The following is a 230,686-nucleotide window of genomic DNA, read 5'->3' as shown; positions in this document are numbered from 1 at the left end:
TTGGCGGGCACCACGAAGGGCTCGCCGCCGGAGGCCCAGATGGTGCCGAACGGCAGCTTGTCGGAGGAGTCCAGGCCGGTCGGCGCGGCGACGGCGAGGTCGAAGTCGGCGGGGATGACCTTCGCCGACTCGTTCTCCACCCAGGAGCCGTTGGGCAGGAACAGGGCGTCGCCCTTGGCCCAGGCGGTCTGCGACTGGATGTGGTCCAGGCCGGGGGTGCCCTTGAGGACGTACCCCTTGCGGTACAGCTCGTAGTACGCCTCGAAACACGCCTTGACCGCCGGGTGCTTCCAGGCGTTCGGCTCCAGGTTGTCGATGGCGTCCAGCACCTCGGCGCCGCCGACCTTGGCGATCATCGGGTAGAGCGAGAAGGGGATGTAGTACGGGTACTTGCCCGCGTACGTCCAGCCCGCCATGCCCTTCTTCTTGGCCTTGGCGCAGACCGCGAGCATCTCGTCCCAGGTCTTCGGGTACTCCGCGTCCAGCGAGTCCAGCGCCTTGCGCGAGTACCAGACGCCGTACACGGTGTAGGCGTAGTACAGGATCCACACCTTGTCGCCGTCGAACTGGCCCATCTCCACGATGCCGGGGCGCAGGGTGTCGCGGACCTTCTTGGCCGGGTCGTCGTAGGAGGGCGCGTCGAGCAGCGGGGTGAGGTCGGCGAGCTGGTTCTTGCCGACCAGGACGCCCATGTCCATCTGCTCGGCGCCGGAGTTGTCGATGAGGTCCGGCGGGGTGCCCTGGTTGAAACGGGGCTGGAGGGTGGACTGGATCTTCTGGGTGGCGGAGAACTTCACCGTCGCCTTGGGGAAGTTCTTCTGGTAGATCTTCACCGCGTCCTCGGCGTACTCCTTGCCGAAACCGCCGTCGAAGAGGACGAATTCCATCTGGGCGCTGTTGTTGACGCCCAGGGGATTCTTGGCGGTCTTCTCGCCCGCCTCCGCTTTGTCCTGGTCGTCACCGCCGCCGCCGCTGGCGCAGGCGGACAGGAAACTCATCGTGGGGACCGAGATCAGACCGAGCGCGGCCGACCTCTTGATCAGATCGCGGCGGCCGACGCCGGTGGGGCCGTGGTGCTCGGCGGACTTCTCGGCGGACGTGGATCCCATGCTCAAGTCCTCGCCTTCTCCAGGACTCAGGCGGTGAACCGGATCATCCGTCCCGGCACCGCGATCGGGTCGAGCTGGTTCGTGCAGGCAGTGCGGATCGTACGTACGGGCCCGGTACTGAGGATCTCCCGGTGGCCGACAGGTATAGTCCACTTTCCGCCAGCGGAGCAAGATCGAACGCAAGGTTGGCCATGGGTCTTTTCCGAGTTGAGACCTGACGGACATATGTGTGGCGGAAGTGCCGTCGGCCGGAAGAATTGCCGACATCGCCCCTGAACACCGTCGTCAACACCTTGACATCCCCTGCCACTTGCCCCACTACTGGACCTTGCGCACAGGAATTGACAACGTTGTCCAGCGCGCAGGGAGGGTTCTCGACCATGCAGCGCAGCACTCGGCACAGATGGGGTCCGGCGGTCGTGCTGACGACCGCCTTCGCACTGGCGGCCGGCTCACAGGGCGCGGCGGTCGCCGTGCCGCGGGCGCCCGCCGCGCCGGCCAAGGAGTTCTCGTCCTCGTTCGAGGCGGACGATCCGGCCCCGGACTGGCTCAGCACCGTCGACACCGCGCCGGGCGGCGGCAAGCGCGCCTCCGGCGTCGACGGCGGCTACAGCACCGGCATCCCGGGCAACATCTCCGACCATGTCACGGACGTCCGGGCGAGCGGGGAGAACACCGGTGCCGGCGAGGTGAAGGAGAACCTGGTCGACACCGAGCCCGCCACCAAATGGCTGACCTTCGCCCCCACCGGCTGGGTCGAGTTCGACCTGGACGCCCCGGCCGGGGTGACCCGGTACGCGCTCACCTCCGCCAACGACCACGCCGAACGCGACCCGGTGGACTGGACGCTGAAGGGGTCGGCGGACGGCGAGGACTGGACCACCGTGGACACCCGCTCCGGGCAGTCCTTCGCCGAGCGGTTCCAGACCAGGACGTACGACCTCGCCGAGACGGCCGAATTCCGGCACTTCCGGCTGGAGTTCACCCGGAACGCCGGGGCGGGCGACGCCCTCCAGCTCGCCGATGTGCAGTTCTCCACCGGCGGCGACGACACCCCCGTCCCCGCGGACATGCTCTCCCTGGTCGACAAGGGCCCCACCGGCTCCCCCACGGCCAAGGCGGGCGCCGGCTTCACCGGCAAGCGGGCGCTGCGCTACGCGGGCCGGCACACCGCCGACGGGCGGGCCTACTCGTACAACAAGGTGTTCGACGTCGATGTGAAGGTCGACCGCCGTACCGAACTCTCCTACAAGATCTTCCCGTCGATGGCCGACGGCGACCTCGACTACGACGCCACCAACGTCGCCGTCGACCTCGCCTTCACCGACGGCACCTACCTCAGCGACCTCGGCGCGACCGACAGCCACGGCTTCCCGCTGACGCCGCGCGGGCAGGGCGCCTCGAAGGTGCTGTACGTCAACCAGTGGAACGCCGTGGAGTCCAGCATCGGCTCGGTCGCGGCCGGCAAGACCGTCGACCGCATCCTCGTCGGGTACGACTCCCCCAAGGGCCCGGCGAAGTTCCGGGGCTGGCTGGACGACGTGTCGCTCACCCGGGCCGAGCCCGAGCGGCCCGCGGCCCACCTCTCCGACTACGCGCTGACCACCCGGGGCACCAACTCCAGCGGCGGTTTCTCGCGCGGCAACAACTTCCCCGCGACGGCTGTCCCGCACGGCTTCAACTTCTGGACGCCGGTGACCAACGCCGGTTCGCTGAGCTGGCTGTACGACTACGCCCGCGGCAACAACGCGGACAACCTGCCGACGATCCAGGCGTTCAGCGCCAGCCACGAGCCCAGTCCCTGGATGGGCGACCGGCAGACCTTCCAGGTGATGCCGTCGGCCGCGGCCGGCGCCCCGGAGACCGGCCGGGAGGCCCGCGAGCTGCCGTTCCGGCACGAGAACGAGACCGCGCGGCCCTACTACTACGGGGTCACGTTCGAGAACGGCCTGAAGGCCGAGATGGCGCCGACCGACCACGCGGCCATGCTCCGCTTCACCTACCCCGGCGACGACGCGAGCGTGGTCTTCGACAACGTCACCGACCAGGCGGGCCTGACCCTGGACCGGGAGAACGGCACCTTCACCGGCTACTCGGACGTGAAGTCCGGCCTGTCGACCGGCGCGACCCGGCTCTTCGTCTACGGCGAGTTCGACAAGAAGGTCACCGGCGGCGACTCCAGCGGCGTCAAGGGCCATCTGCGCTTCGACGCGGGCGACGACCGCACGGTGACGCTGAGGCTGGCGACCTCGCTGATCAGCGTCGACCAGGCCGAGGACAACCTGCGCCAGGAGATCGCGGCGGGCGCCTCCTTCGAGAAGGTGAAGGGGGACGCCCGCAAGCAGTGGGACCGGCTGCTCGGCAAGGTCGAGGTCGAGGGCGCGACCCGGGACCAGTTGACCACGCTCTACTCCAGCCTGTACCGGCTCTACCTGTACCCGAACGCGGGCCACGAGAAGGTCGACGGCGTCTACCAGTACGCCTCGCCGTTCCGGAAGATGCCGCGGCAGGACACCGCCACGCACACCGGCGCGGAGATCGTCGACGGCAAGGTGTACGTCAACAACGGCTTCTGGGACACCTACCGGACGACCTGGCCGGCGTACTCCTTCCTCACCCCGGCGCAGGCCGGTGAGCTGGTGGACGGGTTCGTGCAGCACTACAAGGACGGCGGCTGGACCTCGCGCTGGTCCTCCCCCGGCTACGCGGACCTGATGACCGGCACCTCCAGCGACGTCGCCTTCGCCGACGCGTACGTCAAGGGCGTCGATTTCGACGCCGAGGCGGCGTACGACGCGGCGGTGAAGAACGCCACCGTGGTGCCGCCCTCCTCCGGGGTGGGCCGCAAGGGCATGGAGACCTCGCCGTTCCTCGGCTACACCTCCACCGAGACCCACGAGGGACTGTCCTGGGCGCTGGAGGGCTACCTCAACGACTACGGCATCGCCAAGATGGGCGAGAAGCTCTACCGGGAGACCGGCGAGAAGCGGTACAAGGAGGAGTCGGCGTACTTCCTCAACCGCGCCCAGGACTACGTCAACCTGTTCGACGCGAAGGCGGGCTTCTTCCAGGGCAAGGACGCGTCCGGCAAGTGGCGCGTGGAGTCGGAGAAGTACGACCCGCGGGTGTGGGGCTACGACTACACCGAGACCAACGGCTGGGGCTACGCCTTCACCGCCCCGCAGGACAGCCGGGGCCTGGCCAACCTCTACGGCGGTCGCTCCGGCCTCGCCGACAAGCTGGACGAGTACCTCGCCACCCCGGAGACGGCCGGCGCCGAGTTCGTCGGCTCCTACGGCGGCGTCATCCACGAGATGACCGAGGCACGGGACGTCCGGATGGGCATGTACGGGCACTCCAACCAGGTCGCCCACCACGCCCTGTACATGTACGACGCGGCCGGGCAGCCGTACAAGACGCAGCGGAACGTGCGGGAGGTGCTCTCCCGGCTCTACACCGGCAGCGAGATCGGGCAGGGCTACCACGGCGACGAGGACAACGGCGAGCAGTCGGCCTGGTTCCTCTTCTCCGCGCTGGGCTTCTACCCGCTGGTGATGGGCAGCGGCGAATACGCCATCGGCTCCCCGCTGTTCACCAAGGCCACCGTCCACCTGGAGAACGGGCGGGACCTGGTCGTCAAGGCGCCGAAGAACTCCGCGAAGAACGTGTACGTGCGGGGGCTGAAGGTCAACGGCCGGTCCTGGAACTCCACGTCCCTGCCGCACTCGCTGATCGCCCGGGGCGGGGTGCTGGAGTTCGACATGGCCGCGCGGCCCTCCTCGTGGGGCACGGGCAGGAACGCGGCGCCCGTGTCGATCACCCAGGACGACGAGGTGCCGGCGCCGCGCAAGGACGCCCTGTCCGGTGACGGCGCCCTCTTCGACGACACCTCGGCGACGGAGGCGGCCGTGACCTCGGTGGACCTGCCGGTGGCCGAGGGGACCAAGGCGGTGCAGTACACGCTGACCTCCCCGAAGGACCGCGCCTCGGCGCCCACCGGCTGGAAGCTCCAGGGCTCGGCCGACGGCACGACATGGCGGACGCTGGACGAACGCTCCGGCCAGTCCTTCGCCTGGGACCGGCAGACCCGCGCGTTCTCGGTACGGACACCGGGGGCGTACGCGAAGTACCGGCTGGTCCTCGACGGTGAGCACACGCTGGCGGAGGTGGAACTGCTGGGCTGACCCGCGCAGGGAGAAGGGCCGCACCCCCGTCGCCGGGAGTGCGGCCCTTCGCCGTGGTGCGTGCCGCTTACTTGCGGATCAGGCTGCGCAGGACGTACTGCATGATGCCGCCGTTGCGGTAGTAGTCCGCCTCGCCGGGGGTGTCGATGCGGACGACCGCGTCGAACTCGACGCCGGTGTCGGTGGTGACCTTCACCGTGCGCGGGGTGGTGCCCTCGTTCAGCTCGGTGACGCCGGTGATGGAGAAGGTCTCCTCGCCGGTCAGGCCGAGGGAGGCGGCGGACTGGCCCTCCGGGAACTGGAGCGGGAGGACGCCCATGCCGATGAGGTTGGAGCGGTGGATGCGCTCGTAGGACTCGGCGATGACGGCCTTGACGCCGAGGAGCGCGGTGCCCTTGGCGGCCCAGTCGCGGGACGAGCCGGAGCCGTACTCCTTGCCGGCCAGGACGACCAGCGGGATGCCGGCGGCCTGGTAGTTCTGCGAGGCGTCGTAGATGAAGGAGACCGGGCCGCCGTCCTGGGTGAAGTCCCGGGTGTAGCCGCCCTCGGTGCCCGGCGCGATCTGGTTGCGCAGGCGGATGTTGGCGAACGTGCCGCGGATCATGACCTCGTGGTTGCCGCGGCGCGAGCCGTAGCTGTTGAAGTCGCGGCGCTCCACGCCGTGCTCCGTGAGGTACTTGCCGGCCGGGGTGTCGGCCTTGATGGCGCCGGCCGGGGAGATGTGGTCGGTGGTGACCGAGTCGCCCAGCTTGGCCAGGACGCGGGCGCCCGTGATGTCGGAGACCGGGGTGGTCTCCATCGTCATGCCCTCGAAGTACGGGGGCTTGCGGACGTAGGTGGACTCCGCGTCCCACTCGAAGGTGTCGCCGGTCGGGACGGGCAGCGCCTGCCACTGGGCGTCGCCGGCGAAGACGTCGGAGTAGGACTTGGCGAACATGTCCTCGCCGATGGCGTTGGCCACCACCTCGTTGACCTCGGCCTCGGTGGGCCAGATGTCCTTGAGGAAGACCGGGTTGCCGTCCTGGTCGGTGCCCAGGGCGTCGCGGGTGATGTCCACCTTCATGGAACCGGCGATCGCGTAGGCGACGACCAGCGGCGGGGACGCCAGGTAGTTCATCTTGACGTCGGGGTTGATCCGGCCCTCGAAGTTCCGGTTGCCGGAGAGGACCGAGGTGACGGCGAGGTCGTGGTCGTTGACGGCCTGGGAGACCTCGTCCGGCAGCGGGCCGGAGTTGCCGATGCAGGTGGTGCAGCCGTAGCCGACGAGGTTGAAGCCGACCTTGTCGAGGTAGGGGGTCAGGCCCGCCTTCTCGAAGTAGTCGGTGACGACCTTGGAGCCCGGGGCGAGGGTGGTCTTGACCCACGGCTTGCGGGTCAGGCCCTTCTCGACCGCCTTCTTCGCGACGAGGGCGGCGGCCACCATCACGTACGGGTTGGAGGTGTTGGTGCAGGAGGTGATGGCCGCGACCGTCACCGCGCCGTGGTCCAGCTCGTAGGAGGTGCCGTCGGGGGCGGTGACGCGCACCGGGTTGGACGGGCCGGAGCCGGCGACGACGGCGGAGTGCTGCGGGGCGCCGGCGCCGTTGTCGTCGCTGCCGTAGGCCGGGGCGTCGGAGGCCGGGAAGGACTCGGCGGACGCCTCGTCGACCGGGGACTGCACGCCGTGCGGCTGCTCCTGCTGCGGGACGCCGGCCTTGCGGTCGTCGCCGCCGGTCACCCCGGCGTCGACGTAGTTGAGCACGTCGGCGGCGAACTGCTCGGCGGCGCGGGACAGCTCGATGCGGTCCTGCGGGCGCTTCGGGCCGGCGATGGACGGCACGACGGTGGAGAGGTCCAGCTCCAGCTTCTCGGAGAAGTCCGGCTCGGCCGCCGGGTCCAGCCAGAGGCCCTGCTCCTTGGCGTACGCCTCGACCAGGGCGACCTGCTGGTCGCTGCGGCCGGTCAGGCGCAGGTAGTTCAGCGTCTCGTCGTCGATCGGGAAGATGGCGGCGGTGGAGCCGAACTCCGGGGACATGTTGCCGATGGTGGCGCGGTTGGCCAGGCTGGTGGCGGCCACGCCCTCGCCGTAGAACTCGACGAACTTGCCGACGACGCCGTGCTCGCGCAGCATCTCGGTGATCGTGAGGACCAGGTCGGTGGCGGTGGTGCCGGGCTGCAGCTCGCCGGTGAGCTTGAAGCCGACCACGCGCGGGATCAGCATGGAGACCGGCTGGCCGAGCATCGCGGCCTCGGCCTCGATGCCGCCGACGCCCCAGCCGAGTACGCCCAGGCCGTTGACCATGGTGGTGTGCGAGTCGGTGCCGACCAGGGTGTCGGGGTACGCCTTGCCGTCGCGGATCATCACGACGCGGGCCAGGTGCTCGATGTTGACCTGGTGGACGATGCCGGTGCCGGGCGGGACGACCTTGAAGTCGTCGAAGGCGGTCTGGCCCCAGCGCAGGAACTGGTAGCGCTCCTTGTTGCGGCCGTACTCCAGGTCGACGTTCTGCTTGAAGGCGTCGGCGGTGCCGAACTTGTCGGCGATGACGGAGTGGTCGATGACCAGCTCGGCCGGGGAGAGCGGGTTGACCTTCGCCGGGTCGCCGCCCAGCTCCTTGACGGCCTCACGCATGGTGGCGAGGTCCACCACGCAGGGCACGCCGGTGAAGTCCTGCATGATCACGCGGGCGGGCGTGAACTGGATCTCCTGCGACGGCTGGGCCTGGGAGTCCCAGGAGCCGAGGGCGCGGATGTGGTCGGCGGTGATGTTCGCGCCGTCCTCGGTGCGGAGGAGGTTCTCCAGCAGCACCTTCAGGCTGTAGGGAAGGCGCGCGGAGCCCTCGACCTTGTCCAGCCGGAAGATCTCGTACGACTCGTCGCCCACCTGCAGCGTGCTGCGGGCGTCGAAGCTGTTCGCCGACACGACAGTCTCCTTCATTCATGTGCGCGTACCACCGCATCCTGCCGCCACGCCGCCCTGGCCGATCCGCTGAGGTAAGGCTAAGTTAGGCTTCCCTTACCAGGGTGGCGACCGCGGTACGCCTCGGCAGATATCTCGATGTCGAGATAACTCTAGTACATGGGGGCGTCCTGGTCATGCCCGCACCCCGCCGATACAAGCCGATGCCGGGGGAACCGGGGTGCCTCGACGCGCGCCGGTCGGGTAGCGTGCGGGCCATGTCGAGCCCCGAGTCGGACGAGGTGGGGGCTTACGGTCACGCCGTCAGCCCCCTGAACCACTGAGCTCCTGACCCTGCCGTCGCGCCGCGTTCCGCGGCCGGGCGGGTGTGCCCCTGGGGCTGGCCGCGGTGACGAGACGACCTTCTCGTGCCTCTCCTCACCTCGGAGCCACTCGATGCCTCTCCCGCTGTACCTGCTCGCCCTGGCGGTCTTCGCCATGGGCACCTCGGAGTTCATGCTCGCCGGCCTGGTGCCGGACATCGCCTCGGAGCTCGACGTCACCGTCGGGACGGCGGGCGTGCTCACCTCGGCCTTCGCGGTCGGCATGGTCGTCGGCGCGCCCCTGGTGGCCGCGCTGGCCCGCGACCGGCCCAGGCGCGCCGGCCTTCTGGGGTTCGTCCTCGCTTTCGCGGCGGCCCACGCGGTGGGCGCCCTCACCACCAGCTTCCCGGTCCTGTTCGCCACCCGGGTCGTCGCCGCGCTCGCGAACGCGGGGTTCCTCGCCGTCGCTCTGACAACTGCCGCCACGCTGGTCCCGCCCGGCAAGAAGGGACGTGCGCTGGCCGTACTGCTGTCGGGCACGACGGTGGCCACGATCGCCGGTGTCCCCGGCGGGTCGGTACTCGGCGCGCTGCTCGGCTGGCGGGCCGCCTTCTGGGCCGTCGCCGCGCTCTGCCTGCCGGCGGCTCTCGGCATCCTGAAGGGGATCCCCGCGGGACGGGCGACGGCGGGGGCGACGGACGGGCCGGCCCTGCGAGCGGAGCTGGCCCGGCTCGCCCGGCCGCGGCTGCTCGTGGTGATGCTGCTCGGCGCGCTGGTGAACGCGGCGACCTTCGCGAGCTTCACCTTCCTCGCCCCGGTGGTGACCGGCACCGCCGGGCTGGACGAGCTGTGGGTCCCCGTCGCGCTGGTGCTCTTCGGTGCCGGTTCCTTCGCCGGCGTCACCGTCGCCGGCCGGCTGTCCGACCGGCGTCCCGGTCCGGTCGTCGCGGTCGCCGGTCCGCTGCTGCTCCTCGGCTGGCCGGCCCTGGCCGTGCTGGCCCACCGGCCGGTCGCCCTGCTCGCCCTCGTGTTCGTGCAGGGCGCGCTGTCGTTCGCGCTGGGCAGCACGCTGATCACCCGGGTCCTCTACGAAGCGGCCGGAGCCCCCACCATGGCCGGCTCGTACGCCACCGCGGCCCTCAACATCGGCGCCGCCGCCGGCCCCCTCATCGGCGCGGCCACGCTCCGTACCGAGGTCGGGGCCCTGGGGCCGCTGTGGGCGAGCGGACTGCTCGTCGCCGCCGCGCTGCTCATCGCGTTTCCCCTGCGCTCGGTGGTCACGGCCGGCCGGGGCGCCGAGGTGCTGCGGTGACAGCGGGGGCCGGGGTGGCGGGGTGCTGCGGTGACAGCGGGCGGTCGCAGCTCCGAGGTGCTGCGGTGACAGCGGGCGGTCGCAGCTCCAAGGTGCTCCGGTGACAGCGGGCGGCCGGGGGGGGCGCCGGTCCGGTCCGGGCCGGGCGGCCGGGGATCACGGTCCGGTCCGGGGCGGGCGGTCGGGGATCGCCGGTCAGGTTCGGGCGGGCGACCGGGGGGCGCCGGTCCGGTCCGGGGCGGGCGGCCGGGGGTCCTTGGTGCGGACCGGGCGGGTGACCTGCTTGGCCACGCACGACGGGATGCCCTCCGTGGCGTCGGCGGCCAGTTGCCGGTAGGTGCTGGGGGGCATCCCGACCAGTTCGGTGAAGCGGGTGCTGAAGGTGCCGAGCGAGGCGCAGCCCACCTCGAAGCAGACCTCGGTGACGCTGAGGTCGCCGCGGCGCAGCAGCGCCATCGCCCGCTCGATCCGCCGGGTCATGAGGTACGAGTACGGCGACTCGCCGTAGGCGGCGCGGAAGGCGCGGCTGAGGTGCCCGGCCGACATGTGCTCGCCCCGGGCGAGTGCCTCGACGTCGAGCGGGCGGGCGTACTCGCGGTCGATGCGGTCCCGGACCCGGCGCAGCCGCGCCAGGTCCTTCAGCCGCTGTTCCTGGGTGGGTCTGCTCGTCACCCGACCGATCGTACGGCGGCCCGCTGACACCCGCCCGGGACCGTCGGGCGCCCGACCGGACCGTCAGGCCCCGCTCGCCCCCACGTACGCCGCCAGGTGTTCGCCGGTGAGGGTGGAGCGGGCGGCGACCAGGTCGGCCGGGGTGCCCTCGAAGACGACCCGGCCGCCGTCGTGGCCGGCGCCGGGGCCGAGGTCGATGATCCAGTCGGCGTGGGCCATCACGGCCTGGTGGTGCTCGATGACGACGACCGACTTGCCGGCGTCCACCAGCCGGTCGAGCAGGCCGAGCAACTGCTCGACATCGGCGAGGTGGAGGCCGGTGGTCGGCTCGTCGAGGACGTAGAGCCCGCCCTTGTCGCCCATGTGCGTGGCGAGCTTCAGCCGCTGCCGCTCGCCGCCGGAGAGGGTGGTGAGCGGCTGGCCGAGGCTGAGGTAGCCGAGCCCCACGTCGGCGAGCCGCTGGAGGATCCGGTGCGCGGCCGGGGTGCGGGCCTCGCCGGCGGAGAAGAACTCCTCGGCCTCGGTCACCGGCATCGCCAGCACCTCGCTGATGTTCCGGCCGCCGAGCCGGTGCTCCAGGACCGACGCCTGGAAGCGGCGGCCCTCGCACTCCTCGCAGGTGGTGGCGACGCCCGCCATCATCGCCAGGTCGGTGAAGACCACCCCGGCGCCGTTGCAGGCCGGGCAGGCGCCCTCGGAGTTGGGGCTGAACAGGGCGGGCTTGGCGCCGCTGGCCTTGGCGAACGCCTTGCGGATCGGGTCCAGCAGCCCGGTGTAGGTGGCCGGGTTGGAGCGCCGGGAGCCGCGGATCGGGCTCTGGTCGACGAAGACCACGTTCTCGTCGGCCGGGATCGAGCCGTGCACCAGCGAACTCTTGCCGGAGCCCGCCACGCCGGTGACGACCACCAGGGTGCCGAGCGGTATGTCGACGTCGACGTCGCGCAGGTTGTTCGCCGAGGCGCCGCGGATCTCCAGGGCCCCGGTGGGCTTGCGGACCTCCTCCTTCAGCGCGGCCCGGTCGTCGAGGTGCCGGCCGGTGACGGTGCCGGAGGCGCGCAGACCGGCGACGGTGCCCTCGAAGCAGACGGTGCCGCCGGCCGTGCCCGCGCCGGGGCCGAGGTCCACGACGTGGTCGGCGACGGCGATCGTCTCCGGCTTGTGCTCGACCACGAGGACGGTGTTGCCCTTGTCCCGCAGGCGCAGCAGCAGCTCGTTCATGCGCTGGATGTCGTGCGGGTGCAGTCCGATGGTGGGCTCGTCGAAGACGTACGTGACATCGGTGAGGGCGGAGCCGAGGTGGCGGATCATCTTGACGCGCTGGGCCTCGCCGCCCGAGAGGGTGCCGGCCGGCCGGTCCAGGGAGAGGTAGCCGAGGCCGATCTCCACGAAGGACTCCAGGGTCCCCCGGAGCGCGGTGAGCAGCGGGGCCACGGAGGGCTCGTCGAGTCCGCGGACCCACTCGGCGAGGTCCCGGATCTCCATCGCGCAGGCGTCGGCGATGGAGATGCCCGCGATCTTCGAGGCCCGGACCGCCTCGGTGAGCCGGGTGCCGTCGCAGTCGGGGCAGGTGGTGAAGGTGACCGCGCGCTCCACGAAGGCGCGGATGTGCGGTTGCAGGGCCTCCTTGTCCTTGGCCAGGAAGGACTTCTGGATCTTGGGGATCAGGCCCTCGTAGGTGAGGTTGACGCCGTTGACCTTGACCTTGGTGGGTTCGCCGTAGAGGAAGTCCCGCATCTCCTTCTCGGTGAACTCGCGGATCGGCTTGTTCGGGTCGAGGAAGCCGGACTGGGCGTAGACCCCGACCGTCCAGACGCTGTCCGACTTCCAGCCGGGGATGGTGAACGCGCCCTCGGCGATCGACTTGGAGTCGTCGTAGAGCTGGGTGAGGTCGATGTCGGAGACGCTGCCGCGGCCCTCGCAGCGCACGCACATGCCGCCGGTGCGGTTGAACGTCACCTTCTCGGTCTTCGTCTTCTCGGCGCCCCGCTCCACCCGGAAGCCGCCGCTCGCGGAGACCGTGGCGACGTTGAAGGAGTACGCGCCGGGCGGGCCGACGTGCGGTTCGGCGAGCCGGCTGAACAGGATGCGCAGCAGGGCGTTGGTGTCGGTGGCGGTGCCGACCGTGGAGCGGGGGTCGGCGCCCATCCGCTGCTGGTCGACGATGATCGCGGTGGTCAGCCCCTCCAGCAGGTCGGCCTCGGGCCGGGCCAGCGTCGGCATGAAGCCCTGTACGAAGGCGCTGTACGTCTCGTTGATCATCCGCTGGGACTCGGCGGCGATGGTGTCGAAGACCAGGGAGCTCTTGCCCGAGCCGGAGACCCCGGTGAAGACCGTCAGCCGCCGCTTGGGGATCTCGACACTGACGTCCTTCAGGTTGTTCTCCCGCGCCCCGTGCACCCGGATCAGGTCATGGCTGTCGGCGGGGTGCGGGGCGGGCGAGGGGGTGTCCGTGGTCATCGTCTCTCCCTAACTGCGGCATGCCTGTGGCGCCGTCGGGCTGGTTCGGAGCGGCCATGAGGATATGCGCGGTCCGCGGGGGCCGGCCGGGTATTTCCGCGGTTACGGCCGGTGGCGGGGCCCGGGTACGGGCCCGGCCGGTGGCGGCGGGGCGCGGGTACGGGGTCCCGGCCGGCGTGGGTCAGGTCAGTTCCTGGACGCGGACCATGTTGCCCGCGGGGTCCCGGAAGGCGCAGTCACGGACGCCGTACGGCTGCTGCGTCGGCTCCTGGACCACCTCGGCGGTGGCCTGCACCCGCTCGAAGACGCCGTCGAGATCGTGGGTGGCCAGGACGATGCTCGCGTAGGTGCCCTTGGCCATCATCTCGGCGATGGTGCGGCGCTCGTCGTCGGTGATGCCGGGGTCGGCGGCCGGGGGGTGCAGCACGATGGAGGTGCCGGGCTGGCCGGGCGGGCCGACGGTGATCCAGCGCATCCCCTGGTAGCCGACGTCCTTGCGGACCTCGAAGCCGAGGGTGTCGCGGTAGAACGCCAGGGCGGCCTCGGGGTCGTCCTGCGGCAGGAAGGCGGTGTGAATGGTGATGTCCATGGCCGTCACGCTAATCGCGGCGCCGGACCCGTGCTTCTTGATTCCTGACCGGTCCGGACCGGGAATCCCGAACCGGCCCCGACCGGGATTCCCGACCGGTCCCGACCGGGGTTCCCGACCGGTCCAGACCGGGATTCCCGACCGGTCCCGACCGGGATTCCGGACCCGCCCGGCCATCACCGCGCCCGTGCGGGGTAAGCGAGTTGGGCCGGGACCGACCGGCCCGGCTCGTCCCGCCAAGGAGGCACGATGCCCCTCACGTTCCGCAAGAGCTTCCGGATATTGCCGGGGGTGCGGCTGAACATCAACAAGCGGTCCTGGTCGATCACCACCGGGGGCAGCAGCGGTCCCCGGCACACCCACAGCAGCACCGGACGCCGTACGACGTCGATGGATCTGCCCGGCCCCTTCGGCTGGCGGCGCACCCGTTCGGCCGGACGGCGTTGACGGGCTGTCACTCGAACAGACCCCCCGAGAGGCGCCATCTCATATCTGAGATAGCCTCGACCTCATGGCAGACGACTACCTCGTACGCATCGGCAAGCTCATCCGTGACGCCCGGCAGCACCGCGGCTGGACGCAGTCGCAGCTCGCGGAGGCGCTCGGCACCAGTCAGAGCGCCGTCAACCGCATCGAGCGCGGCAACCAGAACATCAGCCTTGAGATGATCGCCCGGATCGGCGAAGCGCTGGACAGTGAGATCGTCTCCCTGGGCTACGCGGGCCCGATGCATCTGCGGGTGGTGGGCGGCCGGCGCCTGTCGGGGGCCATCGACGTCAAGACGAGCAAGAACGCGTGCGTGGCGCTGCTGTGCGCCTCGCTGCTCAACAAGGGGCGCACGGTGCTGCGCCGGGTCGCCCGGATCGAGGAGGTGTACCGCCTCCTGGAGGTGCTCAACTCCATCGGTGTGCGCACCCGTTGGATCAACGACGGCGTGGACCTGGAGATCGTGCCGCCGGCCGAGTTGGACATGGCGGCGATCGACGCCGAGGCCGCGGTGCGCACCCGGTCGATCATCATGTTCCTGGGCCCGCTGCTGCACCGCATGGACCGCTTCAAGCTGCCCTACGCCGGCGGCTGCGACCTGGGCACCCGCACCATCGAGCCGCACATGATCGCGCTGCGCCGGTTCGGCCTGGACGTGGCGGCGACGGAGGGCCAGTACCACGCGGTGGTGGACCGCTCGGTCCGCCCGGACCGCCCGATCGTGCTGACCGAGCGGGGCGACACGGTCACCGAGAACGCGCTGCTGGCCGCCGCCCGGCACGACGGCGTCACCGTCATCCGCAACGCCTCCTCCAACTACATGGTCCAGGACCTGTGCTTCTTCCTGGAGGCGCTCGGCGTCCAGGTCGAGGGCATCGGCACCACCACCCTCACCGTGCACGGCGTGCCGGTCATCGACGTGGACGTGGACTACTCCCCCTCCGAGGACCCGGTCGAGGCGATGAGCCTGCTGGCCGCCGCGGTGGTCACGGAGTCGGAGCTGACGGTCCGCCGGGTGCCGATCGAGTTCCTGGAGATCGAGCTGGCGGTCCTGGAGGAGATGGGCCTGGACCACGACCGCACGCCCGAGTACGTCGCCGACAACGGCCGTACCCGGCTGGTGGACCTGACCGTGCGCCCCTCCAAGCTGGAGGCGCCCATCGACAAGATCCACCCGATGCCGTTCCCCGGCCTGAACATCGACAACGTGCCGTTCTTCGCGGCCATCGCCGCCTCCGCGCAGGGCCAGACCCTCATCCACGACTGGGTCTACGACAACCGCGCCATCTACCTCACCGACCTCAACCGCCTCGGTGGCCGGCTCCAGTTGCTGGACCCGCACCGGGTGCTGGTCGAGGGCCCCACCCGCTGGCGCGCGGCCGAGATGATGTGCCCGCCGGCCCTCCGCCCGGCCGTCGTCGTCCTGCTGGCGATGATGGCCGCCGAGGGCACGTCGGTGCTGCGCAACGTCTATGTCATCAACCGGGGTTACGAGGACCTCGCCGAGCGTCTGAACTCGGTGGGGGCGCAGATCGAGACGTTCCGGGACATCTGAGCGGTGGCCCCCGGGGCTCCTGTGCCCCGGGGGACGACCGGTTCGTAGAGTGGCCGCCATGTCGGCCGACTCGCCCTTGATCCAGAGCCTGCGGACGGCGGTCGCCGCCGCGCCGCAGGACGTTCCGCTACGACTCCACCTCGCCAAACTGCTGCTGGCGGCGGGGGCCGCGGAGGCCGCCGTCACCGAGGTGGCGGTCGCCCTCCAGCACGCGCCCGGGGACACGAAGGCGCGGGAGCTGATGGCGCGGGCGATGGGGGTACCGGCGGCGGCGCCGCAGCCCCCGGTGGCCACTCCACCCGCCCCGCAGTCCCCGGCGGATCAATCCGCCGACCGGCGGCCCGGGTTCGACTGGAAGGCCGCCGAGGAGGAGATCGGGGACGCGGTGACGCCCCGGTTCGTGACGGCACCGCAGACCGCACCGCAGACCGCGCCGGACACCGCACCGGAGCCGCTCGCCGCGGACGACGGCTCGGGGCCCGGAGCCTGGGACGTGGAGGACCCCGGGGCCGTACGCCTCGCGGACGTCGGCGGCATGACGGAGGTGAAGGACCGGCTGGAGGCCGCGTTCCTCGCCCCGCTGCGCAACCCGGAGCTGCGCCGCCTCTACGGCAAGAGCCTGCGCGGCGGGCTCCTGCTGTACGGCCCCCCGGGCTGCGGCAAGACCTTCGTGGCACGGGCGGTCGCCGGGGAACTCGGCGCGCACTTTCTGTCGGTGTCCGTCAACGACGTGCTCGACATGTGGGTCGGCAACTCCGAGCGCAACATGCACGAGGTCTTCGAGACGGCCCGGCGCCGGTCTCCTTGCGTGGTCTTCCTCGACGAGCTGGACGCGCTGGGCGGCAAGCGCTCGCGCACCCGGTCCGGCGGGATGCGCACCACGGTGAACCAGCTCCTGACCGAACTGGACGGCGTGGACGCCACCGCCAACGAGGGCGTCTTCGTGCTCGCCGCCACCAACGCGCCCTGGGACGTCGACCTCGCCCTGCGCCGCCCGGGCCGCTTCGACCGCACCCTGCTCGTGCTGCCGCCCGACGCCCCGGCCCGGGAGGCGATCCTCCGCTACCACCTGCGGGACCGCCCCATCGAACGGGTCGACCTGGGCAGACTGGTGAAGCTGACCGACGGCTTCTCCGGCGCCGACCTCGCCCATGTGTGCGAGAGCGCCGCCGAGACCGCGCTGCTCGACTCGGCCCGCACCGGCACCGTCCGCATGATCGGGATGCCCGATCTGCTCGGCGCCGCCCGGCAGATCACGCCCTCCACCGAACCGTGGTTCGCCTCGGCCCGCAATGTGGCGATGTACGCCAACGAAGGCGGCCAGTACGACGACCTCGTCACCTACCTCAAGAGGAAGCGCAAGCTGTGAGCACGGACCAGGCGATGGAGCGTGCCGAGGCGCTGCTGTCCCTCGAACGGTACGACGAGGCCCGGACGCTGCTCGCGCGGCGCGTGGCCGCCGCGCCCGAGGACGCGGCGGCGTGGACCGAACTCGCCCGCTGCCACGCCAAGCTGGGCGCTCCCCAGGAGGCCCTGACGGCGACCGGGGAGGCGCTGCGGCTGGAGCCGGAGAACGTCAACGCGCTGCTGCTGCGCGCCCAGGCACTGGTCGGCAGCGGCGCGGGCGTCGACGCGGCGGTGGACACGCTCCGCGAGGCGGTCCGCATCCGGCCGCAGTTCTGGGGCTGCTGGTCGATGCTGGCCGACTACGCGCTGCGGCAGGCCATCCTGCGCCGGGCCAAGGAGACCGGCGGCCGGGAACTCACCCACGAGGACGTCGCCGCCGTGGCCGAGGGCGCGATCGCCATGGCGGAGCAGGCGATACGCCTCGCGCCCGAGGAGGTGCGCCCGTACGAGGTGCGCCGGTTCATCGCCGGGCTGACCGGCGACGACGCGACGATCGACGCGATGGACCAGGCCATCCTGCGGCTCGACCCCACGCACAGCGAGGCGCTGAGCAGCCGCACCCGGCGGGCCGCGAACACCCCGGGGGTACGGGCCTCCCGGGCCGCCGACCTGATCGCCGAGGCCCTGGGCGCCGCCCCCGATTCGTCGTCGATGCGGAAGGAACTGGACGCGGCCACGTACCGGTTGCTGCGCGGCACCCGCTGGCTGGCGCTGCTCTGCGTGGTGTTCGCCGCGCTGTCCCTCGGTGTCGGGCCGGGCGACGACGGCACGCCCCGGGACCTGCCGCTCTCCCTGGCCCAGCGGCTGTGGGACGTGCTGCTGATGGCCGCGGTGTGGGTGCTGGGCGCGCTGGTGCGCTACCGCAAGCGGCGCAAGGGCGTTCGGCTGAACGTGCGGTCGCTGCTGCGCCGCGACGGGTGGGCGCGGCTGGCCGCCGGGCAGGCGGCGGCGGTGACGGTGTGCGCGCTGGTCCTGGTGCTGGTCCCGTGGACCGCGCGGGAGGTGCCGCGGACGGTGTTCTGGGTGGCCCTGCTGAGCACGCTGCTGACGATGTACGTCGACCGGCCGCGCGTCCGGGAGGCGTTCCGCACCGGCCGCCGCCGCTGAACCGGGCCGCCGCCCGGACCATGACCGGCCCGGACCCCGCCGTAATCGGGGTGGACCCGCGCGTCACGGCAACACCGCGATGCCGTCCAGTTCCACCAGGGCCGTCTCGTCCCACAGGCGGGTGACCTGGACGACCGCCATCGCCGGGTAGTCCCGGCCCGCCGCGCGCCGCCAGATCCGGCCGAGTTCGCCCGCGTGGGCGCGGTAGGCGGCCACATCGGTGGCGTAGACGGTGACGCGGGCCAGGTCGGCGGGGGTGCCGCCGGCCGCGCGCAGGGCCGTCAGCAGGTTGGCGAGGGCCCGTTCGAACTGGGCGGGGAGCGTGCCGCCGACGACCTCGCCGGCCGGGTCGAGGGCGGTCTGCCCGGCCAGGAAGACCACGCGGGTGCCGGTGGCGACGACGGCGTGGGAGAAGCCGGCGGGCGGGGCGAGGGCGGCGGGGTTCAGGCGCTCGGCGCTCACGCCCGCTCCCCCGCGCGGGCGTAGGACTCCCGGGCGATGATGCCGCGTTGCACCTCGCTGGCGCCTTCGTAGACGCGTGGCGCGCGGACCTCACGGTAGAGGTGTTCCAGGAGGTGGCCGCGGCGCAGCGCGCGGGCGCCGTGCAACTGCACGGCCGCGTCGACGACCTCCTGCGCGGTCTCGGTGGCCAGCAGCTTCGCCATCGCCGCGCGCCGGCGCAGGTCCGGGTCGCCGGCGTCGTACGCGGTCGCCGCCGCGTACACCATCAGGCGGGCCGCCTCCGTGCGCACGGCCATCTCCGCCACCCGGTGCGAGACGGCCTGGAGGTCGCGCAGCTTGCCGCCGAAGGCGTCCCGGGCGGCGGTGTGGGCGAGGGTGGCGTCCAGCGCGGCCTGGGCCATGCCGACGGCGAAGGCGCCGACGCTGGGCCGGAACCGGTCGAGGGTGCCCATCGCGACGCGGAACCCGTGGCCGGGGCTGCCGAGCACGTCGTCGGCGGTGACCGGCACGGCGTCGAAGGCGAGGGTGCCGATCGGGTGCGGCGAGAGCATCTCCAGGTGGCTGCCGGTGAGGCCGGGGCGGTCGGCGGGGACCAGGAACGCGGTGACGCCGCGGGCCCCGGCGCCGGGGGTGGTCCGGGCGAAGACGGTGTAGAGGTCGGCCTCGGGGGCGTTGGAGATCCAGCACTTGTCGCCGGTGAGCCGCCAGCGGCCGGGACCGTCGGGGCGGGCGGCCAGCGCCAGGGCCGCCGCGTCGGACCCGGCGTCCGGCTCGGTCAGCGCGAACGCCGCCACCGCGCTGCCCTCGGCGACCCGGGGCAGCCACCGCTCGCGCTGGGCGGCGGTGCCGTGGGCGTGCACCGGATGCGCGCCCAGGCCCTGCAGGGCGAGGGCGGTCTCGGCCTCCGTACAGGCGTACGCGAGGGACTCCCGCAGCAGGCACAGGTCGAGGGCGCCGGAGCCGAACAGGCGGGCCAGCAGGCCGAGATCGCCGAGCGCGGCGACGAGGGGGCGGTTGACCCGGCCGGGGGCGCCCCGCTCGGCGAGGGGGCGCAGGCGGCGCGCGGCGAGCGTGCGCAACTCGGCGCACCAGGCGGACTGTTCGGGCTGGAGCGCGAACGCGGTCATCGGCACCGGTCCCCTCGTCTCGCCTGTCCCGGCGTGCACGGCTCCCCCGAGACTATCGCGGACCGTTGACTGCCGTCACCAAGGCGCTACGCTCCACGGACGAGCCACCGCGCAGCGAACGTGACGAGCCCACCGCGTCGAGGGGGCGCCGCTGATGACCTCCCGGGGCACCGCCCACGTCGACACCTTCGCCCGCGATCACCTGCCGCCGCCCGGCCAGTGGCCCCGGCTCCTGTTCGACCTGCCGGAGCTGCGCTACCCGGAGCGCCTGAACTGCGCCGCCGAGCTGCTGGCCGGCACCGGCCCCGGCCGCCCGGCCTTCCGGACCGCCGACGGCACCCGGTGGACGTACGGCGAGCTGCGCGCCCGGGTCGACCGGCTCGCCCACCTGCTCACCCGCGACCTCGGCGTGGTCCCCGGCAACCGGGTGCTGCTGCGCGGGCCCACCACCCCGTGGCTGGCGGCCTGCTGGCTGGCGGTGCTGAAGGCCGGGGCGGTCGCGGTGACCGTGCTGGCGCAGCAGCGGCCGCACGAGCTGAGCACGGTCTGCCGGATCGCCCGGGTCCGGCACGCCCTGTGCGACGCGCGGTACGTGGCCGACCTCGCCGCGGCCGGGGTGCCGGGGCTGCGGATCGTGCCGTACGGCGGTGGCGGCCCCGGCGACCTGCTGAACCGGCCGGCGCCGGGCACGCCGTACCGGGCCGTGGACACGGCGGCCGACGACGTGGCGCTGATCGCGTTCACCTCGGGCACCACCGGCCGGCCCAAGGGGTGTCTGCACTTCCACCGGGACGTGCTGGCGATCGCCGACACCTTCTCGCGGCACGTGCTGCGCCCGCGCGCGGACGACCTGTTCGCGGGCAGCCCGCCGCTGGGGTTCACCTTCGGGCTGGGCGGCCTGGTGGTCTTCCCGCTGCGGGCCGGGGCGTGCGCGCTGCTGCTGGAGCGGGCCACGCCCCGGGAGCTGCTGCCGGCGATCGCCCGGCACCGGGTGTCGGTGCTGTTCACCGCGCCGACCGCGTACCGCGCGATGCTCGGCGAGGTCGCCGGGTACGACGTGTCGTCGCTGCGGCGCTGCGTCTCGGCCGGCGAGAACCTGCCCGCGGCCACCTGGCACGCCTGGCACACCCGGACCGGGCTGCGCATCATCAACGGCATCGGCGCCACCGAGCTGCTGCACATCTTCCTCTCCGCCGCCGACGAGCGGATCCGGCCCGGTACCACGGGCGTGCCGGTGCCGGGCTGGCAGGCGCGGGTGCAGGACGCGGACGGCGTGCCGGTGCCGGACGGGACGCCCGGACTGCTCGCGGTGCGCGGACCGGTCGGGTGCCGCTACCTCGCCGACCCCCGGCAGCGGGAGTACGTGCGCGACGGCTGGAACATCACCGGGGACACCTATGTCCGCGAGCCCGACGGGTACTTCCGGTACGTGGCCCGCGCCGACGACATGATCGTCTCGGCCGGGTACAACATCGCCGGACCGGAAGTGGAGGACGCGTTGCTGCGGCACCCGGACGTGGTCGAGGCGGCGGTGGTGGGCCGCCCGGACGAGGAGCGGGGGCAGGTGGTGGTGGCGTACGCCGTGCTGCGGGCGGGCGCCGAGCGGGACCCGGAGGCGCTGCGGGCGTTCGTCAGGCGGGAGTTGGCGCCGTACAAGTGTCCACGGGAGGTCGTCTTCCGGGACGCCCTGCCGCGCACGGCCACCGGCAAGCTCCAGCGGTTCAGGCTGTCGGCCGCCGCCCGGACCGAGGGCGACCGGCAGTGATGCCGACGACCTAAGATGATCAACGTGTCCGACCAGCATGCTCCACGGTCCCTGATCGTCACGCTCTACGGCGCGTACGGCCGCTTCGCGCCGGGCCCGGTGCCCGTCGCGGAGCTGATCCGGCTGCTGGCCGCGGTGGGCGTGGACGCGCCCTCCGTCCGTTCCTCGGTGTCCCGGCTGAAGCGGCGCGGCCTGCTGCTGCCGGCCCGCACCGCCGAGGGCGCCGCCGGGTACGAACTGTCGGCGCGGGCCCGGCAGTTGCTGGAGGACGGCGACCGGCGGATCTACGCCACGGAGCCGCCCGCGGACGAGGGCTGGGTGCTCGCCGTGTTCTCGGTCCCGGAATCCGAGCGGCAGAAACGTCACATACTGCGGTCCCGTCTCGCCGCGCTGGGTTTCGGCACCGCCGCGCCGGGCGTCTGGATCGCCCCCGCCCGGCTCTACGAGGAGACCCGGCACACGCTCGGGCAGCTCGGACTCGACGGGTACGTGGACTTCTTCCGCGGCGAGCACCTCGGCTTCACCCCGACCGCGCGGGCGGTGGCCCGCTGGTGGGACCTGGCGGCGATCGCCAAGGAGCACCAGGCGTTCCTCGACCGGCACGCGCGCGTGCTGCGCGACTGGGAGGAGCGCGGGGACGCCGCCGCCGCGCCGGAGGACGCCTACCGGGACTACCTGCTGGCCCTGGACTCCTGGCGGCACCTGCCCTACGTCGACCCGGGGCTGCCCGCGCGCCTGCTGCCCGAGGACTGGCCGGGGACCCGTTCGGCGGCCGTCTTCCGGGCCCTGCACGAACGGCTGCGGGACGCGGGGGCCGCCTTCGCGGGGCTGTGAACGGGCTGTCCGCCGGGCGCGGTTGTGAACGCGGCTCGGTCACTTCTGTGAAAGGCGCCCGTACGGTCCCGCAGGGGGCCGCTGACCAGGCGCTGACCGGCAGTGCGCCGCCCCCGCGCGGCCGGGCACACCGGACATGCCCTTAGAAAACCCTCAGGTTCCTCTGTCCCTGCTCTCAAGTTTCTTACCTACTGTCCGAAGTGTCGTCCGCGGGGGGAAGTAGGGAGAAGAGGACTTTGCGCATGACCACCACGGCACGGCCGCGGGGAGCCACCGTCTGGCTCACCGGGCTGCCGAGCGCAGGCAAGACGACCATCGCCCGACTGCTCGACCACCGGCTGACGGCGCGGGGGCGCCGCGTGGAGGTCCTCGACGGCGACGAGATCCGCCGTTTCCTCTCGGCCGGTCTCGGTTTCAGCCGCGAGGACCGCCACACCAATGTGCAGCGCATCGGTCTGGTCTCCGAGGTGCTCGCCCGCAACGGCGTGCTCTCCGTCGTCCCCGTCATCGCCCCGTACGCCGACAGCCGCGAGGCGGTCCGCAAGCGGCACGAGGCGAGCGGGACACCGTACATCGAGGTGCACGTGGCCACGCCGGTCGAGGTGTGCAGCGAGCGGGACGTCAAGGGGCTGTACGCCCGGCAGGCCGAGGGCCGGCTGACCGGGCTGACGGGGGTCGACGACCCGTACGAGCCGCCGGTCGACCCGGCGCTGGTGCTGCCGACGCAGGACCAGACGCCGCAGGAGTCGGCCGACGCGGTGTTCGCGGTGCTGGCGGAGCGGGGGCTGGTGTGAGCCTCTTCGCCCTGTCGCACCTGGACGCGCTGGAGTCGGAGGCGGTGCACATCTTCCGCGAGGTGGCGGGCGAGTTCGAGAAGCCGGTGATCCTCTTCTCCGGCGGCAAGGACTCCATCGTCATGCTCCACCTCGCCCTCAAGGCGTTCACACCCGCGCCGGTGCCGTTCGCCCTGCTCCATGTGGACACCGGACACAACTTCCCCGAAGTCCTTGAGTACCGCGACCGTGTGGTGGCCGCCCACGGGCTGCGCCTCCATGTCGCCTCCGTCCAGGACTACATCGACCGCGGTGTGCTCAAGGAACGCCCCGACGGCACCCGCAACCCCCTCCAGACCCTCCCCCTGACCGAGAAGATCCAGAGCGAGCGGTTCGACGCCGTCTTCGGCGGCGGACGCCGCGACGAGGAGAAGGCCCGCGCGAAGGAACGTGTCTTCTCCCTGCGCGACGAGTTCTCCCAGTGGGACCCCCGCCGCCAGCGCCCCGAGCTGTGGAACCTCTACAACGGCCGCCACGCCCCCGGCGAACACGTCCGCGTCTTCCCCCTGTCCAACTGGACCGAACTCGACGTCTGGCAGTACATCGCCCGCGAGGACATCGCCCTGCCCGAGATCTACTTCGCCCACGAACGCGAGGTCTTCTCCCGCGCCGGCATGTGGCTCACCCCCGGCGCCTGGGGCGGCCCCAAGAACGGCGAGACGGTGCACAAGCGCCGGGTGCGCTACCGCACCGTCGGCGACATGTCCTGCACCGGCGCCGTCGACTCCGACGCCGACACCATCGACAAGGTCATCGCCGAGATCGCCGCCTCCCGCCTCACCGAACGCGGCGCCACCCGCGCCGACGACAAACTCTCCGAGGCCGCGATGGAAGACCGCAAACGGGAGGGGTACTTCTAGCCATGGCCACTGTGGACACCTTGCGGTTCGCGACCGCCGGTTCGGTGGACGACGGCAAGTCCACCCTCGTCGGACGGCTGCTGCACGACTCCAAGTCGGTGCTGGCCGACCAACTGGAGGCGGTGCGGCGGGCGTCCCGGGGCGAGGGACCGGATCTGGCGCTGCTCACCGACGGCCTGCGGGCCGAGCGGGAACAGGGCATCACCATCGACGTGGCCTACCGCTACTTCGCCACCCCTCGGCGCCGGTTCATCCTCGCCGACACCCCCGGGCACGTGCAGTACACCCGCAACATGGTCACCGGCGCCTCCACCGCCGAGCTGACCGTGGTGCTGGTCGACGCCCGCAACGGCGTGGTCGAGCAGACCCGCCGGCACGCCGCCATCGCCGCGCTGCTGCGCGTCCCGCACGTCGTCCTCGCCGTCAACAAGATGGACCTCGTCGGCTACCAGGAAGGGGTGTTCGAGGAGATCGCCGAGGAGTTCGCCAAGTACGCCATCGAGCTGGGCGTCCCGGAGGTCACCGCCGTCCCGGTCTCGGCGCTGGCCGGTGACAACGTCGTCGAGCCCTCCGCCCGCATGGACTGGTACGGCGGGCCCACCGTCCTGGAGCACCTGGAGACCGTGCCGGTCGCGGCCGGGCCGGCCGACGCGCCCGCCCGGTTCCCGGTGCAGTACGTGATCCGGCACGGCGAGCGGCGGTACTACGCCGGGCAGGTGGCCTCGGGGGTGTTGCGGGTGGGCGACCGGGTGACCGTGCACCCGTCCGGGGAGACCTCCGAGATCGCCGGCATCGACGTCCTCGGCACACCGGCCGGCGCGGCACACGCCTCCCAGTCGGTGAGCCTGCGTCTGACGGACCAGCGGGACATCGCGCGCGGCGACCTGATCACGGCGGGGGTGGACGCGCCGACGCTCACCCAGGACGTCCGCGCCGCCGTCTGCCATCTCGCCGACCGGCCGCTGGCGACCGGGGACCGGGTGCTGCTGCGGCACGGCACCCGCACGGTACGGGCGGTGGTCCGGGACCTCGGCGGCGCGGACCGCCTGGCCGTCAACGACCTCGGCCGGATCGTCCTGCGCACCGCCGAGCCGCTGCCGCTGGACGACTACGCGGTCTCCCGGCGCACCGGCGCGTTCCTGCTGATCGACCCGGCCGACGGGGCGACGCTCACCGCCGGCATGGTCGCGCTCACCGCCCCGGTGTGAACCGGGGCCGGGGCGCGTCGGCGCGGCCGGTAGGCGGCGGGCGGCTGCCCGCGCGGTACGGGTCGGGCCAGCGCACGCCCGGACCGTCGTAGCCCTGCTCGGCCGCCGCGTGCAGGGTCCAGTGCGGGTCGTACAGGTGCGGGCGGCCGAGCGCGCACAGGTCGGCGCGCCCGGCCAGGATCAGTGAGTTGACGTCGTCCCAGGAGGAGATCGCGCCGACCGCGATCACCGGCACCCGTGCCTGGTGCCGGACGCGGTCGGCGTACGGCGTCTGGTACGACCGTCCGTACCGGGGGCGTTCCGCGGCGACGACCTGACCGGTGGAGACGTCGACGGCGTCGGCGCCGTGCGCGGCGAAGGCGCGGGCGATCTCCACCGCGTCCTCGGCGCTGGTGCCGCCCTCGGCCCAGTCGGTGGCGGAGATCCGTACCGTCATGGGCCGTTCCCCGGGCCACACGCCCCGTACCGCGTCGAAGACCTCCAGCGGGAAGCGGAGCCGGTGGGCCAGGGTGCCGCCGTAGGCGTCGGTGCGCCGGTTGGTGAGCGGGGAGAGGAACCCGGACAGCAGGTAGCCGTGGGCGCAGTGCAGCTCCAGCAGGTCGAACCCGGCGCGGGCGGCCCGCCGGGCGGCGGCGGTGAACTGCTCGCGCACCTCGGTGAGCCGGGCCCCGGTCAGCTCGCGGGGGACCTGGCTGCGCGGGGTGTACGGCAGCGGGGAGGCGGCGACCAGCGGCCAGTTGCCGTCGGGCAGCGGTTCGTCCCTGCCCTCCCACATCCGGCGGGTCGAGCCCTTGCGTCCGCTGTGGCCGAGCTGGACGCCGATCGCGGTGCCCGGGGCCCGGTCGTGCACGAAGGCCACCACGCGTGCCCACGCCTCGGCCTGCCGGGCGGTGTAGAGGCCGGCGCAGCCCGGGGTGATCCGGCCCTCGGGGCTGACGCAGACCATCTCGGTCATCACCAGCGCGGCGCCGCCCAGGGCGCGGGCGCCGAGGTGGACGAGGTGGAAGTCGCCGGGGACGCCGTCGACGGCCGAGTACATGTCCATCGGGGAGACCACGACGCGGTTGCGCAGGGTGAGGCCGCGCAGGGAGAACGGGGTGAACATCGGCGGGGTGCCGGGCGGGCAGCCGAACTCCCGCTCGACGGAGGCGGTGAAGCGGGGGTCGCGCAGCCGCAGGCCGGCGTGGGTGACCCGGCGGCTGCGGGTGAGCAGGTCGAAGGCGAACCGGCGGGGCGGCTGGTCCAGCCGGAACGGCAGCTCCTCGAACCACTCCAGGCTGGCGTGGGCCGCGCGCTGGGTGGAGGCGACGACGGGGCGCCGCTCCTCCTCGTAGGCGGTCAGGGCCCGGGCGAGGGTGTCCTGTTCCGCGAGGGCGGCGGCCAGGGCGACGGCGTCCTCGACGGCGAGCTTGGTGCCGGAGCCGATGGAGAAGTGGGCGGTGTGGGCGGCGTCGCCGAGCAGGACGACGTTGCCGTGCGACCAGCGCTCGGTGACGAGCGTGCGGAACGTGGTCCAGGCGGAGTCGTTGGACCGCAGGGGCCGGCCCCGCAGCGCCTCCGCGAAGATCCGGGCGCAGCGGTCGACGGAGGCGGCGGTGTCCGGGGTGTCGAAGCCGGCCCGCCGCCAGACCTCCTCGCGCATCTCGACGATCACCGTGGAGGCGTCGGGGGCGTAGGGGTAGCCGTGCAGGTGCATCAGGCCGTGTTCGGTCTCGGCGAACTCGAAGCGGAAGGCGTCGAACGCGAAGTCGGTGGCCAGCCAGAGGTAGCGGCAGCGGTGCGCGGTGAGGTGCGGGCGGAAGGCGTGGGCGTAGGTGCGGCGGGTGGTGCTGTGGATGCCGTCGGCGGCCACGACCAGGTCGTACGCCGCGGAGAGACGGGGCGGGGGCGGGGCCTCGGTGGCGAAGCGCAGGCGCACGCCGAGGGAGCGGCAGCGGGCCTGGAGCAGGGCCAGCAGGCGGCGCCGCTCGACGGCCGCGAAGCCGTGGCCGGTGGTGGTGTGCCGGGTGCCCCGGTGGACGATGTGGATGTCGTTCCAGCGGACGAGGTGGGCGCGCAGGGCCGCGTGGACGGCGGGGTCGGCGTGTTCGATGCCGCCGAGGGTCTCGTCGGAGAGGACCACGCCGAAGCCGAAGGTGGTGTCCGGGGGGTTGCGTTCCCAGAGGGTGATGTCCCGGGTGGGGTCGAGGCGTTTGAGCAGGGCGGCGGTGTAGAGGCCGCCGGGGCCGCCGCCGGTGACGGCTATGCGGTGCGCGGTCGGGGGCGGGTCCGCCACGGCCGGTCGCGCGGCTTCGCGCGCCGCCGGGGAGGTCACCGTCCGGTCCACTTCGGGCGGCGCTTCGCGGTGAAGGCCGCGTGGAACTCCTTGTAGTCCTCGGTCGTCATCAGCAGGGACTGGGTGGCCGCGTCGAGTTCGACCGCGGCCGGCAGCGGCATGTCCAGTTCCGCCGTGAGCAGGGCCTTGGTTTGGGCCTGGGCGAGGGCGGGGCCCTCGGCGAGGCGGCGGGCCAGCTCCCGGGCGGTGTCGTCGGCGCGGCCCGGTGCGGTCAGGTGGGTGAGCAGGCCGATGCGTTCGGCCTCGGCGGCGGGGACCGGGTCGCCGAGCATCAGCAGGCGGGTGGCGTGGCCCAGGCCGACCACGCGGGGCAGCAGGTAGGCGGCGCCCATGTCGCCGCCGGAGAGGCCGACGCGGGTGAAGAGGAAGGCGAACCGGGTGGTGGGGTCGGCCACGCGGAAGTCGGCGGCCAGCGCGAGCACCGCGCCGGCCCCGGCGGCGACCCCGTGCAGGGCGGCGATCACGGGGAACGGGGCTTCCCGTACCGCGCGGACCACCTGGCCGGTCATCCGGTTGAAGTCGAGGAGCCCGGCGGCGTCCAGCGCCAGGGTCGCGCCGATGATCTCCTCCACGTCGCCGCCGGAGCAGAAGCCCCGGCCCTCGCCGGCCAGCACCAGGGCGCGCACCGCCCGCTCCCGGGACAGCTCGGCCAGCAGGTCGCGCAGGTCGGCGTAGGCGCCGAAGGTGAGCGCGTTGAGCTTCTCGGGGCGGGCGAGGGTGACGGTGGCGACGCCGTCGGCGCGCTCGACGCGGAGGTGGTGCCAGGCCGGGGTGCGGGCGGCGGAGCCGGTGAAGGGACTCATGGCGGGCGGCCTCCTCGGAGGGGCGGGCACGGCCTCGGAACCTCCGAAGCTATCACCGGTCCGTGACTGCCGTCACGAGTGCGAGACAGCAGCGGACCGGACGGGCCGGGCGCCGAAGGTCCCGGCCGGTGCCCGTCGAAGGACCCTGTCGGGCGGGGTCGTACCATTCATAAGGTTGAAAGCAGGACAGCACCGCCTGCTCCATGAACGGAAACCCCCCGTGCACGAACGTTCCTCCGCTCCCGCCTCCTGGCGCGTCGCGCTGCCGCACACCGCCGCGGCCGTGCCGGTGGCCCGTGCCCTGATCCGCACCGCGCTGACCGAGCTGGCGCACACGGCCGACTGCGACACCGCCGAGCTGCTCACCGCCGAGCTGGTGGCCAACGCCGTGGAGCACACCGCCGGCGACGCCCCGATCGAGCTGGTGGTGGAGCTGCTGCCGACCAGTTGCCAGGTCGAGGTGCACGATCCGGACCCGGCGCCGCCGGTGGAGCTGACCCGGCCGGTGCTCGCCGAGCCCGACCCGTGGCAGGAGGGCGGGCGCGGGCTGCTGCTGATCCGCGCCCTCAGCTCCAGTTGCGGCCACCGCGCCACCGGGTCGGGCAAGGCGGTCTGGTTCAGGCTCCCCGCGGTACCCGCTCAGCGGCGCCGGGTGTGACGTCGGCCGTGCGGGCCAGCCGCGAGTGGCGGCGGCCGTAGGCGGCGTACACCCCCAGGCCGGCGGCGAGGAACACGGCGAACTGGAGCCAGGTCGCGGCGCCCGTCTCGTACATCAGGTACAGGCAGCAGACCACGCCGAGGACCGGCAGGACCGGGTAGAGCGGGACGCGGAAGGTGCGGGCCAGGCCGGGTTCGCGGCGGCGCAGGGCGATCACCGCGATGTTGACGGCGGCCATGGTGGCCAGGGTGCCGATGGTGCAGAGGTTGACCACCGCGTCCAGTGAGGCGAAGGCGGCCGGGAGGGCGAAGACGACGCCCACGATCAGGGTGCCGGCCACCGGGGTGGCGGTGCGCGGGGAGACCTTCTCGAAGACGCGGGGGACGAGTCCGTCCCGGGACATCGACATCAGGATGCGGGTCTGGCCGTACATCACCGCCAGCACCACCGAGGCGATGGCGACCACCGCGCCGAAGGCGACCACCGCGCCGCCGGCGGAGGAGCCGGTGACCTCGTCGACCACGTAGGACAGGGCGGCGGGGCGGTCGCCGACGGCGTCGCCGCCGATGGCGCCGATGGCCGCGAGGGCGACCGCGCAGTACAGCAGGGTGACCAGGCCGATGCAGACCAGGATGGCCACGGGGACGTCCCGGCGCGGGTTCCTGGCCTCCTCACCGGCGGTGGTGATCGCGTCGAAGCCGATGTACGAGAAGAAGGCGGCGGTGGTGCCCGCGCCGATGCCGCCGAGGCCGGCCGGGGAGAACGGGGTGAGGTTGCCGTCCCGGAAGGCGGTGAGGCCGATGGCGACGAACGCGGCCAGCACCGCCAGCTTCAGCACCGCCATGGCGGCGGTGGCGCGGGCGCTCTCGCGCACCCCGCGCACCAGCAGCAGGCAGGCCAGGGCGATGACGATCACGGCGGGCAGGTTGACCGCTCCCCCGTCGCCGGGCCCGGCGGACAGGGCGTGCGGCAACCGGACGCCCAGCACGCTGTCCAGCAGTTCGTTGACGTACTGGCTCCAGCCGACGGCGACCGCGGAGACCGACACCCCGTACTCGAGCAGCAGGCACCAGCCGACCAGGAAGGCCGTGGTCTCGCCGAGCCCGGCGTAGGCGAAGGAGTACGAGGAGCCGGAGACCGGGATCGCGCCGCCCAGCTCGGCGAAGGCGAAGGCGGTGAAGACGCAGGTGACGGCCGCGAGGACGAAGGAGACGACGACGGCCGGGCCGGCCTCGGCGACCGAGTCGGACAGGCCGACGAAGATGCCGGTGCCGACGATGGCGCCGACCCCGAAGCACACGAGCTGGAACAGCCCCATGGTGCGCTTGAGGCCGTGGCCTTCGCGGTCGGCGCCGGACTCGGCGACCAGGAGGTGGGGGGACTTGACGCGGGGCATGCGGGTGGTGCTCGTTTCTGGTGGTGCGGGGCGCGACGGTGGTCGCGGCCGGTGGCGCCGGCACGGGGTGGTCCGGGCCGCCGGTCAGGACAGCGGGGCCGGTCGGTGGGGCGACCGGCGTGGTCGGGCGGGGGCCGGGTCAGGCCAGGGTGGCGACCAGCACGGCCTTGATGGTGTGCAGACGGTTCTCGGCCTCGTCGAAGACCACGGAGTGCTCCGACTCGAAGACCTCGTCCGTGACCTCCAGGGAGTCCAGGCCGTAGGCGTCGTGGATCTCCTGGCCGACCTTGGTGCCCAGGTCGTGGAAGGCGGGCAGGCAGTGCAGGAACTTCACCTCCGGGTTGCCGGTGGCGCGCAGCACGTCCATGGTGACCGCGTACGGGGCGAGGGCGGTGATCCGCTCGGCCCAGACCTCCTTGGGCTCGCCCATGGAGACCCAGACGTCGGTGGCCACGAAGTCGGCGCCGCGCACGCCCTCCGCCACGGTCTCGGTGAGGGTGATCCGGGCGCCGCTGGCCGCGGCCAGCTTCTGGGCGCGGTCGACCACGTCCTGGGCGGGCCAGTAGGACTTCGGGGCGACGATCCGCACGTCCATGCCGAGCAGGGCGCCGGTGACCAGGTAGGAGTTGCCCATGTTGAAGCGGGCGTCGCCGAGGTAGGCGAAGGCGGTCCCGGTCAGCGGCTTGGCGGTGTGCTCGGTCATGGTGAGCACGTCGGCGAGCATCTGGGTGGGGTGCCAGTCGTCGGTCAGGCCGTTGAAGACGGGCACGCCCGCGTGGGCGGCGAGTTCCTCGACCTTGGCCTGGCTGTCGCCCCGGTACTCGATGCCGTCGTACATCCGGCCGAGCACCCGGGCGGTGTCCTTCACCGACTCCTTGTGCCCGATCTGCGAGCCCGCCGGGTCCAGGTAGGTCGTCGAGGCGCCCTGGTCGGCGGCGGCGACCTCGAACGCGCAGCGGGTGCGGGTCGAGGTCTTCTCGAAGATCAGCGCGATGTTCTTCCCCCGCAGGTACGGCGTCTCGGACCCGGCCTTCTTGGCGGCCTTCAGCTCGGCGGCCAGCTCGACCAGGCCGCGGAACTCCTCCGCGGTGAAGTCCAGCTCCTTGAGGAAGTGGCGGCCGGCGAGGGCGGTCGGGACAGTCGCCATGGGGGCGCTCCAGGGATACGGCAACAGGGACTCTGGAATACTATACGATCCGCTGAATTCTTATTCAGAACCCCGGTACGGCGTCCCGCTCCACCGGGCAGCTCATGCAGCGCGGCCCGCCCCGGCCCCGGCCCAGTTCACTGCCCGGGATCTCGATCACCTCGATGCCCTGTTTGCGCAGGTGGGTGTTGGTGGTGGCGTTGCGTTCGTAGGCGATGACGACGCCCGGCTCGACGGCGAGCACATTGCAGCCGTCGTCCCACTGCTCCCGTTCGGCGGCGTGCACGTCCTGGGTGGCGGTCAGCACCCGGATCTCGCTCAGGCCGAGCGCGGCGGCGATCGCGCGGTGCATGTGCTCCGGCGGGTGGTCGGTGACCTTCAGCTCCTTGTCCCCGGCGCCCGGCTCGATGGTGTACGAGCGGAGCATGCCGAGCCCGGCGTACTGGGTGAAGGTGTCGCCGCCGACCATGGTCATCACGGTGTCCAGATGCATGAAGGCCCGGCGCTTCGGCATGTCCAGGGCGACGATGGTGGTCGCCGAGCCGGCCGCGAACAGCTTGTGGGCGAGCATCTCCACCGCCTGCGGGGTGGTGCGCTCGCTCATCCCGATCAGCACCGCCCCGTTGCCGATGACCAGGACGTCCCCGCCCTCGATGGTGGAGGGGTAGTCGGCCTGCCCCTCGGACCAGCGGGGGAAGCGCTCGTCCCGGAAGAGGGGGTGGTGGCGGTAGATCGCCTCGAAGTGGACGGTCTCGCGCTGCCGGGCGGGCCAGCGCATCGCGTTGATGGAGACGCCGTCGTAGATCCAGGCGGAGGTGTCCCGGGTGAACAGGTGGTTGGGCAGCGGGCCGAGCAGGAAGTCGTCCAGCTCCATGGCGTGGAACCGCACGGAGACCGGCTCGGGGTGCGCGTCCAGGTACTCCCGCTTGGTCATCCCGCCCACCAGCGCCTCGGCCAGCTCCCGGCCGGGCAGCGTCTCGAAGGCGGCCCGCAGGTGGTCGGTGGCCAGGACGCCGTACTCCTTCTCGTCGAAGACCCGGTCCAGGACCAGTTCCCGGGCCGCCGGGACGTCCAGGGTCTCGGCCAGCAGGTCGCCGAAGAGGTGCACCTCGACGCCCCGGTCGCGCAGCACGTCGGCGAACCCGTCGTGCTCGGCGCGCGCCCGGCGCACCCAGAGCACGTCGTCGAAGAGCAGGGCGTCCTTGTTGCTGGGGGTGAGGCGCTTCAGCTCCAGGTCCGGTCGGTGCAGGATGACGCGGCGGAGCCGCCCGGCCTCGGAGTCGACATGGAATCCCATGACTCCATCCTGACCGGGGAAACGCTTCTTCACGCGTCCCCGGTCCCGGGCGGCGGACGGCCCGGCGCGCGGCGCCCGGGGCGGGCCGGCGCCCGCCACCCGGGGCGGGCCCGGCTCACAGCCGGGGGTCGACCGGCTCACGACCGGGGGTCGACCGGCTCACAGCCGGGGGTCGACCGGCTCCGACTCCAGCGCCAGCACGCCGAAGACCGCCTCGTGCACCCGCCACAGCGGCTCGCCGTCCGCGAGCCGGTCCAGCGCCTCCAGGCCGAGGGCGTACTCGCGCAGCGCGAGCGACCGCTTGTGGTTCAGGAACCGCTTGCGCAGCCGGGCCAGGTTCTCCGGGCGGGTGTACTCGGGACCGTAGACGATCCGCAGGTACTCCCGGCCCCGGCACTTGACGCCCGGCTGCACCAGTCGCCCCTCGCCGTCCCGGACCAGCGCGCCGACGGGCTTGACGACCATGCCCTCGCCGCCGCGGCCGGTCATCTCCAGCCACCAGTCGACGCCGGCCCGCACCGACTCGGGGTCGGCGGTGTCGACGTACAGCCGGCGGGTGGTGCGCAGCAGACCGGTGCCGTCGTGCTCGACCAGGCGGTCGATCAGGGCGAGCTGCTCGTCGTGCGGCAGGGCGGCCAGGCTCCGGCCCTGGACGGCGAGGATCTGGAACGGGGCCAGCCGGACGCCGTCGAGGCCGTCGGTGGGCCAGCAGTAGCGCCGGTAGGCGGCGGTGAAGGCGGCGGCGTCGGCGGCCCGGCCGCGCTGGCGGGCGAGCAGGCCGGTGACGTCGACGCCCCGGGCGGCGGCGCCCTCCAGCGCGGCGAGCGCGCCGGGGAAGGCCGCGCCGGCGGCGGCGCCCACGGCGGCGTACTGGGCGCGCAGCAGCCCGGACGCCTTCAGCGACCAGGGCATCAGCTCCGCGTCGAGCAGCATCCAGTCGGTGTCCAGCCGCTCCCACAGGCCGGCCTCGCCGATCGCCGCGCGCAGCCGGCCGAGGACCGCCTCGGTGACGGAGGCGTCGTCGAAGAACGGGCGGCCGGTGCGGGTGTAGAGGGACCCGGTGGGGCCGTCCGCCCCGAAGCGGGCGGCGGCGGTCGCGGCGTCCCGGCAGACCAGGACGACGGCCCGGGAGCCCATGTGCTTCTCCTCGCACACCACCCGGGCGACCCCGGCCGCCGCGTACCCGGCGAACGCCTCCTCGGGGTGCTCCAGGTAGCCGTCCCGGTGCGAGGTGGCGGTCGGCGCCATGGTCGGCGGCAGGTACGGCAGCAGCCTGGGGTCGGTGGCGAAGCGGCTCATGACCTCCAGGGCCGCGGCCGCGTTCTCCTCCCGGACGGTGACGCGTCCGGCGTACCGGGTCTCCACCACGCGGCGGCCGTGCACGTCCGCCAGGGCCGGCGGCCGGCCTTCCCGCCCGCCGGGCGCCCCGGCGCGCAGCGGCTTCACCGGCTCGTACCAGACCCGCTCGGCGGGTACGTCGACGATCTCCCGCTCCGGCCAGCGCAGCGCGGTCAGCCTGCCGCCGAAGACGGCACCGGTGTCCAGGCAGATGGTGTTGTTCAGCCAGGTGGCCTCGGGGACCGGGGTGTGGCCGTACACCACGGCGGCGCGGCCCCGGTACTCCTCGGCCCACGGGTAGCGCACCGGCAGCCCGAACTCGTCGGTCTCCCCGGTGGTCTCGCCGTACAGGGCGTGGCTGCGGACCCGGCCGGAGGTGCGGCCGTGGTACTTCTCCGGCAGCCCGGCGTGGCAGACCACGAGCCGCCCGCCGTCGAGGACGTAGTGGCTGACCAGGCCGTCGATGAACTCCCGCACCTCGGCGCGGAACTCCTCGCTCTCGTCCGCCATCTGCGCGATGGTCTCGGCCAGCCCGTGGGTGTGCTGCACCTTGCGGCCGCGCAGGTGGCGGCCGTACTTGTTCTCGTGGTTGCCGGGCACGCACAGCGCGTTGCCCGACTTCACCATGGACATCACGCGGCGCAGCACACCGGGGCTGTCGGGTCCGCGGTCCACCAGGTCGCCGACGAAGACGGCGGTGCGGCCCTCGGGGTGGACGCCGTCGGTGTAGCCGAGCCGGGCGAGCAGGGTCTCCAGCTCGGAGGCGCAGCCGTGCACATCGCCGATGATGTCGAAGGGGCCGGTGAGGTGGGTGAGGTCGTTGTACCGCTTCTCGGTGACGACGGTGGCCCGCTCGATCTCCGCCACGCCGCGCAGCACGTGCACCTTGCGGAAGCCCTCGCGCTCCAGGTGGCGCAGGGAGCGGCGGAGTTCGCGGATGTGCCGGCCGATGACCCGGCGGGGCATGCCGGCGCGGTCGGCGCGGGCGGCGTTGCGCTCGGCGCAGACCTCCTCGGGCACGTCGAGGACGATGGCGACGGGCAGCACGTCGTGCCGTCTGGCCAGCGCGACGAGCTGGGCGCGGGCCTCGGACTGCACGCTGGTGGCGTCCACGACGGTGCGCCAGCCGGCCGCGAGGCGCTTGCCCGCGATGTAGTGCAGGACGTCGAAGGCGTCCCGGCTGGCGCTCTGGTCGTTCTCGTCGTCGGCGACCAGTCCGCGGCAGAAGTCGGAGGAGATCACCTCGGTCGGCTTGAAGTGCCGCCGGGCGAAGGTGGACTTGCCGGAGCCGGAGGCGCCGATCAGCACGACCAGGGAGAGGTCGGTGACGGGCAGGACGCGGGCCTCGGCGGCGGTGGTGACGGTGTCGGTGTCGGTCATGCGGCCTTCGCCTCCTTCTCGGTACGGGTGGTCCGCTCGGTACGGGAGTTCTGCTCGGTACGGGAGTTCTGCTCGGTCCGGGTGTTCTGCTCGGTACGGGTGGTGGCGGTGAACACGGCCATCTGGGTGGGCGGTCCCACCTCGGGGTCGTCGGGGCCGACGGGGCGGAACCCCACCTCGTAGCCGTGCCGTTCGGCGACCGCCGACGCCCAGCCGCGGAACTCCTCCCGGCTCCACTCGAACCGGTGGTCGCGGTGGCGGACATGGCCGGCCGGGAGGGTCTCCCAGCGCACGTTGTACTCGGCGTTCGGCGTGGTCACGATGACCGTGCGGGGGCGGGCCGCGTCGAACACCGCGTACTCCAGGGCGGGCAGCCGGGGCAGGTCGAGGTGCTCGATCACCTCGCTGAGCACGGCGGCGTCGTAGCCCTTGAGACGGGGATCGGTGTAGACGAGTGAGCCCTGGAAGAGGCGGACCCGGGCGGCCTGCCGCTCGCTCATGCGGTCCAGGCCCAGCCGCCGGGAGGCGATGGTGAGGGCCCGCACCGACACGTCGACGCCGGCGATCTCGGTGAACCGGGGCTCCTTGAGCAGCTCGCGCACCAGGTGGCCCTCGCCGCAGCCGAGGTCGAGGACGCGGGCGGCGGCGGACTCGCGGAGCACGCCGAGTATCGCCTCCCGGCGCCGCACGGCGAGCGGGACGGGCCGCTCCTCGGCGCCGGGCTCTCCGGTCCCGGGCCCCTCGGCGCCGGGCCCCTCGGCCGCGGACCCCGGGGTCTCGGGCCCCTCGGTCTCGGGCTCCTCCGCCACCGCGTTGTCGATCTCCTCGACCGCGCTGTCGTCGGTCTCGGCCAGCCGGATCAGCTCCAGGCGCTCCAGCGCCGCGCGGGTCAGCGCCCAGCGGCGGGAGAGATAGCGGCTGGTGATCAGCTTCTGCTCGGGGTGGCCGGGCAGCCAGCCCTCGCCCGCCCGCAGCAGCTTGTCCACCTCGTCCGCGTCGACCCAGTAGTGCTTGGCGTCGTCCAGCACCGGCAGCAGGACGTACAGGTGGCGCAGGGCCTCGGCGAGGGTGAGCGCCCCGGACTCCAGGGTGAGCCGCACATACCGGGAGTCGCCCCACTCGGGGAACCCGGTGTCCAGCGGCACCGGTTCGGCGGTGACCGCCCAGCCCAGCGGCTCGAACAGGCGGTGGACCAGGCCGGGGCCGCCGCGGGCGGGCAGCGCGGGCACCTCGATCCGCAGCGGCAGCGGCGCGGCGGCGCGCTCGGGTCGGGCCTTGCACACGCCGCGCAGGGCGCTGGAGAAGACGCTGCCGAGCGCGACGGCGAGCAGCGAGGAGGCCGCGTACGGGCGGTCGTTGACGTACTGCGCGAGGGCCGCGTCGGGGGCGCCGCCCCGGCCCTTGCCCTTGCCGCGCCGGACCAGCGCCACCGCGTCCACCTCCAGCAGCAGCGCCGCCGTGCAGCGCTGCTCCTCCGCCTCGGGGTAGAGCACGTGGGCCGTGCCGAAGGAGGTGGAGAACGCCTGCGCCCGGTCCGGATGCTTGTGCAGCAGGTAGCCGAGGTCGGTGGCGGGGCGGGCGGGCGTGCCGGTGGTGGTGATGGTCAGGAACATGCGGAGGGCCTCTCCGGCTCGGACACGGACATGGGGTGCCGTCGTACGCGAAAGCCCCCAGGAGGGCATGATCCTGGGGGCTCGGCAGGACGACGGTCATACCCTCGCACAAGGGTGCGGACCGGCGCCTTCGTTTATCGGCGTCTTCTTTCGGCGCCTTTTCCTCTCCTCGCGTTATCGCGGGAGCTGGGCCTGGACCTGGGAGGAGATCAGTTCCAGGTGGTCCAGGTCGTGCAGGTCGAGGACCTGGAGGTAGATCCGCTGGGAGCCGGCCTCGGCGTAGCGGCCGATCTTGTCGACCACCTCGGCCGGGGAGCCCGCCAGGCCGTTGGCCTTCAGCTCGTCGACCTCGCGGCCGATGACGGCGGCGCGGCGGGCGACCTCGGCGTCGTCCCGGCCGACGCAGACGACCAGGGCGTTGGAGTAGACCAGGGCGTCGGCGCCGCGGCCGGCCTCCTCGGCGGCGGCCCGGACCCGGCCGAACTGCCGCTCGGTGTCCTCGATGGAGGCGAAGGGGATGTTGAACTCGTCCGCGTACTGGGCGGCCAGCCGGGGGGTGCGGGTGGCGCCGTGGCCGCCGATCAGGACGGGGACCTTGGCCTGCGCGGGCTTGGGCAGCGCGGGCGAGTCGGTGAGGTCGTAGAACGTGCCGTGGAAGTCGAAGGTCTTGCCCCGTTCCGTCGCCCACAGGCCGGTGACGATCGCGAGCTGCTCCTCCAGCCGCGCGAACTTCTCCTTCGGGAACGGGATGCCGTACGCCTTGTGCTCCTCCTCGAACCAGCCGGCGCCGAGGCCCAGTTCGACGCGGCCGCCGGACATCTGGTCGACCTGCGCGACCTGGATGGCGAGCACGCCGGGGAGCCGGAAGGTGCCGGCGGTCATCAGGGTGCCCAGGCGGATGCGCTTGGTCTCGCGGGCGAGGCCGGCCAGGGTGATCCAGGCGTCGGTGGGGCCGGGCAGGCCGTCCACGTTGCCCATGCGGAGGTAGTGGTCACTGCGGAAGAAGGCGTCGAAGCCCAGGTCCTCGGTGGCCTTGGCGACGGTGAGCAGGGTGTCGTAGGTGGCGCCCTGCTGGGGCTCGGTGAAGATGCGAAGATCCATGCCTCCATCCTGCACGCTCGGACGGACCCCGCGGCTCACCGGCCCGGGGCCGGCGCCCACGCGTCCGCCGCGCGCCGCGAGGGCGGGGCGCGGCGGGGCGCCGCCGGGCGCCGCGAGGGCGGGGCACGGCGGGGCGTCCACCGGGCGCCGCGAGGGGAGGGCGCGGCGCGGCTAGCCCGCCTCGCATTCCGGTACCGGACCGGTCATCGCCTTGTCGCGGTCGGCGAGTCTGCGGAGCATCTCCAGGACGCGGTCGCGGGACTCGTCGGCGGCGTCGATGGCCTCCATGCACTGCCAGTACGTGCCCTCGTCGGCCGCGGCGCTGGCGAGGGCGACGAGGGCCATGCCGGTCTCGGCGAGCAGGGCGGCCAGCCGCATCAGCGCCTGGCGGGCGTCGCCCAGTTCGGTGAGCTGGGCGGCGCGCAGCTCACCGGGGGCCAGGTCCGGCCGGCTCAGCACCCCGCAGCCGCGGCCCGCCAGCTCGGTGAGGCCGAGCGCCTCGCCGCGCAGCTCCGGCGGGCCGGTGACGGCGAGACGGCTGCCTATGGCCTGAGCCAGGGCCTGTGCCTGCCACACCTCCGTCAGGATCTGCCGGACGTCGCCGCCGGCGGTCAGGGCACGCCTGCTCGTCACGATGAGCCGCACCGCGTCCATGGGTTGTCCCCGTCTGTCCGACGCGCTCGTCACGCGTCCGCCCGAACTCCGCTGTTCACTACCCAGAGTGAAGGCGTTGAGGGTGAAAAGCTAGAGGAAGACCGAAATCTGTGGACAACAATTCGATTGTTGGCGGGTTTTCGACTGCGGAGAGTAATTACGGAGCAGGTGGTTCCGAGCCGGGGCCGGCCGGGCGCGGGAACCGCCGTTCGTTGCGGTCGATCTTCGCCGCCAGCGCCGCCAGCGGATCGACGCCGAGCACCGCGCAGAACTGGAGCAGATACGCGAGCACGTCGGCGACCTCGTCCCTGACCCGGTACGCGGTGTCCGGGTCGTCCATCACCCGGGCCGACTCCTCGGGCGTCAGCCACTGGAAGATCTCGACGAGTTCGGACGCCTCGACGCTCAGCGCGGTGACGAGGTTCTTCGGGGTGTGGTACGGCTGCCAGGCGCGGGCGGCGGCGAACTCGGCCAGCCGGTGCTGGAGGGCCGCGAGGTCGTGATCGGTCACGGCACCAGGTGTACCACCGTGACGCCCCGGGTCCCGGCCGCCCAGGAGGCGTCGGCGACCGCCCCGACGAGACGGACGTGCCCCAGGGCGCACATCCGGGCGGCCAGGCCGAGCAGTTCGGCCCGCTGCCCCGGGTCCAGACCCCGGTCGAACCCGTCGGCCAGCACGGTGAGCGTCCGCGGCGCCGCGGGGGCCTCGTCCGCCGGGCCGGCCACCAGCACACCGGGGCCGGTGACCAGCACCAGCGCGAAGGCCAGGTAGCGCAGTTCGCCGTAGCCCAGGCGGGCCAGACCGGTCCGTACGCCGTCGCCCCGGTCGAGGGCGGCGGCGAGCACCGCCCCGGCGCCGGGCTCGGTGACGACGTCCGCGACCTCGCCGGCGCAGCCCGCCCGGACCGCCGCGACCCACTGCGCGTGCCGCCGCGCGCAGTCCGCGCGGGTGCGCCGCAGCACGTCGGCGAGGTTGGCGCAGTTCTTGAGGAGCCGCCCGGAGCCGAGCGGGGCGGGGTCCCGCATCCGGGCGGGCAGGGGGTCGCAGGCGAAGACCGAGCGCAGGGCGACCACCATCTGCTCGGCGGCGGCGAGCACCCGGCGCTGCCCGTCGGTGGCGCCGGCCACCCGCAGCGGCAGCAGCGCGGTGCCGAGCCGGTCGTCCGGCAGCGGGGCGCGGATCACGGGCGCCGGTCCGCCGGTGTGCCAGGCGGCCTGGACGGTACGGCGCCGGGGGTCGCGCAGGGCGGTCTGCAGCAGGACGAGGCCGCCCGCGGACAGCCGCTCCCCGACCACGCGCAGCGCGGGCTCGGCCTGTACGGCGACGTCCAGGCGGACCGGGCCGACCGGACCGTCGGCCGTACAGCCGATGCGGAAGCCGCGCCGGTGCTGGGCGTCCGGGCGGGCCCGTTCGGGCACCTGGGCGGCCGGGTCGGGGAAGACCGCGGCGAGCCGGGCGCCGCCGCCGAGCCGGGCGAGGGCCTCGAAGGCGCGCAGCGCGCTGGTCTTGCCGCTGCCGCTGGGGCCGGTCAGCAGGGTGAGGGGGCCGAGCGGGAGCGCGGTGCCCCGGTGCCCGGCGAAGGCGGAGAGCCGCAGTTCGGTGACGTGCGGGCGGCGGTCCGGGTGCCCCGCGCCGTCACCGGCGGGCGGGACGGGGACGGCCGGGTCGGGGGGCACGGTCATGTGCCCGGACGCTAGGGCGCCGCTCCCCCGCCGAACCGTTCCACCCTCCACCGCACCCCACGATCGGGTGACAACCGGCGTACGGGGTTGCCGCGCCGGGGACGACCGCGGCCCGGCGTACGGCGTCACCACGCCGCGCCGCGGCACGGCCCGCCGCACCATGGCCCGCCCTGGCCGTCACACCGGCCCTCCCGGCCCTCCCGCCCCCTCCATCAGCCCCGTGACCTCCGTGTCCGCCGGGGTCAGCAGGAACACGTTGCGGTCGACCCGGTGCATGCCGCTGGCCAGGCCGAAGACCACGCCGGTGCTGAAGTCGAGGACGCGCTTGGCGACCTCGGTCTCCGCGCCGGTCAGGTCGAGCAGGACCGGGATGCCGGACATGAGCGTCTCGGCGACCTCGCGGGCGTCCGCGAACACATTGACCCGCAGCACGACGAAGCGGCGGCGCGTCTCGGTCTCCGCGTCGGGCAGCGACCGGTGCCCGACCGAGGACGGCCAGGCGTCGCGTCCGCGCAACGGAACGACCTGGGCGAGCCCCTCCCACTGTTCATCGGTGACGTCGTGGCTGTTCACCGGCTCCCCCCGCTCCGACTCGCCTTCAATGCCTGCACCAGCCAATTCTTACGCCACGTCACCTGTTCGGCCCAACAGCGACACGGTGCGCGACCGCCCGTGTCCGGTCACAGTCCGGTGCCGGCCTCCTCCTGACGGCTGGCGAGCGCCCAGATGACGAACACGTCCAGCGCCATCACGACCACGGACCAGACCGGCGCGTACGGCAGGAAGAGGAACTGCGCGACGAGGCTCAGCGAGGCCAGCACGATGCCCGCGAGACGCGCCCAGGCCAGGTCCTTGAGCAGCCCGTACCCGGTGATCAGGACCAGGGCGCCGAGGACGATGTGGACGACGCCCCAGCCGGTGAGATTCATCTCGTAGACGTAGGAGCCGATCCGGCCGTACACGTCGTCCTCGGCGACCGCGGCGATGCCCTGGAGGACGGCGAGGGCGCCGTTGCACAGCAGCAGGACGCCCGCGAAGACGACGCCTCCGGTCACCCAGCTCCGGTGCCGGTCGGCGGCGTGCGGGGACCCGGGACCCGGGGCGCCCGGGGTGGGAGCGGCGTGCTGAGCCATGGCTGACGTCCTTTCACACGGTTGCACCGAGCGTGCGCGCGGACCGCTCCGGGCGGCCATGCGGGGTGGGCCGAACGGGTGAACCGGGTGCCCGGCACCGGTCCGGCGGCCGCCGCTCGCGTACCCCGGGGTCCGCTTGTCACCACCCCCGGGGGCGCACTACTGTCGCCACGCCTTGGTGAACGGGAAATCCGGTGCGGAACCGGTGCGGCCCTCGCCACTGTGATCGGGAAGTCCGGCTCCCGCCCCGCACGGGGCAGCCACTGGGTCCTCGCGGCCCGGGAAGGCGGAGCACGGGCGGTGGTACCCGTCAGCCAGGAGACCGGCCAAGGCGCGTCGTCCATCCACGAGGTGCTGGAGAGGGTCTGCCCAGTCATGCACATAGCCGAGGGGTTCCTGCCCCCGGCGCACGCGATCGCCTGGGGCGTCGCGTCCGCGCCGTTCGTCGTCCACGGAGTCCGGTCACTCACCCGTGAGGTCAGGGAGCACCCCGAGAGCACCCTGCTGCTCGGCGCCTCCGGGGCCTTCACCTTCGTCCTGTCGGCCCTGAAACTGCCCTCGGTGACCGGGAGCTGCTCCCACCCCACCGGCACCGGGCTGGGCGCGATCCTGTTCCGGCCGCCGGTCATGGCGGTGCTCGGCACCATCACCCTGCTGTTCCAGGCGCTGCTGCTGGCACACGGCGGGCTGACCACGCTCGGCGCCAACGTCTTCTCCATGGCGATCGCCGGACCGTGGGCGGGCTACGCCGTCCACAAGCTGCTGCGCCGCTGGGACGTGCCGCTGATGGTGACCGTGTTCAGCGCGGCGTTCGTCGCCGACCTGTGCACGTACTGCGTCACCAGCGTCCAGCTCGCGCTGGCCTTCCCCGACCCGCACAGCGGGTTCTGGGGCGCGCTGGGCACGTTCGGCTCCATCTTCGCCGTCACCCAGATCCCGCTGGCCGTCAGCGAGGGCCTGCTGACGGTGCTGGTGATGCGGCTGCTGGCGCAGTCCAGCCGGGGCGAACTGGCCCGGCTCGGCGTGCTCCCGGACCGGCCGGGGAAGCGGGAGGCGGTGGCCCGGTGAAGCGGAACACCAGGATCAACCTCCTGCTGCTGCTCGCGGTGGCCGCCCTCGCCGTGCTGCCGCTCGCGCTCGGTCTGGGCGATCACAAGAAGGAGCCGTTCGCCGGGGCCGACGCGGAGGCGGAGACGGCGGTCACCGAACTCGACCCGGACTACCGGCCGTGGTTCTCGCCGCTGTACGAACCGCCGTCCGGGGAGATCGAGTCGGCGCTGTTCGCCGCGCAGGCGGCGCTCGGCGCGGGCGTCCTGGCGTACTACTTCGGCCTGCGCCGGGGCCGCCGCCAGGGCGAGGAACGGGCCCTGGCCAGGGGCGAGGACGAGGGTCGGGGCAGCTCGCCCGCGCCCGGGAGCGGCTGAGTGCTGCCCATCGACGCGGCGGCGCACGGCAGTCGCTGGCGCCACCGGCACCCCGTGGACAAGGCCGTCCTCGGACTGGGCCTGACGCTGCTCGCGATCTCGCTGCCCGCCTGGCCGGGCGCCGCACTGGTCCTTCTCGCCGCCCTGACCGTGCTGCTCGGCCCGGCGGGCGTGCCGGGACGCAAGCTGTGGCGGGCCGCCCGGGTGCCGCTGGGGTTCTGCGTGACCGGGGCGCTGCCGCTGCTGGTGCGGGTCGGCGGGCCGGGCGGGGGCGTGGGCCTCGCCGACGGCGGGGCGGTGCGCGCCGGTGAGCTGCTGCTGCGCTCCTCGGCGGCCTCCCTGGGCGTGCTGCTGTTCGCGTTCACCACTCCGCTGTCCGACCTGCTGCCGCGCCTGGTGCGGGCCGGGGTGCCCGCGCCGGTGGTGGACGTGGCCCTGGTGACGTACCGGATGAGCTTTCTGCTGCTGGACTCCGTGCGCCGGGTCCGGGCCTCGCAGGCGGCGCGGCTGGGGCTGACCACGCGGGCGGCGGCGTGGCGTTCGCTGGGCGGGCTGGGCGCCACCGCGTTCGTACGGGCCTTCGACCGGGCGGCGCGGCTCCAGGCCGGGCTGGCGGGGCGCGGTTACGACGGCACCCTGCGGGTCCTGGTGCCCGAGGCCCGGGTCTCGGTCCGCTTCACCGCGGCGAGCCTCGCGCTGCTGTGCGCGCTGGCCGCCCTCACCCACGTACTGGAAGGGCCGCTGACATGAGCGAGCCGGCCGTGTTGTCCCTGCGGGGCGCGTCGTTCGGATACGAGGACGGGCCCCGGGTGCTCGACGGACTCGACTTCGACGTCCGCGAGGGGCGGGCGCTCGCCCTGCTGGGCCGCAACGGCAGTGGCAAGACGACGCTGATGAGGCTGCTCAGCGGCGGACTGCGGCCGGACGCCGGGCGGTTGACGGTGGACGGGACGGCGGTGACGTACGACCGGGCGGGGCTGACCCGGTTGCGGACCACCGTGCAACTGGTGGTGCAGGACCCGGACGACCAGCTCTTCGCCGCGTCGGTCGGGCAGGACGTGTCGTTCGGGCCGCTCAACCTGGGGCTGTCCGACGCCGAGGTGCGGGCGCGGGTGGCGCGGGCGCTGGCCGCGCTGGACATCGCGGAGCTGGCCGACCGGCCGACCCACCTGCTGTCGTACGGGCAGCGCAAGCGGACGGCGATCGCGGGGGCGGTGGCGATGCGGCCCAGGGTGCTGATCCTGGACGAGCCGACCGCCGGGCTCGACCCGGACGGGCAGGAGCGGCTGCTCGCCACCCTGGACGGGCTCCGCGCGGACGGGACGACGGTGGTGATGGCGACCCACGACGTGGACCTCGCCCTGCGCTGGGCCGACGACGCGGCGCTGCTCACCCCCGACGGGGTGCGCACCGGGCCCGCCGCCGGGACGCTGGCCCGCCCGGAGCTGCTGGCCCGGGCGGGGCTGCGGCTGCCGTGGGGCGTCGCGGCGGCCCGTCTGCTGCGCGCGCACGGCCTGCTGGGGGCGACGGCGGCGGCTCCGCGCACGGCGGAGGAACTGGCCGCGCTGGCGGCCGGGGCCCCGGCTACCGACTGACCTCCCGGACCCAGCGGACCGCCGCCGCGGGGTCCGGCACGGTGGGCACGCCGTCGGGGACCGGGGGCCGGCGAACGACGATCACGGGCAGGCCGGCCTCGCGGGCGGCGGTGAGCTTGGGGGCGGTGGCCGCCCCGCCGCTGTCCTTGGTGACCAGGACGTCGATGCGGTGCCGGCGCAGGAGCGCGCGTTCGCCGTCGAGGGTGAACGGGCCCCGGTCCAGCAGGACCTCCAGGTGCGGAGGGTGCGGCGGGTCGGGCGGCTCGACGGACCGGACCAGGAACCAGGCGTCCCGGCGGCCGGCGAAGGCGGCCAGGCCGGTCCGGCCGGTGGTGAGGAAGACCCGCCGGCCCAGCGCGGGCAGCAGCTCCGCCGCCCGGTCCAGGGAGCCGGCCTCGTGCCAGTGGTCGCCCTCGACGGGCACCCAGCCCGGCCGCCGCAGCGCCAGCAGGGGCACCCGGGCGCTCGCGGCGGCCCGCGCCGCGTGGAAGCTGATCCGCGCGGCGAACGGGTGCGTGGCGTCGACCAGGACGTCCACGGCGTGCGCGGCCAGCCACGCGGCCAGCCCCGCCGCGCCGCCGAACCCGCCCTCGCGCACCTCACCGGGCGGCCGCCGGGGCGCGGTCACCCGCCCCGCCAGGGACGTGGTCACCTTCAGCCCCGGCGAGGCGGTCAGCAGTTCGGCGAGCCGGCGGGCCTCGGTGGTGCCGCCCAGGATCAGTACGTGCACGGTGGTGCGGGTCCCTTCCCACGGTTGCCCCGAGCCTACGGGCGGCCCCGGGTGCGGACTCCGGGGAGGCGGCCCGCGACAGCAGATATTGTAATGGCTGGTCCAAAACTGCTACGGTCGACGCATGGCCCGACCGAGGATGTTCGACGAGGAGCGGGCCCTGGACTCGGCGCTGCGCACGTTCTGGGAGAAGGGCTACGAGGCCACCTCCACGCAGGATCTGTGCGAGGCCACGGGACTGGGGCGCAGCAGCATCTACAACACGTTCAAGAGCAAGCACGACCTCTTCGAACGCGCCCTCGCCCGCTACCTCGACACCATGGCGGCCGCCCACCTGGCCGTCCTGGAGGAGCCCGGCCGCAGCGCCGCCGACAAGCTGCGCGCCCTGTTCGCCCTGGTCGTCGACGGTGAGACCGAAGGCCGGCGGGACGGACACGGCCCCGGCTGCCTGGGCGTGAACACCACGGTCGAACTGGCCGCCCGGGACCCGCGTGCCGCGCGCCTGCTGGAGCGGGACACCACCCGCCGGCTGGCGGCCCTGAGCGCGGTGTGCGAACAGGGCCGCCGGGACGGCAGCATCACCTCCCGCCGCGAGGCCGCGGCGCTCGCCCGCTTCGTCAACGCGGTGATCGGCGGGATGCGCGTCGCGAGCCGGGGCGGCGCCGACCGGGCCGCGCTGGAGGCCATCGCCGCGACCGCCCTGGACGCGCTCACGGACTGACGGCACCCCGCCGCGAGCCGGGTCCTCGCGCACCCAAGTTTTGTACCGGGCGATCCATAATTTTGTACCGAACAATCCATAACGACAGCGGAGGAGAACCGACCGTGCCCCGTGCCGTATACGTTCTGGCGCTCGGCATCTTCGCCATGGTGACCAGCGAGTTCGTGGTCGCCGGGCTGATGCCGCAGATGGCCGCCGGACTGGACGCGACCATCCCGCAGATCGGCTACCTCATCACCGCCTTCGCGGTCGCCATGGCCGTCGGCGGCCCGTTCCTGACCGTGGCGCTGACCCGGTTCACCCCGCGCACGGCGTTGCTGACCCTGTTCGCCGTCTTCCTGGCGGGCAACGTCCTGGCCGCCACCGCGACCGGCTACGGCACGATGATGGCCGCCCGGATCATCACCGGCGTCGCCTCCCAGGCGTTCTTCGGCGTGGCCGTCTCGGTGTGCGCCCGGAGCACCCGGCCCGAGGTGCGCGGCCGGGCGATCGCGGTGGCGATGAACGGGCTGATGCTCGGCACCCTGCTCGGCCTGCCCCTGTCCACGCTGGTCGGCGAGCGGTTCGGCTGGCGCGCGGCGTTCTGGGTCATCACGCTGATCACGGTGATCGCCGCCGCGACGACGCTGGCCGGCGTCCCGCGCATCGAGCCGATGGCGGGCGGGAACCTGCGGCAGGAGGCCGGGGTCCTCACCCGGCCCCGGCTGTGGCTGGTGCTGTCCGGCAGCACGCTGATCATCGGCGCCACCTTCTCGGCGTTCAGCTACCTCAACCCGATCCTCACCGAGGTCACCGGTTTCGCCGCCGGCACCGTCCCGCTGCTGCTGATCGCCTACGGTGCCGCCACCGTCGTCGGCAACACCGTGGTCGGCCGGCTCGCCGACCGGCACACCGCCCCGGTGCTCGCCGCCGGTCTCGCGCTCAACGCCGTGTTCCTGACCGGGTTCGCGCTGCTGGCCAGCCTGCCCGCCGGCGCCGTCGTCTGCGTGGTGGGCATCGGCCTGGTCGGCGTCACCATGAACCCGGCGATGGTGACCCGCGTCCAGCGCGCCGGGAACGCCGGACCGCTGGTCAACACCGTGCACTCCTCCTTCATCACGCTCGGCGTCATCCTCGGCTCCTCCCTCGGCGCGGTGGTGATCGACGCCTGGGGGCTGCGCGCCCCGCTCTGGCTGGGCGCGGCGCTGGCCGTGGCCGGTCTGGCCACCGTCCTGCCGGACCTCGCGCACCGCCCGGCCGGGACCACCCCGGCACCGGACCACACCCCGCACGCCGGACACCCGCACGGATCCGGCCTGCCGGAAAGCGGCCCGGCCGGCCACGGCGTCCGGCGGTAGCACCGGGGGCCGTGGGCGCGAGGGCCAAGGGGGTGAGGCGGGGGTCGATGCCGTACCGGCGTCGGGGCGGCGCCCGGCGCGGGCCGGGTTCGGCGCGGGCGGGGGCCGGGAACAGGCCCCCCGGCAAGGCCGCTTGTACGGGAGCGCTCAACGGGCGCGCAGGAAGGCGGTGTCAGGCCGAGGCGGTTCGCGATGCCGGCGAGCGGGGGGCGGGTGGCCGGGCGGCCGGGGTGTCCGCGGGCCGGGGCGGCTCGCGCAGGACGGTCGCGGCGACCATCAGGGCGCCCAGGACGAAGCAGGCGCTGATCCGGAAGGCGAGCCGGTAGCCCTCGGTCAGCGCGGCCGGTGCGGGCGTGCCCTCGCCGAGCAGCGTGGCGGTGCGGGAGGCGGCCAGGGTACTCAGCACGGCCAGGCCCAAGGAGGCGCCCACCTGCTGCATGGTGTTGAACATGCCCGAGGCCAGCCCCGAGTCTGCCGGTGTCGCCCCCGACATGGCGAGCCCGGCCAGCGCCGGCATCGCCAGGCCGAAGCCGATGCCGAGCGGCACGGTCGCGGGGAAGATGTCGGCCCAGTAGGTGCCGCCGGCGGACACCTGCCCCAGGAGGGCCAGCCCGCCGGCGATCAGCACCAGAGCGGCCAGCAGCACCGGACGGGCGCCGAACCGGGCGATGAGCCGTGGCGCCAGGAACAGCGACAGCACACCGATCAGCAGCGAGACCGGGACCAGCCCGGAGCCGGTGCGCACCTCGTCGAACCCGAGGACGCGCTGCATGTAGAGCACGGTCAGGAACTGGAAGCTGAAGATCCCGGCGATCATCAGGGTGTGGGTGCCCAGCGCTCCGGAGACATTGCGGAACCGGAACATCCGGGGCGGCAGCAGCGGATCCGCGGCGCGGCCCTGGCGCGCGGCGAACGCGGCCAGCAGGAGCAGCGCGCCGAGGCCGAAGCCGAGCGTGTGGGCGGAGCCGAAGCCGTGGTCGGATGCCCCGACGATGGTGTAGACGGCCAGCATCAGCGCGCCCGTGATCAGGGCGGCGCCGAGCGCGTCGGTGCTCTGGCCCCGGCCGGTGCCCCGCTCGGCGCGGAGGTGGCGCTGGGCGAGGAGGACGGCGACGGCGCCGATCGGGACGTTCACGATGAAGATCCAGTGCCAGCCGACCGCCTGGGTCAGCACTCCGCCGAGGAGCAGGCCGAGGGTGCCGCCCGCGGACTGCACGAAGCTGTAGACGCCGATCGCCCTGGCCCGCTCGCCGGGCTCGGTGAACATGGTGACGATCATGGCCAGGGTCACCGAGGACGTCACCGCGCCGCCCACGCCCTGGAGGAAACGCGCCCCCAGCAGCATCGCCGGGTTCTGTGCCAGGCCGCACAGCAGCGAGGCCGCGGTGAACAGGACGAGACCGGTGACGAAGACGCGCTTGCGGCCGAAGAGGTCGCCGAAGCGGCCCGCGAGCAGCAGGAACCCGCCGAACGGAATCAGATACGCGTTCACCACCCAGCCCAGGCCCGACGCGGACAGGCCGAGGCTCTCCTGCATGGCCGGCAGCGCCACGTTCACGATGGTGCCGTCGAGGATGACCATCAACTGGCCCGCGCAGAGGATCGCCAGGGCGAGCAGGCGCGAGGTGGTACCGCCGGCGCGCGGGGGCACGGCGTGAGCGGACATGGGAGCTCCTTCCAAAAGTTCCTCTTTGTTACGGGCTCCATGGTGTGTAACCATGACGGCCCGCGGAAGGAGGCACTTTTATGTCCCGGGGTCACACAGATGTGACGGTCCAGGTGGAGAACCCTGCGTGCCCGGTGAGCGAGGTCCTGGAACGGGTCGCCGGCAAGTGGGCGATCGGCATCCTCGTCGCCGCCGCGAAGGGACCGGTCCGCTTCACCGAGTTGGAGCGCACCATCGAGGGCATCAGCCGCCGGATGCTCACGCTGAACCTCCGCAAGCTGGAGCGCGAGGGCTTGCTGATCCGCACCGTCCACCCGACCGTGCCGCCCAAGGTCGAGTACGAGTGCACCGAGATGGCACTGGAGTTGTACGAGACACTGCTCTCCCTCGTCGGCTGGGCCCAGCGCCACAGCGCCGACATCGCCCGCGCCCACGCCGAGTACGACGCGGCGCACGCGGGCAAGGAGACGGCACCGACCACGGCGTGACGGTCCGCCAGGCCGGCGCCGCCCGAAGCCCGTCTCCCGCTCAGCGCTCCCGCCGCGCCGTGTGCCGCACGGACCGCGCCCACCCGTCCCGCCCGACCGCGAGGCCGGCCCGCGTGACGTCCTCGGCGTCCCGTACGCGCACGGCGTGCTCGGTGACGGCGGCCTCGACGCACCCGGAGTGACGGACCGGGCGGCGCACCGTCCACCGAACATGCCCGTACGCCGACGCGGTGTACGGGCACGGCACTGCTCGGCGGACGGCCCTAGCGGGCGCTGCGGGCCTTGCGGGCCCGGGTGAGGCGGGAGGGCTGGAAGGCGTCGATGGCGCCGGCGCCCTTGCCCGGGTGCTCCTCCCAGCCGTTGAGCTTCGCGACCAGCTTCTTCAGCCGCGAGTCGTGCGGGGGGACGTCGATCTGGAAGTGCGACTGCTTGAGCGGGTCCATCTCGCCGCCCCAGGCGACGACGCCCTGGCAGTCGGCGAGGATGTCCTCGATGACGGTGATCTGGTCGGCGCTCATGCCGTTGCCGGCCGGGGCGCCGAGCGGGTAGTAGACCTGCTTGACGGTGAGGGCGGTGCCGGAGAGCTGGTTGCTCTCCAGGTCGGCCCGGACCGTGCGGTCCGCGGTGAACCCCTGCACGTCGAGGAGTTCGAGCATCTCGATCTCGTAGCAGTAGCGGCGCAGCACGTACAGCAGGACGGTGGCGGCGTCGCCCTCGGCGAGGCGGACGCTGAGCTTGCCGGCGCCCTCCACCCGGTGCGCGGGGGCGGTGTCGAGGACGGGCCAGTCGTTGGCGCTCTTGCGGGCCGTCCACTCGGCGGCGGGTCTCTCGCCCTCGGCCGGGGTCGCGGCGGCGGCCGTGCCGGGGTTCCACAGCACCGTGCCGGCGGCTATGGCGGTGCCGGCGGTCAGGACGCGGCGCCGGGTCGGTGCGGGTATCTCGATGTCAGGCATGGGTCTTCTTTCTTCCCTCGGTGAAGGTGCGGACTGCGAGAAAGAGGGCCGCGCCCAGCAGGGCGGCGGCGAGCAGCACGAGGGCGATGATCGTGGGGTTGATCCATGCGGGGACGAGATCCACGTCCGCGTTGCACCGCGCGTGCAGCGGGAAGAACTGCTGCGACTCCGCGTAGTGCGCGTCGTTCCACTTGTCGTCGAAGCGGACGCCGTGGTCGTACTCGCACGCCTCCCTGAGGTCCAGGCCGGCCTGGGACAGGCCGATGAACCAGCAGGTCGCGGCGTTCAGCAGGGCTACGCAGCACAGCGCGACCAGCGTCGAGGGCCGGAGGAATCCCCGGCCCCGCCGCCCGCGGCGCAGCAGCAGCACGATGACGGCGCTCACGACCGCGGTCGGCATCCAGAGCAGCACTACCCCGGTGAATGACATTCCCACGAAACGCTCTCTCGCTGGTTACTCTGCGCCGACCCGGGCCAGGAGGGCGTCGGTGAATCCCTGGACGAAGCTGTCGAGCTTATCCGAGCCGCCGGGCGCGTTGATCATGACGGCCGGGTACATCGCGCCGTCGAGGGTGATGAAGTATCCCCGGGCGAGGTCGAAGATGGGGTCTTCCTTGGTCAGGACGTTCCAGGCGGCCTGCTTGCAGTTCCCGGCCGATCCCCAGCGCTGCGCGAAATAGTCGCTGAACCGCTTGAGGGCGGTGCCGCCGTTGCTGTACCGCTCGCGCACGGCGGTCGCGATGTCCTTGCCGCCGCGGACCGCCCGGGCGATCAGGTAGCCGTCCGCGTCCTCGATGAGGTCGGCGAATCCGAAGGACGACGAGACGCCCGGCTTGGCGAGTTTCGCGTCGCAGAACGCCTTTCCGGACGCGTACTTCTCCTCCGAGTTCCGCCAGTCCGTGTAGAAGGTCATGAGGTCGCCGCCCCAGCCGGTGATGTCGCCCACGTTGACGCTCATCGCGTTGGACGGCTGATCGACGACGTAATGGCCGTCGGCGGTGGCGAGCATGTGCTCGGCGCCGATCCGGTAACCGGTCACCGGGTCGGTGAACTCCGGGAGGATGTCGAATCCCCGGCCGTTCGCGTACGACACGAAATCGTGGTCGTAGTCGCCGATCAGGGCCTTCCACTGCACGCCGCCGTAGCTCTTGTGCCGCATGAACTCCATGACCAGCTTGGAGGCGGTCCGGTCCGAGGAGTGCGACGCCTTGTAGTCGACGGCCGCGTTGTAGAGGTTCGAGATCAGGGTGATGAAGTTCGAGGCCGGCGAGGCGTCACGGTTGAGGGAGGTGATGCCCGGGTCGGACTTCGGCCGCCAGGCGTCGTTGTCGAGGTCGATCGGATCGCTGCCGGGGATCGCGATCCCACCGGTCTCCTTGATCTGGTTGAACGACCAGTTGGCGGGCAGCGGGAAACCGAGGTTCCCGGAGAAGCCCCAGGACATTCCGGAGACGAAGGAGTACCGGGCGTACGTCTTGTTGGTGACGTTGATGCACACATTGCGCGAGCCGTACACGCCGTGCACGTACTTCTTGCCCTGGGCCGCGAGCGCGGAGGCCACACCGTGGAAGTACGGGATGACGTTGGCGTCGATCTCTTCCTGCGTGGTGTCGTAGTCGACGGCGAAGTAGATCGTCGTGCCCCGGTTGATGCCGAACCCTTCGGCCATCTCATGGGCCTTCAGGCCGTGCTGGTAGCCGGTGGGGTAGTTGTACTCGGAGACATTGCGGCCGTGCACCTGGAAGATCGGGAAGGCCGCCAGTCCGCTGGCGAGAATGGTCTCCAGTTCGCCCGGCTGGATCTGCTTCTCGTAGCTGGGGTCCGGGTGGTAGAGGTAACGGCCCACGATGCGGTAGCCGTTGTCGTACAGCCACTTGGCCCGTGCGCCGCTGATGACATAGCGGGTGTCCGAACCGGTGACCTTCCGGTCGGGGTCGCCCATGGAGACCAGGAGCTGCGCCCAGGTCGTGTAGTCGCCCTTTCCGGTCTGGGAGATGTAGGAGAACTCCTGGAAGAGTTTCACGTACTCGGTGGTCTTGGCGTCGAACGTCGACTTGAACGTCGTCCGCACACCGTCGCCGATCGGCACCGGCTCGTTGAAGACGCAGGCCGCGGTGAAAAGGCTGACGAGCGTGCCGGAACTGCCCTCGGAGAGGGTGACGTTGCGCAGCGCGGCCTGGGTGCCCGGCCCGAAGTTGCCGTTGGGCGCGGAGATGCCCAGCTCGTACTGGAGGGCGATCATCAGCGCCTTCTGGACGTCCCGCGAGTAGATGCCGTCGCAGGGGCCGATGCTGGCGGCGCTCTTGGTCCAGTAGTTCTGGTTGAGCCACTGCTGAATGCCGCGGATCTTGTCGGTGCCGCCGGCCACCACGACATAGGCGTCCATGTTCAGGATCGCCTTGGCGATCTTGGCGTTGATGACGCCCGGGCCGCCGATGCCCATGTTGGAGCGCAGCTTCTCGACCGCGTCCCGGGTGACGCCGGTGAACCAGCCCTCGCTCTCGGGCTCGACCGCCCAGTACCCCTTGCACCAGAGCCCGAACTGGAGAATGGCGACGATATTGCGGTTCTTGTCCCACTCGAAGCCGATCTCGCCGAGGGCCTCGAACTTCGTAGACGTGGTGGGCCCGAAGGAGGCCACCACCGGACTGATGCCCAACTCGTGCTGGAGACCCATCACCAGGGAGTTCACGGTGCCCCAGCCGACCGATCCGTTCTCCGGGCACGCCACATAGCCGGAGACGCTGCCGTACTTGGAGTTGACCCACTTCTGGGCCCTGAGGACTTGTGCGTCCGCCACAGCGGCTTCCTTTCGTCCGTGCGCACGGATCGTCGTACGCACTGGTGGGCGCGCGGCCCGGTCGGGCCGCACGGAGCAAGGGACGTTCAGCGCCGCGGCGCCTCGACGGGCTGGACACGGCTCGCGCGCCAGGAGGGACGGAGACCGGCCGGCAGCCCGGTTTCGAGACCGGCGTCCGCACGGTGGCGGTCAGCCAGGGAAAGGTGACACGAGGGAGATCAAGTCAAGGGGTATTCAAGGCATATGCGGCGCCGAAAGTGCCGCAATAGAGGAAATGAGCAGAGAAGGCGTGACCATCGCACGCGAACGCGGAATTCCCCTCACCCGCCGGCCAATGCGACGACCATCCATCCGGAAGGGCGGCGGCCCTCGCAGCGGCCACCATCACCCTGCTCAGGTGACATTTTACCCTCCCTTGGGTTTAGCCCGCACGCGAGCATGCGTGTACCCACTCCGCACCTGGATTCAGATGGCACGGAATGCGCTTGCGGTGACTGGTACAGACCTCAGTACACACACATGATCATGGGTTTTCAAGGGGGGTATTCACTTTTCCCCGGGCGGACCAGGTATCAAGATCACCCGAACCCGTACAACCCTCGACGTCACGATCGGGAAACGGCAGCCGGCCACCGCACCCGCCCCGCTCCGCCTGGCCGCTCCGTCACCCGCGCCCCTCTTCGAAACTTTCGCTTACGCTCCCGGCATCCCGGCCGTTCCGAACCCAGAGGCCGACCCCGCCAGCCACGACCTCGCGGCTGATGCGGCCTACGGGCGACACTCGTATCCCCCTCTTCGAAACTTTCGGACAACTGACAGAAACTTTTTCTGTACCGCGTATTGACGATCCACCGTCAACACCTCAATCATCCCTGTCTGAACAACCGGCCGAAGTTCGGCATACCGAACCGCTCGGTCGCCTGGGCAAGCACCCGCGCCGCCCCCTCACATCCCGGTGAGGTCGGTGCCATGACCGGACGACGCACTCCCCGCGCTTCAGTCTTCCGTGATTCCAACCCTGGAGGCACAGTCATGGGCTCGTACGCCCTTCCCAGACCAGTCAACCGCCGGACAGCCCGCGGCCTGCTGCTGATGCTGGTCGCCGGCGTCCTCGGCGTGGTCGCCGCGCTGGTCGCGCCGCCGGCCGCACAGGCCGCCGAGAGCACGCTCGGCGCCGCGGCGGCGCAGAGCGGGCGCTACTTCGGCACCGCCATCGCCGCGGGCAGGCTGGGCGACTCCACGTACACGTCGATCGCCAACCGTGAGTTCAACATGGTGACCGCCGAGAACGAGATGAAGATCGACGCCACCGAGCCGCAGCGGGGCCAGTTCAACTTCACCAACGCCGACCGCATCTACAACTGGGCGGTCCAGAACGGCAAGCAGGTACGCGGCCACACCCTGGCCTGGTACGCCCAGCAGCCGAGCTGGATGCAGAACCTCAGCGGCAGCTCACTGCGCCAGGCGATGATCGACCACATCAACGGCGTGATGGCCCACTACAAGGGCAAGATCGCCCAGTGGGACGTGGTGAACGAGGCGTTCGCCGACGGCAACTCCGGCGGCCGGCGCGACTCCAACCTCCAGCGCACCGGCAACGACTGGATCGAGGTGGCCTTCCGCACCGCGCGCGCCGCCGACCCGGCCGCCAAGCTCTGCTACAACGACTACAACATCGAGAACTGGACCTGGGCCAAGACCCAGGGCGTGTACAACATGGTCCGCGACTTCAAGCAGCGCGGCGTGCCGATCGACTGCGTCGGCTTCCAGTCGCACTTCAACAGCGGCAGCCCGTACAACAGCAACTTCCGCACCACCCTGCAGAACTTCGCCGCGCTCGGCGTCGACGTGGCCATCACCGAGCTGGACATCCAGGGCGCCTCGTCCTCGACCTACGCCGCGGTGACCAACGACTGCCTGGCCGTCTCGCGCTGCCTCGGCATCACCGTCTGGGGCGTGCGCGACAGCGACTCCTGGCGGGCCAGTGACACCCCGCTGCTGTTCAACAACGACGGCAGCAAGAAGCCCGCCTACACCGCCGTGCTCAACGCCCTCAACGGCAGCAGCAACCCCGGCAACCCCGGCAACCCCTCCGGCGGCGGACCGCTCAAGGGCGTCGCCTCGGGCCGCTGCGTGGACGTGCCCGGCAGCAGCACCACCGACGGCACCCAGGTCCAGTTGTGGGACTGCCACGGCGGCACCAACCAGACGTGGACGTCCACGGACGCCGGTGAGCTGCGGGTGTTCGACAACAAGTGCCTGGACGCGGCCGGCACCGGCAACGGCGCCAAGGTCCAGATCTACACCTGCTGGGGCGGCGACAACCAGAAGTGGCGCCTGAACTCCGACGGAACCATCACCGGCGTCCAGTCCGGCCTCTGCCTCGACGCCGTCGGGGCCGGCACCGCCAACGGCACCCTGCTCCAGCTCTACACCTGCTCCAGCAGCGGCAACCAGCGCTGGTCCCGTACCTGATGACCCCGGCCTCCTCGTACGAAAGGGTGCATCGATGACGACCTACGGTGCGGCTCCCCCCGCCCCGGCGGGACGGCATCACTGGTGGTCCCGGATCGCCGCGCTGGTGGCGGTGACCCTCGCGATCGGCATGCTCTCCGCGGTGCGTCCCACGCCCGCCGCGGCGGCGACGGTGGACACCAACGCCTGGTACGTCCTGGTCAACCGCAACAGCGGCAAGGCGCTGGACGTCTCCGGCACCTCCACCGCCGACGGCGCGCGGGTCAACCAGTGGACGCGGCACGACCAGGCCAACCAGCAGTGGCAGTTCGTCGACTCCGGCGACGGCTACTACCGCCTCAAGGCCCGGCACTCGGGCAAGGTCCTGGACGTGGCCGGCTCCTCGGCCGCGGACGGGGCCCAGATCCAGCAGTGGGCCGACCACAGCGGGACCAACCAGCAGTTCCGCCTGGCCGACTCCGACGGCGGCTACGTACGGCTGCTCAACCGCGCCAGCGGCAAGGCGGTCGAGGTGCAGGGCGCCTCCACCGCCGACGGCGGCAACGTCGTCCAGTACGCCGACTGGGGCGGCACCAACCAGCAGTGGCAGTTGGTCAAGCTGTCCTCCGGCGGCGACGGCGGCGCCGGCGGCTGCGGCACCGCCCCGACCCTGACCAGCGGTACGTACACGATCCAGAGCGGCGGCAAGAGCCGCAGCTTCATCCTCCGTGTCCCCGACAACTACGACAACACCCACCGCTACCGGCTGATCTTCGCCTTCCACTGGCGCGGCGGCACCGCCGTCGACGTGGCCTCGGGCGGCGCGAGCGGGACCTCCTGGTCCTACTACGGCCAGCAGCAGCAGTCGAACAACAGCGCCATCCTGGTCGCCCCCCAGGGCCTCAGCAACGGCTGGGCCAACTCCGGCGGCGAGGACGTCACCTTCGTCGACGACATGATCCGGCGCATCGAGTCGGGCCTCTGTGTCGACCCGGCCCAGCGTTTCGCCACCGGGTTCAGTTGGGGCGGCGGCATGAGCTACGCCCTCGCCTGCGGCCGGGCCGGTTCCTTCCGGGCCGTCGCGGTCCTCTCCGGCGCCCAGATCAGCGGATGCGACGGCGGCAGCCAGCCCGTCGCCTACTTCGGCATCCACGGCATCAGCGACTCCGTCCTCAACATCTCGCAAGGACGGGCCCTGCGCGACAAGTTCGTCGCCAACAACGGCTGCACCCCGCAGAATCCGCGCGAACCCGCGCCCGGCAGCCGTACCCACATCACCACCACCTACACCGGCTGCCGCGCCGGGTACCCGGTCCAGTGGGCCGCCTTCGACGGCGACCACATCGCCTCCCCGGTCGACGGCTCCACCGCCGACAACGGCGCCGCGACCTGGGTCAAGGCAGAGATCTGGAGGTTCTTCGCGCAGTTCCAGTGACCGTGACGGGGTAAGTCCCCAGTGATGCGGATCAGCCTCGGCCCGTTCCACAGCACCTGGTCCGCGGCCGGCCACCGAGCCGGTCGCGGACCAGGTGTTCGCGTCCCACCCGGGCGATGCTCGCTGAGCCGTCGAGGTCCCTCATCGGGGCAGCCACTGAGCAGGAGCAGCCTCGCGGACCTGGGTGACCCCCTCATGCGCGCCGGTGGTTGTCCCTAAGGTGGCTCTGGTCCGGCACGACGTCCTCGGCCCGGCCGGGCCGACGAACGGAGGGAGAGGGGATTGGGTTCGCTAGGGCTCGGGGCCGCCACCATCGGCAACCTCTACCGCGCGATCTCCGACGAGACCGCGCGAGCGACCGTGGACGCCGCCTGGGAGGTGGGGATCCGGCACTTCGACACCGCTCCGCACTACGGGCTGGGGCTTTCGGAGCGGCGGCTGGGCGCCGCACTGGCCGAGCGGCCGAGGGACGCGTTCGTCCTGTCCACCAAGGTCGGCCGGTGGCTGGAACCGTCCGACCAGGGAGGGAGCGACCTGGCCATCGGCGGCTACGACGTTCCGGCGGACTTCCGGCGAGTGTGGGACTTCAGCGCGGACGGTGTGAAACGGTCGCTGGAAGCCTCGCTGGAGCGGCTGGGGACGGACCGGATCGACACGGTCTACATCCACGACCCCGACGACCACTGGGTTGAGGCGGTCGAGGGTGCGTACCCGGCCCTGGCCGCGCTGCGGGACCAAGGCGTCGTCGGGACGATAGGGGTGGGCATGAACCAGTGGGAGATGCCCGCCGCCTTCGTGAGGGAGACCGACATCGACCAGGTGATGCTCGCGGGCCGGTACACGCTGCTCGAGCAGCCGGCCCTCGATGAGCTGTTGCCGCTGTGCGTCGAGCGCGGCGTGTCCGTGGTGGCCGCGGCCGTGTTCAATACGGGACTGATGTCCAGGCCCGAGGTGGGTGACGACGCGCGCTACGACTTCGCCCAGGCGCCGAAGGAGCAGGTCGCCCGAGCCCGTGCGCTCGCGGCCGTCTGCGCCCGCCACGATGTGGTGCTCCCGCAGGCGGCGATCCAGTTCCCGCTCGCCCACCCGGCTGTGACCTCCGTCGTCGTCGGCGCCCGCACGGCCGAGCAGATCACCGACGCGGCCGAGTGGATGGCGGCTCCGATTCCGCCGGCCCTCTGGGACGACCTCCGGTCGGTCGGTCTGCTCGGCGCCGACACGCCTGTGCCGGTGCCCTGACCCACCATCGCTCGGCCGGGAACGCGTACGCGCCGGGACCGACGGCCCCCTGAGCGGCCGCCGGCCCCGGCGATCGGTCACCCGACCGTCACCGTGTCACAGGGCGACCTCGATCCCGCCGGCCCGGACCGAGCGGTACGCCGCCTCCGCCAGACGCACCGCGTAGGTCGCGTCCTCGGCGGTGACGGCGGGTGCGTGCCCACCGCGGACCGCACGGACGAAGTCGGCCGCCCCCCGGTGCATCGACGCCGCGCGCCAGTTGCGCGGATCGGCTGGGACGCCGGGAAGCGGGCTCCCGAAGTCGGCCGCGTTCCGGTGAAAGGTCACCACGGGGTCGGTCAGTTGGTCGCACACCATCGATCCGCGGTCGCCGTACACCTCGAACCGCTCGCCCCATGGCACCTCGACGTTCAGAGCGACCTCGATGGAGAAGTGCCCGCCGTTCGCGAAGCGGCCGGTCACCACCGCACCGTCCTCCACTTCCGACTCCGGGACTCCGTGCTCCACCGACCAGCGCCGGGTGGTCGCCTGGACCGACACCACTGGCTCGAACATCCACCGCAGCACGTAGAAGAAGTGGGTGGCGGCGTCGAGGACGGCCGCGAAGCCGTACTCCTCGTGCTTCCACGATTCCTCGGGATCGGCCAGCTCCGCGACGGCCGATCCGTAGATGAACGCCCGGACGAGCCGGATGCCGCCGATCCGGCCGGAGTCGAGCTCCTCCTTGATCCGCAGGTAGCCGGCGACGAAACGGCTGTTCTCCGACACGGAGAGTACGACCCCGCGGTCCTGGGCGGCCCTGATCAGCTCCCGGCACTGGTCCTCGGTCACCGCCAGCGGCTTCTCGACCGTCACGTGCCGGCCCGCTGCCACGGCCGCCGTCACCACCGTGTGGTGCAGCAGGTGCGGGAGGAGGACGACGACAGCGTCCACCTCGGGGTGAGCCAACAGCTCGTGGTAGTCGGTGAATCCCGGCACGCCGAGTTCCGTGGAGACCGCGGCGGTCTTCTTCTTGTCGATGTCGCACACGGCGGCGACGAACGCCTCGTCCGGCAGTGCGAGGTACCCCTCCAGATGGGCCGGGCTGACCCGGCCCAGCCCGATGACACCGATGCCGAGCCTGCTGGACGCGCTCACTTCGCCACCCACCCGGAGTCGACCAGCAAGTCGGTGCCGGTGATGAAGGACGACCGGTCGGAGGCGAGAAAGGCGATGGCGTGGGCGATCTCCTCCGGCCTGGCCCACCGGCCCAGCGCCTGCTCCCGCTCCCGTTCGGCCTTCACCTGCTCGAACGGGAGCCCGAGCCGACGCGCCTCGATGCCGATGTCCTCCCGCAGCATGGCCGTGTCGACCGAGCCCGGCGAGACGCTGTTGACCCGGATGCCCAGCGGTGCCAGTTCCCAGGCGAGACCCCGGGTCATCGACAGCACGGCGCCTTTGCTGGCCGCGTAGACGACGTGCTGGGTCTGGCCGATGTGGCCCGAGACGGAGGCCACGTTGACGATGACGGCGCCGTCCCGCATCAGCGGTACAGCGTGACGGCAGGTGAGGATCGTCCCGCCGAGATTGACGTCGACGACCCGGCGGTAGTCGTCCCAGGTCGTGTCCAGGAACGGCTTGACCACCACCGTCCCGGCCACGTTCACCAGGAGGTCGACCCGGTCCAGGTCGCCGAAGACCTGGCCGACGGCCGCCTCGTCACTGACGTCGGCGACCCGGTAGCGGTACCGCTCCGGGTACTTCGCCGCCATGGGCGAGGGCTCGGCCGCCGGCAGCACGTCCATCCCGACGACCGTGTAGCCGTCCTCCATCAGCCGGTCCACGGTGGCCGCGCCGATCCCCCGCGCCGCGCCCGTGACCACGGCGATCCCTGTGCTCATCGACTCCTCCTCATCCACGCTCCGGCCATTCGACCCCACTCGCTTCGGCTGTCAGGGGCGTGATCCGCGTGTAGTCCTCCCCTGCGTGCCCGTCGTCGGCGAGGGCGTTCCAGAGGTCATGGGCCCGGGTCAGCATCGCCGGTTCCATGCCGTGGCGGTGCGCCACGTCCAGGGCGACCCGGGCGTCCTTGGCGTACTGGCCGATGGTGAACCGGGCGGAGTACTCACCGGCGCGTGCGAACGTGGGGATCTGCGTGGTGGTCGCGAACGACGTCGCGCTGCTCGCGTTCAGCACGTCGAGCAGGATGTCCACGTCGAGCCCGGCCGCGAGGCCGAGCGCGAGTCCCTCCGAGGCGGCGGCGAGGTTCGCCGCGGCCAGCAGATTGTTGATGGTCTTCGCGACATCGCCGTCACCCGGACGTTCGGAGATGTGGATGATCCGCTGTCCGAACACCTCCAGGACGGGCCGGGTCCGCTCGACCAGCGCGGCGGGCCCGGCGGCCATCACCGTGAGAACACCCTTCTCGGCACCCGCGACCCCGCCGGCGACCGGGATGTCCAGCAGCGCGATCCCGTGCTCGGCCGCCCGGGCGGCCAGTGCCCGGGTGGTCTCCGGGTGCGACGAGCTCATCTCCAGCCAGCACGAGCCCGGTTCTGCCGCCGCCAGGATCTCGGGAGCCGCCGCCTCCACGACCGCCGCGTCGGGCAGGACGGTGATCACGGTTTCCGCCCCGCGGAGCGCCTCCGGACAGCTCCCGGCGACCTGCACGCCCAGCCCGCGGGCGTGGCCCGCGGCGTCGGCCGACACATCGAACCCGCTCACCCGGTGCCCCGCTTCGACCAGGCGGCGCGCGACGGTTGCGCCCAGACGGCCGAGGCCGACGACGGCGATCGTCGCGGTCATGAACCGCTCCGGGTGGCCAGGTAGGTCGCGGCATAGTCGGCCTCGCCGTGCCCGAGCCCGATGGCACGCTCGAACTGGCGGACCACGGTGTCCACGACAGGCACCGGCAGACGGGCCCCGGCCGCGGCGTCCAGCACCAGCCGCAGGTCCTTGTGGGCCAGCCGCAGGGTGAAGTCCGGCGGGAATTCCTCCCGCGCCATCGCACCGCCCTTGAGCCGGACGTAGGGGAGGCTGACACCGCCCTGCTCGATGGTGGAGAAGAAGGTCTCCGGCTCGAAGCCCATCGCCTTCGCGAAGGCCACCGACTCCGCCAGCACCTCGACGAGCGAGAGCAGCCAGGTGTTCACCACCAGCTTGAGGCGCGTGCCGGCGCCTGCGGTCCCGACCCGCAGGGTCTGCTTGCCGATCGCGTCGAAGAACGGCCCGCAGGAGTCCAGCGCCTCGTCCGCCCCGGAGGCCAGCAGCACCAGTTGGCCGTTCTCGGCGGGGGTTCGGGTGCCCAGCAGCGGGGAGTCGACGAAGGCGACGCCCGCGGCGTCGGCCAGCTCGGCGTAGCGGCCGGTGTCGGTGACGCCGACGGTGCTCGACTGCACCCAGACGGCGCCGGGCCGCATCGCGTCCAGGAGGCCGGGCGCCACCGCGTCGACGGCGGGGCCGTCCGACAGCACGCTCACCGCTATGTCGGCGTCGGCCACCGCTTCCGCCACCGAGGAACACACCCGGATGCCATGGGCCTCCAGAGGCTTGGCCCGCTCGGCGGTTCTGTTCCACACGGCGACCGTGCAGCCGGCCGCGCCGGCGTTCCGGGCGATCGGCGCGCCCAGGGTGCCGGTGCCGAGCACCGCCACCCGGAGGGCCGGGGTTGGGGTCATGTGTGCCACCTCGTTTCTCGGGTGCCGCTCACCGTCGTGGCGCTTCGGCGACCAGCTTCAGGAGGGCCTTTTCGAATGCGGCCGGGTCGTTCCGGTAGAGCGCGTTGACGTCCTCCGCGACCGGTGCGAAGTCCAGTAGCCGTACCTCACCCGGGTAGCCGCAGGCGTCCAGGTGCCGGCGCACACGCTCGACGAAGTCCGCCACGCCGTCGGCGTAGGTGTCCGGATCGTCCCGCTCGGCGATGATCACCGCCGTTTTCGCCGGACTGAGGTGATCGCGGTCGAAGCAGTCGACGTTCTCGGCACCGGGGAACCCCACCGCCGCGAACCCCTGGTACCAGAGGGTCCAGCAGGTCGACTCCCCCTCGGCCAGCAGCACGATGCCGCGCCGCTCGGCGAACTCCCGGTTCTCCGGACGCCAGTAGGCGCGGACGGGCCGATCGGAGTCCTCGAAGGTCGACCCGGTCAGGCCGGTGATCTGCCAGCGATGCCTGGCCCGGCCGAGCCCACCGTCCGGCGTCGGGTATGCGATACGGACACCTCCGCCGGGGATGTCTCGCAGGCCGAACCCGGTCAGTACCTCGACGGGGATGTGCTTGACCCTGGCCAGCAGGTCGACGGAGACGAGATCACTCATGAGTCCGCCCTAGTCCGCGTTCTCGGCAGCCAGAACCGCGAGCAGCTCCAACGCGTGGTCGCCCTGGCGCAGCGGATCCTCCACCAGGGCGGGCGACTTGAGCAGCGTCGTCGCCGCCACCGGGAAGCCGGTTTCGCCGCGCCGTCGGGCGATCGCCGCGATCCGGATCAGGTCGATGATCACGCCGGCCGCGTTGCTGGAGTCCTGGACCTGGAGCGTGACGTCGAGCTTGACCGGCATGTCGGCCCAGCCGCGGGCCTCGATGGACAGGTGCGCCACCTTCCGGTCTCCCAGGTGTGAGACGAACCCGGCGGAGGGAATGACGGTCACCCGGTCGGTGCGGCTGACCTTCTGGCGCAGCGCCCGGTGTTTGGACGCCTCCTTGTTGGCGCCGTGCTTGCGCAGGTTGGCGAAGTCGGCGTTGCCGCCCATGTTGACCTGGTAGGAGCCGCTGAGCGTGAGGCCGCGCTCCTCCAGCAGGGCCAGCAGCGCCCCGTGGACTATGGAGCTGCCGAGGTGGCTCTGCAGGTCGTCGCCGACCAGCGGGACGCCTTGAGCCCGCGCCTCGGCCTGCAGGTCGGGCAGGCCCGCGACCGGGTCGGGCGTGCAGTTGACGACAGCGACCCCCGCTGCGATGGCCGCACGACCGTAGGCGCGGGCGACCTCGGGCAGCCCCGTCGGCAGCGAATAGAGGAGGACCTCCACGTCCAGTTCCCGCAGGATCTTCGTCACCGAGGTGAGCTGCTGCTCGTCGTCCGGATCGGCGATGCCGGGCAGGACCTCGGGGTCCTCGGTCATCTGCGGCGCACCCAGCACCGGGTAGTTGTTCGGTGCGGCGAAGATCGCCTCGGACAGCGGCCGGCCGGCCTTGGTCTCCGAGACGTCGAACGCGGCGACCACGTCGATGTCCGTCACCCTCAGTCCGCCGAGCACGGGGTGGGCGATGCCGGGCAGCTCCTCCTCATCGTCGAGCTGCCGGTAGAAACCGATGCCCTGGACCAAGGCGGAAATATTGTTGCCGACGCCTGCGACAGCCAGCCTCATGCCGTGCTCCTTCTTTTTGACCGATCCATGTCGTACGAAGGCCGCCGAGGGGTTCCACAATTCGGGGTGCTCTCATGCACCGCTCGGCGGGACGCGCCAATCAGATCGCGGTGAACAGGCACGCGGCATAGGAGTCAGCACCGATCCGCGAGCACAGGAATAAGGGATCATCGAACGCCTGGAGATCCTGTCGTCGAGGTGTCCGAGATCACTGGTCTTCCAGGTAACCCGACGAGCGTTTGCCGCGCAAGACGTGATCGGGCGTCTTTCGGCCACATTGACCGCGCCAAGGAAACCCGCAACGGACCGCTGCGGGAAAAGTGCGCCGAAATGGCCCGCAATCTGGCACGGCCCCGGGCGGTTACTGGCCGGAACTGGGCCCGGCGCGGTGTCCGTGCTGATTACATGGACAGCGGGGCAGCCAGGTGATAGGTCTGGGGAACATGCGTGGTGGAGCGGGGGACCCGGCCTTGAGTCTGTGGAGCCGTCCGGCGCTTTCTTACATGTCGGGCGAGTTCTTGTCTCAAAGCGGTACGTACCTGTCGGTCACGGCCCAGAGCTGGATCGTGCTCGAGAGCACTCACGAACCGCTGGCGCTGGGTGCTCTGATGGCCGCGCGGTACGCGCCGGCGGCGCTCCTGGGACCGGCTATCGGGAAGTACGTCGACAGCAGGGACCCGCGCCGATTGGTGCAGATCGCGAACTACGCCCAGGCGGTGCTGGCCCTGGCACTGGTCGGCCTGGCGTTCACGCCGGCATCGCTGGTGCTGGTGCCGTTCATCGTGGTGGGTTCGGTGAGCCAGATCTTCGCCATGCTGGAGCACGCCGGGCGGATGGCGTACGTCGCGGCGATCGTCCCGGACGAGCTACGGGCCAGATTCGCGGGGGCGACCAACTCCGCCAGCACGCTGGGCCGGATCGCCGGCCCGGCTGTCGCCAGCGCTGTGCTGACACTGGGTCCGTCGGGACTCTGCTTCGCCGTCGACGCCTCGACCTTCGTGTTCGCCGCGCTGCTGCTGCCCCGGCCCAGGTACGAGGTGCGGATCGCGGGACCGAGCACGCTCCGCGAGGGCCTGAGGGACATCTGGGGCCTGCCGCGGGTCCGCAACCTCCTCCTCGTCTTCGCAGCGGTCAGCCTGGTGTCCTTCAACGTGGCGACCATGATCCCCCTGCTGGTCCAGGAGGAATACCTGAACGACCCCAGGACGCTGGCCGCGTTCAACATCGCGTTCGGGATCGGCTCGTTCCTCGGCGGCGCGCTACGCGCCTGGCTCCGCACCAGCCCGTCCGTCTCGGCGTTCTTCGGTCTCCTGCTGTTCGGCGCGACCTTCCTGGGCCTGGGGCTGACGAACTCGTGGGCCGTCACGCTCGCCCTGCTCTTCGCCGGCGGGTTCGGCCGGCTGATGTTCACCGCGTCCTCGGAGGCGGTGCTCGCCGTCGGCGTCAGCCAGGAGCGCCGCGGACTCGTCGGCAGCCTCTACGCGATGGCGTTCACCGGCACCACACCTCTGGGCGCCCTCCTGGTGACATCGCTGGCGGGGCGGATGGGCACCAGCGCGACCCTGGTGGTGTGCGGCGTCACGGCCGCCGCGGGCGGGGTCACCTACATGGTGTCGCTGGCCGCGGACCGGTCCCCGGCCAGTGCGGATGCCAAGGAGGGGCAGGGCCGCCTGCCGGCCGCGTCCCGGCCGCATCGCCCCGACGGGTGACGACCGCGTGATCCACTGCGTACCACGTCTTCGAATGAGAGGGGGGTGGTGCTCCACCTCGGCGAATTACGCGAGGCGTACGGAAGTCCGGGCTTGTGCCAGGCGGACCGGGGTTTCTCCGCCGGAAGGGACGCTCCCCGGCTCCGGAACTTCCCTGGTTAGCCCGATGACTGTCCGCGAGGCTGTCCAAAAACGGGTACCCCTCTCGGAGGTTGGCCTCGAACGGCTTCCGTGAATGACCCTTGACTCCCCGCAGTGCCGTGCCTAGGTTGGATCAGGGTTTCCAGGGCAGGCCGAAAATAAGGCAACTCCGAAGGGCTCCGGAAAGTTCCCCGCGTCGGCCCAGGGATTGCCGGGTCAAAGGAATCCGCCTATGACTCGCAGAAGGGGCATCATGTCTTCGCCTGAACGAGGAATACCGGCATCCAATTTCGACCGTCGGCTGACAGAGGCATTCCGGGAAGGACTGGATCTGCCACCGGACACCGACGTGACCGGGCTGGTCTTCGGGGAGCACGACCACTGGGACTCGCTCGGCCATGTCCAGCTCGTCATCGCGCTGGAGGCGGAGTTCGATCTGCATCTGACCGGCTCCGACGTGATGGAACTCAGAAGTTACGCAGCCGCGGCGGAGGTGGTCAGGTCGCATCGGTCCACGCTGTCATGAGGCCGGCCCTGCTCCATTGGCTGGACACCCCACCGCCCCGGCCGGCCGTGCTGGATGCCGGCACCGACCAGGTGTGGACGTACCCCGAACTCGCCCGCCAGGTACGACGGCGGGCAAAGACCCTCAGTTCCGGGAACAAGGCGCTGGTGCTCTGTCTGGCCCGTCCGGACCTCGGTACCGTCACGGGTTACCTCGCCGCGCTGGCGGCCGGGCACGCGGTCATGCTGCTCGACGGCGCGACGGCCCCGTCGTTCGTCGCCAACGCCCTGCACATCTACCGGCCCGAGTTCCTGGTCGACGGCGACCGGATCGACCGAATCCACGAACCGGACCGTGCGCCCCACCCGGATCTGGCTGTCCTGCTGAGCACGTCCGGCAGCACCGGCAGCCCCAGGTTCGTCCGGATCAGCTCAGCCGCCCTCGACGCCAACGCCGCGCAGATCGTGGAGTTCCTCGGGCTCGGTCCGGACGAGCGAGCCGTCCAGAGTCTGCCCCTGCACTACTCCTACGGCCTGTCCGTCCTCAATTCCCACCTGCTCGCCGGTGCCTCCGTCGTCCTCACCGGAGCCGGCCTGGTCGCCAAGGAGTTCTGGGACGCGGTCCGCGACACCGCCTGCACCTCGTTCGCGGGGGTGCCGTACGCCTACACCATCCTCGACCGCATCGGGTTCGAGCATCTGGACCTGCCCGCGCTGACGACGCTCACTCAGGCGGGCGGACGGATGCCGCCCGAGACCGTGCTCCGTTTCGCCCGGGTCATGCGCGGACGCGGCGGCCGGCTGGTGGTCATGTACGGACAGACCGAGGCCACCGCCCGCATGGCGTACCTCCCCCCGGAGCACGTCCTGGACAAGCCCGACCGGATCGGCGTCCCCGTTCCCGGTGGCAGCCTGTCCCTGGCCGAGGACGGCGAGCTGGTCTACACCGGCCCCAACGTCATGCTGGGCTACGCCGAGAGCAGGGCCGACCTGGCCCGCGGTGACGATCTGGGCGGGCAGTTGCACACCGGTGACCTCGGCCGGGTGGACGACGAGGGGATGTTCTCCGTCGTGGGGCGCAAGAGCCGCCTGGCCAAGCTGTGCGGCCAGCGCGTCAACCTCGACGAACTGGAGTCTCAGCTCACCAACTGGGGACCGATCGCGGCCCTCGAACTGAAGGAGCGCCTGATCGTCGTCCGTGCTCCCGGCGACGGTCCGGACCCGCCCCCGGCGGAACTCCGGGCGCATCTGCGCGACCTCCTCCGTATCCCCGCCCGGTTCATCCGGGTGCACGAGGTCGAACGGATCCCGACGACCAGCTCCGGCAAGACGAACTACGCGCGTTTGGAGGGTGAGCTGAGTGTCGATGACCGATGAGACCGAGAGCCGGCCGACGGCGGACCCCCTGCCGGACGAGGCGGTCGACGAACTGATCGCGACCGGCCGGCCACGGGTCGGCTGTGTGGCCCCCGACATCGACCCCGGACTCGACGTGGCGAGCTGGATCAACGTCAGCCGGTTCGTCGAGGCGACCGGAGACGAGAACCCCCTGTTCACAGATGTCCAGTACGGCGCCGGATCGGCCCACCACACCATGCTGGCACCGCCCACCTTCGTGCTGGCGGTACGCATGCCGGACTCCCACGGCGGGCTGGCCCTCGAGGGGCACCGGCTGGTCGAGACCGGCTGGTCGCTCTCGCTGACCTGGAACGACACCATTCGGCTGGCCGACCCGCTGACCGGGCGCGCCGAGGTGGCGGACCTCACCCGTGGCCACGACGGGTCCGGCCGTGCACTCGCCCGGGTCACGACGGCCGTCCAGTACTGGCGTCACGGTGTGCCGCTCGCCCACGGAACCTGCCGGGTGGAGCTGGCTCCGGTGGGCCCCCACCCTCCCGAGCGCGCCGTCCACCACTACGAGCCCGACGAAGTCGACCGCATGGTGCGCGAACTGGACGGCGAGGAACCGCCGAGGGGAGGACGCCCCCGTTTCTGGGGTGACACCCCGATCGGCGAGACCGGGCCCACCCTGCTCAAGGGGCCCCTGTCCCTCGCGGAGTTGATGGTATGGGTGTTCGCCGAGGGAAGGCCGGTCCGGGCCGGCAACCTCCACCACGAACGGCTGGCCGGATTCCCGGGGCGGCGGAGCGTCAACCCGGTCACCGGCTGGCCCGCCTGGGACCGGGCCGAGGCGTGGCTGGACTCGGCGACCGCACCCAGCGAGGGCCTGCCCGCTCCCGCCGCCCGGGGCGGACTGCTCTACTCCTTGGCCGGCCAGTACGTCACCCACTGGATGGGCGACGACGCCTTCCTGCGCCGCCTTGACGTCGACATCCTCCGGCCGCTGCTCTACGGAGACGCGCTTCGGCTCTCCGGCACGGTGGTCGACCGGTACACCGTGACCGACGAGGCGGCCCACCGTTATCACGCGGTCACCCTGCGGGTCACCGGTGACAACCAGCTCGGCGAGACCGTCCTGAGCGCCACTTCGACCGTGTTCCTGCCTGACCGGGGCAAGCCCGTCGCGCTTCCCGTGACCGGCGGACTGTCTTTCGAGACCACCGGAGAACCCTTGTGCAGACGTTCGACGAAGCCCTGACCGAGTTCATCGACCGCAGTCGCGCACTGCTCCACCAGGAGAGTCCCGAGGACCGGCCGCCGCCGCACCCCGCCCCGCTGGACCGGGATTCCGTCCCGGTCCCGAGCGCCCTCATCCTCACTGACGAGCTGATCCGGCGCTATGCCTACACCATCGGTGACGACAACCCGCTCTACACCGACCCCGCCCACGGCGAGCGGTCGTGGTACGGCAGCCAGGTGGCTCCCGGAACCATCCTCGTTCACGTCCGGTACCCGGGCGACCACGGCGCCCAACGGGCCCAGGGGTACCCCGTGGCCAACTTCCTCTCCGGCGTGGCCTGGGAGTTCTACGACGCCCTCCGGCCGGGCATGCGGTTCAGGTCGTCGAAGATCCCCCGGGAGATGGTGATCGGAAAGGGCCTCCAGGCCGATGTGATCTCCCATCACTCCGAGACCTTCTACTGGAACAACAGCGACGAACTGGTCGCCAAGGCGTACGGACGCCTCATTCACCTGCCCGTCGAGCAGATGGGCGGCACCCGGGTGATGCCCGTCCAGCGCCTGGGCGAGCGGATGTTCTACGACTACGAGCCCTACCGGTACGACGCCCGGGAGGTCGAGGACATCATGGCGGCCTTACGCGACGAGCGCCGCCGGGGCACGGCACCGCTGTGGTGGGAGGACGTCACCGAGGGCGAGCAACTGCCCCGCATCGTCCAGCCGCCCTACGGCATCCGCGACGAGCTGACCTACCAGTCGCTGCACCACGGCCTGACCGCGGCCTTCGACCGCACCCGTCTGGTACGTGCCTTCCGCCCCGCCTACCAGCGGTGCCGGCTGAACCCGGACTTCGCCCGGACCCACCCCCTCACCGGCTGGCCGTACACCGCCTACGACGAGCACGAGGACCGGTACCTGGCGGCCTACCGGTGCGAGCCGCTGCCCTTCGACTTCGGCATTCAGCGTGCGCAGATCCCGCTGCGGCTGCTCACCAACTGGGGCGGCGACACCGCCTTCGTGCACCGGATGTACACCTCGATGCGCAAGCCCGTCTTCTACGGCGACACCGTGTTCTTCCACGGCAAGGTGGTGCGCAAGTACCTCGCCGAGAAGGCGGACGACGCCGGCCGGACGGCCGTCTACGCCGCGGTGGCCGTCGAACTCGTCGGCACCAATCAGCGCGGGGAGGTGCACTGCCTGGGCTACGCCACCGTGCTGCTGCCGTCACACGAGCACGGCGCGCCACAACTGCCTGTGCTGCACCCCGAACGTCCGGAGTACGAGCCGTTCGACGTGCACCGCCGAGCCGATTGGTACTGACCCATGTCCACTCTTGCCCTCAAGGGCGGCCCGCCGCTCGTGGACCGGCACCGGCACCGGTCCTGGCCCGACATCACCGACGACGACCGCCGCGCGGTGGACCGTGCGCTTCGGCGCGGGATCACCGCCGGGCCGAACGCCCCCGAGATCCGCGCGCTGGAGGAGGAGTACGCCGCATACGTCGGGGTGCGGCACTGCGTGGCCACCAGCGCGGGAACGGCCTCTCTGCACGCCGCGCTGGCCGCCGTCGGAGTCCGCCCCGGCGGCCAGGTGATCGTGCCTGCCTACACCTTCGTCGCCTCGGCCCTGGCGGTGGTCCATCAAGGGGCGGAGGTCGTCTTCGGCGACGTCCAGCCCGAGTCGTACAACCTCGACCCGCGGGGGCTGGAGGCCCTCATCACCGACCGCACCCAGGCGATCATGGCCGTCCACATCCACGGCCGCCCGGCCGACCTGGACGCCATCCTCGCCGTCGCCGGCCGGTACGGCATCCCCGTCGTCGAGGACAACTCCCAGGCGCACGGCATCCGTTACCGGGGGAAGACGACGGGCTCCTTCGGCCTGGCGTCCGGGGCGAGCATCAACCAGTCCAAGAATCTCTCCGGCGGTGAGGGCGGTCTCTTCACCACCGACGACGAGGAACTGGCGTTGATCGCCCGCCGGCTCGTCCTCTACGGCGAGGACGTCCTGCCCGAGGTCGTACGTCCCTACTGGTCCCATGGCGTCGGGTACAACTACCGGGGCCAGGAGATGGTGTGTGCCCTCGCACGCAGCCAGTTGCGCCGGCTCGACGACTACAACGCGCGGGCCCAGGACAACGCGGAGCGCTTGACCGCGGCCATCGAGGGGATCAAGGGTCTCGCCCCGCCCCGCCCGAGCCCGGACGCGGGCTGCTCCTACTGGAAGTACGCCGTGCGGGTGCGGCCGGAGGAGCTCGGCTTCGACGGTGACCCCCGCGACCTGCGGGACCGGATCATGGGGGCGCTGCGTGCCGAAGGAGTCGAGGTCAGTATGTGGCAGCCGCAGCCCGTTCCCGCTCAGCCCGTGTTCCGCCGGGCCACCCAGGTGTGGCACCCCAGGGCCGAGCGCGAGCCGCTGCGGCCCTGGGACCCGGCCGACTTCCCCGTGGCATCCGCCCTGTGCGACGCGACCCTGTCGGTCGGCAGCGTCAAGCACCCGCTGTACGTCCAGGAAGCCGGACTGATGGACCAGTACGCCCAGGCTTTCGACAAGGTGATGTCCCACCTGGACACCGTGTTGTCCGCCCCCTTCGAGCCCTCGCCCCGCCCTCTCGACTCTCCCTGCTGAGGCCCGCCGGCCATTGGAGGTTCCGTGAACATCACCGAGACGATCGAGTTCCTGCGAAGCAACTCGCTCACCTTCTCCGGGCGTCCGGGCAAGCTGGAAGTGGTGCACGACATGGCCGCCCGGGTCGAGTCCGCCGGTGTGCCGGGCATCTTCCTGGAGGCCGGCGTGGCGATGGGCGGGTCGGCCATCGTCATCGCACAGACCAAGGCGGCGGACCGACCGCTGCGCCTGTACGACGTGTTCGCGATGATGCCCGCGCCAGGCGACCAGGACGACGCCAAGTCGCACGCCGATCACCAGGCACTGCTGAACCAGGTCATCGAGCGCGAGCAGGACCGGATCTACCATCAGCACGTCGACGACCTGCTCGCCTTCACCCGGGAGAACATGCGCAGAGCCGGTGTCGACCCGGAGAAGTCGCGCATCACCTTCGTCAAGGGACTCTACGAAGACACCTTGGTGGTCGAGGAGCCGGTCGCCTTCGCCCACATCGACTGCGACTGGTACGACTCGGTACGGCTGTGCATCGAACGGATCGCGGACCGGGTCAGCGTCGGCGGCATCATCCTCTTCGACGATTACGTCGTCTACAGCGGGTGTCGCAAGGCGGTGCACCAGTGGCTCGGCCGGGACGAGCGTTACCGCGTCATTCACGCCGACCGGACACTGGCCGCCCAGCGGACATCCGAGTGACGGTGACGTCGGCCATCAGATCGGTGCGGTAGGGGCCGAGATCGAGGTTCGGGTCCGTGGTGTAGAAGTGCCCCCAGCCTCCTCGCCAGTCGGAGGATTCCGGGAACCCGAGGATCAGGGCAGGGCTGTCGAGGCCGTCGAGTCGTAGCAGACGGTCGGCCTCGACACCCCCGGAGTTGCCCATGTCCTGGGACGGCAGGGGTTCGAAGCCCATCCGCCGTTTGAAGCTGAACAGGCCGGCCTTGGCGACATGGCCGTAGAGGTTCGGCTCAGTGCCCAGGCTGGTCGCGGTGAACCCGCGCTCCCGGCTGACCCGGACGGCCTCCACGTAGAGCGCTCTGGACAGGGCGGTCTCCCGGAACCGCTCGGCGACCGCGGAGTAGCGGATCTTGGTGAACCGCGCGTCGGGGGCGGCGACCACCAGACAGCCGCCGACCAACTGCTCGCCCAGGTACGCCCAGACCGCGAGGTAGGGCTCCGCGAGGATCTGCTCGTGCTGGCTGTCCGCGTAGGGGATGCCGTGCCGCATTCGGCCGATCCGGGCACGGTAGATCTCCAGGAAGGCCCCCAGTGGACCCGGGCCGACGGGGTCTTGGACCGTGATCCGGATGCCTGCCTCGACGGCCATGCGCCGGGCCCTGCGTATGCTCCAGCGCTCCCCCTTCGGCAGCTTGGCGAGGAACTCCCCGTCATCGGCCCCGGTCCCGGTGATCCAACTGATCTTCGCGGGCTTGGGTACGAATCCGGCCGCCCGCAGCATCGGCCAGGCGTCGCGCGACGGTTCGGCCACGCGCAGCACATCGATCTCCGGGGCCGCCTGCCCCGGCGGCACGACGGCTCGCCAGTCCCCGGCCAGCGCCTCGTCGAGTGTCAGGAATCCGACCGATAACCCCGCCTCGTGCTTGATTTCCACGCCCCTCAGCCCTTTCCGTGCCTGGCGTACTTCTGCTCGATCCGGTCGAACCTGTGGCGCCGCACCTGGTCCACCAGTTCCAGTTCCGCGGCGAGCGAGGGATCTCCCGGAGAGCGCACATAGGCCAGGAAGTGGCGCGGTCGGCAGCCCCGGCTGCATTTCGTCTCGTACGACCCCATCGAGTAGGAGATCGACGAGACGCCCTCGCCGATGGCCAGCTCGATCGGGTGGTAGAAGAGAAGGTTGAAGTACAGGTACACCTCGGCTGCCATGGAATAATCGAATCCCGGGAAACGCGCCCACCACACCGGCCCGTCAACGATGAACGTCATGAATCCCAGAGTCCGTCCGCGCTGCCGGGCCACGAACACCGAAAGCGCGTCACCAACGTGTTCCTGGAGCTTTCGGTAGTCGGCGACGGTTTCGTCCAGATCTGCCTGCCGACCGTATTTCTGTCGCCATTGAAGTTCCAGTGCTGCCAGTTCCGGCCCGAGGACCCCCGGTCCGTGCCGCTCGACCGTCACGCCCGCCTCGGCGAATGCGCGCCGTTCCCGCACGATCGAGGAGCGGCGCTTCGCGCTGAACGAGTGCAGATACTCGTCGAAGGAACCCCACTGGATCGGCAGGTGACAATCCGCACCCACCGAGACCCGCGCATACCCCCGGGCCCGCAGCGCCTGGTCGAGCGCCTCGTCGACCCCTTCGAGGGCGTAGACCCAGCAGATCATGCCCGCGGAGACCGCGGCGGCCCGCTTCTCCGCCTCGGCCGCGGCGACGTCCAGCACTTCCGCGCGGGCAGCCTGGGACAGCCGGGCGGCGTAGCCGACACCTCCCATGCGGCCGGGAGCGCCGAACACCAGAGACTTGCCGGAATCCAGGGCGGTCAGCCGCTGCCGGATGCCGGCCAGCCTCGCCCGCGCTCCGGACCGATCCGCCACGTCCTCGTCCTCGACTTCATCCAGAAGGAACTCCGCAGGCCGGTAGCCGGGATGGGACGAACTGTCGGTGACATAGCCGGGTGCTCCAAGGAGCGCCTCGCCGTCCTTTCCCGAGACCGCCAGGAAAGAAGGTTCGCCATGAATGGTAGCGCTCCGCGCCCGCAGCCAGTCGTATCCTAAATAAGGGGACGGCCGGGAAAGGCTTTCCCACCATTCCCGAGAGATGTTTGAGGGGTCGGCATGGAATTCCACCGACAGCTCGTCGCACACGTTCCGACCGAATGAGTACAACAGAACTCCCCAATCGATGAAGATCCGCCGATCTTACACCAGCACAGAGAGCTCCGCCAGCCTCGCACCATCCGAAAAGAATCGGCCCTTTTTCTAACGACGGCCGAATCCGGGACGTCCTGGTGTCCTCATTCGAAGCGTCATCGGATTGGCGGCGCCCAAAGCGACGTCCCGGTCGGTCATCGCTGGGGATGCCGAGCGCCGGCCGCGGTCTGCTGGGCGCACACGGCGTTCGTCACGAGCTCGCGCGCGTACGCGGCGTCCAGGCGGCCAGGGCGGAAGAGGATGCGGTACATGATCGGCGCCACGATACGGTCGATCAGCAGTTCCCTCTCGGGCACCGGCTCCCCCCGCCGCACCGCACGGGCCAGCACGACGTCGATCTGCTGTGCGGCATACGCCGAACACTGACCGGCATTGGTGCCGTCGGGATCGCCGAGCAGGGCGTCCCGGATGTAGGCGCGCCCGGGCGGCGAGGCCATCTCTTCGAGGAACTGTTCCGCCCACGCGTCCAGATCGGCCCGCAGGCTTCCGAGATCGGCCGGATCCGTTTCCGGGCGCAGTCGTTCGACGGCCACGTCGGACAGGAGTTCCTGCAGGTCGCCCCAGCGACGGTAGATCGTGGAGGGGGTCACGCCCGCCCGAGTGGCCACCATCGGGACGGTGAGCGCGTCGCGGCCCACCTCCGCTACGAGTTCACGTACCGCCGCATGGACGGACTCCTGTACGCGTGCGCTGCGCCCGCCGGGGCGAGCCATGGGCCTGGGACTCATGCGGTCCACCTTAATGCGATTTTGTTGCTTCTAGGCGGTGGCCGGCGTCGGCGGCCCGCGGGGCTACGCATCCAGGTGGCCGAGCACGGCGGACGCCCCTGCGGCGACGCGACCGCGTGCCAACTGGAACGTCCGCCTTCCCTCAGGCGGCGAGGGGAGCGAGCCGCCCCGCGCCGGCCACCGACTCCTCGTAGGCCCGACCCACACGAAGCACCGTCGCGTCGTGGAAGGGGCGCGCCATCAACTGCATGCCGATCGGCAGTCCGGCGCGGTCCTGACCGACCGGCAGGGTGAGGGCCGGGACGCCGGTGATGTTGGCCGGGGCACAGAGGCGGACGTAGCTGTCCGACACGGACTCGGTCGTGCCATCGGCCCACTCGACGGCTTCCTGCCCCGCCCCGGCGGCGGTCATCGGCACCGTCGGCGCGGCGAGGACGTCGATGTCGTCGAACATGCGAGCCCAGGCGTCTCGCATCATGGTGCGGGCCCGCTGGGCGCGGAGGTAGTCGCCCGCGGAGGTGAGCTCGCCGGCCTCCAGCAGGATGCGGACGTCCGCCGCGTACAGGTCGGGAGTGGCCCGCAGCGACCGCTCGTGGTAGGCGGTGGCCTCGGGAACCATCAGCCCCCACTGGACGGCCTGGAGGTGACGCGCCATCGGGATCTCGACGTCGACGAGCTCCGCCCCCAGCTCCGCCAGCCGCTCGATCGCGCCGCGTACGGACTCCTCGACCTCGGGCGTGACCCGGTCGAAGTAGTGGTTCCGCGGTACGCCGACCTTCACTCCTCGCAGGTCGCCTCCCGGGAAGCGGTCCGGCGTCGGGCCGGACACGCTCGCCGGGTCGCGCGGATCGTGGCCGACGGTCGCCGACAGCACCAGCGCGACGTCCTGGACGGTGCGGGTGAGGGGGCCCACGTGGTCCAGGGACCAGGACAGCGAGGTCACGCCTGTGCGCGGGATCAGGCCGTAGGTCGGCTTGAGGCCCACCACTCCGTTCAGGGCCGCGGGGACGCGGATGGAACCACCCGTGTCCGTGCCCATGGCGAACGTCGCCCCGCCGGCGGCGACAGCCACCGCCGAGCCGCCGCTCGACCCGCCCGCGACCCGGCCGTGGTCCCAGGCGTTGTGCGTCTGCGGAGTGGTCAGACCGTAGGCGAACTCGTGCGTGTGCGTCTTGCCCAGGAGGACGGCCCCGGCGGTGCCGAGCCGTTCGGCCACCCGGCTGTCGCGTTCCGCCACGTGCCCCGCCCGGACGCGCGAGCTCGCCGTGGTGGGCATCCCCTCGACGTCGATCACATCCTTGAGCGCCATGGGGATCCCGTGCAGCGGCCCGCGAGGTCCGCTTCCGGAGATCTCCCGTTCGGCGCGGACCGCTGCGGCCAGGGCCGCGTCGGCGGCGACGGTGACGTAGGCGCCCAGCCGTCCTTCGACGGCGGCAATACGGCCGAGCACCGATTCGGTGAGTTCGACGGGGGACAGCTCCCGTGCGCGCACCGCACGGGAGGCTTCGGTCAGCGACAGCTCAAACGGTTGCATCGGCGTTCCCCTGTCCGGCTCGGTAGGAGGACGCGGGCGGGATCTCGCCGAAGTCGAGCTCGCGCAACGTGCTGATCACGGAGTGGATGTGGTTGGCCGTCAGGGCCACTTCTTCGTGTCGGCCGTCCCCGAGGGGGAGTCCCGCCCGCAGCGCCCCTCGGGCTGCCTCTTGGGGGGTGAGTTCGCTGGTCATGGCTTCCTTCCGGATCTGTGCGGCGCGACGGGACCGGGCTGGTACGGGACCCCCGACCACCGTAAAAGCGAATGGTTTGCTTTAGTCGATCGTAGGATCTACGGTGGCTTAAAGCAAACGAATCGCTTTAAGCACGGGAAGGACCCTCATGCAGAGCGTCCCCGCGGGCCTCGCGCCGCCCCGCACCTCCCCCTCCGGACGTCTGCCGTTCGCCTTGCACGCCTCGATCCTGATCGCGCTGCTCGCCGCGTCCAGCGCGCCGACCCCGCTGTACCCCCGCTACCAGGCCCAGTGGCAGTTGTCGTCCCTCGACATCACCGTGGTCTTCAGCGCCTACGCTCTGGCGCTCCTGACCGCACTGCTGACGACCGGCACCCTTTCCGACCATGTGGGACGCCGCCCCGTGCTCCTGGGCGCGCTCACGGTCCAGATCGCCGCCATGGCACTGTTCGCGACGGCCGGCGGCCTGACCGCCCTGATCGGCGCCCGCGTGCTGCAGGGCATCGCGACCGGCGCGGCGACCAGCGCGGCAGGCGCGGCTCTCCTCGACCTGGAAGACCCCGCCCGGCCGGGTCGCCCCGCTCTGGCCAACACCATCGCGCCGGTGGCGGGCATGGCGGCCGGCGTCCTGGCGGCCACCCTCATGGTGCGCTTCGCCCCCGTTCCGACGATCACGGTGTACGCGGCCCTGATCGCCGTGTTCGCCACGCAGGCCATCGCCCTCGTCCCGACGTCCGAGACCGTCCGTCGCCGTCCCGGAGCACTGCGCTCGATGCGGCCCCGCCCGGCGCTGCCGTCGGCGGCCGCCCATGCCTCGCTGCGCCACGGCGCCGGCGTCGTCGCCGTCTGGGCATTCGGCGGCTTCTACTCGTCCCTGGGACCGGGCTTCACACGGCTCGTCTCCCCCGGTGGCCCCGAATACGCCGGCGGCCTGGTCTTCTTCACGCTGACGGCCGTCGCCGCCCCGACGGTGTACTTCACGCGCGGGATGCGTGCCGACGTCTCCGCTCTTCTCGGGAGCTGCGCGGTGCTTCTGGCGGCCGTCCTGACCCTGGGTGCCCTCCATCTCGCCGGCCCCGTACTTCTCTTCGCCGGGGCGGCCCTGGCCGGGTTCGGCTTCGGAGCCGTCTCCCAGGGTGCGCTGCGCGCGGTCGTCGACTCGGTCCCGGCCCGGGAGAAGGGCGGCACGCTCGCCTCCTATTACGTACTCGGCTACCTGGCGATGAGTCTGCCCGCCATCGGCGCCGGCGCCCTCGCCGCCGGCTTCGGGCTGCGTGCGGCGGCACTGGCCTGTGCCGGCTGCGTGGCCGTACTGGCGACCGTCGCGGCCGCGACGCTGACCGCCACGCCGCGCGGCCGGCGCCGGACACCGTCCCCGGACGCCCACTCCCGCCCGCCGAGGAGCACCTGCACATCCGCCTCACCCGACACGCCCGCTCCGGACATCTCCGTCCTCGCGACCCATGACAGATAAGGAAAGTCGCCGTGTTCACCTCATCCCGAACGACCAAGTCCCCTACTCCCCCCGCCTCTTCCTGGACGGTGGGCGACCACACCGTACGACGCATCGACGAAGTGGTCCTGCCCGCCCAGACCGGTCCGTGGCTGCTGCCCGGAGCAACCACCGACCTCGTGACCCGGACTCCCTGGCTGAGCCCCGAATTCGCCGACGAACAAGGCGTCCTGCGCCTGACGAGTCACAGCTTCGCCGTCGAGGTGGACGGCATGCGGGTGCTGGTGGACACCGGCATCGGAAACGGGAAGCGGCGCGCCAACCCCGCCTGGCACAACCTGAACAGCGACTACGAAGCACGGCTACGGGCTGCGGGCTTCGCGCCGGAGAGCGTCGACATCGTGGTCCTGACCCACCTCCACGCCGACCACGTGGGGTGGAACACGCGTGCCGAGGGCGACGCCTGGGTGCCCACCTTCCCGAACGCGCGCTACCTCACCTCACGCACCGAGTGGGACTACTGGGCGGGTGTCGACATGGAGGAGGCGCGCCGGCAGATGTTCCGGGACTCGGTCCATCCCGTCCGGGAAGCAGGTCTGCTCGACCTCATCGATGTCGCGGACGAAGGGACGGACGTCGCGCCGGGCATCCGTCTGCTGCCCACCCCCGGCCACACACCGGGGCAGGTAGCGGTGGAACTGAGCAGCCGTGGCGAGACCGCATTGGTCACCGGCGACAGCATCCACCACCCGGTCCAGATGGCGCATCCCGAGCTGTGCAGTTGTGTGGACATCGCCCCCGACCTCGCGGCCAGGACCCGCAACCAGGTGCTCGGCTCACTGGCCGGTACGTCGACTCTCCTGCTGGGCAGCCACTTCCCGCCGCCGACCGCCGGACACGTACGACGCGAGAACGACGGGTACCGACTGGTCCCGGCTCCCTCAGGGGGCACGCCCATCGACCACTGAAGCGGATCGGAACAGCCGGGACGTGCCGCGCACGAGTCCGTGCGGGTGACGTCCCGGGAGCGGCTAGGAGACTCCTCCGGCACGCGCTCCGTCGTCACCCCAGATCCGCCCCTGGGCGCCCGACGCATTCCTCACCTGCCGCCTCCCTTGACACGCAGAGAGCAGGTTCCACTTTCCGAAGACCGCTCTAGGTTTGCTTCCTTCGCCGAGTCAATCCAGTCCGTACAGGACCCAATGTGTCTGCTGTCGGCGAATCGACATGAACCCACACATACCTGTACCTCGGTGGCCGGGAAAGACGAGGACAGAGCAGGCGCCTTCTAAACGCCTACTCCCCGTGGCCAGCACCACATGGCTCCGATGCCACCATCTCAACGGTTCCGAGCTGACGGCCTGCAACAGTCGGACCATGGTGGGTACGGTGGCCTATGTACACGCTGACCCCGACGAAGTCGACCAAGCTGCACGTGGGGGATCCTCGCCTCTGCGGGGGTGGTCCCCGAGACGATCCATCTTGGGGTTTGCCCGAATTTGTGTTCCCCGCGCACGCGGGGGTGGTCCCCGGACCCCCGGCTGCTCGGCTGCGTCCAGCGCATGGTCCCCGCGCACGCGGGGGTGGTCCCAGCGGCACCCAGTTCGCCGGCGTGACGTGGCCGTGGTCCCCGCGCACGCGGGGGTGGTCCCATCTTCGACACCACCCGCCGTCCTGACACTCGACGTTTCCACTCCTTGTCGCAAGTCAGGAGCGAGGTCAGGCATGTACCACCAGCAGACCAAGAACCTACTGGCACTCTGCGCAGGTGGCTGAGTGGGATCGCTCAGCACCACGGGATTCCCGGCGCCTTGCCGCACCCCGCAGTCAGGAGGCCGCCTGATCAGCGGGGCAATGCGCCTGACGGCCCATCGTAACGAGCGTCAAATGAGCGTCACCATGCCTCTGAAAGCGTCATCGCAGCGTCAAGATATCGCCGTAACGCCCACAATGCACATAGCGCACACCACCCAAACCCGCAGGTCAGGCGCCCTTTGTGACCGGCTCAAGGATCGCCACGCACTCCACATGATGCGTCATCGGAAACAGATCGAACGCCCGCAGCGTCCGCACCCGGTACCCGCCCTCCTGGAAGTACCCCAGGTCCCGGGCGAGGGCCGCCGGGTCGCAGGCGACGTAGGCGATGCGGCGGGCGTTGAGGGACGTGAGGTGGGCGACCGTCTTGCGGCCGGCGCCCGCTCGGGGCGGGTCGAGGACGATGAGGTCGACCTCGGTGATGCCGGTGCGCGGCAGGACCGCCTCGACCTTGCCCTGTTCGACGCGGACCCGGTCGAAGTCGGCGAGGTTGTGCCGGGCGTCCTCGACGGCGCGTTTGCCGGACTCGATGCCGAGGACCGCGCCGGTCTCGCCGACCCGGTCGGCCAGCGCGCCGGCGAAGAGGCCGACGCCGCAGTACAGGTCGAGGGCCATGTCGCCCTTGCGGGGCAGCAGGCCCTGCATGACCGCGGTGACCAGGGTGTCGGCCGCCTTGTGATGGACCTGCCAGAAGCCGCCGTTGCCGACCCGGTAGGTGCGGCCGTCGGCGCGTTCGCGGACGAAGGGGCGGCCGTGGACGCGGTGCACGCCCCCGTCCTTCTCGCCGACCCGGAGGACCGAGACCGGACGGTCCAGTTCCACCAGGGGCAGCCGCGCGCCCGGCTCCGGGGTGAGGATCACCTGCCGGTCCTGCGAACCGCTGGCGGCGATCGCCTCGACCGAGGCCATGCCCGCCCAGTCCCGCTTCTCGATGCCCAGCTCGCTCACCCCGGGCGCCGCGATCAGACAGCGGTCGATCGGCTGGACCTCGTGCGAGCGGTGCTTGCGCAGCCCCGCGTTGCCGTCGGCGTCGACGGCGTACTGCACGCGCGTGCGCCACGCCGGGACCTCGCCGGCCGGCACCTTGTCGCCCTCGGCGGGCATCACCGTGCCGTCCCAGCCCGCCTCCTCGGGCGTGAGCCCGGCCAGCCGCCGCAACTGCTCGGCGATCACCTCGCCCTTGAGGCGGCGCTGGGCGCCCGGCTTGGCGTGCTGCCAGTCGCAGCCGCCGCAGCGGCCGGGCCCGGCGAAGGGACAGGGGGCCTCGACCCGGTCCTTGGAGGCGGAGAGGATCTCGACGGCGTCCGCGCGCAGGAAGCGGGCGCCCTCCTCGCCCTCGGTGACCCGGGCCACGACCCGCTCACCGGGCAGCGCGTGCCGGACGAACAGCACCTGCCCCTCGGACGTACGGGCGATGCAGTGGCCGCCGTGGGCGACGGGGCCGATCTCGACCTCGTACTCCTCCCCGACCAGCGACGTTTTCTCTTCTGCCTGCATGGCGGGGTGACTCCAGTGACGGGAACGGGACGACAACGGACAACAGCCGTCCAGTCTACGTCGGGTCCGAGGACTCCTTCGTCCGGTCCTGGTGGTGCAGGTGGTGGGCCGGACCGCGCCGGACCGCGCCGGGCGCGTTCCACTCCTGCTGCCGGCGGGCCCGCCGCTTGGCCGCCTCGGAGGACTGGAGCTGGTACGGCACCGAGGTCACCATCACGCCCGGGGTGAACAGCAGCCGTCCCTTCAGGCGCAGCGCGCTCTGGTTGTGCAGCAGGTGCTCGTACCAGTGGCCGACCACGTACTCGGGGATGATCACCGAGACCGCGTCCCGCGGCGACTCCTTGCGCAGGCTCTTGACGTACTCGATGACCGGCCGCGTGACCTCGCGGTACGGCGAGTCCAGCACCTTGAGGGGTACGTCGATGCCGCGGCGTTCCCACTCGTCGCGCAGCGCCTTGGTCTCCGTCGGGTCGACGTTGACGCTGAGCGCCTCCAGGCTGCCCGAGCGCAGCAGCTTGGCGTAGGACAGGGCGCGCAGCGCCGGGCGGTGGATCTTGGAGACGAGGACCACGGAGTGGACGCGGGAGGGCCGCACCATGTCGTCGTCGGGGGTGTCGGGGGCGGCGATCTCCTCGGCGACCCGGTCGTAGTGCTTGCGGATCGCGGTCATCGTCGCGAAGAAGATGCACATGCCGAGCAGCGCGACCCAGGCGCCGTGGGTGAACTTGGTGAACAGGACGACGACCAGCACCAGGCCGGTGAAGAAGGCGCCGAAGGCGTTGATCGCCCGGGAGCGGACCATATGGCGGCGCTTGGCCTGGTCCTTCTCGGTGGCCAGGTGGCGGTTCCAGTGGCGGACCATGCCGGTCTGGCTGAGCGTGAAGGAGACGAAGACGCCGACGATGTAGAGCTGGATCAGCCGGGTGGAGTCGGCGCCGTAGATGCAGACCAGCAGCGCGGCAGCGCCGGCCAGCAGCACGATGCCGTTGGAGAAGGCGAGGCGGTCGCCGCGGGTGTGCAACTGGCGGGGCAGGTAGCGGTCCTGGGCGAGGATCGAGCCGAGCAGCGGGAAGCCGTTGTACGCGGTGTTCGCGGCGAGGAAGAGGACCAGGGCGGTGGCGGCGGCCAGCACCACGAACAGGAAGCTGCCCTTGCCGAAGACGGCCTCGGCGACCTGGGAGATCACCGGGTTCTGGACGTAGTCCGCGCCGACCGCGACCCCGTTGTGGATCAGGTCGGCCGCCGGGTTCTCGGCCATCCGTACGTGCGTGGCGGAGGCCAGCGCGATGATGCCGCAGAACATGGTGACCGCGAGTAGGCCCATCATGGCCAGCGTGGTCGCCGCGTTCTTGGACTTGGGCTTGCGGAAGGCGGGGACGCCGTTGGAGATCGCCTCGACGCCGGTCAGGGCCGCGCAGCCCGAGGAGAAGGCCCGCAGCAGCAGGAAGACCAGGGCGAAGCCGGCCAGCCCCTGGTGCTCGGGCTTGATCTCGTAGTCGGCGGTCGGCGCCCGCATGTGGTCGCCGAGCACCACCCCGCGGAACGCGCCCCAGGCGATCATGATGAAGACGCCCGCGACGAAGACGTACGTCGGGATCGCGAAGAGCTTGCCGGACTCCTTGACGCCGCGCAGGTTCATCAGCGTCAGCAGCACGATGACGGCGACCGCGCAGAAGACCTTGTGCTCGACGACGAACGGGATCGCGGAGCCGAGGTTCTCGATGCCGGAGGAGATGGAGACGGCGACGGTCAGCACGTAGTCGACGAGCAGAGCGCTGGCCACGGTCAGGCCGGCCTTGGAACCGAGGTTGGTGGTGGCGACCTCGTAGTCGCCGCCGCCGCTCGGGTAGGCGTGCACGTTCTGCCGGTAGGAGGCGACCACGGTGAACATCAGCACGACGACCGCGACGGCGATCCAGGGACTGAAGTGGTACGCCGACACGCCCGCGATGGACAGGACCAGCAGCACCTCGCCGGGCGCGTACGCCACGGAGGACAGCGGGTCGGAGGCGAAGACGGGAAGGGCGACGCGCTTCGGCAGGAGCGTTTCACCCAGCCGGTCGCTGCGCAGTGCGCGCCCGATGAGGATCCGTTTGGGCACGTCGGTCAGTTTGGACACAACAGAGGATCGTAAGCGTTCGAACGGGGGGCCGCCCACCCGCCACCCCCGTTCCGGCTCCCCTCCGCCCTCCGGGTGAATCCGGCGGGCCGCGCGGCTGCGGATTCCGCAGGTGACGCGGGTGGCATGCCTATATGACAAAACCCGGCCGCCGCCCGCCGGAACCCGCCCCGCTCCTGCCCTCCGCCGTCCTTCGCCGTCCTCAGGAGGTTCCATGCCCGCCCCCGCAGAGCTGATCGGCGCCGCCGCCGCGCTCGCCGGCCTCGGATTCCTGACACTTGCCAGCATCCGCAGCATCGGCCGCCGCCGGTCCTCGACCGGGGGGTGAGACCGGGGACCGGTGAGGCCGGGCGGGGAGAACCGGGGGCGGTGAGTTTCCCCGGGGGGCCGGTGGGGCCGGGGGCCGTGACGCGTCCGCCCGGGAGGTCCGGGGGCCGTGACGCGTCCGCCCGGGGCGTCCGGGCACCCGGGAGGAGTCAAGCCCGGCCGGCACCGGCATGATGTTCCCCGGCGGCCCGCACCCTGGCCGCGACCCTTCGCCGGCGAGCCGAAAGAGAGACATGAGCACGACAGCCACCACGGTCACCGAGCCTGCAGGAAGCGCGGTGTGACACGATGCACATTGTCATCATGGGCTGCGGGCGAGTGGGCTCCGCTCTCGCCCAGAGCCTGGAACAGCAGGGGCACACGGTCGCCGTGATCGACCAGGACCCCACCGCCTTCCGCCGCCTGGGCTCCTCGTTCGGCGGTCGCAGGGTCACCGGTGTCGGCTTCGACCAGGACACGCTGCGCGAGGCGGGCATCGAGGAGGCCGGCGCCTTCGCCGCCGTCTCCAGCGGGGACAACTCCAACATCATCGCCGCCCGGGTGGCCCGCGAGATGTTCGCCGTCGAGCACGTCGCCGCCCGCATCTACGACCCCCGCCGCGCCGAGGTCTACCAGCGCCTGGGCATCCCCACCGTCGCGACCGTCCGCTGGACGGCCGACCAGATGCTGCGCCGCCTGCTGCCCTCGGGCGCCGAACCGCTGTGGCGGGACCCCACCGGCGGCGTCCAGTTGGCCGAGGTGCACACGGCCGCCTCCTGGGTCGGCCACAAGGTCAGCCGGCTCCAGGACGAGACCGGCGTGCGCGTGGCGTTCCTCACCCGGCTCGGGGAGGCGATCCTGCCCAGCTCCCAGACGGTGTTGCAGGAGGGCGACCTGGTGCACGTGATGATGCGCACCGACGAGGTCGACAAGGTCGAGGCGGCGTTCGCCAAGGGTCCCGAAGAGGAGGGCGGTCACTGATGAGGGTCGCCATTGCCGGAGCCGGCGCGGTCGGCCGCTCGATCGCCGGCGAGTTGCTGGAGAACGGCCACGAGGTCCTGCTCATCGACAAGGCGCCGACCGCGATCTCGGTCGAGCGCGTCCCGATGGCGGAGTGGCTGCTCGCCGACGCCTGCGAGATCACGTCCCTGGACGAGGCCGCCCTCCAGCGCTGCAACGTCGTCATCGCCGCGACCGGCGACGACAAGGTGAACCTGGTCGTCTCCCTGCTGGCGAAGACGGAGTACGGCGTTCCGCGCGTCGTCGCCCGGGTGAACAACCCCAAGAACGAGTGGCTGTTCAACGAGGCGTGGGGCGTCGACGTCGCCGTCTCCACCCCGCGTCTGATGTCGGCCCTGGTCGAGGAGGCGGTGAGCGTCGGCGACCTGGTACGGCTGCTGCGCTTCAGCCACGGCGACGCCAACCTGGTGGAACTGACGCTGCCCGAGGAGTCCGCGCTGGCCGGCACCCAGGTCGGCGACGTGGAGTGGCCGGAGGACACCTCGCTGGTCACGATCATCCGCGGTACGCGGGTGATGGCGCCGTCCCCGGAGGACTCGCTGGAGCCGGGCGACGAGCTGCTGTTCGTGGCGGCGCAGGCCCGCGAGGAGCAACTGGAGGACCTGCTGTCGGCGCGGCGCGTCAGCGCCGACGGCTGACCGCGCGGGCCCCCGGGGACGCCGTCCCCCGGGGGGCCACACCGGCTCCGGGCCCCGGGCTCCGGAGGCCACACCGGCTCCGGACTCCGGGGGCCTCACCGGCTCCGGGCTCCGGGCCTCGGGCCCCCGGGACCACACCGGCTCCGGACTCCGGGGGCCACACCGGCTCAGGGCTCCGGGCTCCGGGGGCCACACCGGCTCCGGACCTCGGGCCCCGGGGGCCACACCGGCTCAGAGCTTGCGGTGGCGGGCGGCCCGGGCATCCCGGCCCAGTCCCGCCGCCCCCGCCTCAAGGTTCACAGCAACAGGCGGCCAAGCCTCCACCCCGGCCCCGCCGCCCCCCGTATCAAGGCTCGGGCCGGGCCCGTTCGCCCCGCCTCAAGCCTTCCGGTGCCGGGCGGGCCGGGGTTCCCCGGCCGGTTCCGCCGGGCCCGCCGGCTCCCCCTCCGCGGCCTCCGCCGCTGCCTTCTCCGCCCGCTCCGCCGCCTCCATCTCCGCGAAGACGTCGATCGGCGCGGGCGCCTTCGCCAGGAAGACCCAGGTCAGCCAGACCGCGAGCAGGAACGGCGGGATCTTCAGGGCGACCAGGACCCAGCCGAGGGACGCGGTGTCCGCCCACCAGTACAGCGGGAACAGGATCGCGCACTTGGCGAGCAGGATCAGGCCCCAGGCGTAACTGGCCTTGGCGTACGCCTTCTTGCGGCCGGGATTGCGGGTCCGCCAGGAGAGGTTCTCCTTGAAGACCGGGCCGAGGATCAGCCCGATCAGCGGCACCCCGGCCAGCGTGGTGACGATGTACGCCAGCCCCAGGCCGAGGGTGTAGAGCATGCCCGGGAGATAGAAGTTCTTGGCGTTGTCGGTCATCATCGCGAAGACCACGCCGAAGGCGACCCCGAAGACGCCGCTGAAGGCGTGCTTGACGGTGTCCTTCATCACCAGGCGGACCACGACCAGCACCAGCGAGACCGCCAGCGCGGCGATCGCCGACAGGTGGAGGTCGTTGTTGATCGTGAAGATCGTGACGAAGAGGAGACCCGGCAGGACCGTCTCGATCATGCCCCGCACGCCGCCGAAGGCTTCGAAGAGGGCGGCCTCCGTCACCGCCCTGGCGTCCGCTTCCGTGTCTTCGGTCGGCTTGTCGAGGGACGTCACCGGCTACTCCCGTCCGAGGGGTCGCAGTTCGTACTTGGGGTTGAACAGCACCCGGCGGCCCCGGCTCAGGGAGATCCGGCCCGATGCGATGAGCTTGCGCCCCGGTTCTATACCCGTGATGGAACGCCTGCCCAACCACACCACGTCCAAAGCGGCGGAGCCGTCGAACAGCTCGGCCTCCAGGGCCGGGACTCCGGCGCGTGGTCGCAGCGTGACCGTGCGCAAGGTACCAGTAACCGTCACGATCTGGCGGTCCTGGCAGTCACCGATGCGTGTGCAGCCGGTGGTCGCGGCGTCTTCCCGCAGCTCCTCCGACTCCAGGTCCTCCTGCGAGGAGGAGAGCCGGTCGAACATGCGCCGGAACCGGCCCACCGGCTTGCCGGAACGAGGAACAGCACTCATATCTGAAGCGTACCGGGACGCGCCGACAGCCATGCGGGCCCTGCCCGGGTGACCGGAGAACCGAAAGACCGGAAGGCCGGAGTACCGAACAGGACCGCTCACTTCTCGAACCGGTAGCCCATGCCCGGCTCCGTGATGAAGTGCCGGGGGTGCGAGGGGTCCGCCTCCAGCTTGCGGCGCAACTGGGCCATGTAGACCCGCAGGTAGTTCGTCTCCGTCCCGTACGACGGCCCCCACACCTCCTGGAGCAACTGCTTCTGGCCGACCAGGCGGCCGGTATTGCGGACCAGCACCTCCAGCAGATGCCACTCGGTGGGGGTGAGCCGGACGTCCCGGCCGTCCCGGCGGACCTTCTTGGCGGCCAGGTCGACGGTGAACCCCGCGGTCTCGACGATCACCTCGCCCTCCCCGCCGGGGACCGGTTCGGCGCGGCGGACGGCGGCCCGCAGCCGGGCGAGCAGTTCGTCCATGCCGAAGGGCTTGGTGACGTAGTCGTCGGCGCCCGCGTCCAGCGCCTCGACCTTCTCGTCGGAGGAGTGCCGGGCGGAGAGCACCAGGATCGGCACCCGGGTCCAGCCGCGCAGCCCCTTGATCACCTCGACGCCGTCCATGTCGGGCAGGCCCAGGTCGAGGACGATCACGTCGGGGTGGCGGGCGGCGGCCAGGTGCAGGGCGGTGGCGCCGTCGTGCGCGGAGTCGACCTCGTAGTGGCGCGCCTTGAGGTTGATCACGAGGGCCCGCACGATCTGCGGCTCGTCGTCGATCACGAGCACCCGGGTCATCGGGCAGCCTGCCTTTCTGCTGACGGGGCGGCGGGCCGGGACGGGCGCCCGGCCGCGCGGACGGTGAGGACCATGGTGAGGCCGCCGCCGGGGGTGTCCTCGGCGGCGAGGGTGCCGCCCATCGCCTCCGCGAACCCCCGGGCCACGGCGAGGCCGAGCCCCACCCCGGCGCCGCGCGGGGCGTCGCCGTACCGCTGGAAGGGCTCGAAGATACGTTCCTTCCCCTCGTCCGGCACGCCCGGCCCCCCGTCGACGACCCGGATCTCGACCCGGTCGCCGAGGGCGCTGGCGGCGACCAGGACGCGGGCGCCGGGCGGGCTGTACTTGACGGCGTTCTCCACCAGGTTGGCCACCGACCGCTCCAGCAGGCCGGGGTCGACGGCGACCATGGGCAGCGACTCGGGGATGTCCAGGTCGACCGCGGCCTCGGGGACGCCGCCGAGCGCCATCGGCACCACCTCGTCGACGTCGATCTCGCGGATCAGCGGGGTGACCGTGCCGGTCTGCAGCCGGGACATGTCGAGCAGGTTGCCCACCAGGTGGTCGAGGCGGTCGGCGCCCTCCTCGATGCCCTCCAGCAACTCGGCCTGGTCCTCCTCCGACCAGGCCACGTCGTCGGAGCGCAGGCTGGAGACCGCCGCCTTGATGCCGGCCAGCGGGGTGCGCAGGTCGTGGCTGACGGCGGCGAGCAGAGCGGTGCGGATGCGGTTGCCCTCGGCGAGCGCGCGGGCCCGCTCGGCCTCCTCGCGCAGCCGCCGCCGGTCCAGTACGACGGCCGCCTGGGCGGCGAAGGCGGCGAGCACCCGGCGGTCCTCGGCGGGCAGCACCCGGCCGGTCAGCGCGAGCGCCATGTGGTCGCCGACCGGCATGTCCACATCGGCGTCCTCGGGCCGGTCCACGGGCGGTCCGGAGCCGGCCCGGCCGGCGCAGGTCCAGGGGGCCACGTCGTTCTCCCGTTCGAGGAGGGCGGCCGATTCCATGGCGAAGGTCTCGCGGACCCGTTCCAGCAGCGCCTCCAGGCTGGTGTCGCCGCGCAGCACGCTGCCCGCGAGGAAGGAGAGGATCTCCGACTCGGCGCGCAGCCGGGCCGCCTGGTGGGTGCGCCGGGCGGCGAGGTCCACGACGGAGGCCACGGAGACGGCGACGCCCACGAAGATCGCCAGGGCGAGGATGTTCTTGGGGTCGGAGATGGTGATCCGGCTGACCGGCGGGGTGAAGAACCAGTTGAGCAGCAGCGATCCGACGGCGGCCGAGGCCAGGGCCGGGTAGAGCCCGCCGAGCAGGGCCGCGGCCACGGTCAGCGCGAGGTAGAGCAGCACGTCGTTGGCGAGTCCGAGGTGGACGCCGCTGAGCACCAGGGTCAGCAGCACCGGGCCGCCGAGGCCCGCGGTCCATCCCCACACGATCCGGGACCGGCCGAGCCGCGCGCCCCGGGCGACGGGCAGTCCGCGCCCCTTGGCGACCTCCTCGTGGGTGACGATGTGCACGTCGAGGTCGGGTCCGGACTCGCGGGCCACGGTGGCGCCGACGCCGGGGCCGAAGACGTACTGCCAGGTCTTGCGGCGGGAGGAGCCGAGGACGATCTGGGTGGCGTTCACCCCGCGTGCGAAGTCGAGCAGGGCGGCCGGTATGTCGTCGCCGACGACGTGGTGGAAGGTGCCGCCGAGGTCCTCGACCAGGGTGCGCTGGAGGGCCAGTTCCTTCGGGGAGGCGGCGGTCAGGCCGTCGCTGCGGGCGATGTAGACGGCCAGGACCTCGCCGCCGGCGCCCTTCTCGGCCAGCCGCGCGGCCCGCCGGATCAGCGTCCGGCCCTCGGGGCCGCCGGTGAGGCCGACCACGATCCGCTCCCGCGAGCCCCAGATCCGGGAGACCCGGTGATCGCTGCGGTACTGCTTCAGGTACGCGTCGACCCGGTCCGCGACCCAGAGCAGGGCCAGCTCGCGCAGCGCGGTGAGGTTGCCGGGGCGGAAGTAGTTCGACAGGGCCGCGTCGACCTTGTCGGGCCGGTAGATGTTGCCGTGCGCCATGCGGCGGCGCAGCGCCTCGGGCGACATGTCGACCAGCTCGACCTGGTCCGCGCGCCGCACCACCTCGTCCGGCACGGTCTCCTGCTGCCGTACGCCGGTGATGGACTCCACCACGTCGCCCAGCGACTCCAGGTGCTGGATGTTGACGGTGGAGACCACGTCGATCCCGGCGGCCAGCAGTTCCTCGACGTCCTGCCAGCGCTTGGCGTTGCGGGTGCCGGGGACGTTGGTGTGCGCCAGTTCGTCGACCAGGGCCACGCGGGGGCGCCGGGCCAGTACGGCGTCCACGTCCATCTCCGTGAAGCGGGCCCCGCGGTACTCGATCTCCCTGCGCGGCACCTCCTCCAGGCCGCGCAGCATCACCTCGGTGCGGGGCCGGCCGTGGTGCTCCACGAACGCCACCACGCAGTCGGTGCCGCGCTCCACCCTGCGGTGCGCCTCGGACAGCATCGCGTACGTCTTGCCGACGCCCGGTGCCGCGCCGAGGTAGATCCGTAGCTTGCCGCGTCCCATGGCCTCATTGTCTTCCCGGTCCTCCGGCCGCTGCCGACCGCAGCGTCGACCCTACGGCCAACGAACCCGTCGAATCAGGGCACGGAACGAGCGGGAACGGTCTTTGACGCAACCCTGACGGGGTTCCGCGTTCAGACCTGGACGATCTCCCCGTCACGCAGTTCGAGCACCCGGTCGGCCAGGTCGAGCAGGGTGGCATCGTGGGTGGCGACCAGGGCGGTGACGTGCTCGCTGCGGACCACCGCGCGCAGCAGTTCCATCACGCCGTGCCCGGTCTCGGCGTCCAGTTGGCCGGTGGGCTCGTCGGCGACGAGCAGCGCGGGCTCGTTGGCCAGGGCGCGGGCCACGGCGACCCGCTGCTGCTGGCCGCCGGAGAGCTCGCCGGGCCGCTGGGCGGCGTGCTCGGCGAGGCCGACCAGGGCCAGCAGCAGTGCGACGCGTTCCTCGCGGGCGCGGGGGTCGGCCCGGCGCAGCCGCATCGGCACGCCGACGTTCTCGGCGGCCGTGAGGATGGGGATCAGCCCGAAGGACTGGAAGACGAAGCCGATCCGGTCCCGGCGCAGCGCCAGCAGCCCGTCCTCGTCCAGCCCGGCCAGGTCCAGGCCGTCGACGACGACCCGTCCGCGGTCCGGGGTGTCCAGGCCGCCGACGATGTTCAGCAGCGTGGTCTTCCCGGAGCCGGAACGCCCCTTGAGGGCGACGAGTTCACCGCGCGGCACCTCGAAGGAGACACCGCGCAGCGCGTGCACCGCGGTGCTGCCGCCGCCGTAGGACTTGTGCACGTCCTCGACGCGCACCATGGTCTCGGTCGTCACCTGCCGCATGGACCCTCCCCCGCTGGAACCGGGCGCCAGTATCCCCACCGGGCGCGCGGCCGTTCAATGGCCGGGCAGCAGGAGGCAACCGGGCGCGAAGACGCCGAAGGGCCGCGTACCCCGTTGGAGCGCGGCCCTGTTCACGGGGGCGCGGCCGGTCAGCGGACCTCGGTGATCTCCGGGCCGCGCTGGAGCTGGCCCATGCCGCCGGAGAAACGGGAGCCCTCCTCCTGCTGGACGCCCTCGGGCACCATCTGCGCGTCGTTCGGCAGCTTGAGGACGATGGGGTCGCGGGGCGCCATCGGGCCGTCGCCGCGGACCACGACCGTGTCCCGGAAGATCTGCTCCAGGAGCCCGGCGGCCTGTGGCTGCACCGCGCCCTGGCCGGAGATCACCCCGCGCAGGAACCAGCGGGGGCCGTCCACGCCGACGAACCGCACGACCTGGAAGCCGCTCGTGCCGTCCGGCAACTGCACCGGCACCTGGGCCCGCAGCTCCCAGCCGAGGGGGCCCTCGACCTCGTCGATGATGCCGCCCTGCTGGGTGATGCCGGCCGCGATCTCCTCGCGCACCTCGCCCCAGATGCCCTCGCGCTTGGGCGCGGCGAACGCCTGGAGCTGGATGGCGCTGTCGCGCAGCACCACGGTGGCGGCGACGATCGCGTCGCCCGCGACCTCCACCCGCAGTTCCATGCCGTCGACGCCCGGTACGAACAGGCCGCCCAGGTCCACGCGGCCCTCGGCCGGGTCGCTCACCTCGGAGCTGTCCCAGGGGCCGTCCGGTCGCGGTCCGGGCTCCAGCCTCAGCCGTCCGCCCTCGTCGTCCGCCTCGGTGTCGACGCTGTCGACGACCTGCTCGGCCTCGCCGGCCGCGCCCTCGGCGGCATCCCTCTTCTTGCGACGTCCGAACACGTCACTGTCCTTCCCGGTCGGATACGACCGAAGCGTATCGATTCCCACCCGTCGGGCCGCCCTCGGCGGCCTGACCGCTTGTGCCGCTTGCCGGGTCCGTCCCGGCGTGCCCGCCGGTGGACCCGAAGCCCCCCTCGGCCCGCGCCGAGCCGGGAAGCTCCGCGACCTGGCGGAAGCGGACCCTCTCGACCTGCTGGACGACCAGTTGGGCAATCCGGTCGAAGCGCTCGAACCGCACCGTCTCGCGCGGGTCGAGATTCACCACGATCACCTTGATCTCCCCACGGTACCCGGCATCAATCGTCCCCGGGGCATTCACGAGGGCGACACCGCAGCGGGCCGCGAGGCCCGAACGGGGGTGTACGAAGGCCGCGTACCCCTCCGGGAGCGCCACAGACACCCCCGTGGGCAGCACGGCCCGCTCTCCGGGCGCCAGCTCGCGGGCCACGGTGGTCCGCAGGTCCGCCCCCGCGTCCCCGGGATGCGCGTACGCCGGAAGCGGTACGTCGGGGTCGACGCGGCGGACGAGGACCTCCAGGGGCGCCCGGCTCACGGGTTCACCTCGAAGGCGCGGGCCCGGCGGACCTGGTCGGGGTCGTCCAGCGCGGCCCGGATCTCCTCGGGACGGCCGTTCTCGGTGAAGTGCTCGACCTTGACCTCGATGAAGAGGGCGTCGGCGCGCACCGCGACGGGGCCGTCGGGGCCGCCGGTCCGGCCGGTGGCGGTGCAGTAGATCTTGCGGCCGGCCACCGCGGTGACCTCGGCGGACAGATACAGGGTGGCGCCGACGGGCACGGGCCGTACGAAGTCGGTCTCCAGCCGGCCGGTGACGGCGATGGTGCGCAGCAGCCAGTTGAGCGAGCCGAGGGTCTCGTCCAGGGCGCTGGCCAGCACGCCGCCGTGGGCGAGGCCGGGGGCGCCCTGGTGGGCGGGCCGGACGGTGAACTCGGCGGTGACGCTCACGCCCTCGCCGGCCCGTGCCTGCAGGTGCAGTCCGTGCGGCTGGTCGCCGCCGCAGCCGAAACACTGGCCGTAGTGGGCGCCGAGCGGTTCGCCGGGGGCGGGGGCCTCGGGGTGCCGTACGGGCGGCGTGGCGTCGGCGGGCGGGCTCAGGGCCGCGGATGTACCACTCTTCACAGCCGCAGACCTTACCCGCGCGTCGGCTCCCTGCCGATCCCATGCCAAGCTTGACGTCATGCAGCCTTCCGCCGCCCCGTACGAAGAACGCCTCACCGCGCCCCGGTCCTGGTGGCTGGTCAGCTTTCTGGTGGGGCTCTCGCTGGCCCTGGTCCTGCTGCCGTTCGGCACCCTGCCGATGCTCGGCGGGCTGGCCTGCGGGACGGCAGCGGCGGCCGTGGTCGCCAGCGCGTACGGCTCGGTCCGCATCCGGGTGGTGGGCGGCTCGCTGATCGCGGGCGAGGCGAAGATCCCGGTGACGGCGCTGGGCGAGGCGGAGGTGCTGGACGCCGCCGAGGCCCGTGCCTGGCGTACGCACAAGGCCGACACCCGCGCCTTCCTGCTGCTGCGGGCCTACATCCCGGGGGCGCTGAAGGTCGAGGTCACCGACCCCGAGGACCCGACGCCGTACCTGTACCTGTCGACCCGCGAGCCCGAGCGCCTGGCGGCGGCCCTGGACGCGGCGAAGGCACAGGCGCGGGCCTGAGGCTCCCGGCCTCCTTCGGGGGCGCCCTCAGTGCTCCCCGTCGCCCAGCTCCAGGGCGTCCTTGGGGGGCTCCAGGGGCGGCAGCTCCGGCAGGGCGTCCCAGGGCACCTGGACCTTGCGCAGGTCCTCGCGGATGCGGGCGGCCAGCTTGGCGGTGTCGCGGCGGTTCATGACCGCGCCGACGGCGGCTCCCACCATGAACGGCATCAGGTTCGGCAGATTGCGCACCATGCGTTTCATGATCTGCTGGCGGAGCTGGCGCTTCATCGGGCCGTTCATCGCCGCGCCGAAGGTGGACGGCTTGGTCATGTCGATGCCGCGCTCGTCCGACCAGGAGCCGAGGTACGCGGTGCTGCGCTGGGCGAGGTTGCCGGGCGGCCGGACGCCGTAGACCTCGTGGAGTTCGGCGATCAGCTTGAGCTCGATCGCGGCCACACCGGTGACCTCGGTGGCCAGTTCGGTGGGCATGGCGGGTGGTACCGGCAGCATCGCCGCCGCGCCGATCCCCGCGCCGATCGTCGCCGTGCCCTTGGTGGCGCCGGCCACCAGCCGGTCGGCGAGCTGCTCCGGCGTGAGACCGGGGAACTGTCTGCGCAGCGTCGCCAGGTCCCGTACGGGGACCCGCGGGGCGATGTCGATGACGCGGTCGGCGAGGTGCGCCAGGGCGGTCCTGGCGCGGCCGCCGCCCTTGCGGACGCCGGTGGCGGCCTTGGTCCGGAACGCCGCCGCCCGGCGACGGGCAGCGGGCGCGGGGGCCGCGGCGGGCGCCGGGAGGTCGGCCCGGTCGCTCGCCGGTCCGAGCGAGGCCGCTCCCGAGGTGGTCGGGCCTCGCTCGTCGTCACGCGCGCGGTCGGGGCCGTCGGACGGCCCCAGGTCCGCTCCCCGCCTGGGGAAGCGGCGCTTCCAGGGAGGGGTCGAGCCAGTCACGGCCGACCCCGCCTCAGTCGCAGTCGCGGCAGATCGGCTGGCCGTTCTTCTCCCTGGCCAGTTGGCTGCGGTGGTGCACCAGGAAGCAGCTCATGCAAGTGAACTCGTCCTGCTGCTTGGGCAGTACTCGGACTGCCAGCTCCTCGTTCGAGAGGTCGGCTCCGGGAAGTTCCAGGCCCTCTGCGGCCTCGAACTCGTCGACGTCCACGGCGGAGGCCGACTTGTCGTTCCGGCGGGCCTTCAGTTCTTCGAGGCTGTCCGAGTCGACGTCGTCGTCGGTCTTGCGTGGAGTGTCGTAATCGGTTGCCATGGTCGCTCTCCCCCTCTGGGTGTCTGCGGTGTCTCCAGCGCACGTAACGCGTGAGAGGCCGGACTTGTGCCCGACCCGAGGCGGAGATTTTGCCTCACATCAAGGTCTGTTACTCAATCGACACCCAACCGGACTCCGCTTGAGTGATCGGGTTGGATGGCGATGGGGACCGTACACGGTCCCGATGCCGCACGCCAAAGGCGTCTCACCGTGTACTTCCCGTGATCACGACCCTCGAAAACCAGGATTTTCCCGGCTTTCCGGCGGGCCGCATGATCACGGAGAGTAGATGGCTGGAAAACCGTCTCTGTGATCGATCACACACGCGGGCGCCGGGACGACGGCCCGGCGACGGTCCGAAAATTCCGCGCAAAGCGAACATCCCCGGGAGCGTCGAAGGTGATCGGCGCCATGATCTCAGATCGGCGGGCGGGCGCGGAGCCGCCGGGTCACAGCGGCAGGGTCACCCTCATCACGAGGCCCCCTCCCTCGCGCGGCTGGGCGTAGATGTGCCCGCCGTGCGCCCGGGCCACGGACCGCACGATGGACAGCCCCAGACCGACGCCCTTGTCGCTGCCGGTCCGCTCGGTGCGCAGCCGCCGGAACGGCTCGAAGAGGTTGTCGATCTCGTACGCCGGCACCACCGGGCCCGTGTTGGTGACGGTCAGCACCGCCTGGCCGTGCTGGAGCTCGGTGGTGACCTCCACCCAGCCGTCCTCCGGCACGTTGTACCGCACCGCGTTCTGCACCAGGTTCAGGGCGATCCGCTCCAGCAGCACCCCGTTGCCCTGGACGACGGCCGAGGCGCGCTCGCCGTGGATCCGCACGCCTTTGGCCTCCGCCTCGGCGTGCACCTGGTCGATGGCCTGCCCGGCGACCTCGGCGAGGTCCACGGGTTTGCGCTCGACGATCTGGTTGTCGCTGCGGGCGAGCAGCAGCAGGCCCTCGACGAGCTGCTCGCTGCGCTCGTTGGTGGCCAGCAGCGTCTTGCCGAGCTGCTGGAGCTCCACGGGCGCGCCCGGGTCGGAGAGGTGCACCTCCAGCAGGGTGCGGTTGATGGCGAGGGGGGTGCGCAGTTCGTGGGAGGCGTTGCCGACGAAGCGCTGCTGGGCGGTGAACGCCCGCTGGAGGCGCTCCAGCATGTCGTCGAAGGTGTCCGCCAGCTCCTTCAGCTCGTCGTCGGGGCCGTCCAGCTCGATCCGCCGGGACAGGTCGGAGCCGGCCACCGCGCGGGCGGTGCGGGTGATCCGGCCCAGCGGTGACAGGACCCGGCCGGCCATGGCGTAGCCGAACGCGAAGGCGATCACGGCCAGCCCCAGCAGGGCCAGCAGGGAGCGGCTGAGCAGGCTGTCCAGGGCGTGCTGGCGCTGCTCGTTCACACAGTCGTTCATCGCCGTGTTGAAGACCTCGGGCGTCGCCTTGGTGGGCAGGTTGCACGTGTCGCTGGTGACACTGCCCGAGGTGATCTTGAACGGGAGGTCGCTGCCGGGGTTCAGCGCCTGCGCCGCCAGCAGGTAGATGATCGACAGCAGCAGGATGCCGGCGATCAGGAACATGCCGCCGTACAGCAGCGTGAGCCTTATCCGGATGGTCGGGCGCAGCCAGGGGAACGGGGCCGCCGACGGGGGGTCCCAGGTGGGTTTCGGGGGCGCCTGGGGAGGCGCGGGTGTGGTGGCCACGGGTGATCAGATCCGGTAGCCGGAGCCGGGGACGGTGACGATCACCGGCGGCTCGCCCAGCTTGCGGCGCAGGGTCATCACGGTCACCCGGACGACGTTGGTGAACGGGTCGGTGTTCTCGTCCCACGCCTTCTCCAGGAGCTGCTCCGCGGAGACCACCGCGCCCTCGCTGCGCATCAGCACCTCCAGCACGGCGAACTCCTTCGGGGCGAGCTGCACCTCCTTGCCGTCGCGGAAGACCTCGCGGCGGTTGGGGTCCAGCTTGATGCCGGCCCGCTCCAGGACGGGCGGCAGCGGCACGCTGGTGCGCCGTCCCAGGGCGCGCACGCGGGCGATCAGCTCGCTGAACGCGAAGGGCTTGGGCAGATAGTCGTCGGCGCCGATCTCCAGCCCCTCGACCCGGTCGCTGACGTCGCCGGAGGCCGTGAGCATCAGCACGCGCGTGGGCATGCCCAGTTCGACGATCTTGCGGCAGACGTCGTCACCGTGGACGAGCGGGAGGTCGCGGTCGAGGACGACCACGTCGTAGTCGTTGACGCCGATGCGCTCCAGGGCGGCCGCACCGTCGTACACGACGTCGACGGCCATGGCCTCCCGGCGCAGTCCGGTGGCCACCGCATCGGCGAGCAGTTGCTCGTCCTCGACGACGAGTACGCGCACGTCGCTTGTCCTTCCTGTGTCCGCCCGGGCGGCGTTCGGGGCACGCGCGGGCAGGGGTCCGGGTGAGTGTGTTGCCTCCATCCTGCCCTTTTCGGCCATAAGTCGGGGGTAAGGCGGTCCGCGCCCGCAACGGCCCGGGCGCCCGGTGTTCACCGGTGCGTCATGGGGAAGGAGGGCCGGACGGGAATGCGGGATTTTCTCGCCCGGTTGAGGTTTCCGCGGAAGGGAGCGGGGGGAGGACGGCTTTACACCCCGCGATCACGCTCTGCCCGTACCGCAGGACCAGCGGTGCGCAGCGACCGTTCGCCGCAGGGCGGGCGTGGGTGTCCGGCACCGTCGCCGCCCGGCCGCGCGGCGCTGGGCACCTGTAGCAGACGTGATCGCCCCTTCCCGACGGCACACCCCCGTGCCACAGACCCACACGACCCAGGACGAGGGGGCGCAGCATGGACGCTTTCACCGCAGGACTTCTGCAGCGCATAAAGGCGACCGAGTCCGACCTCTCGCGGGCCCGTGACGAGGGCGACGACTTCCTCGTCGAGGTGGAACTCGGCGAACTGGACGACCTCCGCCGACTCGCCGCCGAACACGGCGTGGAGGTGAGCGCGCCCAGCCTCTGACCGGCCCGTGAGCTGTGGAACCCCGGCGGGATCCAGCGCCGGGGTTCCCGCTTGTGCGCGCGGGGCCGGTGCGCACCGGCGCGGCCGGGTCAGTCGTGCCAGGCGCCGAGGTCCTCAAGGAGGGCCTGGAGGGGTTCGAAGACGCCCGGGGTGGCCGCGACCGTCAGGTCGTAGGACGGGCGCTCCCCAGGGCGCCCGCCGGTCAGCGCGCCCGCCTCGCGGGCGATCAGGTCGCCCGCGGCCACGTCCCAGGGGTGCAGTCCGCGCTCGTAGTAGCCGTCGAGCCGGCCGGCGGCCAGATCGCACAGGTCGACCGCGGCCGAGCCGCCCCGCCGGATGTCCCGCAGGCGCGGGATCAGCCGCCGGGCGACCTCCGCCTGGTGGGTGCGCACGGCGGTGACGTAGTTGAACCCGGTGGAGACCAGGGCCTGCTCCAGCGGGGCCGCGGGGCGGCAGGCCAGGGCCCGCTCCCCGTCCCAGGGGCCGGTCGCCCAGGCTCCGCGGCCGCGGACCGCGTGGTACGTCTCCCCGCGCATCGGCACCGCCACCACCCCGACGACCCGCTCGCCGTCCTGCTCGGCGGCGATGGAGACGGACCAGGTGGGCAGCCCGTACAGGTAGTTGACCGTGCCGTCGAGCGGGTCGATCACCCAGCGGACGCCGCTGGTGCCGTCCGAGGAGGCGCCCTCCTCGCCGAGGAACCCGTCGTCCGGGCGGCGGTCGGCGATCAGGCCGGTGATCAGCTTCTCGGCCGCGATGTCCATCTCGGTGACCACGTCGATCGGGCTGGACTTGGTCGCGGCGACCGCGAGGTCGGCCGGGCGGCCGTCCCGCAGCAGCTCGCCCGCGCGGCGGGCGGCCTCGCGCGCTATGTCGAGGAGTTCGGCGTGCAGGGGGTCGGTCACGTCGGTCACGGGGCTCCTCACGCGTAGGGGCTGTCGGCGCCCGCGGCGGCGGGGCGGGGGGCGCGGGCCGGGCAGCAGCCCACCGGGCAGAGGTCGTGACTGGCGCCCAGCGCGCCCAGGGCGCACGGGGTGACCGCCTGGCCGCGCTCACCGGCGGCGCGCTCCAGGACCAGGTCGCGCACGGCCGCGGCGAACCGCGGGTCGGCGCCGACGGTGGCCGAGCGGCGCACCGGCAGGCCCAGCTCCTCGGCCTTGGCCTTGGCCTCGGTGTCGAGGTCGTAGAGGACCTCCATGTGGTCGGAGACGAAGCCGATGGGGGCCATCACCACGGCGGGGACGCCGGCCGCGTGCCGCTCCTCCAGGTGGTCGCAGATGTCGGGCTCCAGCCACGGGATGTGCGGGGCGCCGGACCGCGACTGGTAGACGAGCTGCCAGGGGTGGTCCACGCCGGTGCGCTCCCGGACGGCGTCGGCGATCAGCCGGGCCACGTCCAGGTGCTGGCGGACGTAGGCGCCGCCGTCGCCGTGCTCCTCGACGGGGCCGGAGGTGTCCGCGGCGGAGGTCGGGATGGAGTGGGTGGTGAACGCGATGTGGGCGCCGTCCCGCACCTCCTCGGGGAGGTCGGCCAGCGAGCGCAGGACGCCGTCGATCATGGGCTCGACGAAGCCCGGGTGGTTGAAGTAGTGCCGCAGCTTGTCGATCTTCGGCAGCTCCAGGCCCTCCGCCTGGAGGGTGGCCAGGGCGTCGGCGAGGTTCTCGCGGTACTGGCGGCAGCCCGAGTACGAGGCGTAGGCGCTGGTGGCGAGGACGAGGACGCGGCGCCGGCCGTCGCGGACCATCTCGCGCAGGGTGTCCGTCAGATAAGGCGCCCAGTTGCGGTTGCCCCAGTAGACCGGCAGGTCCAGGCCGTGCTCGGCGAAGTCCTTGCGCAGGGCGTCCAGCAGCGCGCGGTTCTGGTCGTTGATGGGGCTGACCCCGCCGAACAGGAAGTAGTGCTGCCCCACCTCCTTCAGGCGTTCCTTGGGGATGCCCCGCCCGCGCGTCACGTTCTCCAGGAACGGGACCACGTCGTCGGGGCCCTCCGGGCCGCCGAAGGAGAGCAGCAGCAGGGCGTCGTAAGGGGTGGCGTCAAGCACGTCTGGCATGTCTCGATCCTGCCACCCGGCACTGACAGCCGGGAAACGGCGGGGGCGTCACCTGTGCGCCGACTGGTCCGGAAGGGTGCGTTAGGGTCACCTGACCAGTAAGCTGTATCGACTGCGTTCGGACCTTACTGGGCCCGTCCGGGCCGCGCTGGGCCGTCCGCGCCCGCGGGGGGCCGTCCGCGCCCAGCCGCACCGAGCCGTTTTCCTCCGGAGACACCGTTGGCCAGCCCGTACCGCGCCCTGTTCGCCGCCCCCGGCTCCAAGGGTTTCTCCGCCGCGGGCTTCCTCGGCCGGATGCCGATGTCGATGATGGGCATCGGCGTGGTGACCATGGTCTCCCAGCTCACCGGGCGGTACGGGCTGGCCGGCGCGCTCTCCGCGACCCTGGCGCTGGCCGCCGCGCTGATCGGCCCCCAGGTCTCGCGCCTGGTGGACCAGTACGGGCAGCGGCGGGTGCTGCGTCCGGTGACCCTGATAGCCCTGGCCGCGTCGGCGCTGCTGCTGCTCGCGGCCTCCTACCGCTGGCCCGACTGGGTGCTGTTCGCCGCCTGCGTCGGCATCGGCTGCGTGCCGAGCCTCGGCGCGATGGTGCGGGCCCGCTGGGCGGCCCTGTACCGGGGCACCCCGCACCTGCACACCGCGTACTCCTTCGAATCCGTCATCGACGAGGTCTGCTTCATCTTCGGGCCGATCATCTCCATCGGCCTGTCCACCGCCTGGTTCCCGGAGGCCGGGCCGCTGCTGGCCGCCTGCTTCCTGGCGGTGGGAGTCTTCTGGCTGACCGCCCAGCGCGCCACCGAGCCCGAGCCGCACCCGCGCACGCGCAGCGGCGGTGGCAGCGCGCTGCGCGCCCCCGGTCTGCGGGTCCTGGTGGCCACCTTCGCGGCCACCGGGGCGATCTTCGGGTCGGTCGACGTGGTCACCGTCGCCTTCGCCGAGGAAGAGGGGCACAAGGCCGCCGCGAGCGTCGTGCTCGCCGTGTACGCGGGCGGGTCCTGCGTGGCGGGCATGGTCTTCGGGCTGCTGCGCACCGCGGGGGCGCCGGAGCGGCGCTGGCTGCTGGGTGTCTGTGCGATGGCCGTGAGTATGATCCCCCTCCTACTGGTCGGGAACCTGCCGTTTCTGGCCGTGGCGCTGTTCGTTGCGGGACTCTCCGTCGCTCCCACCATGATCACGACGATGTCCCTCATCGAGGAGCACGTACCGCGCGCGCAGCTCACCGAGGGCATGACCTGGGTGAGCACCGGACTCGCGGTCGGCGTCGCGCTCGGCTCCTCCGCGGGGGGCTGGGTGATCGACGCGGCCGGGGCGCGCGCCGGGTACGGGGTGCCGGCGGTGGCCGGTGCCGTCGCGGCCGCGGTCGGTTTCCTCGGGTACCGCCGGCTCAAGCGGCCGGCCCCGGGTCGGGGAGGGACCGTTGAGCAGCACACGCACGGCGAGCGGGAAGAACGGAACCTGGCGTAACTGGGGAGGCACCGTCTCCGCCCGCCCCGCGCGGGAGGTCGCTCCCGCCTCCGTCGAGGAACTGGCCGAGGCGGTGCGCCGGGCCGCCGAGGACGGGCTGACCGTCAAGGCCGTGGGCTCGGGGCACTCGTTCACGTCCATAGCGGCCACCGACGGGGTGTTGATCCGCCCTCAACTGTTGACCGGCATACGGCACATCGACCGCACCGCCATGACCGTCACGGTGGAGGCCGGCACACCGCTCAAGCGGCTCAACCTGGCGCTGGCGCGGGAGGGCCTGTCGCTGGCCAACATGGGCGACATCATGGAGCAGACGGTCTCCGGGGCGGTCGGCACCGGCACCCACGGCACGGGCCGCGACTCCGCCTCCATCGCCGCCCAGATCCGCGCGCTGGAGCTGGTCACCGCCGACGGTTCGGTTCTCACCTGCTCCCCCACCGAGAACGCGGACGTCTTCGCCGCCGCCCGGATAGGGCTCGGCGCGCTGGGCGTCGTCACCGCGATCACCTTCGCCGTCGAACCGGTCTTCCTGCTCACCGCCCGCGAGGAACCCATGCCGCTGGACCGGGTCCTCGCCGAGTTCGATCAGCTCTGGGCGGAGAACGAGCACTTCGAGTTCTACTGGTTCCCGCACACCGGCAGCACCATCACCAAGCGCAACAACCGCAGCGCCGGCCCCGAGCGGCCGGTGGGGCGGTTCCGGGGCTGGTTCGAGGACGAGTTCCTCTCCAACGGCGCCTTCCAGGCCGTCAACTGGGTGGGCCGCGCGGTGCCGGCCACCATCCCGGCGTTCGCCCGGGTCTCCAGCCGGGCGCTGTCGGCGCGGACGTACACCGACATCCCGTACAAGGTCTTCACCTCGCCGCGCCGGGTGCGGTTCGTGGAGATGGAGTACGCGGTGCCGCGCGAGGCCGTGGTGGAGACGCTGCGGGAGCTGAAGGCGATGGTGGACCGCTCGCCGCTGCGGATCAGCTTCCCGGTCGAGGTGCGCACCGCCCCGGCCGACGACATCACGCTGTCCACCGCGTCCGGCCGGGACACCGCCTACATCGCCGTCCACATGTTCCGGGGGACGCCCTACCACGCGTACTTCACCGCCGCCGAGCGTCTGTTCGCCGCGCACGAGGGGCGGCCGCACTGGGGGAAGGTGCACACCCGGGACGCCGAGTACTTCTCCCGGGTGTACCCGCGCTTCGGTGAGTTCACCGCGCTCAGGGAGCGTCTTGACCCTGATCGCCGCTTTGCGAACGACTACTTGCGGAGGGTGCTGGGGCCGTAGCCGAACCGTCGGGCCCGGTGGTCGGGTCCTCGCCGCCGGTGGCGGTCGGCGCCGGTGTGGTGGACCGCGTACCGCCGTCCTCCTGGGCGGTGTCCTCGGGCGAGGCGCCGTCGTCGTCCGCGCTCGCAGAGCCGGACGGGGTGGCCGCCGGGGTGCCGCCCGGGCCGGTGCCGGAACCGGTGCCGTCGGAGCCGGGGCTCGGGGAGACGGTGGAGCCGCCGGAGCCGCCCGGCCCCCCGGAGTCGCCCGAGTCGTCCGCGTCGCCCGGGTCCGACGGGGACGTGTGGTGACCGGACAGGGCGTCACCGACGGTGGTGCTGGCGCCGCCGCTGAGGTTGTGGCCGGAGATCAGCTCGTAGGCGGTGATGCCGCCCATGGTCACGCCGAAGACCAAGGCGGCGGCGATCAGCGGACGCTTCCAGCTCCGGACCCGCGCGCGGTAGACCGTGCCCTCGCCGAACTCCCCCGTCAGCGAGGGGCCGGACGCCAGGGCCGCCGCCCGGGGCCGCTCGGCGGCGCGCTTGACCTTCAACTGCTCGCCCGTGCGCCGGAAGAAGTGCTGGAAGACCGTGCCGCCGCAGGTCGCGATGGCGCTGACCAGGCCCGCGCCGAGGATCGTGCCGTACACCCCGAAGGAGGAGGCCAGCTTGGCGGCCACCACGGCCGCCAGCGCGCTGCCCGCGACCTGGGGCACGCTCAGGTCGATCCGCCCCCGCCCCGCCGGGCCGTCAACCGCCGTACCACTCTCCTCCCGGGTCTCCGCCTCGCCTGTGACACCGGACCTTTCACGCATCTACGGACCTTGCCTGTCTTTCCGTATGTGATCCAACAGCTGCACGAGAAGGGGACGTACGGACGGAATCATTAGTTCCGTTTCTGGTGATTCCGTGAAGTAGACCACGTACAAGATCGCCACGCGGAAGTTCGACGGCGTGCCAATCCACGCACGTGGCCCAAATGGAGTACTGTTGCGAGCCCTGGGTCCGGTCTCCCGTCCGGGGGCACGGGGCCCGCAAGGTCCGCCGGGAGGGGGCAAGGTGCACAGGGTGACGGAGTTGGTCACTTAGCGTTGCGAACAGGTAACCGTGCCATAACGGCGATCCCGGGCCCGCGCCCGACACGCCGGGCAACTCGGCAAGGTTGTGGCAGGCTGCACCCGGGCAGGCCACACTCGACAGAGCGGAAGCAGCGACGCACGTGACGTCGGCAGGCACCACCCGGGAGGTCCCCATGCCCGAACTGCGTGTCGTGGCCGTCTCGAATGACGGCACACGGCTGGTGCTGAAGGCTGCGGACAGCACGGAGTACACGCTTCCGATCGACGAACGGCTCCGCGCCGCCGTGCGCGGCGACCGTCCCCGCCTCGGCCAGATCGAGATCGAGGTGGAGAGCCACCTCCGCCCCCGCGACATCCAGGCCCGGATACGAGCCGGCGCGACCGCGGAAGAGGTCGCCCAGATGGCCGGCATCCCCGTCGACCGCGTACGCCGCTTCGAAGGGCCCGTGCTCGCCGAGCGCGCCTTCATGGCCGAGCGCGCCCGCAAGACCCCCGTGCGCCGCCCCGGTGAGAACTCCGGCCCGCCCCTCGGCGAGGCCGTCCAGGAGCGGTTGCTGCTGCGCGGCGCCGAGAAGGACACCGTCCAGTGGGACTCCTGGCGCCGCGACGACGGCACCTGGGAGGTCCTCCTCGTCTACCGGGTCGCGGGCGAACCGCACTCGGCGAGCTGGACCTACGACCCGCCCCGGCGGCTCGTCCAGGCCGTCGACGAGGAGGCCCGCGCGCTGATCGGCGAGTCCGACGACCTGGCCGCGCCCGAACCCAGCTTCCCGTTCGTCCCGCGCATCGCCCGGCTGCCGCGCGACCGTCCGCTGGACCGGCCCGGCCTGCCCGCGCCGCCGAGCGAACCGGCCGCCGAGGAGAGCGCGAGCGAGCGGGACTCGCTGACCAGTCTGCTGGAGGCGGTGCCGAGCTTCCGGGGCGACCTGGTCGTCCCCGAGCGCCCGGCGTCCGCGCCGGAACCCCCGGACGAGCCCGTCGAGGAACCGGTCGTCGAGGAGCCCCCGGCTCCCGCGGCGTCGGCCGGCGCGGGGTCCGCCTACGCGGACGTGCTCATGCCGCGTTCCGTCAGCAGCCACCGCGACCGGCTCACCGGCTCCACCGACCGCCAGGCCGAGGCGGACGGCGTCCGTCCGGGACGCCGGGCGGCGGTCCCGAGCTGGGACGAGATCGTCTTCGGGACCCGGCGCAAGAAGCAGGAGTGACGCGGGGAGTGCCGTGACGCGCCGCCCTGTGGGGTGAGGGGCCGTGTGGGGTGAGGGGCCGCTTCCTGGGTGGGGGCGGCCCTTTTGTGCGGGTCGAGGCGGGGCGAGGTGTGACGGTCCCGGCCAGGTGGCGACCGGGTGCGGCGCTTCTGTGCCGGGCACCGGCCAGGGCGTGGCGCTCCGGGCCGGTGCGAAATCCGGACCCGGACCGGAGCGCGCCCCACCGTACTGCCGCCCGGAGCGCGCCCCTCCGTACTGCCGCAGGTCAGAGCCCACCCCGCGGCGCGACCCCCGCGCTACTGCGGGTCAGGCCCCACGGCGACCGGCCGGTTCGGGTCCGCTGACCACTCCGACCAGGAGCCCGCGTAGAGCGCGGCCGGTACGCCCGCCGCCGCCAGGGCCAGCACCTCGTGGGCGGCCGAGACGCCCGAGCCGCAGTAGACGCCCACCTCGGTGCCGTCCGTGACGCCCAGCGCGGCGAACCGGGCCCGCAGCTCGTCGGCGGGCAGGAGGCGGCCGTCCGGGCCCACGTTCTGCGTGGTCGGCGCCGAGACCGCGCCCGGGATGTGCCCGCCCACCGGGTCGATCGGCTCGACCTCGCCCCGGTACCGCTCTCCCGCGCGGGCGTCCAGCAGCAGCCCCGACTTGGCCAGCGCCGCGGCGGCGTCCGCGTCGAGCAGGCCCGTTTCGCCCGGCACCGGCTCGAAGTCGCCCGGCTCGGGCCGCGGCACCTCCGTCGACAGCGGGCCCTGCCAGGCCGCCAGGCCGCCGTCGAGGACCCGTACGTCCGGGTGCCCCGTCCAGCGCAGCAGCCACCAGGCGCGCGCCGCGGCCCAGCCCTGCCCGCCGTCGTACACGACCACCGGCCGGTCCGCCGACACGCCCGCGCGGCGCATCGCGGCGCCGAACTCCCCGAGGTCCGGCAGCGGGTGCCGGCCGCCTCGGCCGGGCGGGGCCGCGAGCTCCCGGTCGAGGTCGACGAAGACGGCGCCGGGAAGGTGACCGGCCGCGTACTCGGCCCGGCCGTCGAAGGAGGGTTCGCCGGTCGCCTTGGCCATGCTGAGCTGCCAGCGGACGTCGAGGAGGACCGGCGGCCGGGCGCCCGCCAGGTCGCTCGCGAGTTCGGATGCGGAGATGATGACGTTCATGGCCACCATCCTGGCCCACCGGGTGGCCGCCGGGGCGTTGTCGGACTACTCTGCCCGCCGGGCAGGCCCGGTCACCCGGCGTGCGGGACCGGGCACGTGCTGTACATCCGGGCGGTATCTGTCAGCCGGTGCGCGGAACCGGACCGGGAACCGCCCGGCGGCGTCCTCCGGCGGACGCGCCCCCGCGGGCCGGAGCACGCGTGAGCGGGGCCGGTGCCGGCATCGGCACGGAGGTCCGTCCGAGCGGAAGCGACACGGCCACCGGGAGGGGCCGGGGAGAGAGTGACGATGACCGACGCACGGGAACCGGCCGGCCGGACCGGCGATCCGCCCGCCCGGCGCGCGCCCGGCACGCCCTGCTGGGTGAGTCTGATGGTGCGCGGACTGGCCGCCACCCAGGCGTTCTACGCGGAACTGTTCGACTGGGAGTTCCGGCCCGGCCCCCAGCAGCTCGGCCCGTATGTGCGGGCCCTGCTCGGCGGGCGGGAGGTGGCGGGCATCGGCCAGTTGCCGCCCGACCGGCATCTGCCCGTCGCCTGGACGCCGTACCTCGCCTCGGACGACGTGGACCGCACGGCCGCCGCGGTCCGGAGCTGCGGCGGCACGATCGGCGTGGGGCCGCTGGACGCGGCCGAGGCCGGGCGGATGGCGATCGGCTCCGACCCGGCGGGCGCCGTCTTCGGCATCTGGCAGGCCGCGGCGCACGCGGGCACCACCCTGACCGGCGTGCCGGGCACCCCCGCCTGGAACGAGCTGATGACCTACGCGACGACCGGGGTCGCCGCCTTCTACGAGTACGTCTTCGGGCACACCCGGGACGCGCCGGTCTCCGCGGACCACGACTACGTCACCCTGCGCGTCGGCGGCCGGCCCGTCGCCGGCATCCACGGGGTGGGCAGCGCCCTGCCGCGCGACCGGGGGCCGCACTGGGTGACGTACTTCGAGGCGGCCGACGTCGACGCGAGCGTGGAGCGGCTGATCGACCTGGGCGGGCATGTGCTGCGGCCGGTGCGGGACGGCTCGCAGGGGCGGGTGGCCATGGTGGCCGACCCGGAGGGGGCGCGGTTCGCGCTGCTGCAGCGGCCGGCGCTCGGGTAGCGGTCGTTCAGGCGTTCGACATCGGGAGGACGTCCGGTGACAGGGCCGCCGCGCGGGCCGAGGCCGCGGTCATACGGCGCCGGTGGTGGCGCCGGCAGAGCACCTCGTAGCCGATCTCGTCGGAGGAGTGGGTCACATCGCCGACGACCACCTGGGCGCCCTCGACGACCATGACGCCGCCCACCGTACGGGCGTTGTGCGTGGCGCGGGCCCCGCACCAGCACAGGGCCTCCACCTGGAGCACCTCCACGCGGTCGGCGAGTTCGACCAGCCGCTGGGAGCCCGGGAACAGCTTGGAGCGGAAGTCCGTGGTGATGCCGAAGGCGTACACGTCCAGGTCGAGGTCGTCGACCACGCGGGCGAGCTGGTCGATCTGCTCGGGCGCCAGGAACTGCGCCTCGTCGGCGATCACGTAGTCCGCCCGGCCGCCCCGCGAGAGGTGGTCGACCAGATACGCGTACAGGTCCGTGCCGTCCTCGACCTCGACCGCGTCGGTGACCAGGCCGAGCCGCGAGGAGAGCTTGCCCTCGCCCGCGCGGTCGTCGCGTGTGAAGATCATGCCGGCCAGGCCGCGCGCCGAGCGGTTGTGCTCGATCTGGAGAGCCAGTGTCGACTTCCCGCAGTCCATCGTTCCGGAGAAGAACACCAGCTCGGGCATGACGGGGCGGACACCTTTCGGCGGGATCGGACGGGACGTCGCGTTATGGGGATTCGGGGGTCGGCGTAAGCGTTTGCGGCTTCAGGAGCGTACTTCGAGGAGGGGGACCAACTGTTCGGCGGGGGTCATCGAGCCGTGGTTGCCGACCATCGCCGACTCCTTCGGCTCCCGCTCGGAGGCGATGAGCAGCACGTCGTCCCGGGCGGCGGCGACCACATCGCCGATGCGGTCGTACACGCGTGTGTCCACCTGCGGGCCGAACCAGCCCGCCGCGATCGCCTCGTCCCGCGAGGCCACCCAGAACCGGTCGCCGAGCACCTCGCGCCAGCAGGCCAGTACGTCGCCGGCGGCGCCCGGCACGGCGTAGACATGGCGGGCGCGGCCCTCGCCGCCGAGCAGGGCGACGCCCGCGCGCAGCTCCCAGTCCTCGTCGAAGTCGATGCGGTGCTCCTCGTCGAAGGGCACGTCGATCATGCCGTGGTCGGCGGTGACGTAGAGCACGCTGCGCGGGGGCAGTTGCTCGGCCAGCCGCTGGACGAGCAGGTCGACCCGGCCGAGCTGGCCGCGCCAGGTGTCGGAGTCGACGCCGAAGCGGTGGCCGGCGCCGTCGACCTCGGAGTAGTACGTGTAGACCAGGGAGCGGTCGCCGGCCGCCAGTTGCTCGGCGGCCAGGTCCATGCGCTCCTCGCCGGGGAGCCGGCCGAGGAAGGTGCCGCCGCTGAGCGCGACCTTGGTCAGCGGGGTGTTCTGGAAGGTCGGGGCGGAGACCTGCACGGCGTGCACGCCCGCGTCGTGCGCCAACTGGAAGACCGTGGGGCGGGGCTGCCAGACGTGCGGGTCGGTCCAGGGCTGCCAGCGCAACTGGTTCATCAGCTCGCCGGTGTCGGGGTTGCGCACGGTGTAGCCGGGCAGGCCGTGGGCGCCGGGGGGCAGGCCGGTGCCGACCGAGGCCAGCGAGGTGGCGGTGGTCGCCGGGTAGCCGGCGGTGATGGGGCGCCCGGTGCCGCCGCGCGAGCTGCCGAGCAGCGAGGTCATGAAGGGCGCGTACTCGGGGTGGGCGCGGAGCTGCTCCCAGCCGAGGCCGTCGATCAGGAAGACGCACGCGCGGTCGGCGGGGGCCAGCTCGGCGATCGTCGCGCTCATGCCGGGGACGGCCATGCCGGCGGCGAGGGTGGGCAGCAGGTCGGCGAGCGAGCCGCTGCCGTACTCGGGCACGGGCGCGGAGCCGATGGGGAGCGGCTCGGGGCCGGTGTCCCAGGCGGTGGTCAGCGGCGCGGCGGAAGCGGGGCGTCCCCGGTCGTGGGCGGCGGAGGGGTGGGACATCAGCGGCCGGTGTCCGCGGTCGCCTCGGAGAGCGCCTGGGCGAAGGCGAGCGCCTGGCGGACCGTCTCGGGGCCGTCGCCGGCCTCGCTGACCCGCAGGCTGAGGTCGTCGGCGGTGGAGCTGCCCGTGTAGCCGTGGTCCGCCTCGCAGTTGGGGTCGCCGCAGGCGGCGGGCTCCAGGTCGATGCGGGAGACGGCGCCCCAGCCGATGGTCAGCACGATCTCGCGGGGCAGCGTGCCCGGCGTGTACTGCTCGGGGTTGGCGACCACGCGGCTGACCACGATGGACGAGATCCGGCCGAGCTTGACGGACTCCGTGGACGTGGTGGCGTACGGCGTCGGGGAGGTGTCGTCGGCGGCCTGCTCGTCGGTGTGGCTGACGATGAAGCGGTGGTCGGTCAGGACGAGCACCGTCACATGCCGGCGCACCTCGTTCTGATCGAACGTGGTCTCCTGGTGGACCAGGTACGACCGCATGGGCTCGCCGCCCACGGCGGCCTCCACCGCCTCGGCCACGAGGGCCGGGTAGTAGCCGCTGCGCTCGATCGCCGCACGCAGCCCCTGGGTCGTCGTACTGGTCTTGGCCATGCCGTCCATCCTACGGGGGACCACTGACTGCCAGACACGGTCGTGCGCCCCGGACCGGGGTCAGTAGGCCGGGAGCGTACGGGGACCGAGATCGTCCCGGGCGGGCGGCGGGGCCAGGCGGACCGAGGCGCCGAGGACGCTGAGCCCGCGCGGGGCGACGACCACCGGTTCCAGCGTGACCGCGACGACCTCGGGGTGGTCGTCGACCAGGCGGGACACCCGCAGGAGCAGTTCCTCCAGGGCGGCGCTGTCGACGGGGGCGGAGCCGCGCCAGCCGAACAGCAGCGGAGCGGTCCGGATGGAACGTATGAGCGAGGCGGCGTCCCGGTCGGTGACCGGGATCAGGCGGTGTGCCACATCGCCCAGCAACTGGGTGGCCGCCCCCGCGAGACCGAAGGAGAGCACCGCCCCGGCCGCCGGGTCGATGACCGCGCGGACGACCGTGTCCACCCCGCGCGGTGCCATCCGCTGCACCACCGGCCGCAGCTCAGCCGGCGTGCCGAACAGCCCGGTCAGCTCCTGGTACGCACGGCGCAGTTGCCCCTCGTCCGCCAGGTCCAGGCGTACGCCGCCCAGGTCGGCGCGGTGCCGCAGGTGCGGGGCGGTGGCCTTGAGGGCGACCGGGTAGCCGAGGGCGGCCGCGGCGGCGACGGCCTCGTCGGGGGTGGGGGCGGGCAGGGCGCGGTGGACCTGGACGCCGTAGCGGCCGAGCAGCGCGCAGGTCTCCGCCGGGCCGAGCGTGAGGCCCTGCCCGCGCGTGAGGAGGGTGCCGATCTGCTCGGCGGCGCCCTTCTCGTCGATGTCCTCGTACTCCGGGACCTTGCCGGGGTCGGCGGCGTCCCGCCGCCACTGCGCGTAGGCGACGGCCTGCGCGAGCGCCCGGACGGCCCGCTCGGCGGCGGGGTAGGCGGGGATGAGGTGGGTGCCGTCGGGGGGGTTGGGGGTGGGAGGGGTTCCGGTGGGAGGGGCCTCGCTGCCGGCGGGGTGGTCGGTCGCCGCGAGGGCCCCGGACGCGGGCCGGGTGACGGGCCCGGGAGCGGGCGCGGGCGGCGTGACCGGACCGGACGCGGGCGGCGCGGCGGACCCGGGCGCGGGCGGCGCGGCGGGTGTCGGCGGCTGCGGGGCCGTGCTGGTGGCGGCCGAGAGGGCCTCGGCGAGGCCGCCCAGTTCGACGTGGACCACCAGGACCGGCTTGGTGGGGGCGGCGGCCGCCGCCGACCGCAGGGCGTGGGCCAGAGCCGCGTCGCCCGCCGAGCCCTCGCCCAGCGAGGGGATCGCGGTGACCACCACGGCGTCGCAGGCGTCGTCGGCCAGCGCGCGGGACAGCGCCGCGCGGAAGTCCTCCGGGGTGGCCGCGGTGGTCAGGTCCCGCGGCGGCAGCGGGCGCAGGCCCTCGGAGAGGCACGCGTCGTAGGTGAGCAGGCCCAGGGACTCGGAGTTGCCGAGGATCGCCACCCGGGGCCCGGCGGGCAGCGGCTGGCGGGCCAGCAGCAGGCCCGCGTCGACCAGTTCGGTGATCGTGTCGACGCGGATCACGCCGGCCTGCCGCAGCAGCGCGGAGACCGTGGCGTGCGGCAGGCGCGTGGCGCGTACCGCGTGCCCCTGCGGTGCCGCGCCGCCGTGCCGGGCGCCCTGCACGACGACCAGCGGCTTGGCGGCGGCCGTCCGGCGGGCCAGCCGCGTGAACTTGCGCGGGTTGCCGATGGACTCCAGGTACATCAGGGCGACATCGGTGTCCGGGTCGTCGTACCAGTACTGGAGCACGTCGTTGCCGGAGACGTCGGCCCGGTTGCCGGACGAGACGAAGGTGGAGACGCCGGTGACACCGGTGACGCCGCCGCCGCGCCGGTGCAGCCGGGAGAGCAGGGCGATGCCGATGGCGCCGGACTGGGCGAACAGCCCGATCCGCCCTGGGCGCGGCATCTCGGGCGCCAGGGAGGCGTTGAGCCGCACCTCGGGTGAGGTGTTCACGATCCCGAAGGCGTTGGGGCCGATGATGCGCATCCCGTACGCGCGCGCGTGCCGCACGAGGGCGCGCTGGCGCTCGCGTCCGCCGGGGCCGCTCTCGGCGTACCCGGCGGAGACCACCACCAGGCCCTGCACGCCGTGCTCGCCGCACTCGGTGACCACCTCGGGGACGTGCTCGGCGGGGACGGCGACGACCGCCAGGTCGACGGGCCCGTCGATGTCCCGGACGGAGCGGTGGGCGGGCACGCCGTCCAGCTCCTTCTGGTCCTCGGGGAAGGCCCGGTTGACGGCGTACAGCCTGCCGGTGAAGCCCGCGTCCCGGATGTTGCCCAGGATGCCCCGGCCGACGCCGCCGGGTGCGCGGCCGGCGCCGATGACGGCGACCGAGCCGGGCGTCAGCAGCCGCCGTACCGACCGCGCCTCGGCGCGCTGTTCGCGCGCGTACTGCACGGCGAGGGAGCGGTCGGTGGGTTCGAGGTCGAACTCCAGGCGGACCACACCGTCCTCGAAGCTGCGCTTCTGGGTGTACCCGGCGTCCATGAACACCTTGATCATCTTGGTGTTGGCGGGCAGCACCTCGGCGGCGAAGCGGCGGATGCCGCGCTCCCGCGCGACGGCCGCGATGTGTTCGAGGAGGGCGGAGGCGACACCGCGCCCCTGGTGGGCGTCCTGCACCAGGAAGGCGACCTCGGCCTCGTCGGCCGGTGCGGTGGCGGGTGTTCCGTCGGCGCCGATCCGGTCGTAGCGTACGGTGGCGATGAACTCGCCGCCCACCGTGGCCGCGAGTCCCACCCGGTCCACGAAGTCGTGGTGCGTGAAGCGGTGAACGTCCTTGGCGGACAGCCGGGGGTACGGCGCGAAGAAGCGGTAGTACTTCGACTCGTCGGAGACCTGCTCGTAGAAGCTGACCAGGCGCTCGGCGTCGTCGACGGTGATCGGGCGGACCCGCGCGGTGCCGCCGTCGCGCAGCACCACGTCGGCCTCCCAGTGGGCGGGGTACTCGTGCCGGTCCGACGAGGTCTGCATGGGCCCCAGGGTACGGCTCGCCTACGACAACGGCGCGAGGCAGTCTATGGGGGAACCGGGCCGGAACGGGGTCGCGGTCCGGTCCGCCCGTCCGCGCGGGGACGGGCCGCTCCGGGCACGCTCCACCGTATGGGAAACTGGTCTAGACAACCCTGAACACCGAAGGGCAGCAACACATGGCTGAGCGCCGCGTCAACGTCGGCTGGGCCGAGGGTCTCCACGCCCGCCCCGCCTCCATCTTCGTCCGAGCCGCCACGGCCACCGGCGTCCCGGTCACGATCGCCAAGGCCGGCGGCGACCCCGTCAACGCGGGCTCGATGCTGGCCGTGCTGGGCCTGGGCGCCCAGGGCGGCGAGGAGATCGTCCTCGCGTCGGACGCCGAGGGCGCGGACGCCGCCCTGGACCGCCTGGCGAAGCTGGTCGCCGAGGGGCTCGAGGAGCTTCCCGAGACCGTCTGAGCCGGAACGCCGGAAATCGGCGGAGCCGTGCCGACCTCTTGCGGGTCGGCACGGCTTCGTCTTTTTCCGGCGCAGACTTCCGAACTTCTGACCGGACGGGCTTCCGGACTCCCGGATATGTCATCGGCACCACTTCGGTAGCGACCGTAATGGGGCAGCAAAAATAACCCCCCGCCGAATTACTCTCTCTTTGTATACGGCGGCCGTGTTAATTCCGGAGACTCGGTGTGTTTACTGGATGTTGCGAGTTCCTCACAGGCTCCGCCCGTTGGGCGCCCGAGCCGAAGCGCAGCCGGTGGGCCGCCGTCGCCCGCTCGGTGTGCAGCGCGGTGAGCGCCCGCGCGCGCTCGCTGTCGCCGCGGGCCACCGCGTCGACGATCGCGCCGTGCTCCGCCCAGGTGTCGGGCGGGCTGGCGGGCGCGTCCACGGTGTACATCCAGGCGATCCGGTGCCGCAACTGGGTCAGCGTGGCGGTCAGGGCGGCGCTGCCGGCGGCCTGGGCGAGCGTCTCGTGGAACCAGCCGTCCAGGGCGCGCAGATCCTCGCTGTGGCCCTGCCGGGCCCGTTCCTGCCCCAGTCTGACCAGGCCGCGCAGCACCTTGAGGTGGGCCTCGGTGCGGCGCTGGGCGGCCCGCGCGGCCCCGAGGGGCTCCAGCAGCAGGCGCATCTCCAGCAGGTCGGCGGCCTCCTGCTCGGTCGGTTCGGCCACGCACGCGCCCGCGTGCCGCCGGGACACCACGAAGCCCTCCGCCTCCAGGGTGCGCAGCGCCTCGCGCACGGGGACGCGGGAGACGCCGTAGCGGCGGGCGAGCAGTTCCTCGGTGAGCCGGCTGCCGCGCTCGTGGACACCGGCGACGATGTCGTCCCGGATCGCCGTGCATACCGAGTGCGCCGGAATACGCATGACCGACCTCCGCCTTAATCCCCGTGCAACGTCGACGATTGACGCGTGTTCAGTGACTCTATGGCAATGCGCGGGAATTTCCGACGGGCGGCCGGAATCCATGGATATTTTTTGGACATCGGGGCGCCGGGGAAAAGCGGGTGCGGCGGGTGTGCCGTGCTCCCGGAAGAGCCCGGGAACGCCGAAAGCCCCGGCTCCCTCGGGGGGCCGGGGCGGGGTGGCGCGGGTGCCGGGAGGGCTGCCGTCAGACGTCGACGCCGTGCGAGCGGAGGTAGGCCACGGGGTCGATGTCCGAGCCGTACTCCGGGGAGGTGCGGGCCTCGAAGTGCAGGTGTGCTCCGGTGGTGTTGCCGGTGGAGCCGGAGAGTCCGATCCGCTGGCCGGGGGTGACGCTCTGACCGACCGAGACCTCGATGGACGACAGATGTCCGTACTGGGTGTACGTACCGTCAAGCATCTTGATCACGACTTGATTGCCGTACGCACCGCCCCAGCCGGCCTCGACGACGGTGCCGGCGCCGACCGCGTGGACGGGGGTGCCGGACGCGGCGTGGAAGTCGATCCCGGTGTGGCTGCCGGAGGACCACAGGCCGCTGCTGGCCCGGTAGGCGGTCGACACGTAGGAGGCGCTGATGGGCGCCACGTAGGCGGTCAGGCGCTTGCGCTCGGCCTCCCGGGCGGCGCGCTCCTTGTTCTCGCGGGCCTTCTGGACGGCCTTCTCGGCGGCTTCGGCGGCCTGTCGGCGGGCGGCTTCCTCGGCCGCGCGCTCGGCGGCGGCTTCTTCGGCGGCCAGTCGCTGGGCGGCGGCCTGGGCGTCTATCTGCTCGGCCACGGAGTCGCCGAGGGTGACGACCGGGGTGAGGCCGGTCTGCTCGGGGGCGGGCTCGGCGGCGAGGGCCGGGGCCGCGAGGGTGCCGACCACTCCGCTGGTGGCGAGGGCGGCGACACCCGCCGCGCGGGCGGTGGTGCGGTGCATCCGGCCGGGCCGGCGGTGCTTGCCGGTGGCGCGCGTGAACGCCATGTACGGGCTCGTCCTTTCCTTCCCTCTCGCCTACCGGGTTAGCTGACGGGTTCGGAGCAGGAAGGTCTCCTACGGACCCCCTCGCTGGGCGCGCGGGCGTCCGATTCACCCCAGGGACTGCGGTGGGTCCCCGGCTCCCCTGGCTCGCGCCGTACGGGGACTCGGCGATGGCTGTCCGGTGCCGCGGGTGCGGCGCACTGCCTGACGGACAGCCCGGAAGACGCTAAGCGGGTCCGCGTTCAATTCCCAAACGCAACCGCGATTTTGTAGCGCATCCCACAGCCCAGAGGGGCAACCTCTCCCCCAATCCGGACAAAAGGCGGCCCCGGTGACACAAGGGTCACCGGGGCCGCCACGCGCGTGTGCCGCTACTCGGCCGCCACCACGGTGACTTCGCCGATACCGAGGGCCTCGACGGGCTCCTTGATCTTGGCCGCGTCACCGACCAGGACGGTCACCAGGCGGTCGACCGGGAAGGCGTTCACGACCGCCGCGGTGGCCTCCACCGTGCCCGTGGCGGCGAGTTGCCGGTACAGCGTCGCCTGGTAGTCGTCGGGCAGGTACTGCTCGACCTGGTCGGCCAGCGTGCTCGCGACGGCCGCCGCGGTCTCGTAGCGCAGCGGTGCCACGCCCACCAGGTTCTGCACGGCGACGTCGCGTTCGGCGTCGGTGAGGCCCTCCGCGGCGAGCGTGCGCAGCACCGTCCACAGGTCGTCCAGGGCCGGTCCGGTGTTCGGCGTGTCCACCGAGCCGCTGATGGCGAGCATGGCGGTGCCGGTGCCGTCCGGCGCGGAGCGCAGCACCTGGCCGAACGCCCGGACGCCGTAGGTGTAGCCCTTCTCCTCGCGCAGGACGCGGTCCAGGCGGGAGGTGAGGGTGCCGCCCAGGCAGTACGTGCCGAGCACCTGGGCGGGCCAGACGCGGTCGTGGCGGTCCGGGCCGGTGCGGCCGATCAGCAACTGGGTCTGGACGGCGCCGGGACGGTCCACGATGACGACCCGGCCGGTGTCGTCGGCGGTCACCGGCGGCACCGGCCGGGGCTCGGCCGCCGAGCCGGTCCAGGCGCCGAGCGTGTCGGCGAGCAGCGCGTCCAGGTCCAGGCCGGTGAGGTCGCCGACGACCACGGCGGTGGCGGTGGCCGGGCGGACGTGCTTCTCGTAGAAGGCGCGGACCGCCGCGGCGTCGATGTTCGCGACCGTCTCCGCGGTGCCCTGGCGGGGGCGCGACATCCGCGAGTCCGCCGGGAACAGCTCCTTGGACAGCTCCATGGCGGCCCGGCGCCCGGGGTTGGCCAGCTCGTGCGGGATCTCGTCGAGCCGGTTGCGCACCAGCCGTTCGACCTCGCTGTCGGCGAAGGCGGGCGCCCGGAGGGCGTCGGCGATCAGGCCGAGCGCCTTGGCCAGGCGGGAGGCCGGCACCTCCAGGCTGAGCCGTACGCCGGGGTGGTCGGCGTGCGAGTCGAGGGTGGCGCCGCAGCGCTCCAGCTCGGCGGCGAACTCCTCGGCGGAGTGCTTGTCGGTGCCCTCCGAGAAGGCCCGCGCCATGATGGTGGCGACGCCGTCGAGGCCGGCCGGTTCGGCGTCCAGCGGGGCGTGCAGAAGCACCTCGACGGCGACGACCTGCTGGCCTGGGCGGTCGCAGCGCAGCACCGTCAGCCCGTTGGGGAGCGTGCCGCGCCCGGGGGCGGGGAACGCCCAGGGCTTGGGCTCGCCGGCCTGCGGCTGGGGGTGGAACTCCATGGGGGCCAGCTCGGTCACTTGGCCTCCTCCTCGGTCTCGTCGGTGGCATCGGCGTCGGCGGCTTGGGGCGCGGTCGGCTCGTAGACGAGCACCGCGCGGTTGTCGGGCCGCAGCCGGGCCTTGGCGACCTCCTGGACCTCTTCCGCGGTCACCTCCAGGATCCGCCCCACCGCACTGAGGGCGAGCTGCGGGTCGCCGAACAGGACGGCGTACCGGCACAGTTCGTCCGCGCGGCCGGCGACCGTGCCGAGGCGGTCCAGCCACTCGCGCTCCAACTGGGCCTGGGCGCGTTCCATCTCCTCGGCCGTGGGCCCCTCCTCGGCGAAGCGGGCCAGCTCCTCGTCGATGGCGGCCTCGACGACCGGCACCTCGACGTCACCGGAGGTCTTCACGTCCAGCCAGCCCAGGGAGGGCGCCCCGACCAGGCGCAGCAGGCCGAACCCGGCGCCCACCGCCGTACGGTCGCGGCGCACCAGCCGGTTGTAGAGGCGGGAGGACTCGCCGCCGCCCAGGACGGTGAGCGCGAGGTCGGCCGCGTCGCACGCGCGCGTGCCGTCGTGCGGCAGGCGGTAGGCGGCCATCAGGGCGCGGGCGGGGACCTCCTCCTCGACCACCTCGCGCAGCTCCTGGCCGATGACGTCGGGCAGCGTGCCGTCCCGGGGGGCGGGCTTGCCGTCGTGCGAGGGGATGGAGCCGAAGTACTTCTCGATCCACGCCAGGGTCCGCTCGGGGTCGATGTCGCCGACCACCGACAGCACCGCGTTGTTCGGCGCGTAGTAGGTGCGGAAGAACGCGCGGGCGTCCTCCAGGGTGGCCGCGTCCAGGTCGGCCATGGAGCCGATCGGCGTGTGGTGGTAGGGGTGGCCCTCCGGGTAGGCGAGGGCGGTGAGCTTCTCGAACGCGGTGCCGTAGGGCACGTTGTCGTAGCGCTGGCGGCGTTCGTTCTTGACGACGTCGCGCTGGTTTTCCATCGACTCCTCGTCGAGGGCGGCCAGCAGGGAGCCCATGCGGTCGGCCTCCAGCCAGAGCGCCAGCTCCAACTGGTGGGCGGGCATGGTCTCGAAGTAGTTGGTGCGCTCGAAGCTGGTGGTGCCGTTGAGCGAGCCGCCGGCACCCTGCACCAGTTCGAAGTGGCCGTTGCCCTTGACCTGGGCGGAGCCCTGGAACATCAGGTGCTCGAAGAGGTGGGCCAGACCCGTGCGGCCCTTGACCTCGTGACGGGAGCCGACGTCGTACCAGAGGCACACCGCCGCGACCGGGGTCAGGTGGTCCTCGGAGAGCACCACGCGAAGGCCGTTGGCCAGGCGGTGCTCGGTCGCTGTCAGGCCGCCGGAGCCTGCCTCGGCTGTGGCCGTGTGACCCATGGGCATGTACGTCCCTTCGATCGCGGAAACCTGGACGGATTCACTGTGCTGGTTCACCGGTCGGAACCGTGCCATTCCTGCCGGTCCTGCCACTGTATGCAAGCGCGCGGACGACCGGTGCGGTTCCCGGTGCCGCTACGCCCAGAGCGAGCACGCGGTGACCGGGGCGGCGGGGCCGAGGGCGTACCCTGCGGGCAGCACCGGGCCGACCGACCGCGAAGGGTCCTGGTCGGTCGCTGTCAGTGCCGCGGTCCACAATGGACCGCGTCAGATCACCGTTCACGCTTCAGCAAGGAGCCGGCAGCGATGGCCCGCCGTAGTACGAAGACCCCGCCGCCCGACGACGCCTACGAGGAGAAGATCCTCGACATCGACGTCGTCGACGAGATGCAGGGCTCGTTTCTCGAGTACGCGTACTCGGTCATCTACTCCCGTGCCCTGCCGGACGCCCGGGACGGCCTCAAGCCGGTGCACCGCCGCATCGTCTACCAGATGAACGAGATGGGCCTCAGGCCCGAGCGCGGCTATGTCAAGTGCGCCCGGGTCGTCGGCGAGGTGATGGGCAAGCTCCACCCGCACGGTGACGCGTCCATCTACGACGCCCTGGTGCGCATGGCCCAGCCGTTCTCCATGCGGGTGCCCCTGGTCGACGGCCACGGCAACTTCGGCTCGCTGGGCAACGACGACCCGCCGGCCGCCATGCGGTACACCGAGTGCCGGATGGCCGAGGCGACCAGCCTGATGACGGAGTCCATCGACGAGGACACCGTCGACTTCGCCCCCAACTACGACGGCCAGGAGCAGGAGCCGGAAGCCCTCCCCGCCGCCTTCCCGAACCTCCTGGTCAACGGCGCCTCGGGGATCGCCGTCGGCATGGCGACGAACATGCCGCCGCACAACCTGCGCGAGGTCATCGCCGCCGCCCGCCACCTGATCCGGCACCCGAACGCCGACCTCGACGCCCTGATGAAGCACGTCCCCGGCCCGGACCTGCCCACCGGCGGCCGGATCGTCGGCCTGCCCGGCATCCGGGACGCCTACGAGACCGGCCGCGGCACCTTCAAGATCCGCGCGACGGTGTCCGTGGAGACGGTGACGGCCCGCCGCAAGGGCCTGGTCGTCACCGAGCTGCCCTTCACGGTCGGCCCGGAGAAGGTCATCGCCAAGATCAAGGACCTGGTCGGCGCGAAGAAGCTCCAGGGCATCGCCGACGTCAAGGACCTCACCGACCGTGAGCACGGGCTGCGCCTGGTCATCGAGATCAAGAACGGCTTCGTGCCGGAGGCGGTCCTGGAGCAGCTCTACAAGCTGACGCCCATGGAGGAGTCCTTCGGCATCAACAACGTCGCCCTGGTGGACGGCCAGCCCCTCACCCTGGGCCTGAAGGAGCTGCTGGAGGTCTACCTCGACCACCGCTTCACCGTCGTACGCCGCCGCAGCGAGTTCCGCCGGGGCAAGCGGCGGGACCGCCTGCACCTGGTCGAGGGCCTGCTCACCGCGCTGGTCGACATCGACGAGGTCATCCGGCTGATCCGCTCCAGCGAGAACTCCGCGCAGGCCAAGCAGCGCCTGATCGAGCGGTTCTCGCTGAGCGACGTGCAGACCCAGTACATCCTGGACACGCCGCTGCGCCGGCTCACCAAGTACGACCGCATCGAGCTGGAGGCCGAGAAGGACCGGCTGAACGCGGAGATCGAGGAGCTGACCCGGATCCTCGACTCGGACGCCGAGCTGCGCAAGCTGGTCTCGGCCGAACTGGCGGCGGTGGCCAAGAAGTTCGGCACCGACCGCCGTACGGTGCTGCTGGAGTCGGCCGCGACACCCGCCGCCGTGCCGCTCCAGGTCGCCGACGACCCGTGCCGGGTGCTGCTGTCCTCCACCGGCCTGCTGGCCCGCACGGCGAACGGCGAGCCCCTTCCGTCCGGCGCCGGCGCCAAGCGGATCAAGCACGACGTGATCGTCTCCGCGGTGCCGGCCACCGCGCGGGGCGAGATCGGCGTGGTCACCTCCGCCGGGCGGCTGCTGCGGATCAACGTCGTCGACCTGCCGCAGCTCCCCGAGGACATGCCGGTACCCAACCTGGCGGGCGGCGCGCCACTGGCGGAGTTCGTCTCCCTGGAGGACGACGAGACGGTGGTCTGCCTGACCACCCTCGACGAGTCGTCCCCGGGCCTCGCCCTCGGCACGGAACAGGGCGTCGTCAAGCGGGTGGTGCCCGACTATCCGGGTAACAAGGAGGAGCTGGAGGTCATCACCCTCAAGGAGGGCGACCGGATCGTCGGCGCGGTCGAACTGCGCACCGGCGACGAGGACCTCGTCTTCATCACGGACGACGCACAACTGCTGCGCTACCAGGCGTCCCAGGTGCGTCCGCAGGGCCGCGCGGCGGGCGGTGTCGCCGGCATCAAGCTCGGCGAGGGCGCGAAGGTCATCTCCTTCACGGCCGTCGACCCGGCGGCGGACGCGGTGGTGTTCACCGTGGCGGGCTCGCGCGGCACACTGGACGACTCGGTGCAGACCACGGCCAAGATGACGCCGTTCGACCAGTTCCCGCGCAAGGGCCGGGCCACGGGCGGGGTGCGCTGCCAGCGGTTCCTCAAGGGCGAGGACTGCCTGTCCCTGGCCTGGGCGGGCCCGGCTCCGGCCCGCGCCGCCCAGAAGAACGGCACACCCGTCTCCCTCCCGGAGATCGACCCCCGCCGGGACGGCTCGGGCGTGTCCCTGCCCAAGACGGTGGCGGTGGTGGCGGGTCCGGCCTAGTCCGGGTCCTGGTAGCTCTCCGGGTCCAGCACCGCGTCCGGTTCCCGACCGTCCGGTTCCCGACCGTCCGGATCGGAACCGTCCGGATCAGCACCGTCCGGATCAGCACCGTCCGGATCAGCACCATCCGGATCGGGACCGTCCGGGTCCTGTACGTAGCGCAGGACGCCCCACATGCCGTGCTCGTCGGCGTGTGCGGCGTCCTCGCTCCGGCACTCCTGGAGTTCCTTGGCGAGCGCGGCCCCGTGGAGGCCGGAACCGATGAGGACGAGCTGGGTCAGGCGTTCGCCGCCGGGCGCCCAGCGCTCCGGGTAGAAACGCAGGAACCGCCCCACCGCGTGGACGCCGTACCGTTTGCGCGGGTCGTACGGCCCGAAGTCCACGTACCCCTTGATCCGGTACAGGCCCTCCGGCCGGCCGTCGAGGAACCGCATCAGCCGGCGCGGGTCGAGCGGGACGTCGGAGACGAAGGACAGGCTGTCGTAGGCGCTGTGCAGGTGCTCGGCGTGGCCGGCCTCCCCGTCGTCGGCGTGGTCGTGGTCGTGCAGATCGTCGAAGGACAACTGCCCGACGCGCTCCTCGCTCGGCCGGCAGTCGAAGAGGAACTCGGGGTCGATCCGCCCGTACGTGGCCGGGACGACGGCCGCGCCGTCGGCGAGGGAGCCGACCAGGGCGAGCACGCGCTCCTCGTCCGTCACCCGGTCGAGCTTGTTGACGACCACCAGGTCGGCGAGGGCGAGGTGCCGGTCGATCTCGGGGTGCCGGGCCCGGGTGTCGTCGAACTCGGCGGCGTCGACGACCTCGACCAGACCGCCGTACACGATCCCGGGGTGTTCGCTGGCGAGCAGCATGCGCACCAGTTCCTGGGGTTCGGCCAGGCCGCTGGCCTCGATGACGATCACGTCGATGCCGGTCTCCGGGCGGGCCAGCCGCTCCAGGTAGACGTCGAGTTCGCCGGGGTCGACGGCGCAGCACAGGCAGCCGTTGCCGAGCGAGACGGTGGAGTCGCCGAGCGCTCCGGCCACCGCCATGGCGTCGATCTCGATGGCGCCGAAGTCGTTGACGATCGCGCCGATGCGGCTGCCTCCGGAGCGGTGGAGGAGGTGGTTGAGCAGGGTGGTCTTCCCGGAGCCGAGGAATCCGGCGAGGATGACGACCGGGATCTGCGGGCTCGGGCTGTGCCCCACTGTGCGACCTCTCTCACGCCTGCGCGTACACCGGCACCCGGCTCGCCGACCGCGCGGAGGCCGGGTGCCGACCCAGGATACGAGCCCCGGCAATCATGGCGAAGTGAACGATTGTTAGCAGCGTCCCTGGGGCAGACGTTGGAGAAGGCGCCGGTGTGTGCGACCCCGCTTCCCTCCGTGCGCCTCCTCTCCGCCTCCCCGCCGATCAGAGCCGCTCGGCACCCTGGAGGTGGCAAGCGCCGCCCACCGCTCGCCGGTCCCCGTCAGCCGACCCGCACTCGACGACCGGCGGACGGTCGCCTTGAATCGGGGGTTGACATGGCCACACGAAATGCCTTCGCCAGGGGGGTGGGTCCCGCCGCGTTCGGTCTTGTGCTCGCCGCCGCCACCGCGAAGCTGACCGGGCGTCGGCGTCGCGCGGACGCGGCACGGCTGCAGGAGCGACTGCTGGAAGTGGAGGAACTGGCCGCGCGCCGCAGGGCCCTGGCCCATCAGCAGCGCATGCACTGGGAGCTGCTGGCGAGGGCGATCGACGACCCCTCCCTCGCCTCGGTCATCGACACGTACGACAAGTCCATACCGGCGGAGAAGCGCAGGCAGTTCCTGTACGCCAACGCCTGGTACGCCTACCTGTACCACGTCTACCGAGCCGGGCTCCTGGACCGGGAGGAGCTGTACACGTATCTGCGGGAGTTCTTCCAGAGCCCGCTGTTCCGGGAGTACTGGGAGGCGTCGCGAGCCCAACGCGCCACGCTGAAGCAGACCTCCGACGAGGCGAGGATCGGGCGCATGGTGGATGCCCTGGTGAAGGAGCTGGACGAGGCCGATACGGACGAGTGGTGGGTGGTGGGCACCCCGCCGTCCGACTGACGCCTCGTCAACCCTCCGGGTTGCACATGACACCACGGGACACGCTTTGCACGTCTGTACACACGCGCGTCATGTAAACCCAGTAGCGTTCTGCCCGCACCAAGTCCACCCATGCCTTAAGGACACCCCTTGAAGATCGTGCGCCGTATTGGTGTGCCTCCGAGCGCCCGTGGCAGCAACTCAGGAGCCAACTGCCCCGACGTGTTCGAGCTGAGCGACGGCAACTTCGCCGTCATCGGCACCGAGGCCACCGAGGCGCTGGAGCGCGAGCTGCCAGCCGACGCCTCCCGCGCGGACTACGAACGCATCGTCGTCGTCAGCCGGGAAACCCTGATCCGCGCCAAGGCGGACATCCCCGACGCCTGACGTCACCGTCCACGTCCCCGGCCGCACCCACCGATGCCCGGACCGTCCCTCCGGCGAGCAGCCCGCCACCCCGGTCCCTGCTCGACGCCCCGTGGATGCGGCCTGGCGCCCCAGAACGGCACCAGGCCGCCCGCTTTCTTCGGGGGTTCTTGGGCAGCTACGCGCCTTGAGGCACTTCCTGCACCCACTTCCGGTGCATGACGGAACGCTCAGCCCCTTTCGGGCACCGCCACCAGTGCCGGCGGGCCCACGTACCGCGCCGCCGGGCGGATGATCTTGGAGTCCTGGGCCTGTTCCAGGATGTTCGCGCTCCAGCCCACGACCCGCCCCGCGGCGAACGTCGGGGTGAACATCTCCCGTGGCAGTCCGCAGAGTTCCATGACCACACCCGCGTAGAACTCCACGTTGGTGTGCAGCTCCCGGCCCGGCTTCAGCTCCGCGAGGATCGCCTCGACCCGGCGCTCGACCTCGACGGCGAACTCGACCCGGGGGCCGCCGAACCCCCGGGCCACCTCCCGCAGCATCCGCGAACGGGGGTCCTCGGTGCGGTAGACGGCGTGACCGAAGCCCATGACGCGTTCGCCCGCCAGCACCCGCTCACGGATCCAGGAGTCGATGCGGTCGGGGGTGCCGATGGCGTCCAGGGTGTCCAGCGCACGGCTGGGCGCCCCGCCGTGCAGCGGTCCGGACAGCGCCGCCACGGCACCGGCCAGGCAGGCCGCCACATCCGCTCCTGTCGACGCGATGACACGTGCCGTGAACGTTGACGCGTTGAAGCCGTGATCAATGGTTGAGATCAAGTACTGCTCGATGGCCCGCGCCCGCCGCTCGTCGGGCTCCTCACCGGTGAGCATGTACAGGTAGTTCGCGGCGTAGGGGAGGTCCTCGCGCGGCTCCACCGGACGCAGCCCCCGCCCCAGCCGGTACAGCGCGGTGATCAGGGTGGGCACGGCGGCGACCGCGACGAGGGTGTCGTGGCGGCGCCGGTCGGCGTCGATGTCGTAGACCGGCCGGAAGCCGTGCGCCGCGCCCAGCAGGGACAGGGCCGTGCGCATCCCGGCGAGCGGGCCGGACCGGGCGCCGGCCGCGGCGACCGCGGGCAGCGCCGCCCGTACCTCCTCGGGCAGGCGGCGCAGCGCGGCGGTCTCGGCGATGAAGGCGGCGCTCCGGCCGGCGTCCGGCAGGGCGCCGTGCACGAGCAGGTGCCAGACGTCCTCGAAGCCGCGGGTGCGGGCCAGGTCGACGGCGGAGTACTGCCGGTAGTGGTAGAAGCCCTCGGTCCCCCGGACGTCGCCGATCTCGGTGTCGGTGACGACGACACCCGCGAGTCCTCGCGGTACGTCGACAAGTGTGGCTGTGGACCTGTTGACGGACATGATTGCCTCCCTCGGCTTGACTCGACTGTCCATAATTGATCGAGGATCTGTCAATATTGATCCAGTCAACATGTGTCCGGCCGAACGTCCAGATGCCCGCCGAGGATGGATACGGTGACCCCCATGCGCGATCAAGAGCCCGGCCGTCCCGCCGACGCCGAGCGGCGGCTGAGCACCAAGGAGGCCGCCGAACTCCTGGGCGTGAAGCCGGAGACGGTGTACGCGTACGTCAGCCGCGGTCAGCTCAGCAGCCGGCGTGCCCCCGGCGGACGCGGCAGCACCTTCGACGCCGACGAGGTCCAGGCGCTGGCCCGCCGCAACAGGCGTGGCGGCGGCACCGACCCGGCTGCCGGTGGCGAGCTGTCGGTACGGACCCGCATCACGCTCATCGACGGCGACCGGTACTACTTCCGGGGGATCGACGCGGTGGAGCTGGCCGAGCGGCACACCTACGAGGAGGTGGCCGAGTGGCTGTGGACCGGGACGCTCCGCCCCGGAGTCACCTTCGCCGCCCCCGAGACCTCCGTCGCCGTCGCCCGCCGTGCCGTCGACGCGCTGCCCGAGCACGCCGGGCCCGCCGACCGGCTCCGGGTCGCCGTGATCGCCGCCGCCACCGCCGACCCGCTCCGCTTCGACCTGGCCGAGGAGGCGGTGCTGGGCACCGCGCGGACGCTCCTCCCCACCCTCGTGGCCGCCCTGCCGACCGTGCGCCGCGACCACGTCGACGACGGTCCCCTCGCCCACCGCCTGTGGGCACGGCTGAGCGGCTGGCCCGCGGACGAGGCGGGACTGCGCGCCCTGGACCTCGCCCTCGGCCTGCTCGCCGACCACGACCTGGCCGCCTCGACGCTGGCCGTGCGGGTCGCCGCGTCGGCCCGGGCCCACGCCTACGCGGCCGTGTCCGCCGGGCTCGGCGTGATCGAGGGCCCGTTGCACGGGGCGGCCGGCGGCCTCGCCCACAAGATGCTGCTGGAGGTCCTCGATCAGGGCAGCGCGGCCCCCGTGGTCGCCGGGGAACTGCGGGCCGGGCGGCGCGTTCCGGGGCTCGGCCACCGTCTGTACTCCGGCGAGGACCCACGCGCGCGTGCCCTGTTCGCCGCCCTGGAGGAGATCCCCCGGGCGGCACCCGCGCTCGCGGCGGCCCGGGACGTCGCGGCCACCGCCGCCCGCCACGCGCCGCTGCACCCCAACGTCGACCTGGCGCTCGCCGTCCTGACCGCGTCGTCCGGGATGCCCGCCACCGCCGGCGAGACGATCTTCGCCGTGGCCCGGACGGCGGGCTGGATCGCACACGCGCTGGAGGAGTACGCCGAACGCCCCCTGCGGATGCGCCCGCGCGGCCACTACACCGGCCCGCGGCCACCCCGCCCGCTGCCGGAGTAGCCAAGGGGCGCCTCCGGGGGGCGGTCGTCCCGCGTCACTCCGTCGGCGGCCTCCCGGGCGCGGCTTGGGATTCGTCACCGCGCAAGTCAGGTTAGGCTCACCTCTGTGAGTACGTGCTCAACCGTCTCCCGGGACCTCGACGAGCCCCTCGCGGGCACCGCGGCCACCGCGCGGACGTGGCTGCTCCTGGAACAGCCCGGACCGTGGGGCGTCAAGGCGCTCACATCGAGCCACCTGGACCCCGCCCTCGGCCGTGCTCTGGAGAAGGCCGCCAAGGGGACGGGCGTACGCATCGCCCTGATCCGCCGCCCCGGCCGGCACGTGGACCACGGCACGCCCGCCGAGCGGCGGGTGTATGTGGCCCACACGGTGCCCGGCAACACCTGGGTGCACACCACCACGGTCACCGACCCCACACGCCTGCTCCACCTGGACTTCGCCGCGCTCGGCAGGGGCGACCACCGCCGTTTCGACTCCGTACTCCAAGGCGCCCCCCACACCGGGGACCCGCTGGTCCTGGTCTGCACCAACGGCAAGCGCGACCGGTGCTGCGCCCTGCTCGGCCGCCCGCTGGCCGCCGAACTGGCCGCCGCCGGCACCGAGGGCGTCTGGGAGGTCACCCACCTGGGCGGCCACCGTTTCTCGCCGACGCTGCTCGTGCTGCCGTACGGCTACGCGTACGGGCGGGCCGACGCGCACGCCGTCCGGGAGATCCTGCGCGGGGTGCGGGCCGGACGGATCGTCACGGCGGGCTGCCGGGGCAGCTCGGCCTGGGACCGCCCCGCCCAGGCGGCCGAACTGGCCGTGCGCACGGCGGTGGGCGAGGACGCCGCCCGAGCCCTGAGCGTCGTACGGACAGACGGCACGGCACCCCGCTGGGAGGTGACCCTCGCGCATCTCGACGGGCGGCACTGGCGGGTCGTCGTCACCCAGGGTGCGTCCCAGCCGCCGCGCCCGGAGAGCTGCGGGACGTCGGCGCTCGGTTCACCCGCGCGCATGGAGGTCACCGAGCTCCGCGAGTTGACGCTGACCTCGTCCCTGGCGAGCTGACGGGCCGTACTCCGCGCGTACGGCAGCTCCGCGGCCCGCCCGCACCCAGCCGCCCTGCGATCCTGTGCGGGCGCTTCCCCTGGGCGTACGCGACACCCGAGAACTCCGCGCCCAGCCACCCCGTCACACCGGGCACGCGCTCCCCAGGGCGTACGGAAGACCCGCACCCCCGCGCACCCGCACCTCCCCCAGGCGCCCCTCATGCCCCGCGCCCCTCTCCGCGCGCCCTCGCCCCTCGTACGGGAGATCCACCTCACACCTGCCTACGGTCCCGGCCCCCCGGCCACGTACCGTCGAAGACATGAGCCCCACTCCCCCCGCACGTCGCCGGCGCCTCGGGCTGCCGCGGCGGGTGTTCTCGCAGGTGCTGCTGATGCAGGTGGCGATCGCCGCCGGAGTCGCGGTGCTGGCGACCGGGCTGTTCCTCGCGCCGCTCGGTGACCAACTGGACGACCAGGCGATGCGGCGCGCGCTCGCCATCGCGCAGGCCACCGCGCAGCAGCCGCAGATCGCGCGGGACCTGCGCACCACCCCCGCGACGGCGCACGGCCCGGTGCAGCGGGAGGCCGAACGTGTCCGGAAGGCCACCGGGGCCGAGTACGTCGTGGTGCTGGACCGGCGGGGCGTGCGCTGGTCGCACACCGATCCGCGCCGGATCGGCGAGCCCGTGTCGACCGACCCCGGCGAGGCCCTCGCCGGGCACGAGGTGATGGAGATCGACGACGGCACCCTGGGCCGTTCGGCCCGGGGCAAGGTGCCGCTGCGCGACGCGGACGGCGCGGTCGTGGGGGCGGTCTCGGTCGGCATCGCGTACGACAGTGTGCGAGCGCGGCTGATCCACGCCATCCCGGGGCTGTTCGCGTACGCGGGCGGCGCCCTGGCGGTCGGCGCGCTGGCCGCCTGGCTCATTTCCCGCCGGGTGCAGCGGCAGACCCGTGACCTGGCCTTCTCGGACATCGCGGCGCTGCTCGCGGAGCGCGAGGCGATGCTGCACGGCATCCGGGAGGGCGTCGTCGCGCTGGACCGCAGCGGCCGGATCCGGCTCCTCAACGACGAGGCGCAGCGGCTGCTGGGCATCGGCGGCGAGGCCGTCGGCCGGTCCCCCGCCGAGGCGCTCGGCGCCGGACGTACGGCCGATGTACTGGCCGGCCGGGTCACCGGCACCGACCTGCTCACCGTGTGCGGCCAGCGGGTCCTGATCGCCAACCGCATGCCCACCGACGACGGCGGTGCCGTGGCCACCCTGCGCGACCGCACCGAACTGGAGCAGCTCGGCCGCGAACTCGACTCCACGCGCGGCCTCATCGACGCCCTGCGCGCCCAGGACCACGAACACGCCAACCGCATGCACACCCTGCTGGGCCTGCTGGAGCTGGAGATGTACGACGACGCGGTGGAGTACGTCGGTGAGGTCGTCGGCGACCACCGGGCCACCGCGGAACAGATCACCGAACGCATCCCCGACCCGCTGCTCGCCGCCCTGCTGGTCGGCAAGACGACCGTGGCGGCCGAGCGGGGGGTCGCCCTGTGGGTGTCGGACCGGACCCGGCTGCCGGACCGCTTGGTCGATCCCCAGGGGCTGGTCACCATCGTCGGCAACCTGGTCGACAACGCACTGGACGCCGCCGCGGGCACCACGCACGCGCGCGTGGAGGTCGAACTGCGCGCGGAGGGCCGTACCGCGACCCTCAAGGTGCGCGACACCGGTCCCGGGGTGCCGCCCGAGCACCGGGAGGCGGTCTTCACCGAGGGCTGGTCCACCAAGGAGGCCCCGGCCCACCGGCGGCGCGGCATCGGCCTCTCCCTGGTGCGCCGGCTCGCCGAGCGCCAGGGCGGCAGCGCGACGGTCGGCGCGGCGTACGGCGGCGGCGCGGAGTTCACCGTCGTCCTGCCGGAGGCGCTGGCTCCCGCGGAACTGGAACCGGCGCTCACCGCGCCCGTCGACCCCGCCGTCGAGAAGGAAGCCCGATGATCGAGGTCCTGGTCGTGGACGACGACACCCGGGTCGCCCGGGTGAACGCCGCCTACGTGGAGAAGGTGCCGGGCTTCCGTGTCACCGGGGCGGCGCACAGCGCCGGGGACGCGCTGCGTGCCCTGGAGTCGCTCCCCCGCCTCGACCTGGTCCTGCTGGACCACTACCTGCCCGACCGTACGGGCCTGGAGGTCGTCCAGGAGATGCGGCGGCGCGGCCACCCGGCCGACGTGATCATGGTGACGGCGGCGCGGGACGTGGCGACCGTACGCGCGGCGATGCGGCAGGGCGCGTTGCAGTACCTGGTCAAGCCGTTCACCTTCGCTGGGCTGCGCGCCAAACTGGAGGCGTACGCGGAACTGCGCCGGACCCTGGACAGCGGCGGCGAGGCGGAACAGGCCGAGGTCGACCGCATCTTCGGCGCTCTGTCGACCACGTCGGAGCCGGAGCTGCCCAAGGGGCACTCCCCCACCACCGCGGAACTGGTCCGCCAGTGCCTGATGCGGGCCGACGGACCGCTGTCGGCCCAGGAGATCGCCGACCGCACGGGAGTCAGCCGCCAGACCGCCCAGCGCTACCTCAAGCTCCTGGAACGCACCGGCAGAGCCCGCCTGACCCTCAAATACGGCGACGCGGGCCGCCCGGAACACCGCTACCTGTGGGCGACCCGCACCTGAACGCCACCCGTCACCCGCACAACTCTCCCTGCACGTCCGCTCGTCAAACGGCTCCCGCCCCCGTCAGCGACCGCACTTCCGTCTCGGCGTGCCGGGCGGCGTCCGGTGTCTCCCGTGAGGTGACCGTGCCGAGCCAGCCGGCCAGGAAGCCCAGGGGGATCGAGATCAGTCCGGGGTTCTGCAGCGGGAAGTACTGGAAGTCGGCGCCCGGGAACAGCGCGGCGGGGCTGCCCGACACCACGGGCGACACCAGCACGAGCACGACGGCCGGGACCAGGCCGCCGTAGACCGCCCACACCGCGCCGCGGGTGGTGAAGCGGCGCCAGAAGAGCGCGTAGAGCAGCACCGGGAGGTTCGCGGACGCGGCGACGGCGAAGGCGAGGCCCACCAGGAAGGCGACGTTGAGGTCGCGGGCGAGCAGGCCGAGCGCGATGGCGACCGCGCCGACGCCGACGGCGGCGAGACGTGCCACGGCCACCTCGCTGCGCGGCTCCGCGTCATGGCGGCGCAGCGACGCGTACAGGTCATGGGCTACCGACGCCGAGGAGGCCAGCGTGATCCCGGCGACCACCGCGAGGATGGTGGCGAAGGCCACGGCGGCGACGACGGCGAACAGCACCGTCCCCCAGGTGGAGTCCGCACCGCCGCCCAGGTCGAGGGCGAGGAGCGGAACCGCGGTGTTCCCGGCCGCGTTCGACTCCCGGACGGTGCCGGTCCCCACGATCGCGGCGGCTCCGAAGCCCAGCACGATCGTCATCAGGTAGAAACCGCCGATGAGTCCGATCGACCAGATCACCGACCGCCGGGCGGCACGGGCCGTGGGCACGGTGTAGAAGCGGGACAGGATGTGCGGCAGTCCGGCCGTGCCCAGCACCAGGGCGAGCCCGAGGCTGATGAAGTCGAATCGGGAGGTCCAGTCACCGCCGTAGATGAGCCCCGGCGCGAGGAACTTCTCGCCGTGCCCGCTGCGTTCGGCGGCGGTGAGCAGCAGCCGGTTGACGTCGCCGTGGAAGCGGACCAGGACGAGCGCGGTCAGCGCCACCGTACCGCCGAGCAGCAGGACCGCCTTCACGATCTGAATCCAGGTGGTGGCCCGCATCCCTCCCAACGACACATAGACGACCATGAGCGCGCCGACCCCGATGACGGTCCAGGTCCGCGCCGCCTCACCCGTACCACCGAGCAGCAGCGCGACCAGGCTGCCCGCCCCCACCATCTGCGCCACCAGATAGAGAACGGACACGGTGACCGAAGAGGTTCCCGCCGCGATCCGCACCGGACGTTCCCTCATCCGCGCGGCGACCACGTCGGCCAGGGTGAACCGGCCGCAGTTGCGCACCAGTTCGGCGACCAGGAGCAGCACCACCAGCCACGCCACCAGGAAGCCCACCGAATACAGCATCCCGTCGTAGCCGTAGAGGGCGATCAGACCGGAGATGCCGAGGAAGGACGCGGCGGACATGTAGTCACCCGCGATGGCAAAACCATTCTCCATGGGGGAGAAGAGACGGCCGCCCGCGTAGAACTCCTCCGCCGAGCCGCGCCGGTGCCGGCTCACCCAGGTCGTGATCCCCAAGGTGACCGCCACGAACGCGCTGAACAGCAGCAACGCCAGCGTCTGATGCTCCCCCGTCACGGCGCATCGCCCCGGGTCCGGGTCAGTTCCTGTGTCGTCCAGCGCAGGTCCAGCGCCGCCCGGTCCCTGCGCAGCCGGGCGTGCCGGGCGTAGGCCCAGGTGAGCAGGAAGGTGGTGAGGAACTGGCCGAGCCCCGCCAGCATCGCCACGTTCACCGCTCCGGCCACCGGCCGCGCCATCAGCCCCGGTGCCGTCGTCGCCGTCACCACGTAGGCGACGTACCACGCGAAGAAGCCGATCACCGCGGGCACCACGAACCGTCGGTACCGGCTGCGCACCTCCTGGAACGCCGCGCTGCGCTGAACCTCCAGGTAGGCATCGGCCGAGGCCCGCACTCCGTCGTCCGCCGCCGCCGGTCCCGCCGCTCGTCCCGCTGGCCGCACCGGCGCCGCCCGTCCCGCCGGCTCACCCCATCCGGAGGCCGGGGCGTCGTACCAGGGATCGTCGTATCCGGGGCTCGCGGGCGCCCGCGCCGGGACGGGGACCTGACCGGCGCGCCGGCTTCTCGCGCTCCCCGGATCGCCCCGGTCGCCGTGGAGGCGATCGTTGCTCGACTGCATGCCCAAGGATGGGCAGAACGGGAAGATCCCTGACTCTTCTTCCTCTCGCGCTTCACCCCATCAGGTGACTCACTCCACGGTCGGCCCCACCAGCCCCTTCCTGTAGGCGTAACGCACCGCCTGCGCCCGGTCCTTCAGTCCCGTCTTGCCGAACAGGTTGTTGATGTGGGTCTTCACGGTCGCCGTCGACACATGCAGTCTCCGGGCGATCTCCTGGTTGCTGAGCCCCTCGGCGATCAGCACCAGCACCTCCGCCTCCCGGGTGGTGAGTCCGTCGGGCGGGGCGGTCGGCGCCGCCGGTGGGGTCGGTGCGGGATCCGACAGGCGTTCGAGCAGCCGTCGTTGGATGCTCGGTGACAGCCCGGCGTCACCGGACAGCACACTGTGCACGGCCCGGACGATCTCGTCGCCGTCCGCGTCCTTGGTGAGATATCCACGGGCCCCCGCGCTCAGCGCCGGGAACAGCGACTCGTCGTCCGCGTATGTCGTCAGCACCACGACCTGCGTGCCCGGGTACTCGGAGCGGATCCTGCGGGTCGCCTCCACTCCGTCGCAGCGCGGCATCCGCAGGTCCATCAGCACCACGTCCGGGGCGAGTTCGGCGACGAGCCTTACCGCCTCCTCCCCGTCCCCCGCCGCGCCCACGACCTCGACCCCCGGCAGCAGGCCCAGCAGCATCACGATGCCCTCGCGCACGACCGTCTGGTCGTCGGCGACCACCACCCGCGCGGCCTTCCCCCCACCCGTCTGCGTCATACGGGCACCTTCAACGTCACCACGAACCCCTCCTCACCCGGCCCGGCCCGCAGCGAGCCGCCCAGCAGCTCGGCACGCTCCCGCATGCCCAGGAGACCGTATCCGCCTCCGGAGCCGGCCAGTGCGCCGGGCGAGCCACCCGAGTCCCGGACGTCCAGGGTCACCTCGTGCGCGCCGTAGTCGAGCGACACGCGCACCTTGGCGTCCGGGGCGTGCTTGCGGACGTTGGTCATGGCCTCCTGAGCGACTCTGCGTACGGCCTGTGATGCCTCGACGGGCAGCGGTCTGCGATCACCTGTAATGGCGACCTCCGCATCGTCGGCGGCATCGACGAGCTGGGTCAGGAAGTCCTCCAGCGGTGTCAGCTCCCCCCGGAGCGCGGACAGTGCCTGCCGGGTCTCGGTGAGTCCGTCCCGGGCCATGCCCCGTGCCGCCACCACCCGTTCGAGGATCTGCTCCCGGTCGGCGTCCCGTTCGATCAGCAGCCGTGCCGCCTCCAGGTGCACCAACTGGGCCGAGAGGCTGTGCGCCAGCACGTCGTGGATCTCCCGTGCGATCCGGGCCCGCTCCGTGAGCGCCGCCGACTCCGCCTCGGCCGTCCGCGCGGCGCGCTCCTGTGCCAGCAGCCGCCGAGCGTTGCCCCGGGCCTCGGCGTCCAGCCGCAGGACGTATCCGCCCAGGGCCAGCCCCGCTGTCGTGGCGACGGTGGGGAGCCAGGCGTCATGGGTGACCACGGCGTACGAGGCGAGCGCGGCCGCGGTCACCGGCAGGGCGGCCACCAGCGGCAACCGCTGCAACGAGATCACGGCGCAGGCGCACCAGACGACGAGTGTCGGGACTTCGATGCCGGCCGCATGGGCGGCTGCCGCCAGGCCGATGAGTCCGGCGAAGAGGGACACGGACGGCCAGAACCGCTGCGCGCGTGTGGTCCGCAGGACGGCCCGGATCGCGAGGACGGCCAGGACGACGGCCCCCACCGCCCCCGCCGGGGACCACCACCCGTGTCCCCGCGCGCTGGTGGCCGCGCCCCACAGCAGTACCGCCAGGAGCGAGATCCGTACGGCCCAGGCAAGCGGCCGGCGGTGTGCTGGGCGTGGCTCCCGACCGAGTGCCTCCTTGGACGGCCAGCGCGTCCAGACGTTCTCCGTCACACGGGCTCCTTCCAGGCGGGCCGGGCCATGGCGTCACCGTACGCCGTGACCGGAGCACCCACCGGCCCGGTCACCGGTGCGGCGACCGCGATGGAGGTGCGGGCGCGCCAGGCCAGGACTCCGGAGCGGACCAGCAGGGTGCCCGCGAGAGCGAGGAGCGCGGCGGAGGCGTCCTGGTGCACGCCCAGGACGGAGCCGAGCGCGAAGAGCACGACGCGCACTCCGATGCCGACGATCCAGACCGCGACGGTCGCCTTGCTGCCCCTGCTCCACACAGTGCCGTCGGCCTCGGTCCATATGCGGGTGGTCCAGGCCAGGCCCGCCCCGATGACCAGGCCCAGGAGCAGTGCGGTCGCGAGCAGGCCCATCGCCGCGGCGTGGTGCTGAGGGCCGAGGATGCCGGGGTCGCGCAATGCGGCGATGCCCAGGACCGCCGACACGATCCACCAGCGTCTCTCGGCGTTCATCCGGCTGGGACGGAACTGGCGAGCGATCACCAGACCGGCCACAGCGACGATCACCAGCGCGTCTGCGAGCCCGGGCATCACGGCCTCCGTAGGAGAGAAGGGGTGCCGGCGGAGCGTTCTGCCGACGCCTTCGACGCTACGGAAAGCGGCAGGTCACGGGATCGGAGCCAGGGTGGATCACGGGTGGATCGTCACACGGCGGACCTCCACCCACGGGTGGAGAAGGCGTCTGGGCCTCGCAGCGGGAGCCCCGTACGGAACCGCCTGGTCCTCGCAGCGGAAGCCCCGTACAGAGCTTCGCGGGACGGCCCGGGGCGCTCCCCCAAGACCGTCCCGCCCGTCCCGTCTGCCCCGTCCGTCCCGCGTGTCGGCGACTACGCGTCGATGCGCGACCGGTCCAGCGTCGCCGCCGAGTTCGAGATGAACTCCTTGCGGGGGGCGACGTCGTTGCCCATCAGCAGGTCGAAGACCTGCTCGGCGGACTCCAGGTCGGTGAGGTTGATCCGGCGCAGGGTGCGGCGCCGCGGGTCCATGGTCGTCTCGGCCAACTGGTCGGCGTCCATCTCGCCAAGGCCCTTGTAGCGCTGGATGGAGTCCTTGTACCGGATGCCCTTGGTCTGGAACTCCATGAGCTTGTCGCGCAGCTCCCGGTCCGAGTACGTGTAGACGTACTTGTCCTGGCCCTTCTTCGGCTGGACCAGCTCGACGCGGTGCAGCGGCGGCACCGCGGCGAAGACGCGGCCGGCCTCGACCATGGGCCGCATGTAGCGGTGGAAGAGCGTCAGCAGCAGCGTACGGATGTGGGAGCCGTCCACGTCGGCGTCGGTCATCATGATGATCTTGCCGTAGCGCGCCGCGTCGATGTCGAAGGTCCGGCCCGAGCCGGCTCCTATGACCTGGATGATCGCACCGCACTCGGCGTTCTTCAGCATGTCCGACACCGAGGACTTCTGAACGTTGAGGATCTTGCCGCGGATCGGCAGCAGCGCCTGGAACTCGGAGTTCCGGGCGAGCTTGGCGGTGCCCAGCGCGGAGTCGCCCTCGACGATGAACAGCTCGCTGCGGTCGACGTCGTCGCTGCGGCAGTCGGCGAGCTTGGCCGGCAGCGAGGAGGACTCCAGGGCCGTCTTGCGACGCTGGGCGTCCTTGTGCTGGCGGGCGGCGATCCGGGTACGGGCCGCGGCGACGGCCTTCTCCATGACGACCCGCGCCTGCTGGGCGGCGTCCCGCTTGGTGGAGGTCAGGAACGCCTTGAGTTCCTTGGTGACGACGTTGTTCACGATACGGCGGGCCGCGGAGGTGCCGAGCACCTCCTTGGTCTGCCCCTCGAACTGCGGTTCGGCGAGCCGGACCGTGACGACCGCCGTGAGCCCTTCGAGGGCGTCGTCCTTGACGATGTCGTCCTCGGCGACGCGCAGCAGCTTCTTGGCGCGCAGCACCTCGTTCATCGTCTTGGTGACGGCCTGCTCGAAGCCGGCCACATGGGTGCCGCCCTTGGGCGTGGCGATGATGTTGACGAACGACCTGACCGTCGTGTCGTAGCCGGTCCCCCAGCGCAGCGCGACGTCGACGCCCAGTTCGCGGGTGACCTCGGTCGGGGTCATCTGGCCGCGGTCGTCCAGGACGGGGACGGTCTCCTTGAAGGTGCCCTGCCCGGTGAAGCGGAGCACATCGCAGATGGGCCTGTCGGTGGCGAGGAACTCGCAGAACTCGCTGATGCCGCCGTCGAAGCGGAAGGACTCCTCGCCCTTGCTGCCGCCCTCGCCGAGGCCGTACTCGTCGCGGACGACGATGGTCAGGCCGGGCACCAGGAACGCGGTCTGGCGGGCGCGCTGGTGCAGGTTGTCCAGGGAGAGCTTGGCGTCCTTGAGGAAGATCTGCCGGTCGGCCCAGTACCGCACGCGCGTGCCGGTGCGCGTCTTGGGGATCTTCTTGGCCTTGCGCAGCCCGCTCTTGGCCTCGAACCCGGCGTCGGGTCCCGCGGCGGCGAAGGCGCCGGGCACGCCGCGCCGGAAGCTGATGACGTGGGTGTGCCCGTCACGGTCCACCTCGACGTCCAGACGCGCGGAGAGGGCGTTCACCACGGAGGCGCCGACGCCGTGCAGACCACCGGAAGCGGCGTACGAGCCGCCGCCGAACTTGCCGCCGGCGTGCAGCTTGGTCATGACGACCTCGACGCCGGACAGGCCGGTCTTGGGCTCGACGTCCACGGGGATGCCGCGGCCGTTGTCCCGGACCTCCACCGAGCCGTCGTCGTGGAGGATGACCTCGATGTGGTCGCAGTAGCCGCCGAGGGCCTCGTCGACGGAGTTGTCGATGATCTCCCAGAGGCAGTGCATCAGGCCGCGGCTGTCCGTGGACCCGATGTACATGCCAGGGCGCTTGCGCACGGCTTCGAGCCCCTCGAGGACGAGCAGGTGCCGCGCGGTGTAGTTGGAACCGTCCCGGTCTGCTCCTGCCAGCAGAGCTGTGGACGGCACGGACGTCTCGGCGGTCACGCGGTTCGCTCCTCGCTGAATTTCAGATGGGGCCCTGGTGGGTAAGGGCGCGGGGTCTTTCACCGGTCAGAGGGTACCGATGCCTGGTAGAGCCGTTGTCACGCCACCCTCGTCGACGGCTCAGCCTAGTCCACAGTCGCATGCGTGTTCGATCCTTCGATGGAGTGAAGTACACATCACGTTCCCTTCGAGGCATGAACCATTTAGGCTCCGGGCACGTCCTCTTGAACAAACCGGCAACCCAGCCGGCCGGGACTACTGACACTGACCGACAGCGCGAACCCGTACGACACATAGACACGCAATACGGCACATTCGCCGCCAACCGGCAACAGCCAGCCTCCTCGGGAAGTTTTTTTCGAGGAAATGCCACGAGCGGGAACGTTTTGGGGCTGGTTGGATGTTGACCCTGGTACGACAGCTCGTCGAGCTAGAGAAGAGGCGACGTGACTACTGTTCTGACTTCCGCGAGCCCGCTGACGGCCGCTGACCGATGCGACCGTTGCGGCGCCCAGGCGTACCTGCGCGTCGTCCTGCTGAGCGGCGGAGAACTGCTCTTCTGCGCCCACCACGGGCGCAAGTTCGAGCCGGAACTCAAGAAGATCGCCGCTGAGATACAGGACGAGACCGAGCGCCTGACCGCCGACCAGACAAGCGCCCCCGAAGAAGAGCGCTGATATATCGCGTCCCACGACGAGCGAACCCGGCACAGGCCGGGAACCAGGGCGGCCCCCTCCACACCCGGAGGGAGCCGCCCTCGCTCATGCCCCAGCGGGCCTCAGACCGCCCCTGGCCGCCCGTGTGACGCCCTAGGAGGCCGCGTCGGCCCCGCCGTCCCACCCGAGGGTCCGCAGGACGGCGGACAGGCGCGTGTAGACCCCCGGACTGCCCGGCCGGCCGCACTCGCCGCCCCAGGAGACGAGGCCGATGAGCTTCCCGCCGGCCACCAGCGGCCCGCCGCTGTCCCCCTGGCAGGCGTCCCGGCCGCCGTGCTCCTCGCCCGCGCAGAGCATCGTGTCGGGGCGGTACTGGCCCACCTCACCGCCCGGATACGCCTGCTCACAGACGGAATCGGACAGTACGCGCACGCGTGCCGCGTGCAGGGTCGTCGGGTAGTCGCCGGCGCCCGAGGTGTCCCCCCACCCGTAGACGACGGCCGCCGTGCCGGGCTCGTAGGCGGGATCACCGGCGGGCGCCATGGCTATGGCGGAGCCGGGCGGCAGCGCCTCGCCCAGAGTGAGCACGGCGAAGTCGCCGGTGTTGGCCACGTCGTCGTGTCCGGGGTTCACCCAGATGTCACGGACCGCGATCTCGCGCCCCTCCCCCGAGAGGAGGTCGCCGCGCCCCGCGACGACCTTCAGGTCACGTACCTGCTCGGGTGGCCCGCCCAGGGCTTCCGCGCCCAGGCAGTGCGCCGCCGTCAGCACGGTGGTCCGGCCGACGGCCACTCCCCCGCAGAACTGCCCCGCCCTCGTACCCCCGAACCGGTCACGGCTGGTCAGGGCCACCGTCCACGGACTCTCGGACACCTCGACGGGAAAGCCTCCGACGACAACGCTGTCGGCGGACGCGGGGGCGGCGGACATCAGCGGTATGACGGTCGCGGCGACCGCCAGGGCCAACGGCCGGGCCAGTGCCCGAGCAGAAGGGTGGCGCATGCAGACTCCTCACTCTGGGTGCCGATGAGACACCCAGAGTGATCCAATTGGCGGCACCCCGCACCCCCGGACCGGCGGCGGTGTCCGCACGGACACGCGTGAAGGCCCGGTCCCCCACGGGGAACCGGGCCTTGCCGGCCGTACGGGCGTGACCTAGTCGAGGTAGTCGCGCAGCACCTGGGAACGCGACGGGTGGCGCAGCTTCGACATGGTCTTGGACTCGATCTGGCGGATGCGCTCGCGGGTGACGCCGTACACCTTGCCGATCTCGTCGAGGGTCTTCGGCTGACCGTCGGTGAGACCGAAGCGCATGGACACGACGCCCGCCTCGCGCTCGGAGAGGGTGTCCAGGACGGAGTGCAACTGCTCCTGGAGGAGCGTGAAGCTGACCGCGTCGGCCGGGACGACCGCCTCGGAGTCCTCGATGAGGTCACCGAACTCGCTGTCGCCGTCCTCGCCCAGCGGGGTGTGCAGCGAGATCGGCTCACGGCCGTACTTCTGGACCTCGATGACCTTCTCGGGGGTCATGTCGAGTTCCTTGGCCAGCTCCTCCGGGGTGGGCTCGCGGCCCAGGTCCTGGAGCATCTGGCGCTGCACGCGCGCGAGCTTGTTGATGACCTCGACCATGTGCACCGGGATACGGATGGTGCGGGCCTGGTCGGCCATCGCGCGGGTGATCGCCTGACGGATCCACCAGGTGGCGTACGTGGAGAACTTGTAGCCCTTGGTGTAGTCGAACTTCTCGACCGCGCGGATCAGACCGAGGTTGCCCTCCTGGATGAGGTCCAGGAAGAGCATGCCGCGGCCGGTGTAGCGCTTGGCCAGGGAGACCACCAGGCGGAGGTTGGCCTCCAGGAGGTGGTTCTTGGCGCGGCGCCCGTCCTCGGCGATGATCTCCAGCTCGCGCTTGAGCTTCGGGGCGAGCTTGTCGGCGTTGGCCAGCTTGTCCTCGGCGAACAGACCGGCCTCGATGCGCTTGGCGAGTTCGACCTCCTGCTCGGCGTTGAGCAGCGGGACCTTGCCGATCTGCTTGAGGTAGTCCTTGACCGGGTCGGCGGTGGCACCGGCCGCGGCGACCTGCTGGGCCGGCGCGTCGTCCTCGTCCTCGTCGGACAGCACGAAGCCGGCGTTCTCGGTGCCCTCGGGCTCGTCGGCGACCTTGGTGTCCTCCAGCACCTCTTCCTCGAGGAGCTCGGCGTCGTCCTTCTTGCCCGTGGTCTTCTTGGCCACCGTCTTCTTCGCGGTGGCGGTCTTCTTGGCGGCCGCCTTCTTGGCGGTCGTCTTCTTCGCGGCCGCCTTCCTGGCAGGCGTCTCGTCCTCGGCGGCGGGGTCGGCGGCGGGCGCTGCCGGGGTGGCGGCGGTGGCGGTCTTCCGGGTGGCCACCGTCTTCGCCGCGACCGTCTTGGTGGCGGTGCGCTTGGCGGGGCTCTTCGCTGCGACGCTCTTTCGGGTGCGCTTGGGCTCTGCGGCACTGACCATCAGCGTCACACCCTCTTCCTCGAGGATCTGGTTGAGGCTGCGCAGTACGTTCTTCCACTGAGTGGCCGGAATCTGGTCAGCTTCGAAGGCCCGACGCACGTCATCGCCGGCGATCTGCCCCTCAGCCTTTCCCCGCTCAATGAGCGCCATGACAGAGACGGACTCGGCGATCTCCGGCGGGAGCGTACGGGATGTGCTGGCCGACACGAACAACCTCTCGGAACGTTGAAAACGGCTTCCGGCCCCGTCCATGGTGGACAGGAGCCGACCGCCGGCTTGGGGATGGGCCGACGGCGCGGGCGGGGGCCGGGAGATGCACAGCGCCGTGAACGGCGTCCGTATTCCCTCCTCGGCTGTCACCTCTTAGGTCATCGCGTTGTTTCCGCGAGCGTTACGCCCAATCCGCGTGGCCCGAGTCACACCCCGTAAGCGCTCATCAGTGCTCAAACGCGTACAAACGTGATCGTCGATGATGACGGCCCGAGCAGGCCGGGGAGCTGTGTGATCACACCACCGGACCCCGCAGGGCCGTGGCGGCGCTGCGGGGTCGACGGCCGCGACGAACCGGCCGGGCGTCGCCACAGGAGGGGGTGGCCCGCCCGGCCCGCGCCGCTTCGGTGGGGCGGTCAGTGCTCACGCGGGGCGGGCACCACGCGCTCCACCTCCGGGTGGACGGTCAGCAGTTGGCGCATGGCCGTCTCGGCCGCGCCGCCGTCACCCGCGGCCAGCGCGTCGGCGATCCGGGCGTGCTGCGCCAGCGACGCCTCGGTCGGCCGGTCACAGCCGGCGACCGGGCCGCCGGAGACCTGGAGGGCGGCGGACACGATGCCGGAGAGGTGCTCCAGCATGCGGTTGCCCGCGACCTGGATCAGCAGGGAGTGGAACTCGGCATCGGCGCGGGCGAAGGTGAGCGCGTCGCCCTGGCCCATGGCGTGGCCCATGATCCCGACCATGTCGGTAAGGCGCTGCTGCACGTCTTCGCGCCCGTGCCCGGCGGCGAGGCGCGCGGCCAGCGGCTCGATCGTCCAGCGCAGCTCGCTCAGCTCCCGCCGCTGGTCATCGCGCTGCGGTCCGAACGCCCGCCATTCGATGATGTCCGGGTCGAGGAGGTTCCAGTCACTGACGGGACGCACGCGCGTGCCGACGTTCGGCCGGGCGCTCACCAGGCCCTTGGCCTCCAGCACGCGCAGCGACTCGCGGACGACGGTACGGGACACCTCGAAACGCTGGCCGATCTCCTCCGGCACCAGCGGGCGGTCGGCACCCAGGTCGCCCGAAACGATCATCTGGCCGAGCTGCTGGACGAGTTGCCCGTGCAGCCCGCGTCCGCGGCTGCCCGCGGCACGCCGGCCCACGCGGCCCAGCTCCGAGTCCGCCCCTTCCCAGGCGGGGATTCCGACGCGGTCGACGGCGGGCGCCTCGGCGTAGGGGTAGCGGTCGAGTTCGCCCGGGTTCGCGAGGCCGGAATCGGCGGAGCGGGCGGCGGTCATCATGGTGTGCGCAAGGGTACTCACGCATCCTTTGTCGGCGCTGTTCCCAACTCCCTTGAGGTCTTTGGTGAAAAGCACACGAAAGGGTGATCGATCACCCCGTCGCAATTGACGCCTTATCGGAAAGAAATGGGCTTTCCCCGGGGAGTTGCGCACAGGGCCGGACCGGGAGGTCACGGAGGGTGGTCATCGGACCCTGCCGCGCAGGGTCGTCACCAGATACGCACAGAGCAGGGTGGCCAGGGACAACATCAGCGCACTGCCGACGGGTTGGGCGAGCGCGAGCATCACGGCCTCCACGTACCGCTCCCCGCCGAAGGGCCACTGCGTCAGGAGCACTTCGCGCAGCCGCAGCGGGAAGTCCGCCGCGGTCCGCACGGAGTGGCCCTCCCAGACCGCTTGTACGAGGGGCACGACGAGGACGGGTACGGCGACCACGGCCGCCAGCCCGGCCGTGGTCGACCGGAAGACGCCCGCCGCCAGCACACCGGCCCAGGCGCAGCCGACCACCAGGCAGATCCAACCGGCACCGAGCGTCGGCCAGTCAGCGGGAACCTCCGCGAGGTCCCGTCCGTAGAACAGGTAGAGCACCTGGGCGTCGCAGCCCACCGTGAGGACTGCCAGCAGCAGCGCGGTGGCCGCCGCGACCAGGAGTTTCGCGGTCAGCAGCCCCAGTCTGCGGGGCACCGTGCCGCGGTCCGCCGCCAGCGCGGGGTGGCGGAACTCGTCCCCGAAGGCGAGCGCGCCCAGCAGTCCCGCCCCGAGCGCCGCGGGCGGAAGAGGCAGCTCTCGCGGCCACGCGGCGAGCAGCCGCGGCTGCGGAGTGTGACCGACGCGGGCCAGGAGTACGGCGGTGACGGCGGAGGCGACGAGCACGACGGCCCCGGTGACGAACCCGGTGGCGATCCCGACCGCGCGGCGGAACTCGTAGCGGAGGGGACGCAGGGGGCTGGGGGCGGAGCGGACGGAGATGGGGGGCGGGAGGGGGGAGGAGGCACCGGGAGCCGGGACGGCGGGGTTGAACGGGCCGGGTGTGTGCAGGGGCTCGGGTGATTGCTGAGGCTGAAGCGTCTGGTGTGTCTTCTGGGACGCGCGGGACGGCTGGGGTTTCGGGAGGCCGTCCGTGGGTGGCTCCGGGGCAGCGGACGTGGGTGCCGGCGTCGAAGGCTCGTGCGGGCCGCCTGTGAGTGCCTTGGGGGCGGCGGCGGACGAGGGCGCCGTCTGCGTCGAGGGTTCGCGCGGGCCGGCTGTGGGTGACCGCGGGGCGACGAAGGAGGGTGCCTGCGTCGGAGGCTCGTGCGGGCCGCCTGTGGACGGCTGCGGGGCGGCGGAGGATCGGGCCTGCGCCGCCCGGGCCTGTGGCACCCCGGCACCCGGGCCCATGTCCCCCGTCTCGTCGGCCAGTTGGTGCACGGGAACGCCGTTCCGGAAGGCGACTTCGCCGACGTCGGCGCATGTACTGCCGTACACGGAGAGGCGGTTGCCGCCCTCGCGGACCACCTCGATGGAACGGTGCGTGGTGCGGGCCTCCTTGGCGAGGAGGGCGGCGAGGCGTGTGGCGTGCGGGGTGCGGACGGCGACGCGGGGGCGGAGCCGGGTGCGGGAGAAGTCGGCGGCTTCCTGGTCGGCGACGAGCCTGCCCCGCTCCAGGGTCACCACGCGGTCGGCGGTGCGCGCGGTTTCCTTCGGGTCGGCCGTGGCGTACAGGACGGTGCCGCCCTGGGTGGCGTACGCGCGCAGGGCGTCGTGCAGCCAGCGGCTCTCGGAGGTGGACAGGCCGCCCGCCGGGTCGTCGAGCACGAGCGTGTGCGGATCGGCGAGCAGGGCGCAGGCCAGGCCGAGGCGGCGGTCCGTGCCGCGGGACAGGCTGCCGAGGCGTTCGTCGCGCAGGCTCACGAGTCCGACGGCTTCCAGGATCTCGTCGGCGCGGCGGATCGGGGCTCCCGCCGCCGCGCACAGCATGCGCAGATGTCCGCGGACCGTACGGCCCGGGTGTCCGGGTACCTCGCCCAGCAGGACGCCGACTTCCCGGGACGGGTAGGCGATGCGATGCAGGGGGCGGCCTCTGAAGTGGGTGACGCCACGGCCGCGTTGCAGTTCGAGCATGAGTCTCAGCACTGTCGTCTTGCCGGCGCCCGGGGCTCCGAGCAGTGCGGTGACGCGGCCCGCGTGCGCCTCGAAGGAGACGTCGTCGACGGCGGGCGGAAGCTCTTTGCGAGGGTTGCTGGTCAGTCCGATGGCCTGGATCACCCGCAGCAAGATAGCGCGGTATGTCCGGTTTTGCGGGCACCGCAGGGCCCGCATCGCCGGGGCGCGGGCCGGTGCTGCGGGGTCTGTGCCCGACGGTTGCTGCTCTCGTCGGTCTCGGGGGGCGGTCTGGGAGGTCTCGGGGGATCTCGGGGGCGGTTTCTCGTGATCGGTCGTCAGCCGTCGATCGCTGGTCGTACCGGTCGTCGGTCGCCGGTCATCGGGTGGCGGTTACTGGTCGTCGGCTGTCGATCATTGGCCATCGACTGTCAGTCGTTGATCGTTGATCGTCAGTTGCTGATCGCCAGTTCTTGGTCGACGGTTGCTGGTTCCTGATTGCTGGTTGCTGGTTGCTGGTTGCTGGTCCCTTGCCGCTGTCCGAGTCGTTCGGGGTACATGGGGGCAGTACCGACGCCCCGGTACGTCGCGTCAGACCTCGGGGCGCAGCATGGGCGGGTTGAGCAGCGTCGCGCCGCCGGCGCGGAAGAGTTGGGCCGGGCGGCCTCCCTGGCGTGTGGTGGTCCCTCCGGTGGGGACGAGGAACCCCGGGGTGCCCGTGACCTTCCGGTGGAAGTTGCGCGGGTCGAGCGCCACGCCCCAGACCGCCTCGTAGACGCGGCGCAGCTCGCCGACGGTGAACTCGGGCGGGCAGAACGCCGTGGCCAGCGAGGAGTATTCGATCTTGGAGCGGGCTCGTTCCACGCCGTCGGCGAGGATCTGGGCGTGGTCGAAGGCCAGGGGTGCCACGGGTTCGCCGTCGCGGCCGTATCCGGCCTGCTCCAACAGTTCCTCGACCGGTGCCCAGCGGGCGTTGCTCGCGTCGCCGCCCGCGCGCGGCGCGGGGAGGTCGGGAGCGAGAGCGAGGTGGGCGACGCTCACCACCCGCATCCTGGGGTCGCGCTTGGGGTCGCCGTACGTCGCCAACTGTTCGAGGTGGGCTCCGTTGTCCTGCACGGGCACCGCGGGGTCGTGGACGCACAGTCCCGTCTCCTCGGCCAGTTCGCGTGCCGCGGCCTGCGCCAGGTCCTCGTCGGCCCGGACGAAGCCGCCGGGGAGGGCCCAGCGTCCCTGATACGGCGCCTCGCCCCTGCGCACCGCCAGCGCGCACAGGGAATGACGGCGCACGGTCAGCACGACCAGGTCCACGGTGACGGCGAAAGGCGGAAAGGCTGACGGGTCGTAGGGCATGCCGCGATCATAGTCGTCTGCCTGACGATAAACACGTCGTTCGGCAGCACCGCCGGTGGGTGGCCCGCCGATGACCGGCATGTTTCGCATCCCCTGTTCCGAGCCTCCGGGCGGTGCTGTGTCAGCGCAGGTCATACCCCCAGTTGCAGCCCGTCGGCGGCCTCCTCGACCATGGCCAGTCCGAGTCTGCTGACCCGTACGGAGAAGGACGCGCCCGCGACTCTCAGCCCGGTGAGGGCGATCTCACCCAGGGGGGCGCTGCGCACCGGGCGCAGGGTGACCGTGCCGGCGGGGGCGTCCGGGCGGATGCCGGCGAGGGCGGTCAGCAGGAGGACGCCGCTTGCCGCAGTGGTGGCGGCGGGGCGGCAGGCAGCGGGGTGCGGCAGGGGGGCGCTGCCGTCGGTGCGCTGTTCTCCCGCGTACATCTCGGGCAGCCGGTGGCCGAACGCCTCGGCCGCTGCGAGGACGCCGCGCAGCAGCGCGCCCGCCTCCTTCTCGTAGCCGGCGGCGGCCAGTCCCGCCACCGCGATCGCCGTCTCGTGGACCCGCACGGCGCCCGAGCGGTGGCCGAACGGGTTGTAGCCGGCCTCCTTGACGCCGAGGCTCCGCAGTCCCCAGCCGGAGTCCATGGCCGGGGTTCCCAGCAGCCGGGCGAGGTGGTCGGTCTGCCTCTTGTCCAGCAGGCCCAGGGCGTGCGCACCTCCGCCCAGCAATCCGGTGTCGAGGAGGTGAGCCGCCGTCGAGCTGAGGTGGGGCACGGGGCGTCCGTCCTGGGCGCGGGCGGCGGCGGGTCGGCCGCCACCGGGGTCGCTGATCCAGAAGTCGCGCCGGAAGACGGTCCGCAGTTCGCTCGCCCACTGCCGCAGTCCGGCACCGCCCGGTCTGCCGTGGGCGTCGAGCAGATCGGCGCCGAGCAGGGCTGCCCGGTGGGCGTGGGCCTGCGTGTCGCAGCGGGCGGGGCCGCCGGGGTGTGGATCGTGCACATAGGTGCCGTCGCCCACGGTGGTGCGCAGCCAGGTCAGGCAGCGCTCGGCCGCCGGGAGCAGTTCTCCCGTGTCCTGCTCCGGTAGTCCCCAGCGACGGGCTTCCGCGAGGAGGACGGGGAAGAGCAAGGTGGCCTCGATGCCGGTACAACCAGGTGGCAGGTGCGGGCCGGCATCGCGTCGGGCCCCCGGGATCATGCCGTACCGCGGTCCTGGGGTGGAGATCTGCGCGCGGGCGAGGATACGAAGGGTGCCGGCGGCGAGGCGGGTGCCGAGGGGCAGCGTCATACGAGCGGCGGTGAGTGCCTCGGCAGGGGACAGACCGCAACGCCATGGTGCGCCGGCCGCCAGATGAACGTCGGCTCGGTGGGTGGGGTCCCGCAGGAGCAGGGCCCGGAGGTCCTCGACGCTCGTGCGCAGGAGCGCCCGCGCCCGGGGGTCGTCGCCCGTCGCCTCCGGCAGGGAGAACGGGCTGGTCGCCGCACGCCCCACGGCCCGTACCGGTTCCGCCCCGTCCGGTCGAACTCTCAGCTCCAAGCAGAAGCTGCCGCCGGGTGGCAGGGTGAACTCCCAGCGCAGCAGTCCGGCCGAGGCAAGCGCGTCGGCGGGCGGCGGGTCGGCTGTGACGGACGAGGTTCCCGCGGGGCCGGACCATCGCAGACCCGATGCGTGGACCGTCGCCGGTCGTTCGGGCAGATCGGCGCCCGCCGCGATCGCGCCCAGGTCGGCCAGGTCGGTGCCGAGGGCCACTTCGACCGGTAACCGCAGGGGGCGTTGCGTCCAGTTGCGCAGCGTGATCCGCTCCGTGCCGTCCGCGTGGCGGATCCGCTCGATCATCACGTCCGGGTCCGGTGCCGACGGCGAGGTCACCCGCAGGGTCCCGACGAAGCGGGCACGGTCGGCGGCGGTCATCCGGGCCTGCACGGGGACGGGTTCCCGCCCGCCGATGAGGAGCCGGCACCGGGAGAGCAGCCGCACGCCCGCGCGGTAGAACCCTTCCAGACCGCGGCCGGTCAGTTGTCCCTGTTCCGTGGAGATGGCCAGGCCGGGAAGAGCGACACAGACCATGCCGAGGTGGGTGGGCGGTAGGTCACCGGACCTGCGGGGCGCCGGAGGGTGCTCGGCCGGTCCACGGGTCAGGTCACGCTGTCGGCCGGTCGGACCCCCGGCCGGCCCACGGGGCAGAGGAGCACCGCTCATGGCAGACCTTGGGTCGTCGGCGCCGTTCGGCGGAGTCGGCTGATGCATGGGAGGGCTTCCTCTGCGCTCGATACGCCTCGGGCAGAAGCGGGACCGGGTGCGGGCTCCGGAGCCGCGGGAGCGGTGCGGCAGCAGGGCCCGTACGGGCGCTCCGCCACTCAGGTGAACGGAGCCGATGTCCTTCGAGTCACGCCCGCGTCCGGATACCCGGCGGAGAATCCGGCCGATCCGGACGGCCCTCGTCAGCAGCGGGCGCCGCTCATGTCGTGTCGTCGGCGCAGCCGAGGGCTGGGCGCCGGTCGGGCGGGCGGGCCCGCGCTGGACCGGCGGGCGTTCCGCAGGGAGCGCGGTCACTCCTCGCTCCCGGGGTGTTCCGCGCCGTGCGTCCCCGGGTGGGCGTCCCGTCGGGTGCCTTCTCCCTTGGACGCGGCACGTGGACGCGTCGTACGGCCGGTCGGCGTGCCACCCGGACGCGCGCTACCGGCGGGAGCGTGCGGGCGCACGGTGTTCGTCCCCGGCTCCCGGCCTCGTCGTACTCCAGGTACTCCGGGGCGATGGCGGTTGTCAGCCGGGGCTGCCGTACGGGTGCGTCGACGACGGGTGCCGGGGACCACATCGGACGCCAGAAGTCGGGGATTCTCTGCGCCGGGGGCCGGCTCGGACACCGGGGGTTTTCCTGTGCCGGGGGCCACCTCGGACACCGGAGGTTTCCCTGCGCCGGGGGCCGGCTCGGACACCGGAGGTTTCCCTGCGCCGGGGGCCGGCTCGATCGCGGGAGCCGCCGCTCCCTGGGCATCTTCCGCCTCCTCGGCACCGCTCCGGAGCCGGTCTCCCCGCGCCGCGCGCAGACAGTGACGTACCGCTTCCGGGTCGAGTCCCTCGTTGCACGCCTGGTGCAGCAGACGGGCGAAGAGGTACTCGGGGTCCGCGCCCATGGCCATGGCCAGCGCTTCGCGGGCTTCCAGTTCGTCTCCGGCGGACCAGGCGACCCAGCCCGCCAGGGTGAGGGGCGCGGCCGCGTGCTCGCCGTACGAACCGACGCAGCGGCGGGCCAGCGCGCGCCACAGGCGCAGGGCCGGGCCGGCCTCGTCGGCCTCCATCCACTCGGCCGCGCGGTCGCGCGTGGTGCGGTCCTGCAGCCCGATGATCAGCTTCGCGGCCTCGTCGTGGTCCAGCAGCCCGTCGTCGCGAACGTCCGACTCCGCCGCGCCCACCAGGAACGGGGCTTCGCCCAGCCGCTTCATGACACGGTCCGCCAATGCCAGGGTCTCCCGCGCCACGTCCGCGCCCTCCTGCTCGCCGAGCATGCGGGGGATCAGCGCCAGGCCGGCCCGGTCCAGGGCGGCCTGCTGTTCCGCGGCGAAGTCGTCCCGGGGCAGCAGCCTGGCCCGCAGTTCGCGGAGGGTGCCTCGCACTTGGATGCCCGCGTACGTGGCGGCCGCCGCCAGCACGGACGTACCCGGCAGGCCCATCGGGACCCCCTCGGCCGGGCAGCACGACCGGTCGTCGCAGCAGTACGACCAGAAGCGTCCGTCGGAGATGCACAGGGCTTCGACCACCGGGACGTCGAAGGTGCCGCACTCGACGCGGAGCTTCTGTGCCAGCGGCCGCAGCCGGGACATCACCTGCCGGCCCGTTTCCCCCTTCGAAGGTTCCTGGCAGAGGTAGGCGACCATCTGCTCGGGCCGGGCGCCCCTGCGTTCACTGCCGGTCACCAGACCGTGCACCAGTTGCCGGGCCGCGGAGTCCCAGTCGTCCGGGTTCGCGGGTACGCCGAGGCGGGCCCGGCCGCCGAAGCGGCCTCGTCCGTCCCGGTCGTGCAGCGCGACCAGGACGATGCTGTCCTCCGGGCGGTAGCCGAGGAGGTAGGGAAGGGCGTCGGCCAGTTCGGCCGGGGTGCGCAGGGTGATCCGGTGTTCGTCGGTGTGACCGTCGTAGGCGGTGTGTGCGAGGCTGTCCGGGCGCTGACCTCGGCCGATGCCGCCGTCGTCGCCGTTGTCGGAGGGTCCTGTCGTTTCGCTGTGATGCGTCATGGCCCGACGATCTCGCGGATCACGAGATTCCGCTTCGCCCTGTGGATAACTCCGATCAGGGACACGACACCTGGCGCGGCGACCGGCACGGCACCGGGTCCGGGCGGGGCACGGCACCGGGTCCGGACGGGGCAGGGCACCGGAGATGTGAGGCCCCGCGAGACCTCTCTCGTCGCGCCGTCCGACCGCTGCCCGACCGCCTTCCGCCCGTCGCTCGACTACGATCCGTGCCCGTTTGTCAGTGCCGTGCTGTTGTATGGGACGCATGGAGCACACGAGCAACGCGGACCTCCGGTCGGCCGCGGACACGGTCCTCGCCCGCCTCGTCGGGGACGCCTCCGGCGCGGCCCGGCTGCGCGAGGACCAGTGGCGGGCGATCGAGGCGCTGGTCGCCGACCGGCGCCGGGCCCTGGTGGTCCAGCGCACCGGCTGGGGCAAGTCCGCGGTCTACTTCGTGGCCACGGCCCTGCTGCGGGCCCGGGGCAGCGGCCCGACCGTGATCGTCTCCCCCTTGCTCGCGCTGATGCGCAACCAGGTCGAGTCCGCGGCCCGGGCCGGCATCCACGCCCGGACCATCAACTCGTCCAACACCGAGGAGTGGGACGCGGTGCAGGACGAGATCGCCGCGGGAGAGGTCGACGTCCTGCTGGTGAGTCCGGAGCGGCTCAACAACCCGGACTTCCGTGACCAGGTGCTGCCGAAGCTGGCTGCCGCGACCGGCCTCCTCGTGGTGGACGAGGCCCACTGCATCTCCGACTGGGGCCACGACTTCCGCCCGGACTACCGGCGCCTGCGCACCATGCTCGCCGATCTGCCGGCCGGCGTGCCGGTCCTGGCGACCACCGCCACCGCCAACGCGCGCGTGACCGCCGACATCGCCGAGCAGCTCGGTACGGGTGGCACCTCGGACGCCCTGGTGCTGCGCGGACCGCTGGACCGGGAGAGCCTCAGCCTGGCCGTGCTGCGCCTGCCGGACGCCCCGGCGCGCATGGCCTGGCTGGCCGATCACCTCCACGAGCTGCCAGGCTCGGGGATCATCTACACGCTCACCGTGGCCGCCGCCGAGGAGGTCACCGCCTTCCTGCGCCGACGCGGACACACGGTCACCGCCTACACCGGCAAGACCGAGAACGCGGACCGGCAGCAGGCCGAGGAAGACCTCCTGGCGAACCGGGTCAAGGCGCTGGTCGCCACCTCGGCGCTCGGCATGGGCTTCGACAAACCGGACCTGGGTTTCGTGGTGCACCTCGGCTCGCCCTCCTCCCCCATCGCCTACTACCAGCAGGTCGGCCGTGCGGGACGCGGCGTCGAACACGCCGAGGTGCTGCTCCTGCCGGGGAAGGAGGACGAGGCGATCTGGGAGTACTTCGCCTCACTCGCCTTTCCCCCCGAGGACCTGGTGCGGCGCACGCTCGACATCCTCGCCCGCGCGGATCGCCCCATGTCGCTGCCCGCGCTGGAACCCCTGGTGGAGCTGCGCCGCTCCCGCCTGGAGACCATGCTCAAGGTCCTCGACGTCGACGGTGCGGTGAAGCGCGTCAAGGGCGGCTGGATCGCCACCGGACAGCCGTGGACCTACGACGCCGAGCGGTACGAGTGGGTCGCGCGGCAGCGCAAGGCCGAGCAGCAGGCGATGCGCGACTACGTGTCGGCACCGGGCTGCCGGATGGAGTTCCTGCAGCGGCAACTGGACGACGAGGGCGCCAAGCCCTGCGGCCGCTGTGACAACTGCGCCGGCCCGCGCTTCACCGCCGAGACGTCCGCCGACGCGCTCGGCGCCGCTCGCGCCGATCTGGTCCGGGCGGGCGTCGAGGTGGAGCCGCGCCGCATGTGGCCCACCGGCCTGCCCGCGATCGGCGTCGACCTGAAGGGCCGTATCCCGGCCGGTGAACAGGCGGCGCCCGGCCGCGCCCTGGGGCGACTGTCCGACATCGGCTGGGGCAACCGGCTGCGGCCCATGCTGGCGCCCCAGGCTCCCGACGGCCCGGTACCGGACGACGTGGCCAAGGCCGTCGTCGGAGTCCTGGCGGACTGGGCGAAGGCTCCCGACGGCTGGGTTTCGGGGGCGCCGGACAGCAGGCCACGACCGGTCGGTGTCGTCAGCGTCCCCTCACGCACCCGTCCGCAACTGATCGACTCCCTCGCGGCCCGCATCGCCGAGATCGGCCGGCTGCCGCTGCTGGGTTCGCTCGCGTACGCGGGCGACGCGCCCCGGATGTCCCGCAGCAACAGCGCCCAGCGACTCAAGGCGCTCGACGGGGCGCTGACCGTGCCGCCCGCCCTCGCCTCGGCACTGGCCGAGCAGCGCGGACCGGTGCTGCTGGTGGACGACTACACCGAGACCGGCTGGACCCTCGCCGTCGCGGCCCGGCTGCTCCGCCGTGCCGGCGCCCAGGAGGTGCTGCCACTGGTCCTGGCGGTACAGGGCTGATTCCCGAGGGCTCCTGCACCGGGTGATGGATGGACGAAGCCGGGAACTCGATGACGTGTCGAAGATGTCCCTACCGAATGTCCCTACCGAATGTCCGTACCAGATGTCCGTACCCGAATGGCCGTACCCGGAGGCGCATGCGTCGTGTGCAGACACCCTGGGTAGGGATATAAAACGCGGATCGTCCGATAACGGTCGACCGTCCCAATTGCTCGTTGCCGCAACCAAGTTCGACAGGAAGAATTGAAGTCCGCTCCCCGCACGGCTCGTCCGTGATCCGGCAGGGCTTCACTGCGGTGCGCGCTCCCCCGAATCCGACCCTGCCCGCAGAGTGGGCGCGTAGCCGAAGGGAGAAACGTGACCTTCGGATTCGCTCCGTCCCCAGCGGCGTCGCTGTCGTCGTCCGCCGCTTCCGCCACCCGAGTGCTCGAACCGGCGGAGTGGGCCGCTGCCGGCATCCCGCTGTTGCGCAACCCCCGGGAGGTCGTCAGCGGACTGCACTCCCGGCACCGTCCCCGGCCGGCCACGGCGATCGTCGCCGTACTGGACCCTGACGAACGGCTGCGTGCGAGCGCCTCGTTCACCTGCCGTCCGGACCAGGCCGACGGATGGATGTTCCGCAACGTGCTGCTCGCCCAGTTGCGCCGCGTCATCCCGCACGATCTGCGCCGCCGCACCCCGGTGCGCACCGCCGTGCTGCTCTACTGCCGCGAGGGCGACGCGCGTTGGACCGAGGAGGACGGGGCGTGGATGTGGGGGCTGCGGGACGCGTGCACCCTGCACGGACTGCGCTGCGGGGCGTACATCACGCTGACCCGTGACGGCTGGCAGGTGCTGGGTGAGGGCCGGGGCGGGCGTCGCCCCAACATCACGTCGGAGCCGGAGCCGTTCGCCACGTCGGAGACACCGATCCCGCCGCCGCGTACGGGCGGTGTCGCCTCTGAGGTGCTGCGCCGCGCCGCTGCTCGGTGAGTGCTTCCGGTACGCCTGCGGACACCCTGCGGACCGTGCCGCCTTGCGGTGTCCGGAGCGAACGCCCTTGGTCCGCGCCCGAGATCGAGCGCGTACGACACTGACGGCCGGTCCGGCGCACGCCTCGACGCCTCCCGGATCGGTCCGGGTGACACGCCACCCACGTTCGGCAGCGACCCCGTCACCCGTCCCCCTACGGCTCCTGCCGCAGGGCAGGCCGAAACCGCCTCCGTACGGATGCCGCACCACGGCCTCCACGTCGTCCCGGCGCGGGCGGCCGGGCGCGACGAGAGCGGTCTCGGCTCAGACGCCCGCGCCCAGTACCGAGTTGATGCGCTCAGGATCGCCGCAGACGATGAGCAGCGCACCCGCGCGGGAGTGGGCCAGGGTCAGAGCGGTGGCGGCAGCGGTTTCCGGCCCGCCGTTGAGCGCGACCACCACCACGGGGCGCGAACCAGCACGGTCGGCGACGGCGGCGTCCGCGTAGAAGACGTCGTCGCGCGCGTCGTGCTGCGCCCAGTAGGCGGTCTCGCCGAAGGACAGTTCGTGGGTGGCCCACGGATGCGGCTCGCCGGTGGTCAGCACCAGCACGTCGCCGGGGGCGCGGCCCGAGTCCAGGAGCAGGTCCACGGCCTCTTCGGCGGCGTCGAGTGCGCCTTCCGCCGATGCCGGGACCAGTTGGATCTGCGGTGCCGAGGCGGCGGGGGCGGCGGGCCCGGACGGTCCGGGCTTGCCGGCCGTCACGTCACGCGGGGTGCGTTGCGCCGGGGGCGTCGGCCGGTTGGGGCCGGGACGCCCGGGGCGCGGCGGAGCCACGGGACGGGGGCCGGGTACGGGACGAGGGGTCGGCGCGGTGCGGCCGGTGGCCGGAGTGGCGCGGGGACCCTGGGCACTCTCGTGAATCTGAGGCTCCTCGGGAATGAGAGGCATGAGCTGATGTCTATCAAACGTTGGTGCGGCTCGCGTCAGCGGGTGGCACATACGTGCGAGCGGAAGGTCAGAGATCGAAGCCGAGCTGACCCTCGATCTCCGGAACCTTGTTCTCCGCCCACATGCGGGCCTTCTTCAAGTGCCGCCACTGAGGCAGCGCATCAAGATACGCCCACGACAACCGGTGGTACGGGGTGGGGCCCCGCTCCGCCAGTGCGGCCTTGTGCACGGGCGACGGATACCCGGCGTTGTCCGCAAAACCGAAGTCTGCATGGTCGGCACCCAGTTCGGCCATCATTTTGTCGCGCTGCACCTTGGCGATCACCGAGGCCGCCGCGACCGCCACGCAGGACTGGTCACCCTTGATCACCGTGCGTACGCGCCACGGCGCCCCGAGGTAGTCGTGCTTGCCGTCGAGAATGACCGCGTCCGGACGGACCGGCAAGGTCTCCAGGGCACGTACCGCCGCCAGTCGCAGTGCGGCCGTCATCCCCAGGTCGTCGATCTCCTCCGGAGAGGCGTGGCCCAGGGAGTAGGACGTCACCCAGGTCCGCAGTTCCTCGGCCAGTTCGGTGCGCCGCTTGACGGTGAGCAGCTTGGAGTCGGTGAGGCCGACCGGGGGCCGGCGCAGCCCGGTCACCGCCGCGCAGACGGTGACGGGGCCGGCCCAGGCGCCGCGCCCCACCTCGTCGACACCGGCAATGATCTTCGCCCCGGTCGTGGCGCGGAGAGAGCGCTCGACGGTGTGAGTAGGTGGTTCGTACGGCATGGCGTCCTTAGCGTACGCCGCCCCGAACCCTCTACGACACCCCGGTTCCCCGAGCCGGGACGGAGCCTCCGGGAGGCAGGGTCACGAGCGGTCGGGACGCAGCAGCGGAACCATCAGTTGGTCGATCATCTCCTCGAGTTCGGAGTCGCTCCATTCGCAGTCGCAGAGCTTCGACCGGTACATCATCATGGCCGGAATGGCATCGAAGACGTATCCGTTCGCGGCTTCGGCTCGGACTTCCTTCCGCTCGATTCCGCGGGTTATCACCTCGCGCAGCATCCTGATGGTCGGCTCGATGACGCCGTCGTAGATCACGGCGTGGAAGCGTTCCGTCTGGAGATCGTCGCATTCGTGAATGACCGACCGCAGGGCGGAGCCGGAGCGGGAGAACATCGCGTCGCGGGCCCGACGGCACAGGGCGAGGAGGTCCTCGCGCACGCTCCCAAGGTCGGGCGCGGTGTCGTAGTTCGGCAGCCCGGAGCGCAGCGCGTCCGCGACGAGGTCCTCCTTGGAGGGCCAGCGCCGGTAGACGGCGGCCTTGCCGGTCTGGGCGCCGGCCGCCACGCCCTCCATGGTCAGGCCCTTCCAGCCGACCGTGCTGAGCTGGTCGAGCGCGGCCTCGAGGATCGCACGCTCGAGCACCGCGCCACGACGGCGTGAGGCCGCCTGAGCGGAGGCGGTCTCCCAGTGCGAAGTAACCATTCAGGCGCCTCCAGGGGCGAAGGAAGCAGTCGTTCCACAACGGGGGACGGCGCCGCGTGGCCGCAACAGGGGGAGGGTCCACTCGGCGACGCGCAAAAGGAACGGTTGCGTTCACTGTACGAGAGTCACTACGGTTGGCGGGACAGTGAACGCGAGCGTTCACTAAGGCACTCATGGGGGATCCATAGTGACAACCTCTCCGTTGATCCAAGACCAGAAGCCGGGCGCGGCCCGCCGGCAGGGACATCCCGGCATCGCGCTCGCCGTCATCGCGGCCTGCCAACTCATGGTGGTCCTCGACGCGACGATTGTGAATATCGCACTCCCGCACATTCAAGGCGCGCTCGAGTTCAGTACGACCGACCTGACATGGGTGGTCAGCTCCTACACGCTCACCTTCGGCGGGCTGCTGCTTCTGGGCGGCCGAGCCGGTGACATCCTGGGTCGGCGCCGGGTCTTCATGACCGGCATCCTGCTCTTCACCTTCGCCTCGCTGCTCGGCGGCTTCGCCCAGGAGCCCTGGCAGTTGCTCGCGGCGCGCGTCCTGCAGGGCATGGGTGGCGCGATCGCGTCGCCCACCTCTCTGGCGCTGATCACCACCACCTTCCCCGAGGGGCCCGAACGCAACCGGGCCTTCGGTGTCTTCGCCGCCGTCTCGGCGGGCGGCGGCGCCATCGGACTGCTGGCGGGCGGCATGCTCACCGAGTGGCTGGACTGGCGGTGGGTGCTCTTCGTCAACGTACCGATCGGCGTGCTCATCGCGGTGCTCGCGCCGCTCTACATCAACGAGTCGCCGCGGCACTCCGGCCGCTTCGACATCGCCGGCGCCGTGACGTCGACGACCGGCATGGCGTCCCTGGTGTACGGCTTCATCCGGGCGGCGGACGAAGGGTGGCGGGACAGCCTGACCATCGGGTCCTTCGTCGCCGCCGTGGTCCTGCTGCTGTCCTTCGCCCTCATCGAGTCCCGGGCCAAGGAGCCGATCACCCCGCTGAGGATGTTCGCCGACCGCAACCGTCTGGGCACGTACATCATCATGCTCAGCCTGGCCGCGGCGATGTTCGGCATGTTCTTCTACATCGTGCTGTTCGTCCAGAACGTACTGGGCTACAGCCCGATAGAAGCGGGTCTCGCCTTCCTGCCGGTCACCGTCGTGATCGCGCTCGGCGCGGGTCTGTCGCAGCGGTTCCTGCCCGTCCTCGGACCCAAGCCGTTCATGCTGGTCGGCTCGGGGCTCGCGGCGATCGGTCTGGCCTGGCAGGCCCTCATCAGCTCGGACAGCTCCTACGTCGGCGGGGTGCTGGGCCCCATGCTCGTCTTCGGCTTCGGCATGGGGCTGAACTTCGTGACGCTGACGCTCACCGCGGTCTCGGGCGTCGCCCAGCACGAGGCGGGCGCGGCGTCCGGGTTGCTCAACGCCATGCAGCAGGTCGGCGGATCGCTCGGCCTGTCCATCCTGACCACGGTGTTCGGCACGGCCAGCAGGGACGAGGCGGAGAAGCAACTGCCGGACTTCCTCGCCAACGCCTCGCCGGAACAGCAGGCGGAGTTCGCCAAGACCCACCAGTTGCCCGCCCCGTGGGGGCACGAAGTGCTGGCGCAGGGCATATCGGGAGCGTTCATCCCGGCCGCCGCGATGGCCGTGCTGGCCCTGGTCACGGCCTGGCTGGTCATCCGGGTCCGCAAGAGCGACCTGGAGGCCCTCTCCGGCGCCAGCGGGCCGGCGATCGGCTGACCAGACCGGCCTTCGGGCCGGCCGGGGCCGGGCCGCGGACTTCGCAGGAGGAGTCCGCCGCCCCCTCCCCGGCCGGCCCGCGGCGCGTGGGCCGGGCAGGCGGTCGCTCAGCCGCCCGAGCAGCACAAGGCCCGGTGGGCCGACCAGCAGGACGACGAACAGCAGGACGACGAACAGCAGCGAAACCCCCATGACCACCCCCCTCGCCGCGCCGGGCTCTCCGGAATGAGCTCCCAGGTCTCACACAGCGGTTGCCACGACAACGAGCGCACCGTCACCGAGAGTTCCCGGCGGACACGGAGAGTTCTCAGGCGGTGGCCGGGCCCTGCGGCGCCAGCCAGTCCGGCAGCGCTTCGGTCCGCGCCACCCACTCGGCGGGCGGCGCCCCGGCCCCCTCGGAGGCGATCACACCGCCCACGATGGCGCAGGTGGTGTCCACGTCCCCGCCGACCAGGGCGGTCGTCCAGAAGCCCCGCTCGTAGTCGCCGAGGCAGCGCGCGGCCGACCAGAGGGCGAACGGCACCGTGTCATGGGCGCTCGTACGCCGTCCGCGTCCCAGGACCGCCGCGACCGTGTCGGCGTCGCCGTAGTCGAGCATGTCCCGGGCGCGCCGCAGCCCCGCGCCGACCGCGCTCTTCGCCGGCACCAGCGCGATCACGCCGTCGAGGAGCGCCTCGGCGCCCGGCGGGCCACCGGGAGCGGCGGCCAGCGCGGCGGCGGCGGCGACGGCCATGGCGCCGACCACGGCCTCCCGGTGCTGGTGCGTGGGGTAGGCGGAGATCTCGGCCTGGTGGGTGGCCTGCTCGGGGTCGTCCGCGTACCAGGCGCCCAGCGGGGCGATCCGCATCGCGGCACCGTTGCCCCAGGACCCCTGGCCGTTGAAGAGGGCGGCGGAGAGCTCCCGCCACTCACCGCCCTCGCGGATCAGCCGCAGCAGCCGATTGACCGCGGCACCGTATCCCCGGTCGAAGTCGTGGTGCTCGGCGAAGGAGCGGGCCAGGTCGTCCTGGTCGATGCGCTGGTGGGCGGCGAGGACGGCCACCACGGAGCAGGCCATCTCCGTGTCGTCGGTCCACTGCCAGGGGCCGGACGGGACCTCCCGGCGCCTGAGCAGGGGGTAGTGCGCGGGCACGAAGAACTGAGAGCCCAGCGCGTCACCGACGGAGAGTCCGCGGAGGCTGGCCAGGGCGCGGTCCAGGCGCCCCTCGGGAGAGGAGTGAGCGGTCATCGCCCTGCCACCTTAACCAGTGATCCCGTAGGGTTCCGGATCTCGCCAGCGGTCGAACGGGCGGTCCAGGGAGTACTTGCCGTCCTCCCCGAGAACGAGCATCCGCATCTCGGCGTTCCCCGGATTGGACAGCGACTCGAATTCCGCGACCGTCCAGTGGAACCACCGCATGCAGAACAGCCGCATGGCCAGCCCGTGCGTGACCAGCAGGACGTTCGGCGGGTGGTCGGGGGCTTCGAAGCTGCGGAAGAGGCTCTCCAGGAAGCCGCCCACCCGGTCGTACACATCCGCACCGGACTCGCCCTGGGCGAAGCGGTAGAAGAAGTGACCGTAGGCGTCCCGGTACGCCTTCTGGAGGCGCACGTCGTCGCGGTCCTGCCAGTTGCCCCAGTCCTGTTCGCGCAGCCGGGGCTCCTCGCGCACCCGTATCAGCTCGGGGTCCAGGTGGAAGGCGCGCAGCGTCTCGTGGGTGCGTCGGTACGGGGAGACGTACACGCTGACGCGTTCGCGGCCGAACAGGTCGCGCAGCTTCTTGCCCGTCTCCTCCGCCTGCCGCCGGCCCTGCTCGGTGAGGGCCAGCGCGTGGTCGGGTTCGCGCTCGTACACGGAGTCGTCGATGTTGCCCGTCGACTCGCCGTGCCGGACAAGGACGATGCGCCGTGGTCGTGCCATGTCAGAACCCTAGATCGAGTCGGGGACGGTCGAGCACTCCTACGGGCCCCATACGGCGTAGCTCACACCCTTCCCGCACGGGCGGCTCCAGGCACACGGCGAGTGCGTCCGGATGTCAAACGGTCCAGGAGGGTTCCAGCTCCACGATGTCCCCCGTGAGGGCCGCTATGTCGGCCTCGGTCTGGGCACGCAGGGCGAGGCGTTCGATCCGTTCGGTGCGGTACTTGCCGTGCTCGGCGGCCGACCGCCACATCGACAGCACCAGGAACTCGTTCCCCGGCGCCTCGCCGAACAGACCGCGCAGCATCCCGGGCGAGCCGGCCATCGCCGGGTTCCAGACCTTCTCCTGCATCAGGACGAAGTGCTCGGCGCGCTCCTGGTGGACGCGGCAGAGCGCGACTCTCAGCAGATCGGCGTCCGTGAAACGCGGTTCGAAGCCGGTCTTCACATCGAACTTGTAGTCGAAGAGCCTGGCGTGGGCGTCTTTGAAGGTGCCGGACTGGGCCGAGGCGAGCCGGTCGTGGGAGCGGGCCATGAAGGAGTCGTAGAACGCGCGGCTCTCCCAGAACGCGAAGACGTGCGCCACGCCCGGCCGGGTCCGGCTCCAGCCGCCGCCCTGCCCGCGAAACCCCGGCTCCCCCAGAAGCCCCGCCCACTTCCGCTGCCCCCGCTCGAACCCGCGACGGTCCACCACGGTGCAGCGAATCCACTTGACCAGCACCGCGCCATCGTAAGGCCAGGGCGCACGGCACCGGTCGCTCCCGGGCGGCCCGCTGCCCGCATCCGAGCCCGGGCGCGTGGCAGGATGGACAACCGGCCGTCACCGTTCGGCAGTTGGGGTGGACGGGCGGGGCGGGGACCGGGAAGGGGAAGCGAGTGAACGCCGTCAGCAAGGGGATCCGCAAGGTCGAGGTCGCACTGAGGTGGGACCCGAGCCCGGCGGGCGAGCCGCCCGCCGACCTGGACCTGGTCGCCGCGACGTACCTGGCGGACGCGCCGTACGGCGACCCCGCCTATGTGGTGCACTTCGACAGCCGCTCCCCCGACGGCACGATCTACCTGAACCGGGACAGCAAGGACGGCAAGGGCTTCGGCTTCGACGAGGTCATGACGCTGGAACTCGACCGGCTGGACACCCGGTACGCGCGCGTGGTGGTCGGTGTGATCATCCAGCAGCGCTCGGGGCACCGGACCTTCGTGAACGTGACCCGCCCGGGACTGCGCGTCCGCGAGAACTACACGGACCTCGCCACGACCGACTTCGGCGAGGTTCTGGGCGCCACGGCAGCGATCGTCGCGGAGTTCGCCCGGGACGAGACCGGGGTGTGGGAGTTCCGTCCCGGCGTCCACGGCTACGAGGATGATCCCGTGACGTTCACCAGCACCATGGGCTCGATCCGCCGGCCCTGAACCCGCCGCATGAGTAAGGGGCGCCGACCATGGTCGGCGCCCCTTACTCATATGTGCTGAGCACTCAGGGGTGCTGAGCACTCATGAGTGCTGAGCGTCAGCTACAACCGCTGGTCGAGCCGCAGCCCTCGCAGATGTAGCAGGAGCCAGCGCGCTGCATCTTCGTGCCGCAGGAGAAGCACAGCGGGGCGTCGGCCTGGATGCCCAACTGCATCTCCACCAGCTCGGCGCTGGTGTGCGCCTCCTTGGGAGCGGGCTTGGCCACCTCGGCCTCGGCCTTCGGCGTGGCGACGGCCTTCAGCTCCTGGGCGCGCGGCGCCGACTGGGCCAGGCCCTCGACGTCGACCTCGTCGTCGGACGGCTCGTACGAACCGGTCTCCAGGTGCCGCTGGCGCTCCTCGGCGGAGTGGATGCCGAGCGCGGAGCGCGTCTCGAACGGCAGGAAGTCCAGCGCCAGGCGGCGGAAGATGTAGTCGACGATCGACTGCGCCATCCGCACGTCCGGGTCGTCCGTCATGCCGGCCGGCTCGAAGCGCATGTTGGTGAACTTCGAGACGTACGTCTCCAGCGGCACGCCGTACTGGAGGCCGACGGAGACCGCGATGGAGAAGGCGTCCATCATGCCCGCGAGGGTCGAGCCCTGCTTGGACATCTTCAGGAAGACCTCACCGAGACCGTCGTCCGGGTAGGAGTTGGCGGTCATGTAGCCCTCGGCGCCACCGACGGTGAAGGAGGTGGTGATGCCGGGACGTCCCTTCGGGAGCCGCTTGCGGACCGGGCGGTACTCGACGACCTTCTCGACCTTGGCCTCGACGGCGGCGGGCGCCTCGGCCTTCTCCTCCTTGGAGTCCTTCGTCTTGGCGGAGAGCGGCTGGCCGACCTTGCAGTTGTCGCGGTAGATCGCGAGCGCCTTGACGCCGAGCTTCCACGCCTCGAAGTAGATCTCCTCGACCTCCTCGACGGTCGCCGACTCCGGCATGTTGACCGTCTTGGAGATGGCGCCGGAGATCCACGGCTGGATCGCGGCCATCATGCGGACGTGGCCCATCGGGGAGATGGCCCGCTCGCCCATGGCGCAGTCGAACACCTCGTAGTGCTCCTGCTTGAGACCGGGGGCGTCGATCACGTTGCCGTTCTCGGCGATGTGGGCGACGATCGCCTCGATCTGCTCCTCCTGGTAGCCCAGGCGGCGCAGGGCCTGCGGGACGGTGCCGTTGACGATCTGCATCGAGCCGCCGCCGACCAGCTTCTTGAACTTGACCAGCGCGAGGTCGGGCTCGACACCGGTGGTGTCGCAGGACATCGCCAAGCCGATGGTGCCGGTCGGGGCGAGGACGGACGCCTGGGAGTTGCGGAATCCGTTCTTCTCGCCGAGGCGCAGCACGTCCTGCCATGCCTCGGTGGCCGCGGCCCACACCGGGGTGTCGAGGTCGTCCATGCGGACGGCCGCGCCGTTGGCGTCGGCGTGCTGCTTCATGACGCGCTTGTGGGCGTCGGCGTTGCGGGCGTAGCCGTCGTACGGGCCGACGACCGCGGCCAGCTCGGCGGAGCGGCGGTAGGCCGTGCCGGTCATCAGGGAGGTGATGGCGCCGGCGAGGGCGCGGCCGCCGTCGGAGTCGTAGGCGTGGCCGGTGGCCATCAGCAGGGCGCCGAGGTTGGCGTAGCCGATGCCGAGCTGGCGGAAGGCGCGGGTGTTCTCGCCGATCTTCTCGGTGGGGAAGTCCGCGAAGCAGATCGAGATGTCCATCGCGGTGATGACCAGCTCGACGACCTTCTGGAAGCGGTCGGCCTCGAAGGACTGGTTGCCCTTGCCGTCGTCCTTGAGGAACTTCATCAGGTTCAGCGAGGCCAGGTTGCAGGACGTGTTGTCCAGGTGCATGTACTCGCTGCACGGGTTGGAGCCGTTGATCCGGCCGGACTCCGGGCAGGTGTGCCAGTGGTTGATGGTGTCGTCGTACTGGATGCCGGGGTCGGCGCAGGCCCAGGCGGCCTCGGCCATCTTGCGGAAGAGGGACTTGGCGTCGACCTCCTCGATGACCTCGCCGGTCATCCGGGCGCGCAGGCCGAACTTGCCGCCCTGCTGCACCGCGGTCATGAACTCGTCGTTGACCCGGACCGAGTTGTTGGCGTTCTGGTACTGGACGGACGTGATGTCGTCGCCGCCCAGGTCCATGTCGAAGCCCGCGTCGCGCAGGGCGCGGATCTTCTCCTCTTCCTTGACCTTGGTCTCGATGAAGTCCTCGACGTCCGGGTGGTCGACGTCCAGGATGACCATCTTGGCGGCACGGCGGGTGGCGCCACCGGACTTGATCGTTCCGGCGGAGGCGTCGGCGCCCCGCATGAAGGAGACCGGGCCGGAGGCGTTGCCGCCGGAGGACAGCAGCTCCTTGGAGGAGCGGATCCGGGAGAGGTTCAGGCCGGCGCCGGAGCCGCCCTTGAAGATCATGCCCTCTTCCTTGTACCAGTCGAGGATCGACTCCATGGAGTCGTCGACGGACAGGATGAAGCAGGCGGAGACCTGCTGCGGCTGGGGCGTGCCCACGTTGAACCAGACGGGGCTGTTGAAGCTGAAGATCTGGTGCAGGAGGGCGTACGCCAGCTCGTGCTCGAAGATCTCGGCGTCGGCGGGCGAGGCGAAGTACTTGTAGTCCTCGCCGGCCTTCCGGTACGTCTTCACGATGCGGTCGATCAACTGCCGGAGGCTGGTCTCGCGCTGCGGGGTGCCGACGGCCCCGCGGAAGTACTTGCTGGTGACGATGTTGACCGCGTTCACCGACCAGAAGTCGGGGAACTCGACGCCGCGCTGCTCGAAGTTGACCGAGCCGTCGCGCCAGTTGGTCATGACGACGTCACGACGCTCCCAGGACACCTCGTCGTAGGGGTGGATCCCGGGAGTGGTGTGGATGCGCTCGACCTGGAGCCCCTTGCTCGCCTTCGTGCCCTTGGCGCGGGAACTCCGTGCCGGACCGCTCGCCGTCTCTGTCATGCCGCCTCCCTGTACGGGCGTAAACGCCCTGAAGTGCCCCGATGTTCCCGTGGCACGGTGTTCTGTCTGATGTCGCGGGCACCTCGCGCGCCGCCCGCGACAGGTCTTCTCCTCGCCGCCGCCCGGCCGGGTCCGGTCCTGCGTCCGGTCCGGCCCGCCGGTCAGTCGGCGGCACCCGCGGGCTCGGGGACGTGCGTCGCCCCTCCCGGCCCGCGGTCGTCTTCCTGGCCCCCCGCGCCGGCCTCGTCGCCGTCGCCGCCGGGTGGTCCCGTCACTTCCCTGAGCTCCGCGATGGCGGCCTCGAAGTCCTCGAGCGAATCGAACGCCCGGTAGACCGAGGCGAACCGCAGATAGGCCACCAGGTCCAGCTCCTGCAGCGGACCGAGTATGGCCAGCCCCACGTCGTGGGTGGTCAGCTCGGCGCTTCCGGTGGCCCGCACGGCCTCCTCGACCCGCTGGCCGAGCTGGGCGAGCGCGTCCTCCGTGACGGGCCGGCCCTGACACGCCTTGCGCACGCCGTTGATGATCTTGGTGCGGCTGAACGGTTCGGTGACCCCGGACCGCTTGATCACCATCAGCGAGCAGGTCTCCACGGTCGTGAACCGACGGGAGCAGTCAGGGCACTGGCGGCGCCTGCGGATCGACGTGCCGTCGTCGGTCGTACGGCTGTCGACGACCCGGCTGTCGGGGTGCCTGCAGAAGGGGCAGTGCATGAACTCCCAACCCTCCTCACAGCAGACTCAATAGCCTCGACAGGCCGCTCAGGCCCCTCGAAGCAGCCCCAAGCATAGGCGATCGTCATAGGCCCCAGGACCCGGGTCACCACAACTTGTGGGCCACGGATGCAATCCAACCACTAGATGTGGGGACTGGCCCATACATCCACGCCATCACGCGTGTCGCGCCCGTCACGCTCGCACCGCCGGGCCCGTTCGCCCCGGCGAACAGGGGTACGGCCGTCCGGGACCACCGTCCGGGCCCCGCGCGGGACGCGGCGGGGCGCCCGCCGGGGTGCCGGGAAGGCGCCCGTAACAGGGCCACGCGCGCGTGCGCGCGGGGTGTTCCACGGGGCACGCCGGGCGTGTACATCCGCGAATCGACACGGCACGCGCGCTACCCAAGCCGCGTCCCGCGACACATACGGAGATACCGTGGGCGCCGCGAGGAGGGGACGTGGGACTCCCGCACAGATGGGGACCGGTCCCCGCCGGACGGGACACCGGATGGCAGACTGGGGCAACAACCCACGAGGTGGCCACCCCGGCGGTGAAGAGTAGCAATAGACCCTTTTGTCCGTCGGTCCCCGGTAGCCATACACCTGGAGACTTGATCCCGGCAGGCATTTCGCGGTTTTTCACTCGAACGTGTGTTTGGCGCAACCTTTCGAAAGCATCTACCGTTGTGCAGCAGGGAGACCATCGAGAGGGGCCGACGTGACCACCACCGCAGACAGTGCCACCATCACCGCCCAGGACCGCTCCCCGGGCCGACTTGAGCCGGTGCATGCGATGAACGAAGCCACGAACCCTGAGGGGCCCAAGCGCTCCCTGCCAGGGCGACCTCCAGGCATCCGGGCGGACAGTTCCGGACTCACCGATCGCCAGCGCAGGGTGATCGAAGTCATCCGGGACTCCGTCCAGCGCCGGGGCTACCCGCCGTCGATGCGGGAGATCGGCCAGGCCGTCGGCCTCTCCAGCACGTCCTCCGTCGCTCACCAGCTCATGGCGCTGGAGCGCAAGGGCTTCCTGCGCCGCGATCCGCACCGCCCGCGCGCCTACGAGGTGCGCGGCTCCGACCAGGCCGCCTCCGTGCAGCCCACGGACACCGCGGGCAAGCCCGCCGCGTCGTACGTACCGCTCGTCGGGCGCATCGCGGCCGGCGGCCCGATCCTCGCCGAAGAGTCCGTCGAGGACGTGTTCCCCCTGCCCCGGCAGCTCGTCGGCGACGGCGAGCTGTTCGTCCTCAAGGTCGTCGGCGACTCGATGATCGAGGCCGCCATCTGCGACGGTGACTGGGTCACCGTCCGCCGCCAGCCGGTCGCCGAGAACGGCGACATCGTGGCCGCGATGCTCGACGGCGAGGCCACCGTGAAGCGCTTCAAGCGCGAGGACGGCCACGTCTGGCTGCTCCCGCACAACGCGGCGTACGAGCCGATCCCCGGCGACGACGCGACGATCCTCGGCAAGGTGGTGGCCGTACTGCGCCGCGTCTGAGCGGCACGGCGGGCGGGCCCGTACGGGACGTCCGCCGCCCTGACCGGGCCCCGGGACCTCTGCGCCGGTTCCGGGGCCCTGTGCTGTCCGCCGGGCCACGGAGCCGGGCCCCGGAGCGGGCGGCCGCAGGATCGGCGGCTGGTCTGGCGCTGCGCCGCGTCAGACCAGCCACCGATCAGCCGGCCTCCGCCTGCCGGGCCGCCGCGTCGATGGCGGCCAGCGACTTCCGTACCTGGTTGCGGTCGGTGGTGTACCAGAAGTCCGGCAGCGACGCCTTGAGATAGCTCCCGTAGCGGGCCGTCGCCAGGCGCGGGTCCAGCACGGCGACGACTCCCCGGTCACCGGACGCCCGGACGAGACGGCCCGCGCCCTGGGCCATCAGCAGCGCGGCGTGGGTGGCGGCGACCGCCATGAAGCCGTTGCCGCCGGCCTCCTCCACCGCCTTCTGCCGGGCGCTCATCAAGGGGTCGTCGGGGCGCGGGAACGGGATCTTGTCCATGACGACGAGCTGGCAGCTCGGGCCCGGTACGTCGACGCCCTGCCAGAGCGACAGGGTGCCGAACAGGCAGGTCTTCGGGTCGGCGGCGAAGTTCTTGATCAGCTCGCCCAGGGTCTCCTCGCCCTGGAGGAGGATGGGGAACTCGGGGATACGGGAGCGCAGGTCCTCGGCGGCCATCTGGGCCGCCCGCATCGACGAGAACAGCCCCAGCGTGCGCCCCCCGGCCGCCTGGATCAACTCGGTCAGCTCGTCGAGCATGTCGGCGCGGTCGCCGTCCCGCGCGGGGCGGGCCAGGTGCTTGGCGACGTACAGGATGCCCTGTCTGCGGTAGTCGAACGGTGAACCGACGTCGATGCCCTTCCACTGCGGGACGTCGTCCCCCTGGGTGCCTTCCGGGGCGAGTCCCAGGGAGGCGCCCACACCGTTGAAGTCGCCGCCCAGCTTCAGGGTGGCCGAGGTCAGGATGACCGAGCGGTCGGAGAAGAGCTTCTCCCGCAGCAGGCCGGAGACGGACATGGGCGCCACCCGCAAGGAGGCTCCGAAGCGGTCGTGCCGCTCGTACCAGACGACGTCCCACTCCGAGCCGTTCACGATGCGCTCCGCCACGTCGTGCACGTTCTCCACGGAGGCCAGCGCCTGCTTGCGGACCGCGTCCTCGTCCTGCACGGACTTGTCGCGGGTGGCGCCGATCGCGGAGATCACCGTGCGGCAGGCGTCGCGCAGCGCCATCAGCGCGTAGCCGAGGTCCTCCGGGATCTCCTCCAGCCGGCCGGGCAGCGCCAGCTCCATCAGCCGTTCGAAGCCCTCGGAGGCGGTCTGGAGCTGGTCGGCGGCCTTTTCGTTGACGAGCTTCGCCGACCGGCGCACCGCGCGGTTGACCTGGCCGGGAGTGAGCTCGCCGGTGGCGACGCCGGTGACCCGGGAGACCAGCTCGTGCGCCTCGTCGACGATCAGCACCTCGTGCTGCGGGAGGACCGGGGCGCCCTCGATGGCGTCGATGGCGAGCAGCGCGTGGTTGGTGACGACGACCTCGGAGAGCTTGGCGCGCTCCCGGGCCATCTCGGCGAAGCACTCGGCGCCGTAGGCGCACTTCGAGGCGCCCAGGCACTCCCGCGAGGACACCGACACCTGCGACCAGGCCCGGTCGGAGACACCGGGCGTGAGGTCGTCCCGGTCACCGGTCTCGGTCTCGTCGGCCCAGTCGCGCATGCGCAGCAGGTCCTGGCCCAGTTTGCTGCTGGGGGCGGCGGCCTCGAACTGGTCGAAGAGCCCCTCTTCCTCGTCCTGCGGAACGCCCTCGTGCAGACGGTGCAGACACAGGTAGTTCGATCTGCCCTTGAGCATGGCGAACTCCGGGCGGCGGCGCAGCAGCGGGTGCAGGGCGTCCACCGTGCGCGGCAGGTCCCGCTCGACGAGCTGCCGCTGCAGGGCCAGGGTGGCGGTCGCGACGACGACCCGCTCTCCCTGGGCCAGCGCGGGCACGAGGTAACCGAGCGACTTGCCGGTGCCGGTGCCGGCCTGGACCAGCAGATGGGAGCCGTCGTCGATCGCCTCCGCGACGGCTTCGGCCATGGCCACCTGGCCGGGGCGCTCCGTGCCGCCGACAGCGGTGACGGCGGCATGCAGGAGTTCGGGGAGTGAGGGCTTCGTCATAGCGCGACCACCCTACGGCCCTGCACTGACAATCGTGCGATCACCGGGGAGGTGGGGAGGCGGATCGATGGCGGGTGCGGGGCGGAAGGGTGGGGGGGGCGGTGGGTCAGGGGCCGGCTGATGCGGGGCTGGAGGGTGCGGGGCCGGGGGAGGCGTAGGGGCCGGAGGCGGGGTCAATGGGAGGCGCTCCTTGACGGAGGGGCGGAGGGGCGGAGGGGCGGGATGCGAGGAGCGGAGGCGCGGGTGCAGAAGGGCGGAGGGGACCGGGAGGGCGCCCGGGCAGGGGGCGGGAGGGGCTGGAGAAAGCCCGGCGAATTATGAGCCGCGCGGGTGGGAACCGCTGCGGCGCGAGCGGTGTACCAGAAGTGATGGTGCTGCTCCCCGCGGCACCGCACTACGGCAGATGACGCGGAGGGCGGTCTCGGACCATGAGGGCGGCGCGCTTGGCCGGCAGTTCGACCTCGGCACAGAGCCGGAAGCCGGCGTTGAGGAAGGCGGTGATGGAGGGGGTGTTGCGGAGATCGGGTTCTGCGAGAACGCGTGCGCAGGTGTACCGCTTGTCCAGTACGAGGTCGGCGACGGCCCTGATCAAGGTGCTGCCCAGTCCGCGCCCGCGGTCCCCCGCATCGCCGATGAGGAGGTGGATGCCGGTGTCATGAGGTCGGATCGGGCAGTGCCGGGCCAGTGGGTCGAGGTCGGCCCGGTAGATCTCCCAGTAGCTCATCGGCGTGCCGTCCAGTGCGCCGATACACGGAACGCTGCGTCCGTCACCGGCGAGCTGTGCCCGGACGTGTTCCTCGGTGACGCTCGGCGGTCCGGTCAGTTCCCAGAACTCGGCGACGATCGGGTCGTTCATCCACCGGCTGATGAGCGGCAGGTCCTGTTCGACGCGGACCGGAACGAGGTGGAACACCCCCGCGGGTGTGGAGGTCGGCCCCCAGTCGGCCACACGGTCGAGCAGGTCGTCACCGCGGTCCCGTGAGCCGCCGAAGACGGTGTCCGGTGACGGCGGGAGCGCGAAGAAGTCGTCGGGCAGGCGCAGGTCCAGGGTGTCCTCGCCGTCCGTGCCGCCGGGGTCCTGGTCGGTACGAGGACTCGTGTCATCGCCGAGGCTGCTGTCGGGGCCGAGGTCGGCGGGCCAGGCGTGGCCGGCGTGGGCGCTCGCGTCAATGGGTGGCACGACATCGCTCCTGTCGGGAGGTGGAGGCGGTAGGGGTCCTCGGGTGGTTCGGTCAGTGGTCAGTGGTGGAGGGGGTTGGAGATGGTGACGTAGACGGACTGGGTGTCGACGGGTCCGACCAGTTCGTCGAGGCCGTGGATCCGGGTCAGCAGGTTGGCCTTGCAGCGCAGCACGGGTGAGTCGAGAAGCCGGGCGGGCAGGGTGCCGCGCAGCCGGCGTGGTCCGGCGGCGGCCTCGCCCAGGAAGCGTCGGAAGGCGGCGAGCAGCAGTCGCTCGTCGGCGAGGCGCTGGGAGCCGAAGGCACCCACGAGGCCGAACACGTTGTTGATGGCGAGGTAGTAGGCGAACCGCTCGTCGGTCACCTCGTCGGAGACGAACGTGTCGCTCCGCTCGCCGATGCCGGGCAACCGGCCGTCGAGTTCCGCCCGCCGGGACTCGCGGAAGTAGTAGCCCTGGTTGTCGCGGTAGCGGCCGCCTGCGGGCCAGCCGTCGGCGTCCAGGAGGAGCAGTGTGTTCTGCTGGTGCGCCTCCAGGGCGATCCCCGCTTCTCCGTCCAGCCACAGCACGGGACGTACGACCTGTTCGAGGTAGCGCAGGAACCACTCGGTGGAGACGGCCGGAAGCGGGCTGCCGGTCACGACAGCGAGACGCGTGATGATCTCGGACAGCCGGGACGGCGGGTCGGAGGCGTGCGCTTCGGTGCCGTCGGCGGAGTCCCCGGTGGCCGTGTCGGGTCGGGGTGCGACCAGTGCGGCGACGCAGGAGACGTCATCGGCGGGGCTGAAGGGGTTGTGCCGGATGACGACGTCCAGGCCGCGTACGGGGCTGCCGTCCGGTCCGTCGACCGCGAGCCAGGCCGGGTCGCGGACGATGTCGAACCCCGGGTACGCCGCCCGCCACTGCCGAGACAGGCCCTTGCGCAGCAGGCGGTGCACCTCGACGCCTCGGTGGAGTTCCTTGCGGAGGTTCTCGCGGCGGGAGTTGGTGATGTGCAGACCGAGGGACAGCTTGAGCATGACGGGAGCGCCGGTCCGGTGAACGGTGCGCAAGGAGGAGGTGGGGTACCAGGGGGCGCCATGGGTGCCGAGGTCACGCAGCAGGCCGGTGTCCAGTAGGTGCGTGATCTCTGGCCGGAGGAGGAGTTGACGCAGTTGCCATGGGTGCAGAGGGAGGGTCGCGTAGCCGTCCGGCAGGGCTGGTCCCGGGCCGGGACCGAGGCGGGCGGTCAGTCGGGGTGCGGTGACGGGGCGACCGCGCTCGGTCCAGGCGGAGTCGGTGGCGAGTACGGAAGGAGAGACAGCCAGCCAGTGGAGGGGGAAGGAGCCGCGTAGCTCTGGCGAGTAGTGCTGTGCTTCCGGTTCGGTGAGGCCCTCCCGGCTCTTCGGGGTCGGGTGCAGGGGGTGGCCGAGGAGCAGGGCCTGCTCGGCGGTGAGGAAGCGGTCGAGTAGGTCGGTCGGGTGTTCGTGACGGCGTCGGGGATCGCCGGTGGAGTGCTCAAGACCGTGCCGGATGCCGGACGGGTCGCCGGTGAGGTGCTCGCGGCGGTCCCGGATGAAGGTGGCGGTTCGGCGGACGGAGTCGGCGACGCGTGCGACGAGGTCGGCGGCGTCATCCGCCGTGCCGTCCGCGGTCTCCCGGGCGAGCAGTGCGGCGACGGTCACCGCGTCGGCCGGCCGGGCCGGGTCGGGGGCGCCTTTCAGGTACGGCTGTCCGAAGCGGTGCCAGCCGGTCGGCGACCAGTACCGGACGGGGACGGACAGGGCCGTGCCGCTCGCGGGGAGCGGGATGCGGAGCACGCCGTCGGCCGGCGCGGGGGTGTCGGTCTCACGGGTCCAGCAGCGCAGCAGGTTCTCCACGGCTGCGGCCTGTGCTGCGACATCAGGGTTCATATGCGTCAGTGGGTCGGTGGGCGGGGCTTGGCCGGGTTGCGCGGTGGCGGGGGTCGGCAGGGTCTGCGGAGGTGCGAAGTCGGGTCTCCGCGACGGCGGTTCGGAGAGGGGGGCAGAACTGGGCGGCTGTCCGGGTGCGCGGGCTTCGGAGACGAGAGAGGAGGTCACGGTGAATCCTCGGGGTGAACTGGGGTACGTGGGTGGGCGGCAGCAGCGTGGTGGGGTCTGCCGACGCTGTGGTGGCGGTACTTGGGTGATGTGATGCGGAGGAAGCGTGGCCGAGGCGGGACCACCGGTCTGCGGTCCCGCCCACGCGGCGGGGTGTCCCCCATCGCTACAACCGGCGACCGTTCACCGGGTTACGGGTCGCTCCGCGTTGCGTGTCCGGGGTCGGCCGGTGGAGCGGGGTGTGCGCGGTGGGCGTCGACCAGGCTGTCCACGGCGGGCTATCGTCCCTGCGGTTTCAGCAGATGGCCTGGTCAGGCGGCTTGTGTCCGAACCGTTGCCGTACCGCCGGAACTCCCCCACAGCGAACGCATAGTGTGTGAGGCCGTTCCAGGGCTGCCGTGAGGCCCGGTCGAACCCGGTGCGGGTTCGGGCTGAGGTCGGGTCGGCGCCGAGTACGTTCACAGCAGGGGGAGTCACACCATGCGTTCCATACGGCCGTCGTTCACCGCTCGCGGACAAAGAGGTGGGCGCCGCCGTACCTCCCGCGGGCCGGCCGCTGCCGTGCTCGCCTCGGCGCTGCTGCTCACCGCGACGGCCTGCGACTCGGGCGACGCCGAGGCGGGTGGCGAGGCTTCCGCGACCGCCGCGGACGACGGCAAGGGCGGCATCAGGATCCCGGACCACATCAAGGAGAAGCTGAAGGAACACGGGATCGACGTCGACCGGTGGAAGGACGGCGCCTGGAAGGACTGGGACAAGGACGACTGGCTGCGGGAGGCGCAGGACTTCGTCAACCCGATCATCGAGGACCTGTGGGACCCGGACCGTATGAGGGACGCCGAGGAGCCGGACCAGGAGGTCCGCGACAGCGACCTCGCCGATGACTCGGGTGTCACCGACCCGGAGCCCCGGCCGGTCGAGGCGAAGGCCGTGCCGCCGAAGTACCACGACAGCGCCGCCACGGCCGGGAAGGTGTTCTTCGACTCGCCCGAGGGCCAGATGGTCTGCTCGGCGACGGTGGTGGAGGACCCGGCGAACCCCGGCAAGTCCAACCTGGTGTGGACGGCGGGCCACTGTGTGCACGCCGGCAAGAAGGGCGGCTGGTACCGCAACCTCGCGTTCGTGCCGTCGTACAACGACACCGGTATGTCGAACGAGGAACTGCAGACCGCCTCCAAGGAGGAGGTCGCTCCCTACGGTGTGTGGTGGGCCGACTGGGCGGGGACCTCGCAGCAGTGGATCGAGCAGGGCGGCTCGACGGGCGGCGACGGCGCCTCGTACGACTTCGCGGTGATCCATGTGACGCCGGAGGAGGGCAGTGGCGGCAAGTCGCTGGAGGAGACGGTCGGTTCGGCGCTGCCGGTGGACTTCGACGCGCCCTCGGTGCAGAAGGTGCCCAGCGTGAAGGCGATCGGCTACCCGGCCGCGCCGCCGTACGACGGTCAGACGCTGTACCAGTGCGAGGACAGGCCGGGCAGGCTGTCGATCGCCGCGGCGGACCCGACGATGTACCGGATCGGCTGCACCATGACCGGCGGTTCGTCGGGCGGCGGCTGGGTCGCGGCCGGTTCCGACGGGAAGCCGGCGCTGGTGTCCAACACCTCGATCGGTCCGGTGACCGCGGGCTGGCTCGCCGGTCCGCGGCTGGGCAAGGAGGCCGAGGGCGTGTACGACGCGGTCAGCGATAAGTTCGCCGGCCAGTGACCGGCGGCGTGCGGCGCCCCGGCCGGCGCCGCACGCGGAACGCGCGGTGAGGCAGCGGCCGGTGCAGGACCGAGGGCCCGTCCCCTGCGTCGGCAGGAGACGGGCCCTCGGTCGTCAGGTCGGGCGGGCTCGCGGTCAGGCGAGGGGCGCCGGGGCGTACGGAGTGAGTTCCGCCGCCAGTTCCTCGTGCACCCGCACCTTGAGCAGGGTGCCGTCGGCGGTGTGCTCCTCGGAGAGGATCTCGCCCTCGTCGTGGGCGCGGGCGACCAGCTTGCCGTGCGTGTACGGGACCAGGGCCTCGATCTCGACGGACGGGCGGGGCAGCTCGTTGTCGATGAGCGCGAGCAGCTCCTCGATGCCGGCGCCCGTGCGGGCGGAGACGGCGATGGAGTGCTTCTCGACCCGCATCAGCCGCTGGAGGACCAGCGGATCGGCCAGGTCGGCCTTGTTGATCACGACGATCTCGGGTACGCCGGTGGCACCGACATCCCTGATCACCTCGCGTACGGCGGCCAACTGCTCCTCCGGCGCCGGGTGCGAACCGTCGACCACGTGCAGGATCAGGTCGGAGTCGCCGACCTCCTCCATGGTGGAGCGGAACGCCTCGACGAGGTGGTGCGGCAGGTGCCGGACGAAGCCGACGGTGTCCGCCAGCGTGTACAGCCGCCCGCTCGGCGTCTCGGCCCGGCGCACGGTCGGGTCGAGGGTCGCGAACAGCGCGTTCTCGACCAGGACGCCCGCGCCGGTGAGGCGGTTGAGCAGGGAGGACTTGCCGGCGTTGGTGTAGCCCGCGATGGCGACGGACGGCACCTTGTTCCGCCGGCGCTCCTGGCGCTTGATCTCGCGGCCGGTCTTCATCTCCGCGATCTCCCGGCGCATCTTCGCCATCTTCTCGCGGATCCGGCGCCGGTCCGTCTCGATCTTGGTCTCACCGGGGCCGCGGGTCGCCAGACCACCGCGACCGCCACCCATCTGCCGGGACAGGGACTGACCCCAGCCGCGGAGCCTCGGCAGCATGTACTGCATCTGCGCGAGCGCCACCTGCGCCTTGCCCTCCCGGGACTTGGCGTGCTGGGCGAAGATGTCGAGGATCAGGGCCGTCCGGTCGATGACCTTGACCTTGACGACGTCCTCCAACTGGATGAGCTGGCCGGGGCTCAGCTCACCGTCGCAGATGACGGTGTCCGCGCCCGTCTCGTGCACGATGTCGCGCAGTTCCTCGGCCTTGCCGGAGCCGATGTAGGTGGCGGCGTCGGGCTTGTCGCGGCGCTGGATGACACCGTCGAGCACGAGCGCGCCGGCGGTCTCGGCGAGGGCGGCCAGCTCCGCGAGGGAGTTCTCCGCGTCCTGGGCCGTGCCCGAGGTCCAGACGCCGACGAGGACGACCCGCTCCAGGCGGAGCTGCCGGTACTCGACCTCGGTGACGTCCTCCAGCTCGGTGGAGAGGCCCACGACCCGGCGCAGGGCCGCGCGCTCGGAGCGGTCGAACTGGTCGCCGTCCCACGCTCCGTCGTTTCCGTTGCTCCAGGCGACGTCCTCTTCCATCAGGGCATCGGCCCGAAGACCCTCGGGGTAGGTGTGCGCGAGGCGCGTGGTGTCCTGGGAAGGGGAAGAAGAGGAGGTCATTGGATCCTTAGTGTCTGGGGGATGAATCGCGCGGCGCTTTCCCGCGTCGTAGATGACAACGCACGAGACGCTGCGGGGATTCCCGCGTTCGTGCCGCGTCGTCCCGGAAATGGTCGCACGGCACGGGCCGTCTCGTCATCGGCTTATTCCCCCGCCGGCCGGAGAAATGCGGTCGCGGCGAGGCGGTAGTACCTGGGCATTGGGTGGGCCGGCATTCGGCGCACACCCGTTCAGACCGCGGGGATTCAGTGCGTGGGCGCGGGCGTGGCGGTCGTCGTGGTCGGCTTCCAGTCCGGGTGGCCCGGCATCGGCGGGGTCTTCTCGTCGTACAGCCAGCCGTGGAAGAAGCCGTTCAGGTCGCGGCCGGCGAGGTCGGAGGCGAGGCGGACGAAATCGGCGGTGGTCGCCGTGCCGTCGCGGTGGCGGGTCACCCAGGCGCGTTCGAGGCGTCCGAAGGCGGGGCGGCCGATCTCCTGGCGGAGCGCGTAGAGGACGAGGGCGGCGCCGTCGTAGACGTTGGGCCGGAAGATGCTGGTCTTCCGGCCCGGATCGGGCGCCTTGGGGGCGGCCGGGGGCCCGCCGGCGGCGCGCCAGCGGTCGGATGCGCCGTACGCGGCCTTCATGCGCTCGACGAGCGGTTTGCCCGCCGTCTCTTCCGCATAGAGGGCCTCGTACCAGGTGGCGTGTCCTTCGTTGAGCCACAGGTCGGACCAGGTGCGCGGGCTGACGCTGTCGCCGAACCACTGGTGGGACAGCTCGTGCACCATGATCGACTCGACGTACCAGCGGGGGTAGGCGGGCTCGGTGAACAGTTCCCTCTCGAAGAGGGAGAGGGTCTGCGTCTCGAGTTCGAATCCGGTGTCCGCGTCGGCCAGGAGCAGGCCGTACGTCTCGAACGGGTAGCGGCCGACCTTCTCCTCCAGCCAGGCGATCTGGCCGGGTGTCTCCTTCAGCCAGGGTTCGAGGGCCGCGCGGTGCTTCGTGGGCACGACGTCCCGTACGGGGAGCCCGTGCGGGCCGGCGCGGTGCAGGACCGTGGAGCGGCCGATGGAGACCTGGGCGAGTTCGGTGGCCATGGGGTGCTGGACGCGGTACGTCCAGGTGGTCGCGCCACCGGTCCGCTCGCGGCCGGCGGGGAGGCCGTTCGCGACGGCGGTGTGGCCGTCGGGGGCGGTGACGCGGATGGTGAACCACGCCTTGTCGGAGGGGTGGTCGTTGCAGGGGAAGACCAGGTGGGCGGCGTCGGCCTGGTTGGCCATGGCGAGGCCGTCCGCGGTGCGCACCCAGCCGCCTTCGTGGCCGCCGGAGTGCACGGGGTCGCTGGTGTGCCGCACGGTGATCCGCGTCCGCTCCCCCTCGTCCAGCGCGTCCCGGGGCGTGACCACCAGGTCCTCACCGGCGGTGGTGAAGCCGGCCGGCTCGCCGTCGACCTCGACCGAGTCGACCGTGCCGTGCGTGAAGTCGAGGTTGATCCGCTCCAGGTCGGCCGTGATCCGGGCGTCGATGGTGGTGACGGCCCGCAGCGGTTTGCTGTTGTCGCCGGCGTAGGTGAAGGACAGGTCGTACGCCGTCACGTCGTAGCCGGGGTTGCCGAGGTGCGGGAAGAGGCGGTCGCCGATGCCCAGCGGGGCCGGCGGGGCGCTCGCGGCGACCAGGCAGACGGAGGCGGCCGAGGCGAGCAGCGCCACGGCGCGGAGCCGTCGCCGGGGACGGACGGTCGGGGTGTCGGGGGTGTGCGGCATCCCCCACGGCTACCAGCGCGCACGTGCCCGACGGCGACGGCGCGCGCCGATCGCACCCGAACGGGGGTTGTGCCCGGAGCGCGGGGCGACCCCGCACGCGCGTCCCGGCACACGCGTCCCGGCGCGCGCATCGCGGCGTACGCGTCGCGGCACGCGCGTCACGGCGTACGCGTCCCGGCGTGCGCGTGCCGGGAGGCGCACGCCGGGTCGGTCCGTTCCCCCGCTCAAACCCCCGACGGCTGCGGCTGCGCCCGGCTCACGTCGTACACGCCCGCCACGTCGCGCATGGCGCGCATGAGGGCGGGGAGGTGGGCGGCGTCCGGGAGCTGGACGGTGTAGGTGTGGCGGACGCGCTGGCGGTCCGGGGGTTCGACGGTGGCGGAGACGATCTGGGCGCCCTCGGCGGCCATGGCCTCGGTGAGATCGGCGAGGAGATGAGGACGGACGAACGATTCGGCAAGCAGGGTGACCCGGCACTCGGTGGTGTCCCCCCAGCGCACACCGACCTCCGGGCGCCCCCCGCTCTTCATGCGCGCCACCACGGCGCACCCCGCGCGGTGCACGGTGACCACGCCCCCGCGTACGGCGAAGCCGGTGACCTCGTCGGGCGGTACGGGTGTGCAGCAGCGGGCCAGCCGCACGGTGACGCCGGGAAGGTCGACGAGGACGTCGGGGGTGGCGGGCCGGCCGGCCGGCGCCCCGGTGGCGGCACGGCGGACCAGCGGCCCCCCGTCGGCCCGCCGCTCGGCACCGGGCCGGGCGCCATCCCCGACGGTATCGGCGGCGGGGGCGGCGGCGTCGGCGGCCGGGTGAGCGGCGAGCCAGCGCTGGATGGCGATGCGGGCGGCGGGGGTGTGGGCGTGCTCCAGCCACTCCCGGGACGGCTCGGAGGCCGGGTCCTGGCCCATGAGGAGCTGCACGGTGTCGCCGTCCTTGAGGACCGTGCTCAGGGTGGCCAGCCGGCCGTTCACCCGGGCGCCGATGCAGGCGTGGGCGTCGTCGCCGTACTGCGCGTACGCGGCGTCCACGCAGGTGGCGCCCTCGGGCAGGCCCAGGGTGCCGCCGTCGGGCCGGAAGACGGTGATCTCCCGGTCCTGGGCGAGGTCCTCGCGGAGGGTGGACCAGAAGGTGTCGGGGTCGGGCGCGGCGCGCTGCCAGTCGAGGAGCCGGGAGAGCCAGCCGGGGCGGGTGGGGTCGACCCGTTCCCCGTCGCCCGCGGACTGTTCCTCGGCGGGGGCGGCGTAGGGGTTGCCGAGCGCGACGACGCCCGCCTCGGCGACCTTGTGCATCTGGTGGGTGCGGATGAGGACCTCGACCACCTGGCCGTCGTCCTTGCGGGCCACCGCGGTGTGCAGCGACTGGTACAGGTTGAACTTCGGTACGGCGATGAAGTCCTTGAACTCCGAGACGACGGGCGTCATACAGGTGTGCAGTTCGCCCAGGACGGCGTAACAGTCGGCGTCCTCGTTGACCAGGACCAGCAGGCGGCCGAAGTCGGCGCCGCCGAGCGTGCCGCGTTTGCGGGCGACGCGGTGCACGGAGACGAAGTGGCGGGGCCGGATCAGCACCTCGGCGGGGATGTCGGCCTCGCGGAGCACGGCGCGCACCTCGTCGGCGGTGCTGGCGAGGGGGTCGTCCGCGCGGGCGGCGTTCCGGGCGATCAGCTCCCTGGTGTGCGCGTACTCCTCGGGGCACAGGACCGCGAAGACGAGGTCCTCCAGCTCGGTCTTGAGGGCCTGGACGCCGAGCCGTTCGGCGAGCGGGATGAGGACGTCACGGGTCACCCTGGCGATGCGTTCCTGCTTCTCGCGGCGCATCACACCGAGGGTGCGCATGTTGTGCAGCCGGTCGGCGAGTTTGATCGACATCACGCGGACGTCGTTGCCGGTGGCGACGAGCATCTTGCGGAAGGTCTCGGGCTCGGCGGCGGCGCCGTAGTCGACTTTCTCGAGTTTGGTGACGCCGTCGACGAGGTAGCGGACCTCCTCGCCGAACTGCTCGCGGACCTGCTCCAGGGTGACGTCGGTGTCCTCGACGGTGTCGTGCAGCAGGGAGGCGGTGAGGGTGGTGGTCTCCGCGCCCAGCTCGGCGAGGATGAGGGTCACAGCGAGCGGGTGGGTGATGTACGGCTCGCCGCTCTTGCGCATCTGGCCGCGGTGCGAGGACTCGGCGAGCAGATAGGCGCGGCGCAGGATGTCGAGGTCGGCGTCGGGGTGGTGGGCGCGGTGGGCCTCCACGACGTGGCCGATGGCGTCGGGCAGCCGGTGGCGGGCGGCGGGGCCGAGCAGCGCGGCGCGGCCCAGGCGGCGCAGGTCGAGCCGGGAGCGGGTCCTCCTGCGGGGCGCCGGCGGGGTGACGGCACCGGCGATTGCGGGCGTCACGGGGCCTGGGGTCGCGGGTTTCGCGGCCTCCGCGTTCATGGGCACCTCCGGCTGCGTCGACCGGCGGACGGGGCGCCCCAGGGCGGACACGGCTCAGGGGACGGCATCGGTCCCCCGTCCGGGCCGGTGCTTGATGCTATCGAGCCCATCACGTGCGGCCGACCGCCTCTCGCCGAGCGTGAAACGGATCACCCATTCGAGCGAAGGCCATCGGGTTTACGTTTCCGTACGGAGCGCCGCACTCCGGTCGCCGCCTCAGACGGCGGCCCCCGCCAGCCACTCCGCGTCGATCTCGCCCTCGGCGACGATCACCGCCGGACCGGTCATCTCGATCTCGCCGTCCGGCCGCTCGGTGATCACCAGTGTGCCGCCGGGGACATCGACCCGGTACGTCACCGGGGTGCCGGTGACGGCCGGGTCGGCGCCGTCCCGGCGGGCGGCGGCGACGGCGACGGCGCACGCGCCCGTGCCGCACGAGCGGGTCTCCCCGGCGCCGCGCTCGTGCACGCGCATGGCGACGTGGCCGGGGCCGCGGTCGGCCACGAACTCGACGTTCACCCCGTCCGGGTAGGCGCCGGCCGGGCTGTACGGGGGCGGGGCGAGCAGGTCGCCCGCGTGCGCGAGGTCGGCGACGAAGGCGACGGCGTGCGGGTTGCCCATGTTCACGTTCCGCGCGGGCCATCTGCGCTCGCCGACGCTCACCGTCACCTCGCCCTCGGGGAGCAGGGCCCGGCCCATGCCGACGGTGATGTCGCCGTCCTTCGCGATGTGCACGGTCTTCACGCCCCCGCGCGTGGCGACGGCGAGGTCGCCCTCGGTGGCGTGCCCGGCGCGCTGGAGGTAGCGCGCGAAGACCCGTACGCCGTTGCCGCACATCTCGGCGATCGAGCCGTCGCCGTTGCGGTAGTCCATGAACCACTCGGCCTCGGCGGCCAGGTGCCGGGCGTCGGGATGGGCGGCGGACCGCACCACGTGCAGCAGTCCGTCACCGCCGATGCCGGCGCGGCGGTCGCACAGGGCGGCGACGGCGGCCGGGGGCAGGTCGACGGCGTTCTCCGGGTCGGGGACGATCACGAAGTCGTTCTCGGTCCCGTGACCCTTGAGGAAGGCGATCCGCGTGCTCATTCCTCGATCGTACGGCGTGGGTACGACAGCGCGGCGGCGGCCTCGGCCCGCGCAGGGGGGCCACGGCGTGCGCGTTCCTCGGCCGTACGGCGGCGGCCCCGGCCGCCCAGGCGGCCACGGCGTGCGCGTACCTGAACCGTACGGCGCCGGTACGCCGGCCTCAGCCGCGCAGGCGGGCCACTCGCCACACGGCCAGGACGACGACCGCGGCGACCGTCACGGCGTAGCCGAGGACGACCCGCCAGTCGGGGCGGCGGCCGGAACCGCGCTGGGGCAGGCCGGGCCAGGTGTGGCCCACGCGGCGGGCGGCCATCATGCCCCAGCCGGCCGCGCAGGAGCAGATCAGCAGTCCGAGCATCGCGATCACCGCGCCGCTGTCGCCGAAGTCGAAGGCGAGCGGGAAGGCGAACATCAGGGAGCCGACCGCTGCCAGGCAGACGATGGGCGCGAGCTGCCAGAGGCGCAGCCGTCGCTGCGGGCGCAGCTCGACCTCGACCTCCTCGCCGCCCGGGTACATCTCGTCGGGCGCGGGGCCGTCGGCCGTCACACCGTCCGGCGTCTGGTCCGGACCGTCGGGGCTCAGACGGCCTCCGTCCGGCTCCGGTTCGCCTCGGTCGGCGGTCACCGGTTCGGTGCCCGGTGCGGTGTCGCGAGGGCCGGCCTCCATCGCCACGCGCCCTCCCAACTTGGACTCCACTTGGTCGATCGAAGCTCGATGATGGCACGCCGCCGCAGGGCGGGATGACGGCCGGGGCGTCCCGATGCCATGACGTGATCAGGCTGTAACCGGTCGTTCGACCAACGACAGGGCGAGCCGCGGAAGTTCCGTCAGATCCGCCGCGGCCCCACTCAACCAGTGCACCCGGGGATCGCGCCTGAACCATGAATCCTGACGGCGCGCGAAGCGTTTGGTGGCGCGGACGGTCTCCTCCCGGGCCTCCTCCAGGGTGCACTCGCCGGCCAGGGCCGCGAGCACCTGCTGGTAGCCGAGCGCGCGCGAGGCCGTACGCCCCTCTCGCAACCCTCGCGCCTCCAGTGCGCGTACTTCGTCCACCAGGCCGGCCTGCCACATCCGGTCGACCCGGCGCGCGATGCGGTCGTCCAGTTCCGGACGGGTCACGTCGACGCCGATCTGCACGGTGTCGTAGACGGAGTCGTGGCCGGGGAGATTGGCGGTGAAGGGGCGGCCGGTGATCTCGATCACCTCCAGGGCGCGGACGATCCGGCGGCCGTTGCTGGGCAGGATCGCCCGCGCGGCCTCCGGGTCGGCGGCGGCCAGCCGGGCGTGCAGCGCCCCGGAGCCACGCAGGGTCAGCTCCTCCTCCAGGCGGGCCCGGACCCCGGGGTCGGTGCCGGGGAACTCCAGGTTGTCGACGGCCCCGCGGACGTACAGGCCGGAGCCGCCGACGAGGATCGGCCAGCGGCCTTCGGCCAGCAGGGCGTCGATCCGCTCCCGGGCGAGGCGCTGGTACTCGGCGACGGAGGCGGTGACGGTCACGTCCCAGACGTCCAGGAGGTGGTGCGGCACTCCCGCGCGTTCCTCGGGCGTCAGCTTGGCGGTGCCGATGTCCATCCCTCGGTAGAGCTGCATGGAGTCGGCGTTGACGACCTCGCCGCCGAGCCGTTGGGCCAGGAAGACGCCCAGATCGGACTTTCCGGCCGCGGTCGGTCCGACGACGGCGATGACGCGGGGGGCGGGGGGTGCACTGCTCACCGCCCCAGTCTCGCAAACCCGCCGCCGCGGTCTCGAACGAGTTACGTGACGGCACGCTTTCGGGGTCGTTGCCCGTTGCGAGGTTTCCGCCTCCCGATCCGGGGGCGGTGGCCCGGTGGCGCGATCGGACGCACCGGGTGACGCGGGAATTCGCCCGCACGAGTACGGTATGGAGTTGATATGGGCGTTTTTGCACGACTTCTTCGGAGGTCGAAGGCCACGGAGGAGGCGACGGCCGCCGAGGCGCGGACCGGGGCGGCGGTTCCGGAGCCCACGCCCGGGGCGGCAGCGGCACCGGGTGCGGCCGGCACGGGTGAGCAGAGGGCGGCGCGGCCGGAGGCGGAGGAGGCCGCCGGGTCCGACGGCGTCGACATCCCCCAGCAGCAGTCCTCCGGCGAGGCCGCCGACAACGAGGCCGGCGAGGGCGCCCGCACATAACCACCGCGAAGCACGCGAGGGAAGGCGAACCATGGGTCTCCTGGACAATTTGAAGGCCAAGCTGGGCCCGGCCAAGGGCAAGGTCTCGGACCTCGCGCAGCAGCACGGGGACAAGATCCAGCACGGGCTCGACCGGGCGGCGAAGGCCGTCGACGAGAAGACCAAGGGCAAGTACAGCGACCGGATCCAGTCCGGTACGGGCAAGGCCAAGGACGCCATGGAGCGCCTCGCGCACCAGGAGGGCACCGGTCCGGGTCCGGGCGCCGGTCCCGACGCCGGCGGCGGTACGCCGAACGGGCCCAGGCCCCCGGTCTCCTGAGCGGCGCGTCCCCCGGCACGCCCGGGGGACGGACAGCACCGGACACTCGACGGCGGACGGCCGCGGAGCACTCGCTTCCCGGCCGTCCGCCGTCGTGTGTGCGGCGGCTCGGGCCGGGAGGGCGCCGCGGGGTGCGGGTGGCTGTCTCTCCGAGGCCGCCGCGGGGTGGGGCCACAGCGAGACGCAGGCGTCCCGCAGGCGCGTCCCTACGACCAGGCCGCCACCACGTATCCCACCCCGTACGGCGCGTCCTCGTACAGCAGTGTCCCGGCGAGGGACGCGTCCTCGGCGGCGCCCGCGAGGACCTGCCAGGGGGCGCGGCCGGACACCTTCAGCTCGCGGGCCAGACCGGCGTCCAGCGCGGCCAGGGCGGCCAGGTCGGCCGAGCCGAGGGCACGGGCCGCCTCCGCGTCGAAGGGCTCGGCCCGATCGTCCAGGTACCCGGGTGCCTTGACCGTGCGGCACGCGCTGGCGTCGCCCAGCACGAGCAGCGCCGTCCGCCCCGGCCGCGCGGCGAGGTCCCGCCCCAGATCGGCGCAGCGCCCGGCCGGGAGCGCCTCGCCCACGCCGAGCGCCTCGACCGGGGCGTCGGACCATCCGGCGCGCTCCAGCAGCCAGGCGCCCACGGCGAGCCCGTACGGCAGCTCCGGCCCCGGCCCCTCGCCCTTGTCCGCGCCCAGCCGTACGTCCACGTCCACGCCGAAGCCGCGGAACGTGCCCCGGGTGCCCTCCGGGTACGTCTCGGGGCCGGTGCCCTCGGCCGGGCCGACGAGCAGCAGGCGGTCGGGCCGGGCGGCGGCGAGCACGCCCAGCGCGTCCGCGCACGCGGCCCGCGCGGCGTCCAGCTCGGGTGCGGCACCCGCGGCGACCTCGGGGACCAGCAGGGGCGGGCAGGGGCAGACTGCGGCGGCGACAAGCATGATCGGCAGCGTAACCCCGCCGGACCGCCGCCCCGCGCCCGGCCACGGGGTCGAGCCGATAGCTGACCGGGCGCCGGCGGGTCAGTCGCAGCCGCAGCCGCTCGCCACGGCCGGCAAGGGCTCCGGTGCGCCGATCTTCGGCAGGCCCAGCATGACGCCGGACGGTGCCGGCCGCTCGGCCGCGTTGCGCTTCTCCCAGGCGTCGCCCGCGCGGGTGCGGCGCACGTCGAGCACCGGGCCCTCGGCGAGGAGGTGGTGCGGGGCGGCGTAGGTGACCTCGACGGTGACCACGTCGCCGGGGCGGATCTCCTGGTCGGGCTTGGTGAAGTGGACCAGGCGGTTGTCGGGGGCGCGGCCGGACAGGCGGTGGGTGGTGCCGTCCTTGCGGCCCTCGCCCTCGGCGACCATCAGCTCCAGGGTGCGGCCGACCTGCTTCTTGTTCTCCTTCCAGGAGATCTCCTCCTGGAGGGCGACCAGCCGCTCGTAACGGGCCTGGACGACCTCCTTGGGGATCTGGCCGTCCATCTCGGCGGCCGGGGTGCCAGGCCGCTTGGAGTACTGGAAGGTGAACGCCTGGGCGAATCTGGCCTCGCGGACGACGTGCAGGGTCTGCTCGAAGTCCGCCTCGGTCTCGCCGGGGAAGCCCACGATGATGTCGGTGGTGATCGCCGCGTGCGGGATGGCGGCGCGGACCTTCTCGATGATCCCGAGGTAGCGCTCCTGGCGGTAGGAGCGGCGCATCGCCTTGAGGACCGGGTCGGAGCCGGACTGCAGCGGCATGTGGAGCTGCGGCATCACGTTGGGCGTCTCGGCCATGGCGGCGATGACGTCGTCGGTGAAGTCGCGCGGGTGCGGGGAGGTGAAGCGGACCCGCTCCAGGCCGTCGATGGTGCCGCAGGCCCGCAGCAGCTTGCTGAACGCCTCGCGGTCGCCGATGTCCGAGCCGTACGCGTTCACGTTCTGCCCGAGCAGGGTGATCTCGGAGACGCCCTCGGCGACCAGGGCCTCGACCTCGGCGAGGATGTCGCCGGGGCGGCGGTCCTTCTCCTTGCCGCGCAGCGCGGGGACGATGCAGAAGGTGCACGTGTTGTTGCAGCCCACCGAGATGGAGACCCAGGCGGCGTAGGCGCTCTCCCGGCGGGTGGGCAGCGTGGACGGGAACGCCTCCAGGGACTCGGCGATCTCGACCTGCGCCTCCTCCTGGACGCGGGCGCGCTCCAGCAGGACCGGCAGCTTGCCGATGTTGTGCGTGCCGAAGACGACGTCCACCCAGGGGGCGCGCTGGACGATGGTGTCGCGGTCCTTCTGGGCCAGGCAGCCGCCTACGGCGATCTGCATGCCGGGCCGGCGGGCCTTCTTGGGGGCGAGGTGGCCGAGGTTGCCGTACAGCTTGTTGTCGGCGTTCTCCCGTACCGCGCAGGTGTTGAAGACGATCACGTCCGCGTCGCCGTCGGAGCCCTCGGGGGCGCGGACGTACCCGGCGTCCTCCAGCAGACCGGACAATCGCTCGGAGTCGTGGACGTTCATCTGGCACCCGTAGGTGCGTACCTCGTACGTGCGTGTGCCGCCCACTGACTGGCTCCGGTCGATGCTGCTCATGGCAATAAGGGTAGGCGGTCGGCGGCGGTGTCCCGGGCCGCCTGTGGACAACTGCCGTACCCGCAGGTCAGGGCTCTATGAGGCCCGCGCGGATCGCGTACCGGGTCAGTTCCAGCCGGTCGCGGACGCCGAGTTTCTGGAGCAGGTTGGCGCGGTGGCGTTCGACGGTCTTGGCGCTGATGAACAGCAGTTCGCCGATCTCCTTGGAGGTGTGGCCCTCGGCGACGAGCTTGAGGATCTCCTCCTCGCGTTCGGTGATCGGCCGTTCGGGCAGGCCGTCGCCGCGGTGCAGGCGGTCGAGGTAGGCGCGGACCAGGGCGCGTTCGGCGCCCGGGTAGATGAACGGTTCGTCGCGGACGGCCGCCCGGCACGCCTCGACGAGGTCGCGGTCGGCGACGGACTTGAGGACGAAGCCGGAGGCGCCCGCCTTGAGGGCCTCGAAGAAGTACTGCTCGTTGTCGTACATCGTCAGGATGAGGATGCGCAGGGCGGGCAGGCGGCGGGAGAGTTCGCGGGCGGCCTGCAGGCCGGTCATGCGGGGCATCGCGACGTCCAGGACGGCGAGGTCGACGTCGGTGGCGCGGGCCGCGGCGACCGCCTCGGCGCCGTCCCCGGCCTCGGCGACGACGGTCAGGTCGGGTTCGCCGTCGAGGATCAGGCGTACGCCCCGGCGTACCAGGGTGTGGTCGTCGGCGAGCAGGACGCGGATCGGGGGCGGCGGTGCGGGCATCAGTGGCCTCCGGTCGCGGCGGGGACGCGCAGGCGGATCTCGGTGCCCGCGTCCGGGCCGGGTACCACGGTGAGCGCGGCGCCTATCAGCAGGGCGCGTTCCCGCATGCCGCTGATGCCGGTGCCCTCGGGGGCGTCGCCGATGCCGGTGCCGTTGTCGGCGACGACGAGTTCGACGCCGTCGGGGAGGCGGCGCAGGCTGAGGTCGGCGCGGTCGGCGCCGGAGTGCCGGACGGTGTTGGTCAGGCCCTCCTGGGCGACGCGGTAGAGCACGAGTTCGATCTCCGGGGTGAGCGGGGGCAGGTCGCCGGGGACGTGGTGGCGGACGGTCAGGCCGTGGTGGGTGAACTCGGTGGCGAGCGAGCGCAGGGCGCTGGCCAGGCCGAGTTCCTCCAGGACGCCGGGGCGCAGCCGGCGGGCGATGCGGCGGATCTCGTCCAGGCCGGCCCGGGTGGCCTCCTGGGTCAGGGTCACCTCGTCGCGCAGGTCGGCGGGGACCCGGTCGGCGACCCGCTTGAGCTGGAGCAGGACGGCGGTGAGGGTCTGGCCGACCTCGTCGTGCAGTTCCCGGGCGATGCGGTGCCGTTCGCGTTCCTGGGCGTGCAGGGCGCGGGCGGCTCCGGCGGCGCGTTCGGCCTGGAGCCGGTCGAGCATGGTGTTGTACGTGGCGATCAGCTCGGCGGCCTCGGCGGGTCCGGCGACCGTCGGGCGGGCCCCGGGGCGCAACAGGTCGGCGGTGGCCATGGCGCGGCCGAGCCGCTTGAGCGGGGTGAGGCCGAGCCGCAGGACGACCGCGTTGCCGGCCAGCAGCACCAGCAGCCCGGTCAGCAGGATCAGTGCCTCGTGCGGCAGTACGGGGGTGGAGACGGTGACCGGGCCGAGGAGCAGCGCGGTGGCCACGACCAGGCCGGCGGCGTTGAGCGAGAAGATCCGCCAGAACAGCGACACGGTCCTCTTTCCGCTCCTCCCGGCCTTCGCGCACGACACCGCCGGGGCAAGCCTCGCCGCCCGCGCCCGGCTGCGTATATCCGTCACGACACCCATATCGCCACCGTACGCGCGGGTGACAGCATGGCGAGGCGCCGCCGGACCCGTGGAACGGCCGGGGCGCGGTACGACGCGAGACGAACGAGGGGAAGACACGTGTCCGCTCCACGCCTGAGGGCGACGCCGCTGCCGGGTATCGGGGTGCAGTACGACCTGGTGACCCGGGACCGCCGGCATCTGTCGGTGGTGGCGCACCGCGACGGCGCCCGCACGGTCAATGTGTACCGGTCCGACGACCCCGACTCCTGCGCGCACTCACTGAAGCTGACCGGCCCGGAGGCGGGCGCCCTGATCGATGCCCTGCAGCCGTCCCATCACAGCGCGAGCCTGCTGCACACCACCTCCGGCCTGGGGCTGGTGGCCGAGCGGATCGAGGTGGCGGCGACCTCGCGCTGGAACGGGCGGGTGCTGGGCGAGACCCGGATGCGTACCGAGACGGGCGCGTCGATCGTGGCCGTGCTGCGGCACGCCGAGGCGATCCCGTCGCCCGCGCCGGACTTCCGGCTGGTGGGCGGTGACACCTTGATCGTGATCGGTACCCGTGAGGGTGTCGACGCCGCCGCGGCGATACTTGGGCGGGAGTGACCCGGTGCACTCCTCCGCGGTACTGCTGATCGAGTTCGGTTCCATCATTCTCGGCCTCGGCCTGCTCGGGCGGTTCGCCGGCCGCTTCGGGCTCTCCCCGATCCCGCTGTACCTGCTGGCCGGGCTGGCGTTCGGGGAGGGCGGGCTGCTGCCGCTGGGCGCGAGCGAGGAGTTCGTCGCGACCGGCGCCGAGATCGGCGTCATCCTGCTGCTGCTGATGCTGGGCCTGGAGTACACGGCCGGCGATCTGGTCACCAATCTGAAGTCGCACTATCCGGCGGGCGTGGTCGACTGCGCGTTCAACGCGCTGCCGGGCGCGGTGGCGGCGCTGCTGATGGGCTGGGGTCCGGTGGCCGCCGTCGTGCTGGCGGGCGTCACCTGGATCTCGTCCTCCGGTGTGATCGCCAAGGTGCTGGGCGACCTGGGGCGGGTCGGCAACCGGGAGACCCCGGTGATCCTGAGCGTGCTGGTCCTGGAGGACCTGGCGATGGCGGTGTACCTGCCGATCGTCACGGCGCTGGTGGCCGGGGCCGGGCTGATGACCGGCAGCATCACCCTGGCCGTCGCGCTGGGCGCGGCCGGTCTGGTGCTGTTCGTGGCGGTGCGGTACGGGCGGCTGATCTCGCGGTTCGTCTCCAGCGACGACCCGGAGAAGCTGCTGCTGGTGGTGCTGGGGCTGACGATCCTGGTCGCGGGCGTGGCCCAGCAGCTCCAGGTGTCGGCCGCGGTGGGTGCCTTCCTGGTGGGCATCGCGCTGTCCGGGGAGGTCGCGGAGGGCGCGCACACGCTGCTCAGTCCGCTGCGGGACCTGTTCGCCGCGGTGTTCTTCGTCTTCTTCGGGCTGCACACCGACCCGGCGAGCATCCCGCCGGTCCTGCTGCCCGCCCTCGCGCTGGCCGTCGTCACCGCGCTGACGAAGATCGCCACGGGGTACTGGGCGGCGCGGCGGGCCGGGATCTCCGTCAAGGGGCGCTGGCGCGCGGGCGGGGCGCTGGTGGCCCGCGGCGAGTTCTCCATCGTGATCGCCGGGCTGGCGGTCACGGCCGGCATCGAACCGTCCCTGGGCCCGCTGGCCACGGCGTACGTGCTGATCCTGGTCATCGTGGGTCCGCTCACCGCGCGGTACACCGAGTCCGTGGCGTCCCGGCTCTCCCGGCGCCGGAGCGACCCCGACCGCCGCCCGGACGCGCCGGAGAACGTGCCGCAGGCGGCCGAGGCGGGGGCGTCGGCGGACGCCTGAACCGGACGCCGGCGGCCCCGCACGCCCCGGGAGGTCCGAGGCCGGGCCCGGCGCCCGCCTCAGACCTCCGCGGGCGCCGGTGTCCATCCCTGCCCGCGCAGGACACCGGCCACGTCCGGTGCCTCGTAGTGCTCCCCCTTGAGGACCTTCCCGTCGGCTCTGCGGGCGACCTGGCCGTCGGGGCCGAGCTTGGTCATGTTGGAGCGGTGCACCTCGGCGATCACCGCGTCGAGGTCGATGCCGTGGACCAGGGCCGTGCCGTACGCGACGTAGACCACGTCGGCCAGCTCGTGCGCCAGCTTGTCCAGGGGGCCGTCGGCCGACACCTCGGCCACCTCCGCGGCCTCCTCGGCGAGCAGCCGGGCGCGCTGGGCGGCCAGCTCCGGCGGCACCCGCGTCGGGGTACTGCGGACGTCCAGCCCGAAGGCGTGGTGGAAGGCACGGACCAGGTCGGCGGGCGAAGCACTCATACGCACGACTCTAAAGACCACCACTGACAACACCGCCCACGCCCGAACATCCGTGCCCACCGGCTCCCGGGCGGTGGGTCCCGGCCCTGGTCAGGCGGGCCTCCCGACTGGCAGGATCGCGCCCATGTCCACGCTGTTGTCCCGTACCGGCGGGCACCGGGCGCTGACGGCCGCGGCCGCCGGCGCCGTCGTGCTGGGCCTGCTGCTGTGGTGGCTGCTGCCGCTGGGCGAGAAGCCGCCGGGCGGCACGGTGACGTTCAGCACGGGCACCCGCGCGGGCGTCTACCAGAGGTACGGCGAGATGCTGCGCACCGCGCTGCGCGAGGACATGCCGGGACTGAAGGTGACGCTGCGCACCAGCGCGGGTTCGCAGGAGAACGTCGAGCGGGTGGCGAGCGGCGAGGCCGACTTCACGATCGCCGCCGCCGACGCGGTGGAGACGTACACGTACCAGGAGCGGCCCGGCTCCGGGCAACTGCGCGGGGTCGCCCGGCTGTACGACGACTATGTGCAACTGGTCGTCCCCGTCGACTCGCAGGTGCACTCGGTCGCCGATCTGCGCGGCAAGCGGGTCGCCGTCGGCCTGCCCGACTCGGGGGTCCGGCTGATCGCCAACCGGCTGCTGCGCGCGGCGGGCCTCGACCCGGGCAAGGACATCACGCCCCGGTCGTACGGCATCGACACCGGGCCGAAGCGGCTCGGGCACGACATCGACGCCTTCTTCTGGTCGGGCGGGCTGCCGACGGACGGGCTGCGGCAGATCGCCGACACGCCGTCCTTCCGGTTCGTGCCGATCGGGGAGGACCTCGTCGCCGCGCTGCACGACCAGGGCGGCGCCACCCGGTACTACCGCGCCACCAGCATCCCGCAGTCGGCGTACCCGACGGTCCAGAACACCGCCGCGGTGCCGACCATGGCGGTGGCCAACCTGCTGGTGACCCGGGACGACGTGGATCCCCGGCTCACCGAGTGGCTGACCCGGACGGTGATCGAGAGCCGGGACGGCATCGGCAAGCACGTGCACTCCGCCCAGTTGGTCGATCTGCGCACCGCGATCTACACCGACCCGGTCCCGCTGCACGAGGGCGCCCGGCGCTACTACGCGTCCGTCAAGCCTTAGGGCCGTTGCCTCGGCACGGTCACCGTCACCTTCAGGCCGTGCGGCGTGTGGTGGTCGAAGGCGAGGGTGCCGCCGCCCGCCGCGAGCAGGGCCCGGCAGATGGACAGGCCGAGGCCGGAGCCCTTGACGTTCTGGTGGCGGCCGCTGCGCCAGAAACGGTCGCCCACGCGCGCGAGTTCCTCGTCGGTGAGACCGGGCCCGCGGTCGGTGACGACGACGGTGGACGCGGTGCCGTTGGACGCGACCGCGACCCGCACGGTCTCGCCCTCCGGCGTGAACTTCACCGCGTTGTCGATGACCGCGTCCAGCGCGCTGGACAGCGCCACGGGGTCGGCCCACGCGGTGACCGGCGGACAGTCCCCCACCAGGCGTACGCCCTTGGCCTCGGCGGTGGGCGCCCAGGCGGCCACCCGCTCGGCGGCCAGCGCGCCGATGTCGGTGATCTGGAGGTCGGCCTCGGTGTGCTCGGCGAGCGCCAGGTCCAGCAGGTCGTCCAGGACGCGGGCCAGGCGCTTGCCCTCGGCCTGGACGGAGGCGATCTCCTCGTTGCCCTCGGGCAGTTCCAGGGCGAGCAGCTCGATGCGGAGCAGCAGCGCGGCCAGCGGGTTGCGCAGTTGGTGGGAGGCGTCGGCGACGAAGGCGCGCTGCTGCTCCAGCACGTCCTCCACGTGGTCGGCCATCTCGTTGAACGAGCGGGCCAGCCTCCGCAGTTCCGGCGGTCCCCCGGAGGAGGCGACCCGGGACTTCAGGCGGCCGGTGGCGATGTCGTGGGTGGTGGCGTCCAGCACCCGTACCGGCCTGAGCACCCAGCCGGTGAGCCGCAGGGCGGCGCCGACGGCCAGCAGCATCGCGGCGATCTCGCCGGCGCCGATGACCAGCCAGCCGTGCAGGATCCGGGAGCGCATCGCGCCGGTCGGCGAGTCGGTGACGACGGCGGCGATCACGTCCCCGTCCCGGATCACCGGCGAGGCGACCACGAGCCGGCCCCGCTCCCAGGGCCACACCTGCTCGGGGTCGTGGCTGCGCCGGCTGAGCAGCGCCTCGTCGAAGGCGTCCCGCACCTCGCCGGTCCGCGGGAGGAACCAGGTCGTCGGGGCGTTGGCCATGGGGATGTCGTCGGTGTAGAAGACGGCCGCCCGGATGCCGTAGACCTCGTAGTAGTTGATCAGCTCGCTCTGCAGGGTCGCCAGGCGCTCGCTGGGCGTGGTGCGCGACCCGGAGGGCGCGTCGCCGACGAACTGGGCGAGCGCCGCGAAGCGTGCCGTGTCGTCGATGCGGTCGACGACGACCCGTTGCTGCTCGGCGCGGGCGACGCTGACGGCGAGCGGGACGCCGAGCGCGAGCAGCACGGCCGCCATGAGGACGATCAGCAGCGGCAGCAGACGGGTGCGCACCCGGGCCCGCTAGGCGGCGGGGGCGACGAGCCGGTAGCCGACGCCCCGTACGGTCTCGATCAGCGCCGGCATCCGCAGCTTGGCCCGCAGGGAGGCGACATGCACCTCCAGGGTGCGTCCGGTCCCCTCCCAACTGGTGCGCCAGACCTCGCTGATGATCTGCTCCCGGCGGAAGACCACCCCGGGGCGCTGGGCGAGCAGTGCCAGCAGATCGAACTCCTTGCGGGTCAGTTGGACGACCGAACCGTCCACGGTCACCTGGCGGGTCGGCAGCTCGATGCGCACCGGGCCCAGGCGCACCTCGCTCTCGGCGGCGCCCGGCGCGTCCTCGTGGACGGTGCGCCGGCTGACGGCGTGGATCCGGGCGAGCAGTTCCCCGGTGTCGTACGGCTTGACCACGTAGTCGTCGGCGCCGAGGTTGAGGCCGTGGATGCGGGAGCGGACGTCGGCGCGGGCGGTGACCATGATGACGGGGGTGCTGGTGCGCTTGCGGATCTTGCCGCAGACCTCGTAGCCGTCCTGGTCGGGCAGGCCCAGATCGAGCAGGACGACACCGAAGCCGTCGCTCTCCGGGACGAGCGCCTGGAGGGCCTCCTCGCCGCTGCGCGCGTGGGTGACGTCGAAGCCGTGGCGGGCCAGGACCGCGGACAGGGCCGCGGCCACATGGTTGTCGTCCTCGACGAGCAGCAGTCTCATCCGGGCCCCCTTCGGTTCATCGGCCGTACGCTCGGGACGGGTAGAAAACGGGTGGAGCACGTGCCCACGCGCGCGTGCCCTGTGCAGTGACGCTGATGGACAGGGACGGCGTCAAGGGGGTTCCGGTTGCCGATCGCCCGAAGTTATCCGGCCGATATGCGCCCTGCTCACAAGTGCTACGACTCGTGTCCGATTGCTACCGGATCGTGATGCTCAGATTCCCCTCAGATGTAATGACGCAGGTCGCGGGTGGTAACTACTGTCCTCCGAAACCGAGGAGGACGGAGCCTGAGAGCGATGACCGAAGTATCGGTGGCCAAGGAAGACGTGGCCGCGACCGGCGACCTGGTCGTCTTGAAGAGCGTCAACAAGCACTTCGGCGCGTTGCACGTGCTCCAGGACATCGATCTGACGATCGCCCGCGGTGAGGTCGTCGTGGTGATCGGACCCTCGGGGTCCGGCAAGTCCACCCTGTGCCGCACCATCAACCGCCTGGAGACCATCGACTCCGGCACGATCACCATCGACGGGAAGCCGCTGCCCGAGGAGGGCAAGGCGCTGGCCCGGCTGCGGGCCGACGTCGGCATGGTGTTCCAGTCCTTCAACCTCTTCGCGCACAAGACGGTGCTCGAGAACGTCACCCTGGGCCAGATCAAGGTCCGCAAGGCCGACAAGAGCAAGGCCGAGGAGAAGGCCCGGGCCCTGCTGGACCGGGTCGGCGTGGCCGCGCAGGCGGACAAGTACCCCGCGCAGTTGTCCGGCGGCCAGCAGCAGCGCGTCGCCATCGCCCGCGCGCTGGCCATGGACCCGAAGGTCATGCTGTTCGACGAGCCCACCTCGGCGCTCGACCCGGAGATGATCAACGAGGTCCTGGAGGTCATGCAGCAACTGGCCCGGGACGGCATGACGATGATCGTCGTCACCCATGAGATGGGCTTCGCCCGCTCGGCCGCCAACCGGGTGGTGTTCATGGCGGACGGCCGGATCGTCGAGGAGGCCGTGCCGGACCAGTTCTTCAGCAATCCGCGCAGCGACCGTGCCAAGGACTTCCTGTCGAAGATCCTGCACCACTGACGCCCGCCCCCTGACGCCCCGCCCCCGCCAGTCCGGCGGCCGAGGGCTCCGGCGGGGCCCGCCGCCGGGGCCCGGGCCCGCCCCAGGGCTTGCTCCCGGCGGCCCCGCGTCACCCGCCCTTGACGGCCCGTCTGATCGTCCGATCACAGTCAAAGGATGTCCACCATGAAGCTCCGCAAGGTCACCGCCGCCTCGGCCGCCGTCCTCACCCTCGCCCTCACCGCCACCGCGTGCGGCTCCGACGACGGCGACGACGGCGGCTCCTCCTCCGGCGGCGGCAAGAAGATCACCATCGGCATCAAGTTCGACCAGCCGGGCCTGGGCCAGAAGACCCCGCAGGGCTACGCCGGTTTCGACGTGGACGTCGCCACGTACGTCGCCAAGAAGCTCGGCTACTCCGAGGACCAGATCGAGTGGAAGGAGTCGAAGAGCGCCGACCGCGAGACCATGCTGCAGCGCGGTGACGTCGACTTCATCGCCGCCACGTACTCGATCACCCCGGAGCGCCAGGAGAAGGTCGACTTCGCCGGCCCGTACCTGCTCGCCCACCAGGACGTGCTGATCCGCGCCGACGACGACTCGATCAAGTCGCCGGAGGACCTCAACGACAAGAAGCTGTGCTCGGTGACCGGCTCGACCTCGGCGCAGAACGTCAAGGAGAAGCTGGCGCCCAAGGCCCAGCTCCAGCAGTACCCGACGTACTCCGCGTGTCTGACCGGTGTGCAGAACAAGGCCATCGACGCGCTGACCACCGATGACTCGATCCTCGCCGGTTACGCCGCCCAGTCCCAGTTCAAGGGCAAGTTCAAGCTCGGCGGCTTCAAGATGACCAACGAGAACTACGGCATCGGCCTGAAGAAGGGCAGCGACCTCAAGGACAAGATCAACGACGCGCTGGAGGCCATGGTCTCCGACGGTTCGTGGCAGAAGGCCGTGGACGCCAACCTCGGCCCGGCCGGCTACAAGAACGACCCCGCGCCGAAGATCGGCGAGATCAAGAGCTGAGGCAACGCCTGACAGGGTGCGCCGTCCCGGGTGCGGGGCGGCGCACCGGGGCGGGCCTCCCTACACGCGGAAGCGCGGGAGATCGTGTTCGACTTTCTTGAAGACTACGACCTGCTCGGGGCCTTCTGGACGACGGTGCAGCTCGCTGTGCTCTCCGCCGTCGGGTCCCTGATCTGGGGCACCCTGCTGGCCGCCATGCGCGTCGGCCCGGTGCCGCTGATGCGCGGTATCGGGACCGCGTACGTGAACATCGTGCGGAACATCCCGCTCACCGTCATCATCCTGTTCACGTCGCTCGGCCTGAACAACACGCTGGGCGTCACCCTCGGTTCGAACGAGATCGAGACGACCAACTTCCGGCTCGCCGTCCTCGGTCTGGTCCTCTACACCTCGGCCTTCGTGTGCGAGGCGCTGCGCTCCGGCATCAACACCGTGCCGGTCGGCCAGGCGGAGGCCGCCCGCGCGATCGGGCTGAGCTTCGGCCAGGTGCTGAGCCTGGTGGTGCTGCCGCAGGCGTTCCGCTCCTCCGTCGTACCACTGGCCAACGTCCTGATCGCCCTCATCAAGAACACCACGGTGGCCGCCGCGATCGGCGTCGCCGAGGCGGCGCTGCTGATGAAGGAGATGATCGAGAACGAGGCGCAGTTGCTGCTGATCTCCGCGATCATCGCGTTGGGCTTCGTGATTCTGACGCTGCCGACCGGCCTGATCCTGGGCTGGGTGGGCAAGAAGGTGGCGGTGAAGCGATGAGCTCCGTTCTCTACGACGCCCAGGGGCCCCGCGCCAAGCGGCGCAACGTCGTCCTCACGGTCGTCTTCCTGGCCGCCGTGGTCGCCGTGGTGTGGTGGGTGATCAGCACCCTGAAGGACAAGGGCCAACTGGAGTGGGTCCAGTGGGAGATGTTCTTCACCAGCACCGAGCCCTGGTCGACGTACATCTGGCCCGGTCTGGAGAACACCCTCAAGGCCGCCGCGCTGGCGATGGTCATCGCGCTGCCGCTCGGCGCCGTCCTGGGCATCGCCCGGCTCTCCGACCACGCCTGGGTCCGCATCCCGGTCTCGATCGTGGTGGAGTTCTTCCGCGCCATCCCCGTACTGGTGCTGATGATCTTCGGGCTGGCGCTGTTCGCCGAGTACACCAACGTCAGCTCCGACGACCGCCCGCTGTTCGCGGTCGTCACCGGCCTGGTGCTCTACAACGCCTCCGTCCTCGCCGAGATCGTCCGCTCGGGCATCCTGGCCCTGCCCAAGGGCCAGTCCGAGGCGGCCATGGCGATCGGCCTGCGCAAGAACCAGCTCATGCGGCTCGTCCTGCTCCCGCAGGCGGTCACCGCGATGCTGCCGGCCATCGTCAGCCAGCTCGTCGTCGTCCTGAAGGACACCGCCCTCGGCGGCGCCGTCCTCACCTTCCCCGAGCTGCTCGCCTCGGCCAACACGATGAGCGGCTACTACGGCGCCAACGTGATCGCCAGCTTCACCGTGGTCGCCGTGCTCTACATCGCGCTGAACTTCGCGCTGACGAGCTTCGCGAGCTGGCTGGAGCGGCGGCTGCGGCGGGGCAAGAAGTCGACCGGGGCGGTGCTCCCGGCCAACGACAACCAGCCGAACGCCGGAGCGGGTGCCGGACCCGGCATCTGACACCCGGTCAACTCGTGTGACCATTTCCGGAGGCAGTGGCATGATCGCCGCTGCCTCCGTCACTTGACGCAAGCAGCGGCAATGGGTTGCATACGTTCTGTGATCGTGCACCCTGCTCCAACATCCTGTTCACCTGTGTCCCCCGGGACGCCGCACCGAGCAGGGGGCGCCGCGCCGTGGACCCGGTGATCATCGTGGGGGCGGGGCCCGTCGGGCTCACGCTCGCGCTGGCCCTGGCGCGTCAGGAAGTGCCCTGTGTCGTCCTGGACGAGGGCCCGGGCAAGGACGAACCGCGCCCCGCGCGCACCGTCGTCCTGCCCGAGGACACCGTCACCCTGCTCGAACGGCTCACCGGCGCCCCGCTCGCCCGGGCCGGCCTGCGCTGGGCCGGATGGCGGTCGATGCGGCGCAAGCAGGTGACGCGCGAGATCACCCTCGACGACACCGAGCCCGCCCCGCTGCACCTCGCCCAGCACGTGCTGACCGGCGCGCTGCGCACCGCCCTGGCCGGCGAGCCGCTGGTCAAGGTCGCCGTGAACGCCCGCCTGGACACCGTCGAACAGGAACCCTCCGGCGTCACCGCCCACACCCGCGGCCCCGACGGCACCTGGTGGCGCGGCAGTTACCTGGTCGGCTGCGACGGCCCGCGTTCGACCGTGCGCAAGCTCCAGGACATCCGCTTCCCCGGCCGTACGGCGGTGGAACGGCACGCCGTCGCCGCGCTGCGCGTGGAACTGCCCTGGGGTGAAGAAGCGTTGCTGCACCGGTCCCCGCCGTGGCGTACGGCGGGCCCGTCGGCGGGCGAGGTCACGGCCCGGCCGCTGCCGGGCGGCGTCTGGCGCCTGGACTGGCTGCTGCCGCCGGGCAAGGACCTGGTCACGCCCGACCTGCTGGTGACCCGGGTCCGCGAAACCCTCGGCGGCTGGAACGGCGGCACGGTGCCCTCGTACGAGCTGCTCGACACCGGCGTCCACACCGTCCACCACCGGCTCGCCCGGCGCTGGCGCAACGGCCGCGTCCTGCTCGCCGGAGACGCGGCGCACCTGCTCGGCGCGCTGGGCACGCAGGGCCTGGTGGAGGGGTTGCGGGACACCGACAACCTCGCCTGGAAACTGGCCCTGGTCTGGCACCAGGGGCCGCACGACGCCCTCCTCGACAGCTTCCAGGCGGAGCGGCGCGCGGCCGTCGCCGCCAAGCTGCGCGCCGCCGACCAGGCGCTGCCGCTGCTGCGCGGGGGCGGCGGACTGCGCGGGTACGTCCCCGGCGCGGCCCGTGGCCAGGAGGCGTTGCTCACGGACAGTCACCTGGGGCGCGGCGCGCTCGGTGCGCCGGGGGCGTACCCCGATTCGCCGCTCGCGCCTCCGCACCTCGACGGGGAGGTGCCCGTCGGCACCCCTCCGGGGGCGCTGGTCGAGGACGTGCGGGTCACGGCGGAGGACGGCACCTTCGTACGGCTGCGCGACCGGCTCGGGCGCGGGGCGCTGCTGGTGGTGCTGATCGCGCCGGGCACGGGGGTGTGGGAGCGCAGGCACTGGGTGTCCGCCGGGGTGATGCCCCGGCTGGCCGCGGCGGTGACCGCGCTGCCGTGCCGCGCGGAACTGCTGGTCGCCGAGAGCTACCCGGGCGCCGCCGCGCACACCGTGCTGCTGGTGCGGCCCGACGGTCACCTGGTCACGGCGCTGGGCGGGGTGCGTCCGGCCGACCTGTACACGGCGGCCCAGGCGACGCTGGGCGGGGCGGAACAGGTGAAGGCGGGGGCAGGCGCGGGCGCGGGGGCGGCCTCGGCGGGAGCGGCAGCGGGCTCGGGGTCTGGTCCGGGTTCCGGTCCGGGTCCTGGGTCGGGATCGCGCTCGACCTGAGGGACGGTGGGGTGACTCACCGTAGCCGGAGGTCCGCTCGGCGACGGTGAGTTGACCGGTCCGCACCGTCATGGTGTACTCCGGACCGTGACCGACACCGATGTGCGCCTGTGGCGGAGGGTCCATATGGACCTCGTCCGCTACGCGGGCTGCGTGTGTCGCACGTCCTGCTGAATTCGCCTCATTTCCCTCCACGCGCGCCGCTTTCCGCTGCCGCGCGCTCCCGCGAACTCTCCTTCAGGACGGTAGCCGTGTCTGTCCCCGCTTCTTCCACCTCCCCCGCCCCGGTCTCCGCACCCACCCAGGCCGAACTGCTCGCCTTCGCGCAGCGGATCGCGGCCGACGCGGAGCTGATCGCCTCGCTCCCCCTCGACCCGGAGGGCCGCACCTGGGTACGGCTGGACGGTCCCGGCGGCAGCGAGGCGTGGCTGATCGGCTGGCCGCCCGGCACGGGCACCGGCTGGCACGACCACGCCGACTCGGTGGGCGCCTTCGTCACCGCGGCCGGCGAACTCAAGGAGCACGCCCTCGCCGCGCGGCTCCCCACGGACGGCTGGCGGACCCTCGAACTGTCCGACGGTGTGGACCGGCACCGCACACTGGCCGCCGGGCAGGGCCGCGCGTTCGGCCGGCACCATGTGCACGAGGTGCTCAACGAGTCCCCCGACCGGCACGCCGTCTCGGTGCACGCCTACTACCCGCCGCTGCCGCAGATCCGCCGCTACAGCCGCACCGGGCAGATCCTCCGGCTGGAGCAGGTCGAGCGCCCCGAGGACTGGCAGTGAGCGAGCGACGGGGACCCGTCGGCATCGACGCGCTGCTGGAACGCGTCCGCCAGGGCTACATACGCGTCGGCCCGCGCGAGGCGTACGAGGCCGCCCGGGCCGGGGACGCCCTCCTGGTGGACATCCGGTACGCCGCCCTGCGCGAGAAGGACGGGCTGATCCCCGGCGCCCTGGTGATCGAGCGCAACGAACTGGAGTGGCGGCTGGACCCGCAGGGCAGTCACCGCGTCCCCGAGGCCACCGGCCATGACGTACGGGCCGTCGTCATCTGCAACGAGGGGTACGCCTCCAGCCTCGCGGCCGAGTCCCTGCACCGCCTGGGGCTGCGCCGGGCCACCGATCTGATCGGCGGGTTCCAGGCGTGGCGGGCGGCGGGGCTGCCTGTGGTGGCCGCCTGACGGGCACGTCGGGCTCGGCAGGCACGGTCGGGGCCGGCGCCGGCATGTCGGGGCCGGCGCACGCAGTCGGCCCCAGCGTGCGGCGGTCGGAGCCGGCGGGGGCGCGGCGAGGTCAGAACGGCTCGTCGTCCAAGAACTCCGTGTCCTCGCCCTCCTCCTCCAGTGCCTGCCGGACCACCCGCAGGGCCATGCCCTCGGAGTAGCCCTTGCGGGCGAGCATCCCCGCGAGCCGGCGCAGCCGCTTGTCGCGGTCCAGCCCCCGGGTCGAGCGCAGTTTCCGGCCGACCAGCTCCCGCGCGGTCGCCTCCTCCTGCTCGGAGTCGAGCTGGGAGACCGCCGCGTCGATGAGGGTGGAGTCGACGCCCTTGGTGCGCAGTTCCCGGGCGAGGGCGCGCCGCGCGAGGCCGCGTCCGTGGTGGCGGGACTCCACCCAGGCGTCGGCGAAGGCACTGTCGTCGATCAGTCCGACCTCCTCGAACCGGGACAGCACCTCCTCGGCCGCGTCGTCCGGGATCTCCCGCTTGCGCAGGGCGTCGGCGAGCTGCTTCCGGGTGCGCGGGGTCCCGGTGAGCAGGCGCAGGCAGATCGCCCTGGCCTGCTCCACCGGGTCCCGCGGAGGCTCCGCCCGCTCGGCCCTCGACGAGGAAGCGGCGCCTCCGTCCAGATCGGACGGTCCCCCGCGGTCAGGCCGGCCGCGCCGGCGCCGACCGCGCGTGCCGTCCGCGCCCCGGGGCCGGGCGTCACCCCGGCGCGCCCCGGAACCGTACTCGGCATCCCCGTCCGCTTCCCCCGTTCCGTCCGGGTATGCCCCATGTCCCCCGTGCCCCGTGCCGGTGCCGTACGGTCTGTCCGCCCCGTACGGCCCCGAGGGGTCGTGCGCCGGGCCGGTGCCGTCGTCCGACCCGGTGAGGTCACCGCCGTATCCGCTGCCACCCGCCCCGGCGGAGCCCTCGTCGTCCGGTCCGCCCCGTCGGCGCCGGTGCGCGGCGGGGTCCGGGGCGGCGTACTCGGCCCAGTCGGTTCGTCGTGTCACGGGTCAGCTCTTGGCCGCCGCGGCCTTGGACTTGGCGGCCTTGGCCGCGGGGGCGGGCACCGCCGTGGCGGCACCGGCGGCAGCGGCGGCCGGGACGGCGGCGTCCGCGACCGGCTCGGCGGCCGGCTCCTCGGGACGCACTCCGACGCCCAGCTTCTCCTTGATCTTCCGCTCGATCTCGTTGGCGAGGTCGGGGTTGTCCTTCAGGAAGTTGCGGGCGTTCTCCTTTCCCTGGCCGAGCTGGTCGCCCTCGTACGTGTACCAGGCGCCGGCCTTGCGGACGAAGCCGTGCTCCACGCCCATGTCGATCAGGCCGCCCTCGCGGCTGATGCCGTGGCCGTAGAGGATGTCGAACTCGGCCTGCTTGAAGGGCGGCGCGACCTTGTTCTTGACGACCTTGCAGCGGGTGCGGTTGCCGACCGCCTCGGTGCCGTCCTTCAGGGTCTCGATGCGCCGGATGTCGATGCGCACGGAGGCGTAGAACTTCAGCGCCCGGCCACCGGTCGTGGTCTCCGGGGAGCCGAACATCACGCCGATCTTCTCGCGGAGCTGGTTGATGAAGATCGCGGTGGTCTTGGACTGGTTGAGCGCGCTGGTGATCTTCCGCAGGGCCTGGCTCATCAGCCGGGCCTGGAGACCGACGTGGCTGTCGCCCATCTCGCCCTCGATCTCCGCGCGCGGGACGAGCGCGGCGACGGAGTCGATGACGATGAGGTCGAGGGCGCCGGAGCGGACCAGCATGTCCACGATCTCCAGGGCCTGCTCGCCGTTGTCCGGCTGGGAGAGGATCAGGTTGTCGATGTCGACGCCGAGCTTCTTGGCGTACTCGGGGTCGAGGGCGTGCTCCGCGTCCACGAAGGCGACCTGGCCGCCGGCCTTCTGCGCGTTGGCCACCGCGTGCAGGGTCAGGGTCGTCTTGCCGGAGGACTCGGGGCCGTAGATCTCCACGACGCGGCCGCGCGGGAGACCGCCGACGCCGAGGGCCACGTCGAGCGCGGTCGATCCGGTGGGGATGACCTCGATGGGCTCGTTCGTCCGGTCGCCCATGCGCATGACCGCGCCCTTGCCGAATTGCCGTTCAATCTGTGCGAGAGCGGCGTCCAGGGCCTTCTCGCGGTCGGTTCCTGCCATGGGTTCCACCCGATTTGCTTGAGTCGATCGCTTCACGTCAAAGACGCTAACGCCTGCCACTGACAATGCGCCTCGACGCAGGTCCGGCCTGTGGATAACTCGGGCGCATCTCCGTCCAAACCCAGTCGAATCACCCGTTGTGAGCTCCGGCCGGAGCCTCCATAAGAATGGATGTTCGATTTTCGTGTCAAGCGCGCCCCACGGCACCGCCGAGCCCCACGGGCCTCAGGAAGAGCCGTCCCCCGAGTCCGGGGACCCCTCCGGCTCCCCGGCCGGCCGCCGCTCCCCCTGGCGCCGGTCCCGCAGGCGCCGCGCCCGGGTGAGGAGACCGGGCCCGGAGCCCCCGTCCCGCCGCCCTCGCCGGTGGCCCTGGACGCGGGGGTCGTCCGTGACGGCGTACCGCTTGACGTACGCCCCCAGGAACGCCTGGAGCGTGGCGACCGCCGGGATGGCGATCAGGGCGCCGACCGCGCCGAGCAGCGCGGTGCCGGCGATGACCGAGCCGAAGGCGACCGCCGGGTGGATGTCGACGGTCTTCGACGTCAGCTTGGGCTGCAGCACGTAGTTCTCGAACTGCTGGTAGACCACCACGAAGGCCAGCACCCACAGCGCGTACCAGGGATTGACCGTGAAAGCGATCAGCATCGGCAGCGCGCCCGCGAGGTAGGTGCCGATGGTCGGGATGAACTGCGACACCAGGCCCACCCACACGGCGAGCGCGGGCGCGTAGGGGACGGCCAGGACTTCCAGCAGGACGTAGTGCGCCACGCCGGAGACCAGCGCCATCAGGCCGCGCGAGTACAGGTAGCCGCCGGTCTTGTCGACGGCGATCTCCCAGGCGCGCAGCACCTCGGCCTGCCGCGCGGGCGGCAGCACCGAGCAGAGCGCGCGGCGCAGCCGGGGGCCGTCGGCGGCGAAGTAGAACGCGAACAGCGTGATCGTCAGCAGCCGGAAGAGGCCGCCGAGGACCTGGGCGGACACGTCCAGGACGCCGGTCGCGCTGTTCTGCACGTAGTTGCGCAGCCAGTCGGAGCGGAGCAGGCCCTCCTGGATGTCCACCCGTTTCAGCTCGGTGTGGAAGTGGCTGTTGATCCAGTTGATCACCGAGTCGAGGTAGTCGGGGAAGTCCTCGACCATCTTGACGATCTGGCCCGCGAGCATGGAGCCAAGCAGGGTGACGAACCCGGCGGTGACGATCAGCACGGCGAGGAAGACCAGGAAGGTGGCCAGCCCCCGGCGCATCCCCCGCGCGGCCATCCAGCTCACCGCGGGCTCGATGGCCAGGGCCAGGAAGAACGCGATCAGGATGTTGATCAGCAGGCCGGTGAGCTGGTGGAAGGCCCAACTGCTGAGCTGGAACAGCGCGTAGAGCGTCAGGGCGAGCACCATCGCCCGGGGCAGCCACCGCGGCATACGGGCGGCCGGCCCGGCGGCGCCCCCGGCGGGGGGCCGGGCGGGCGGCACGGGGCCGGAGGGGGATGCCTGCTGGGCCGGCTGCCCGGTCTCGTCAGTGGATGCCACGGAACCAGTCTCGCCCACACCACCGACAGCCGGAGACCGCCCGGCGATCTTCGTGACGGATCAGCGCTTCTCCTGTGGCACGTTCATGACCGAGCACACCACGCGCCACACGTCCTTGGCGTCCCAGCCGGCGTTCAGCGCCTGGTGCACCGTCCGTCCGCCCAGCTCCGTCATCACATGATCGCGCGCGAAGGTGTCGGCGTACCCCGGACCGAAGTGCTCCGCCATCCGCTGCCAGAAGACCGTCAACCGCATGCCTCCAGTATCCCGCCCGCGGGTAAGGGCCGGGGCCGGGCCCGCACCCGGGGCGGCTTCGCGCCCTACGGTCTGACCCATGGCCGAAACCGGAACCTCCCCTCTCCCTCCGACGCCCCTGGCGGACACCGCGCTCGCACGCGCGGAGCGCTTCGTCTGGCTCACCGCGCGGGTGCTGGAGCAGCGCCTGTTCGCGTACCACTTCCGGGGCGGTGACGCCGACCCGGTGGAGGCGGCGCTCGACGCCTACCGCAACGAGGACGGCGGGTACGGCCACGCGCTGGAGCCCGATCTGCGCGGCCCGGTCAGCCGGCCGCAGCACATCGCGCACGCGCTGCGCGTGCTGGACGCCGTGGGCCGCTGCGGCGGGCAGCGCGCGGAGCGCGTGTGCCGGTACCTGACCGCCGTCTCCACCGCGCAGGGGGCGCTCCCGGCGGTCCTGCCCGGCCAGGACGGCTTCCCGTCCGCCCCGCGTGCGGGCGGCCCGCGCGGCGATCTACTCGTCACCGGCCCGGTGGTCGGGCTGCTGCACCGCAACGGGGTGTGGCACGCCTGGCTCTTCCGGGCCACCGACTTCTGCTGGCAGGCGGTGGAGTCGCTGCGGGTCACCCACCCGGACGAGGTCGAGGCCGCGGTGACCTTCCTGGACGCCGTGCCCGACCGCCCGCGCGCGCGGGCGGTCGCCGACCGCCTCGGCCGGCTGGTCCGCGAGCGGCGCCTGGCGGTCCTGGACCCGGACGGCCCGGACGCGGACCCGCTGCCGCGCGGTGACGCGCCGGGCGGGCGCCGCCTCCCGCACGACTACGCGCCGTTCCCGGGCTCCCTCGCGCGCGCGTGGTTCACCGACCAGGAGATGGCGCGGTCGCTGGACTTCCTCGCGGCGGAGCAGCGGCAGGACGGCGGCTGGCCCGCCCGCCGCCCGGAGTGGACGCCGGCCGCCGTCCTTGAGGCACGCCCCAGGGTGACGCTCGACGCCCTGCGGGTCCTGCGGGCGTACGGCCGCCCCGTCGGCTGAGGATCACCCGCCCAGCGCTCGGGTCCCGGCGGTCACCACCACGGCCGCCGCGACGACCAGCAGGAACGGGGCGCGCAGCAGCAGCGCCACGGCCGCCGCGGCGAGCCCCGCGGCCCGCGCGTCCAGCATGAGCGTCCGTCCGTCGGCGAAGGTCTGCTGGGCCGTGAGGGCGGCGAGCAGGGCGACCGGCAACAGGGCGGCGAGCCGCCGCACCAGGGGCCGTTCCAGGGCGCCCGCGGGCACCATCAGGCCGGCCAGCTTGACCGTGTAGCAGCCGACCGCGGTCAGGGCGATGGCGATCCAGGCGTTCACCGGCCCCCCTTCCCCGCGCGGTGGCCCCGGGCCCACAGGACGGCCGGCGCCGCCAGCGCCGCCACCAGCACGGGCAGCCCGGCCGGCAGGACGGGGAGCAGACCGACCCCGAGCACCACGGCGAGCCCGGCGACCAGCCGCTCGACGGCGCCGGTCAGCATCGGCGCGAGCAGCGCCAGGAAGACCGCCGGCCCGGCCGCGTCCAGGCCCCAGGCGTCGGTGTCACCGATCGCCTCGGCGCCGAGCGCGCCCAGCAGCGTGGTGAGGTTCCACAGGACGTACAGGGTCAGTCCCGTGACGGTGAACCCGATGCGGACACCGCGCCGGGTGGGCTGGGCGAGCGCCACCGCGGTGGTCTCGTCGATCACCCACTGCGCGGCGAGCGGCCGCAGCACGCGCGGGAGGGCCAGCAACTGCGACAGCCGCAGCCCGTAGAAGGCGTTGCGCACGCCCAGGAAGAAGGCGCCCGCCGCGGCCGTGAACGGGTTCCCGCCGGCCGCGAGCGCCCCCACGAGCGCGAACTGGGACGCCCCGGTGAACACCAGGAGACTGAGCGCGCAGGTCTGCGCGAGGGTGAGTCCGCCGCCCGTCGAGGTCACGCCGAAGGCGAACCCGGAGAGTCCCACGGCGATCCCGACTCCCAGGGCGTCCCGCACCACGGCGGCGTCCGGCTTGCCGGCGGTCACCGGCTCTGCTGTCTGTTCTGCCACGCCCCGGACGCTAGGCGAGACGCCGGCCGCGCATCTTGTACGTTCTTGCGCTCGCGCTGGTACGCCCCGGGCGGCACGCCCACGATGCGGGTGAAGTGCCGGTTCAGGTGCGGCTGGTCGGTGAAGCCCACCCGGACCGCGGCCTCGGCGGGCGGGATCCCGGCGTCCAGCAGTCGCCGCGCGCGGCGCACCCGGGCGTCCGTCAGCCAGGTGTGGGGCGGCAGTCCGTAGGCGTCGCGGAAGGCGCGCAGCAGCGCGAAGGGGCTGGTGCCGAGGTCGTGGGCGAGCGCTTCCAGGCTGGGCGGCTCGGCCATCCGCTCCTCCAGCACGGCACGCGCGCGTGCGGCGGTCCGGGCCCCGGCCGTGCGCACCTCCCGGCGCGGCAGCGGGCCGCCGTTGAGCCGCAGCAGCCGGGTCACGGCCACCCGCAGCAGGGTGTCGGCGGCCAGCGCGTTGCCCTCGTCGGCGGCGCGCAGCACCCGGTGCACCAGCTCGACGGTGTACGGATCGTCCAGCACCGGCCGGACGAAGCCCGGCGTGCCGCGCAGCGTCGTGGTCTCGGCGGCGATGGCCGCGACCACCTCCGGCGCCGGGTAGACGGCCCCGTACCGCCACCCCTCCGGCACCCCCGCCCGTCCGGTGTGCGGGGTGTCCGGGTTGATCAGCGCGAGCGACCCGGGCCCCGCGTACTGGTCGCCGCCGCCGTGGTGGAAGACCTCCACCCCGTCGGCGATGCCGGCGATCACGAAGGTCTCGTGCGTGTGCCGTACGAACGTCTTGTGCACGTACCGGGCCCGCAGCAGGTCGACCCCGGGCAGTTCGGCGTACCGCCAGTGCCGCGCCCGCTCCGTCCGCCCCGCCATGCCCTCCATTGTCTCGGACCCCGTGCGGCACCCCCGGCCCGCCCTCCCCGACCCGCTCGGACCCCCGCCGGGGCCGCTCCCGGCCCGATTGTCAGTGGCCGGGTGCACGATGGACGCATGGTCAGCTCCGCACACCGAGCCCTCGACGGCTTCTCCCCCGCCACCCGCGGCTGGTTCACGGGTGCCTTCTCCGCGCCCACCGCCGCCCAGGCCGGCGCGTGGCAGGCCATCGGCGAGGGCTCGGACGTGCTGGTGGTCGCCCCCACCGGCTCGGGCAAGACGCTGGCCGCCTTCCTCGCGGCCCTGGACCAGTTGGCCTCGACGCCCCCGCCCGCCGACCCGAAGAAGCGCTGCCGGGTCCTGTACGTCTCCCCGCTCAAGGCCCTCGCCGTCGACGTGGAGCGCAATCTGCGCAGCCCGCTGACCGGCATCCGGCAGGAATCCGTCCGCCTGGGCCTGCCCGAGCCCGAGGTCAAGGTGGGCATCCGCTCCGGCGACACCCCGGCCGCCGAGCGCCGCGCGCTGTCCACCCGCCCGCCGGACATCCTGATCACCACCCCCGAGTCCCTGTTCCTGATGCTGACCTCGGCCACCCGCGAGGCGCTCACCGGCGTGGAGACGGTGATCCTCGACGAGGTGCACGCGGTCGCCGGCACCAAGCGCGGCGCCCACCTGGCGCTCTCCCTGGAGCGGCTCGACGAGCTGCTGCCCAGGCCCGCCCGCCGCATCGGCCTGTCCGCCACCGTCCGCCCGGTCGACGAGGTCGCCCGTTTCCTCTCCCCCCGCCGCAAGGTGGAGGTGGTCCAGCCGCCCTCGGGCAAGGAGTTCGACCTCTCCGTGGTCGTCCCGGTCGAGGACCTCGGCGAGCTGGGCGGCTCCCCGGTCGCGGACTCCGACGACGGAGCGGAGCGCCCGTCGATCTGGCCGCACGTCGAGGAGCGGATCACCGACCTCGTCCAGTCCCATCGCTCCACGATCGTCTTCGCCAACTCCCGCCGCCTGGCCGAGCGCCTGTGCAACCGGCTGAACGAGATCGCCTACGAGCGGGCCACCGGCGAGTCCCTCGGCGAACACCACTCCCCGGCCGAGCTGATGGGCGGTTCGGGCGCCGCCCAGGGCGCTCCGCCGGTGATCGCCCGCGCCCACCACGGCTCGGTCTCCAAGGAGCAGCGCGCCCAGGTCGAGGAGGACCTCAAGGCGGGCCGGCTGCCCGCCGTGGTCGCCACCTCCAGCCTGGAGCTGGGCATCGACATGGGCGCGGTCGACCTCGTCGTCCAGGTGGAGTCCCCGCCGTCGGTCGCCTCCGGCCTGCAGCGCGTCGGCCGCGCGGGACACCAGGTCGGCGCGGTCTCCACGGGCGTGGTCTTCCCCAAGTACCGGGGCGACCTGGTGCAGGCCGCCGTGGTCACCGAGCGGATGCGCACCGGCGCCATCGAGTCCCTGCGGATCCCCGCCAACCCGCTGGACGTCCTCGCGCAGCAGCTCGTGGCGATGACGGCCCTGGACACCTGGCAGGTCGACGACCTGCTCGCCGTGGTCCGCCGCGCCGCGCCCTTCGCCTCGCTCCCGGAGTCGGCCTTCACGGCGGTCCTGGACATGCTCGCGGGCCGCTACCCGTCGGACGCGTTCGCCGAGCTGCGCCCGCGCGTGGTGTGGGACCGCGTGGCCGGCACGGTCACCGGCCGCCCGGGGGCCCAGCGGCTGGCCGTCACCTCCGGGGGCACCATCCCCGACCGCGGCCTGTTCGGAGTGTTCCTCGCCGGTGCCGACCCCAAGAAGGGCGGCGGCCGGGTCGGCGAGCTGGACGAGGAGATGGTGTACGAGTCCCGCGTGGGGGACGTCTTCACCCTCGGCACCAGCTCCTGGCGGATCGAGGACATCACGCGCGACCGCGTCCTGGTCTCCCCGGCGCCCGGGGTGCCGGGCAGGCTGCCGTTCTGGAAGGGCGACCAGTTGGGCCGCCCGCTGGAGCTGGGCCGCGCGCTGGGCGCGTTCCTCCGCGAGGTCGGCTCGCTGCCCGGGGACGACGCCCGGCGGCGCCTGCTCGCCGCCGGCCTGGACGCCTGGGCCGCGGACAACGTCCTGGCGTACCTCGCCGAGCAGCGCGAGTCCTGCGGCCACATCCCCGACGACCGCACCATCGTGGTCGAGCGCTTCCGGGACGAGCTGGGCGACTGGCGGGTGGTGGTCCACTCCCCCTTCGGCGCCCAGGTCCACGCCCCGTGGGCGCTCGCCCTCGGCGCCCGCCTGTCCGAGCGGTACGGCATGGACGCCCAGGTGATGCACGCCGACGACGGCATCGTGCTGCGGCTGCCGGACACCGACCTGATGGGCCTGGACCTCCTCGACCAGGAGCCCCGCAGGGCCGGCACCGAGTACGACGCGGACCAGGCCCCGGTCGGCGCGGCCGACGTCGTGTTCGACCAGGGCGAGGTCAACCAGGTCGTCACCGACCAGGTGGGCGGCTCGGCCCTGTTCGCGGCCCGCTTCCGCGAGTGCGCCGCCCGCGCGCTGCTGCTGCCGCGCCGCAACCCCGGCAAGCGGACCCCGCTGTGGCAGCAGCGCCAGCGCGCCTCCCAGTTGCTGGAGGTGGCGAGCGAGTTCGGGTCCTTCCCGATCGTGCTGGAGGCGGTCCGCGAGTGCCTCCAGGACGTCTTCGACGTGCCCGGACTGGTCGAGCTGATGGGCGACCTGGAGGCCCGCAAGGTCCGCCTGGTGGAGGTCACCACCCCCGAGCCGTCCCCGTTCGCCCGTTCCCTGCTCTTCGGCTACGTGGCCCAGTTCCTGTACGAGGGCGACTCGCCGCTCGCCGAGCGCCGCGCCGCCGCCCTCTCCCTGGACTCCCGGCTGCTGGCCGAGCTGCTCGGCCAGGCGGAGCTGCGCGAACTGCTCGACGCCGAGGTGCTGACCGAGCTGGAGCGCGAGCTGCAGTGGCTCACCGAGGACCGCCGCGTCAAGGACGTGGAGGGCGTCGCCGACCTGCTCCGGCTGCTCGGCCCGCTCACCGACGCCGAGCTGGCCGAGCGGGGCGCCGAGCCCCGGTGGGCGCCGGAGCTGGCCGCCGCCCGCCGCGCGATCAAGGTCCGTATCGGGGGCGCCGACCACTGGGCGGCCATCGAGGACGCCGGCCGTCTGCGCGACGCGCTGGGCACGGCGCTGCCCGTCGGCGTGCCCGAAGCCTTCACCGAGCCCGTCAAGGACCCGCTCGGCGACCTCCTGGCCCGCTACGCCCGCACCCACGGCCCGTTCACCTCGGCCACCGCCGCCGCCCGCTTCGGCCTGGGCGTGGCCGTCACGGACGGCGCTCTGCAGCGGCTGTCGGCGGCGGGCCGGGTCGTCCAGGGCGAGTTCCACCCGGCGGGGATCGGCCAGGAGTGGTGCGACGCGGCCGTACTGCGCCGGCTGCGCCGCCGTTCCCTGGCCGCGCTGCGGCACGAGCTGGAGCCGGTGCCGCCGCCCGCGCTCGCCCAGTTCCTCCCCCAGTGGCAGCACATCGGCAAGGGCCACTCGCTGCGCGGCGTCGACGGCCTGGTGCGCGCCGTCGAGCAGCTCCAGGGCGCGGCCGTGCCCGCGTCCGCCCTGGAGAAGCTGGTCCTGCCGTGCCGGGTGGCGAACTACTCCCCGGCCATGCTGGACGAGCTGACCGCCGCCGGCGAGGTGGTGTGGGCCGGGGCGGGTTCCCTCCCCGGCAAGGACGGCTGGATCTCCCTCTACCTGGCGGACGCGGCCCCGCTGCTCCTGCCGCCGCCGCACCCCCTGGAGACGACCGCCCTGCACCAGTCCGTCCTGGACGCCCTGTCCGGCGGCTACGGCCTGTTCTTCCGGCAGATCGCCGACCAGGTCCGCGCGACCACCCACCCCGAGGTCACCGATCCCCAACTGGCCGACGCCCTCTGGGACCTGGCCTGGTCCGGCCTGCTGACCAACGACACGCTGGCGCCGCTGCGGTCCTTCCTCGGCTCGGGCCGCACCGCGGGCTCCACGGCCCACCGCGCCAAACGCGCGGCCCCGCGCGGGCGGTACGGCTCCCTCACGGCCGCCGCCCGCCCCGCCTCCCGCTCCGGGCCGCCGACCGTGGCGGGCCGCTGGTCGCTGCTGCCGGCCCGCGGGACCGACACCACGGTCCGTGCCCACGCCCTGGCCCGCACGCTCCTCGACCGGCACGGCGTGGTGACCCGCGGCGCCGTCTCGGCCGAGGGCGTCGAGGGCGGCTTCTCCGCCGTCTACCGCGTCCTGTCGGTCTTCGAGGAGAGCGGACAGGCCCGCCGCGGCTACGTGGTGGAGGGCCTCGGCGCGGCCCAGTTCGCCATGGACGGTGCCGTGGACCGCCTCCGCGCGGTGGCCAACGCCCGGGACCGCGGCGACGGACTGCCGGGCGGCGGCCTCGGCGGACCCCAGCCGCCCACCGACGGCTCCGGCGGCTCCCCGGACCCCGACTGGTCCGCCCCGGCCGCCCCCTTCCCCGCCCTGGACACCGACTTCGTCACCCCGGGCGCCACCACCCCCGGCCCGCCCTACTCCAGAGACGAGTACGTCTCCCCCCGGGACTACGCCTCCCCCGGCACCGGCGGCCCCCGCTCCGGCGGCCCCCGCTCCGGCGGCCCCCGCTCCGGCGGCCCCTACTCCGGCGGCCCCTACGGCGGCGGCTTCGCGCCCGGCGGTCACGGCAACGGCTTCCCCGGCCGCCGTACCCGCCCGTCCCCCGCCTCCCGGGCCGTCGTCCTGGCCGCCGCCGACCCGGCCAACGCCTACGGCGCCGCCCTGCCCTGGCCCGAGCCCCCGACCGGCGCCGGACACAAGCCGGGCCGCAAGGCGGGCTCCCTGGTCGTCCTGGTCGACGGTGACCTGGCGCTCTACATGGAGCGGGGCGGCAAGACCCTGCTCGCCTGGCCTTCCGACGCCGACACCCCGGCGAGCGACGACCCCCGTCTGGCCGCGGCCACCGAGGCACTGGCGGAAGCGGCCCGCGCGGGCGCCCTCGGCACGGTCACGGTGGAGCGGGTCAACGGCGCCTCGGCGCTGACGTCCCCGTTCGGCGCCCTGCTGGAGAGCGCGGGGTTCATCGCGACCCCGCGCGGGCTGCGGCTGCGCGCATGACCGAGGCGGGAGGCCCCGATGCCTGAAGGAGACACGGTCTGGCAGGCCGCGCGGCGGCTGCACGACGCCCTCGCGGGCAAGGTGCTCACCCTCACCGACTTCCGCGTGCCCCAGTACGCCACGGTCGATCTCACCGGCCGCACGGTCCTGGACGTCACGCCCCGCGGGAAGCACCTGCTGACCCGCATCGAGGGTGACGTGACGCTCCACTCGCACCTGCGGATGGACGGCTCCTGGCGGATCTTCGAGCCCGGCCGGCGCTGGAACGGCGGCCCCGCCTACCAGATCCGCGTCGTCCTCGGCACCGCCGACCGCACCGCCGTCGGCTACCGCCTGCCGGTCCTCGAACTGCTCCGCGGCGCCGAGGAGCACCGCGCGGTCGGCCACCTCGGCCCCGACCTGCTGGGCCCCGACTGGGACCCCGAGCGGGCCCTGGCGAACGTCCTGTCCGACCCGGTCCGACAGCTCGGCGAGGCCCTCCTGGACCAGCGCAACCTGGCCGGCATCGGCAACGTGTACAAGAGCGAGCTGTGCTTCCTGCTCGGCGTCACGCCCTGGCTCCCCGCGGGCGACCTGCCCGCCGACCGCGCCGCCGCGCTGCCCGCCCTCGCCAAGCGGCTCCTGGAGGCCAACCGGGACCGCCCGGTCCGCAACACCACGGGCCGCCGCGCCCCCGACCTCTTCGTCTACGGCCGCGCCCGGCGCCCCTGCCTGCGCTGCGGCACCCCGATCCGCGTGGCCGACCAGGGCGACGGCTCCCGCGACCGCCCCACGTACTGGTGCCCCACCTGCCAAGCGGGCCCGACCCCGAGCCCCGCACCCCCGCCTCTCCGACAGCACCGCCCTCGCGCGGACGGCTGACCCGCCCCCGGACGACCCCGTCACCAACGCCCGGCCCCTCCCGCCAACGAGGCCGACCCCCACCCCCGTAAGCCCGTCTAACCCCCCTCCTCGCCCCCGTCGCGCCGCTCACCCCCACCGGCCCCCCACACCCTCCGCCACCGCCCCGCCCCCAGCGCCCCGGCCGCCCGCCCCTTGGCCGCGCAGTGCACCGGCAGCAGGCTCAGCCCCCACCCCCCGGCCGCCACCGTCCCTTCCAGCACCCCCGCCCCCGGCGCGAAGGCCAGCCGCAGCACGGCCCACCACCACACCATCCCGAGCCCGACCGCGACCCCCCGGCCGACGACCGGGCCCACCCCCCGCCCGACTATTCGCCCCGGCATGCCCCGCCACCTCCGTCCCCCGGCCCCGGAGCCCACGCGAGCCCCGCGGACCCCGCCCCCGCGCGCCCCGGGAGGACCGGCGTCACCCGTTCTCGGCCTGGAACATCCAGTGCTGCTTCTCCAGATCCCCCGCGACCTGGATGAGGACGTCCTGCGTCACAGGATCCGGCTCCCCGGTGGCGGCGATCCGTTCCCGCATCCGTGCGATGACCGCGCCCAGCGCGTCCACGATCGACCTCACCGCCGCCGAGTCGTCGACCCAGCCCTCCGGCGTCACCCCGATCCCGCTGCCGACGGCCACGGTCGCGGCCCGGCCGTCGGGGGAGACACCCAGCGCGGCGGCGCGTTCGGCGACGGTGTCGGAGTGGGCGCGGGCGGTGCTCACGACCTCGTCGAGCTGGAGGTGGACCGAGCGGAAGCGGGGGCCGACCACGTTCCAGTGGATCTGCTTCGCCACGAGGGCGAGATCGACCAGGTCCACGAGGGCGCCCTGCAACGCCTCGGACACGGTCGCGAGGTTCGCGTCGGACAACGGGCTCTTGACGACGTACATCCACACCTCCGTCGAGCGGCCCCCCGCACATCCCTCCACGATGACCGCACCGCCCTCCACCGGCAAACGCACGGCCGCCCCACGCCCTCCGCCCACCGCACGGCCGCCCCACGCCCCCACGCCCCCACACACACAACGCCCCCGACCCCGCCCCCTCATGCGAAAACCCCGACCGCACCCCTCCGGCGATCCGGAGGAGCCCCGGCCGGGGCCCTGCACACTTCGGTGCCTGGACGAACGCCCGCGCTGCCGCGGGACGGCGGTGTCGCTCAGGCGGCGACGACGTCCACCGCTTCGGCGGGCGCCTTGATCGTCACCCGTTCCGGTGGCACGCCGGCCACCGAGACGGAACCCAGCATCGGACGGACCGGTGTGGGCACGGTTTCGCTGGGGGTGGCCGCAGCGGACTGGGCCAGCTCGGCGAGGGCGAGTTCGTCGCTCACTTCCCGCATCAGCTCGGACATCCGTACGTCCAGCGCGTCGCAGATGGCGGAGAGCAGTTCGGAGGAAGCCTCCTTCTGCCCCCGCTCCACCTCGGAGAGATAGCCGAGTGAGACTCGGGCGGACGAGGAGACTTCGCGCAGAGTACGGCCCTGGCGCTGGCGCTGCCGACGCAGCACGTCACCCAGCAGGCGACGGAGCAGAATCATCGGTGGCTCCCTCCTCGGACCGCGTAGCCGCATCCTTCACGCCCCACCGTACCGCCTCGCGCTGCGGCCGTGCGGGGAGCGATGTCGTGTTCACTCAGGGCTGCAAACATCAAAACCCCCCGTTCCGTTCCGTATCCTGTGCCCGCTCATTCCCGGTCTGTTCGCTCGCGATCTCCTCGACGAGAAGCGCGAGTACGCTCCGTACACTCTCCATACGAATTTCCGCGCGGTCGCCGTTCAACCGCAGCGCCTCCACTTTTCCGCCAGAGGCAGAACCGTCCGCCGCGCTCCCGGGGCCGTGCACGGCCACGAAAACGGTCCCGACGGGCTGCCCGTCCTGGGGGTCGGGGCCCGCGACGCCGGTCGTCGCGATGCCCCAGTCGGCACCCAGCGCGGTCCGCACGCCGGCCGCCATCTCGGCGGCGACCTGCGGGTCCACCGCACCCCGCGCCGCCAGCAGCGACGCGTCGACGCCGAGCAGCCGGTGCTTCAGCTCGGTGGCGTAGGCGGTGACCGACCCCCGGAAGACCTTGGACGCCCCGGGGACCGAGGTGATCTCCGCCGCGACCAGCCCGCCCGTAAGTGACTCGGCAACCGCGACGGTGCCACCCCTCACGGTGAGTAGTCGCACCACGTCGGCGGCCTCGGAACTCAACCTTCCGTCTCCTTCAACGCCGCCCTGCGCTCGGCGATTCCCCGCCTGCGCAGCACAATGGCCTGTCTTACATAGTCGAGCCCGGTCGCGACGGTCAGGACGACCGCCGCGGCCATCACCCAGAACCGCAGGGTCGCCAGCGGTCCCGTCAGCGCCAGCACATACATGCCCACCGCCACGCCCTGGGTGAGGGTCTTCAGCTTGCCGCCGCGGCTCGCGGGGATGACGCCGTACCGGATGACCAGGAAACGCAGCAGGGTGATGCCGAGTTCCCGGCCGAGGATCACGACCGTCACCCACCACGGCAGATCGCCCAGGGCGGAGAGACAGATGAGCGCCGCTCCCATGATCGCCTTGTCGGCGATGGGGTCGGCGATCTTCCCGAAGTCGGTGACGAGGTTGTAGGTGCGCGCCAGGTGGCCGTCGAACAGGTCGGTGATCATGGCGATGGCGAACGCCGCCCAGGCGAACGACCGCCAGGCCGGGTCGTAGCCGCCGTTGCCCAGCATCAGCGCGACGAATCCCGGCACCAGGACCAGCCGGAGCATGGTCAGGAGGTTGGCGACGTTCCAGACGCTGGCCTGGTTGACCGCGGCCGCCGCGATCTTCCCACCCCGAGGAGCACCCCCGCGCCCCCCGGCACCAGCCCCGTGACCCTCACCAGCACCAGCCCCGGGACCGTTACCAGCACCAGCACCAGCACCACCGAACGAGTCGCCCGACCTCACCAGCTCTACGCGCTCGCCCCGTTCCCGCTCCCCGGCACTGGCACTGGCACCCGCACCCGCACCCACCCCCGCTGCCGGAGGCGGACCGGCCCTCCGCGCGCCGGGGGAGCCCCCCGCCGCGGACGCCGGTGCTCCGGTCATCTGCCCGCCTCCTCGGTCGACGCGTCCTCGGTCCAGGCGGGCGCCCCCAGCAGCGGCTCGGCCACCAGGTCGACACCCTCCGTACCGACCACCTTCGCCTCGACCATACGACCGACACTCAGACCTTCGCCGCTCGTGAGCAGAACCTGGCCGTCCGTCTCGGGCGCCTGGTGCGCGGCCCGCCCGTACACGCCGTCCTCGTCGTCGACGGATTCCACGAGCACCCGCACGGTGGAGCCGACGCGCTCCTCGGCGCGCTGCGAGACCAGTTCCTCGGCGAGCCGGGAGACCCGCGCGAGCCGCTCGGCGACCACGTCCTCGTCGAGCTTGCCGTCGTATCCGGCCGCCTCGGTGCCCTCCTCGTCGGAGTAGCCGAAGACGCCGATGGCGTCGAGCCGCGCGTGGTTGAGGAACCGCTCCAGCTCGGCGAGGTCGGCCTCGCTCTCGCCCGGGAAGCCCACGATGAAGTTGGAGCGCACACCGGCCTCGGGCGCCTTGCTCCGGATGGTGTCGAGCAGCTCCAGGAAGCGGTCGGTGTCGCCGAACCGGCGCATCGCGCGCAGGACGTCGGGCGCGGAGTGCTGGAAGGAGAGGTCGAAGTACGGGGCGACCTTGGGGGTGCCGGTCAGCACGTCGATGAGGCCGGGCCGCATCTCGGCGGGCTGGAGGTAGCTCACCCGCACCCGCTCGATGCCGTCGACCTCGGCCAGCTCGGGCAGCAGGGACTCCAGCAGGCGGATGTCGCCCAGGTCCTTGCCGTAGGAGGTGTTGTTCTCGGAGACCAGCATGATCTCCTTGACGCCCTGCTCGGCCAGCCACCGGGTCTCGTTCAGCACGTCGCTCGGACGGCGGGAGATGAAGGAGCCCCGGAAGGAGGGGATGGCGCAGAAGGAGCAGCGCCGGTCGCAGCCGGAGGCGAGCTTGACGGAGGCGACCGGGGAGCCGTCCAGCCGGCGGCGCAGCGGGGCGCGCGGCCCGGAGGCCGGGGCGACGCCCTCCGGCAGGTCCGCCGGCGCGGGCTGGGGCAGCTCCGCGGGGCCGTGCCCGGGCAGCGCCACGGACGCGCCCGCCCGCTGCCGCTCGGCCGGGCTGATCGGCAGCAGCTTGCGCCGGTCGCGGGGGGTGTGGGCGGCGTGGATGCCGCCGCTGAGGATGGTCTGGAGCCGGTCGGAGATGTCGGCGTAGTCGTCGAAGCCGAGCACGCCGTCGGCCTCGGGGAGGGCCTCGGCGAGTTCCTTGCCGTAGCGCTCGGCCATGCAGCCGACCGCCACGACGGCCTGCGTTCTGCCGTGGCCCTTGAGGTCGTTGGCCTCCAAGAGGGCGTCGACGGAGTCCTTCTTGGCGGCCTCGACGAAGCCGCACGTGTTGACCACGGCGACGTCCGCGTCCTCGGCGTCCTCCACGAGCTGCCAGCCGTCCGCCTCCAGACGGCCTGCGAGCTCCTCCGAGTCCACCTCGTTACGGGCGCAGCCAAGGGTGACGAGTGCGACGGTACGGCGTTCAGGCATGGGCTCAAGACTACTTCGTCCCGCCGACACCCCCTGTCGACGGGGTTGGCCGATCCCGGCCGGACCGCTACCGGACCGCTACCGGCCCGCCCCTCGCGGGCCCGTCATCCGACCTGGGGGTCGCCCTTGGTGTAGGTCAGCCGCTCCACGGCACCCGGCTCGAAATCGTCTTCGATCTTCTTGCCGTTGACGTACAGCTCGATCGCTCCGGCGTCGCCGAGGACGAGGTTGATCTCCGTGCTGTCCTGGAAGGTCTTGGACTCGCCCTGTTCGAGGACGCCGTCGAAGAGCTGCTTGCCGTTGTGGTCCTTGGCGGAGATCCAACTGCGGCCGTCGGTGGCGGTGGCCTTGACCGTCACCTTGTCCGCGGGCGCGGCGGCGATGGCGCTGTCGGACGGGGCGGGCTTGGGGGCGGCGGGCTTCTCGGGCCTGGCCGACGCGGAGGCGGACCGGCTGGCGGTGGCCGTGGGCCCCTCGCCCACGCTGGCCTGGGAGCCGCCGTCGTCGCCGCCCTTGACCAGGGTGAAGCCCACGAAGCCGATCACGACGACGATCGCGGCGACCATGGCGGCGGTCCAGTTGGGCCCGCGCCGCTCGGGACGGATGCGCTCCGCCTCGAACAGAGGTGCGGCCGGGGTCGGCTCCGGACGCCCGCCGTGCGCGGCCTCGAACTGTTCGATCAACGGGGCCGGGTCGAGTCCGACGGCCCTGGCCAGCGTACGGATGTGCCCGCGCGCGTAGACGTCACCGCCGCAGGGGCCGAAGTCGTCGGCCTCGATGGCGTGCACGATGGCGATCCGGACCCGGGTGGCACTGCTGATGTCGTCGACGGTCAGCCCGGCGGCGATGCGCGCCTGCCGCAGAGCACGGCCGATGGAAGGGCCGGCTTCCTCGGGGACGTCACGGGACACGTCTGCGAACGGACGCTCGTCTTCAGGGGAGTTGCCGATGGACACGGGGGCGCCTTTCGAGCGGTTGGCCGCCTGTGCTGGACGTTCAGTCTAGGGGGGGTACGAACGGGTGGGGCAACCGGGCGGTCGCACTTTGTACGCCATCGGAATGGCCCGGCAGACCGATGGTGGAGCAGGTGTTCGTCGCTCTTCCCAACTTGACGTACGACAAGGGGAAACGGTTGCCCAATGATCCCCCGCGGCCGCGGCCCCGCTCGACCACCCGGGCACCGCGTCCCGGCCGACGGGCGGGGGCGCGGTGTCCCGTTTCCTACCCTTCAGACTCCCCCCGGATCACCGCGAGCACGCCGTCCAGTTCATCAGGCTTCACAAGAACGTCACGCGCCTTGGAACCCTCGCTCGGCCCGACGATGTTCCGGGACTCCATGAGGTCCATCAGCCGCCCCGCCTTGGCGAAGCCGACGCGCAGCTTGCGCTGGAGCATGGACGTGGACCCGAACTGCGTGGAGACGACCAGTTCGGCCGCCTGGCAGAGCAGGTCCAGGTCGTCGCCGATGTCCTCGTCGATCTCCTTCTTCTGCTTGGTCCCGACGACCACGTCGTCCCGGAAGACGGGCGCCATCTGGTCCTTGCAGTGCTGGACGACGGCCGCGACCTCCTCCTCGGTCACGAAGGCGCCCTGCATGCGGGTCGGCTTGTTCGCGCCCATGGGCAGGAACAGGCCGTCGCCCTTGCCGATCAGCTTCTCGGCGCCGGGCTGGTCGAGGATGACCCGGGAGTCGGCGAGCGAGGAGGTGGCGAAGGCGAGCCGGGAGGGCACGTTCGCCTTGATCAGGCCGGTGACCACGTCCACGGAGGGCCGCTGGGTGGCGAGCACCAGGTGGATGCCGGCCGCCCGCGCGAGCTGCGTGATCCGCACGATGGCGTCCTCGACGTCCCGGGGCGCGACCATCATCAGGTCGGCCAGCTCGTCGACGATCACCAGGAGGTACGGGTACGGCTGCAGCTCGCGCTCGCTGCCCTCGGGCGGCTTGACCTTGCCCTCGCGCACCGCGCGGTTGAAGTCGTCGATGTGCCGGTAGCCGTACGCCGCCAGGTCGTCGTAGCGCAGGTCCATCTCGCGCACCACCCACTGGAGGGCCTCGGCGGCCCGCTTGGGGTTGGTGATGATCGGCGTGATCAGGTGCGGGATGCCCTCGTAGGCGGTCAGCTCGACGCGCTTGGGGTCGACCAGGATCATCCGGACGTCCTCGGGGGTCGCCCGCATCATCACCGAGGTGATCAGGCAGTTGATGCAGGACGACTTGCCGGACCCGGTGGCGCCGGCCACCAGCATGTGCGGCATCTTCGCCAGCGAGTGCATCACGTACCCGCCCTCGACGTCCTTGCCGAAGGCGACCAGCATCGGGTCGTCGTCCTCGGCGGACTCCGCGAGCCGCAGTACGTCACCGAGGTTGACCATCTCCCGGTCGGTGTTCGGGATCTCGATGCCGACGGCGGACTTGCCGGGGATCGGGCTGATGATCCGGACGTCCGGGCTGGCGACGGCGTACGCGATGTTCTTGGCCAGCGCGGTGATCCGCTCGACCTTCACGGCGGGGCCCAGCTCGACCTCGTACCGCGTGACCGTCGGCCCTCGGGTGAAGCCGGTGACCCGGGCGTCGACCTTGAACTCGGTGAAGACGGTGGTCAGCGCCGCCACTATGGCGTCGTTGGCGGCGCTGCGCGCCTTGCCCGGCCCGCCGCGCGTGAGGAGGTCCAGGGACGGCAGCGCGTAGGTGATGTCGCCCGACAACTGGAGCTGCTCCGCGCGCGCCGGCAGCTCGCGCTCCTGGGGCGGCGGGGTCTTGGTGAGGTCGGGGACCCCGCTGTCGGCCCCGGTCCGCGCGGGCCGGGCCACCGGCTGCGGCGCCGGGGCCGGGGCCGGGGCCGGAGCGCGCGTCGGGGTCGGCGTGGTCGGTTCCCGGTCGCCCGTGCCGACGCCCTGGGTGAGGTCGGCGACCAGCGGCGACGGCGGCATGCCGTGCAGGACGGCCCCGTCCAGCGCGGCGGCCGCGGCGGCGGCCACGTCCACGGCGTCCGGCCCGTCGGGCCGCGCCGCGGCCGGCCGCCGCGCCCGGGTGCGGCGCCGGGACAGCGCCTCCCGCTCGGCGTCCTCGGGGTCGTACACCTCCGGCGCCGGTCCGCCGCGCCCGCGCGGCCGGGCGGGCAGCGCCTCGCGCCATTGTTCCTCGTACCGTTCGTCGTCGCCCGGCACCTCCTCGACGGCCGGGTCGCGGACCAGCCCGAGCCGCACGCCGAGCTGCCGCAGCCGCTGCGGCACGGCGTTCACCGGCGTGGCGGTCACCACCAGCAGCCCGAACACCGTCAGCAGCACCAGCAGCGGCACGGCCAGCACATCGGTCATCGTGTACGACAGCGGGGTCGCCGCCGCCCAGCCGATGAGCCCGCCGGCGTCCCTTATCCCCTGCATGCCGTCGCCCCGCGCGGGCGAGCCGCAGGCGATGTGCACCTGCCCGAGCACGCCGATGACCAGCGCGGAGAGGCCGATCGCGATCCGTCCGTTGGCCTCGGGTTTCTCCGGGTGCCGGATGAGGCGGACGGCGACCGTGCCGAACAGCAGCGGCACGAGCAGGTCGAGCCGGCCGAAGGCACCGGTCACCAGGATCTCCACGAGGTCGCCGACGGGGCCTTTGAGGTCGGCCCAGGTGCCGGCGGCGACGATCAGCGAGACGCCGAGCAGCAGCAGGGCGACGCCGTCCTTGCGGTGGGCCGGGTCGAGGTTCCTCGCGCCCTGCCCCACACCGCGGAAGACGGCGCCGACGGCGTGCGCGAGTCCCAGCCACAGGGCGCGTACGAGGCGGTAGACGCCCCCCGTGGGGCTGGCCGCCGGCGCGGGCACGGGCCTCCTGGCCGGGGCCTTCCTGGCGGGCGGCCGCTTGGCGGGCGCCTTCTTGGCCGGGGCCCTCCTCGCGGCGGCCTTCTTCGCCGGAGCCTTCGCGGGAACCGCCTTCTTCGCGGGCTGCTTCTTGGCTGCGGAGGGACGTGAGGCCATAGGTGTGAGGTTACCGGTGGAGACAGCGGCGGACACCTGTGCCCACCGCTTCACCCGTTCGTGTCGCCCACGGAGAGGTCGCGAACTGACGCGCCCGGGGCGCCCACTGACGCGACCTCACGACCGCGCCCGGTCCCGGTGCGGTTGACGACGGCCTGACCGCCGCAGGCGCCTGGCTCAGTTGATGACGGCCTGACCGCCGCAGCCGCCTGGCTCAGTTGATCGCGGCCTGACCGCCGGAGGTCCCCGGTTCCAGCGCGTCCAGCGCCCGCCGCAGCCCGGTGAGCTTGCGCTCCAGATGCGCGGCCGTGGCCACCGCCGCGGCGTCCGTCGATTCGTCGTTGAGCTGCTTGGACAGCGCCTCGGCCTGCTCCTCGACGGCCGCCAGCCTGGCCGACAGCTCGGCGAGCAGCCCCGCCGACTCCTTGGCCGGTCCGCTGTCGTCCTTGTGCGCGGAGCTCTCCAACTGGAGCCGCAGCAGGGCCGCCTGCTCCCGGAGCTGGCAGTTCTTCATGTACAGCTCGACGAAGACGGAGACCTTCGCGCGCAGCACCCACGGGTCGAACGGCTTGGAGATGTAGTCCACCGCGCCCGCCGCGTACCCGCGGAAGGTGTGGTGCGGGCCGTGGTTGATCGCGGTGAGGAAGATGATCGGGATGTCCCGGGTCCGCTCCCGCCGCTTGATGTGCGCGGCGGTCTCGAAACCGTCCATCCCCGGCATCTGGACGTCCAGCAGAATGACCGCGAAATCGTCCGTGAGCAGTGCTTTGAGCGCTTCCTCCCCGGACGATGCCCGCACCAGCGTCTGATCGAGCGCCGAGAGGATCGCCTCCAGCGCCAGCAGATTCTCCGGCCGGTCATCGACCAGGAGGATCTTGGCCTTCTGCACCATGGCCCGCCCTCCTCGCCCCGGCGTGGGGCCTCCCCTGTCCGCAGGACTTGGGGAAGCACCGGCGGGTGCCACCCCAGGGGACGACTCCCTTGCGCCGCCCGTCCTTGTGCCGGTCATCGTAGCCGCACCCCGCCGGTCACCACACCCTGTCACCGCGATGTCACTGTGCACGTAGCAGAAACGCAGCGGCGGAACAGAAAGTTCCCCGAATCCCGTACTTCTACACGGCGTCGGGCACACTGCGTCAGCAACCGCGCGTGCCCGGCGGGGGCCGCCGCCACCTCATGCCCCCCGCATCCACTGCTCCATGACCGTCAGCAGGTGATCGGGGTCGACCGGCTTGGTGACGTAGTCGGAGGCGCCCGACTCGATCGCCTTCTCCCGGTCGCCCTTCATCGCCTTGGCGGTCAGCGCGATGATCGGCAGCCCGGCGAACTGCGGCATCCGGCGGATCGCCGTGGTCGTGGCGTACCCGTCCATCTCGGGCATCATGATGTCCATCAGGACGACCGCGACGTCCTCGTGCTGCTCCAGCACCTCGATGCCCTCCCGCCCGTTCTCGGCGTAGAGCACGGACAGGCCGTGCTGCTCCAGGACGCTGGTGAGCGCGAACACATTGCGGATGTCGTCGTCGACGATCAGCACCTTCTCGCCGCCGAACCGGATCCCCGGCCGCCCCTGCGCCACCGGTTCCTGCACCCCGGCGGGCGCCCACTGCTCCGGCTGCGCGGGCCGCGGCTCGGCGGCCCCCGGCAGCGACCGCCGGCGGCGGGCGAACAGCGCGGCGGCACCGTTCTGCGTCTCCTGGTACGACTTCACCTCGGCCGGCGTCTCCACGTGCACGTCCGTCTCCTCGGCCCGGCCGGACCCGTCGCCCGCGGAGGCCACCAGGTCACCGGCCTCCAGCGCGGCGGCCGGCTGCTGGTAGCCCTGCGGCGGCAGTTCGCTCAGGTGCAGCGGCAGGTACAGGGTGAACGTCGAACCGCGGCCGGGCTCGCTCTGCGCGTGGATCTCGCCGCCGAGGAGCTGCGCGATCTCCCGCGAGATGGACAGCCCCAGGCCCGTACCGCCGTACTTGCGGCTGGTGGTGCCGTCGGCCTGCTTGAACGCCTCGAAGATCACCCGCATCTTGCTGGCCGCGATCCCGATGCCGGTGTCGGTCACCGAGAACGCGATCAGGTCGGCGGCCGGGTCGGTCAGCGAACCGGCCTCCAGCAACTGCTCGCGGATCTTCTGCGGCACGTCGTCCCGGGCCGGCCGGATCACCAGCTCCACCGAGCCGGAGTCGGTGAACTTCACCGCGTTGGACAGCAGGTTGCGCAGCACCTGGAGCAGCCGCTGCTCGTCGGTGTGCAGCGTGGCGGGCAGCTCCGGCGAGACCCGCACCGACAGGTCCAGGCCCTTCTCGGCGGTGAGCGGCCGGAAGGTGGCCTCCACGTAGTCGACGAGCTGGACCAGCGCGATCCGGGTCGGCGAGACGTCCATCTTGCCCGCCTCGACCTTGGACAGGTCCAGGATGTCGTTGATGAGCTGGAGCAGGTCGGAACCGGCCCCGTGGATGGTCTCGGCGAACTCCACCTGCTTCGGGGAGAGGTTGCCCTCGGCGTTGTCGGCGAGCAGCTTGGCCAGGATCAGCAGCGAGTTCAGCGGCGTACGCAGCTCGTGCGACATGTTGGCGAGGAACTCGCTCTTGTAGCGCATCGACACCGCGAGCTGCTCGGCGCGTTCCTCCAGGACCTGCCGGGCCTCCTCGATCTCGGTGTTCTTCACCTCGATGTCCCGGTTCTGCTGGGCCAGCAGCTCGGCCTTCTCCTCCAGTTCGGCGTTGGACGCCTGGAGGGCCTTCTGCCGCTGCTCCAACTCGGCCGACCGCTCCCGCAGTTGCTCGGTCAGCTCCTGCGACTGCTTCAGCAGCACCTCGGTCTTGGTGTTGACGGAGATGGTGTTGACGCTGGTCGCGATCATCTCGGCGATCTGGTTGAGGAAGTCCTTCTGGATCTGCGTGAACGGCGTGAACGACGCCAGCTCGATCACGCCGAGCACCTTCCCCTCGAACAGCACCGGCAGCACAATCACCTGGGCGGGCGGCGCCTCCCCGAGCCCGGAGGAGATCTTCAGATAGCCGCTGGGCGCGTTCTCCACCAGGATCGTGCGCTTCTCCTTGGCCGCCGTCCCGACCAGCGCCTCACCCGGCCGGAACGAGGTCGGCATCGACCCCATCGAGTAGCCGTACGAACCCAGCATCCGCAGCTCGTACTGGTCGTCCGCGTCGGTGCCCTGCTCCTGGCCGTCCAGCAGCGGCATCGCCAGGAAGAACGCGCCGTGCTGGGCGGAGACCACCGGGGTCAGCTCGCTCATGATCAACGAGGCGACGTCCTGGAGGTCGCGGCGGCCCTGCATCAGCGCGGAGATCCGGGCGAGGTTGCCCTTGAGCCAGTCCTGCTCCTTGTTGGCGATCGTGGTGTCGCGCAGGTTGGCGATCATCTTGTTGATGTAGTCCTGGAGTTCCTGGATCTCGCCGGAGGCGTCCACGTCGATCTTCAGGTTCAGGTCGCCGCGGGTCACCGCGGTCGCCACCCGCGCGATGGCCCGCACCTGCCGGGTCAGGTTCCCGGCCATCTCGTTCACCGACTCGGTCAGGTCCCGCCAGGTGCCGTCGACGTCACGCACGCGTGCCTGCCCGCCGAGCTGCCCCTCGGTGCCCACCTCGCGGGCGACCCGGGTGACCTCCTCGGCGAACGACGACAACTGGTCGACCATCGTGTTGATGGTCGTCTTCAGCTCCAGGATCTCCCCGCGCGCGTCGATGTCGATCTTCTTGGTGAGGTCGCCCTTGGCGATGGCGGTCGTCACCATGGCGATGTTGCGCACCTGACCGGTCAGGTTGGACGCCATCTGGTTCACCGACTCGGTGAGGTCCTTCCAGGTGCCGGCCACGCCCGGGACGTGCGCCTGCCCGCCCAGGATGCCGTCCGTGCCCACCTCGCGGGCCACCTTGGTGACCTGGTCGGCGAAGGAACTGAGCGTCTTCACCATCGTGTTGAACGTTTCGGCAAGCTGTGCGACCTCGCCCCGCGCCTCGATCGTCACCGTCCGCGTCAGATCGCCGTTGGCGACGGCGGCGGCCACCTGGGAGATGTTCCGCACCTGGACGGTGAGGTTCTTCGCCATCAGGTTGACGTTGTCGCTGAGGTCCTTCCAGATGCCCACCACACCCGGGACGTGCGCCTGCCCGCCCAGGATGCCCTCGGTGCCCACCTCCCGGGCCACCCGCGTGACCTGCTCGGCGAAGGACGACAACTGGTCGACCATCGTGTTGACGGTGGTGACCAGCTCAAGGATCTCGCCCTTGGCGTCCACGGTGATCTTCTTCGACAGGTCGCCCTTGGCGACCGCCGTCGTCACCTCGGCGATGTTGCGCACCTGCAGGGTCAGGTTGTTGGCCATGCCGTTGACGGACTGCGTGAGGTCCTTCCAGGTGCCCGAGACGCCCTGCACCTCGGCCTGGCCGCCGAGGATGCCCTCGGTGCCCACCTCGCGGGCCACCCGCGTGACCTCCTGGGCGAAGGACGACAACTGGTCGACCATCGTGTTCAGGGTGTTCTTCAGCTCCAGGATCTCCCCGCGGGCGTCCACGGTGATCTTCTGTGACAGATCGCCGCGCGCCACCGCGGTCGCCACCTGCGCGATGTTGCGCACCTGCGCGGTGAGGTTCCCGGCCATGCCGTTCACCGAGTCGGTGAGGTCGCGCCACACGCCCGCCACGCCCGGCACCTGCGCCTGCCCGCCGAGCCGGCCCTCGGTGCCCACCTCGCGGGCGACCCGGGTCACCTGCTCGGCGAACGACGACAACTGGTCGACCATCGTGTTGATGGTGTTCTTCAGCTCCAGGATCTCCCCGCGCGCGTCCACGTCGATCTTCTGCGACAGATCGCCGCGCGCCACCGCCGTCGTCACCTGGGCGATCTGCCGCACCTGGGACGTGAGGTTCCCGGCCATGAAGTTGACCGAGTCGGTCAGCTCCTTCCAGGTACCGGACACGCCGTCCACGCGGGCCTGCCCGCCGAGCCGGCCCTCGGTGCCCACGTCCCGGGCCATCCGCGTGACCTGGTCGGCGAAGCTGGAGAGCTGGTCCACCATGGTGTTCACGGTGTTCTTGAGCTGGAGCATCTCCCCGGAGACGTCCACGGTGACCTTCTGCGACAGATCACCGTTGGCGACCGCCGTCGTCACCTGGGCGATGTTGCGCACCTGCCCGGTCAGGTTCCGGAACGCCGTGTTGACCGAGTCCGTGAGGTCCTTCCAGGTCCCCGCCGCCCCCGGCACCTGCGCCTGCCCGCCCAGCTCACCCTCGACACCGACCTCGCGCGCCACCCGCGTCACCTCGGCACCGAAGGCGGAGAGCTGGTCGACCATCGTGTTGACGGTGTTCTTCAGCTCCAGCATCTCCCCGGCCACGTCCACGGTGACCTTCTGCGACAGATCACCGTTGGCCACGGCCGTCGTCACCGCGGCGATGTCCCGCACCTGGGTGGTCAGGTTCCGGAAGACGGTGTTGACCGAGTCGGTCAGGTCCTTCCAGGTGCCCGCCGCGCCCGGCACGTTCGCCTGGCCGCCGAGCTGCCCCTCGGCACCGACCTCGTTGGCCACCCGTGTGACCTCGTCGGCGAAGATCCGCAGCGTCTCGGTCATCTGGTTGATCGTCTCGGCCAACTGCGCGACCTCGCCGCGGGCCGGCACGGTCACCTTCCGCGACAGGTCACCACTGGCGACCGCCGTCGTCACCTCGGCGATCCCGCGCACCTGGGCGGTCAGGTTCCCGGCCATCGTGTTGACCGAGTCTGTCAGCTCCTTCCACACGCCGGCCACACCGGGCACCCGGGCCTGCCCGCCCAGCGCCCCCTCGGTGCCCACCTCGCGTGCGACGCGCGTCACCTCGGACGAGAACGCCGAGAGCTGGTCGACCATCGTGTTGACGGTGTTCTTCAGCTCCAGCATCTCGCCGGCCACGTGCACCGTGACCTTCCGCGACAGATCACCCTTGGCGACCGCCGTCGTCACCAGCGCGATGTCCCGCACCTGCGCGGTCAACCGGTACGCCATCGTGTTGACGGAGTCCGTGAGGTCCTTCCAGGAACCCGACATCCCGCGCACCCGGGCCTGCCCGCCCAGCTTGCCCTCGGTGCCCACCTCACTGGCGACCCGCGTGACCTCGTCGGTGAACGTCGACAACTGGTCGACCAGGTTGTTCACCGTCCGGCCGACCTTCAGGAACTCCCCGCGCAGCGGCTGCCCGGCCCCCTCGGCCGTCTGGGTCCGCAGCTCCATCCGGGGCGACAGATCACCCTCGGCCACCGCCGACAGCACCCGGCTGACCTCGGAGACCGGCCGCACCAGGTCGTCCACCAGCGCGTTGCAGTTGTCCACGGCGGTCGCCCAGGACCCCTCGCAGGCCCCGGTCTCCAGCCGCTCGGTGAGCTTTCCCTCCCGTCCGACCATCCGCCGGACCCGGGCCAGCTCGCCCGTCAGGTGCAGATTGCGGTCGGCCACCTCGTTGAAGACCGCCGCGATCTCCGACATCACGCCGTCGCCGGACACCGTGAGCCGCTTGCGGAAGTTGCCGTCCCGCATGCAGACCAGGGCGGCCAGCAGCCGGTTCAGGGCCGCCGTGTCCACGGCAGTGGTCCCGTTGCGCTTCCCGCCCTGGTTGTCCGGGGACTGTCCGCCTTTCGCGCGCGTCCTCGTGCTCCGCGTCGCCGCGCCAGACTCCACTGTGTCCCTCCCGCAGGGGTCGACCATCGTGCCGTGCCCGGGTCCTACTGCTCGACATACCGGTTACCACCGGGTACTTCCTGTATCACCCGCCCGGTCCGCCGGACCTCTCCGGGGCTGCTGCCCGCCGTACCCGGCCGGCATCCGGCCCGACCGGGCCTCCAACAGGAAGCCTGCCCAGTGTTTCATCCTGGCCCAACCAGGCCATAACAGTTCGGCAGCTTCGCACAGCGTCCGCACACCCTCGGGCGGAAACACTGCAGACCGGCATCCGCATGGACGGCGAAGGTAAGTAACCTTGCATGCGGCTGTCCAGCCGTGCCGGTCCGTCCGGCCTGGGCGGTGGCACGAGACGAGCGGGCACGGAGGGGCGGCCGGACACATGACCACCGGACTGGTCCCGGGGGGACAGCCCCCGGACCCGCAGCCGACGGGCGGCATGCCGCAGCAGCGGCAGCAGCCGGCCGACGGGACCGACCTGCACGGCGAAAAGGGATCGAGGACTTCCGTGATCACCGCGCGCGCGGCCGCCAGCTTCGAGCCCCTGGGGCGATCGGTCGCCGGCGCGCGCTCCTTCGTCCGGGACACCCTCCAGGGCTGGGGCTACGCCGACATCGTCGACGACGCCGTGGTGCTCACCAGCGAGCTGGTCACCAACGCCGTGGTGCACGCCGGCACCTCCGCCGACGTGGTCTGCCTGCGCACCGACGAGGGCGTACGGATCGAGGTCGGCGACCGCTACCCGGAGCGCGAGGTGCCGCTCCAGGGCTCGCCCGCCGACATGGGCAGCCTGGACCGCGAGGGCGGCCGCGGCCTCCAGCTCTGCGCGGCCCTGGCCGCCCGCTGGGGCGTGGACTACACCCCGACCCACAAGACCGTCTGGTTCCAGCTCGACCTGCCCGAACGCCCGGTCGGCACCCGCTCCGCCGGCCCCTGCCTCCCCGCCGAGCTGCTGCCGCTCGCCGACGGCCGGGTCCGCGTCGCCGTCGTCCAGATCGACCGGGCCGGCGCGATCACCGCCTGGAACGAGGACGCCGAGGAGCTGTTCGGCTACCCGGCCGAGCAGGTCGTCGGCAAGCCGCTCACCGACCTGGCCGCCTGGCCGCACACCCCGGGCACCAGCACCGGCATCGCCGAGGCGCTCCGCCTCTCCCGCTGGGAGGGCAGCTACGGCATCCGCGGCGCGCACGGTCGGGTCACCCCGGTGTACGCCTCCCACCTGCGCGTCCGCGACACCGGCGGCGAGCCCTCCACGGTCTGCCTGCTGGTCCGCGACCACGAACGCGCGGTCCTGCAGTCCCCGACCCGGGTGCCCGCCGACACCGGCGCCGGCTCCGAGGGGCAGAGCACCGACCCCTTCGAGGTCTTCATCGGCTCCCCCGCCCCGGACGACCTCGACGGCCTCCTGCAGCGCACGGTCGAGCGGGCCCGCGACATGCTCGACGCCGACGCCGCCTTCCTCCTCCTCGCCACCGACGACGAGACGGAACTGGAGGTCCGCGCCTCCACCGGCCTGCCCTCCGCCCGCCAGCGCTTCGCCCGCGTCCCCGTCGAGGCCGGCCCCGGCCGCTACGGCTCCGCCCGGATGCCCGCCGTCCACGACGACCTGACCGCCGTACCGGGCGCCGTCCCCCTCCTCAACGGCACCGGGATGCGCTCGGTCGTCACCGTCCCCCTCAAGGTCGAGGGCCGTCTCACCGGCTCCCTCGGCGTCGCCGCGGAGGCCCCGGCCCGCTACTCCAACGAGGAGGCGCTGCGCCTGCAGTTCGCGGCCGACCGCATCGCCCTGGCCGTCGAGTCGGCCCGCCTCGGCGAACTGGAGCGGCTGCGCCGCGGCTCGCTCAGCTTCCTCGTCGAGGCGTCCGACCTCCTCGCCGGCACCCTGGACCGCGACCAGACCCTCGCCCTGATGGCCCAGATGACGGTCCCGACCCTGGCCACCTGGTGTGCCGTCTACACCATCGCCGACCAGGCTTCGGACCCCTACCTGTCGTACGTCCTGCACGAGGACGAGGAACTGATCGACGGCATCAAGTCCCTGCTGTCCAAGGTCCCCCCGCCGGACCCGGTGCCGACGCCGGGCGCCCGGGTCTGGACGGCCCCCAGCGAGGTCGCCCACCAGGCGGCGCTGCGTTCCTCCATGCGCAGCCTCGGCCTGAGCGGCAACTCCGGCCGCCAGGTCACGCCGGGCATCGGCCCGACCCTGGCCACGGCCGCCGCGGTCGGCGGCGAGACCGTGGTGCTGCCCCTGGTCGCCCGCAACCGCGTCATCGGCATGCTCACCCTCGGCAAGCCCGCCGACGAGCACTTCCGCCAGGAGATCCTGGAACTCGCCGAGGACCTCTCCCGCCGCGCCGCCCTGGCCCTGGACAACGCCCGCCTGTACTCGGAGCGCACGGCCATCAGCCAGTCCCTCCAGCGCAGCCTGCTCCCCCCGGAGCTGCCGCAGATCCAGGGCGTCGAGGTCGAGGTCATCTACCGCGCGGCCGGCGAGGGCAACGAGGTCGGCGGTGACTTCTACGACCTCTTCCCCATCCGCGACGGCGCCTACGGCTTCGCCATCGGCGACGTCTGCGGTACGGGCCCGAACGCGGCGGCGGTCACCGGCCTGGCCCGGCACGCCCTGCGCCTGCTGGCCCGCGAGGGCCTCAGCGGCCCGGCGGTGCTGGAGCGCCTGAACTCCGCCATCCTCGACGAGGGCGCCCGCAGCCGCTTCCTCACCCTGCTCTACGGCGAGCTGCGCCCCCAGGAGGACGGCAGCGCCGAACTGAAGGTGGTCTGCGCCGGCCACCCGCTGCCGCTCCGCCTGCGCCAGGACGGCACGGTCGAACCGGCGGCCGAGCCGCAGCCCCTCCTCGGCGTCATCGAGGACCTGGAGCTGTACGAGCAGACGGTCACCCTCGATCCGGGCGATGTACTGCTCTGTGTCACGGACGGCGTGACCGAACGCCGGGAGGGCGCCCGCATGCTGGGCGACGACGGTCTCGCCGATGTCCTGACGACCTGCACGGGCCTCACGGCCGGTGCGGTGGCGGCCCGCATCATGCGCGCGGTGGAGCGCTTCGCCTCGGACGCCCCGTCCGACGACATGGCGATCCTGGCGATGCGCGTCCCGGAGCCGCACCGCGACTAGGACAGCAGAAAGGCCCCGCCCGAATGGGCGGGGCCTTCTTTATGGAGCCCCCAAACGGAATCGAACCGTTGACCTTCTCCTTACCATGGAGACGCTCTGCCGACTGAGCTATAGGGGCTGGTCACTTTTCGAGGTTTCCCTCGCGGCAACGGAATAGATCATACCCCGAACACAGCCGTGCTCCCAACCACGCTCAGAAAGCCGGCTGGAGCAGTCCCCCGAGCGCATTGCACGCGGACACGATGCGCTGCATGTCCCTTTTCGTCAAAGAGGCGTCGACCGGCAGCGCGAGCGTCTCCTGAGCGGCCCGCTCGGTCTCCGGCAGCTCCACACAGCGCCGGAAGTCCGGCATCCGGTGCACCGGCGTCTTCACCGGCACCCGGCAGTCGACGCCCCGGGCCCGTACCGCCCGCGCGAACGCGTCCCGGTCCGGCCGCCCGTTCCCGGGCACCCGCACCACGTACTGCTGATAGGTGTGCCCGTCCCCGCCGTCCGGCGTGCGCACCCCCCGCAGCCGGGCATCCAGGTAGGCGGCCCGCTGCCGCCGTTGCGCGACCTCGTCGTACGGCGCCTCGGACTCCCCTTCCTGCAGCACCAGCAGCCCGTGCCGCTGCCCTATCCCGAGCAGCCGCCCCATGTCCGCCGGCCGCCCGAAGCGGTGTACGGCGACCAGGGCGGCGGTCCGCCCACCCACCGCGGCCTCGACGGCGACCGGATCGAGGCAGTACGTCACCGGGTCTATGTCCGCGAACACCGGAAGCGCGCCGGCCAGGACGACGGCCTCGGCGACTTCCGCGTTCCCGAAGGCCGGCACGATGACCTCGTCACCGACTCCGACACCCGCGGCCCTCAGCATCGCTGCAGTACCCATGGTGGGGATGGTGGTTGCGGTACGTGAACACCAAGTGACAGACAATAAAAAAGGGTGGGACCCGGAACGGAAGTTCCGGGTCCCACCCTTTGAATAATTGTTCGGCGGCGTCCTACTCTCCCACAGGGTCCCCCCTGCAGTACCATCGGCGCTGTAAGGCTTAGCTTCCGGGTTCGGAATGTAACC

191 protein-coding genes, 1 tRNA gene, 1 rRNA gene and 2 riboswitches (1 of these 195 cut by a window edge) are annotated in these 230,686 nt (G+C 72.2%); of the genes, 71 read left to right on the top strand and 122 right to left on the bottom strand.

The window, feature by feature from the left end; genetic code table 11:
• Nucleotides 1-1,109, bottom strand: the 5' portion of a protein-coding gene (ngcE, locus tag IE316_RS19125) for an N-acetylglucosamine/diacetylchitobiose ABC transporter substrate-binding protein (RefSeq protein ID WP_190205620.1). The gene continues 358 nt to the left of window position 1, outside the view; only the first 1,109 of its 1,467 coding nucleotides appear in the window; the start codon lies at nt 1,107-1,109; its stop codon lies off the left edge, out of view.
• Between the two features lie 380 nt (nt 1,110-1,489).
• On the opposite strand from ngcE, the gene IE316_RS19120 reads away from it, so the two are divergent.
• Nucleotides 1,490-5,293, top strand: coding sequence for a GH92 family glycosyl hydrolase (locus IE316_RS19120; protein WP_190205619.1), 3,804 nt, complete (start codon nt 1,490-1,492; stop codon nt 5,291-5,293).
• Nucleotides 5,294-5,360: 67 nt separating this feature from the next.
• Here IE316_RS19120 and IE316_RS19115 read toward each other — a convergent pair whose 3' ends face one another.
• Complete coding sequence (locus IE316_RS19115) at nt 5,361-8,195, bottom strand: aconitate hydratase (protein WP_308438935.1); 2,835 nt, start codon at nt 8,193-8,195, stop codon at nt 5,361-5,363.
• A gap of 432 nt (nt 8,196-8,627) precedes the next feature.
• On the opposite strand from IE316_RS19115, the gene IE316_RS19110 reads away from it, so the two are divergent.
• Nucleotides 8,628-9,806 (top strand): Cmx/CmrA family chloramphenicol efflux MFS transporter, encoded by a 1,179-nt coding sequence (locus IE316_RS19110; RefSeq protein ID WP_190205617.1) that lies wholly within the window; start codon nt 8,628-8,630, stop codon nt 9,804-9,806.
• A gap of 195 nt (nt 9,807-10,001) precedes the next feature.
• On the opposite strand, the gene IE316_RS19105 is transcribed toward IE316_RS19110, so the two are convergent.
• The 3 genes from IE316_RS19105 to IE316_RS19095 all read right to left on the bottom strand — a co-directional run bounded on the left by IE316_RS19105 (nt 10,002) and on the right by IE316_RS19095 (nt 13,524).
• Nucleotides 10,002-10,478 carry a helix-turn-helix transcriptional regulator gene (locus IE316_RS19105; protein WP_190205616.1) on the bottom strand — a complete coding sequence of 159 codons (477 nt, stop codon included), beginning with the start codon at nt 10,476-10,478 and terminating at the stop codon, nt 10,002-10,004.
• 63 nt (nt 10,479-10,541) lie between these two features.
• Nucleotides 10,542-12,935: an ATP-binding cassette domain-containing protein gene (locus IE316_RS19100; protein WP_190205615.1), complete on the bottom strand. Its 2,394-nt coding sequence runs from the start codon at nt 12,933-12,935 to the stop codon at nt 10,542-10,544.
• A gap of 181 nt (nt 12,936-13,116) precedes the next feature.
• Nucleotides 13,117-13,524: a VOC family protein gene (locus IE316_RS19095; protein WP_190205614.1), complete on the bottom strand. Its 408-nt coding sequence runs from the start codon at nt 13,522-13,524 to the stop codon at nt 13,117-13,119.
• 249 nt (nt 13,525-13,773) lie between these two features.
• Between IE316_RS19095 and IE316_RS19090 the strand changes: the two genes are divergently transcribed.
• The 4 genes from IE316_RS19090 to IE316_RS19075 all read left to right on the top strand — a co-directional run bounded on the left by IE316_RS19090 (nt 13,774) and on the right by IE316_RS19075 (nt 18,079).
• Nucleotides 13,774-13,971: a DUF4236 domain-containing protein gene (locus IE316_RS19090; protein WP_190205613.1), complete on the top strand. Its 198-nt coding sequence runs from the start codon at nt 13,774-13,776 to the stop codon at nt 13,969-13,971.
• A gap of 64 nt (nt 13,972-14,035) precedes the next feature.
• Nucleotides 14,036-15,565, top strand: coding sequence for a helix-turn-helix domain-containing protein (locus IE316_RS19085; RefSeq protein ID WP_190205612.1), 1,530 nt, complete (start codon nt 14,036-14,038; stop codon nt 15,563-15,565).
• A gap of 58 nt (nt 15,566-15,623) precedes the next feature.
• A complete protein-coding gene (locus IE316_RS19080; RefSeq protein WP_190205611.1) occupies nt 15,624-16,934 on the top strand; it encodes an ATP-binding protein in 1,311 nt (436 codons plus the stop codon).
• Entirely contained in the window at nt 16,931-18,079 is a 1,149-nt protein-coding gene (locus IE316_RS19075) for a tetratricopeptide repeat protein (protein WP_229910463.1), read from the top strand. Before IE316_RS19080 ends, IE316_RS19075 begins: the two co-directional genes overlap by 4 nt.
• Before the next feature lie 63 nt (nt 18,080-18,142).
• Here IE316_RS19075 and IE316_RS19070 read toward each other — a convergent pair whose 3' ends face one another.
• Entirely contained in the window at nt 18,143-18,541 is a 399-nt protein-coding gene (locus IE316_RS19070) for a RidA family protein (protein WP_190205609.1), read from the bottom strand.
• Nucleotides 18,538-19,668, bottom strand: coding sequence for an acyl-CoA dehydrogenase family protein (locus tag IE316_RS19065; RefSeq protein WP_190205608.1), 1,131 nt, complete (start codon nt 19,666-19,668; stop codon nt 18,538-18,540). The genes IE316_RS19070 and IE316_RS19065 overlap by 4 nt, the downstream gene beginning before the upstream one ends.
• A gap of 154 nt (nt 19,669-19,822) precedes the next feature.
• Here IE316_RS19065 and IE316_RS19060 point away from each other — a divergent pair, with 154 nt between their 5' ends.
• The 5 genes from IE316_RS19060 to IE316_RS19040 all read left to right on the top strand — a co-directional run bounded on the left by IE316_RS19060 (nt 19,823) and on the right by IE316_RS19040 (nt 25,168).
• Entirely contained in the window at nt 19,823-21,433 is a 1,611-nt protein-coding gene (locus IE316_RS19060) for an AMP-binding protein (RefSeq protein ID WP_190205607.1), read from the top strand.
• 15 nt (nt 21,434-21,448) lie between these two features.
• Entirely contained in the window at nt 21,449-22,267 is an 819-nt protein-coding gene (locus IE316_RS19055; RefSeq protein WP_190205606.1) for a PaaX family transcriptional regulator, read from the top strand.
• A 242-nt stretch (nt 22,268-22,509) separates the two neighbouring features.
• Complete coding sequence (gene cysC / locus IE316_RS19050; protein WP_190205605.1) at nt 22,510-23,061, top strand: adenylyl-sulfate kinase; 552 nt, start codon at nt 22,510-22,512, stop codon at nt 23,059-23,061.
• Entirely contained in the window at nt 23,058-23,960 is a 903-nt protein-coding gene (cysD, locus tag IE316_RS19045) for a sulfate adenylyltransferase subunit CysD (protein WP_190205604.1), read from the top strand. Before cysC ends, cysD begins: the two co-directional genes overlap by 4 nt.
• Before the next feature lie 2 nt (nt 23,961-23,962).
• Nucleotides 23,963-25,168: a sulfate adenylyltransferase subunit 1 gene (locus IE316_RS19040; protein ID WP_190205603.1), complete on the top strand. Its 1,206-nt coding sequence runs from the start codon at nt 23,963-23,965 to the stop codon at nt 25,166-25,168.
• Here the strand turns inward: IE316_RS19040 and IE316_RS19035 are convergent.
• Nucleotides 25,152-27,443, bottom strand: a complete 2,292-nt coding sequence (locus IE316_RS19035; RefSeq protein WP_229910462.1) for a bifunctional salicylyl-CoA 5-hydroxylase/oxidoreductase — start codon at nt 27,441-27,443, stop codon at nt 25,152-25,154. The two genes, IE316_RS19040 and IE316_RS19035, sit on opposite strands and share 17 nt — an antisense overlap.
• A 35-nt stretch (nt 27,444-27,478) precedes the next feature.
• A complete protein-coding gene (locus tag IE316_RS19030; RefSeq protein ID WP_190205601.1) occupies nt 27,479-28,306 on the bottom strand; it encodes an enoyl-CoA hydratase family protein in 828 nt (275 codons plus the stop codon).
• A 220-nt stretch (nt 28,307-28,526) separates the two neighbouring features.
• Between IE316_RS19030 and IE316_RS19025 the strand changes: the two genes are divergently transcribed.
• On the top strand, nt 28,527-28,964 hold the full coding sequence (locus IE316_RS19025) for an ATP-binding protein (protein ID WP_190205600.1): 438 nt from the start codon (nt 28,527-28,529) through the stop codon (nt 28,962-28,964).
• Here IE316_RS19025 and IE316_RS19020 read toward each other — a convergent pair.
• The 11 genes from IE316_RS19020 to IE316_RS18970 all read right to left on the bottom strand — a co-directional run bounded on the left by IE316_RS19020 (nt 28,924) and on the right by IE316_RS18970 (nt 41,706).
• On the bottom strand, nt 28,924-30,360 hold the full coding sequence (locus IE316_RS19020; RefSeq protein WP_190205599.1) for an amino acid permease: 1,437 nt from the start codon (nt 30,358-30,360) through the stop codon (nt 28,924-28,926). The two genes, IE316_RS19025 and IE316_RS19020, sit on opposite strands and share 41 nt — an antisense overlap.
• A gap of 139 nt (nt 30,361-30,499) precedes the next feature.
• On the bottom strand, nt 30,500-31,507 hold the full coding sequence (gene argF / locus IE316_RS19015; RefSeq protein ID WP_190205598.1) for an ornithine carbamoyltransferase: 1,008 nt from the start codon (nt 31,505-31,507) through the stop codon (nt 30,500-30,502).
• 64 nt (nt 31,508-31,571) lie between these two features.
• Entirely contained in the window at nt 31,572-32,804 is a 1,233-nt protein-coding gene (locus IE316_RS19010; protein ID WP_190205597.1) for an arginine deiminase, read from the bottom strand.
• 159 nt (nt 32,805-32,963) lie between these two features.
• The gene (locus IE316_RS19005) at nt 32,964-35,522 is read right to left on the bottom strand and encodes a polynucleotide kinase-phosphatase (protein ID WP_190205596.1); all 2,559 of its coding nucleotides are present in this window, start codon (nt 35,520-35,522) and stop codon (nt 32,964-32,966) included.
• Nucleotides 35,519-37,135, bottom strand: coding sequence for a 3' terminal RNA ribose 2'-O-methyltransferase Hen1 (locus IE316_RS19000; RefSeq protein WP_190205595.1), 1,617 nt, complete (start codon nt 37,133-37,135; stop codon nt 35,519-35,521). The genes IE316_RS19005 and IE316_RS19000 overlap by 4 nt, the downstream gene beginning before the upstream one ends.
• 174 nt (nt 37,136-37,309) lie before the next feature.
• Entirely contained in the window at nt 37,310-38,236 is a 927-nt protein-coding gene (locus tag IE316_RS18995) for an LLM class F420-dependent oxidoreductase (protein WP_190205594.1), read from the bottom strand.
• Between the two features lie 171 nt (nt 38,237-38,407).
• Nucleotides 38,408-38,890, bottom strand: a complete 483-nt coding sequence (locus tag IE316_RS18990) for a DUF6099 family protein (protein WP_190205593.1) — start codon at nt 38,888-38,890, stop codon at nt 38,408-38,410.
• Nucleotides 38,891-39,047: 157 nt separating this feature from the next.
• The gene (locus IE316_RS18985; RefSeq protein WP_190205592.1) at nt 39,048-39,401 is read right to left on the bottom strand and encodes a nucleotide pyrophosphohydrolase; all 354 of its coding nucleotides are present in this window, start codon (nt 39,399-39,401) and stop codon (nt 39,048-39,050) included.
• The gene (locus tag IE316_RS18980; RefSeq protein ID WP_190205591.1) at nt 39,398-40,573 is read right to left on the bottom strand and encodes an ATP-binding protein; all 1,176 of its coding nucleotides are present in this window, start codon (nt 40,571-40,573) and stop codon (nt 39,398-39,400) included. The genes IE316_RS18985 and IE316_RS18980 overlap by 4 nt, the downstream gene beginning before the upstream one ends.
• Before the next feature lie 177 nt (nt 40,574-40,750).
• Nucleotides 40,751-41,146 (bottom strand): cell division protein SepF, encoded by a 396-nt coding sequence (locus IE316_RS18975; protein WP_190205590.1) that lies wholly within the window; start codon nt 41,144-41,146, stop codon nt 40,751-40,753.
• Nucleotides 41,147-41,253: 107 nt separating this feature from the next.
• Nucleotides 41,254-41,706: a DUF7144 family membrane protein gene (locus IE316_RS18970; protein WP_190205589.1), complete on the bottom strand. Its 453-nt coding sequence runs from the start codon at nt 41,704-41,706 to the stop codon at nt 41,254-41,256.
• Nucleotides 41,707-41,865: 159 nt separating this feature from the next.
• Nucleotides 41,866-42,051: riboswitch (cobalamin riboswitch) on the top strand.
• A gap of 30 nt (nt 42,052-42,081) precedes the next feature.
• Between IE316_RS18970 and IE316_RS18965 the strand changes: the two genes are divergently transcribed.
• Genes IE316_RS18965 through IE316_RS18950 form a run of 4 tightly spaced genes read left to right on the top strand, consistent with a single transcriptional unit; the run spans nt 42,082 to nt 44,725 of the window.
• Nucleotides 42,082-42,774, top strand: a complete 693-nt coding sequence (locus IE316_RS18965) for an energy-coupling factor ABC transporter permease (RefSeq protein ID WP_190205588.1) — start codon at nt 42,082-42,084, stop codon at nt 42,772-42,774.
• Nucleotides 42,771-43,130 carry an energy-coupling factor ABC transporter substrate-binding protein gene (locus tag IE316_RS18960; protein ID WP_190205587.1) on the top strand — a complete coding sequence of 120 codons (360 nt, stop codon included), beginning with the start codon at nt 42,771-42,773 and terminating at the stop codon, nt 43,128-43,130. The genes IE316_RS18965 and IE316_RS18960 overlap by 4 nt, the downstream gene beginning before the upstream one ends.
• A complete protein-coding gene (gene cbiQ, locus IE316_RS18955; RefSeq protein ID WP_190205586.1) occupies nt 43,131-43,880 on the top strand; it encodes a cobalt ECF transporter T component CbiQ in 750 nt (249 codons plus the stop codon). It begins immediately after the preceding gene.
• Nucleotides 43,877-44,725: an energy-coupling factor ABC transporter ATP-binding protein gene (locus IE316_RS18950; protein WP_190205585.1), complete on the top strand. Its 849-nt coding sequence runs from the start codon at nt 43,877-43,879 to the stop codon at nt 44,723-44,725. The genes cbiQ and IE316_RS18950 overlap by 4 nt, the downstream gene beginning before the upstream one ends.
• Here the strand turns inward: IE316_RS18950 and IE316_RS18945 are convergent.
• Complete coding sequence (locus tag IE316_RS18945) at nt 44,715-45,455, bottom strand: cobalt-precorrin-6A reductase (RefSeq protein WP_190205584.1); 741 nt, start codon at nt 45,453-45,455, stop codon at nt 44,715-44,717. The two genes, IE316_RS18950 and IE316_RS18945, sit on opposite strands and share 11 nt — an antisense overlap.
• A gap of 124 nt (nt 45,456-45,579) precedes the next feature.
• Between IE316_RS18945 and IE316_RS18940 the strand changes: the two genes are divergently transcribed.
• Both IE316_RS18940 and IE316_RS18935 read left to right on the top strand, forming a co-directional pair.
• On the top strand, nt 45,580-46,176 hold the full coding sequence (locus IE316_RS18940; RefSeq protein ID WP_190205583.1) for a TetR/AcrR family transcriptional regulator: 597 nt from the start codon (nt 45,580-45,582) through the stop codon (nt 46,174-46,176).
• Nucleotides 46,177-46,280: 104 nt separating this feature from the next.
• Nucleotides 46,281-47,513, top strand: a complete 1,233-nt coding sequence (locus tag IE316_RS18935; RefSeq protein ID WP_190205582.1) for an MFS transporter — start codon at nt 46,281-46,283, stop codon at nt 47,511-47,513.
• A 172-nt stretch (nt 47,514-47,685) separates the two neighbouring features.
• Here the strand turns inward: IE316_RS18935 and IE316_RS18930 are convergent, their stop codons facing one another.
• Nucleotides 47,686-49,179, bottom strand: a complete 1,494-nt coding sequence (locus IE316_RS18930; protein ID WP_229910461.1) for an MFS transporter — start codon at nt 49,177-49,179, stop codon at nt 47,686-47,688.
• A gap of 80 nt (nt 49,180-49,259) precedes the next feature.
• Here IE316_RS18930 and IE316_RS18925 point away from each other — a divergent pair, with 80 nt between their 5' ends.
• A complete protein-coding gene (locus IE316_RS18925; protein WP_190205581.1) occupies nt 49,260-49,667 on the top strand; it encodes a winged helix-turn-helix transcriptional regulator in 408 nt (135 codons plus the stop codon).
• Between the two features lie 40 nt (nt 49,668-49,707).
• Here the strand turns inward: IE316_RS18925 and IE316_RS18920 are convergent, their stop codons facing one another.
• The 4 genes from IE316_RS18920 to IE316_RS18905 all read right to left on the bottom strand — a co-directional run bounded on the left by IE316_RS18920 (nt 49,708) and on the right by IE316_RS18905 (nt 53,420).
• Nucleotides 49,708-49,866, bottom strand: a complete 159-nt coding sequence (locus tag IE316_RS18920; RefSeq protein WP_190205580.1) for a DUF397 domain-containing protein — start codon at nt 49,864-49,866, stop codon at nt 49,708-49,710.
• 64 nt (nt 49,867-49,930) lie between these two features.
• Nucleotides 49,931-50,620, bottom strand: a complete 690-nt coding sequence (locus IE316_RS18915) for a hypothetical protein (RefSeq protein WP_190205579.1) — start codon at nt 50,618-50,620, stop codon at nt 49,931-49,933.
• Nucleotides 50,613-51,020, bottom strand: coding sequence for a hypothetical protein (locus IE316_RS18910; protein WP_229910460.1), 408 nt, complete (start codon nt 51,018-51,020; stop codon nt 50,613-50,615). Before IE316_RS18910 ends, IE316_RS18915 begins: the two co-directional genes overlap by 8 nt.
• 54 nt (nt 51,021-51,074) lie before the next feature.
• Complete coding sequence (locus tag IE316_RS18905; RefSeq protein ID WP_190205577.1) at nt 51,075-53,420, bottom strand: glycoside hydrolase domain-containing protein; 2,346 nt, start codon at nt 53,418-53,420, stop codon at nt 51,075-51,077.
• A gap of 1,032 nt (nt 53,421-54,452) precedes the next feature.
• On the opposite strand from IE316_RS18905, the gene IE316_RS18900 reads away from it, so the two are divergent.
• The 3 genes from IE316_RS18900 (at nt 54,453) to IE316_RS18890 (ending at nt 58,548) form a co-directional block, all read left to right on the top strand.
• The gene (locus IE316_RS18900; protein ID WP_190205576.1) at nt 54,453-55,895 is read left to right on the top strand and encodes an endo-1,4-beta-xylanase; all 1,443 of its coding nucleotides are present in this window, start codon (nt 54,453-54,455) and stop codon (nt 55,893-55,895) included.
• A 103-nt stretch (nt 55,896-55,998) separates the two neighbouring features.
• The gene (locus tag IE316_RS18895; protein ID WP_229910478.1) at nt 55,999-57,309 is read left to right on the top strand and encodes an RICIN domain-containing protein; all 1,311 of its coding nucleotides are present in this window, start codon (nt 55,999-56,001) and stop codon (nt 57,307-57,309) included.
• 282 nt (nt 57,310-57,591) lie between these two features.
• On the top strand, nt 57,592-58,548 hold the full coding sequence (locus IE316_RS18890; protein ID WP_190205574.1) for an aldo/keto reductase: 957 nt from the start codon (nt 57,592-57,594) through the stop codon (nt 58,546-58,548).
• 96 nt (nt 58,549-58,644) lie between these two features.
• Here IE316_RS18890 and IE316_RS18885 read toward each other — a convergent pair whose 3' ends face one another.
• Genes IE316_RS18885 through IE316_RS18860 form a run of 6 tightly spaced genes read right to left on the bottom strand, consistent with a single transcriptional unit; the run spans nt 58,645 to nt 63,885 of the window.
• Nucleotides 58,645-59,685 carry a Gfo/Idh/MocA family protein gene (locus IE316_RS18885; protein WP_190205573.1) on the bottom strand — a complete coding sequence of 347 codons (1,041 nt, stop codon included), beginning with the start codon at nt 59,683-59,685 and terminating at the stop codon, nt 58,645-58,647.
• Nucleotides 59,682-60,428, bottom strand: coding sequence for an SDR family NAD(P)-dependent oxidoreductase (locus IE316_RS18880; protein ID WP_190205572.1), 747 nt, complete (start codon nt 60,426-60,428; stop codon nt 59,682-59,684). Before IE316_RS18880 ends, IE316_RS18885 begins: the two co-directional genes overlap by 4 nt.
• 10 nt (nt 60,429-60,438) lie before the next feature.
• Nucleotides 60,439-61,332: an NAD(P)-dependent oxidoreductase gene (locus IE316_RS18875; protein WP_190205571.1), complete on the bottom strand. Its 894-nt coding sequence runs from the start codon at nt 61,330-61,332 to the stop codon at nt 60,439-60,441.
• Nucleotides 61,329-62,204 carry an NAD(P)-dependent oxidoreductase gene (locus IE316_RS18870; RefSeq protein ID WP_190205570.1) on the bottom strand — a complete coding sequence of 292 codons (876 nt, stop codon included), beginning with the start codon at nt 62,202-62,204 and terminating at the stop codon, nt 61,329-61,331. Before IE316_RS18870 ends, IE316_RS18875 begins: the two co-directional genes overlap by 4 nt.
• 28 nt (nt 62,205-62,232) lie before the next feature.
• Nucleotides 62,233-62,841: a hypothetical protein gene (locus IE316_RS18865; RefSeq protein WP_190205569.1), complete on the bottom strand. Its 609-nt coding sequence runs from the start codon at nt 62,839-62,841 to the stop codon at nt 62,233-62,235.
• 9 nt (nt 62,842-62,850) lie between these two features.
• Nucleotides 62,851-63,885 (bottom strand): inositol-3-phosphate synthase, encoded by a 1,035-nt coding sequence (locus tag IE316_RS18860; RefSeq protein ID WP_190205568.1) that lies wholly within the window; start codon nt 63,883-63,885, stop codon nt 62,851-62,853.
• Between the two features lie 443 nt (nt 63,886-64,328).
• Here IE316_RS18860 and IE316_RS18855 point away from each other — a divergent pair, with 443 nt between their 5' ends.
• The 7 genes from IE316_RS18855 to IE316_RS18825 all read left to right on the top strand — a co-directional run bounded on the left by IE316_RS18855 (nt 64,329) and on the right by IE316_RS18825 (nt 72,140).
• Complete coding sequence (locus IE316_RS18855; RefSeq protein WP_308438934.1) at nt 64,329-65,594, top strand: MFS transporter; 1,266 nt, start codon at nt 64,329-64,331, stop codon at nt 65,592-65,594.
• A gap of 490 nt (nt 65,595-66,084) precedes the next feature.
• The gene (locus IE316_RS18850; protein ID WP_190205566.1) at nt 66,085-66,261 is read left to right on the top strand and encodes an acyl carrier protein; all 177 of its coding nucleotides are present in this window, start codon (nt 66,085-66,087) and stop codon (nt 66,259-66,261) included.
• Nucleotides 66,258-67,616, top strand: coding sequence for an AMP-binding protein (locus IE316_RS18845; protein WP_190205565.1), 1,359 nt, complete (start codon nt 66,258-66,260; stop codon nt 67,614-67,616). The genes IE316_RS18850 and IE316_RS18845 overlap by 4 nt, the downstream gene beginning before the upstream one ends.
• A complete protein-coding gene (locus IE316_RS18840) occupies nt 67,606-68,838 on the top strand; it encodes a MaoC family dehydratase (protein WP_190205564.1) in 1,233 nt (410 codons plus the stop codon). Before IE316_RS18845 ends, IE316_RS18840 begins: the two co-directional genes overlap by 11 nt.
• Nucleotides 68,814-70,139 (top strand): FAS1-like dehydratase domain-containing protein, encoded by a 1,326-nt coding sequence (locus tag IE316_RS18835; protein WP_190205563.1) that lies wholly within the window; start codon nt 68,814-68,816, stop codon nt 70,137-70,139. The genes IE316_RS18840 and IE316_RS18835 overlap by 25 nt, the downstream gene beginning before the upstream one ends.
• Before the next feature lie 3 nt (nt 70,140-70,142).
• Nucleotides 70,143-71,447 carry a DegT/DnrJ/EryC1/StrS family aminotransferase gene (locus tag IE316_RS18830; protein ID WP_190205562.1) on the top strand — a complete coding sequence of 435 codons (1,305 nt, stop codon included), beginning with the start codon at nt 70,143-70,145 and terminating at the stop codon, nt 71,445-71,447.
• A 24-nt stretch (nt 71,448-71,471) separates the two neighbouring features.
• On the top strand, nt 71,472-72,140 hold the full coding sequence (locus tag IE316_RS18825; protein WP_190205561.1) for a TylF/MycF/NovP-related O-methyltransferase: 669 nt from the start codon (nt 71,472-71,474) through the stop codon (nt 72,138-72,140).
• On the opposite strand, the gene IE316_RS18820 is transcribed toward IE316_RS18825, so the two are convergent.
• The 5 genes from IE316_RS18820 to IE316_RS18800 form a co-directional block, all read right to left on the bottom strand.
• On the bottom strand, nt 72,094-73,053 hold the full coding sequence (locus IE316_RS18820; protein ID WP_190205560.1) for a GNAT family N-acetyltransferase: 960 nt from the start codon (nt 73,051-73,053) through the stop codon (nt 72,094-72,096). The genes IE316_RS18825 and IE316_RS18820 overlap by 47 nt on opposite strands.
• Before the next feature lie 5 nt (nt 73,054-73,058).
• Complete coding sequence (locus IE316_RS18815; RefSeq protein ID WP_190205559.1) at nt 73,059-74,261, bottom strand: GNAT family N-acetyltransferase; 1,203 nt, start codon at nt 74,259-74,261, stop codon at nt 73,059-73,061.
• 200 nt (nt 74,262-74,461) lie between these two features.
• Nucleotides 74,462-75,055 carry a TetR/AcrR family transcriptional regulator gene (locus tag IE316_RS18810; RefSeq protein WP_190205558.1) on the bottom strand — a complete coding sequence of 198 codons (594 nt, stop codon included), beginning with the start codon at nt 75,053-75,055 and terminating at the stop codon, nt 74,462-74,464.
• 142 nt (nt 75,056-75,197) lie between these two features.
• Nucleotides 75,198-76,589, bottom strand: coding sequence for an amidase (locus tag IE316_RS18805; protein ID WP_190205557.1), 1,392 nt, complete (start codon nt 76,587-76,589; stop codon nt 75,198-75,200).
• Nucleotides 76,576-76,782 carry a hypothetical protein gene (locus tag IE316_RS18800; protein ID WP_190205556.1) on the bottom strand — a complete coding sequence of 69 codons (207 nt, stop codon included), beginning with the start codon at nt 76,780-76,782 and terminating at the stop codon, nt 76,576-76,578. Before IE316_RS18800 ends, IE316_RS18805 begins: the two co-directional genes overlap by 14 nt.
• 148 nt (nt 76,783-76,930) lie before the next feature.
• Here IE316_RS18800 and IE316_RS18795 point away from each other — a divergent pair, with 148 nt between their 5' ends.
• Nucleotides 76,931-78,256: an MFS transporter gene (locus IE316_RS18795; RefSeq protein WP_190205555.1), complete on the top strand. Its 1,326-nt coding sequence runs from the start codon at nt 76,931-76,933 to the stop codon at nt 78,254-78,256.
• Between the two features lie 11 nt (nt 78,257-78,267).
• Nucleotides 78,268-79,203 carry an MBL fold metallo-hydrolase gene (locus tag IE316_RS18790; RefSeq protein WP_229910458.1) on the top strand — a complete coding sequence of 312 codons (936 nt, stop codon included), beginning with the start codon at nt 78,268-78,270 and terminating at the stop codon, nt 79,201-79,203.
• Nucleotides 79,204-80,218: 1,015 nt separating this feature from the next.
• Here the strand turns inward: IE316_RS18790 and IE316_RS18785 are convergent.
• Both IE316_RS18785 and IE316_RS18780 read right to left on the bottom strand, forming a co-directional pair.
• Nucleotides 80,219-81,547, bottom strand: coding sequence for a class I SAM-dependent RNA methyltransferase (locus tag IE316_RS18785; protein WP_190205554.1), 1,329 nt, complete (start codon nt 81,545-81,547; stop codon nt 80,219-80,221).
• A 55-nt stretch (nt 81,548-81,602) separates the two neighbouring features.
• Nucleotides 81,603-83,666, bottom strand: coding sequence for an APC family permease (locus IE316_RS18780; protein WP_190205553.1), 2,064 nt, complete (start codon nt 83,664-83,666; stop codon nt 81,603-81,605).
• 615 nt (nt 83,667-84,281) lie between these two features.
• Between IE316_RS18780 and IE316_RS18775 the strand changes: the two genes are divergently transcribed.
• Together IE316_RS18775 and IE316_RS18770 are read left to right on the top strand one after the other, a co-directional pair.
• Entirely contained in the window at nt 84,282-84,953 is a 672-nt protein-coding gene (locus IE316_RS18775; protein ID WP_190205552.1) for a potassium channel family protein, read from the top strand.
• On the top strand, nt 84,953-85,630 hold the full coding sequence (locus IE316_RS18770; protein ID WP_190205551.1) for a potassium channel family protein: 678 nt from the start codon (nt 84,953-84,955) through the stop codon (nt 85,628-85,630). The genes IE316_RS18775 and IE316_RS18770 overlap by 1 nt, the downstream gene beginning before the upstream one ends.
• 378 nt (nt 85,631-86,008) lie before the next feature.
• Here the strand turns inward: IE316_RS18770 and IE316_RS18765 are convergent, their stop codons facing one another.
• The 8 genes from IE316_RS18765 to IE316_RS18730 all read right to left on the bottom strand — a co-directional run bounded on the left by IE316_RS18765 (nt 86,009) and on the right by IE316_RS18730 (nt 93,369).
• Nucleotides 86,009-86,782 (bottom strand): DUF3159 domain-containing protein, encoded by a 774-nt coding sequence (locus IE316_RS18765; protein WP_190205550.1) that lies wholly within the window; start codon nt 86,780-86,782, stop codon nt 86,009-86,011.
• A gap of 3 nt (nt 86,783-86,785) precedes the next feature.
• Nucleotides 86,786-87,184: an OB-fold nucleic acid binding domain-containing protein gene (locus tag IE316_RS18760; protein WP_190205549.1), complete on the bottom strand. Its 399-nt coding sequence runs from the start codon at nt 87,182-87,184 to the stop codon at nt 86,786-86,788.
• A 98-nt stretch (nt 87,185-87,282) separates the two neighbouring features.
• The gene (locus IE316_RS18755) at nt 87,283-87,966 is read right to left on the bottom strand and encodes a response regulator (protein ID WP_190205548.1); all 684 of its coding nucleotides are present in this window, start codon (nt 87,964-87,966) and stop codon (nt 87,283-87,285) included.
• On the bottom strand, nt 87,963-90,506 hold the full coding sequence (locus IE316_RS18750) for a sensor histidine kinase (RefSeq protein WP_190205547.1): 2,544 nt from the start codon (nt 90,504-90,506) through the stop codon (nt 87,963-87,965). The genes IE316_RS18755 and IE316_RS18750 overlap by 4 nt, the downstream gene beginning before the upstream one ends.
• A gap of 131 nt (nt 90,507-90,637) precedes the next feature.
• Nucleotides 90,638-91,330, bottom strand: coding sequence for an ABC transporter ATP-binding protein (locus IE316_RS18745; RefSeq protein ID WP_190205546.1), 693 nt, complete (start codon nt 91,328-91,330; stop codon nt 90,638-90,640).
• Nucleotides 91,331-91,479: 149 nt separating this feature from the next.
• Nucleotides 91,480-92,232 (bottom strand): DUF3710 domain-containing protein, encoded by a 753-nt coding sequence (locus tag IE316_RS18740; RefSeq protein ID WP_190205545.1) that lies wholly within the window; start codon nt 92,230-92,232, stop codon nt 91,480-91,482.
• A gap of 1 nt (nt 92,233) precedes the next feature.
• Nucleotides 92,234-92,785, bottom strand: coding sequence for a dUTP diphosphatase (gene dut, locus IE316_RS18735; RefSeq protein WP_190205544.1), 552 nt, complete (start codon nt 92,783-92,785; stop codon nt 92,234-92,236).
• Nucleotides 92,782-93,369 carry a PaaI family thioesterase gene (locus tag IE316_RS18730; RefSeq protein ID WP_229910457.1) on the bottom strand — a complete coding sequence of 196 codons (588 nt, stop codon included), beginning with the start codon at nt 93,367-93,369 and terminating at the stop codon, nt 92,782-92,784. The genes dut and IE316_RS18730 overlap by 4 nt, the downstream gene beginning before the upstream one ends.
• Before the next feature lie 58 nt (nt 93,370-93,427).
• Between IE316_RS18730 and IE316_RS18725 the strand changes: the two genes are divergently transcribed.
• Nucleotides 93,428-93,895: a DUF3093 domain-containing protein gene (locus IE316_RS18725; RefSeq protein ID WP_190205542.1), complete on the top strand. Its 468-nt coding sequence runs from the start codon at nt 93,428-93,430 to the stop codon at nt 93,893-93,895.
• A gap of 27 nt (nt 93,896-93,922) precedes the next feature.
• On the opposite strand, the gene IE316_RS18720 is transcribed toward IE316_RS18725, so the two are convergent.
• The 4 genes from IE316_RS18720 to IE316_RS18705 all read right to left on the bottom strand — a co-directional run bounded on the left by IE316_RS18720 (nt 93,923) and on the right by IE316_RS18705 (nt 97,471).
• Nucleotides 93,923-94,822 carry a hypothetical protein gene (locus IE316_RS18720; RefSeq protein ID WP_190205541.1) on the bottom strand — a complete coding sequence of 300 codons (900 nt, stop codon included), beginning with the start codon at nt 94,820-94,822 and terminating at the stop codon, nt 93,923-93,925.
• 13 nt (nt 94,823-94,835) lie between these two features.
• Nucleotides 94,836-95,132, bottom strand: coding sequence for a DUF4193 domain-containing protein (locus IE316_RS18715; RefSeq protein ID WP_003993510.1), 297 nt, complete (start codon nt 95,130-95,132; stop codon nt 94,836-94,838).
• A gap of 449 nt (nt 95,133-95,581) precedes the next feature.
• Nucleotides 95,582-96,811 (bottom strand): sensor histidine kinase, encoded by a 1,230-nt coding sequence (locus IE316_RS18710; protein ID WP_190205540.1) that lies wholly within the window; start codon nt 96,809-96,811, stop codon nt 95,582-95,584.
• Nucleotides 96,812-96,817: 6 nt separating this feature from the next.
• Nucleotides 96,818-97,471: a response regulator transcription factor gene (locus IE316_RS18705; protein WP_003993508.1), complete on the bottom strand. Its 654-nt coding sequence runs from the start codon at nt 97,469-97,471 to the stop codon at nt 96,818-96,820.
• Between the two features lie 446 nt (nt 97,472-97,917).
• Between IE316_RS18705 and IE316_RS18700 the strand changes: the two genes are divergently transcribed.
• Nucleotides 97,918-98,091, top strand: a complete 174-nt coding sequence (locus IE316_RS18700; RefSeq protein ID WP_190205539.1) for a hypothetical protein — start codon at nt 97,918-97,920, stop codon at nt 98,089-98,091.
• A gap of 89 nt (nt 98,092-98,180) precedes the next feature.
• Here IE316_RS18700 and IE316_RS18695 read toward each other — a convergent pair whose 3' ends face one another.
• Together IE316_RS18695 and IE316_RS18690 are read right to left on the bottom strand one after the other, a co-directional pair.
• Nucleotides 98,181-98,996, bottom strand: coding sequence for an inositol monophosphatase family protein (locus IE316_RS18695; protein WP_190205796.1), 816 nt, complete (start codon nt 98,994-98,996; stop codon nt 98,181-98,183).
• A 17-nt stretch (nt 98,997-99,013) separates the two neighbouring features.
• Entirely contained in the window at nt 99,014-100,141 is a 1,128-nt protein-coding gene (locus IE316_RS18690) for a ferrochelatase (protein ID WP_190205538.1), read from the bottom strand.
• A gap of 219 nt (nt 100,142-100,360) precedes the next feature.
• Here IE316_RS18690 and IE316_RS18685 point away from each other — a divergent pair, with 219 nt between their 5' ends.
• Complete coding sequence (locus tag IE316_RS18685) at nt 100,361-101,605, top strand: MFS transporter (protein WP_190205537.1); 1,245 nt, start codon at nt 100,361-100,363, stop codon at nt 101,603-101,605.
• A complete protein-coding gene (locus IE316_RS18680; RefSeq protein WP_190205536.1) occupies nt 101,559-102,884 on the top strand; it encodes a D-arabinono-1,4-lactone oxidase in 1,326 nt (441 codons plus the stop codon). The genes IE316_RS18685 and IE316_RS18680 overlap by 47 nt, the downstream gene beginning before the upstream one ends.
• On the opposite strand, the gene IE316_RS18675 is transcribed toward IE316_RS18680, so the two are convergent.
• Nucleotides 102,817-103,677, bottom strand: a complete 861-nt coding sequence (locus tag IE316_RS18675) for a hypothetical protein (RefSeq protein WP_373311234.1) — start codon at nt 103,675-103,677, stop codon at nt 102,817-102,819. The two genes, IE316_RS18680 and IE316_RS18675, sit on opposite strands and share 68 nt — an antisense overlap.
• A gap of 437 nt (nt 103,678-104,114) precedes the next feature.
• Here IE316_RS18675 and sepH point away from each other — a divergent pair, with 437 nt between their 5' ends.
• Nucleotides 104,115-105,146: a septation protein SepH gene (sepH, locus tag IE316_RS18670; RefSeq protein WP_190205535.1), complete on the top strand. Its 1,032-nt coding sequence runs from the start codon at nt 104,115-104,117 to the stop codon at nt 105,144-105,146.
• Nucleotides 105,147-105,442: 296 nt separating this feature from the next.
• Here sepH and IE316_RS18665 read toward each other — a convergent pair whose 3' ends face one another.
• Entirely contained in the window at nt 105,443-106,294 is an 852-nt protein-coding gene (locus IE316_RS18665) for a sulfurtransferase (protein WP_190205534.1), read from the bottom strand.
• A 288-nt stretch (nt 106,295-106,582) separates the two neighbouring features.
• Here IE316_RS18665 and IE316_RS18660 point away from each other — a divergent pair, with 288 nt between their 5' ends.
• Nucleotides 106,583-107,392, top strand: a complete 810-nt coding sequence (locus IE316_RS18660; protein ID WP_190205533.1) for a VOC family protein — start codon at nt 106,583-106,585, stop codon at nt 107,390-107,392.
• A gap of 7 nt (nt 107,393-107,399) precedes the next feature.
• Here IE316_RS18660 and IE316_RS18655 read toward each other — a convergent pair whose 3' ends face one another.
• The 4 genes from IE316_RS18655 to IE316_RS18640 all read right to left on the bottom strand — a co-directional run bounded on the left by IE316_RS18655 (nt 107,400) and on the right by IE316_RS18640 (nt 112,954).
• Entirely contained in the window at nt 107,400-108,050 is a 651-nt protein-coding gene (locus IE316_RS18655; protein WP_190205532.1) for a thymidine kinase, read from the bottom strand.
• An 81-nt stretch (nt 108,051-108,131) separates the two neighbouring features.
• Nucleotides 108,132-109,373, bottom strand: coding sequence for an alkaline phosphatase family protein (locus IE316_RS18650; RefSeq protein ID WP_190205531.1), 1,242 nt, complete (start codon nt 109,371-109,373; stop codon nt 108,132-108,134).
• Nucleotides 109,373-109,969: a DUF5998 family protein gene (locus IE316_RS18645; RefSeq protein WP_190205530.1), complete on the bottom strand. Its 597-nt coding sequence runs from the start codon at nt 109,967-109,969 to the stop codon at nt 109,373-109,375. Before IE316_RS18645 ends, IE316_RS18650 begins: the two co-directional genes overlap by 1 nt.
• 51 nt (nt 109,970-110,020) lie before the next feature.
• Nucleotides 110,021-112,954 carry a bifunctional acetate--CoA ligase family protein/GNAT family N-acetyltransferase gene (locus IE316_RS18640; protein WP_190205529.1) on the bottom strand — a complete coding sequence of 978 codons (2,934 nt, stop codon included), beginning with the start codon at nt 112,952-112,954 and terminating at the stop codon, nt 110,021-110,023.
• A 176-nt stretch (nt 112,955-113,130) separates the two neighbouring features.
• Here IE316_RS18640 and IE316_RS18635 point away from each other — a divergent pair, with 176 nt between their 5' ends.
• Nucleotides 113,131-113,412, top strand: a complete 282-nt coding sequence (locus IE316_RS18635; protein WP_190205528.1) for an HPr family phosphocarrier protein — start codon at nt 113,131-113,133, stop codon at nt 113,410-113,412.
• Nucleotides 113,413-113,620: 208 nt separating this feature from the next.
• Here IE316_RS18635 and IE316_RS18630 read toward each other — a convergent pair whose 3' ends face one another.
• The 4 genes from IE316_RS18630 to IE316_RS18615 form a co-directional block, all read right to left on the bottom strand.
• Entirely contained in the window at nt 113,621-114,316 is a 696-nt protein-coding gene (locus IE316_RS18630) for a GntR family transcriptional regulator (protein ID WP_190205527.1), read from the bottom strand.
• A 244-nt stretch (nt 114,317-114,560) separates the two neighbouring features.
• Complete coding sequence (locus IE316_RS18625) at nt 114,561-115,337, bottom strand: M23 family metallopeptidase (RefSeq protein WP_190205526.1); 777 nt, start codon at nt 115,335-115,337, stop codon at nt 114,561-114,563.
• A gap of 12 nt (nt 115,338-115,349) precedes the next feature.
• A riboswitch (cyclic di-AMP (ydaO/yuaA leader) is annotated at nt 115,350-115,514 on the bottom strand.
• 191 nt (nt 115,515-115,705) lie between these two features.
• The gene (locus IE316_RS18620; protein ID WP_190205525.1) at nt 115,706-117,094 is read right to left on the bottom strand and encodes a M16 family metallopeptidase; all 1,389 of its coding nucleotides are present in this window, start codon (nt 117,092-117,094) and stop codon (nt 115,706-115,708) included.
• Nucleotides 117,091-118,446, bottom strand: coding sequence for a M16 family metallopeptidase (locus IE316_RS18615; protein WP_190205524.1), 1,356 nt, complete (start codon nt 118,444-118,446; stop codon nt 117,091-117,093). Before IE316_RS18615 ends, IE316_RS18620 begins: the two co-directional genes overlap by 4 nt.
• Nucleotides 118,447-118,746: 300 nt before the next feature.
• Between IE316_RS18615 and IE316_RS18610 the strand changes: the two genes are divergently transcribed.
• Nucleotides 118,747-121,200, top strand: coding sequence for a DNA gyrase/topoisomerase IV subunit A (locus tag IE316_RS18610; RefSeq protein WP_190205523.1), 2,454 nt, complete (start codon nt 118,747-118,749; stop codon nt 121,198-121,200).
• Here IE316_RS18610 and IE316_RS18605 read toward each other — a convergent pair.
• Complete coding sequence (locus tag IE316_RS18605; protein WP_190205522.1) at nt 121,197-122,387, bottom strand: CobW family GTP-binding protein; 1,191 nt, start codon at nt 122,385-122,387, stop codon at nt 121,197-121,199. The two genes, IE316_RS18610 and IE316_RS18605, sit on opposite strands and share 4 nt — an antisense overlap.
• 318 nt (nt 122,388-122,705) lie before the next feature.
• On the opposite strand from IE316_RS18605, the gene IE316_RS18600 reads away from it, so the two are divergent.
• Together IE316_RS18600 and IE316_RS18595 are read left to right on the top strand one after the other, a co-directional pair.
• A complete protein-coding gene (locus IE316_RS18600) occupies nt 122,706-123,257 on the top strand; it encodes a DUF6082 family protein (RefSeq protein ID WP_190205521.1) in 552 nt (183 codons plus the stop codon).
• Between the two features lie 129 nt (nt 123,258-123,386).
• Nucleotides 123,387-123,623 (top strand): hypothetical protein, encoded by a 237-nt coding sequence (locus tag IE316_RS18595; protein ID WP_190205520.1) that lies wholly within the window; start codon nt 123,387-123,389, stop codon nt 123,621-123,623.
• A 209-nt stretch (nt 123,624-123,832) separates the two neighbouring features.
• On the opposite strand, the gene IE316_RS18590 is transcribed toward IE316_RS18595, so the two are convergent.
• Nucleotides 123,833-124,999 carry a citrate synthase/methylcitrate synthase gene (locus tag IE316_RS18590; RefSeq protein WP_190205519.1) on the bottom strand — a complete coding sequence of 389 codons (1,167 nt, stop codon included), beginning with the start codon at nt 124,997-124,999 and terminating at the stop codon, nt 123,833-123,835.
• 123 nt (nt 125,000-125,122) lie between these two features.
• On the opposite strand from IE316_RS18590, the gene IE316_RS18585 reads away from it, so the two are divergent.
• The 4 genes from IE316_RS18585 to IE316_RS18570 all read left to right on the top strand — a co-directional run bounded on the left by IE316_RS18585 (nt 125,123) and on the right by IE316_RS18570 (nt 130,081).
• Entirely contained in the window at nt 125,123-126,382 is a 1,260-nt protein-coding gene (locus IE316_RS18585; RefSeq protein WP_190205518.1) for a citrate synthase, read from the top strand.
• Nucleotides 126,383-126,487: 105 nt separating this feature from the next.
• On the top strand, nt 126,488-127,432 hold the full coding sequence (locus IE316_RS18580) for a ferredoxin family protein (RefSeq protein WP_190205517.1): 945 nt from the start codon (nt 126,488-126,490) through the stop codon (nt 127,430-127,432).
• A gap of 301 nt (nt 127,433-127,733) precedes the next feature.
• Nucleotides 127,734-129,404 (top strand): sensor histidine kinase, encoded by a 1,671-nt coding sequence (locus IE316_RS18575; RefSeq protein ID WP_190205516.1) that lies wholly within the window; start codon nt 127,734-127,736, stop codon nt 129,402-129,404.
• Nucleotides 129,401-130,081: a response regulator gene (locus IE316_RS18570; protein ID WP_190205515.1), complete on the top strand. Its 681-nt coding sequence runs from the start codon at nt 129,401-129,403 to the stop codon at nt 130,079-130,081. The genes IE316_RS18575 and IE316_RS18570 overlap by 4 nt, the downstream gene beginning before the upstream one ends.
• Nucleotides 130,082-130,124: 43 nt before the next feature.
• On the opposite strand, the gene IE316_RS18565 is transcribed toward IE316_RS18570, so the two are convergent.
• The 6 genes from IE316_RS18565 to IE316_RS18540 form a co-directional block, all read right to left on the bottom strand.
• Nucleotides 130,125-131,717, bottom strand: coding sequence for a monocarboxylic acid transporter (locus IE316_RS18565; RefSeq protein WP_190205514.1), 1,593 nt, complete (start codon nt 131,715-131,717; stop codon nt 130,125-130,127).
• A complete protein-coding gene (locus IE316_RS18560) occupies nt 131,714-132,277 on the bottom strand; it encodes a DUF485 domain-containing protein (RefSeq protein ID WP_190205513.1) in 564 nt (187 codons plus the stop codon). Before IE316_RS18560 ends, IE316_RS18565 begins: the two co-directional genes overlap by 4 nt.
• A 69-nt stretch (nt 132,278-132,346) precedes the next feature.
• On the bottom strand, nt 132,347-133,033 hold the full coding sequence (locus tag IE316_RS18555) for a response regulator transcription factor (RefSeq protein ID WP_190205512.1): 687 nt from the start codon (nt 133,031-133,033) through the stop codon (nt 132,347-132,349).
• On the bottom strand, nt 133,030-134,184 hold the full coding sequence (locus IE316_RS18550; protein ID WP_190205511.1) for a sensor histidine kinase: 1,155 nt from the start codon (nt 134,182-134,184) through the stop codon (nt 133,030-133,032). The genes IE316_RS18555 and IE316_RS18550 overlap by 4 nt, the downstream gene beginning before the upstream one ends.
• Entirely contained in the window at nt 134,181-134,729 is a 549-nt protein-coding gene (locus tag IE316_RS18545) for a CcdC protein domain-containing protein (RefSeq protein ID WP_190205510.1), read from the bottom strand. Before IE316_RS18545 ends, IE316_RS18550 begins: the two co-directional genes overlap by 4 nt.
• A gap of 296 nt (nt 134,730-135,025) precedes the next feature.
• Nucleotides 135,026-137,149, bottom strand: a complete 2,124-nt coding sequence (locus IE316_RS18540) for a DNA gyrase/topoisomerase IV subunit B (RefSeq protein ID WP_190205509.1) — start codon at nt 137,147-137,149, stop codon at nt 135,026-135,028.
• A gap of 446 nt (nt 137,150-137,595) precedes the next feature.
• On the opposite strand from IE316_RS18540, the gene IE316_RS18535 reads away from it, so the two are divergent.
• Complete coding sequence (locus tag IE316_RS18535; protein ID WP_190205508.1) at nt 137,596-137,826, top strand: DUF7455 domain-containing protein; 231 nt, start codon at nt 137,596-137,598, stop codon at nt 137,824-137,826.
• Nucleotides 137,827-137,958: 132 nt separating this feature from the next.
• Here the strand turns inward: IE316_RS18535 and IE316_RS18530 are convergent, their stop codons facing one another.
• The 7 genes from IE316_RS18530 to IE316_RS18500 form a co-directional block, all read right to left on the bottom strand.
• Nucleotides 137,959-138,807: a S1 family peptidase gene (locus tag IE316_RS18530; protein WP_190205507.1), complete on the bottom strand. Its 849-nt coding sequence runs from the start codon at nt 138,805-138,807 to the stop codon at nt 137,959-137,961.
• A 153-nt stretch (nt 138,808-138,960) separates the two neighbouring features.
• Nucleotides 138,961-140,493, bottom strand: coding sequence for an RNA polymerase sigma factor (locus IE316_RS18525; protein ID WP_190205506.1), 1,533 nt, complete (start codon nt 140,491-140,493; stop codon nt 138,961-138,963).
• Between the two features lie 419 nt (nt 140,494-140,912).
• Nucleotides 140,913-141,800, bottom strand: a complete 888-nt coding sequence (locus tag IE316_RS18520; protein WP_190205505.1) for a FadR/GntR family transcriptional regulator — start codon at nt 141,798-141,800, stop codon at nt 140,913-140,915.
• Between the two features lie 162 nt (nt 141,801-141,962).
• On the bottom strand, nt 141,963-144,026 hold the full coding sequence (locus tag IE316_RS18515) for an ABC transporter ATP-binding protein (protein WP_190205504.1): 2,064 nt from the start codon (nt 144,024-144,026) through the stop codon (nt 141,963-141,965).
• A 426-nt stretch (nt 144,027-144,452) separates the two neighbouring features.
• Nucleotides 144,453-145,211, bottom strand: coding sequence for an NUDIX hydrolase (locus IE316_RS18510; protein ID WP_190205503.1), 759 nt, complete (start codon nt 145,209-145,211; stop codon nt 144,453-144,455).
• Nucleotides 145,212-145,342: 131 nt separating this feature from the next.
• Nucleotides 145,343-147,262 (bottom strand): glycogen debranching N-terminal domain-containing protein, encoded by a 1,920-nt coding sequence (locus IE316_RS18505; protein ID WP_190205502.1) that lies wholly within the window; start codon nt 147,260-147,262, stop codon nt 145,343-145,345.
• Nucleotides 147,263-147,744: 482 nt separating this feature from the next.
• Nucleotides 147,745-149,427 carry a DUF4192 domain-containing protein gene (locus tag IE316_RS18500; protein WP_190205501.1) on the bottom strand — a complete coding sequence of 561 codons (1,683 nt, stop codon included), beginning with the start codon at nt 149,425-149,427 and terminating at the stop codon, nt 147,745-147,747.
• Between the two features lie 265 nt (nt 149,428-149,692).
• Between IE316_RS18500 and IE316_RS18495 the strand changes: the two genes are divergently transcribed.
• Both IE316_RS18495 and IE316_RS18490 read left to right on the top strand, forming a co-directional pair.
• Nucleotides 149,693-151,858 carry a RecQ family ATP-dependent DNA helicase gene (locus IE316_RS18495; RefSeq protein WP_190205500.1) on the top strand — a complete coding sequence of 722 codons (2,166 nt, stop codon included), beginning with the start codon at nt 149,693-149,695 and terminating at the stop codon, nt 151,856-151,858.
• Nucleotides 151,859-152,215: 357 nt separating this feature from the next.
• Entirely contained in the window at nt 152,216-152,830 is a 615-nt protein-coding gene (locus IE316_RS18490) for a hypothetical protein (protein WP_190205499.1), read from the top strand.
• 303 nt (nt 152,831-153,133) lie between these two features.
• On the opposite strand, the gene IE316_RS18485 is transcribed toward IE316_RS18490, so the two are convergent.
• The 3 genes from IE316_RS18485 to IE316_RS18475 form a co-directional block, all read right to left on the bottom strand.
• Nucleotides 153,134-153,760, bottom strand: coding sequence for a hypothetical protein (locus IE316_RS18485; protein ID WP_190205498.1), 627 nt, complete (start codon nt 153,758-153,760; stop codon nt 153,134-153,136).
• Between the two features lie 67 nt (nt 153,761-153,827).
• Nucleotides 153,828-154,529, bottom strand: coding sequence for a ribonuclease HII (gene rnhB, locus IE316_RS18480; RefSeq protein WP_190205497.1), 702 nt, complete (start codon nt 154,527-154,529; stop codon nt 153,828-153,830).
• An 81-nt stretch (nt 154,530-154,610) separates the two neighbouring features.
• Nucleotides 154,611-155,231: a TetR/AcrR family transcriptional regulator gene (locus IE316_RS18475; protein WP_190205496.1), complete on the bottom strand. Its 621-nt coding sequence runs from the start codon at nt 155,229-155,231 to the stop codon at nt 154,611-154,613.
• 187 nt (nt 155,232-155,418) lie between these two features.
• On the opposite strand from IE316_RS18475, the gene IE316_RS18470 reads away from it, so the two are divergent.
• Nucleotides 155,419-156,966, top strand: coding sequence for an MFS transporter (locus IE316_RS18470; protein WP_190205495.1), 1,548 nt, complete (start codon nt 155,419-155,421; stop codon nt 156,964-156,966).
• 307 nt (nt 156,967-157,273) lie between these two features.
• On the opposite strand, the gene IE316_RS18465 is transcribed toward IE316_RS18470, so the two are convergent.
• The 3 genes from IE316_RS18465 to IE316_RS18455 all read right to left on the bottom strand — a co-directional run bounded on the left by IE316_RS18465 (nt 157,274) and on the right by IE316_RS18455 (nt 159,587).
• Entirely contained in the window at nt 157,274-158,194 is a 921-nt protein-coding gene (locus tag IE316_RS18465; protein ID WP_190205494.1) for an ADP-ribosylglycohydrolase family protein, read from the bottom strand.
• A 12-nt stretch (nt 158,195-158,206) separates the two neighbouring features.
• Nucleotides 158,207-158,866, bottom strand: coding sequence for a histidine phosphatase family protein (locus IE316_RS18460; RefSeq protein WP_190205493.1), 660 nt, complete (start codon nt 158,864-158,866; stop codon nt 158,207-158,209).
• 115 nt (nt 158,867-158,981) lie between these two features.
• Nucleotides 158,982-159,587 carry a YdbC family protein gene (locus tag IE316_RS18455; protein WP_190205492.1) on the bottom strand — a complete coding sequence of 202 codons (606 nt, stop codon included), beginning with the start codon at nt 159,585-159,587 and terminating at the stop codon, nt 158,982-158,984.
• A gap of 155 nt (nt 159,588-159,742) precedes the next feature.
• On the opposite strand from IE316_RS18455, the gene IE316_RS18450 reads away from it, so the two are divergent.
• Nucleotides 159,743-160,276, top strand: coding sequence for a TerD family protein (locus IE316_RS18450; RefSeq protein WP_190205491.1), 534 nt, complete (start codon nt 159,743-159,745; stop codon nt 160,274-160,276).
• Nucleotides 160,277-160,373: 97 nt separating this feature from the next.
• On the opposite strand, the gene IE316_RS18445 is transcribed toward IE316_RS18450, so the two are convergent.
• Together IE316_RS18445 and nrdR are read right to left on the bottom strand one after the other, a co-directional pair.
• The gene (locus tag IE316_RS18445) at nt 160,374-163,262 is read right to left on the bottom strand and encodes a vitamin B12-dependent ribonucleotide reductase (RefSeq protein ID WP_190205490.1); all 2,889 of its coding nucleotides are present in this window, start codon (nt 163,260-163,262) and stop codon (nt 160,374-160,376) included.
• A 161-nt stretch (nt 163,263-163,423) separates the two neighbouring features.
• Nucleotides 163,424-163,975 (bottom strand): transcriptional regulator NrdR, encoded by a 552-nt coding sequence (nrdR, locus tag IE316_RS18440; RefSeq protein ID WP_190205489.1) that lies wholly within the window; start codon nt 163,973-163,975, stop codon nt 163,424-163,426.
• A gap of 720 nt (nt 163,976-164,695) precedes the next feature.
• On the opposite strand from nrdR, the gene lexA reads away from it, so the two are divergent.
• Nucleotides 164,696-165,475 (top strand): transcriptional repressor LexA, encoded by a 780-nt coding sequence (lexA, locus tag IE316_RS18435; protein WP_190205488.1) that lies wholly within the window; start codon nt 164,696-164,698, stop codon nt 165,473-165,475.
• A 175-nt stretch (nt 165,476-165,650) separates the two neighbouring features.
• On the opposite strand, the gene IE316_RS18430 is transcribed toward lexA, so the two are convergent.
• The 3 genes from IE316_RS18430 to IE316_RS18420 form a co-directional block, all read right to left on the bottom strand.
• Entirely contained in the window at nt 165,651-167,627 is a 1,977-nt protein-coding gene (locus IE316_RS18430; RefSeq protein WP_190205487.1) for an ATP-dependent DNA helicase, read from the bottom strand.
• 394 nt (nt 167,628-168,021) lie between these two features.
• Nucleotides 168,022-168,807, bottom strand: coding sequence for a GNAT family N-acetyltransferase (locus tag IE316_RS18425; RefSeq protein WP_190205486.1), 786 nt, complete (start codon nt 168,805-168,807; stop codon nt 168,022-168,024).
• Between the two features lie 59 nt (nt 168,808-168,866).
• On the bottom strand, nt 168,867-170,696 hold the full coding sequence (locus IE316_RS18420; protein ID WP_190205485.1) for an IucA/IucC family protein: 1,830 nt from the start codon (nt 170,694-170,696) through the stop codon (nt 168,867-168,869).
• Nucleotides 170,697-171,344: 648 nt separating this feature from the next.
• Between IE316_RS18420 and IE316_RS18415 the strand changes: the two genes are divergently transcribed.
• Entirely contained in the window at nt 171,345-172,568 is a 1,224-nt protein-coding gene (locus IE316_RS18415; protein ID WP_190205484.1) for a trypsin-like serine peptidase, read from the top strand.
• A gap of 135 nt (nt 172,569-172,703) precedes the next feature.
• On the opposite strand, the gene hflX is transcribed toward IE316_RS18415, so the two are convergent.
• The 6 genes from hflX to miaA all read right to left on the bottom strand — a co-directional run bounded on the left by hflX (nt 172,704) and on the right by miaA (nt 181,156).
• The gene (gene hflX, locus IE316_RS18410) at nt 172,704-174,194 is read right to left on the bottom strand and encodes a GTPase HflX (RefSeq protein ID WP_190205483.1); all 1,491 of its coding nucleotides are present in this window, start codon (nt 174,192-174,194) and stop codon (nt 172,704-172,706) included.
• A gap of 245 nt (nt 174,195-174,439) precedes the next feature.
• Nucleotides 174,440-175,936 carry a M1 family metallopeptidase gene (locus IE316_RS18405; protein WP_190205482.1) on the bottom strand — a complete coding sequence of 499 codons (1,497 nt, stop codon included), beginning with the start codon at nt 175,934-175,936 and terminating at the stop codon, nt 174,440-174,442.
• 224 nt (nt 175,937-176,160) lie between these two features.
• Nucleotides 176,161-178,356 (bottom strand): RelA/SpoT family protein, encoded by a 2,196-nt coding sequence (locus IE316_RS18400; protein ID WP_190205481.1) that lies wholly within the window; start codon nt 178,354-178,356, stop codon nt 176,161-176,163.
• 216 nt (nt 178,357-178,572) lie between these two features.
• Nucleotides 178,573-179,442 carry a diaminopimelate epimerase gene (gene dapF / locus IE316_RS18395; RefSeq protein WP_190205480.1) on the bottom strand — a complete coding sequence of 290 codons (870 nt, stop codon included), beginning with the start codon at nt 179,440-179,442 and terminating at the stop codon, nt 178,573-178,575.
• 160 nt (nt 179,443-179,602) lie between these two features.
• Nucleotides 179,603-180,109 carry a hypothetical protein gene (locus IE316_RS18390; RefSeq protein ID WP_190205794.1) on the bottom strand — a complete coding sequence of 169 codons (507 nt, stop codon included), beginning with the start codon at nt 180,107-180,109 and terminating at the stop codon, nt 179,603-179,605.
• Between the two features lie 108 nt (nt 180,110-180,217).
• Nucleotides 180,218-181,156 carry a tRNA (adenosine(37)-N6)-dimethylallyltransferase MiaA gene (gene miaA, locus IE316_RS18385; RefSeq protein ID WP_190205479.1) on the bottom strand — a complete coding sequence of 313 codons (939 nt, stop codon included), beginning with the start codon at nt 181,154-181,156 and terminating at the stop codon, nt 180,218-180,220.
• 180 nt (nt 181,157-181,336) lie between these two features.
• On the opposite strand from miaA, the gene IE316_RS18380 reads away from it, so the two are divergent.
• Both IE316_RS18380 and IE316_RS18375 read left to right on the top strand, forming a co-directional pair.
• A complete protein-coding gene (locus tag IE316_RS18380; RefSeq protein WP_190205478.1) occupies nt 181,337-181,594 on the top strand; it encodes a hypothetical protein in 258 nt (85 codons plus the stop codon).
• Nucleotides 181,595-181,625: 31 nt separating this feature from the next.
• Nucleotides 181,626-181,913 (top strand): antitoxin, encoded by a 288-nt coding sequence (locus IE316_RS18375; RefSeq protein WP_190205477.1) that lies wholly within the window; start codon nt 181,626-181,628, stop codon nt 181,911-181,913.
• Nucleotides 181,914-182,119: 206 nt separating this feature from the next.
• Here IE316_RS18375 and IE316_RS18370 read toward each other — a convergent pair whose 3' ends face one another.
• The 4 genes from IE316_RS18370 to IE316_RS18355 all read right to left on the bottom strand — a co-directional run bounded on the left by IE316_RS18370 (nt 182,120) and on the right by IE316_RS18355 (nt 186,205).
• The gene (locus IE316_RS18370) at nt 182,120-182,833 is read right to left on the bottom strand and encodes a class III extradiol dioxygenase subunit B-like domain-containing protein (RefSeq protein WP_190205476.1); all 714 of its coding nucleotides are present in this window, start codon (nt 182,831-182,833) and stop codon (nt 182,120-182,122) included.
• An 81-nt stretch (nt 182,834-182,914) separates the two neighbouring features.
• Nucleotides 182,915-184,432 carry a tRNA (N6-isopentenyl adenosine(37)-C2)-methylthiotransferase MiaB gene (gene miaB / locus IE316_RS18365; RefSeq protein WP_190205475.1) on the bottom strand — a complete coding sequence of 506 codons (1,518 nt, stop codon included), beginning with the start codon at nt 184,430-184,432 and terminating at the stop codon, nt 182,915-182,917.
• Nucleotides 184,433-184,499: 67 nt separating this feature from the next.
• The gene (locus tag IE316_RS18360) at nt 184,500-185,162 is read right to left on the bottom strand and encodes a response regulator (protein ID WP_190205474.1); all 663 of its coding nucleotides are present in this window, start codon (nt 185,160-185,162) and stop codon (nt 184,500-184,502) included.
• A complete protein-coding gene (locus IE316_RS18355; protein WP_190205473.1) occupies nt 185,162-186,205 on the bottom strand; it encodes a sensor histidine kinase in 1,044 nt (347 codons plus the stop codon). The genes IE316_RS18360 and IE316_RS18355 overlap by 1 nt, the downstream gene beginning before the upstream one ends.
• Nucleotides 186,206-186,304: 99 nt before the next feature.
• On the opposite strand from IE316_RS18355, the gene IE316_RS18350 reads away from it, so the two are divergent.
• The gene (locus tag IE316_RS18350) at nt 186,305-186,793 is read left to right on the top strand and encodes a cation:proton antiporter regulatory subunit (RefSeq protein ID WP_190205472.1); all 489 of its coding nucleotides are present in this window, start codon (nt 186,305-186,307) and stop codon (nt 186,791-186,793) included.
• Nucleotides 186,794-186,797: 4 nt separating this feature from the next.
• On the top strand, nt 186,798-188,033 hold the full coding sequence (locus IE316_RS18345; protein ID WP_190205471.1) for a cation:proton antiporter: 1,236 nt from the start codon (nt 186,798-186,800) through the stop codon (nt 188,031-188,033).
• 59 nt (nt 188,034-188,092) lie between these two features.
• On the opposite strand, the gene IE316_RS18340 is transcribed toward IE316_RS18345, so the two are convergent.
• Nucleotides 188,093-188,503, bottom strand: coding sequence for a pyrophosphohydrolase domain-containing protein (locus tag IE316_RS18340; RefSeq protein WP_190205470.1), 411 nt, complete (start codon nt 188,501-188,503; stop codon nt 188,093-188,095).
• Between the two features lie 124 nt (nt 188,504-188,627).
• On the opposite strand from IE316_RS18340, the gene IE316_RS18335 reads away from it, so the two are divergent.
• Complete coding sequence (locus IE316_RS18335; protein ID WP_190205469.1) at nt 188,628-189,623, top strand: TAXI family TRAP transporter solute-binding subunit; 996 nt, start codon at nt 188,628-188,630, stop codon at nt 189,621-189,623.
• Here the strand turns inward: IE316_RS18335 and IE316_RS18330 are convergent.
• Together IE316_RS18330 and IE316_RS18325 are read right to left on the bottom strand one after the other, a co-directional pair.
• Nucleotides 189,620-191,017, bottom strand: coding sequence for a sensor histidine kinase (locus IE316_RS18330; RefSeq protein ID WP_190205468.1), 1,398 nt, complete (start codon nt 191,015-191,017; stop codon nt 189,620-189,622). The two genes, IE316_RS18335 and IE316_RS18330, sit on opposite strands and share 4 nt — an antisense overlap.
• Before the next feature lie 9 nt (nt 191,018-191,026).
• Nucleotides 191,027-191,713, bottom strand: coding sequence for a response regulator transcription factor (locus IE316_RS18325; protein WP_190205467.1), 687 nt, complete (start codon nt 191,711-191,713; stop codon nt 191,027-191,029).
• Between the two features lie 297 nt (nt 191,714-192,010).
• On the opposite strand from IE316_RS18325, the gene IE316_RS18320 reads away from it, so the two are divergent.
• The 8 genes from IE316_RS18320 to IE316_RS18290 all read left to right on the top strand — a co-directional run bounded on the left by IE316_RS18320 (nt 192,011) and on the right by IE316_RS18290 (nt 198,471).
• Complete coding sequence (locus IE316_RS18320; RefSeq protein WP_190205466.1) at nt 192,011-192,787, top strand: amino acid ABC transporter ATP-binding protein; 777 nt, start codon at nt 192,011-192,013, stop codon at nt 192,785-192,787.
• Nucleotides 192,788-192,952: 165 nt separating this feature from the next.
• Nucleotides 192,953-193,792, top strand: coding sequence for a glutamate ABC transporter substrate-binding protein (locus IE316_RS18315; RefSeq protein WP_190205793.1), 840 nt, complete (start codon nt 192,953-192,955; stop codon nt 193,790-193,792).
• 84 nt (nt 193,793-193,876) lie between these two features.
• Nucleotides 193,877-194,542: an amino acid ABC transporter permease gene (locus IE316_RS18310; protein ID WP_190205465.1), complete on the top strand. Its 666-nt coding sequence runs from the start codon at nt 193,877-193,879 to the stop codon at nt 194,540-194,542.
• Complete coding sequence (locus tag IE316_RS18305) at nt 194,539-195,429, top strand: amino acid ABC transporter permease (RefSeq protein WP_190205464.1); 891 nt, start codon at nt 194,539-194,541, stop codon at nt 195,427-195,429. Before IE316_RS18310 ends, IE316_RS18305 begins: the two co-directional genes overlap by 4 nt.
• Nucleotides 195,430-195,605: 176 nt before the next feature.
• Nucleotides 195,606-197,288 carry an FAD-dependent monooxygenase gene (locus IE316_RS18300; protein ID WP_190205463.1) on the top strand — a complete coding sequence of 561 codons (1,683 nt, stop codon included), beginning with the start codon at nt 195,606-195,608 and terminating at the stop codon, nt 197,286-197,288.
• A 126-nt stretch (nt 197,289-197,414) separates the two neighbouring features.
• Nucleotides 197,415-197,462 (top strand): hypothetical protein, encoded by a 48-nt coding sequence (locus IE316_RS36260; protein WP_365319592.1) that lies wholly within the window; start codon nt 197,415-197,417, stop codon nt 197,460-197,462.
• Nucleotides 197,463-197,539: 77 nt separating this feature from the next.
• Nucleotides 197,540-198,073 carry a cupin domain-containing protein gene (locus IE316_RS18295; RefSeq protein WP_190205462.1) on the top strand — a complete coding sequence of 178 codons (534 nt, stop codon included), beginning with the start codon at nt 197,540-197,542 and terminating at the stop codon, nt 198,071-198,073.
• Nucleotides 198,064-198,471: a rhodanese-like domain-containing protein gene (locus IE316_RS18290; protein WP_373311242.1), complete on the top strand. Its 408-nt coding sequence runs from the start codon at nt 198,064-198,066 to the stop codon at nt 198,469-198,471. Before IE316_RS18295 ends, IE316_RS18290 begins: the two co-directional genes overlap by 10 nt.
• Nucleotides 198,472-198,583: 112 nt before the next feature.
• Here the strand turns inward: IE316_RS18290 and recX are convergent, their stop codons facing one another.
• The 4 genes from recX to IE316_RS18270 all read right to left on the bottom strand — a co-directional run bounded on the left by recX (nt 198,584) and on the right by IE316_RS18270 (nt 202,411).
• Entirely contained in the window at nt 198,584-199,504 is a 921-nt protein-coding gene (gene recX / locus IE316_RS18285) for a recombination regulator RecX (RefSeq protein ID WP_190205460.1), read from the bottom strand.
• Between the two features lie 3 nt (nt 199,505-199,507).
• The gene (gene recA, locus IE316_RS18280; protein ID WP_190205459.1) at nt 199,508-200,635 is read right to left on the bottom strand and encodes a recombinase RecA; all 1,128 of its coding nucleotides are present in this window, start codon (nt 200,633-200,635) and stop codon (nt 199,508-199,510) included.
• 225 nt (nt 200,636-200,860) lie between these two features.
• Nucleotides 200,861-202,156, bottom strand: a complete 1,296-nt coding sequence (locus IE316_RS18275) for an AI-2E family transporter (protein ID WP_190205458.1) — start codon at nt 202,154-202,156, stop codon at nt 200,861-200,863.
• Between the two features lie 60 nt (nt 202,157-202,216).
• The gene (locus tag IE316_RS18270; protein WP_190205457.1) at nt 202,217-202,411 is read right to left on the bottom strand and encodes a DUF3046 domain-containing protein; all 195 of its coding nucleotides are present in this window, start codon (nt 202,409-202,411) and stop codon (nt 202,217-202,219) included.
• A 79-nt stretch (nt 202,412-202,490) separates the two neighbouring features.
• Between IE316_RS18270 and IE316_RS18265 the strand changes: the two genes are divergently transcribed.
• The gene (locus IE316_RS18265) at nt 202,491-203,426 is read left to right on the top strand and encodes a hypothetical protein (protein WP_190205456.1); all 936 of its coding nucleotides are present in this window, start codon (nt 202,491-202,493) and stop codon (nt 203,424-203,426) included.
• A 3-nt stretch (nt 203,427-203,429) separates the two neighbouring features.
• Here IE316_RS18265 and IE316_RS18260 read toward each other — a convergent pair whose 3' ends face one another.
• Genes IE316_RS18260 through IE316_RS18250 form a run of 3 tightly spaced genes read right to left on the bottom strand, consistent with a single transcriptional unit; the run spans nt 203,430 to nt 205,311 of the window.
• Complete coding sequence (locus tag IE316_RS18260; protein ID WP_190205455.1) at nt 203,430-203,738, bottom strand: AzlD domain-containing protein; 309 nt, start codon at nt 203,736-203,738, stop codon at nt 203,430-203,432.
• On the bottom strand, nt 203,735-204,448 hold the full coding sequence (locus IE316_RS18255; RefSeq protein ID WP_190205454.1) for an AzlC family ABC transporter permease: 714 nt from the start codon (nt 204,446-204,448) through the stop codon (nt 203,735-203,737). The genes IE316_RS18260 and IE316_RS18255 overlap by 4 nt, the downstream gene beginning before the upstream one ends.
• Nucleotides 204,421-205,311: an AraC family transcriptional regulator gene (locus IE316_RS18250; protein ID WP_190205453.1), complete on the bottom strand. Its 891-nt coding sequence runs from the start codon at nt 205,309-205,311 to the stop codon at nt 204,421-204,423. Before IE316_RS18250 ends, IE316_RS18255 begins: the two co-directional genes overlap by 28 nt.
• Before the next feature lie 117 nt (nt 205,312-205,428).
• On the opposite strand from IE316_RS18250, the gene IE316_RS18245 reads away from it, so the two are divergent.
• Nucleotides 205,429-210,408 carry an ATP-dependent helicase gene (locus IE316_RS18245; protein ID WP_190205452.1) on the top strand — a complete coding sequence of 1,660 codons (4,980 nt, stop codon included), beginning with the start codon at nt 205,429-205,431 and terminating at the stop codon, nt 210,406-210,408.
• Between the two features lie 18 nt (nt 210,409-210,426).
• The gene (locus IE316_RS18240) at nt 210,427-211,269 is read left to right on the top strand and encodes an Fpg/Nei family DNA glycosylase (protein ID WP_190205451.1); all 843 of its coding nucleotides are present in this window, start codon (nt 210,427-210,429) and stop codon (nt 211,267-211,269) included.
• Nucleotides 211,270-211,346: 77 nt separating this feature from the next.
• Here IE316_RS18240 and IE316_RS18235 read toward each other — a convergent pair whose 3' ends face one another.
• From IE316_RS18235 to IE316_RS18190, 10 genes are all read right to left on the bottom strand, one after another.
• A complete protein-coding gene (locus IE316_RS18235) occupies nt 211,347-211,631 on the bottom strand; it encodes a hypothetical protein (protein WP_190205450.1) in 285 nt (94 codons plus the stop codon).
• 82 nt (nt 211,632-211,713) lie between these two features.
• Nucleotides 211,714-212,184, bottom strand: a complete 471-nt coding sequence (locus IE316_RS18230; protein ID WP_190205449.1) for a Dps family protein — start codon at nt 212,182-212,184, stop codon at nt 211,714-211,716.
• A 269-nt stretch (nt 212,185-212,453) separates the two neighbouring features.
• A complete protein-coding gene (locus IE316_RS18225; RefSeq protein WP_190205448.1) occupies nt 212,454-212,834 on the bottom strand; it encodes a helix-turn-helix domain-containing protein in 381 nt (126 codons plus the stop codon).
• Between the two features lie 109 nt (nt 212,835-212,943).
• Complete coding sequence (locus tag IE316_RS18220) at nt 212,944-213,489, bottom strand: CinA family protein (protein WP_190205447.1); 546 nt, start codon at nt 213,487-213,489, stop codon at nt 212,944-212,946.
• A complete protein-coding gene (pgsA, locus tag IE316_RS18215) occupies nt 213,486-214,358 on the bottom strand; it encodes a CDP-diacylglycerol--glycerol-3-phosphate 3-phosphatidyltransferase (RefSeq protein WP_190205446.1) in 873 nt (290 codons plus the stop codon). Before pgsA ends, IE316_RS18220 begins: the two co-directional genes overlap by 4 nt.
• On the bottom strand, nt 214,355-215,866 hold the full coding sequence (gene rimO / locus IE316_RS18210) for a 30S ribosomal protein S12 methylthiotransferase RimO (protein WP_190205445.1): 1,512 nt from the start codon (nt 215,864-215,866) through the stop codon (nt 214,355-214,357). Before rimO ends, pgsA begins: the two co-directional genes overlap by 4 nt.
• Before the next feature lie 104 nt (nt 215,867-215,970).
• Entirely contained in the window at nt 215,971-216,822 is an 852-nt protein-coding gene (locus tag IE316_RS18205; RefSeq protein WP_190205444.1) for a helix-turn-helix domain-containing protein, read from the bottom strand.
• Between the two features lie 265 nt (nt 216,823-217,087).
• Nucleotides 217,088-219,832, bottom strand: coding sequence for a DNA translocase FtsK (locus IE316_RS18200; protein ID WP_190205443.1), 2,745 nt, complete (start codon nt 219,830-219,832; stop codon nt 217,088-217,090).
• 214 nt (nt 219,833-220,046) lie between these two features.
• On the bottom strand, nt 220,047-220,724 hold the full coding sequence (locus IE316_RS18195; RefSeq protein ID WP_190205442.1) for a response regulator: 678 nt from the start codon (nt 220,722-220,724) through the stop codon (nt 220,047-220,049).
• 282 nt (nt 220,725-221,006) lie between these two features.
• Complete coding sequence (locus IE316_RS18190; protein ID WP_190205441.1) at nt 221,007-226,496, bottom strand: HAMP domain-containing protein; 5,490 nt, start codon at nt 226,494-226,496, stop codon at nt 221,007-221,009.
• A gap of 382 nt (nt 226,497-226,878) precedes the next feature.
• Between IE316_RS18190 and IE316_RS18185 the strand changes: the two genes are divergently transcribed.
• Nucleotides 226,879-229,629 (top strand): SpoIIE family protein phosphatase, encoded by a 2,751-nt coding sequence (locus tag IE316_RS18185; RefSeq protein WP_190205440.1) that lies wholly within the window; start codon nt 226,879-226,881, stop codon nt 229,627-229,629.
• Between the two features lie 42 nt (nt 229,630-229,671).
• Here IE316_RS18185 and IE316_RS18180 read toward each other — a convergent pair.
• The 3 genes from IE316_RS18180 to rrf all read right to left on the bottom strand — a co-directional run.
• Nucleotides 229,672-229,747 (bottom strand) — tRNA-Thr (locus IE316_RS18180).
• A gap of 75 nt (nt 229,748-229,822) precedes the next feature.
• Nucleotides 229,823-230,485, bottom strand: coding sequence for a DegT/DnrJ/EryC1/StrS family aminotransferase (locus IE316_RS18175; RefSeq protein ID WP_229910475.1), 663 nt, complete (start codon nt 230,483-230,485; stop codon nt 229,823-229,825).
• A gap of 114 nt (nt 230,486-230,599) precedes the next feature.
• Nucleotides 230,600-230,686 (bottom strand): 5S ribosomal RNA (rrf, locus tag IE316_RS18170); the annotation flags it as partial.

The sequence above is a fragment of the Streptomyces fumanus genome (assembly GCF_014655295.1).
Lineage (GTDB): Bacteria > Actinomycetota > Actinomycetes > Streptomycetales > Streptomycetaceae > Streptomyces > Streptomyces fumanus.
The sequence above is the reverse complement of the archived record's forward strand: the minus strand, read 5'-3'. Positions and strand labels throughout refer to the sequence as shown.

Excerpts from the sequence above, each read along its gene's own strand:
- IE316_RS19120 (WP_190205619.1), top strand. The coding sequence starts at position 1,490 with ATGCAGCGCAGCACTCGGCACAGATGGGGTCCGGCGGTCGTGCTGACG.
- IE316_RS19110 (WP_190205617.1), top strand. The coding sequence starts at position 8,628 with ATGCCTCTCCCGCTGTACCTGCTCGCCCTGGCGGTCTTCGCCATGGGC.
- IE316_RS19100 (WP_190205615.1), bottom strand. The coding sequence starts at position 12,935 with ATGACCACGGACACCCCCTCGCCCGCCCCGCACCCCGCCGACAGCCAT.
- IE316_RS19095 (WP_190205614.1), bottom strand. The coding sequence starts at position 13,524 with ATGGACATCACCATTCACACCGCCTTCCTGCCGCAGGACGACCCCGAG.
- IE316_RS19090 (WP_190205613.1), top strand. The coding sequence starts at position 13,774 with ATGCCCCTCACGTTCCGCAAGAGCTTCCGGATATTGCCGGGGGTGCGG.
- IE316_RS19085 (WP_190205612.1), top strand. The coding sequence starts at position 14,036 with ATGGCAGACGACTACCTCGTACGCATCGGCAAGCTCATCCGTGACGCC.
- IE316_RS19080 (WP_190205611.1), top strand. The coding sequence starts at position 15,624 with ATGTCGGCCGACTCGCCCTTGATCCAGAGCCTGCGGACGGCGGTCGCC.
- IE316_RS19065 (WP_190205608.1), bottom strand. The coding sequence starts at position 19,668 with ATGACCGCGTTCGCGCTCCAGCCCGAACAGTCCGCCTGGTGCGCCGAG.
- IE316_RS19060 (WP_190205607.1), top strand. The coding sequence starts at position 19,823 with ATGACCTCCCGGGGCACCGCCCACGTCGACACCTTCGCCCGCGATCAC.
- IE316_RS19055 (WP_190205606.1), top strand. The coding sequence starts at position 21,449 with ATGATCAACGTGTCCGACCAGCATGCTCCACGGTCCCTGATCGTCACG.
- cysC (WP_190205605.1), top strand. The coding sequence starts at position 22,510 with ATGACCACCACGGCACGGCCGCGGGGAGCCACCGTCTGGCTCACCGGG.
- IE316_RS19040 (WP_190205603.1), top strand. The coding sequence starts at position 23,963 with ATGGCCACTGTGGACACCTTGCGGTTCGCGACCGCCGGTTCGGTGGAC.
- IE316_RS19030 (WP_190205601.1), bottom strand. The coding sequence starts at position 28,306 with ATGAGTCCCTTCACCGGCTCCGCCGCCCGCACCCCGGCCTGGCACCAC.
- IE316_RS19020 (WP_190205599.1), bottom strand. The coding sequence starts at position 30,360 with ATGCCCCGCGTCAAGTCCCCCCACCTCCTGGTCGCCGAGTCCGGCGCC.
- argF (WP_190205598.1), bottom strand. The coding sequence starts at position 31,507 with ATGGCGACTGTCCCGACCGCCCTCGCCGGCCGCCACTTCCTCAAGGAG.
- IE316_RS19010 (WP_190205597.1), bottom strand. The coding sequence starts at position 32,804 with ATGGGATTCCATGTCGACTCCGAGGCCGGGCGGCTCCGCCGCGTCATC.
- IE316_RS19005 (WP_190205596.1), bottom strand. The coding sequence starts at position 35,522 with ATGACCGACACCGACACCGTCACCACCGCCGCCGAGGCCCGCGTCCTG.
- IE316_RS19000 (WP_190205595.1), bottom strand. The coding sequence starts at position 37,135 with ATGTTCCTGACCATCACCACCACCGGCACGCCCGCCCGCCCCGCCACC.
- IE316_RS18995 (WP_190205594.1), bottom strand. The coding sequence starts at position 38,236 with ATGGATCTTCGCATCTTCACCGAGCCCCAGCAGGGCGCCACCTACGAC.
- IE316_RS18990 (WP_190205593.1), bottom strand. The coding sequence starts at position 38,890 with ATGGACGCGGTGCGGCTCATCGTGACGAGCAGGCGTGCCCTGACCGCC.
- IE316_RS18980 (WP_190205591.1), bottom strand. The coding sequence starts at position 40,573 with ATGACCGTGCCCCCCGACCCGGCCGTCCCCGTCCCGCCCGCCGGTGAC.
- IE316_RS18970 (WP_190205589.1), bottom strand. The coding sequence starts at position 41,706 with ATGGCTCAGCACGCCGCTCCCACCCCGGGCGCCCCGGGTCCCGGGTCC.
- IE316_RS18965 (WP_190205588.1), top strand. The coding sequence starts at position 42,082 with ATGCACATAGCCGAGGGGTTCCTGCCCCCGGCGCACGCGATCGCCTGG.
- IE316_RS18950 (WP_190205585.1), top strand. The coding sequence starts at position 43,877 with ATGAGCGAGCCGGCCGTGTTGTCCCTGCGGGGCGCGTCGTTCGGATAC.
- IE316_RS18940 (WP_190205583.1), top strand. The coding sequence starts at position 45,580 with ATGGCCCGACCGAGGATGTTCGACGAGGAGCGGGCCCTGGACTCGGCG.
- IE316_RS18930 (WP_229910461.1), bottom strand. The coding sequence starts at position 49,179 with ATGTCCGCTCACGCCGTGCCCCCGCGCGCCGGCGGTACCACCTCGCGC.
- IE316_RS18925 (WP_190205581.1), top strand. The coding sequence starts at position 49,260 with ATGTCCCGGGGTCACACAGATGTGACGGTCCAGGTGGAGAACCCTGCG.
- IE316_RS18915 (WP_190205579.1), bottom strand. The coding sequence starts at position 50,620 with ATGCCTGACATCGAGATACCCGCACCGACCCGGCGCCGCGTCCTGACC.
- IE316_RS18910 (WP_229910460.1), bottom strand. The coding sequence starts at position 51,020 with ATGCCGACCGCGGTCGTGAGCGCCGTCATCGTGCTGCTGCTGCGCCGC.
- IE316_RS18900 (WP_190205576.1), top strand. The coding sequence starts at position 54,453 with ATGGGCTCGTACGCCCTTCCCAGACCAGTCAACCGCCGGACAGCCCGC.
- IE316_RS18880 (WP_190205572.1), bottom strand. The coding sequence starts at position 60,428 with ATGAGCACAGGGATCGCCGTGGTCACGGGCGCGGCGCGGGGGATCGGC.
- IE316_RS18875 (WP_190205571.1), bottom strand. The coding sequence starts at position 61,332 with ATGACCGCGACGATCGCCGTCGTCGGCCTCGGCCGTCTGGGCGCAACC.
- IE316_RS18870 (WP_190205570.1), bottom strand. The coding sequence starts at position 62,204 with ATGACCCCAACCCCGGCCCTCCGGGTGGCGGTGCTCGGCACCGGCACC.
- IE316_RS18865 (WP_190205569.1), bottom strand. The coding sequence starts at position 62,841 with ATGAGTGATCTCGTCTCCGTCGACCTGCTGGCCAGGGTCAAGCACATC.
- IE316_RS18860 (WP_190205568.1), bottom strand. The coding sequence starts at position 63,885 with ATGAGGCTGGCTGTCGCAGGCGTCGGCAACAATATTTCCGCCTTGGTC.
- IE316_RS18855 (WP_308438934.1), top strand. The coding sequence starts at position 64,329 with ATGCGTGGTGGAGCGGGGGACCCGGCCTTGAGTCTGTGGAGCCGTCCG.
- IE316_RS18845 (WP_190205565.1), top strand. The coding sequence starts at position 66,258 with ATGAGGCCGGCCCTGCTCCATTGGCTGGACACCCCACCGCCCCGGCCG.
- IE316_RS18840 (WP_190205564.1), top strand. The coding sequence starts at position 67,606 with ATGACCGATGAGACCGAGAGCCGGCCGACGGCGGACCCCCTGCCGGAC.
- IE316_RS18830 (WP_190205562.1), top strand. The coding sequence starts at position 70,143 with ATGTCCACTCTTGCCCTCAAGGGCGGCCCGCCGCTCGTGGACCGGCAC.
- IE316_RS18810 (WP_190205558.1), bottom strand. The coding sequence starts at position 75,055 with ATGAGTCCCAGGCCCATGGCTCGCCCCGGCGGGCGCAGCGCACGCGTA.
- IE316_RS18805 (WP_190205557.1), bottom strand. The coding sequence starts at position 76,589 with ATGCAACCGTTTGAGCTGTCGCTGACCGAAGCCTCCCGTGCGGTGCGC.
- IE316_RS18800 (WP_190205556.1), bottom strand. The coding sequence starts at position 76,782 with ATGACCAGCGAACTCACCCCCCAAGAGGCAGCCCGAGGGGCGCTGCGG.
- IE316_RS18795 (WP_190205555.1), top strand. The coding sequence starts at position 76,931 with ATGCAGAGCGTCCCCGCGGGCCTCGCGCCGCCCCGCACCTCCCCCTCC.
- IE316_RS18785 (WP_190205554.1), bottom strand. The coding sequence starts at position 81,547 with ATGCAGGCAGAAGAGAAAACGTCGCTGGTCGGGGAGGAGTACGAGGTC.
- IE316_RS18775 (WP_190205552.1), top strand. The coding sequence starts at position 84,282 with ATGCACATTGTCATCATGGGCTGCGGGCGAGTGGGCTCCGCTCTCGCC.
- IE316_RS18770 (WP_190205551.1), top strand. The coding sequence starts at position 84,953 with ATGAGGGTCGCCATTGCCGGAGCCGGCGCGGTCGGCCGCTCGATCGCC.
- IE316_RS18760 (WP_190205549.1), bottom strand. The coding sequence starts at position 87,184 with ATGAGTGCTGTTCCTCGTTCCGGCAAGCCGGTGGGCCGGTTCCGGCGC.
- IE316_RS18755 (WP_190205548.1), bottom strand. The coding sequence starts at position 87,966 with ATGACCCGGGTGCTCGTGATCGACGACGAGCCGCAGATCGTGCGGGCC.
- IE316_RS18750 (WP_190205547.1), bottom strand. The coding sequence starts at position 90,506 with ATGGGACGCGGCAAGCTACGGATCTACCTCGGCGCGGCACCGGGCGTC.
- IE316_RS18745 (WP_190205546.1), bottom strand. The coding sequence starts at position 91,330 with ATGCGGCAGGTGACGACCGAGACCATGGTGCGCGTCGAGGACGTGCAC.
- IE316_RS18725 (WP_190205542.1), top strand. The coding sequence starts at position 93,428 with ATGCAGCCTTCCGCCGCCCCGTACGAAGAACGCCTCACCGCGCCCCGG.
- IE316_RS18715 (WP_003993510.1), bottom strand. The coding sequence starts at position 95,132 with ATGGCAACCGATTACGACACTCCACGCAAGACCGACGACGACGTCGAC.
- IE316_RS18700 (WP_190205539.1), top strand. The coding sequence starts at position 97,918 with ATGGACGCTTTCACCGCAGGACTTCTGCAGCGCATAAAGGCGACCGAG.
- IE316_RS18690 (WP_190205538.1), bottom strand. The coding sequence starts at position 100,141 with ATGCCAGACGTGCTTGACGCCACCCCTTACGACGCCCTGCTGCTGCTC.
- IE316_RS18675 (WP_373311234.1), bottom strand. The coding sequence starts at position 103,677 with ATGCGTGAAAGGTCCGGTGTCACAGGCGAGGCGGAGACCCGGGAGGAG.
- sepH (WP_190205535.1), top strand. The coding sequence starts at position 104,115 with ATGCCCGAACTGCGTGTCGTGGCCGTCTCGAATGACGGCACACGGCTG.
- IE316_RS18665 (WP_190205534.1), bottom strand. The coding sequence starts at position 106,294 with ATGAACGTCATCATCTCCGCATCCGAACTCGCGAGCGACCTGGCGGGC.
- IE316_RS18660 (WP_190205533.1), top strand. The coding sequence starts at position 106,583 with ATGACCGACGCACGGGAACCGGCCGGCCGGACCGGCGATCCGCCCGCC.
- IE316_RS18655 (WP_190205532.1), bottom strand. The coding sequence starts at position 108,050 with ATGCCCGAGCTGGTGTTCTTCTCCGGAACGATGGACTGCGGGAAGTCG.
- IE316_RS18650 (WP_190205531.1), bottom strand. The coding sequence starts at position 109,373 with ATGTCCCACCCCTCCGCCGCCCACGACCGGGGACGCCCCGCTTCCGCC.
- IE316_RS18645 (WP_190205530.1), bottom strand. The coding sequence starts at position 109,969 with ATGGACGGCATGGCCAAGACCAGTACGACGACCCAGGGGCTGCGTGCG.
- IE316_RS18640 (WP_190205529.1), bottom strand. The coding sequence starts at position 112,954 with ATGCAGACCTCGTCGGACCGGCACGAGTACCCCGCCCACTGGGAGGCC.
- IE316_RS18635 (WP_190205528.1), top strand. The coding sequence starts at position 113,131 with ATGGCTGAGCGCCGCGTCAACGTCGGCTGGGCCGAGGGTCTCCACGCC.
- IE316_RS18630 (WP_190205527.1), bottom strand. The coding sequence starts at position 114,316 with ATGCGTATTCCGGCGCACTCGGTATGCACGGCGATCCGGGACGACATC.
- IE316_RS18625 (WP_190205526.1), bottom strand. The coding sequence starts at position 115,337 with ATGGCGTTCACGCGCGCCACCGGCAAGCACCGCCGGCCCGGCCGGATG.
- IE316_RS18615 (WP_190205524.1), bottom strand. The coding sequence starts at position 118,446 with ATGCCCATGGGTCACACGGCCACAGCCGAGGCAGGCTCCGGCGGCCTG.
- IE316_RS18610 (WP_190205523.1), top strand. The coding sequence starts at position 118,747 with ATGGCCCGCCGTAGTACGAAGACCCCGCCGCCCGACGACGCCTACGAG.
- IE316_RS18600 (WP_190205521.1), top strand. The coding sequence starts at position 122,706 with ATGGCCACACGAAATGCCTTCGCCAGGGGGGTGGGTCCCGCCGCGTTC.
- IE316_RS18590 (WP_190205519.1), bottom strand. The coding sequence starts at position 124,999 with ATGTCCGTCAACAGGTCCACAGCCACACTTGTCGACGTACCGCGAGGA.
- IE316_RS18585 (WP_190205518.1), top strand. The coding sequence starts at position 125,123 with ATGCGCGATCAAGAGCCCGGCCGTCCCGCCGACGCCGAGCGGCGGCTG.
- IE316_RS18575 (WP_190205516.1), top strand. The coding sequence starts at position 127,734 with ATGAGCCCCACTCCCCCCGCACGTCGCCGGCGCCTCGGGCTGCCGCGG.
- IE316_RS18570 (WP_190205515.1), top strand. The coding sequence starts at position 129,401 with ATGATCGAGGTCCTGGTCGTGGACGACGACACCCGGGTCGCCCGGGTG.
- IE316_RS18560 (WP_190205513.1), bottom strand. The coding sequence starts at position 132,277 with ATGCAGTCGAGCAACGATCGCCTCCACGGCGACCGGGGCGATCCGGGG.
- IE316_RS18555 (WP_190205512.1), bottom strand. The coding sequence starts at position 133,033 with ATGACGCAGACGGGTGGGGGGAAGGCCGCGCGGGTGGTGGTCGCCGAC.
- IE316_RS18545 (WP_190205510.1), bottom strand. The coding sequence starts at position 134,729 with ATGCCCGGGCTCGCAGACGCGCTGGTGATCGTCGCTGTGGCCGGTCTG.
- IE316_RS18530 (WP_190205507.1), bottom strand. The coding sequence starts at position 138,807 with ATGCGCCACCCTTCTGCTCGGGCACTGGCCCGGCCGTTGGCCCTGGCG.
- IE316_RS18510 (WP_190205503.1), bottom strand. The coding sequence starts at position 145,211 with ATGCCCTACGACCCGTCAGCCTTTCCGCCTTTCGCCGTCACCGTGGAC.
- IE316_RS18505 (WP_190205502.1), bottom strand. The coding sequence starts at position 147,262 with ATGGTCTGTGTCGCTCTTCCCGGCCTGGCCATCTCCACGGAACAGGGA.
- IE316_RS18500 (WP_190205501.1), bottom strand. The coding sequence starts at position 149,427 with ATGACGCATCACAGCGAAACGACAGGACCCTCCGACAACGGCGACGAC.
- IE316_RS18495 (WP_190205500.1), top strand. The coding sequence starts at position 149,693 with ATGGAGCACACGAGCAACGCGGACCTCCGGTCGGCCGCGGACACGGTC.
- IE316_RS18485 (WP_190205498.1), bottom strand. The coding sequence starts at position 153,760 with ATGCCTCTCATTCCCGAGGAGCCTCAGATTCACGAGAGTGCCCAGGGT.
- rnhB (WP_190205497.1), bottom strand. The coding sequence starts at position 154,529 with ATGCCGTACGAACCACCTACTCACACCGTCGAGCGCTCTCTCCGCGCC.
- IE316_RS18475 (WP_190205496.1), bottom strand. The coding sequence starts at position 155,231 with ATGGTTACTTCGCACTGGGAGACCGCCTCCGCTCAGGCGGCCTCACGC.
- IE316_RS18465 (WP_190205494.1), bottom strand. The coding sequence starts at position 158,194 with ATGACCGCTCACTCCTCTCCCGAGGGGCGCCTGGACCGCGCCCTGGCC.
- IE316_RS18460 (WP_190205493.1), bottom strand. The coding sequence starts at position 158,866 with ATGGCACGACCACGGCGCATCGTCCTTGTCCGGCACGGCGAGTCGACG.
- IE316_RS18445 (WP_190205490.1), bottom strand. The coding sequence starts at position 163,262 with ATGACAGAGACGGCGAGCGGTCCGGCACGGAGTTCCCGCGCCAAGGGC.
- nrdR (WP_190205489.1), bottom strand. The coding sequence starts at position 163,975 with ATGCACTGCCCCTTCTGCAGGCACCCCGACAGCCGGGTCGTCGACAGC.
- IE316_RS18430 (WP_190205487.1), bottom strand. The coding sequence starts at position 167,627 with ATGACGAAGCCCTCACTCCCCGAACTCCTGCATGCCGCCGTCACCGCT.
- IE316_RS18420 (WP_190205485.1), bottom strand. The coding sequence starts at position 170,696 with ATGAACCCTGATGTCGCAGCACAGGCCGCAGCCGTGGAGAACCTGCTG.
- IE316_RS18415 (WP_190205484.1), top strand. The coding sequence starts at position 171,345 with ATGCGTTCCATACGGCCGTCGTTCACCGCTCGCGGACAAAGAGGTGGG.
- hflX (WP_190205483.1), bottom strand. The coding sequence starts at position 174,194 with ATGACCTCCTCTTCTTCCCCTTCCCAGGACACCACGCGCCTCGCGCAC.
- IE316_RS18405 (WP_190205482.1), bottom strand. The coding sequence starts at position 175,936 with ATGCCGCACACCCCCGACACCCCGACCGTCCGTCCCCGGCGACGGCTC.
- IE316_RS18400 (WP_190205481.1), bottom strand. The coding sequence starts at position 178,356 with ATGAACGCGGAGGCCGCGAAACCCGCGACCCCAGGCCCCGTGACGCCC.
- dapF (WP_190205480.1), bottom strand. The coding sequence starts at position 179,442 with ATGAGCACGCGGATCGCCTTCCTCAAGGGTCACGGGACCGAGAACGAC.
- IE316_RS18390 (WP_190205794.1), bottom strand. The coding sequence starts at position 180,109 with ATGGAGGCCGGCCCTCGCGACACCGCACCGGGCACCGAACCGGTGACC.
- IE316_RS18380 (WP_190205478.1), top strand. The coding sequence starts at position 181,337 with ATGGGCGTTTTTGCACGACTTCTTCGGAGGTCGAAGGCCACGGAGGAG.
- IE316_RS18375 (WP_190205477.1), top strand. The coding sequence starts at position 181,626 with ATGGGTCTCCTGGACAATTTGAAGGCCAAGCTGGGCCCGGCCAAGGGC.
- IE316_RS18370 (WP_190205476.1), bottom strand. The coding sequence starts at position 182,833 with ATGCTTGTCGCCGCCGCAGTCTGCCCCTGCCCGCCCCTGCTGGTCCCC.
- miaB (WP_190205475.1), bottom strand. The coding sequence starts at position 184,432 with ATGAGCAGCATCGACCGGAGCCAGTCAGTGGGCGGCACACGCACGTAC.
- IE316_RS18360 (WP_190205474.1), bottom strand. The coding sequence starts at position 185,162 with ATGCCCGCACCGCCGCCCCCGATCCGCGTCCTGCTCGCCGACGACCAC.
- IE316_RS18355 (WP_190205473.1), bottom strand. The coding sequence starts at position 186,205 with ATGGGTGTCGTGACGGATATACGCAGCCGGGCGCGGGCGGCGAGGCTT.
- IE316_RS18340 (WP_190205470.1), bottom strand. The coding sequence starts at position 188,503 with ATGAGTGCTTCGCCCGCCGACCTGGTCCGTGCCTTCCACCACGCCTTC.
- IE316_RS18335 (WP_190205469.1), top strand. The coding sequence starts at position 188,628 with ATGTCCACGCTGTTGTCCCGTACCGGCGGGCACCGGGCGCTGACGGCC.
- IE316_RS18325 (WP_190205467.1), bottom strand. The coding sequence starts at position 191,713 with ATGAGACTGCTGCTCGTCGAGGACGACAACCATGTGGCCGCGGCCCTG.
- IE316_RS18320 (WP_190205466.1), top strand. The coding sequence starts at position 192,011 with ATGACCGAAGTATCGGTGGCCAAGGAAGACGTGGCCGCGACCGGCGAC.
- IE316_RS18315 (WP_190205793.1), top strand. The coding sequence starts at position 192,953 with ATGAAGCTCCGCAAGGTCACCGCCGCCTCGGCCGCCGTCCTCACCCTC.
- IE316_RS18305 (WP_190205464.1), top strand. The coding sequence starts at position 194,539 with ATGAGCTCCGTTCTCTACGACGCCCAGGGGCCCCGCGCCAAGCGGCGC.
- recA (WP_190205459.1), bottom strand. The coding sequence starts at position 200,635 with ATGGCAGGAACCGACCGCGAGAAGGCCCTGGACGCCGCTCTCGCACAG.
- IE316_RS18270 (WP_190205457.1), bottom strand. The coding sequence starts at position 202,411 with ATGCGGTTGACGGTCTTCTGGCAGCGGATGGCGGAGCACTTCGGTCCG.
- IE316_RS18265 (WP_190205456.1), top strand. The coding sequence starts at position 202,491 with ATGGCCGAAACCGGAACCTCCCCTCTCCCTCCGACGCCCCTGGCGGAC.
- IE316_RS18250 (WP_190205453.1), bottom strand. The coding sequence starts at position 205,311 with ATGGCGGGGCGGACGGAGCGGGCGCGGCACTGGCGGTACGCCGAACTG.
- IE316_RS18245 (WP_190205452.1), top strand. The coding sequence starts at position 205,429 with ATGGTCAGCTCCGCACACCGAGCCCTCGACGGCTTCTCCCCCGCCACC.
- IE316_RS18240 (WP_190205451.1), top strand. The coding sequence starts at position 210,427 with ATGCCTGAAGGAGACACGGTCTGGCAGGCCGCGCGGCGGCTGCACGAC.
- IE316_RS18235 (WP_190205450.1), bottom strand. The coding sequence starts at position 211,631 with ATGCCGGGGCGAATAGTCGGGCGGGGGGTGGGCCCGGTCGTCGGCCGG.
- IE316_RS18230 (WP_190205449.1), bottom strand. The coding sequence starts at position 212,184 with ATGTACGTCGTCAAGAGCCCGTTGTCCGACGCGAACCTCGCGACCGTG.
- IE316_RS18225 (WP_190205448.1), bottom strand. The coding sequence starts at position 212,834 with ATGATTCTGCTCCGTCGCCTGCTGGGTGACGTGCTGCGTCGGCAGCGC.
- pgsA (WP_190205446.1), bottom strand. The coding sequence starts at position 214,358 with ATGACCGGAGCACCGGCGTCCGCGGCGGGGGGCTCCCCCGGCGCGCGG.
- rimO (WP_190205445.1), bottom strand. The coding sequence starts at position 215,866 with ATGCCTGAACGCCGTACCGTCGCACTCGTCACCCTTGGCTGCGCCCGT.
- IE316_RS18200 (WP_190205443.1), bottom strand. The coding sequence starts at position 219,832 with ATGGCCTCACGTCCCTCCGCAGCCAAGAAGCAGCCCGCGAAGAAGGCG.
- IE316_RS18195 (WP_190205442.1), bottom strand. The coding sequence starts at position 220,724 with ATGGTGCAGAAGGCCAAGATCCTCCTGGTCGATGACCGGCCGGAGAAT.
- IE316_RS18185 (WP_190205440.1), top strand. The coding sequence starts at position 226,879 with ATGACCACCGGACTGGTCCCGGGGGGACAGCCCCCGGACCCGCAGCCG.
- IE316_RS18175 (WP_229910475.1), bottom strand. The coding sequence starts at position 230,485 with ATGCTGAGGGCCGCGGGTGTCGGAGTCGGTGACGAGGTCATCGTGCCG.